Genomic DNA, 194092 nt, shown 5'->3' on the forward strand with positions numbered 1-194092 from the left:
CTGGTGTCACAGCCGGGAGAGTAGGTGGCCGCCAACCCCAACAACCAGCACCCCCTCCGCCAATGCGGCAGGGGGTGTTTGCTTTTATAGCCACCCGGGAAGGGCCTTTCTGGTGTTATCCAGGCGCGGCACTCCTGACCCTAGCCGTCCCACAGTGCTGCCTTTAACCCGGCTCACTGCTCTCTCATCCCGAAAGGATCTTAGGGGAGAGCGGGAACAGCTTTGCTTCCCTGCACATGGCTACCCCTTTTCCTGTCATCTCATCCCTTGTGAGACCAAACAGAATCCCCAGGCAGCTTTCCCGCTCAGCTCGAAACGACAGGGAAGTTATTTGAGCAGCGCAGGAGAGATTTTCCTGCCCCCAACAACCACTTTCCCCTTCCCAAAGTCCCCTACCGCTTAAACAGCAGCTTGTCCAGCTTCACCACCACGAAGACCAGGCTGCCTGCAGCGAGGGCGATAAGCAGGTCTTCCAGCGCTAAAGGGACCAGCCGGAAGAAGCTTTCCATGAAGGGCAGGTAGAGCACGGGGAATCTGGAGCTTTGATAGGCTATAAACCTGTAGATTTCCCGTCTCCCCTGGAGAAGATGCTGATGGCTTTTTTTAAGATGTCCCTTTCCATCTCCACATCGCGGAGCTGTTTCTTTAACCTGGCTATCTCTGCTTCCTCTGGCGTATGCCTAGGCTTTCCATGGCCTGTAAAGCTACCCTCTGGCTTTTCTAAGTACTTAGAGCGCCAGCGGTAGATGAGCTCAGATGGATCCAGCTCCTTGGCTAGCTCCTGTATGCTCTCCCTGCTCTTGCTGAGCCCTACAGTCATTAGTTTGAACTCTTTGTCGAAATTTCTCCTCTCTTGTGACATAGTGTTAAGTTGTTAACTTTCGCTTAACTCTCTGTCCAATTAAAGGTAGTAACCCCAGATCAGGTAGTAGAGGAATGTGAGACAACCAGTGAGACAACGGATGCGTTAGGAGAGTTACAAAAGCCTTGACTGTTATTTACTCCAAGCTTTTTGTTAGGTGTGTAACTAAGTCTCAAATTGCTGTCTAAAGCCACTGGGAGCAGAGGAAACAAAAAAACCTCTCCGGTTAAGGAGAGGTTTTCGTGGTGATGAGTGGAATCGAACCACCGACACAAGGATTTTCAGTCCTTTGCTCTACCAACTGAGCTACATCACCAGCTCTTGTTGTGTCCCCTTGTTCCGTAAGGGTATGCAAAAGTAGCAAGGAACTTTTAAGGTGCAAACATTCTGCAGAAAAATATTTTAAAAAGTGCCCTCAGGTACTTCCTTTACCTTTATTCTGCTATCTTTATCTATAAATAGTATGTATAACGAGTAATTTTTCCTCATAAGAGTGGATAACATAGGAATCGAGAACATCATATTTTTGATTGTGGCTGTCGTTGGCATTGGCCTGTTCGTTTGGCAGATCCGCAAGATCCGGAAGAACGTGCTGATGGGCCGCGACATGGTGATTGCAGACAACCCGAAGGAGCGCATTAACCAGACCTTGCTGGTTGCCTTTGGGCAGCAGAAAATGTTTAAGCGGATGGTGCCAGCCGTGCTGCACCTGTTCGTGTACGTCGGCTTTATCGTCATCAACATTGAGGTGCTGGAAATCCTGATCGACGGTATTTTCGGTACACATCGGGTGCTAGGCTTTGTCGGAGTCCTGTACAGTGGTTTAACGGCACTTAACGAGATACTGGCAGCTTTGGTAATCTTTGCCTGCGCCGCTTTCCTGTGGCGAAGAAATGTTATGAAATTGCCTCGTCTGGCTTCAGGTGTGGAGATGCGGGCGTGGCCTGAATTAGATGCCAACATTATCTTGGTGACGGAGATCGTGCTGATGCTGGCTCTTTTCGCCTTCAACATCGCCGACCTGAGGCAGGTACAGCTCGCCGGGGAAGAGGTCGTAGGGGCCTACCCTATCAGTCAACTTTTTGTAAATGTATTTGGCGGTAACCCTACTACCCTGTTAGTGATCGAGAAAGTAGGCTGGTGGGTGCACATTCTGGGTATTCTGGCCTTTATGAACTACCTGCCAAGCTCCAAGCACTTCCATATTATCATGGCCTTCCCGAACGTGTACTACGCTAAGCTGTTACCAAAGGGCAAGTTCACCACGAACCCTGCGATTACAAACGAGATCAAGGCCATGCTGGACCCAAGTTACCAGCCTCCTGCTCCGGAAACAGATGCGGATGGGAACCCTATTATCCAGCGCTTCGGCGCAAAAGACGTGGAAGACCTGACCTGGAAGCAGATCATGGACTCCTATACCTGTACGGAGTGTGGTCGCTGTACCGCCGTTTGCCCGGGCAACATTACGGGGAAGCTGTTGTCGCCTCGCAAGGTCGTGATGGATACCCGCGACAGGGTGGAGGAGAAAGGCGAGCGGCCTGCTATTTTCGCCCCTAATCACTACAAAGAGCTAGGGGTAGACCGGGTACCGGTAACGGAGGAGAAAACCTTGTTGCGTGGGTATGTTACCCCAGAGGAACTTTGGGCCTGCACTACTTGCAATGCCTGCGTAGAAGCCTGCCCGGTAGGCATCGATCAACTGTCCACCATCATGGACCTGCGTCGTTTCCTCGTGCTGGAAGAGTCTGCTGCTCCCGCATCGTTAAATGCCATGTTCACGAACATTGAGAACAACGGAGCACCTTGGGCTTTCTCACCTGCCGACCGCTTTAACTGGGCTGATGAGCTGTACGTCCCAAGCAAAAGCTAGCTTACTGCCTGGTGAATTGCTAACTCCTGTAAGGGGCTTTCCGACCATGAAATGGTTTTGCCATAAACAATTCAATAGAAAGAAAAAGCAGCGCTTGCTGCAAGAAATAAAGTAGAGAATACCTTTCAGATGGAAGAAAATAAAAGATTAGTAAAAGTGCCGACCATGGCCGAGATGGCTGCAAGCGGTGAGGAGCCTGAAATCTTGTTTTGGGTTGGCTGCTCTGGCGCTTTTGATGACCGCTATAAAAGAGTAACGCGCTCTTTTGTGCAGATACTGGAACATGTAGGCGTAAAGTATGCTGTGCTGGGTACGGAGGAAAGCTGTACCGGAGACCCCGCCAAGCGCGCTGGCAACGAGTTCCTGTTTCAGATGCAGGCCCTAACGAACATAGAGGTGCTGAACGGCTATAACGTGAAGAAGATTGTGACAGCCTGCCCGCATTGCTTTAACACGATCAAGAATGAGTACCCGGACTTAGGCGGGCACTACGAGGTAATACACCACTCTGCTTTCCTGCAGCAGCTTATAAACGAAGGGAAAGTGCGCGTAAAGGATGGGGAAAGCTTTAAAGGGCGCCGCATCACCTTTCATGACTCCTGTTACCTGGGCCGTGCAAATGGCGTTTATGAGGCACCGCGCGAGGTGTTAGCCGCTCTGGATGCTGACCTGGTAGAGATGAAGCGTATTCGGGCAAACGGCTTGTGCTGCGGAGCCGGAGGAGCCCAAATGTGGAAAGAGCCGGAGCCAGGCAACAAAGACGTGAACATCGAAAGAACAGAAGAGGCGCTGGCAACTTTAGGCCCAGCGGAAGGTAGCGTCATAGCCACCGCCTGTCCGTTTTGTATGGTCATGCTAAACGATGGCGTGAAGAACAAGGAGCAGGAGGAAAACGTAAGAGTTTTCGATATCGCCGAGCTGATCGCCCAGGCTGAGGGACTAAGCAAGTAGTTTTTGTTGATGACTGTATAAGGATTAAGCTGGTACGGTTTTCTGGTACGGTTTTTTCGCGGGTTTTTGAAAGCCGTTTCTCCTTAACAATAGAAAGGACAAGTGGTTATTCATGCAGTCAAAAAACAACAAATCATCGTTAAAAATGTATATTCCATTTAATCAACTGCCATCGCATGCCCGTCTCTGGATTTATCAGGCCAACAGGCCTTTGACAGATGCGGAGCAGGCTGAAATAAAACCACTGCTGGAACGTTTTGCTACTGAGTGGAGTAGCCACGGCAAGGGACTGCAGGCCTCGGCAGAGTTGCTGCATAACCGGTTCCTGGTACTGGCTAACAATGAAACCGCCACCGCCGCCAGCGGATGCTCTATCGACAAGTCAGTGAACTTTGTCCGGGAGTTGGAGCAGCGCTTTGGCGTGACCTTTTTTGACCGTACCCGCCTTGCCTTTTTACAGGACGGACAAGTGACCTTAGTCGGCATGAGCGAGGTAAAGGAAAAGGTAAAGGCCGGCGAGATAAATAAAAATACGTTGTACTTTGATACCTTGGTAGATAACTACGGAGAGTTACAGGAGGCATGGCCTCGCCCTGCCGGAACTAGCTGGCTTTCCCGTTATTTCTAAAAGGATAAAACCCTAATATACTTGTTCATGCATCTAACGCTAAAACGACTGCCCCTGGCGCATCAATTTAGGTTCATAGGTTTTCTATTGCTGTTAACGCTGCTGCTCGGCTCCTGCGGCCCGGGGGCTTACATCAGTAAAGGCGATAAGCGTTTTGAGCAGGAAGAGTATGAGCGTGCCATCGAGTTTTACAAGCAGGCTTTGGCCAAGGCTGATAACAAAGGCGAGATAAACTACCGGATAGCCGAGGCTTACCGCCTTTCTAACCGTTTGGCGGAGGCAGCACCTTATTATCAGGCGGCTATTGACGGCGGTTTCCGGAAGGAAGATGCTTACCTGTATTATGGCTTGGCGCTGAAAGCACAGGGGCAGTATGAGGCGGCGCTGAACCAGCTGCGGGATTACCTGCGTGTGGGCACCAACCCGCAGTTAAAAGCAGTAGCAGCCCGCGAGGTAGAAAGCTTCAGTACTTTGTCTAACATATTGGGCATGGCGCCGCGGTTTAAGGTACAGAACCTGGAGGCGCTCAATACCGAGGCTTCTGAGTTTGCGCCTTACGTGCTGAACAACGACCTAATTTTTTCCTCTACACGGGGGGCAGGCAAAGAGTACATGGGCAACGGCGAAGGCTTTCTGGACATCTTCGCCACGGCTCTGACAGACTCAGCTGCAGCAATGGGCGGTGCTGTGCGTCCCTACGACAATATTAACGTAGAGGGGCTGCACGATGCCCTGGCTACTTTTGCCAATGAGGGCCGCACTGTTGTCTTTGCCCGTGGAAACCAGGGAACAAAGAAAGGGCGGCAGAACGTGGACCTTTTTGTCTCTAACTTCCGCGGCAACGCCTGGACAGAGCCACAGCTATTGAGCATCAACGATCCCCAAGCCTGGGATTCCTCGCCGGCTTTCTCCCCGGATGGCAGAACCCTCTATTTCTCTTCCAGCCGAAAAGGCGGCTTTGGGGGCAACGATATCTATAAGGTGGAGATAGATGAGAGCGGCAGGTTTTCCAAACCTGAAAACCTGGGACCCGAAATTAATACGCCTGGTAACGAGAGTTTCGTGTCCATAGGGCCGGACGGAACGGTGTATGTTGCCTCTGATGGTCTGCCGGGTCTCGGCAACCTCGACCTGTTCCGCATCGAGAACGGAAGACCTGTAAACCTGGGGCAACCCATCAACTCTCCGGGCGATGACTTTGGTATCTTTTTCCAAAACAAGTATGCTGGTTTCTTCTCTTCTAACAGAGAGGCAGGTAAGGGAGGCGATGACCTGTATCGCTTTGAGAGAGACGCTCGCAAGCAAGTCAATTTCTTTGTGGACGGAACCTTATATCAACTCCGGGAGGGGGCGCAGAAACGCACTGTTGTGCCGAACCACCCTGTCGTGCTGCAAAATGAGGAGGGGGAGCCCATAGAAACGGCTACCACCGATGCCAGCGGTCATTTTACTTTCGCCCTCGATTCTGCTTCTACGTATTATCTAGTGTCGGAAAAGCCGGGCTTCTTTACTGCTCGTCAGTCTGTTACCACCGAAGGTAAAATGCCCCCTCAGGATCAACTGACGCAGCAAGTGAACGAAGTGCGCCTGAATGCGTCCTTAGTGTTGAATGAGATTGTGGAACAGAAAGCCATCGTGCTCGAGAATATTTTCTATGACTTCGATAAGGCAGACATTCGCCCGGATGCGGCAATAGAACTGGACAAGTTGGTGCAGATTCTGGAGGATAACCCTGGTATCTCCATCGAGCTTAGCTCACATACAGACGTGCGGGGTACTGAGGCATATAACCTGGACCTGTCGCAGCGACGGGCCGAATCTGCCGTGGAGTACATCATCTCACAGGGCATCGACCGCTCGCGCATCACAGCCAAAGGCTACGGCGAGAGCAGGCTTATCGTACCGAATGCAACCACAGAAGAAGAACATCAGCGAAACCGCCGTACCGAGTTTAAGGTAGTGGAGATTGACGAATAGAAATCAGTGTAGCGCTAAAAAGAGCAACCCGGGTAGTTTGGGTTGCTCTTTTTGTTTTATAGGTCAGTATCATTAGGATGATTGGATTAGCAGTACTGCTGACTTTAATAGGAACTCCGGTAATGCCACTGGCCCTCCTGTAGTTCAAGGGCGAACTCCGGGCCTATATTGTACTTGAGCTCCTGCTGATTTGAACCCTGTCGGTCCGCCAAAGGAAGTCCGGAAGCCAAAGGACACTTTATAAGGAGCAGCAACTTGTGGTTAGGAAGAAAGGGGACTTGTGCCAGAGCAGGCACAGCGAGAAAAGGGAGGAGGCCCAGCAGGGGAAGGAGAAGTTCATTTTTCATAGCTACATCTGTTTTGTGGTGCACTTATATATAGCAACCCATACACTAGCGAAAGGATTGCAGAGGGAGTGCGCCCTTCCTTTTACAGCGGAATAAATGCCTTCTCCTGTCGTTAATGCCATTCCCTTTCTTAAATTTGTAAGCAAATCACCCCCAGTCATGGAAAATAGATATTTGCGCCGCGGCGTTTCTGCCTCCAAAGAAGATGTGCACAACGCCATCAAGAACATCGACAAAGGAATTTTCCCGAAAGCATTCTGTAAGATCATCCCTGATATCCTGACCGGCGATCCGGAGTACTGTGCCATCATGCACGCCGACGGGGCTGGTACCAAGTCCTCGCTGGCTTATATGTACTGGAAAGAGACCGGCGACCTGAGCGTGTGGAAGGGCATTGCCCAGGATGCCGTAGTGATGAACACCGACGACCTGCTCTGTGTGGGTGCGACAGACAACATCCTGCTGTCCTCCACGATCGGAAGAAACAAGCACCTGATTCCCGGTGAGGTGATTGCAGCCATCATCAATGGCACCGAGGAGGTGCTGCAGATGCTGCGCGACAATGGCGTGGGCATCTATAGCACGGGTGGCGAGACTGCCGACGTGGGGGACCTGGTGCGCACCATCATTGTGGACAGCACCGTGACTGCCCGCATGCGGCGGGATGAGGTTATTTCCAATGATAACATTCAGCCGGGTGATGTGATCGTGGGCTTTGCCTCCTACGGCCAAGCCACTTACGAGAGCGAGTACAACGGTGGTATGGGCAGCAATGGCCTTACCTCTGCCCGTCACGACGTATTCCACAAATACCTGGCGGCCTCATACCCCGAGAGTTATGACCACGAGGTGCCTGCCGACTTGATTTACTCTGGTAGCTGCCGTTTAACGGACGTGGATAAAGAAACGGGCCTGGAGATAGGTAAGCTTGTGTTGTCGCCTACGCGTACCTATGCGCCTATTGTGAAGGAGATCTTAAAGGAACACCGTCCGCACATTCATGGCATGGTGCATTGCAGCGGCGGGGCCCAGACCAAGGTGCTGCACTTTACGGATAAGGTGCATATCATTAAAGATAACCTTTTTCCAGTGCCGCCGCTGTTCCGCATTATACAGGAACAGAGCCACACTGACTGGAAAGAGATGTACAAGGTCTTTAACATGGGGCACCGCCTCGAGATCTACCTGCCAGAGGAGTACGCGCAGGACCTGATCGACATTTCCCAATCGTTTGGCGTGGAGGCACAGGTCGTAGGACGTGTGAAGAAAAGCAAGAAGAATAAGCTCACCATCCGCAGCGAGTACGGAGAGTTTCAATACGAAGGGTAGAAAGCATCTAAAATACGTTTTGTAAGGCCACAGGGTAAGCCTGAGGCTTTTTTGTTGGATAGTGCTACTGTAGAAAAAATCCTTCTGCCCCAGACTGGGGCTGTAGAAAACAAATTAAGTTCCAATCTGGCATAATAATTGGCTTGGCGGAAGTATAAGGAAAAACCTATACTACTATGAAAAAGCTACTGCTACCGCTTTTGCTTGTGCTGTTGGTTGTGCCGGCCTTTGCGCAAGCCGCTGTGTTAACCTTTACCGCCGAGAGGGGGGAGGTGTTCCAGATACAACTAGATGACAGAACGGTGAATCCCATAGCTTCTAACTTTGTGCGCATCGCGTCTGTTAGGCCAGGAGGGCATTACGTGGAAGTAAAGGTGAGAACACGACACGGCATTTACCGGATGGGGCAAAAGATTGTGGTGCCGGAAGGGGTGGAGGCGAGCTATTTGGTGCGCACAGCAGGTAGGAGTGGCAAAGCTTACTTGCGCCTGATCAAGCAGGTGCCCTTAGCTCCGCCTGTTGTCGCCAGCCCATTGCCTCGCTACCCGGATCGCTATGAAGATCACCAGGAGCCTTACCGGCAGCCAGTGCGGCCCCGTTACGACAACGATTACAGTAATAATTGCAGTAAGCTGATGACGGAGCAGGAGCTAGACCGCCTCGTTCAGACCATGGGCAGCCGCGATTTTGAGAGCACCAAGTTAAGTATCGCCCGTGATGCTGTGCGTCATGGAAGCATCCTGGCCGACGATTTGAAGCGCATCCTGCAGCAGTTCGAGTATGAGTCTACCCAAATAGAGTTCGCCAAGTATGCCTACGATTACCTTTGCGACCGGGAACACTTCTACTATATCTACGATCTCTTTCAGTTTGACAGTAGCGTGCGGGAGCTGGAAGAGTATACCGACAGGAGAAGATAATACTTGCCTGAAGAGGGAGAAAGAGAAAGGATCATAAACAAAGAGGCTTCCACCGTGCAGGGGAAGCCTCTTTGTTTTTAAGTAAGTAGGGTTAGGTTTAGCGCAGTCTGTCTGCTGAGCGAACCAGGTCCTCGTCGCGCTTAATGAAACGGTTAGCCAAAGCATTTAGAACCAGGGCCAGCATCGGCATATAAAAGCCTGCCTGATACGCCCCGTTATCATTGGCTTCTACCAGTTCTGCGCCCACGTAGGCCGCATAATAAAAAGTAGTACCGAGCAGGGCCGTAATTACAAGCGTATTCAGCAGGCCAAGTTTCATTTGGGTCAGGCGGCTTTTGTACTGGAAGATCTCGTATAGGGCAATCACAGCTGCCGCGATCGCCAGCATCCCGATTGCGATAGTGCCTTGTTGCGGGATCGTACCCGGAGCAGTGTTTTCCGCTGTGGCATATGACTTGATGTTCCAGGCAGTCAGCACTACCTCCTCTCCAGTGGTGGCGTCGGTTTTAGACCAGAGGGGTAAAAAGAGCATGGCTACCATGGCTAGCACCAGCAGAAACAGAAACACGGATTGGATTCTTTGTATCATAAGAAATTGGATTTACTGATAAAGAAGGTGCAAAATTAGGCAAACAGCTGTAAAACCAAAAAATAATGCAGCCTTGCATGCCAGTACATGCCCTTACTCATGATGGAAGAATGGACCAGATTTCACGTGAAACGAAGAACAAGTTCGGTTACGGCCTTCTAGCGGTACTAACAGCCTCTTTTGGAAGTACCTCTTAAGGGCATAAAAAAGCAAACCGGGAACCTTACCCTACATAAAAGCCTTATAAGTTTTAGTTCAGCCCGAGCAGTGGTTAACTTTGACAAATCATAAACAGAAGAGCGTGACGGGTAGAGATATTCACAACACCTTTATCGGGGTTAACCTTATTCCCGATAACGAAGAGGAAAGATTACAAAAATTAAAGGAGTACGAAATATTAGACACGCCACAGGAAGGAGCCTTTAACCATATAGCCGCCATGGCCACACATATGTTTAAGGTGCCGATTGCCCTTATCTCATTAGTAGACGCGGATCGTGTGTGGTTTAAGGCGAATGTGGGCCTGGAGGGAGTAAGGAGTGTGCCGCGCGGAGAAAGCCTTTGTTCCCTGGCTGTCTTAAACAGTGCCCCAACCATTTTCCAGGATGCTGCCAATGAGCCGTGCCTGCTGGCTAACCCGCTTGTTTCTGGCAATTTCGGGCTGCGCTTCTATGCAGGTGCTCCCCTCGTTACGGCAGATGGTCTGAATATTGGCACTATGTGCCTGATAGATAAGCAGCCGCGGGAGTTTACAGAAAGCGACCAGAAGATGCTGGTAAACCTGGCTTCTATTGTTATGGATGAGATAGAGTTGCGCTACCTGAGGCGCAAAGTAAGCAAAGACAGTCCCGAGTAACAGGCGCGTAAAGCCGGCGAGACCTTAGAAACCCGTGAGCACACTGTGCTTGCGGGTTTTATGTTTATATTTGCCCTATGCGGTATTTCTTAGAGGTAGCTTATGATGGCACCCGTTTCCATGGATGGCAGGTACAGCCAAACGCTTTATCAGTGCAAGAGGTGCTGGATGATTGCCTCTCAAAAGTGCTGCGGCAGCCCATCAGCTCCATAGGGAGCGGCCGGACGGACACGGGGGTGCATGCCGGCCAGCAGTACGTGCATTTTGACGTGACCGGAGAACTGGACACGCAGCAGGTAGTGTACCGCCTGAACCGAATCCTGCCTGCTGATATCGCTGCCAAAGGTTTGCATGCTGTCCCGGATGAGGCGCATGCCCGCTTTGATGCCTTTGCCCGAACGTATCATTACCACATCAGCCTGGTCAAAAGCCCTTTTAAGCGATACTATGCCTACTATCACAGCCGTTCCTTGGATGTAGAGCAAATGAACAGAGCGGCTGTGGTACTACTGCAGTATGAGGACTTCACCACCTTCAGCAAGGTAAAAGGCGACACAAAGCACTACCGCTGTAACATTTATGAAGCTGTATGGCGGCAGGAGGGGGAGGAGTTGGTGTTCACGATCAGGGCTAACCGCTTTCTGCGCGGCATGGTCCGTTTGGTAGTGGGCACCTTGTTGGATGTGGGCCGCGGGAAAATAAGCGTAGAGGCTTTTGAGCAGGTTGTTGCCAGCCAGGACCGTAGCCGCTCCAGTGGTGCTGCCCCGGCAGAGGGGCTGTACCTGGCAAAAGTGGAGTATCCGGAGCACGTGCTGCCCCAGCGGGGATAACATAAAGCCCGCTGGAACTGTTAACTTTGCAATCTGTTAGCGCAGGCACTCGTAAAGAAGAAACCGTGAAAGAAGAGCTGTGCCTGCGTGTGTGCCCCAGATGCCTGCCAAAGGCACTGCCTCTTAAATTCATGATCACAAACTGGCTTACTTTTAATCTTGGAAGATACACCAAAAAATAGCGGAAAGGTATTCGACTCGGACGTGCTGAAGCGGCTTTTCACCTTTGTGAAGCCCTATGTCAAGACCTTCTACTTTATCGTTTTCCTGACCTTTGCCTCGGCTATACTGGCGGCTGTCCGTCCTTTTCTGATCCAGCATACCGTGGACAACGAAATACTGAACAACGACTGGGAGGGCCTGAACCGGATGTTCGTCATCCTGGGCGTGTTGCTGGTGGTACATGCCCTGGTACAGTACCTGCACACCTACTTTGCCGGTTGGTTGGGGCAGCACGTGGTGCGGGATATTCGTATCCGGCTTTACCGCCACATCCTGAACCTGCGGCTCAAGTTCTTCGACCGCACGCCCATTGGCACACTCGTAACCCGTAACGTGTCGGACGTGGAAACGCTCTCCGATGTATTTAGCGAAGGACTGGCGGCGATGATCGGCGATGTGCTGCAACTGGTCTTTATCCTGGGTTTCATGTTCTACATCGACTGGGAACTCACTCTGATCAGCCTTTCGACCTTTCCGCTGATGATCATCAGTACCTACATCTTTAAAGAGAAGATAAAGGATACATTCCAGGAGGTGCGCACGGCTGTGGCCAGGCTAAACTCTTTTGTGCAGGAGCACATTACCGGGATGAGCATTGTGCAGATATTCAACAACGAGAAGCGGGAGATGGAAAAGTTCGAGGCCATCAACAAAGAGCATACGCGTGCTAACATTCGCTCTATCCTGTACTACTCCATCTACTATCCGGTGGCTGAAATAATCGGTGCGGCGGGTTTGGGCCTGCTGGTGTGGTATGGGGCGCACAGCGTGCTGGACGAGGAAACCTCTCTGGGTACCCTGTTGGCCTTTATCATTTACATCCAGATGTTCTTCCGCCCAATCCGCATGATCGCAGACCGCTTTAATACCCTGCAGCTGGGGGTGGTAAGCACGGAGCGTTTAATGCGCCTGCTCGACAGCAAGGAGATGATTCCTGATAACGGTACCTATGCCCCGGAAAAGATAAAGGGCAGCGTGAGCTTTAAGAATGTCTGGTTTGCCTATAAAGACGAAGACTGGGTGCTCCGCGACCTGTCGTTTGACGTGAAGGCCGGGCAGACCGTTGCCTTTGTAGGGGCGACAGGCGCTGGCAAGACTTCCGTGATCAACCTGCTCAGTCGCTTTTATGAAATTAACAAGGGCAACATTATCATCGATGGCCATGACCTGCAGGAGTACGACCTAAGCGTACTGCGCCACCACATAGGCGTGGTACTACAGGACGTTTTCCTGTTTTCAGGAACAATTGCCGATAACATTAGCCTGGGCAACAAGGCCATTACAGAGGAGCAGATGTGGCAGGCGGCTGACCTGGTAGGAGCGCGTAAGTTTATTGAGCGCTTGCCGGGCGGCCTGCACTACAAAGTGATGGAGCGCGGGTCGACCTTGTCCGTTGGGCAGCGACAGTTGATCTCCTTTGTGCGGGCCATGGTGTACAATCCCGAAGTGATTATCCTGGATGAGGCTACCTCCAGTGTAGACTCCGAAACGGAGGAATTGATACAGTACGCAATAGACCAGCTCATGCACGGCCGAACGTCTATTGTTATTGCCCACCGCCTGTCTACCATACAGAAAGCCGATAAGATCATCGTGCTGGACAGAGGCGAGATAAAGGAGATGGGCAACCACGAGGAACTGCTACAGCATAATGGCTATTACGCGCAACTGTATCAGATGCAATACAAGAATATGATCGATTTATGAAAAAGTTCTTCTACGTGATGGCTGGCGTGGCCATTTTGATCTTGGTGTTATATACCTATCTGGGTGGTTTCACGGCCCCGGATGTTACGGTCGTTGAATTAGAGACCAAATACGTGGCAGGCGTGCCCTTTGAGGGCTCTGTGGAGGACGAGGCGCTGGGTAGGGCCTTTCAGCGGGCAGCAAAAGTAGTAGAGCAGAAGGAACTGGAAGGAGTGCTGGGCAGCGTTTATTATAATAACCCGGACACGAGTGGTGATAGCCTGAGAGCTTTTATCGGGGTAATTGTGCCTGACCCTAATGTAACTTTGCCAGAGGGGTATGAACTGCGCACTGTGCAGGGAGGTAAAAAAGTGGTGCATGTGGAGGCAAACGCCAACATTGCCCTATTGCCTGGAAAGCTGTATGAGGCAGCCTTCGATTATGCAGATACGGAGAACCTGAAGCTGGAAGACTTTTACGTGGAGTGGTTCCCGGAAGAGGACATAGGCGTGTTAGAGGTGCCCATCAAGCAGTAGTTGCAAGTATCAACATATAGCCTATCTTTGGGCGAGGAGGCTTTCAGGCATATTCCCTGCACGCTCCCGTTCTACAGCAATAACACTTTGGGTAAGAAAGCAGAGGTAAAGAGAGAGCTGATTTTAGAGGCGGCAAAATCAGTGTTCGGGCGGCTTGGGTATAGCAAAGCCACCCTGGACGATATTGCTGCGGCTATTGGCATGAAGAAGCCCTCGCTTTACTACTATTACAAAAGTAAGGAAGTGCTTTTTGTCGAGGCTTTCTCACAGGAGTGGAAAAGCCGGCTCTCCCACATTAAACACTTGGCTGAGCACGAGCAGGACCCGCATGAGCGCCTGTTACTATACATCCGTTCCTCGCTGCGCTACTATCAGGAAATCGTAACGCAGCACACCATTTCCATCAGGGTTCTCGTCGAAACACGTGCTACCTTTCAGGAGCTCTTCAAAGAGTCGCGGGCCAAGGAGTCTAACTACTACGCCTCGGTCATAAAAGAAGGTGTCGCTAACGGCACCTTCAAAGAATGCGAAGCCGAGCGTGTGGGATACACCATCATGACCGTAAAAGACCTGATCCAGTTCGAGGAGTTCGAACGGGCAGACTTTCACAAACTACCTTCTATTGATTTCGAAAAGATCGAGCGGGACGTGCTCTACACGGTTAACCTTGTGCTGAATGGTATTGCGAAGGCTTAAGTAACTGCTCGCCCTCATAAGCAAGCGCTTAGCTTTCTGTTGCCCGCAGTTCGTCTAACTTGGCTTTCAAGGCCTCTACGTCCGGCTTATGGCCTTTGGCTACTTCTGCGGCATCCAGTTCCTGCAACATGTTCTTCATCTGCCCCAAGTAAGCGGCCTTGTCTTTCTTCAGGCAGCCTTTTTGGTGGTCGTGGCAGTGCCCGTCCTCGTCCATGGGCTTAAACATACTGCCCTCTCCGTAAATGAGCCATTGCGGGTTCAGGTCCTGGAAGTGCTTCAGAATGGCCACCAGCTCATCTAACAAGTAGTTCTGGCCAGAAATAATGTTGGCAAGGGTTTCTTCTTGGCTGCCGGTCATGGTTTTTAATTGCTCCATGTCCAGCTCTTTCAGATTGGTGTAAAATCTAAATCGCTTACCGATTTGTTGCAAGTCTACGGCCATACATTTAGGGGTTTTAGGGTTATTAAAGTAGCTATACGTAAGCATAACAGAATCTGTACTAAAAAAATCCCTCAAACCGCTTTTGCTGGTCTGTGTAGCCCTGACGAGGGCCAGGGGGTGCTTTTGTTTGGCGGGACTATTCCGAATCCTCTGACTGCAGCTGCCGTTCGTACAGCACTTTGTACAGGCCCTCCTGGTTGATCAGTTCCTCGTGCGAGCCGTGCTGCACGATCTCTCCATCATCCAGCACCAAGATCCTGTCCGCCAGCTTTACGGACGATACCCTGTGCGAGATAATGATAGAAGTACGGTTGTGCATGATACGACGCAGGCTGTTCAGGATGGCGTTCTCTGTTTTGGTATCTACAGCAGAGAGTGAATCGTCGAGGATCAGGATGCTAGGCTCGCGCACCAGGGCCCGAGCAATGGACACCCGCTGCTTTTGGCCGCCCGATAAAGTTATGCCGCGTTCCCCAAGCTTTGTATCGAACTGCTCCGGGAAGCGGACAATGTTCTCGTACACGTCGGCGTCTTTGGCAGCCTGTAGCATTTGCTCCTCAGTAATGCTTGGAAGCCCGAAACCAATGTTGTTCCGGATAGTGTCGGAGAAGAGGAACACGTCCTGTGGCACATAGCCAATCTGGCTGCGCAGGCTCTCCAGGTTATAGTCCCGCACGTCGACCCCATCAATCAGGATACGGCCGCCCGTCACATCGTACATCCGCGGAAGCAGGTTAGCGATGGTGCTCTTGCCTGAACCGGTGTTGCCAATTACCGCCAGCGTCTCACCATGCTTAATGCCAAAGGAAACTTGCTTAAGGGCATGAATGTGCGTGTCGGGGTACACAAAGTCAACGTTCTCGAACACGATGTCGCCTTCAATGGGTTTGCTAACATTGTGGCGTGAGACGATATCGTTCTTCGTGTGCAGGAACTCGTTAATGCGGCTCTGTGAGGCCGCTGCCCGCTGTACCAAGCTTGCCGTCCAGCCCAGGGAGGTAACAGGCCAGGTAAGCATGTTCACGTAAATGATAAACTCCGCAATGTTCCCCGTGGTGATGCTTCCGTTAATCACCTCCTGTCCGCCGATGTACACGGTAATGATCGTGCTAAGGCCCACCAGGAACAGCACCAGCGGGAAGAACAGGGAGTTAACGAAGTTCAGCTCCAGTGACTTATCTTTGTAGGTGTTGCTGGAGGTGATAAAGTTGTTGTGGGAGTCATCTTCCCGGACAAAAGACTTTAGTACCCGGATACCAGAAAAAGCCTCCTGCACAAAGGTGGTAATGCCCGAGAGGCTTCGCTGTATCTCATCCGACTTACGCTGGATAATGGTGTTGACATAGTAGATGCTGATGGCCAGTATGGGTAGCGGAATCAGGGTGTACAATGTCAGCTTTACGTTTACCGACAGCATGTACGGGATCACCATCAGGAACAAGATCACCAGGTTCATGCCGTACATAATGGCCGGACCCAGGTACATGCGCACCCGGCTCACATCATCCGCAATGCGCGACATGAGGTCGCCGGTGTTGTTCTTCCGGTAAAAGCTTAGCGGCAGGCTCTGGTAGTGCGCGTAAATCTCGTTCTTGAGGTCGTTCTCGATCAGGCGACTCATGACGATGATCGTTTGGCGCACAAAGAAGAGGAACAGGCCCCGCAGCAGCGCCATGACCAGGATAATGGCCCCGTAAATCAGAATACTTCTCGCAAAAATGTCATAAACGAGTTCCTGTTGTGCCAGGCCCTCGTACAAACTATGGAGGCTGATGCCTTCTTTGATGAGGTTAAAGGCATAGCGCACCACCTGGGCCGGCAGGATCTGGAAGAAGGTGGAAATAATCGTAAACAGCAGGCCCAGTAGGAGCCTGTATTTATACTTAAGCAGGTATTTATTAAGGTAACTTAGTGACTTCACAGCTTATTTTCAGGTCCACGGGCTTTTACGCAGACATATAAAGTACAAATTGAATTAATAAAAAAAAGAAGTAATTTCGCACCGCGAAACGGGGGGTGGGGGTAAGGCCTCACATACAAAGATAGAATAACCCATAATCAAATCTATAAATGGTCGAGTTAAAAGAAGTCGCGCCTAAAAAGGACAAGGCCGTCTTTGCTCAGATATCAGACTACAATCACGAGCAAATTGTTTTCTGCCATGACAAAGAAACGGGTCTGAAGGCCATCATTGGCATCCACAACACGGTACTGGGGCCTGCCTTGGGTGGTACCCGGATGTGGTCTTACGCTTCGGAGGCGGAGGCACTGGATGATGTGCTGCGCCTGTCGAGGGGGATGACCTACAAAGCGGCTATCTCCGGCCTTAATCTTGGTGGCGGTAAAGCCGTTATCATCGGGGACGCCAAAAAAGACAAGAGCGAGGCATTGCTGCGCAAGTTCGGCCGTTTCATTAAAAACCTGAACGGAGCCTACATTACGGCGGAAGACGTGGGGATGACGACCAAGGACATGGAGTATATCCGCATGGAGACAGAGCACGTGTCCGGCCTGCCGGAGTCTATGGGCGGTGGCGGCGATCCTTCGCCAGTAACGGCCTACGGTACTTACATGGGCATGAAAGCGGCTGCCAAGAAAGCTTTCGGCACAGACGCGCTATCTGGTAAGAAAGTTTCTGTACAGGGTGTAGGCCATGTAGGCGGCTACCTGGTGGAGTTGCTGGCCAAGGAGAATGCTGAGGTTTATATCACGGACATCTATGAGGACCGCCTGCGGGAGGTGTCTAACAAGTACGGCGCCAAAGTGGTGAGCATGGACGAGATCTACGACCTGGACGTGGACATCTACTCGCCTTGCGCCTTGGGTGGGACAATAAACGACAACACCATTAACCGCCTGAAGTGCCAGGTTATTGCCGGTTGCGCCAACAACCAGCTGCGCGATGAGAACGTGCACGGGCCGGCACTGGTGGAGAAAGGAATCGTGTACGCGCCAGACTTCCTGATTAACGCCGGTGGCCTGATCAATGTGTACTCTGAGCTGGTAGGCTACAACCGCGACAATGCTTATGCACAGACAGAGCGTATTTACGGGTATACCCTGGATATCTTTAACCTGGCCGAGAAAGAAGGAATACACAACCAATTGGCCGCCATGAGAATGGCCGAGCAGCGTATTCAAAGCATCGGTAAGGTCCGGTCTACGTATTAAGGGACAAAGCCTGCGTAAACAAAGGACATAACGTACAAAAGTGCTGCACGACCTGTGGCACTTTTGTTTTAAAAGCAGGCTCAAGTTTCGGGGCCTGTGGAACTATCGCCTGGTTTTTTTCTTTTGAAAAAAACAGGCTCAGAAACATAGCGGACACCCGGTGTCAGTGTTATTAGATTTTACAAAAAAACGCTCTTTAAAATAAGAATATGCTCAACCGCAGGACACTACGAATTAAGGCAATGCAGGCCATCTATGCCTATATGCAAGCTGTAGGTTCAGACTATCTGCTCGCCTTAGACCAGATAGGGGAGGACTTTGCACCGGACCTGAACTCGATGGAGGTACAGGACAGAAAGCTACTGGAAGGAAGAAAGCAAATTGCCACGCTACTCTTTAAAGAGTGGTATGAAACCCAGCAGTTTGATGCAGAGGAGGCGGATAAGGAAACCCTCCAAGCGGTAAACAGAGCCATCGTTTACTACCAGAACCTGGTTAAGAAAGACTACAAGTACTACGGCAACCAGATGCTGAGTGCGGTAGAGCGTATCTATGACCATTACCTGGGTACCCTTCAGATCTTAGAGGTGCTGGTAGGCCTGATAGAGGAGGAGGAAGAGAAGAAAGAGAAACGCTTTACTGCCGCCACAGGCCCTGACACCAAACGCTTCCTGCAGAACCGCGTGGTACAGCGCCTGCTCCAGAACAAATCTTACCAGGACAGCATCATCCGCCGCAACATTAGCTGGGGTTCCGACATCAGCGAGATCCGCACCGTTTACAAGAACATCCTGAAGCAGGATGAGGTGTTCCTGAGCTACCTGAAATTGCCTTCACCTACCCTGGAGGACGACCTGGAGGTGGTGAAACATATTTTCAAAAACATTATCTTTAAAGAAAAAAACTTACAATCTTTGTTTGAAGAGCAAGACCTGAACTGGGTTGAGAACAAGGCCATTGTAAAAAGTCTCGTCAACAAAACCATCAAGATTTTTGGTGAGGAGGCAGAGGAAGACAGGCAACTACTGGACTTGTCGGCCAACTGGGAAGATGACAAGGCTTTCTTTGAGGACCTGTATTACCAGACGGTGCAGGAAGATGAGAAGTATGAGGCCATGATCGCCTCCAGCGTGCAGAACTGGGATGTGGAGCGTGTTGCACTGCTCGACAAGATTATCCTGAAGATGGCCCTGAGCGAAATGTTCATCTTCCGCAGCATACCGGTAAAGGTAACGATTAACGAGTACATCGAAATCTCGAAGCTGTACAGCACACCAAAGAGCAAGCAGTTCATCAACGGCGTGCTGGACAAAATGGCGCAGGAGCTCACCTCCAAAGGCGAAATACGTAAGTCGGGTCGTGGCTTGATTGATAACAAATAGCCCTTCTTTCCACCCGGCGTAGCCTCAGTAGGGGAGGCGCCGTAAAAGAAGGGAAATTTCGTACCTGAGATATTAAGCATACACAACAACTATGAGTAAGAAGACAAATACACTACTTGCCTTTGCCTCTGGCGCTGCAGTTGGTGCCATGGCTGGCATACTTTTCGCACCCGATAAAGGAAGAGAGACGCGTAGCTGGCTGAGCTATCGGCTGGAGAAATATCGTGACACACTGGCAGACTTAACGCAGCAGCTTGTTGCGAAAAGCGATAACCTGCCCTCCAGCGCCAAGTCAGAAGGTCAGCGTGTGATACAAGACGCGAAAGACAAAGCCGAAAAACTGCTCGGCGATGTAGACTCACTCATCAATGAGATTAATAGCAGGAAAGAACTATAAAACATGATACAAGTTACCCTCATCCCCGGCGACGGGATAGGCCCTGAGATCACGGAAGCTGTTAAGGCTATTTTTAGTGCTGCTAACGTGCCCCTAACTTGGGAAGAAGAAAACGCTGGGCAGACGACTTTTGATGCGGTTGGCGAACTGATACCCTCTACGCTGATTGCTTCTCTTAAGAAAAACAAGGTCGCCCTGAAGGGGCCGATCACGACCCCTGTTGGCAAAGGGTTCAAAAGCATTAACGTGCAGCTGCGCCAGATGTTTGATCTTTACTCAAACGTAAGGCCGGCTAAGACCACGAAAGGCATCGAGACGCGCTTTGAGAACGTGAACTCGGTGCTTTTCCGTGAAAACACCGAAGGGCTGTACTCTGGCCTGGAGATATTTGATGAGCGCCTGCAGATCGCAGACTCCATCTCGCGCGTTACCCGCGTGGGCTGTGAGAAGATTGTGCGTGCCGCCTTCGAGTTTGCCTCGAAGCAAGGGCGCCAAAGAGTAACAGCCGTGCATAAGGCAAACATCCTGAAGCAAGCAGGAGCCCTCTTCCTGAATGTGTTCAGAGAGATTGCCAAAGAGTATCCGAGTATACAGGCCGACGATATCATCATCGACAACATGTGCATGCAGCTGGTTGTGAAGCCGGAGAAGTTTGATGTGATCGTAACGACAAACCTATTCGGGGATATCCTGTCTGACCTGTGCGCAGGCCTGGTGGGTGGCCTGGGTGTAGTAGCCGGTGCGAACATCGGTGACAACATGGCCATCTTTGAGGCAGTACACGGCTCGGCTCCCGATATTGCTGGCAAGGGAATTGCTAACCCTACAGCGTTACTGCGCTCTGCCATCATGATGCTGCACCACCTGGATCTGAAAGCGGAGGCTGATCGCATTGAGGCGGCCCTGGAGGCAACTCTGGTAAATAAAGAGGAATGCACAGGCGACCTGGGTGGGAAAGCAAGCACAATGGAATTTGCGCAGAACATCATCGCAAAACTTTAATTTAAACCCTTTTTCTAGTTAGATATGAGAAAGAACATTTTTATGGCAGCTAGCTTAGCGGTAGCCCTTTTTGCGGCCGGCTGCGACAGCAACGCAGGCAATAACGAAACTGTAGCTGCTGAGGCACCGGTTGTGGTAGAAGAGCCTGTAGCAGCAGCTCCTATCGAAAACCCTAATGTCGTTCCGGCAAACGAGGTAGTGGCAGATGAGAATGCCCCTGTCATGACCTTTGCGGAAACAGAGTACGATTTCGGTACGGTAAAGCAGGGAGAGACCGTAAAGCACACGTTCGAGTTTACGAACACCGGCGCCTCTCCGCTGATCATCGAGAACGCCTCTGCTACCTGCGGCTGTACCGTGCCGGAGTGGCCACGTGAGCCAATTGCCCCAGGCGAGAAAGGACAGATCGGTGTTGTGTTCAATACTACCGGTAAAGTAGGCCAGCAGTTACCCACCGTTACTGTGCGTGCAAATACACAGCCTAACATCGTAAAAGTATCGATGAAGGGTAATGTGGCAACGAGCAGCATCCCAACGGCAGGAGCCGACGGTCCGGTACGCCGCAATTAATCGACCCCTTCGTTATATAGAGCATACACCACATGAGAACCCTTTTCCTGCAAGCGCCGGACGGAGGCATGCTGCCTCAGTTGCTAATGTTTGGCGCTATTATTCTTGTCTTTTATTTTTTCATGATCCGGCCGCAGCAGAAAAAAATGCGCGACCAGAAGAAGTTCCGCGAGGAGCTGACGAAAGGAATGATGGTTGTTACCATTAGTGGGTTACACGGCAGACTGATCGCAATAGAAGATGAGACCATTACGTTAGAGGTCGATAAAGGCGTACGTTTAACGTTTGACAAGACCGCTGTCTCCATGGAAGCTACCATGCGAGTGCAAAAACAATAGCAGCTTTGCCGCTTGAGAATGCAAAAAATATAGTTTCATGGTTTGCGAGGCCATTTCAGCCACGAACAAAGCAATACTGGCGTGTCGTATTGCTTTGTTTCGTGGCGGCCTCCACCTTTTGGCTGCTCAACGCGCTCAATAAAAGCTACTCCACACAAATCACCTACCCTATCCGGTTTGTGTATAATGCCCGTAACCTCGTTCCTATTAACCCCCTGCCAGAAGAAGTTACCATTAACGTAACCGGCAAAGGATGGAAACTGCTGCGCAAAAGCCTGCGCTTAGAGGTACAGCCAGCCGAGGTGTTTATCCGCAACCTTCCCCGCAACAATTACCTCCTGGGCTCGGCCCTGCGCCCAGCCTTGGTCAATGCCTTGGACGGCCTGCAACTGAATTTTGTGGTGACAGATACCATTCACTTCGACTTCGACCAGCGTGTGGTAAAGCGGGTGCCTCTGTTCCTGGACCCATCGCAGACCCTGACAGATGCCGGTCATACAATAGTGGGCCCTGTGCGCGTACGACCCGACTCAGTTACTTTTGTAGGGCCTTCCTCGCTGGTCGATAGCCTGCCCGACCCGTTTCTGCTGCGCTTGCCGGAGGAAAACCTTACAGGCCCGACCAAGGTGTCCGTACCCATAGACTACGACTATGAGTCTTTAATACAGGCCTCAGTGCAGGAAGCTGCGGTAGAGGTAAATGTAGGAACCCTGGTACAGGAAGAGCGCCAGGTAATTCCCGAACTAGTAAATGTGCCGGAAGGCGTGGAGCTAAGTTTAAGGCCTCCAATTGCTGTTGTGCGTTACCAGGTGCTGCAGGACTCGGTACCCTTGCTTAACCGGGAAGCTTTTAAAGTAGTGCTGGATTACCGTAATTACAATAGGAGTGACTCGACGCTTGTGCCGGAGGTGGTGCAGCAGGCCAGGGGTGCCCGAGGCGTACAGGTGTGGCCAGAGGCCATAAAGGCCATCAGGCAGCAGCCTGAGGAGAATAACCGGAGAAGAAGGTAAACATGCTCAAGATAGGTATAACCGGTGGCATTGGCGTAGGTAAGACGGTGGTAAGCCGTATGTTTGCCTTGCTCGGAATCCCTGTGTACGACTCTGACGCCCGCGCCAAATGGGTGATGCGCCACGACGAAGCCCTGCGGCAGGAGTTAGTAGCTGCCTTTGGACAGGAGACCTTTACAGAGGCAGGTGAGCTAAACCGTTCTTATGTTGCCAGTATTGTCTTTAATAACCCTGAGCGGCTGGAGCAACTGAATGGGCTGGTGCATCCGCATGTAAGGCAGGACTTTGAAAGCTGGGTAAAAGCGCAGGAAGGTAAGCCCTACGTCCTGAAAGAGGCGGCGCTGATGTATGAGTCAGAGGCCTGGAGGCAGATGGATCAGATTATTACCGTTTATGCCCCCCTGGATGTACGGCTCAAACGGTTGCTGCAGCGCGATACCCACCGAACAGAAGAAGATATCAGAGCGATTATTGCCAAGCAGCTCAGCGAGGAGGAAAAGATGGCCAGGGCAGCGCACGTGGTATATAATGATGACCAGCGGCTTGTTATCCCGCAGGTGTTAACCCTTCACGCGCAATTCCTTTCCCACGGTAACAACTAACCTAACCCTTATTGTCACCTAGCGGAGACCCCTGCGAGACGATTAAAAGCAGAGGAGGTACACTATTGCCCATGGCCTGTCCGTTTCAAAAGTACGGGTTGTATAAAGCTACAAGAAGGTAGAGCCAGAGCAACAGCTGCGGAAAGTATAGACATAAAAAAAGGACAAATCTAAATTTGTCCTTTTGTGGGGCGTACTGGATTCGAACCAGTGACCCCCTGCTTGTAAGGCAGGTGCTCTGAACCAGCTGAGCTAACACCCCGGTTGTTGTTTTTCTTGCCCTTATGCCCTTTTACTGATACAGAAAATAAGGCATGTGACATAAAAAAAGGACAAATCTAAATTTGTCCTTTTGTGGGGCGTACTGGATTCGAACCAGTGACCCCCTGCTTGTAAGGCAGGTGCTCTGAACCAGCTGAGCTAACACCCCATTTTTTGTTTTCGATGACCTACTGTCCTCGTTTGATGATGCAAATATGGGGCATATTATTTTAACTGCAAAACATTCGCGAAAAAAATGTTAAAAAATTTTCTGTAGTATCAGCGGCTATTGCCAGCACGTTTTTGTGGCAGTACCTTTAGGTTTTATAAGATGCTATTAATCTGAAACTTTTGCTGGGTGAGAAGAGATGTGATAAGAAAAGTGCTATTTTATTCAACCCTTGCGGTGGTATCCGCCCTAGGTGTGGCACTGGCGGTGGTGTATGCGTACCAGGACAGAATCATTGAGCTTTTTGTCTCCGAAGCCAACAAGCACATCAAGACCAAGGTGGAGGTGGGGGAAATCTCGCTTTCGCTGTTCGAAAAGTTCCCGCATGTAGCCGTCACGCTAGACCAGGTGAATGTGCACGAGAGCCTGCCGGAAAGCGAGGAGTCTTTGGCGCGGGCTGATAAGCTTTACTTTACCTTTAGCCTGCTGGACGTGCTCCGGGGAGCGTACAGCGTAAAGCAGTTTTACATGGAGCAGGGCGAAGTGTATGTGAAGATACTCCCGGATGGTTCGGCAAACTATGAGATCATCAGAACAGACTCTGCTTCTACAGAAGAAAGCACCTTCTCTTTTGACCTGGAGCGCATCATTCTAAAGGGGGTGGCTGTACACTATATCGACCAACAGCTGAAGCAGAGCTATGAAGTAGATGCGCATGAGTTGGAAGCAGCCCTGGCTATATCTCCGGAGACCATCGATATAGAGGCGAACGGAAACACAACGATTCATACCATAAAGGTGGGCACTGGCGAGTACTTCAAAGGAAAGCGGGTGAACCTGGGCACTGCCCTTCGTATCGACAGGGCCTTGAAGGTGATCCTGCTTCAACCATCCCTCGTGCAGGTAGAGGGTGCCGACTATGAGGTGGGAGGGACTATTAGCTATTCTGGTCCCACAAACCTGGATCTGAAGCTGGACGGCAAAAACACCAGCATACAGTCCCTGCTATCGCTCTTGCCCCAGCAAATGACAGCGAGTCTTAGCCAGTATCGCAGTGAGGGAGCGATTTATTTTAACGGTACGGTAAAAGGGAACGCATCGGCTACAGAAACGCCGCAAGTTACCTTTAGCTTTGGGGCCCGCAATGCTTCTTTTTATCATCCCGAGGTAAAACAGCGGGTCGAGAAGATCAACCTGACCGGTAGCTTTACCAACGGTGACAAGAGAGCTGCTAGTACCTCTACGCTGGAGCTGAAAAACATCAATGGCAGCCTCAACGGCAGGTCTTTCAAAGGAAACCTCCGGTACAGTAACTTCAACAACCCTTACGTTGCCTTCGATTTACAGGGGATGCTGGATGTGGGCTATGTTTTAGGATTGGCCAAACTACAGCAGGTAAAGAGCGGAAGTGGTTTGGCTGATGTGCGTGTTGCCTTTGCCGGTAACCTGAATGAGTTTGAGGCCCGTCCTGGTAATGCGACACTGAATACCTCCGGAGACATTACGCTGCACAACGTGTCCCTGGCCTTACAGGAGCTCCCGCTGCCTCTGAGTAACCTGAATGGTAACTTCATGTTCAAGCAGAACGATGTGGCTGTGTCGGATTTTAAAGGAAAACTAGGAGAGTCTGACTTTGTGATAAACGGCATGTTCCGGAACGTAATGGCTTACCTGCTCCTGGACCGGCAGCGCCTGTTGGTGGAGGCCGACTTTAAAAGCGACTACTTGAACTTTGACCAGCTCCTGAGTGAGAAGCTCAACACGCCGGAAGAGGCTCGTACAGGAAAAGAGGGCAGCTATAGGCTGGTTGTGTCGCCTAACATTGCTTTTGACCTGAGTGCCTCCATCAACCGCTTAAAGTTCCGGCGCTTTAGGGGCAAGAATATACGTGGGGAGGTAAAGCTGCGGAACCAGGTGGCCTCTACGCCTAATATCTCTTTCCAGGCAGTAGGAGGGGAATTTGCCGTGCGAGGCACCCTGGACGCGCGCACCCCCGAGCAGATTAAGGTTAGTACGGTAGCCAAGTTGATGAACATGAACGTAGACAGCCTCTTTTTCGTGTTCGAGAATTTCCATCAGAGCTTTATAGAAGCCCGTCATTTAAGGGGGCAGCTGACAGCGAACATTGCCTCAGACGTGTTCTTCGATAGCCAGCTAAGTCCAAAGACAGATTTGCTACAGGCCGAGATCGTGGCGACGGTGCGCAATGGGCAGCTCGTTAACTTTGCCCCCATGCAGAAAATGTCTGCCTTTGTAAAGCGCGCAGAGCTCGCGAACATGCACTTTGCGGAGCTGCACAATAGTTTCTGGATCCAGCAACGCACCATCTACATTCCGGAGATGGACATCCGCTCCAACCTCTCAGCAGCCCCTGTGGTTTCGGTGTCAGGGCAGCATACCTTTGATCAGTACATGGATTACCGCATCAAGCTCCCCGTGTTCAGGAAGCGGCGGGAAGACAAAGATGCGCGATATGGGGTAGTGGCGGAGGATAGGGATGCCGGCAACAGCATGCTCTTCCTGACATTAAAAGGCAATGAGAGTGACTTTAAGCTAGCTTATGATAATGAGCGGGTGCGGGAGAAAATAAAGACCGACCTGAAGGAGGAGGGACAAGAACTAAAGGATCTGCTTCGGGGGAAAAAGCCGCAGGAGGAAAAGGAGAAGAAAGTAGAGCTCCAGGAAGGAGAGTACTTCGACTTTTAACAGGGCCGTGGTACTGGCGATGTTGTTACTTTAGCATCGTTGTCCTAACATTAGTTGACCGATAAGGTAATATCGTAAAAAGTATATTTTAACCTACACTTGTTGTTATTAGTCGTTCACGGTAAAATATAGGCATAAAAAACAAATAATTATACTTTTTTTGTAACCAAGCTAAAGTTGGCCCGTTTTACAAATCAAAACTGCAAAGATACTAACAGGCTCTTTGTAAGGGATTAAGGTTTACTAAAAAGACAGATTCTTAAATAGGTTATATTAAGCAGAGAAATGCTTTACGTAATTAGATGAATCTAAAGATATAAGGGTGAAAAAAAAGCCGGAGCTTCTCCGGCTTTTTTATTTGTGCTTACTTCAAGTCGGTACTGTTCCCGAACGTTTGCATCCGCGGTGTAGAGGGCTTGGGCGCAGGTGCTGCGGGATGCATGTAAAGCGTTTGTGTAGGGAAGGCAAACTCAGCTCCGTGCTGGGCCACAATGTCCACGATCTTGTAGTTGATCTCTTCTTTTATGTCGATGTACTCATTCCAGTCCATGGTGTCTACGAAATAAAGCACCATCACATCCTTCGAGTGCGGACCCAGGTTCAAAAAGCGGATACGGCCCTCCTGGCTTGTGCGGGGGTGGTGGTCGATGAACTCCTGTATGTCGTTGGTGATAGCCCGGATCTGCTCAGAAGTGGTGTTGTAGGTGAGGTTGATGTCGAACTTGGCCCGGCGGAAAGTGCGCAGCGACAGGTTGTCGAGGGGCTTGTCGATCATGTTCTTGTTCGGTACCGTTACAAAGCTTTTCTCTAGGGTACGGATGCGTGTGCTCCGGAAGCCAATCTTCTCTATCACACCTACCAAATCGCCTACCTGTACCAGGTCACCGACCACGAAAGGTTGATCCAGGAAGATGGTAAAAGACGCCAGCAGGTTCTCCAGGCTCTCTTTCGCGGCAAAAGCTATGGCCAGGCCACCTACGCCCAGGCCAGCAACCAAGCCTCCCACGTTTACGCCGAACACCACTCCCAACATGATCAGGAAAGAGAAGATAACCAGCACTACCTTCGAAAAGTCTTTGAAGAAAGGGACGAGCTGATCGTCTAGCTTAGAGGGCGTTTTCTCGGCCCTATATCGCAAGATCAGGGCAAAGAAGTCGACGAAGCGCAGAAACACCCAGGTCAGTGCCACAATTACAAACACCTGGTAGGTGCGGAAAAAGAACGTCTTGAGGAAAGGGTCCTCTTCTCGTATCTCACTTATCTCAAGCGGATAGTCCAGTACCTGGAATGCGAGGTACAGGAACACCAAAAAGAGCAGCACTTCCAGTGGCTGTATCAGCAGGCGCCGGAACTCGGGCAGGTCAGCCTCTTGCAAGAAGCGGTGCACCAGCTTGTACAGAACGGTAGACAGTAAACGGGACAGCAGCGTCTTAAAGATAAAGCCGAACAGCAGAATGCCAGCTGAAATCAAGTACTCGCCTACAGTGTTACCTAGAAAGCTATATTCAAGAATGTCTTTCCAGTCTAAATATTTCATAAAAGGGAATTATAGCAATTGAGTCAGGGCTATCTCAAAGCAGGCTTTGGTTATCTCGGTGCCCTGTGTGCGCTTTTCGTGGGCCTTCTCCAGGGCTGTGCGAATGGTACGGGACACATCGCGAAAGATCGCCTCGTCCGTTACCTCTACTTCGCTTTCCATCAGGTAGGCAAACACACGTGCCATACCGCAGTTCGCCACGAAGTCCGGGATCACGGCCAGGTTGCGGTCGGCATACTCCCCGGTTGGGCCAAAGAAGATCTCCGGGTCCTGGAAAGGAACATTGGCTCCGCAGGAGATTACCTCCATGCCGCTCTGTATCATTTGCTCTACCTGTGCCCGCGTTACGAGGCGGGAGCCGGCCGCAGGTACGAAAATCTCTGCAGGCAGAGACCAGATACGCTCGTTTACCTCTTCAAAGGGCAGGAGTCCCTCCGGGTTCAGGGCATTGCCCTGTCGTGAGAGCAGCAGTTCCAGTACTTCGTCCAGGGTATAGCCCTGTTCATTAATTAAACCGCCAGCCCTGTCGATAATGCCCACGATCTTAGCTCCTTTGGCTGCCAGGTAGTAAGCAGCAGCTGCCCCTACGTTTCCCCAGCCTTGCACAATGGCGCATTTTCCCTCAAACTGACTGCCCCAGATATCATAGTAATTACAAACGGCTTCCGCCACCCCGTATCCTGTGATCATATCGGCCACGGTGTATTTGCGGTTCGTGGACGGAGAGAAATGAGGGTCCTCTATTACTTTGCTCACGCCCTGGCGCAGTTGCCCTATCTTGTTGATCTTCTGTGGTTCTGTGGCGTTGAAATGTCCGTTCACGATACCTTCCTGAGGGTGCCATAAGCCATAGTCCTCTGTAATAGGGATTACCTCGTGTATCTCGTCCACGTTCATGTCGCCACCGGTGCCGTAATAGCTTTTCAGGAGCGGAATAACAGCCTTGTACCAGCGCTCCAGCACACCGCGCTTGCGGGGGTCAGCCGGATCGAAGTTAATGCCAGACTTCGCGCCGCCAATGGCAGGGCCGGACACCGTGAATTTTACTTCCATTGTCTTGGCCAGCGACTCTACTTCGCGCTTGTCCAGGCCCATCCGCATACGCGTTCCGCCACCGGCGGCACCCCCACGGAGGGAGTTGATCACGACCCAGCCCTCGGCCTCCGTTTCAGGGTCTTTCCACTCAAAAACTATTTCGGGTTGCTTGTTCTCGAATTGCTGGAGTAAGTCTTTCATCTTGCTGTGTTGAATGCTGTTCTGCGCAAAGGTACGAATTTGGCTTGGGCCATGGTTAAGTGAGGCCGGCTTAGCAAAGGTAAATGGCCCCTCCTACGTTGTTGTGGCTGGCTCCTGTTACACTCTGCAGGCAGTTGGCCTCCCCGCGCCAGCGCAACACACCCAGGAAGGCAAAGATCAGGGCTTCCTTGAACGACACGACCTCCGGGGTAGGCACCTCTACGCTGTAGTTGTCCCCCAGATACCCCTGCAGCAGCTCCACCAGGTACCCGTTAAACGCGCCGCCCCCCGTTAATAGTACCCGATGCTGTCCTTTGTGCAGTGGAATTAGGGCCTGTTTGAGCTGTTGGGCGATATGATGGCATGTTGTGTTCAGTTTGTCTGCAACAGGAGCTGTGCTAGCTGTAAGGGTCCTCAGGCTGTGCTCCAGTACCCACTCCTTGCCCAAAGACTTAGGGGCAGGGGCCGAAAAGTAAGCCGGAGCGTTCAATTCCTGTAGCAGGCCCCTGTGCAGGGAACCTGAGCGCGCCTGCTTACCGTTGTTATCATAGGGCAGGCCTATGCTCCCTGCCAGCGTGTTGAGCAACATATTGCAGGCACATATATCAAAAGCTATTCTTCTATCGTTCTGGGAGAAAGAGACGTTGGCGATGCCCCCGAGGTTAATGCAATAGTCATACTCCTTAAAGAGGAGCTCATCTCCGATCGGCACCAAAGGTGCCCCCTGCCCATTAAGGGCTATGTCTAAAGTGCGGAAGTCGCAGACGACAGGAAGCTGGGCATGTGCGGCAATGTAGGCGCCGTGCCCGAGTTGTAGCGAAATGTGCCGCTGAGGTTGGTGGAAGACAGTGTGCCCGTGGGAGGCAACAAAATCAGGCCGGATATCGTGTTGCTGAACAAAAGCGTGCACTTGCTGACCGGTAAACCTGCCATAAGCGTGGTGTAACTCGATGAGATCCAGGGCGCTGGCTGTCTCGGCATTCCTGAGCTGATCAATAAGAGTATCACTATATGTTAGTGTAGTAGCATTTAGTATATCATATATCCAGTTTTTGGAATTATACGTAAATCTACAATACGCTATGTCGAGGCCATCCAGCGAGGTGCCTGACATTAACCCAATGACATGATAAGAAGTATCCATAGGCAAAAGTAAGAAATGTGTGGAACCTGTGCCCAGCCAAATAGAGCGAACCTCGTATATATCTTATTGTGTATAAGACTGTAAATAGATTTAGAAACTGTTAGGTATAATTATTAATTATGAAAAGTTTGTTGTCAAGAGTTGAATCGAAGAAGATAGATAAAGCGGCAGCCATGCTGAAGGTATTGGCCCACCCGAAGAGATTAGCGATAGTGGACTTGCTGGGGAAAGAGGATAAAATGACTGTTACAGAGATATATAAGCAGTTAGACCTCCCTCAGGCAATCGCATCGCAGCACCTGATTACACTAAAGGACAAGGGCGTTCTGTCCTCGTTTAAGGTGGGAACGAAGATATATTACTCCTTGGCGATTCCGAAGTTGATCGATGTGATTGACTGCCTGGAAGAGTGCTGCATAGACATTTAAGAAAGTCTTTTGCGCGTGTGAGTGTGATTGCTTGGGCATGTAAAAAGCAAAAGGCCTCCGTATTTCATATAGTTATGAAGGGTACGGAGGCCTTTTGCTTTAATTTTCACTAAGAAAATATAGCCGTTCGCTTATTTTTAAGGCTTTGCCTCTTCAGGCTGGTTTTCCAGGTTAAACAGGTCATTCAACACGTCGATCAATGTCTCTGCCTCGCCCCGCTTGCAGGCAGCCTTTAGTTGCAGTACAGGAAGCTTGATAATCTTCTGCATCATAGACTTGGTAATGTTGTCCATGAGCTTGCTTTCCTTAGGCCCAAGCTTTTTCATGTAGCGGGCCATCTCTTCCTGACGGATCGCCTCCAGGGCATTCTTCAGCCGATGAATCGTTGGGGAGACCATCATGTCTTTAGACCAATCGTTGAACTGCTCGATAGACTCCGCCACAATCTCCTTTACCTGAGGCACGGCACTCAGTCGGCGCTGCAGCGCCTCCGACGCTTTATTCTGGATCGTGTCGATGTTATACACCAGCACCCCCGGAACGGACTCGACTTCAGCTTCAACACTCCGTGGTACCGACAGGTCGATAAAGAACTTAAACGAGAGCACATCTAGGCGCTTTACCATTTCTTTGGTGAAGAAAGGTGTTTCGCGGGCCACGGAAGAAATGATCACGTCGGCCTCTTTCATCCCCTGCACGATATTCTCGAAAGCAAGCACCTCCAGGCCGCACTCCTCAGCCAGTGCCTGTGCTTTAGCTTGGGTGCGGTTCGTGATCTTCACATGCTTAAAGCCGCTGTCTTTCAGGTTGCGGCACACATCAGCGCCAATCTCTCCTAACCCCACTACCAGCACGCTCGGCTCGATAACATCGGCTGTCAGCTCTTCGATCAGTTCTATAGCGGCATAGGAGGTAGAGGCAGCTCCATCGCGGAAGGCCGTTTCCTGTACCACGCGCTTGTTTGTGTAGAAGATCGTGTGCATCAGGCGGTGCAGAAACGGGCCGGCTGTTTCGTTGTCGGCAGCCCACTGGTAAGCCATCTTCACCTGGTTAGAAATCTGCATATCGCCCACCACCTGCGACTCCAGTCCCATTGATACATCAAACAGGTGCTGTACAGCATCGTCGTGCTCATTGAAAACCGTGAAATAGTCAAGGTATTGGGAGATGTTATCCATGCCTTTGGTGATGCCGAGCAGCTTTACAATTTCTGTACTGTGGTCGGTATCGGCATTATAGTACACTTCGGTGCGATTGCAGGTAGAAAGCACCAGTATGTCAGAAGCCTGAATAAAGCTCTTGAGTGTCTGTAGGTATCGTCTGCAGGAAGTTTCATCTAAGGCAATCAGTTCCCTGATATCCAGCGGCGCTTTCTTGTGCGAGAGACTGATTGCTTTGAAATTCTGAAGCATAGTAAAGTGTGTTCTACTAGAGTGCAAAGTTAAACTTCTATTTTTTTAAATAAAACTTCCTTGCTCTCAATGTTTAATTTATACTAATTTCAAATAAATTACGTGTATATTGCATGATTCCTATCTATTCTCAGAAGAACAGGATAAAGCTTGTTTTTGTTATCATAGCCCTTATCATTGGTGCAGCCACTATTACCTACACCAATATACTAGTCAGCAAGCTATCCGAGCGGGAGCAGGAGTTGGTGCAACTCTACGCCAAAGGCCTCCGCTACATGATCAATGCGCCAAGCGACGACAATATTGTATTTATTGAGGAGGAAATCCTCTCTTCCAACCACACGGTGCCTGTTATCCTGACCGATGAGAACGAAAACATACTCGACTCTAAGAACATAGATTTGCCCGAAAACATTTCACCGGAGCGCCTGAATGAGCTGCTACAGCGTGAAATAGAGAAAATGAAGGCGCAGCATGTGCCCATTGAGGTGCCTTGGGCCGAAGGGTCGGTGAACTATGTGTTCTACAAGGATTCAGCTTTGTTATCGCAGCTGCGCTTTTACCCCTACGTGCAGCTGATTGTTATCGCCTGTTTTGTTTCGATGGCTTATTTTGCCTTTAGCTATTCCCGCCGGGCAGAGCAGAACCAGGTGTGGGTAGGGCTTGCGAAAGAAACCGCCCACCAGTTGGGCACACCGCTCTCCTCTCTCATGGCCTGGTACGAGTACATCAAGGCGAGCCCTAAGTTCGACAAAGAGCCGATTATTGAGGAGCTGGGCAAGGATGTGCGGCGGCTGGAGATAATTACCGAACGTTTCTCTAACATTGGCTCCGTACCCTTGCTTCGTGATGAGAATATCTTGCAGGTAACGCAAAACGCGATCAATTACCTGCAAAACCGTATTTCGCGCAAAGTCGACTTTACCATTACCTCCACCTTTTCTCCTGATATCACGGCCAAGCTAAACGTCTCTTTGTTTGACTGGGTGATCGAGAACATCTGCAAGAACGCGGTGGATGCGATGGAGGGGAGAGGGAGTATTAACATACAAATGGTTTTACTTGGGAAGAGCAGCATTGCGGTGGATATCACGGACACGGGCAAGGGCATCCCCAAGAGTAAGATCGACTCGGTCTTCCTGCCAGGCTTCACAACTAAAAAGCGCGGCTGGGGGCTGGGTCTGGCACTAGCCAAGCGAATCATTGACAACTACCACGAAGGAAAGCTATTTGTAAAATGGTCAGAAGTAGGAAAGGGGACCACTTTCCGTATTGTGCTGAACAGGTAGGGAATGTGCTGAACTATGTTCTCTGTCAGCTTTTCCCGTTTTCGTTCAGTGCCCTTACCCTTTGTCTTTCATTCAGTAGTCTTCTGTTTATAAAATGGTAGAAGCCGTAAAGTACGCGCCGGAGCATCAGTTGGTTTGGGATGCCTTTGTGGCAAGCTCGAAGAACGGTACTTTTCTGCTGCAGCGGGACTACCTGGACTACCATGCAGACCGGTTTACAGACCACTCGCTGCTTTTTTACCGAAAGGGGAAGTTAATTGCCTTGCTGCCTGCCAATCAAACAGCACAGGAGGTGCAAAGCCACGGGGGGCTGACGTACGGTGGTGTGATCAGCGACGGCCGCATGAGAACTGGTATTATGCTGGAGGTGTTCGAGGCAATGCTTGCCTACTACCAGGGGCAAGGAGTAAGGCACATAAAGTACAAAGCCATCCCACACATTTACCACCAGCTGCCATCGGAGGAGGATCTCTATGCCTTGTTTCGCTACCAGGCCGTGCTTTACAGGCGTGATGTAAACAGTGTTGTGGACATCAATAACAGATTGCCCTACAGTGTTCTGCGGAAGCGTAAACTAAAGCAGGCTCCCTTACTAGTGTTAGAGAAAAGTATGGCCTATGACAGCTTTATGCAACTAAAGCGGGAGTTGCTGCAGGAAAAATACCAAGTCATGCCGGCTCATTCGACAGCGGAAATCTTACGCCTGGCCTCCTGCTTCCCGGATAACATTAGCTTGTACACGGCAAGTGAGGTGGGGGTATTGGTTGCTGGGATAGTTATTTATGAAACCCCTACCGTTGCCCACGCCCAATACATCGGTGCCACGGCGAGAGGGCTGGATATCGGCGCCTTGGATGTACTCACCGACTGGTTACTAACAGAAGTATATGTCCATAAAAAGTACTTCTCCTTCGGCGTGTCGACAGAGCAGCAGGGGCAGTACTTGAACGAGGGGCTGGCCCGGAACAAAGAAAGCTACGGGGGGCGCACGGTGGTACACGACTTTTATGAACTCGCGCTCTAGGAAGATAAACAGAAAAGGCTGCCCGGTAAGAGCAGCCTTTTCTGTTTTGCTATTCGTTTACGAAACGGCTTCTGCCGTAGTAGTGGGCACTACTTCTGCTTCATTCTTTTTGCCCAGTATCTTGATCAGCCCCCATAAGAAAGCCGCCCCTATCAGGTATACCAGTAACCAGTGCACTCCCCAACTTGATAAGTTCGTGCAGATAAGGTTTGCCACCAAAGCCACTGTAACGGCATAGGGGAGCTGGGTTTTTACGTGATCGATGTGGTTACAGCCTGAGGCCAGGGAGCTCAGGATCGTGGTGTCGGAGATCGGGGAGCAGTGGTCACCAAATACAGACCCAGCCAGCACGACGGAGATCACATTATAAATGATCGGCATGGTTTCTTCTAAACTGTAGCCCTGCAGCTGGCACACATACCAGGCAGCAGGCAGCATTAGTGGGTACAGAATGGCCATGGTACCCCAGCTGGAGCCAGTAGAAAAGGCAATAATGGCAGCCAGGAAGAAGGTAATCTCTGGCAGGAAGTGGGGGGATATATTACCAGAGAAGAGAGACGTCAGATACTCTGCTGTATAGAGCTGTTGCGTGACCGCAGCTAAAGACCAAGCCAGTACGAGTATCAGGATAGCGGGTAGCATGGTTTTAAAGCCCACGACCAAAGACTCCATTGTCTCGGTGAGGCTCATGATGCGCTGGCTTACGGTAAGGGCGATGGCGACGATAACCCCGCTGAGCGATGCCCAGATAAGGGCAACATAAGAGTTAGAGTCGCCGATGGTAATGGAAAGTTTGCGGAAAAAGCCGAGGGTAACATCAGCCCACACAGCAGCGTCGTAGCCGGTGTACAAAAGGCCGATCATGGTGCCGAAAATTACGACGAGCACTGGAAGGAGGGCGTTAACGGCCCGTGTACGGGAAAGGTCTATCGGTTCGAACTCCTGCATTTCCTGTTCTTGCTTCTCCTGTCCTTTCCGATCAAGGCTTACGGCGGTAACGGCTCCTGTAGACCGGGCGCGCACCTCTGCCCGGTGCATAGGGCCAAAGTCGCGGTTCATCAGGATCAGCATAAGCATGAACACCAATGTGAGAACCGGGTAATAAGCATACTCCAGGGAATGGAAGAAAAGGGAGTATGCCCCTTCTTCAATGCCGAGTGAGGTGGCAGCATCCTTTATGTAGCCCAACTCAGCGCCAACCCAGGTCGTTACAAAGGCAATAGCGGCTACCGGGGCAGCGGTGCTGTCCACGAGGTAAGCCAGTTTTTCCCTGGAGATGCGGTGCCCGTCCGTAACAGGTCGCATGGTGTTGCCCACGATCAGGGTATTAGCATAGTCGTCGAAGAAGATAGCCACGCCCAATACCCACGTAACGACCTGCGAGCTCCTGGCAGAGCGGGCATAGCGGGAGAGCAGGTTCACAACGCCAGCCATGCCGCCGTTCTTGGAGATAATGGCTACCATGCCCCCAATAAGCATCGAAAAGAGGATAACCGACACATGGTCCCCATCCGTCAGGGCTTCCATCAGGTAGGTATCCCCAACAGCAAGCAAACCGGTGAAAATGGACGTGAAGGAAAGACCGTAGATCACAAACCCACCAACCCAGATGCCGGCGAAGAGCGCCAACAGTACTTCCCGGAAGATAAGCGCCAGTACAATAGCAATTAGCGGAGGCAGGATCGAAAGCCACATCGGGAACTCCCGGACCCCGCCAACGGCTTCTTCGTCTAATCGGTAAAGGCGGGCAAGGCTGCGGGTTTCCAGGTTTGCGGTTACCTGAATCAATTCCGCTTCTTCTGCTAGAGAGAATATCGTTTCGCCTTCTATAAAAACAACCTCCTCCAGCTCTCCATTAACTCGGAGAGGCAAAGTGCCACTGAACTTGACTAGATTCCCTTCTTCGGTGGTGGTATGTAGGTTAAAGGCCGTATCATTAATGGCCTGTAAGGACAGATCCTCAATGGCAGCCACATTTATTGCCTCTTGGGCCTGTGTTTTAAGCGACAGTAGCAGGAGGAACAAAAGGCTCAGGAAGTACTTGTAGTGCTTCATGTAGTAAGTCGAACGGATTTTGTAATCCGTTAAATAAGTAAAAAAAAGGGAAAATCTGAAATTAGCCGAAGGAGGAGGAGCACGGAAGGCAAGTGGAGCTAGTAGCGAACAGCCTTTACTTGGCCCTGTTAACGATATACACTCCTGCCAATATCACGACCATTCCTACGTAATGCCACAGCTGTATCGTTTCGCCGTCCAGTACTCCCCACATCAGTGCCACAATAGGGATGAGGTAGGTGGTGGAGCTTGCAAACAGAGTCGTGGAAATGTGGATCAGCTTGTTAAAGAGCACCAGGGCCATTGCCGTGCCGACAACGGCCAGGATGGCAATGTACATGAAAGCCTCCCAGGCACCGGGTATATGCTGTAGCTTGTACGTTACTTCGGTTGTGAAAAGGTAGCCAAGCGCAAGCGGACCCACGAGCAGCATGGCCAGACTGGATATGATGATTGGCTTTGTGCCCTGTAAGCGGTGTTTGATAATGTTTACGCTAGCGCCATAGCAGACAGTGGCCAGCACGATGTACAGGCCGAAGTACTTGTTGTCTAAGTCGGTGCTTCCGTTGCCGGAGAAAATGAGAACAACGGTGCCGATAAATCCTACGACAATGCCCAGCATGCGCATCCAGGTAATAGGCTGCCGAAAGAGCATGGCACCAATAAGCAAGGTGAATAGGGCCGTCAGGGAGTTCAGCACCCCTGCCAGGCCGCTGGCCAGCCGTGTTTCGGCATAGGCAAAAAGAAAGGCAGGTATAAAGTTGCCCAGCATGCCGGCGCCGGCCAGGTACTTCCATTTATCAGGGGCAACTGCCCTTAAATGCTGGATAGCAAAAGGAAGCAGCGAGAGGCAGGCGATGGCCATGCGCAGGGCGCCAACCTCCCCTGACGAAAAGACCACAAGTCCCTTTTTCATCAAGATAAAAGAAGAGCCCCAGATAAGAGTGAGCACAGTGATCAGGAACCAGGCAAGTGTTGCGTTTGATGTCTTTACCTGAGCGGGTTTGGTTGCTGTTTTAATGGCTATAGGATGTAATGTGTTATCAATATCGCTGCCACGGCAGTGGTAGCAAAAGCCAGGAATCAGAAAACAAAGACCGTTTTCTGTATAAGCTGCAGAAAACGGTCTTTGTTAGTGCTTTAACTTCTGAATGCAGGCTATGCTTCTGCGTAGCTCATGGTCTGCGCTATTTCGTGCAGCGTGTCGTAAATCTCGTTGATGTCCTCTGACTGTACTAGGCGCATACGCAGGGGCTTGAAGTGCGGTAGCCCTCTGAAGTAATTTGTATAGTGGCGGCGCATCTCGAAGATGCCCAGCTTCTCACCCTTCCACTCCAGCGAGTGCGTGAAGTGCTGCCGGCACACTTCCACGCGCTCTTCCAAGGTCGGCCCCGCAAGCAATTCGCCGGTCTTCATGTAGTGCTTGATCTCGTTAAAGACCCAGGGATAGCCAATGCTGGCACGCCCGATCATGATGCCGTCCACGCCGTAGCGGTTGCGGTACTCCAGGGCCTTTTGTGGAGAGTCAATATCACCATTCCCAAAGATCGGGATCTTCATGCGCGGGTTGTTCTTCACCTCCGCAATCAGGCTCCAGTCGGCCTCCCCTTTGTACATCTGCACGCGGGTGCGTCCGTGGATGCTCAAGGCCTGTATACCAATGTCCTGCAGCCTTTCAGCTGTCTCCACAATGTACTTGGTATTCTCATCCCAGCCCAGTCGGGTCTTCACCGTAACCGGCAGGTTGGTGGCTTTCACGATCTCCTCCGTCATCTTCACCATCTTCGGGATATCGCGCAACAGGGCAGCGCCGGCGCCTTTGCAGGCCACGTTCTTCACAGGGCAACCGTAATTGATGTCAATCAGGTCCGGGCCAGCCTGCGAGGAGACAATGGCCGCCTCCCGCATCGACTCGATGTCGGAGCCAAATATCTGAATGCCGATCGGGCGTTCGTAATCAAAAATGTCGAGTTTCTGTACGCTCTTGGCTGCATCGCGTATCAAACCCTCCGAAGAAATAAACTCCGTATACATCAGATCCGCTCCGTTCGCCTTACACACCTTTCGGAAGGGCGGGTCGCTCACGTCCTCCATCGGTGCCAGTAACAGGGGGAACTCACCCAACTCTATGTTCGCTATCTTTACCAAGGCAAAATCTATTTTTTCGCGTAAATTTACGTCAATTAAACCTAATCTTCTGTATGAAAGGTTTCATCTCCAAAGATCTACATCCATTTTGGGTGCTGCTGCTGTTGCTTGTGTTCATGTCAGGGGGCTATTTCGTGGCCACTTTCATCTACAGCCTGCTGGTAAACTGGATCTACGGAGTGAGCGTTTTTGAGCTGATGGATGTCGTGGCTAACCCCGCTGCCCATCCGCAGGGGCCGGCCATAATGCTCTTGCTACAGGGGGTGTTGCAGTTTTTCTCTTTTATTGTAGCCCCACTTGTCCTGCTTCGGTCTGTCAATTACGGCATCGACACGTACCTCAACTGGAAAGTGCGCCCTCTGGTGGGCCTGGTGCTGCTGAGCGGTCTGCTGATTGTCCTGATTATGCCTGCCAATTCGGTTATCATCAACTGGAACGCTGAGCTTGACTTCCCGGCTTTTATGGAGGGCTTTGAGCGCTGGGCACGGGAGCAGGAAGACCAACTAGCGGAGCTGACAAGGATGATAACCCGCTTTGAAACGGTGCCGCAGCTGCTGGTAGGCCTCTTGGTATTTGCGCTTATCCCTGCTATTGGGGAGGAGTTGGTGTTCCGGGGCATCACGCAGCGCCAGTTGTTCCGCTGGATAGGTAACACCCATGCGGCTATCTGGGTAGCTGCCATTATTTTTGGAGCTATCCATGTGCAGTTCTTCGGTTTCTTGCCCAGGGTCTTGCTTGGCGCCCTTTTCGGCTACCTGTACTTCTGGTCCGGCAGGATCAGCGTTCCCATCATGGCCCACTTCGTAAACAACGGGTTTACTGTGCTGATGCTGTATCTGCAGCAGACAGGCGCCATTGATGCAGACGTGGAAAGCACAGAGGCGATGCCCTTGTACTCCATTGCGCTGTCCGTTGTGCTAAGTGCGGCCGTCATTTACTACCTTTATCAGCAGTTTGCAGCCCTGCCCGTTAGAGAGGAAAGCATGGCCGAGGCAGCGAACGATGAGCAAGTTTAATTACCAATAACCCTATTCCTGCATTTGTCGCTGCGCCGACGCAGTTCCCTCGCATGAGCAAAAAGATATCTACCCTCAGTAATTTAAGTCAACGGATCATTGTCGGGGTGCTGGGTGCCGCCGTTTTTATAGGAGGCATCTGCTTTAGCGAGTGGACTTATTTCCTGCTTTTTCTGGTGCTCATGCTCTTAGGCATGGCCGAGTTCTACAAGCTGGTGGGGGTGCTGCAAGTAGCTCCGAACAAGAGCTTAGGCATGTTGTTGGGCGCTGTGTTCTTTGTGTCGATGTTCCTGGTACAGAAGGAGGTGATGCCAGAGGAAGTGCTTTACCTTTCGGTGCCGGTGTTGTTTCTGGTCTTTATCCGGGAAATGTACCGTAAGCAGACAGTCCCGTACACAAACATTGCGTTTACTGTACTTGGTGCCATTTATGTAGGTGTTCCCTTTAGCCTGCTGCACCTCTTAGGTTACCTAGAGGGGGAGTACAGTTGGCAGCCGATCCTGGGGCTGATGCTATTGATTTGGGCCTCTGATACGGGTGCCTATATTGCAGGAAAGAACTTCGGAAAGCACAAGCTGTTCGAGCGCATTTCGCCGGGCAAAACCTGGGAGGGCTGGGTAGGCGGTGCGCTGTTTACTGTGGCCGTGAGCTATGTGCTGTCGCTCTTGCTTATCGACCTGGAGCTGTACCAGTGGATTGGCATGGCCATTATTGTGGCCGTTTTCGGTGTACTCGGCGATCTGTCCGAATCCATGCTGAAGCGCAGCATGGGAGTGAAAGACTCAGGTACGCTTCTGCCGGGGCATGGCGGTATCCTCGATCGTTTCGATAGCCTGCTGATGGCGATTCCCTTTATTGTGGCCTTCCTGAAAATCTTCTAAAAAAATTGCGTAGTGCCTCTAGGAGGTTGAGGTTAATATTCTCAACTTTGCCGCGGAATTAATAACTGATTGATTACTCACCACTAATTTTCTAATAGTAGATGATGTTATATAAAGAGCCAGCACCGATCAAGGACAGGGAAAACCCTTTTGAGTCGATGATGTCGCGCTTCAACATAGCAGCCGAGGTGCTAGGGTTGGATGAGGAAACATACAACGTGCTGAAGTCCCCGACACGGCAGGTGATCGTGAACGTGCCCGTTACCATGGACGATGGCAAGGTGCGCGTGTTCGAAGGCTTCCGGGTCGTGCATTCTAACATCCTTGGCCCTTCCAAAGGTGGTATCCGCTATGCCCCGGACGTGTTTCTGGATGAGGTAAAGGCCCTGGCTGCCTGGATGACCTGGAAGTGTGCTGTGGTGGATATCCCTTACGGCGGTGCCAAAGGCGGCATTATCTGTGACCCTTACTCTATGTCTGCCGGCGAGATCGAGCGTCTGACAAGAGCCTATACGTCTTCGTTGGTAGATATCTTTGGCCCTGACCAGGACATCCCAGCTCCGGACATGGGTACAGGGCCACGCGAGATGGCCTGGCTGATGGACGAATACTCTAAAACGAAAGGGTCTACGGTACACGCTGTGGTAACGGGCAAGCCGCTCGTTCTCGGTGGATCCCTGGGCCGTGTGGAGGCTACAGGCCGGGGCGTAATGGTGTCGGCTATGGCTGCCATGGAAAAGCTGGAGATGGACCCGAACAAGTCTACGGCGGTAGTGCAGGGCTTCGGTAACGTGGGGGCCTGGGCTGCCAAGCTGATGGCAGAGCGTGGCGTGAAGATCCTGGGCATTAGTGACGTGAGCGGGGCTTATTGGAATGACAACGGGATTGACATTGAGGAGGCCATAGAATACAAAAATGCACACAACGGACGCCTGGAAGGATTTAAAGGGGCAGAGACAATGAACCCGGATGAGCTGCTGACTGCTAAAGTGGACGTGCTGGTGCCTGCAGCTGTGGAGGACGTGATCACCATCCATAACGTGAATAAGATACAGGCCCGCCTGATTGTGGAAGGGGCAAACGGGCCGACCTCTTACAAGGCCGACAACATCATCAACGAGAAAGGCATTATGGTGGTCCCGGACATTCTGGCCAACTCCGGCGGTGTAACGGTGTCTTATTTCGAGTGGGTGCAAAACCGGATGGGCTTTAAGTGGACGCTGGACCGTATTAACTCGCGGGCAGAGCGTATCATGAACGAGTCTTTCGAGCGCGTTTACGCGGCTTCGCAGAAATACAACGTGCCTATGCGCATCGCGGCTTACATCGTAGCCATCGATAAAGTGGCGATGACTTATAAGTATCGCGGCGGTTTCTAATACAATTTTTAAGGGAATAACAGAAAGATTATATAATTTTGGAGCCGGATAATAGCCCATCCACGAAACTGGATGGGCTATTGTAAGTTATATAAGTACCTGCGGCAAATTAAAATACTAATGAAAATTCATAAGGAAGGACGAAGAATCTTATTTTTTACCCTGTTGATCTTGCTGGTGCTGAATTTATTGCTCTACAATTTCAACGAAGAGAACGTTACCTTTAACAGAATTTTCTCAGTTGTATCCGCTGTACTTTTTCTCCTGATCCTTCAGTTTTTTCGCAGCCCGTACCGTAACCTGCTGTTGCACGAAGACCTGATTACAGCCCCTGCCGATGGTAAAGTAGTGGTGATTGAGGAAGTAGAGGAGCCCGAGTACTTTAAGGGCAAGCGCAAGCAAATCTCTATTTTTATGTCTCCGATTAACGTGCACATTACGCGGAACCCGGTTTCTGGCATCGTGAAGTACTTTAAGTATCACCCGGGCAACTACTTTGTCGCCTGGCACCCGAAGTCAAGCACCCAGAACGAGCGTACCACGGTGGTAGTAGAATCCACTGCGGGTCCGGAGGTGCTGTTCCGGCAAATTGCCGGTGCTATGGCCCGTCGTATTGTGTGGTATGTGAATGAGGGAGATGAGGTAAGCCAGGGCGAGGAGTTCGGCTTCATCAAGTTCGGTTCCAGGGTAGACGTGTTTGTGCCATTAGATACCGAGATAAAAGTAGAGCTAGGTCAGAAAACCAAAGGAGGCCAGACGGTAATTGCACAGTTGAAGACAGCTCCACCGACTTTGTTTGGATAGCGATAGACAAAGGACTCCTGGATTAAAGACATTCTGTAAATAAAAAGAGGTCGCTGCAGTTAACACCTGCAGCGACCTCTTTTTATTTTGCTACCGTAAGCTGAAAACTTGCGACTTCATTATATGAAACCTGTTTTGACTAACTTGAATACAGCGCTTTTTGTCTAAAAGTCTTCTATCCAGGAATCCTTCGTCCAAAAGCTAATACCAACTTTCCACCAGCTTCATGAGTTGCTCCAGGTAGCGCTGGTCTGTCTCGTCGAAGTCGTTAAGTTTGTCGCTGTCCACGTCCAGTACCAGCTTTACTTCTCCGTTTTTTATCACAGGTACCACAATTTCCGACTTTGAGTCGCTGCTGCAGGCAATATGACCAGGGAAGGCCTCTACATCTGGTACCACAATAGTTTCCTGCCTTGTATAGCAGGCACCGCAGACACCTTTGTGATAAGGGATGCGGGTACAGGCAATAGGTCCCTGGAATGGGCCTAGCACCAGCTGCCCTTCTTTATTGAAATAGACACCAACCCAAAAGAAGCCGAAGCCTTGCTTCAGGGCTGCTACCAGGTTAGAGATATTCGCGATAAGGTCTGTTTCTCCTGTCACGAGTGCCTCTATCTGTGGGAGTAATGCTTTATATTTTTCCGCTTTGCTAAGACTTGCGTCTACTATAAGTGATTCTGCCATCTTTGATCTTGTATGACTGTGTACTGTTTTATTGCTTTATCGACAACAAGCAAGGACTTATCCTTTGCCTGAGAGTCTTTCGCCTATTGGGCCGTTGCGGTAGTGCAACAGTTGGTCAGCGCCTAATGTTTGAATTGCCTGCAAGCTACCGAAAGCCATGGCTGGTGCCTTTACGCCAGCTGCTAAGGTTTTGGCTGTACTTTTAAATACAATTGCCTCATCCCACAGGTTAGCTTGCAGCAGGCTTTCCAGTAGAAAGGTGCCGCCCTCCACCAACACAGACAGGATATTCCGTTTGTACAGGTCCTGCATGATTTGTGGGAGCATTAATTCCTCCTCTTTCAATTGCACGTAGTACAAATTCTCTTGCTCCTCTTGCTTTTTGTAGTTGTACACTACCGTTGCCTGACTCTTGTCGAAAAGGTACAGGTGTCCTGGCAGCAAAAGTTGCTTGTCAATTACTATCCGCAGTGGGCTTTTGCCACCCCACAAGCGGGTATTCAGGCGTGGGTTGTCGTGCAGGGCAGTACGGCTGCCGACCATAATGGCCTGCTCCTCTGAGCGCCATTTGTGGGCCAGCCGCTGTGCCAGTTTTCCGCTGATCTGTAACTGTCGGTAATTAGCGGCAGCTATAAAGCCGTCTGCTGTCTCAGCCCATTTCAGAAAGAGGTAAGGGCGCTTTTGGCTGTGGAAGGTGAAAAAGCGCTTGTTCACCTCAAAGCCCTCTTCTTCCAGTATGCCTACTTTTACCTGTGCTCCTGTATCAAACAGTTTCTTAATGCCACGTCCTGCCACCAGGGGGTTGGGGTCTGTGTTGCAGATGATTACATCCTTTACTCCGCTGCTAACCAGTAAGTCGGCGCAGGGAGGCGTTTTTCCGAAGTGCGAGCAAGGCTCCAAGGTAACGTAAACACGACATTTAGGCAGCAGGCTCCTGTCCTCAACCGCAGCAATGGCATTCACCTCGGCATGAGGTCCACCGTAGGCTTTGTGCCATCCCTCCCCGATAATCCGCCCTTCGTGCACCACTACACAGCCCACCATGGGGTTAGGGCTCGTGTAGCCACTGCCAAGCTTGGCGAGCTCTAAAGCACGGCGCATGTACAGTTCATCGGAAGAGGTCATCTTGCTACTTGTGTCGTATTACGTACTTTTGCAAAGATACCTAAAAACTAACGAAAGAACATTCGTGGCTACAATCCAGAAAACACAGCAGCTTATTCGTCAACGCATTCGCGATGCTTATCCTGAACCAGAGGCGGGGGCTGTTGCACAGTTAGTCTTGGAGCACGTGTTGCAAAAGTCAAGGGTACAGCTGAGCCTGCAGCAACAGGAAGAACTCACAGAAGCGCAGGAGGCCCAAATACATCAGGCCATCAGCAGACTACAGAAGCAGGAACCGGTACAGTACGTGTTGGGAGTGGCCCATTTCTATGGACTGGAACTAGAGGTAGACGAACGGGTGCTGATCCCGAGACCAGAAACAGAGGAGTTGGTAGACCTGGTGCTAAAGGAGCACCAAGGACAGAAAGTATTGCAGGTCTTGGACATCTGCACCGGGAGCGGCTGCATTCCCCTGGCTTTGGCAGCAAGTCTTTCAACAGCTAAGGTATATGGACTGGAGGTGTCAGGAGGAGCCCTGGAGGTAGCCAAGGCTAACAGCCAGAAGCACAACTTGTCTGTCACTTGGCTGCAGCAGGATATATTTGACCCTGTACACGGTATCCCGGCCGATTCGCTGGATATCATCACCAGCAATCCGCCTTATGTGTTGGAAGAGGAGAAACAGCAGATGCGCCAGAACGTACTGCAGTTTGAGCCGCACCTGGCCTTATTCGTGCCAGACACCGACGCTCTCAAATATTATAGAAGGGTAGCAGCAGTTGCCTGGGAACTCTTGAAAGATGGAGGGAAGCTGTACTTCGAAATAAACGAGCGCTACGGAAAGCAGGTGCAGGAATTATTACTGCAGACAGGTTTTCTGGAAGCAACCGTCGTGCAGGACCTGTTCGGCAAAGACAGAATAGTACGGGCCCTAAAGTAGCTAAGCGGATTAAGGTGCAAGAGCTTCATGTTGTCTGTAAAGTACAAACACGTACTTTTGTAACACACCTAAATGAGGAGTATCAGGAGCGGATTGTGGGCAGCTTAAGGGCAAAATAGCCCAATGGCACGTGAAACAGCAAGGTGCATGACACCCAGGGGTATCATTTACGTTAGAACAAGCTACAAGATAAAAACATAAAACATTGGCAAAAGGAAAGATCTTAGTAACAGGAGGGGCGGGCTATATTGGCTCTCACACCGTAGTGGAATTGGTAGAGGCAGGCTACGAGCCTATAATTGTTGATAATTTCTCTAATTCTGAGGAAAGCTCATTGGAAGGTATTACGGCTATCGTGGGCTACCAGGTGCCCTGCCACCGCGTGGACTGCACGGACGCAGCTGCCATGCGGCAGGTGTTTGAAAAGGAGAAGGACGTTCAAGGGGTAATTCATTTTGCGGCTTATAAAGCAGTGGGCGAATCGGTGGAGCAGCCGCTTAAATATTACCATAACAACGTGGGCTCCTTGGTAACGCTCTTGCAGATAATGGAAGAATTCAGGATGTATAACCTTGTCTTCTCTTCCTCTTGCACGGTGTATGGTATCCCGGAGCAGTTGCCTGTAACGGAACAAACACCCGTGCAGAAGGCTAACTCGCCTTACGGCAACACCAAGAAAGTATGCGAGGAGATTCTGACAGACCTGGCAAACAGTGGGAGCAAGATGCAGAGCATTGCTTTACGTTACTTTAATCCTATCGGAGCGCATCCGTCAGCTAAGATCGGTGAGTTGCCGCTAGGGGTGCCGAATAACCTCGTGCCGTTCATTACCCAGACAGCCGCTGGCATCCGGGAACAACTCACCATCTTCGGCAATGATTATGATACGCCGGACGGCACCAATATCCGCGACTACGTGCATGTAGTAGACCTGGCAAAAGCACACGTGGTGGCAGTAGCGCGACTGCTGGAAGGCAAGGTAGATGCGCTGGAGTTCTTTAACGTAGGAACCGGACAAGGGACCTCTGTATTAGAGGCGGTACAGGCTTTTGAGCGGGCTACGGGCCAAAAGTTAAACTATAAGATAGGTGAGCGGCGCCAGGGCGATGTGCCTAAGATCTTCGCCGATGTAACGAAGGCAACAGAGGAACTGGGCTTCAAGACAACCAGCACCTTGGAGGAAGCTATGAAAAGTGCCTGGGACTGGCAAGTATCCCTTCAGAAAAGATAAACAGAAGAGATGAAAATACTTATTACGGGCGGTGCTGGCTTTATTGGCTCTCACGTGGTGCGTCTGTTTGTAAATAAGTACCCCAGCTACGAGATCTTCAACCTCGACAAACTGACCTATGCTGGTAATTTGGCGAACCTGGCTGATGTAAAGGACCGGGAGAATTACTCGTTCCTGAAAGGCGATATTGTAGATGCCGCTTATCTGGATGGTATTTTCATGGAGCATAAGTTCGATGCGGTGATTCATCTGGCGGCAGAGTCGCATGTGGACCGCTCCATTTCGGATCCGCTGGCCTTCGTGCAGACAAACGTGATCGGAACGGTAAATCTGTTGAACACGGCACGCAAGCACTGGGCAGATAACCTGCAGGACCATCTCTTCTATCATGTCTCCACAGATGAGGTTTATGGCTCTTTGGGAGAGGAGGGACTCTTTACGGAAGAAACCCCCTATGACCCGCGCAGCCCTTACTCCGCTTCCAAAGCCAGTTCAGACCACTTTGTCCGGGCTTACTACCATACCTACGGCCTGCCGGTAAAGGTGTCCAACTGCTCCAACAACTACGGCCCGAATCACTTCCCGGAGAAACTGATTCCTTTGGCGATCAACAATATCAAGAATGAGCGGCCGGTGCCCGTGTATGGCAAAGGCGAGAACGTGCGCGACTGGCTGTACGTGATCGACCATGCCCGCGCCATCGACCTGATCTTCCACAAAGGCAAGGTAGGGGAGACCTACAACATCGGCGGCGTGAACGAATGGAAGAACATCGACCTGATCGAGCTGCTCTGTGACCAGATGGACGAGAAACTCGGGCGTGAGGAGGGACACTCGCGCAAGCTGATCACCTTTGTGAAAGACCGCGCCGGGCACGACTTACGCTATGCCATCGACTCCTCAAAGCTGATGAACGAGCTGGGCTGGAAACCTTCTGTTACCTTTGAGGAGGGGCTGAGTAAAACCGTAGACTGGTACCTGCAGAATCCGGAGTGGCTCGAGAACGTTACCTCTGGTAACTACCAAAGCTATTACGAGCAGCAGTACACACATCGTTAATCGTTGTGCGTTGATCGTTATTCGTTTTTGGGGACTGTTGGAAAGGACCCGTAACCAGCACTAAACGGGTAACAGCCAACGCTGAACTAACAAAGAGCAAAGGATAACGAACAACAAAACAAAATGAAAGGAATTATACTGGCCGGGGGCTCCGGAACACGTCTCCACCCGCTTACGATCGCCATCAGCAAGCAGCTGATGCCGGTGTACGACAAGCCGATGATCTACTATCCGCTGTCGACCCTGATGCTCTCGGGCATACGCGACATCCTCATCATCTCTACACCGCACGACCTGCCCCTGTTCGAGCGCCTGCTGGGCGACGGCAGCCAGATCGGCTGCAGCTTCAGCTATGCCGTGCAGGAGGTGCCCAACGGGCTGGCGCAGGCTTTCGTGATCGGGGAGGAGTTCATCGGGGGCGACAAGGCGGCCCTGGTGCTGGGCGACAACATCTTCTACGGCTCAGGCATGAGCAAGCTGCTGCAGGCCAACAGCGACCCGGACGGGGGCGTGGTGTACGCCTACCACGTGCAGGACCCGGAGCGCTATGGGGTGGTGGAGTTCGACGAAAACAACAGGGCCATATCGATCGAGGAGAAGCCCAGGCAGCCCAAGTCCAACTTCGCCGTGCCCGGCCTCTATTTCTATGATAACGACGTGGTGGACATTGCGAAAGGGCTGGAGCCAAGCCCGCGCGGGGAGTACGAGATCACGGACGTGAACAGGGAGTACCTCCGGCAGGGCAGGCTGAAGGTGGGCATCATGAACCGGGGAACGGCCTGGCTGGACACGGGAACGATCGTGTCGCTGATGCAGGCCGCCACTTTTGTGCAGGTGATCGAGGAGCGCCAGGGGCTAAAGATAGGGGCCATAGAGGAGGTGGCCTACCGCATGGGCTTTATAAACGCAGAGCAGCTGCAGCGCGTGGCAGAGCCGCTCCGGAAAAGCGGTTACGGCGAGTACCTGTTGCGGATCCTGAAGTAAGAGACCGAAGCTAAACAAGACTATTGCGCATCCGGCCGGGGCTACCTGTCCGGATGCTTTTTTAGTAGATAGCGAAGCCCAGCAGCAAGCCGGTAAGCACCAGCACCGGTGCCGGTACTTTCGTGAACATCAGCAGACAGAAGGTAACGACGACTATCCCAAAGTTAAACAGGGTGTTCGGGACAGGATGGTAAAGTAGGATGGCGGCAGCTACCACCATGCCCGAACTAACCGCGCTGATGCCTTCCAGCGAGGCGCGGACTACCCTGTACTTTTTCAGCTCATCCCAGAACCGGATCACAAAGAAGATCAGGAAAGTACCTGGCAAAAAGATCCCTACCGTCGCCACAAAGGAACCGAGCATTTGGCCCATAAGGCCGAAGCGGCGCATGGCTAAATTGCCGATAAAGGCACAGAAGGAGAAAGTAGGGCCCGGTAGTGCCTGCACAATGGCATACCCTGATAAGAATTCCTCGCCTGTGAGGTAGTGCTTAAAATCCACAAACTCAGTGTACAGCAGCGGGATGAGGACTTGCCCCCCACCAAACACCAGGCTACCGTTCCGGTAAAAGTTCTCGAACAGGCGCACAGGTAGCGAGGAGGTGTAGGCACCCAACAGCGCGGCGGTAACCAGCACGCCAACATACAGGATAAAATTCGCCCATTGGATGTGCAGGTGCTTGTGCTTTTCTAAAGGGTGCTGCTTAAAACGGAAGGCTGTTACGGCCCCGCCGGCCAGCAGCAGGGCAGGGAACACCCAGGGCGAGTGAAAGAAGTATGCCAGGATAGCCGAGATAACCATGAGTACCACGGCCGTTTTGGTGTTAACAACCTTTAAGCTGATCATATAAGCGGCATAGGCCACAAAGCCAACGGCCATCGGTTGTATGATCCGCAGAAAGTCCAGCGAGACACCTTGTTCTTGCAGGTAGGAGATCGTCAGCGCCGCCAGGGACATGATCGTGGCAGCAGGCGTAATCCAGACAAGCAGGGTGAGGTACGCTAAGTTAGGCCCCCCAATCTTAAAGCCGATGGCTGTGATGGTTTGCGTGGAGGTGGGGCCGGGCAGGATGGAACACAGGGCATTCAGCTCGATCAACTCCTTCTCCGTCAGGTAGCGCCGCTTGTCTACCAGCAGCTTGAACATCATGGCAATATGTGCCTGCGGCCCTCCGAATGCGGTGAGGGCCAAAAGAAGCGTATCTTTCAAAAAGATGTAGTAGCGCAGGCTCATGAAGCCATAAAAATAAAAAAAGAGAGACAGCTTTTAGCTATCTCTCTTTTTAATGTTTTGCTATTGGCTTATTAGGCTTTCTTCAGGCCTAGCTCCACTAAACGCTCGTTCAGGTACTCCCCTGCGGTAGCATCTGGGTAGGCTTTCGGGTTATGCTCGTCAATGCAGCTCTCAAGGCAGGTTAAGTCCATCTCGGAGCGCGGGTGCATAAAGAACGGAATGGAATAACGCGAAGTGTGCATGAGCTCACGCGGAGGGTTCACCACACGGTGAATCGTAGACTTCAATTTGTTGTTCGTCAGTCGCGCCAGCATGTCGCCTACGTTTACCACCACCTGCTCTGGCAAAGCCGTGATCGGAATCCACTGACCATCACGACGCAGTACCTGCAGGCCGTCGGCGCTGGCACCCATCAACAGGGTGATCAGGTTAATATCACCGTGTTCAGCGGCGCGAACCGCATTGGCCGGAACACTGTCCGGATTCTCGATCGGGAAGTAGTGGATCGGGCGCAGGATGCTGTTGCCGTATTTCACCTTCTCGTCGAAGTAGTTTTCGTCCAAGCCCAGGTGAATGGCAATCGCTTTCAACACCTGCTTGCCGGCAGCCTCCAGCTTGCGATAGGCCTCCAGGGTCACCTCCTCGAACTGAGGGACCTCTTTCGGCCAGATGTTAGCCGGGTACTCCGCCTTAATCGGGTCACTGTCCGGGATATCGCCCAGGTCCTGGCCCACGTGGTAGAACTCTTTCAGGTCTCCGGTGTTAAAGCCTTTGGCCTTTTCCTTGCCCTTGCCTACATAGCCGCGCTGGCCTGCCAACTCCGGATTTTCGTACTTCTGCTTTACCTCGTCAGGCAAGGCAAAGAACTCTTTTGTTGCAGCATACAGTCTGTCGGTAAGCTCATCGCTGAGCCCATGGTTACGTAGTGCAATAAAGCCAATGTTCTGGTAAGCGTCTCCTAACTGTTTCACAAACAGAGTCCTTCTCTCCGCATCTCCCGACGTGAAATCTGCCAAGTCCAGAGAAGGAACCTCATCAAACAAAATTTCGCTCATATTCTAAACTGTATACTTTTTTGTGTACTGTGCGTAGTTCGCAATATACGAAAAAAATAAAATCGTTAAATTAGCTGCATTGCTAACCTAATCCTAAATAAATGAGAAAAACGTATTTGCTCCTGGCTTCGGCCCTTATGCTAGGCTTTACCGCCTGTGATACTGCCCGCCAGACACAGGATCCTGAAACGGAAAATCCGGAAGCGGCAGTTGCAGAGGATGGCCCAACGCCTGTAGGGGATATTATGAGTAAGGATGGTCTGCGTGTGTTTGCTTTTAACGACTCTCCGACCTACCCAGAATCGCAGCTGCGTTTAAATGTGCCCCCGGCAGGAGGAGTAGTAGAGCCAGGTCCTGTGCAGTTTGACTACGATCTCTCTAACTATGAGCTCACACGCATGACACCACACGGGAATGCAGAGCACTTGGCCAACTCGCACAAAGGCCAGCACATCCACCTGATCGTGGACAATGAGCCTTATACAGCGCACTATGAAACGGAGTTTACGCAGGACCTGGCGGAAGGCGATCACGTGCTGCTGTCATTCCTGTCGCGCTCTTACCATGAAAGCCTAAAGCACCAGGGCGCTTATGACCTGCGCACTATAACCGTAGGCACTCCGGATGAATCGGAGCGCATGGAGTTTGATACCAATGCCCCGCACCTGTTCTACAGCCGCCCGAAAGGGGAGTATGTAGGAGATGAGACCAAGCAGGTGATGCTGGACTTTTACCTGGTGAACACGGACCTTTCGCCTACTGGCAACAAAGTACGCGCAACAGTGAACGGTACTGAGTTCCTGTTAGACCGCTGGATGCCACACATCCTGGAAGGCCTGCCAATGGGCGAGAACACGATTCAACTGGAGCTGGTAGACAACGAGGGGAACTTGATTCCTGGCCCTTACAACAGCGTAACCCGTACCATTACACTAAAGCCGGCCGCGTAAGACCGGTGCCTGTGACATCTTAAAAAAAGCTGGCGGCTGTCCTGGTTACGGGGGCAGCCGCCAGCTTTTTACACCTCCTACATAGTGCTTGCCTGCTGTAGCTCTTCCTGCTGAGGTATTAACAGGATGGCTTTCTTTCTTCTATTCCCGCGGCTTGTTTTGCCCGCTCTGTTGTCCGGGGTTGGCAATAGAGTTACGCATATCGGTGTCGGACTGGATGTTCTGCATGCGGTAGTAATCCATCACACCGAGGTTGCCCGTGCGGAAGGCGGCGGCAAGCGCCTGGGGTACCTCAACCTCCGCCTGGATAACGTTGGCGCGTGCCTCCTGCGCCTTGGCGCGCATTTCCTGCTCTATAGCCACGGCCATGGCACGGCGCTCTTCGGCCTTTGCCTCGGCTACTTTCAGGTCAGCGTTGGCCTGGTCTATCTGCAGCTTGGCCCCGATGTTCTCACCTACATCCACGTCTGCAATGTCAATAGAGAGGATCTCGTAGGCTGTGCCGGCGTCCAGGCCTTTTTGTAATACCAGCTTCGAGATGATATCCGGGTTCTCCAGCACGACCTTGTGCGAGCCGGATGAGCCGATGGAGGTCACGATGCCCTCACCAACGCGGGCAAGGATGGTTTCTTCGCCGGCGCCGCCTACCAACTGCATGATGTTAGCCCGTACCGTTACCCGTGCTTTGGCAATCAGCTGAATGCCATCCTGGGCCACAGCAGCCACATTCGGGGTGTTAATCACCTTCGGGTTAACAGAGGTGGTTACCGCCTCAAACACGTCGCGGCCGGCCAGGTCGATGGCAGTTGCCTGCTTAAAAGAAAGTGGAATGTTGGCTTTGTCTGCCGAGATAAGCGCTTTGATCACGTTTGGTACGTTTCCGCCTGCCAGGTAGTGGGTTTCCAGCTCAGTGGTGGTGACATCGATGCCTGCCTTGGTCGCATTGATCATGGAGTTAACGATGAGGCTGGGTGGCACCTTGCGGATGCGCATAAACACCAGTTCGGCAAGCCCTACTTTTACCCCCGAAAAGAGGGCCGTCACCCAGAGGCTGATCGGGACAAAGTACAGGAAGATGATGAGCAGGATAATTCCTCCTGCGATCAGGAACAAGGGAGATAAGTTTTCCATCTGAAGGTTGGTTAGCTGGCTTCTTCTACTATAATCTTGTTTTGGTTAAGCTTGATAATGCGAACAGGTCTGTTGGGCGAAACGAACTCTCCGTTTGTCTGCACCTCGTGGTGCCGGTCTGCGAAAATGGCTGTGCCCTGTGGCCTTAAGGCCGATACCGTTTTGCCAACCGCTCCCACTTCCAAGGCATGCTGGTGTTCCTCATTCACGTGGCTGCGGTTCTGGTCTTTTAGAGCAAAGTAGTTCCAGCTGTCTGATTGAAAGCTATAGATAAAGGCCGCAGCTCCGGTAACTACCGTGGCGGCCAGAATAATATGCCCCACTTCCGTGCCCAGGGCTGCATAGCCGATCCAGATACCGATGGCGGTTAACACAAACCCTAAGATACCCACAACAGTGGTGCCCGGAACAAACACCAGTTCTACCACAATAAGCAGTAGCCCAATGCCAATAAGTAGTATTACTGTTATCCAGTCCAGTAGCATAGGGAAGGAGCTTGTATAGGTAAATATAGAAATTTAAAGATTTAATTACGAATAAGACGCTGCTTATTGCCGGCCTTCTGCACTTTTACCCTGGCAGGAGCTTTGTTTACAGGAGTTATCGTGCAGATGCCCTGCATAAAACCTTATAGCTATTTACGCAGCAGGGGTGTTCTGGTATATCAACACGGGAGAAAAGAAAGGGCCCCTGCCGCAACGGCAGGGGCCCTTTCTTTTAGTCTTGCTAGAGGTGCTAAGTGCTAACAAAAGCCTGGTGTATTGCTAGTAAGCCTTTGCGAAGTATACGCGGCGCTTGCTTGGCTTCCCGGTTAACATGTCCGTGCCTCCTTCTTCCGGAGAGTTGAGGGCAATGCAGCGGATGGTAGCTTTGGTTTTTTCTTTGATGCGCTCCTCTGTTTCGGCAGTGCCGTCCCAGTGCGCCAGTACAAAACCTCCTTTCGTTTCCAGCACCTCCTTAAACTCCTCATAGGTGTCTACTTTGGTGGTATACTCTTCGCGGTAAGCCAGTGCCCTGTTATAAATGTTCTCCTGTATCTCGTCCAGCAGGGCAGGGATGTAAGCTGCCAGGCTATCAAAAGACTGCGTGCTCTTCTCCTTCGTGTCGCGGCGGGCCACCTCGGCTGTGCCGTTCTCCAAGTCACGGGCACCGATGGCAATCCGTACAGGTACACCTTTCAGCTCCCATTCGGCAAATTTAAAACCAGGGCGCTCGGTATCGCGGTCGTCGAACTTCACACTGATGCCCTTTGCCTCGAGCTCTTGCCTCAGTTGGTTTACTTTCTCGCTTATCTGTGCCAGTTGCTCTTCGCCTTTGTAGATCGGTACGATCACCACCTGGATAGGTGCCAGCTTTGGAGGCAGTACCAGACCTTCGTCATCAGAGTGCGCCATCACGAGTGCTCCCATCAGGCGTGTGCTCACGCCCCAGGACGTGCCCCACACGTGCTCCAGCCCTCCTTCTTTCGTCGCGAACTTCACATCGAATGCTTTGGCGAAGTTCTGCCCCAGAAAGTGAGAGGTACCTGCCTGCAGGGCCTTGCCGTCCTGCATCAGGCCCTCAATAGTGTAAGTGTCGAGGGCACCGGCAAAGCGTTCGCTCGGTGTCTTCACCCCGCGTACTACTGGCAGGCCGATGTATTGCTCGGCAAAGGTGGCGTATACCTCCATCATTTGCCGAGCCTCTGTTACAGCTTCCTCCTCGGTAGCGTGGGCGGTGTGCCCCTCCTGCCACAGGAACTCTGCCGTGCGCAGGAACAGGCGTGTGCGCATTTCCCAGCGCACCACGTTAGCCCACTGATTAATCAGCAGCGGCAGGTCACGGTAGCTTTGTACCCAGTTTTTATAGGTGCTCCAGATAATGGCCTCAGAAGTAGGGCGCACGATCAGTTCCTCTTCCAGTTTCGCGTTAGGGTCTACGCGCAGCTTCCCGGCATTATCCGGGTCTGTCTGTAAACGGTAGTGTGTTACAACAGCGCATTCCTTCGCAAAGCCTTCGGCGTTCTGCTCTTCTGCCTCAAACAAGCTCTTGGGTACGAACAGGGGGAAGTATGCATTGGAGTGGCCGGTTGCCTTGAACATATCATCCAGTACACGCTGCATTTTCTCCCAGATTGCGAAGCCGTAAGGCTTGATTACCATGCAGCCACGAACGGCAGAGTTTTCAGCTAAACCTGCTTTTTTTACCAGTTCATTATACCACAAGGAGTAATCTTCGCTTCTTTTTGGTAACCCTTTACTCATTTTAGTAACTAAATTTATTGTATATCCTTTATTCTTAATGCTTTTGGAATAGATTTTGCAGCTTTGATATAAAAAGCCACATATCATTCTGGCTCAAAAATACGTTAATATATTATACTATGGATAAGGTTTTGCGCCATTGTGTATTTATCTTTGATATAGGATGAAATAGAGGAATTATACTAGCAGACGAAGGCCATGAAGAAATACACGACACTTGCCATTGCCCCCATACTCGCGCTGATGGCGGTAGGTTGCAGCAGCCCTATAGCGATGCAGTCTACTGAGTACGATGACATGTACTACAGCTCATCGGATAAAACCGAGTTTGTGGAGCCGGAAGCTCCGGCATATCAAAGATACGAAAGATACGAAGAAGGCTCCGAAGCATTGGAAACAGAGCGGGCGCTGGCCGAAGGAGAGGTGCTGAACCCGGAGTATTCGGATAACCGGTCTATTACCAATAATTATTATTCTGACGAGTATTATGACGGGCGCCCTTATGACCCACGTGATAGCTGGTACCGGCCGAACTACTCGTTTGTGGACCCTTATTGGGGCATGGCCTACCTGCCACGCCGGAATAGCTTTGCCTATTACGATCCTTTCTATGATCCCTTCTTTTATGATCCCTTCTACGATCCCTTCTGGAGCCGTCCTCTCTATGGAAACGGCCTGAACATCAGCATAAGTTATGGCCTTGGCTGGGGTGGCGGGTTCTATAACCGTCCTTTCTACAGCCGTGGCTGGTGGCCTAATAGCTATGGATACGGGTACTACAATGGCTTTTACAATGGCATGTACGCCAGCAACCCGTACTTCTATAACCCATACTTCGGTAATGGCTTCTATGACAGGCCTACAGTCGTAAGCAGACCGGTGCGTGCGCAGTACGGACCACGGGATGCACGTGGAGGGGTTGTAACCGAAGGTGTGGCAGGCAGACCTGTACGAGGCGAATCCATTGACGGTGGAAGCATCGGTTCCCAGTCTGTAGGACGTCCGGCACGTCGCGGCGAGTCAACTTCGGTTCGTTCTTCCGATACCCAGGAGAGCAGACGCGTGCTGCCGTCCCGCACCCGCCGTGGCGAGATCATCAGTCCGCGTGGTAGCCAGAATCAGACCGGCAGAGAACGCATCATTATTCAGCCACGAGAGCAGCGGGTAGCTCCTAGCCGCGAAATACGCCGCGAGTCTACTAGCCCCCGCCGCATCGAGTACAGGCCGCAGCAGCGGGAGACACGTTCCCGTATAATTGAGAGTCGTCCTATTCGCACTTACGAACAAAATAACAGCTTCCCAAGCCGCTCTTATGAGCCCCGTAGCTCTTCCGGCAGTAGTAGTTCGTCGTCCTCTGGCAACAGCGGCGGCGGTCGCCCACCAAGAGGACAATAAGTTTTAGCATAAATTAAATTAACATGAAGAAGATAGTTTTGGCCAGTCTGGCGCTTGCGCTAGGCTGGAGCGGGACTGCTTTTGCCCAAACAGAGGTAGACGCTTTGCGCTACTCCCGTTTAGGAGTATCTGGCACCGCACGTATCCAGGGTTTAGGAGGTGCTCAGTCGGCACTCGGATCGGATGTCTCCTCGCTGTTTGTAAACCCGGCAGGCTTGGGCATGTTCCGTAGATCAGAGTTTACCGTTACCCCGGCCATACAGAGCAGTAAAATACAGGCAAGCATAAACGGCAACAGTTTTTCAGACAACCGCAGCGATTTCACCTTGCCCCAGTTGGGGATCGTTTTCGCCAATCGTAAAGACGATGAGGAAGTAGGGGACTGGCGCGGTGTTAGCTTCGGCATAGGCCTGACTCGGCTGAATAACTTTAATGAGCAGCTGCGCCCCTACAGCGTTTTCAGTGGGGAAACTGATCCTACCATTGTGGAGTACTTCGCAGACCAGGCTTACCTGAAGAACCGTACGCAAGCAGACCTGGACGATGAACTGAATGATGGCATTACCACATTAGAAGGCTTGGGCTACGGTGCTTACCTGCTCAACTTCGACGAGGAGGGCAATCCCCTTCCGGAGTACCGGGAGGGACGCATCCTGCAGCAGGAGGACATTATCCGGACAGGGGCCCAGAACCAGGTCGACTTTGGCGTAGGTACCAGTTTCCGGGATAAGTTGTACCTGGGGGCGTCTTTGGGCATCGTAACCACAAATTTTACGCAGCAAAGCATTTACCGGGAAGTGGAGGACAGCCCCAACACTCCTTTCACAAGCCTGGAGCTGTACGATGAGTTTACGACCAGGGGTACGGGTATCAACCTGAAAGTAGGGGTGATTGCCAGACCAGTGGACGCCCTTCGCCTTGGCTTAAGCATACAGACACCAACAGCCTATACGCTAACTGATGAGTACCAGCGCACCCTGTACGCGAACTTTGATGATAGCGGGACAGAGCGAGCCGCTGAGCTGCCCGGGCAGTTTACCTACCGCCTGACGACACCTTTCAGAGCAACCGGTGGCGCCGCTGTGTTCTTGGGTAAGTATGGCTTTCTGACCGCCGATGTAGAGTATGTAAACTACAGCAGTGCGCGCTTTAGAGAGGACAATGATGATCTGGGGTCGGCTGGTAACTACTTCGACGAGGTGAATAACCGAATCAACAACCTGAAATCGACCTGGAATTACAGGTTTGGCGCTGAAGGACGCTTTGATATCTTCAGGGTAAGGGCTGGTTATGCTTTCAGTGCCGACCCGGATACGGATACCAACTTTGAGGCTGGTGCGATAAACCAGAAGTTTGGCTCTGTCTCTAGTTACACGCTTGGTGCAGGGGTTAGATTGCAGCAGTTTTTTGTAGACCTGGCCTATGTACACGCGGTAGGAGAGGTTGGGTATGCCCCTTATGTGAGCAACTCTTTTTACACGCCTTTTGCAAACGCAAGCAGCGAACCGGTGGTAGACATCGAGAAGGTACAAAACTCTGCAGTACTCACCGTAGGCTACAACTTCTAAGCCTAGGGCAGAATAACTTACAAAGCGGCGGCTCCGGATAAGAGCCGCCGCTTTTTCTTTAGCTGAGGCAACCTTACCCAAGCCCTGCCTTAGGTACGGTTTTGGCTACGAAATATGGCGAAACCACTTTATTAACTTAAATTAGGGGAGCTAAACATTAAACCTAAACGCATGCATATTAAACTTAGAGCTAACTTTTTGGCTGCTGTGTTGCTTTGCCTTGCCTTCGTAGCGCAGGCGCAGCAGAAAAAAGATCTCACCTTAGAAGACATTTATCGCAAAGGCACCTTCCGTGCCCAGTCCGTGTATGGCGTAAACTGGATGAAGGACGGCCAGTACTACAGTTCTACTGTGCCGGACGAGCAAAACCGGGTGTACGACATTGTGAAGTATGATGTCACCACTGGTAAGCCTGTCGCCACAATCATCGAGGGGGAGAACCTGGTTCCTGCCGGCAGCAGTACCCCTATCCAGTTTGATGAATATACCTTTAGCCCGGACGAGCAAAAAGTCCTTTTCGCTACGGACACAGAGCAGATCTACCGCCGCTCTTCCAAGGCAGACTTCTACATCTACGATATTCCTACTAAGAAATTGACCAAGCTGAGTGACGGTGGCAAGCAGTTGTACGCTACTTTCTCTCCGGATGCGAAGCGCGTTGCTTTTGCCCGCGACAACAACATGTTTGTGACGGACCTGAGCAATATGAAGGAAACCCAGATCACGACAGATGGCAAGTTCAACTCTATCATCAACGGTTACGCGGATTGGGTGTACGAAGAGGAGTTCAGCTTTGCCAAGGGCTTCCACTGGTCGCCGGACGGCAAGAAGATCGCCTTTTATACTTTTGACGAGAGCGAGGTGCCGGAGTACAACATGCAAATGTGGGGTGAACTGTACCCACAGGACTACAAGTTCAAGTACCCGAAAGCCGGTGAGGCGAACTCAGCCGTAAAAGTGTCTACTTATGATGTAAACACGGGCAAAGTAGTGAAGATGGATACCGGCAATGAGGCTGACATCTACATCCCACGCATCAAGTGGACGAACGATCCGAACCTGCTGTCGATCCAGAAAATGAACCGCCTGCAGAATACGTTGGAGATTCTACATGCCAATGCGGCCACAGGGCAGTCTAACGTAGTACTAAAGGAAACAGACAAAGCTTACATTGATGTAACGGACGACCTGACCTACCTAAAAGACGGTAAGTATTTTATCCACTCTTCCGAGAAAGACGGTTTCAACCACCTGTACCTGTACAACATGAACGGTAAGCTGGTGCGTCAGATCACAGACGGCAATTGGGAGGTAAGCGAGTTCATTGGTTACGACGAAAAGAACGACCGCCTGTACTACATGTCCACGGAGGTGTCGCCACTGGACCGCCACCTGTACAGCATCAGCAGCAAAGGCAAAAAGAAGCAGCGCCTGACAGAGAAGGCCGGTACGCATAACATCAACATGAGTAATGATTTCAAATACTACCTGGATTATCACTCTGCTGCGAACGTACCCACAACTGTTAGCCTGCACGCAGCCAAAGACGGCAAGCTGATTAAAGTGCTGGAGGATAACGAGAAGCTGAAGAACACGCTGGCGCAGTACGACCTGGCCAAGCAGGAGTTCTTTACCATGAATACGGAGGACGGCACTAAGCTGAATGGCTGGATGATCAAGCCGACGGATTTTGACCCAAACAAGAAGTATCCTGTGCTGATGTTCGTATACGGTGGCCCGGGCTCACAGACAGTAACGAACAGCTGGGGTGGCAACAACTACCTGTGGCATCAGTTACTGGCTGATAAAGGCGTGATAGTGGTAAGTGTGGACAACCGTGGTACCGGTGCCCGTGGCGCAGACTTTAAAAAAGTGACCTACGCGAACCTGGGCAAGTACGAGATCCAGGACCAGATTGAGGCGGCCAAGTGGCTGGGCAAGCAGCCTTATGTAGACCAAGACCGCATCGGTATCTGGGGCCATAGCTTCGGGGGCTACATGACGCTCTTAGGCCTGACGAAAGGCGATGGTGTGTTCCGTGCCGGTATTTCCGTGGCTCCGGTTACCAACTGGCGCTTCTATGATACCATTTATACAGAGCGTTACCTGAAAACACCACAGGAGAATGCTGCGGGTTACGATGAGAACTCCCCGTTATCTTTTGCAGATCAGTTGCAGGGCAAGTTGCTGCTGATCCATGGTACCGGCGACGATAACGTACACTTCCAGAATGCTGTGGCCATGCAGGACGCCCTGATTGATGCCGACAAGCAGTTCGAGAGCTTCTACTACCCGAACCGCAACCACGGCATCTACGGCGGTAACACCTACATGCACCGCTTCAGAATGATGACCGACTTCCTGGAGCGCAACCTGATCAACCCAGAGACGGAAAAGAATCAGTAGCATTAAGAGGAAAAAAGGAAAGGCTCGCCTGTACTGGGCGAGCCTTTCCTTTTTTATCTAGGTACATGTCTCTCTAAAGCAATTACTACAAACACCCTATCCGGCCGCCGTCTACAGGCAGGCTGGTACCGTTGATGTAACCAGCAGCAGGTGTGGCAAGGAAAGCAGCCGCCGCGGCTACCTCTTCCGGAGTAGCAAAGCGCCGGGCTGGTATCTCCGCCATCATCGCCTCCTCTATGCTTTCAACGCTGGTACCGCTCTTCTGCGCCCTGCTTTCGATAATTGAATCGAGGCGCCCTGTGCGGGTAGAGCCGGGCAGTACGTTGTTCACGGTAATGCCGTACTGGCCCAATTCGTTTGCCATGGTTTTAGCCCAACTGGCCACAGCGCCCCGAATGGTGTTAGACACGCCCAAGCCGTGCAGCGGCTGCTTTACGGAAGTGCTGATAATGTTGATGATGCGTCCGTAGCCTGCCTTTTTCATGAGCGGGGAGACGGCCTGTACCAAGAGGTGGTCACAGATCAGGTGCTGGTTAAAAGCGCCCAGAAACTCATCGGGCTCGGCCTCTGTGATAGGACCACCGGGAGGGCCGCCTGTGTTGTTCACCAAGATGTGCACTTCTTCCAATTGCTCCAGGTAAGTGCGCACCCGCAGGTCCAGTTCGTAAGGCTCTGAGAAGTCAGCCGCAATGTAGTCGTGCTGCTGGCCTTTGGAGGTGTCCAGTTCGTTTGCTACTTCCTGTAGTTTGGCTTCGTTTCGTGCTACCAGTACGATGCTGGCGCCCAGTTGTGCCAATTCTATGGCTGTTGCCTTGCCTATGCCTTGGGTGCTGCCGCACACGAGGGCACGTTTGTTTTCCAGGTTCAGATTCATGCGCTAAATGTACGTAAAACCGGCAAAAGGTGCCGGACGGAAGCAGAGCTTGTGCAGCGCCAATACCATCTTTTCTTACTTTTGCGTACCTTCAACAAAAAGACCAAAGAGAAACACTATGGCCGTACAACGACCTTTTAACTTTAAAAAGTGGATAGATGAGAACCGTCACCTGTTAAAACCGCCCGTTGGCAACCAGCAGGTGTTTAAGGGCAATGATGACTTTATCGTGATGGTGGTAGGCGGGCCAAATGCCCGGAAGGATTATCATTACGATGAGGGGGAAGAGTTTTTCTACCAACTGGAGGGCGACATTGTGCTGAAGATCATAGAAGATGGAAAGCCAGTGGATATTCCGATCAAAGAAGGGGAGATCTTCCTGTTGCCGCCACGCGTGCCCCACTCGCCACGGCGCCCTGCCAATACCGTGGGCCTGGTGGTAGAGCGCTACCGTAAGCCCGGCGAAAAAGACGGATTCCTGTGGTTCTGTGAGAACTGTGGCAACAAGCTTTATGAAGAGTATGCGGATGTTTCCGATATCGTGGGGCAGCTGCCAGTAATCATGAGCCACTTCTGGGACAGCATAGAGCACCGTACCTGCGACGTGTGCGGAACGGTAATGGAGCCACCAGCCAAACCTGCTGAAGCCGCTAAATAGATGCCGCAAACAGATGTTTTCCCTAGGCTGGTCACGGAAAGGCTTGAGCTACGGCCTGTTCAGCCAGCAGATGCGACGTTTATTCTGGAGGGGCTGTCGGATGAGCGGGTAACCAGGTACTATGCCGTGCACCACGATTCGCCAGAGGCAGTACAGGAGCAGATGCAGTTTTACGAAGACTTACTGGCTACCGGCACAGGCATTTGGTGGGCTTTTACACTTAAAGGGGAGGACCGTTTGATTGGAGCCTGTGGCTTTAGCGCCCTGGAGGCAGAGCATCGGAAAGCAGAGATCGGATTCTGGCTCTTGCCAGACTACTGGGGAAAAGGCTACATCCCGGAAGCCGCACGTGCTGTTATCAGCTATGGCTTTGAACAATTGGGCCTGAACCGGATTGAAGCGCTTGTGGAGGGAGGAAACGCTGCCTCTGAGAAGGTGCTGCAGAAGCTGGGCTTTACCTGTGAGGGCTGCTTGCGGGAACGGGAAGTAAAGCAAGGGCACTACATCGACCTGATTTACTACAGCATGCTTAAGCGGGAGTTCACGGCTACGAGAGCCTAAGCAGGAAAGGACCATATTATTTTTATAGAGAAATTATAAGCTAGCCAGCTCAAGCAACATGCTTTTTAGCGCTGATACTAGAGTTTAGAACACAAGAATGGACTACCAAAATTCACTTGCCTTTGCGCAGGAACAGGACAGGCAGGACCCGCTGCATCATTTTCGGGAGCGCTTTTACTTTCCACAGGTAAACAAGCAGGATGCGATCTACTTCTGTGGCAACTCCTTAGGCCTTCAGCCCAAATCGGCCCAGATGTACATTGATAACGAGATGTATAAGTGGGCGAACCTGGCGGTGGAAGGTCATTTCAAAGGTGAGGAGCCCTGGGTGACTTACCATGAGCTATTGGCAGGAGGAGCGGCACGTGTGGTAGGTGCCAAAGAGAGCGAAGTGGTGATTATGAACCAGCTGACGGTAAACCTGCACCTGATGCTGGTGTCGTTCTACAGGCCGCAAGGCAAGCGCTTTAAGATCATGGTAGAGGGAGGGGCTTTCCCTTCTGACCAGTATGCCTTGGAAACGCAGACAAAGTTCCACGGCTATAACCCTGACGAGGCGATCATCGAAATTTTCCCGAGGGAAGGCGAGCATACCCTACGCACTGAGGACATTCTCCAAAGCATACAAGAGCACGGAGAGGAACTTGCTCTGGTGATGATGGGCGGCATCAACTACTACACGGGCCAGGTATTCGACATGGAGGCGATCACCAAGGCCGGTCACGAAGTAGGGGCTTTAGTAGGCTTTGACTTAGCACATGCGGCTGGTAATGTGCTGCTACGACTGCACGACTGGGATGTGGATTTTGCCGTGTGGTGTACTTACAAATACCTGAACTCCGGTCCGGGTGGTACCTCTGGGGTATTCGTGCACGAGCGCTTTGGAAAAGACCCATCTGTCCTGCGCTTTGCCGGCTGGTGGGGGCACAACGCAAAGGAACGCTTCCTGATGGAAAAGGGCTTTAAGCCAATGGAGGGAGCGCCAGGCTGGCAGGTAAGCAACGGTCAGATCTTACCCATGGCGGTGCACCGGGCATCACTTGAACTTTTTGACCAGGCGGGGATGGAGAACCTCCGGCAGAAGAGTGAAAGGCTGACGGGATACCTCGAGTACCTGATCGATGCAGTGCCTGTCGGGAAAGATGTAATTGAAATGATCACGCCACGCGATCCACAAGCACGCGGTTGTCAGCTGTCCCTACTCGTGAAGCGGAATGCGCGTCAGTTATTCGACAAGCTGATGGAGTCCGGCATTATCGTAGATTACCGCGAGCCGAACGTTATCAGGGTAGCACCAACGCCGCTGTATAACAGCTACGAAGAAGTGTACCGCTTCTCAGAAATTCTGCACGAGTGCCTGGAGGGCTGTTAGCGAAAAAATAAGTCTCTTTACAAATTACAACAGCGGCTGGTTCTTTAGTAGAGCCAGCCGCTGTTGCTTTACTATTTATGTTCGTGAAGAAACTGCCAGTAGAGTGTGTCGCTTTCTCACTTCATGGCGAAACATGGTTCTTAGTAGCAGCAGTTTAAAAAGTACACAAATACTTAGCTTGATGTGGACGCTGCTGCTGCTATCAGGACGGATAAGTGAACAAACTAGTAACAATAAAAATTTATTGAAATACGATAAATAATGCTAGTTGTTTAGTAATTCGTTCGCTACATTAGCCTTAAGCTTAAAGAAACAGGGTATGAAAAAGAACAAATTGCTAAATGTTGCCCTTCAATGCTGCCATGTTATCAGGGTGCTGCTGATCGGCTTTATGATAGCCATTTCCTTTGCGGTGGTTCACAACTGGCTTAGTCCTGAAGTGTATGATTTTGTGAAAATAGAAGGGATGGAGCGTGAAGTCAGTATGCATGCCTCTACCACCACCCTTTTTGAATTTAAAGTTTGGGACCACGTAAACAAAGCAGGGGAAGCTAGTGCCCCTAAGGCTATCCTGTTGAAGGACCTGAGCCTACTTTCCTTTTCTCTGCTCTACCTGCAGACGATGGGACTTCTAACTGTTTGGTTGCTTATCGTGCAGAGGATAGGAAGTGTTATTCAGTCTGTTCGGGAGTTGCAAACTTTCCGAAACAGGAACAGTAGCTTGTTTAGGCAAATTGGTTGGTATTGTTTTGCCGCTTTTCTGCTGATGGCTTTTAGGTGGGCGGACACAGACAACGATAGCTTCTTTGGTTTTTACCTTCACTACATGCCTTTAGTCTTCATGTTGGCTTCCTTTATCCTGTCTGAGATTTTTGAAGAAGGTAGTAGGCTTTACGAAGAAGAGCAACTAACTATATAATGGCAATCATAGTAAATTTAGACGTCATGCTGGCCCGCAGGAAAATGCCACTAAAGGAGCTATCGGAGCGGGTGGGTATAACCATGGCCAACCTTTCGGTCCTAAAAACGGGCAAAGCCAAGGCTATCAGGTTTACGACACTTGATGCCATTTGCAAAGAGCTGGACTGCCAGCCAGGAGACATCCTTGAGTACCAAGCGGACACTGAGTTCCCTTCTAAAAACGCAACCCTGTAAGCATAGCAGGAAGTTTCCTGCTATGCTTACAGGGTTGATGGTCATGGGTTACTTAAGGCTTTAACTATACCTTAAGCTCTTTATGCTCCTGCTTAAACTCTCGCATTCGCTTAAAGTAAGCTCTGGCAGCAGCCATAACCTTAGGGGACAGCAGCAAAGCAGAAACCATGGTCGGGATGGCCATCATAGCGTACATGCCGTCAATTAAAGCAATAACGGCTGTAATGGTGGCAACAGCGCCGAAAATGATCGTCGTTACATAGAAGTAGTTGTAGTAGTGCTTGTACCTGGCCCCGAACAGGAAGCTGAAGCACTTGGTGCCATAGTAAGAGTAGGAGAAGAGCGAGGTAAAGGCGAAAATCAGCACGCACAATACCAGTATATAACTGCCAATGCCAGGGATGGCGGTATCAAAGGCTGTGGCCGTCATCGTCACCCCGTTGCCGTCTGAGTTCTGCCAGGCGCCAGTCACAATAATAGCCAGACCGGTCAGGGTACAAACAATAATCGTGTCGATAAGAGGACCAAGCATGGCAACCAGCCCTTCCCGGATCGGCTCGTCGGTCTTGGCAGCCCCGTGCATCATAGAGGCCGTTCCGATACCAGCCTCGTTGGAGAAAGCTGCCCGGCGGGCTCCGGCAATAATGATGGCTCCCACGGCTCCGCCCAGTACAGCATCAGCAGAAAAAGCATCTTCGAAAATAAGGGCAAAAGCAGCCGGAACAGCTGTATAATTTACGGCCATGATGTAGAAAACAGCCAGCATATACAGCACCACCATGCTCGGCACCATTTTACCGGCCACTTGCCCAATGCGTTCTATGCCTCCAAATATCACCAGAGAGGTAATGATTACCAGCACAAACCCAATGATCAGGCTGGGCCAAAAGGTATTGCCTGCCACCAGGCCATTCGGCACCAGCACGACCTCGAGTATGACCTGCGTGAGTTGGTTGGCCTGGAAGATCGGTAGCGTGCCGAACAGGCCAGCTACGGCAAAGAACACCGCAAGGGGCTTCCATTTCTTGCCCAGCCCTTCGGTTACCACGTACATGGGGCCGCCCTGGGGGTGCCCCTTGGTGTCTTTGCCACGGTACATGATCGCCAGCGAGCAGGTAAAGAACTTAGTGGCCATCCCGACAAAGGCGCTCACCCACATCCAGAACAACACGCCGGGCCCTCCCGTAGCAAGGGCAACGGCTACACCGCTGATATTACCCATGCCTACTGTGGCTGCTAAAGCGCTCGACAGCGCCTCAAAGTGGTTTATGTCTCCCGGGTCATTTGGGTCATCGTATTTACCACGCAGCACGTTTACAGAATGGCCCAAGTGCCGGAAGGGCAGAAAGCCAGAGTAGAACATGAAAAAGAAACCGCCCCCCATGAGTAAAATGAGCAGGGGCATGCCCCAGGCGGTGTTGCTAAAGGCAACTAAAAAGTTTTCTATCGCTTCCAAATCTGATGTGTATCTCTTGTTAAGATTGTAAAGATAGGCATGAATGACGAAATACCGTATGAAGTCAGGACTGCCAAAGGAAGGGAGGCCTTACGTTGTATGAACGGCCTTTGCATAAAATAAGCTATGTCTGAATACATTGTTTCTATAACGCTGGTCGGATTGGCCGCCCTCTCGATGGCCTGGGTGCCGTCGTTGCTAAAGCGTACGTTCCTGTCGTATCCCATTGTTTACCTGCTTATCGGGGTAGGGGCTTACATGCTACCGGTAGAGCTGCCGCATCCAGACCCTCTGTGGCAGGAAGACTATGTTGTGCACCTCACAGAGCTGAGCGTGATCATTTCGCTGATGGGTACCGGCCTGAAACTTCGGAGAAAAGTTAACTGGCAGAACTGGCGTGTGCCCTTGCGGCTGGTAAGCATTACCATGCTGCTTTGCATCGGGGGCGTAGCCCTGCTAGGCTGGGGCTGGTTGGGCATGGCCCCAGCGGCGGCTATTCTGCTGGGTGCAGTATTAGCGCCAACGGACCCGGTGCTGGCCGAGCAGGTACAAGTAGGACCACCCAACGAGAAAGAAGAGGACGACGTGCGCTTTTCGCTCACTGCCGAAGCGGGCCTGAATGATGGCACCGCTTTCCCGTTTACCTGGCTGGCTGTGATCGTGGCCATTGCCTCTGAGGCGACAGACAGCGAATGGATAACGGACTGGGTGCTTCGTGATCTGCTATACCGGATAGTGGCTGGCGTAGGAGTCGGTTTTCTGGTGGGGCGCGGCCTTGCCTATCTGATCTTTCAGGTGTCCCAAAAAACAAGGTTCCCCAAAGCGCAGGATGGCTTTCTGGCGCTCTCGGTTACGCTGGTGTCGTATGGGCTTACCGAACTGGTGCATGGCTATGGCTTCATAGCCGTGTTTGTCACGGCCATTACTTTAAGTAGCTGCGAGCCGGAAGACGAGTATCATGTAGAAATGCATGACTTTATAAACCAGGTAGAGCACATCCTGATGGTGATGTTGTTGCTGCTGTTTGGCGGTAGCCTGGTGTACGGCTTGCTGAACTATCTGACATGGCAGGGTATAGCAGTTGGCCTGATCTTTTTGTTTATCATCCGCCCGCTGGCTGCCTTAATAGGCATGTGGGGAGTAAAGATGCCCCTGCGGGAGAAAATGGCCGTTAGCTTCTTTGGGATACGGGGCATTGGCTCTTTCTTCTACCTTTCCTTCGCGCTCGATAAAGTAGACCTTGTCGAAGCCAACCAGCTGTGGTCAGTAGTAGGCTTTATCGTTATGGTATCCATTATCCTGCACGGCATCACGGCCACCAAGTCTATGAGCTACCTGGATTACGTCCGTAGCCGCAGTGGTAAAAAGCAGGTGCCGGGCGTGGTGAAGAAAGGGTGATTCTGCTACAAGGCTTTTTCTTTCTTTATCGCTACTTGGTTTTGAACTTCTGCTTACCGCAACCTGAAGCTTTATAAACAAACGCTACAGCTTCTCCAGTCGGTTTTAAGGCAAGATCATCTAAAACCATTTACTATCCTGTTATCTCGACCTCTGGGAGAGATCTTTTGGGAATCTCCGATGGTTTTCTCGCTAAGTTCGAAACGGCAAAAAACCGAGATGACACAGTAGATAGTGATAACAGAAAAGAGCCGCTTGCTGATTAAAGGAAAAATCTTACTCAATTTTTCGTGAGGCCCCTACCTCAGACACAGAGCGCTGAGACTTGAACAATGAAAAAGGATTTAAGTGATTCTATAAGATAAGCTAGATACGCAGTTTAGACAAGGTAGCCTTAACCATCCTGTTCCCTGCACTCAATTACATGATTCCAGTATTATATTTACACCATGTACCCTCCATTAGAACGACTGAACCTTCCGGATGCCGAGGTTTACTATGCCCCACATTTCTTTAGCCCCATAGCAAGTGACCTGTACTTTCAGGAGCTAATGCAGGAGGTGAACTGGCGGCAGGAAAGCGTACAACTGTTCGGGAAGCAGGTGCCGATGCCGCGTCTCACCGCCTGGTACGGCGACAAAGGGTACTCCTACTCTGGCCTCTATAACAAGCCACAGCCTTGGCTGCCGGTACTGCTAGCACTAAAGGAACAGGTCGAGCAGGCAAGTAAGCAGCCGTATAACAGCGTGCTCCTGAACCTGTACCGTTCGGGGCAGGACAGCATGGGCTGGCACGCAGACGATGAGCCGGAGCTAGGCGCGCAACCGAGTATAGCCAGTCTGAGTTTAGGGGGAGATAGGCGGTTTAGCTTCAAGCATCGGAGCCGTAAAGATTTGAAAGCAACAAGCATCACACTGCACCACGGCAGCCTGCTGTTGATGCAGGGGGCCACGCAACACCATTGGCTGCACCATATCCCCAAGACAAAACACCCCGTACAACCACGCATTAACCTTACCTTTCGCCTGGTGAAAGGGTAGCAAATCCTACCAACGCAACCCGGAAAGCCGTACCTTTGCCCGAACAGGAGGTTCGGACCTCTGAGAGACTATGACTGAGAGAAAGAACATCGCCATCATGGGAGCCGGGCTGGTCGGTTCGTTACTGTCTTTGTACCTGGCCAAGCGGGGCCATAAAGTAGACCTGTACGAACGGCGGCCAGACTTGCGCAAAACGGTGGTGGACGGGGGGCGCTCGATCAACCTGGCACTTAGCGACCGGGGCTGGCGTGCTTTAAGGGGGATAGGCGTAGAGGAAGAGGTGCGGAAAGTGGCTGTCCCGATGCAGGGCCGTATGATGCACGATGAGCAGGGCCAGCTTACCTTCCAGCCCTATGGCAAGGAGGGGCAGGCCATCTACTCTGTCTCCCGGAGCGGCCTGAACGCCACGCTGATGAACTTCGCAGAGCCGAACCCTAATGTTACGTATCACTTCAGTAAACAAGCTCTGGATGTAGACCTGCGCACCAACGAAGTGCTGCTAAGGGATATTACATCCGGCCAGACAGAAACAGTACAGCCTGACCTGCTGTTTGGGGCCGATGGGGCTTATTCGGTCGTGCGGGGAGCTATGCAGAAGACGGAGCGCTTTAACTACCAGCAAAGCTACCTGGAGTATGGCTACAAAGAGCTAACCATTCCGGCCACAGCAGACGGCGGATGGGCCATTGAAAAGAACGCTTTGCACATCTGGCCACGCGGTAATTACATGATGATTGCCCTGCCAAACATCGACGGTAGCTTTACCTGTACCCTGTTCTTCCCCTATGAAGGTGAGCGCTCCTTTGCCTCCATCCAAAACGAAGCGGACTTACTGGCTTTTTTCAACAACGTGTTCCCGGATGCTGTCCCGCTGATGCCGGAACTGGCGCAGGAGTACTTTGCTCACCCGATCGGTTCGCTGGTGACCATCAAGTGCTTTCCCTGGAGCTATGAGGGAAGAGCCCTGCTGATAGGCGATGCCTGCCATGCCGTAGTGCCCTTCTACGGGCAGGGCATGAATGCCGGCTTCGAAGACATCACCATACTGGACCAAATGCTGGAAACCTTCGAAGGAGAGGACTGGGAGGAGTTGTTCCACCGGTTTGAGCGCACCCGGAAGCCGAATGCTGATGCCATTGCGGATTTGGCCGTGATGAACTTCATTGAAATGCGCGATAAAGTAGCAGACCCGCGCTTTCTGCTCCGCAAGAAAATCGAGGCCAGGATATCTGAGCAGTACCCGGGCAAGTGGTTAACCCTTTACTCCATGGTTACTTTCACAGACCTCCCGTACTCCTACGCCCTAGAAACCGGCAAAGTGCAGGACAAAATTATGAAGCAGGTGATGAGGCACATCAAAAACGTAGACGACTTTCAGAAGCCGGAAGTGCAGGCCTTACTGGAAAAGCAACTCCTTAAGAAAGATAAATTAAGGCGGTAAGCAGAGGAGGTGGGGCAAACAGCCAGGTCCCGATTGCTGCTGGTTTTACAAGCCTTGCTCATAGGGGCTTACTCGTCTACCGTTTTGCCTTAGGCAGCCCACGACAGCCTGAGCCAGGGCTTCGCTAACTATTCTGGAACAGAACAGGTATAAGAGAAGAGTAGCGGCATTGCGTTAGTCGCCGCCACAGGTCTTGTTATTTCACTTCTTAACTTAAATCCAGAATCTTATGAATTTTGTAAATAAACTGAAAGCTACAGTTGTAGCCGCTCTTTTATTGGGCACTCCTACACTAGGAAGCAGTGCTATGGCCCAGGTTGCGCCGCCCGCACAGCAAGGACAGGTGCAGCAGAATTTCTCGGACGCTGAGCTACAGCAGTTCGCCGATGCCAATAACCGGTTGATGGGCATACAGCAGAAAGGGGAGCAGGCTATGATGAACATTCTGCAGGAAGAGAAGATAAGCGTTGACAAGTTTAATGAGTTAGCACAGGCACACCAGCAGCAAAAGCTCAATGAAGTACAGGCAACGCCCGAAGAAATGGCTGCCTTTAACAAAGCTGCGCAGCGCATGATAGAGTTGCAGCCAACGATGCAGAAAGAGGTAGAGGCGGCTATTCAGAAAGACGGCCTCAGCATGCAGAAGTATGAGCAGATTATGATGGCCTACCGCCAGGACCCGGCCTTACAGCAAAGGGTAGCTGAGATGATGCAGCAAGAATAGGTAAACCATAAAACGCAAAAAGCCTCGCCAGATTTACCTGGCGAGGCTTTTTGCGTTTTATGCTACTATTAGGGCTGTTCCGGTTGGTCTTTCTCCTTTTCCTGGTTTTGCGCGAACTCCATGATGCGGAAGGTTCTCGCCTTGCGGTCGTAATAGCCGTAGTGCAATTTATCCCCATAGCGGTAAACTGTTTTAAACTCCGGCTCCGGCTTCAGGTCTTTCTCAAACTCATCGATCTTATCCTGCAACACCACCAGCTCTTTATCCGAGGCTGCCTTGCTGAGATCATTGGCATCCAGGATAGAACGGAAGTATGTGCTGGTACCCGGGCCTACATAGCCTCCTGTTCCCCACTGCCCGTAAGGGTCGTAGAAGAAACGGCTGTAGTACGGCGAGTTCAGGTAATAGCTCGGGATGGTATAGGCCGGCGTCCAGCGCCCGGGAATCATCATCAAGCCTCTGGAAGTACGCACATAGCGGTCCGGTGTACGCACCATCCGACTTCGGTCCTGGAAGCTATTGCCTTCACGCGGCGCTCTGTATGAGCCAATAGTCAGTTGCAGGGTACTGTCGTTATACGCATCCACTGTAATGGCAGGCACTCCGTTTGCCAGGGCCCGCATCACTTTTGAGGGCTTTTCTATCACATCCTCGTCCGAAGAGAACAAAGCCTTGGCACCACGCTGCTGCACCGGTGTAGACTTAATGCTGATTTCCTCATCGCCGCTATAATTGTACTCTTTTATAGGCTTCAGCGAGTTGAAGTCATAGGCTGTCAGCTGCAGCTGGTCTTTCTCCACGTGCAGGCGGAAAAGCTTATCCTTGTACAGGAATGAGTTAAAAGTAGGCGTATTGCCCTTTTGGGCGATGGCCGGGAGGGTGCGGTAATTCGTTTCTCCTGTATTCCAATCTAGTGTCAGGATCTCCGTTGTCTCATCATCCTTACCTCGCAGGTCGTAGCCGTCGAAGATCATGTACACCTTATCATCGCGTGTATAGATCTTGCTGCGATGATGGCCAGTAAATACGTTGTGCTCCAGGTCTTCGTGCACATAAATCAGTCCGGACTCACGGGCATAGCGCTCACGGGTGCGGGGCATGTTCGTTTTAAACACACGGTGCTCCAGGTGGGCAACATCCTCTTCTGTGTCGCGGTATAGGTGCAGGTTCTCGTCTTTATCAGTATAAAGCATGTAGAAGTGCTCTTTGTCGCCAAAGCCTCCCAGGAAAGTCGTATTACGGCCCAGCTTTATCTGCTCGTCCTGTGGGCTTCTGAAAGCGCCTGTTCTGCGGTTGATGGCAAAGGGACGCAAGAACTCCCTGCGGCCATTCGTATAGCGGCTATAGAAGATGAACTCCTCATCCGAGACACGGGTGCCGAGTATTTGTGGGTCCTGTGCATAGCGGTAGGGAATCTCATGCTGCGCGATCTTCTCGCCATTGGGCGATAGGAGGGAGAAGTTGAGGCGACCGCTTTGGTAAAAGTAGATGGCTACGTTGCCATTATCGTCTGCCACCGACACCAGGTCTTCTGCACGGTTCATGGGCAGGTCTATGTTTGCAAACTCTTTCTGGGCATTTGCCCCTGTCGCGAAGGCTCCCGTCAAGAGTAAACTGAGAAGTAATTTTCGCATAATCTAAAAGCTTAAGTTCTATACTCCTATAACGTGCAAATTTTTGGCCAAAGTATGAAAAAGAATGGCCAAACCCATTGGTTTTTAAGTAGCTCCTGTTGCGGCACCCTTTCTTTTCTGGGCTTGCTGCAGGAAAAAGGGGGAAAAGCTTTTTTTTACTTAAAACGAAAATTGCAGAAAAAAGAGTGTGAGCTGTACACAAAAAAAGCCCGGCTGTGAAACCGGGCTTTTAGCTGAAGTATAGCTGTTGTTAAAACTCTGCGTTTTGCGGTGTGCGCGGGAAAGGAATCACATCGCGGATGTTGCCCATGCCGGTTACAAACTGTACCATGCGCTCAAAGCCCAGGCCGAAGCCCGCATGCTGACAGCCCCCGAAACGGCGGGTGTCCAGGTACCACCACAGGTCCTCTTCGTGTATGCCCACGCCTTTCATGCGCTCTACCAGCACATCCAGGCGCTCCTCCCGCTGCGAACCACCCACGATCTCGCCAATACCCGGTGCCAGGATGTCCATGGCAGCCACCGTTTTGCCGTCGTCGTTCAGGCGCATGTAGAAGGCCTTGATATCTTTCGGGTAGTCGGTTACGATCACCGGCTTTTTGAAGTGCTTCTCCACCAGGTAGCGCTCGTGCTCACTCTGCAGGTCCACGCCCCACTTCACCTCATACTGGAACTTCTTCTTCTTATAGTGGTTGGAGTTCAGCAGAATATCGATAGCCTCAGTGTAGGTGATGCGCTCAAAGTTATTGTTCACCACAAACTCCAGTTTCTCGATCAGCGTCATCTCCTGGCGCTCGTTTTGCGGCTTGCTCTTGTCTTCCTCAGCCAGGCGCTGGCCCAGGAACTCGATGTCCTCCCGGTTGTTTTCCAGGGCGTGGCGAATGATGTATTTGATAAACTCCTCGGCCAGGTCAGCGTTCATCTGCAGGTCATAGAAAGCCATCTCCGGCTCGATCATCCAGAACTCCGCCAGGTGACGTGTCGTATTGGAGTTCTCGGCCCGGAAGGTAGGCCCGAAGGTATAGATGTCGGAGAAGGCCATGGCTGCCAGCTCGCCTTCCAGCTGTCCTGATACCGTCAGGTTAGTGGCTTTGCCGAAGAAATCCTCTTCAAAGTTGATCTTGCCTTCTTCGGTGCGCGGCAGGTTATCCAGGTCTAAAGTCGTTACCCGGAACATTTCGCCGGCACCCTCTGCGTCGGAAGCGGTTACGATAGGCGTGTGCATGTACACAAAGCCTTTCTCGTTAAAGAACTTGTGCACGGCAAAAGCCAGGGCGTTGCGTACGCGGAACACTGCTCCGAACGTGTTGGTACGGAAGCGCAGGTGGGCGATCTCGCGCAGGAACTCCAGCGAGTGCGCTTTCTTCTGCAGTGGGTAGGTTTCCGGGTCTGCCTTGCCCAATACCTCAATGCTGGTGGCCTGTACCTCATAGGCCTGTCCTTTGCCCTGTGAGGCCACCAGCTCTCCTACCACAGCAATAGCGGCACCGGTGGTTACGTCTTTTAGCGTCTCTTCGCTGAATTTCTCAGCATCGGCCACTACCTGTAAATTATTTATAGTGGAGCCGTCGTTTACGGCGATAAAATTCACAAACTTATTTCCGCGCTTGGTGCGCACCCAGCCTTTCAGCAGTACTTCTTTGCCTACTTCGGCACCCTGTAGCAGGTCTTTAACTTTTGTGCGTTGCATGTATAGGAATTGTTGTTTAGCCTGTCACTTCTGAAGGTACAGAATATCCGTAAAAGTATAAAGGAAAGCTGCCTATAGGGGCAGCTTTTGGTCCTTCTCAGGAGCTTGGGAGCCAAGACCCCGTGGAGGCCGGGCTTCCGGGTTATACTTCAGAAGATGCCTGTGCTCTCTCTGTTTAAGTCGTTTCTGGAAAATCCCTCAAAGTAACGATATTTTAACCTTTTTTGTAAATGCGAGTAAAATTATCCTAAATTTGGAAGTGCACGAAGAGGCACCGATTTTTCGAAAAAACTATGCAGCGACTCGATTTAAGACAACTTTTATCCCAGAAGCTATCGCCGCAGCAGATACAATTTATCAAGCTGCTGCAGATACCTACTGCTGAGTTGGAAGCGCGCATAAAAGAAGAACTGGAGGTGAACCCGGCCTTAGAAGAGGGGCGCGAAGAGGCCTCCGACGAGTACAGCGAGTCGGACGACTACGACAGCGACGAGGACTACGGCAAGGACGATGACGTAGACCTGAACGACTACCTGAACGACGACGAGATAAGCGGCTACAAGATGCAGGGGGACCGCGGCGGGGACGATGAGGACAAGGAGATGCCCATCGCCATGACCTCCACGCTCACGGACTCTCTGATGGACCAGCTGGGCTTCCTGAATCTCGACGACAAGAAATACTCTATTGGCATGCAGCTTATCGGCAGCATCGACCATGACGGCTATATCCGCCGCGACCTGAGCGCTATTGTCAACGACCTGGCCTTTTCTCAAAACATCGAGACCAACGAGGAGGAGGTAGAGCAGGTGCTGCACCTGATCCAGACCTTTGACCCGGCCGGTATTGCCGCCCGTGACCTGCCGGAGTGCCTCCTGCTGCAATTGGAGCGCAGAGACGAGCAGGACGCCATCACGGTGTTGGCCGAACGCATCATTCGGGAGTCTTTCGACGAGTTCTCAAAGAAGCACTACCAGAAGATACAGAGCAAGTTTAACGTGTCGGAGGAGGAACTGAAGAAGGCAGTGGACCTGATCATCCGGCTGAACCCGAAACCGGGTGGGGCCGGGGCGAGCATGACGCGCGTGCAGTACATCATCCCTGACTTTATCCTGACAAATGAGAACGGGCAGCTGCAGCTGTCGCTTAACTCCCGCAACGCACCTGACCTGCGCATCAGCCGCTCTTATGCCGATATGTTTGATGCCTATGATAAGTCAGACAAGAAGGATAAGAAGCTGAAGGAAACGGTGACTTTTGTGAAGCAGAAGCTGGATGCGGCCAAATGGTTTATTGATGCCATCCGCCAGCGCCAGAACACATTGCTGCGCACGATGGAGGCCATCATCAAGTATCAGCACGACTTCTTTCTGGAAGGCGATGAAAGCGAACTGCGCCCCATGATCCTCAAAGACATTGCCGAGGAGATCGGGATGGACATTAGTACCGTCAGCCGGGTAGCCAACAGTAAGGCCGTGCAGACGGAGTTCGGTATTTATCCTTTAAAATACTTTTTCTCAGAAGGTATTGCCACCGACTCCGGCGAAGATGCCAGCAGCCGGGAGGTGAAGAATATTCTCAGAGATATCATCGACAACGAGAACAAGCGCAAGCCCCTGTCGGATGAGAAGATAGAAAAGATCCTGAACGAGAAAGGCTATAACATTGCCCGCCGCACCGTGGCCAAGTACCGTGAGCAACTCAACATACCTGTAGCTCGCCTGCGCAAAGAGCTGTAATCCGCCTACGATCAAGCTGAGAAAGGTAAGTTCCTTTTTCAGGGAAGGAGTGCTTATCGTGTTACCCTGTTTGCCCCAACCTTTCAAGAGGGGCCGTTTCCGCCTTCTGTCCAGCCTTTCTACTCCTTAGCTAACCAAAGGGGCAGGGGGCCACGTACACCCAATCCTATAGACAACAATAATGAAGGTATCTTTTGAGGAGTTAAAAGCACAGTTTAAAAGAGTGCTCTTAAAGCAGGGGTTTACAGAAGAAAGAGCCGCGCTGTGCGCCCAGGTATTTGCCGAGAACAGCAGAGACGGCGTGTACTCACACGGCTTAAACCGCTTCCCGGTTTTTGTGCAGATGGTACAGGAGGGCCTGATCGATGCGGATGCTGAGCCGGAGAAAGTAGGGCAGAACGGCGTGCTGGAGAGGTGGGACGGCCACCTGGCACCCGGTATGTATACTGCCACGAAAGCCATGCAGCGTGCGATAGAGCTGGCAAAAGAAAAGGGCATGGGCGGTGTTGCGGTGAAAAACACGAACCATTGGATGCGTGCCGGGAGCTATGGCTGGCAGGCGGCAGATGCCGGTTGTGTTGGCATCTGTGCCACGAATACGATCGCCAACATGCCGCCTTGGGGCGGGTCCGAGCCTCGTTTGGGCAATAACCCGCTGGTGATTGCTATTCCGCGGAAGGAGGGACACATCGTGCTGGACATGGCCATGTCGCAGTTCTCGTACGGTAAGTTGCAGGAGTATGAGTTGCAGGGGAAAGAGCTCCCGGTAGAGGGAGGTTACGATGAGGAAGGCCATCTGTCCAAAGACCCGGCAAAGATCAGGAAAACGGAGCGTCCCTTGCCTATTGGTTTCTGGAAAGGCTCCGGACTCTCACTGGTAATAGACGCCTTGGTTGCCTCTCTGAGCGGGGGGCGCTCCGTCGCGCAAATTACTGCTGCAGGAAACGAGGCGGGCGTTTCGCAACTGTTCCTGTGCATCAATGCCAGCAACCTGGATGAGACCATCAGCAGGGGAATCATTGAGTACACCAAAAGCAGTCAGGCGCTGGGTGGTCAGGGCGAAATTAGGTATCCGGGCGAAAGCTCCTTGGCCACGCGCCACAGAAATGAAAAAGAAGGTATACCAGTAAATGAAGAGATCTGGAAACAGGTGCTGGACTTATAAAATCCTTTAACTTGTACCGGTTCTTTGAGCCAGTGGCTGTCTGCCTTAACTATGGAAAGCCTCACTTCTCAAAGATTCCTTTTGTGTTCTTACATCATCAGTCATTCAAACTCTAAAAAGTGAACCATTCGCTTGCACGGTTACTTTCCGTGGTCTTTCATCCGTTGTTATTGCCGACCTACCTTTTTGCCTTGGTTCTTTATTATATGCCCGTCTCTATGCTCACGCTGCCGCTGCGTGTCCGCTGGATTGTGCTGGCGATGATCTTCTTTACCACCTTTGTTATACCGGGCCTGGGGGCCTACACCATGGTGCGCACCGGCCAGCTGGACTCCCTGACCATGGAAAGAAGGGAGCAGCGCGGGTTGCCCCTGCTGTTTACCGGTGTTTGCTATCTGGCTACCACTTATCTACTCTATCGGGAATCAGCCTTTGATGCCCTTTTCTACTTTATAATGGGAGTGATTGCAGCCTCTGTTTTCCTGACCTACCTCATCTCATTTTTCTGGAAAGTTAGCGCGCACAGTGTAGGCATGGGAGGCGGGCTGGGGCTTTTACTTGTACTGAACAGGCTGGCCCCAGAGGCCATGCTGGTGGGACCTATTGTGCTGGCTGTCCTCTTTACAGGAGCAGTGCTTTCGGCAAGGCTGGCGCTGCATGCACATACCCCGCCCCAGGTGTACGCTGGTTTTGGTAGCGGCTTACTGCTCTCATTAGTGGCCGCTTACGTGGCCCTGTAAGCCTTTGCCCAAAAGCTTATCAGGCATAGCCGCAGAAGCCACAGACAGAAGTGGTGCTGGAGCGCTGTGCGATAAGAGCGCGGTCTGAGTTTCCCTGTCCTAAATATTTTAAGAGCTGTACCTAGTGTGCCAGTGGCTGCACTTTAAACAGGCGACTGGTAGTAGGTAAAGGGGGGTATTTTCTTATGTTTATACCTATTCCAATAAATGTTTTACCTCTTATCCTGCTGGCTATGGTGTGTCGTTACTTAACTCCGTTACTGTTATTGCTCCTGCTACTCGTAACGCCTGCACTTGTTTCTGCCCAAACAGGCTGCAGCCAATACATTTTACTAAAGGATGGTGCTTCGTATGAACTGCTTACATACGACAAGAAGGACAAGCAGACCGGGCGTGTTCTATACCAGGTGAAGGAAGTGGATAAGTCCGGTGGAAAAACAGAGGCGACCATTCACAGTCAGATGTATGATCAAAAAGATAAGCTGACAACGGAGGGTAATTTCAAGATCGGCTGTGATGGTGGCAGTATCTGGATGGACATGCGCTCGCTTATGAATCCAGAGATGATGGAGTCTTACAAAGACATGGAACTGACGGTGGAGGGCGATAAAATGCTTTACCCGAATCAACTGGAAGCAGGGCAAAAGCTGGGGGATGGCACCATGACCATGAAAATGAAGGATAAGAACAGTGGCCGTGACATGATGACAATGGTGATGAAAGTAGTGGACCGCACCGTGGAAGGGAAGGAAAACATAAAAGTGCCCGCAGGCTCCTACGACAGCTATAAGATACGGCATAACACTGAAATGGAGAACCGGGCGATGGGAATGAAAATGCCCGGCATGCGCGTCGAGACGGTAGAGTATTATGTGCCAGAGTTAGGCACAGTACGCTCCGAAACTTACCGAAACGGCAAGCTTTTGTCGTATAGTGTGCTTAATAAAGTAAGCCCGTAGAGTAGCTAGCCAAGAACAGAAGTGGCCGGGGTGTTAGTTAACACTCCGGCCTTTGTGTTTTAATAGAGGTGTATTAGAAGGAGTAGCCTAAGGATATGTTTAACTGTGGCGAAGGCACCAGGAACATGGCCGAGTTCTTCTCCGCGATAAGCGCATGTCCAATGGTATAGGTTGTCAGGAGCTTATCTGCATTTTCCGCCCGCACGTACTTTAAACGCCCACCTAATGCCATAGCAAGTTCCATGGTCAGGTGCTGGTTCAGCTTGAACTGCCCGCCTGCCTGGTAGTTGAGCTCCAGGGCGTTGAGGTACATCCGGCCCAACTCGCGCTGATTCGGCGCCTGCTCTGCTTCCCCGAAGACGTGCTCGTCGTACGCCAGAAGTTGATACCCAAAAAGCGGCCCATGGAAGAACCCTAGTGGTACGGGGCCATGTTTCTTGGAAGTATAGCAGCGTTGGCTCATGCGCACATGCAAGCCGCTTACCTTCACATTGTCCGGTATATAGTCGTCGCCCTTTACATAGCTGCTATACACATAGCTGAAGCCAAATTCATGGGAGATGTGCTCTGTCCGCATCTTTTCGTACGACAGGTACACCTCGCCAAGCTGTAATGGGTGCAGTTTTATAACGTGGGTGTAGGCCCTCTGGGGTACAAAGGGAGCTTCATCCTGCTGCCCGAAAGATGGAACAAAGGATAGCATGAGCAGAGCCAGCCAACAGGCATGCACCAGGTAGGACTTATGAATCATGGTAGAACTATGTAAAGGATTTATAGGGTAATATAAGGTTTAGCTCCTTTACATATAGTAGCTGGCTAATGTTGCATGAGTAAGAAGGATTATTTGCTTCTGCACAGCAGGGTGGGTAAAAAGGGCCATGGCTGTGCGTTATAGCCCTTTTCGATAACTTGGGACTACCGAAGGCGTATATTCAGTTTGTTTTATAAAGCAGCTGTAAACCTTATCTTGCAGAAGCTTTATACTTTAAAGGAAGATCATATATGAGAGGAATTATACGAAACGGTTTCGTTGCACTGACCCTTTTACTGATTACTGCCTGTGGGAATGACGACAGCATAGAACAGGCGACTGCGCAAAGCGTGGAGCAATTTGAAGCGGCTGGAGTAGAGGGCATGGAGAATGACGCGCTGTTTGCCGCTGAGGCAGCCAGCGGGAGCATGCTGGAGGTGCAGTTAGGGGAGGTAGCCTTAGAAAGGGCGGTGAGTCCGGAGGTAAAAGAGCTGGCGGAGGAGCTGGTGCAGGCAAATCAGCAGTTATTAGGGGAGCTAAGAGAAGTGGCGGATGAAAGCCAGTTTGTACTGCCTAGCACAATGGGTGAAAGGCATAACGAGATTTACCAGGAAATAACAGCGAAAACAGGGCTTGCCTTCGACCTGGCCTACGTAAACCGCCTGGTGAGGGAGCACCAGGACCTGGTGGAGCGTTATGAGGACATCGCGAAGAATGGAAAAGTGCTTGCCTTGCAGCAGTACGCCTCCAAGCAGCTACCTTTGCTACGGCAGCACCAACAGCTGGTAGAAGAACTGGAAGACACAATCGACAATCCATAATTAAAAAGGCCTCCGCAGCACATTGCGGAGGCCTTTTCTTGTTTAGGCACTTTCTTCGGGAGCGGACTCGCTGTAGTGGCTGGTTTTTAGCTCTTCTGCCAGGAAGCGGGAGGTATAGCCTTTGCCAGCGGCGGCCACTTCTTCCGGTGTGCCTGCGGCTACAATGGTGCCACCACCTTCACCGCCCTCAGGACCGATATCAATGATATAGTCTGCTACCTTGATCAGGTCCAGGTTGTGCTCGATGATGAGCACGGTGTTGCCCTTGTCGGTTAGCTTGTGGAGTACTTCTGTCAGGTGCTCGATGTCCTGGAAATGAAGCCCTGTGGTCGGCTCGTCCAGGATATAAAGCGTCTGTCCGGTGTCCTTCTTGGATAACTCAGTTGCCAGTTTTACGCGCTGCGCCTCGCCGCCGGATAAGGTGGTTGCCTGCTGCCCCAGCGTAATATAGCCTAAGCCCACCTCGTTCAGCGTCTGTATTTTGCGCAGAATGCGTGGTTGGGTATCAAAAAACTCTACCGCCTGCTCCACCGTCATGTCTAGCACGTCGGTGATGCTTTTGCCTTTAAAGCGTACTTCCAGCGTTTCGCGGTTATAGCGCTTGCCTTTGCACACCTCGCAGGGCACGTACACGTCCGGAAGGAAGTTCATCTCGATCGTGCGCATGCCAGCGCCTTCACAGGCCTCGCAACGTCCGCCCTTCACATTAAAGGAGAAGCGCCCCGGGGAGTAACCTCGGATCTTTGCTTCCGGCAACTGCGCAAACAGACTGCGGATATCCGTGAAAACGCCGGTATAGGTAGCGGGGTTCGAGCGAGGCGTACGGCCGATCGGGGACTGGTCCACCTCAATCACTTTATCTATTTTCTCCAGGCCCTCAATGCTTTTATAAGGCAGCGGGTCCCGCTTGGCCCGGAAGAAGTGCGTGTTCAGGATCGGGTACAGCGTGTCGTGGATCAGCGAGGATTTCCCGCTGCCCGACACCCCCGTCACGCAGATCATCTTACCCAGCGGCAGCTCCAGCGTTACGTCTTTCAGGTTATGGCCGGTGGCGCCAATCAGCCGGAGCATTTCGCCGGTACCGGGCCGCTTTTCGCGGGGCACGGCAATGCCACGACGGTTGCTGAGGAAGTCGGCGGTGGTGGTGCCGGCGTTCATCATTTCCTCCGGGGTGCCGGCCGTTACCACCTGACCTCCATGTATGCCAGCTCCTGGGCCAATGTCCACCACGTAGTCTGACTGTATGATCATGTCCTTGTCGTGCTCTACCACAATGATGGAGTTGCCCAGGTCGCGGAGGTCTTTCAGCGCGTTGATCAGGCGTTCGTTGTCGCGCTGGTGCAGGCCGATGCTCGGCTCGTCCATGATATACAGCACGCCCACCAGCTGGGTGCCGATCTGCGTGGCCAGGCGGATACGCTGGCTCTCGCCCCCAGACAGCGTGCGCACCGGGCGGTGCAGGCTCAGGTAGTCCAGGCCCACGTCCAGCAGAAAACCGATGCGCTTGCGAATCTCTTTCAGCAACTCCCGGGCGATCACGTTCTGGCGCTCGCTCAGCCTGTCCTCCAGCCCCTCAAACCAGGCGGCCAGCTTGTTGATGTCCAGCACCGATAGTTCACCGATGTTCTTGCCGTCGATCTTAAAGTGCAGCGACTCCTTTTTCAGACGGTAGCCATTGCACTCCGGACACACGTTTGTCTGCGTGAAGTCCTCCACCCAGGAGCGGATGTTGTCCGAGTCTGACTCCATCTGGTTCTTCAGGAAGTTGATAATGCCCTCAAACTCTACCGTGTGGGTCCCTTTCTTCGTTTTCACTTCCAGGTCCTCTTCCAGGCCATACAGCAGCACCTTTACCAGTTCTTCCGGCAGGTCTTTGATGGGGGTGGCCACCGAAGCCTTAAAGTACTTAAAGAGCGCCTCGATCTGTTTAAAGATCCAGATATCGCGGTACTCGCCCAGCGGGGCTATGCCGCCGCGGCGGATGCTCAGCTCCTTGTCCGGGATCACCGTTTCCTCCGTGATCTCCTGTACCTCTCCCAAGCCATTGCAGGTCGGGCAGGCACCGTAAGGGGAGTTGAAGGAGAAAGAGTTTGGCGCCGGATCGTCATAGGCAATGCCCGTGGCCGGGTCCATCAGGTGGCGGGAGTAAAAGTTCGTTCTGTCTTCATCCGCATCCAGTATCAGCACGGTGCCCTTGCCATGGGTGAGGGCATTCTGCACAGAGCCCGACAAGCGGAAACGGTCTTCCTCTTTCACCACGATCTTGTCGATCACGATCTCAATGTCGTGGATCTTGTAGCGGTCTACCTGCATCTTCGGCGTTATTTCCACTAACTCGCCGTCTATGCGGGCACGTAGAAAGCCCATCTTGCGGATCTGCTGGAACAGTTCTCGGTAGTGGCCCTTACGGCCCTTTACCACCGGTGCCAGCACCACAATGCGCTTGCCATTGAAGTTCTCCAGGATGTGGTTCACGATCTGGTCATCGCTCTGGCGCACCATCTTATCGCCCGTCACATAGCTGAAGGCCTCGGCCGTACGCGCCCACAGCAGACGCATAAAGTCATAGATCTCGGTGATGGTGCCGACCGTGGAGCGCGGGTTGCGGCTCGTGGTCTTCTGCTCGATGGAGATGACAGGCGAGAGACCTTCGATTTTGTCTACATCCGGGCGCTCCAGGCCGCCCATAAAGCTACGGGCGTAGGCCGAGAAGGTCTCCATGTAGCGGCGCTGCCCTTCGGCGTAAATTGTGTCGAAAGCCAGTGACGACTTGCCCGAGCCGCTGATGCCTGTAAACACCACCAGCTTGTAGCGCGGCAGCTTGATGGAAATATTTTTAAGGTTATGCTCACGGGCACCGTACACTTCGATCTGCTGTGCATCGCCGTTTACTCCGGGTGCAGCAGTATCAGTAGTAGTGCCTGTTATAGTAGGTTGTTGCTCTTGGTTAAAAGCCATTCCGAATGGGTTGATCTTAAATAGCAAAGGTACATAATCTTAGGCATCTGCGGCAGCAAAAGCCTAACCCATCTTAACAGTAATCAGCCCTAATTGGTTTAGCGGCGGCAGGTTTTGTGGGATTATAATAAGAAGAAGGAGCCAGGCACCCCGCTAGGGCGACACGTCTTGCTCCTCCTTCTTTTCTTCAATCACCTTGGCGAGTGCGGGGCTGGTAGGCTTGTAGGACCGGGCATGCAGGGCAACCTCCTGTTTCTTCTTAGAGAACCTATAGTAGCCAAAAACAGCCACAACTAAGCCAACAGGAATAAACGTAAGGCCTACCCCGATATAAAAAGGATCCTCCTCAAATACCTTGATAAAAGTGAGGCCTGCCAGGACCATCGCCATGGCCGTACGGGCGTAGGCCAGAAAGGTCCGTTCATTAGCCATTTTGGTCCGTTCCATGGCCAGGTTGTCCCTTATTTCCAGGTTGTGCCTTTCCTGTAGCTTTAACTTTTTCTTTAACCTTTTTCGTGCCCTTTTGGCTAGCATTGCTCTAATACCCATGCAAAAGTGTACGAAAAGGCGGAGGGGAAAGATAAAGGGCCCCGGAAGGCTTCCGCTTACTGTACCTGCAGAATTCTTGCCCAGCAAGCTGGTACCTCGCCTACATGCACCTGCCCATTCTGAACAGTGAACTGTTGCTGTGGCTCCAGCAGGTCGATCAGCGTATGCCCGTCAGGCACGTCTACCTTTAAAGAAAGACGGGCCGGCGAGCTGGCGGCATTCACTACGATCACAAGGTACTCTTGCTCAGTGCGCCGGGCAAAGGCAAGTTGCTCGTGCGCCACGTGCACCTGCTGATAGCTGCCATACCTTAGGGCGGCGTGCTCCTTCCGGATTTTCGCCAGGCGGCTGATCGTGTCTGGCAGCGCCGGGTGAGGTGCCTGCCCCACAGCTTCCGGGCTGATCAGCTTTGGACGCAGCGGCGCATCACTGCCGGGGAGTTTGGTACCCCTGATTCCCCATTCACTACCGTAGTAAACGGAGGGCACACCGGGCATGGTAAAGAGCAGCACGTGTAGGGGGTACAGATGGGCAGGGTTTTGTAAGGTGCTCGCAATGCGGTTTACGTCGTGGTTATCGGCAAAAGAGTAGAGGTTAAGATGCTTGTAAATACCATGCTCCCCGAATAGCCGGTTAAGGGAGTAGGCAAGTTCAAAGTAGTTCTTGTCGTTGTGGCTCGAGTAGAGGCCTTTGTAGCACTCATAGTTGGTTGTGGCGTCGAGGGTGTCGGCGTTTGCCCAGCGCCGGTAGTCGCCATGGATCACCTCGCCTAGCAACCAGAAGTCAGCACGAAGCCCGCGGCAGAAGCTTGCCATATCGCGGAGGAAGGCCAGGTCCATCACATCGGCGGCATCTAAGCGCAGGCCGTCTATATGAAACTCTTCCACCCACTGCTGGATGGCAGCAAAGAGGTGTGCACGTACCTCAGCGTGGTGCAGGTTAAGCTTTACCAGGTTATAGTGGCCGTTCCAGCCGTCGTAAGCAAACTTGTCTCCGTAGGGGCCACTGCGGCTAAAGTCTACCCCCGAGAACCAGTCGCGGTAGGGTGAATCCTGGCCTTTAGCCAGCAGATCGCGGAAAGCCCAGAAGTCCCGCCCTACGTGGTTAAAAACACCATCCAGAATTACGCGGATGCCGTTGGCGTGCAGTTCGGCAGTGAGCTTCTGCAATGTTGCGTTGGTCCCCAGCCTACGGTCTACGGTGAAGTAGTCAGTAGTGTCATAGCCATGCGTGCCGGATTCGAACACAGGCCCGAGGTAAAGGGCGTTACAGCCCAAATGCTTTAGGTGCTTGACCCAGTTATGAACAGCCTCTAAGCGAGGCATTGCCGGCGAAGTGAAATCGTTTTGAGCGGGCGCACCACACAAACCCAGCGGATAGATGTGGTAGAAAACTGCCTCTGACGCCCAAGAAGAAAGGGAATAAAAACTCATTTACGTTTCTTGACAATATTGTACATACCGTTCGGTATACAAAATAGAGCACGAAAGCGTTCCTTAAGTCTTAAGAGTAAATACCGTAGGAGAACTGCTGCAGGGCCTTCTTTACGGTTTCAGCATTCAGCGCCAGTTGGTGGTGCTGGGCCTGCACAATGTAAGTGTTGATCATGCCCAGGAAAGTTGCGGCGTACACCTGATGGCGGCCGCGCATGTTGCCGTGGTCCCTGGCTGCCTGCTGAAACATTTGCTCCAGCAGTTGGTGCTGTGCCCTGATCGTGGGAAGGATGACTTGGGCGGCCTCATTTTCGGGGTTGCCATACCAGGCGGCCAGGTGCATCTGGTACAATGTAGGCTGGCGCACAGCGAACTGAAAGTAACTTTCCACGACCCGCTGCATGGTCAGCGGTAAGTCTCCGGCGTAGCTGGCAGCCCGGCTAAGCGTAGCCAGGAAAGGGGCAAACTGCTCTTGCATGAGTGCCTCGAGTACCCCCCGCTTGTTGCCAAAGTAATGGTAAAGGGTCGGCTTTTTGATGCCTGCTGTTTCCACTATCTGCTGTACTCCCACGGCGTCGTAGCCTTTGGCAGCAAACAAGCTGAGCGAGCAGTGCAAGATGGTGGAGCGGTTATCAGACATTAGGCGTGTACTATTACGATGTCCATGTTCAGGTACGTTAAAAATAAAGCTTTTTCAGGTCTTTTGCTGCTTAACAAAAAAAGCAGGCCATTGCTGTACCTGCTTTTGTATTGGAGAAACTGTAGGTAATTAAAAGTTTGGAGACAGCAGGTATTTGCTGTAGAAGTCATCTATGATCTTGACGGCTTCTGTAGGGTCATCCACGATGTGCACCAGGTCCAGGTCCTCCGGACTAATGTTGCTTTCCATCTGTAGCATCACGTCATCTACCCACTTCATCAGGCCTTCCCAGTAAGACCGGCCCACCAGCACGATCGGGAAAGCACCGATTTTCTTTGTCTGGATCAGGGTGATCGCCTCAAATAGCTCGTCCAGCGTGCCGAAGCCGCCCGGCATCACAATAAAGCCCTGGGCATATTTCACAAACATCACCTTGCGCACAAAGAAGTAGTCGAAGTTGATGAGCTTGTCAGAGTCGATGTAGATGTTGTTGAACTGCTCGAAAGGCAGTTGGATGTTCAGGCCAACAGACTTACCGCCTTCGGAATGGGCACCTTTGTTACCGGCCTCCATAATGCCCGGGCCACCGCCAGTGATCACGCCATAGCCATGGCGCACCAGCTTGGCAGCAATTTCCTCGGCCATGATATAGTACTTGTTGTCTGACTTGGTACGGGCCGACCCGAAAATAGACACGCAGGGACCGATCTTGGCCAGTTTCTCAAAGCCCTCTACAAACTCAGACATTACCTTGAATATTTGCCAGGAGTCAGCAATCTTGATCTCGTTCCAGTCTTTGTCTACAAAAGCCTGGCGTATTCTTTTGTCTTCTTCTGAGGCAGGCACCGCGGTTGACTGTCCGCTTTCGCGCAGGTCTGTCACCGACCTGGCCTTGTTATCGTTTACATCCGGCTTTAGGATTGTTTGCCCACTACCCGAGTTAGTCGTCTCTCTATGTAATTTCGTTTTACTTTCTTTTCTAAGCTTCGTCATATTCTTTCTTCTCATCTTCTTCGGGGCAGCGCCCCTGATGCCAGCCCGGCATCATCATCTAAAACATAAAAACAGTGCTAACAGCATAAGGGTTACACTGCAAGCGCCGAAGGGGTAATTAACTCGTTTATTTGGAGCGGATAGCAATTACGGGGTCCAGGTTAGAGGCCAGAACAGCGGGAATGATCCCGGACAGCATACCTATCACGGCCGATACGCCGAGGCCCAGTATAATGTTGCCTACCGAGAGGGTAACCTTCATCATGTCTTGCGGGATAAGCGTGAGCAGGAAGACGAGCAGTATACCGATGCCGCCCCCTAACAGGCTGAGGAACACGGATTCAAACAGGAACTGGAACAAAATAAAATAATTCTTAGCCCCCAGTGACTTTTGTATGCCAATGATGTTGGTCCGCTCCTTAACGGACACAAACATGATGTTCGCGATGCCGAAGCCCCCGACCAGTATGGCAAAGCTCCCGATCACCCATCCGGCAAGCCCTACTACCTCAAAAAAGCCCCCCACGGCCTGCCGGATCATCTCAGGCCGGTTCAAGGCAAAGTTATCTTCGTCGCGGGGCCTCAGGCCACGGACATTGCGCATCAGGCCCTGTATCTCATACTCCAGTTCCAGCAAGCCAAGGTCATCTTCACGTCCTTTCACGGCAATGGTAGAGCCAATCCCATCGGGGCCTACATCAAACATCTTGGCGAAGGCGCCATACGGCACCACGCCCATCTGATCAAAGTTGGGTGCGCCGAACATGTTTTCACCCTGCTTTTCCATCACACCTATTACGGTAAACTTTTGTCCTGCCACCTTAACTTCTCCTCCCAGGGCATTTGTGTGTGGGAATAGCGTGTTGGCTACCTCATGCCCGATAATGATCACATTACGGGCCGCGTCAATTTCCTGCGGAACAAAATAACGGCCTTGCTCAACCGGGATCTCTGTTACCTTGTTGTAGTCATACGAAATGCCGATCAGGCCCGCGTTCGAATAGCTGTTATTGCCCTGCTTAAAGGTGTTGTTCCCTTTGTCAACGAAGATAGCGGTACCGGCGTCGTTGGTTAGGTTGCGTTCCAGCGTGCGAAACTCGCGCACGTTCGGTTGCGGCCACTGCATGTACTTCCACCAGGGGCGGTCACCCTCAAAAGTCCAGGGCCACTTCTGCACGTAGATTACCTTATCCCCGATAAAGCTCATGCTGTCGCGCACGTTCCGCTCCAGCGAATCGACCAGCGTGAAAACAGATATGATGGCGAAGATACCGATCGTAACGCCTAGCAGGGAGAGGAAGGTACGCAGCAGGTTGGCACGCAGGGCCTGCCAGGCAAACCGAAAACTTTCTGCTATCAGGCGCAAGTAAATCATAGTTTTCTTCGGGTTTTAGGATAGGGAGCTGAAGTAATTTTCTTAAAAGTAAGCATATTTCGGGCAAACTGCGTAAATTTGCGGCTTGATTTTTTGTTTTTTAGTGGCGGATGCTTATGAACCTCAGCCCGCGATTTATCTGTTATCGCAGCAGAGGATATCCCTCGAATACAAATACCGTAATATTTGACTTATGAAGTTATCAGAATTTAAGTTTGACCTACCAGAGAACCTACTTGCCACCCATCCTACCGAGAACCGCGACGAATCCCGCATGATGGTGCTCCACCGTGACAGTGGCAAGATAGAGCACCGCATTTTCAAAGACGTTCTCGAGTACTTTGACGATGGCGATGTGATGGTAGTGAATGATACCAAGGTGTTTCCTGCCCGCCTGTACGGTAACAAGGAGAAGACCGGCGCTAAGATCGAAGTGTTCCTGCTGCGCGAGCTCAACAAGGACATCCACCTGTGGGACGTGCTGGTAGACCCGGCCCGTAAGATACGCGTGGGTAATAAGCTGTACTTCGGCGAAAGCGACCTGGTGGCCGAGGTAATAGACAACACCACTTCCCGTGGCCGTACCATTAAGTTTTTGTTCGATGGGCCGGATGAGGAGTTTTACAAAATGATCAATGACTTAGGGGAGACTCCGCTGCCCAAGTACATCAAGCGCGAGGCCGAGCCGGAAGACCGCGAGCGTTACCAGACGGTGTATGCCAAAAATGTAGGTGCCGTGGCAGCCCCAACGGCAGGTCTGCACTTTACGAAAGAGGTACTGAAGCGCCTGGAGATCAAAGGTGTGGATGTTGCCCCTCTGACGCTGCACGTAGGCCTTGGCACCTTCCGCCCAGTAGACGTGGAAGACCTGACAAAGCACAAGATGGACTCTGAGAACTTTATGGTGCCTTCTACTACAGCGGAAATGGTAAACAAAGCCTTGGATAGCAAGAAGCGTGTGTGTGCCATTGGTACGACTACGATGCGTGCACTGGAGTCATCCGTATCTGCTAGCAGCCGTCTTAAGCCAAACGAGGGTTGGACAGACCGTTTCATCTTCCCTCCTTACGATTTTAAGATCGCGAACAGCTTGATCACCAACTTCCACATGCCGGAAAGCACCCTGTTAATGATGGCAGCCGCTTTCGGTGGGTATGACCTGGTGATGAAAGCCTACGAGGAGGCCGTAAAAGAAAAGTACCGCTTCTTCAGCTACGGCGATGTGATGCTGATCCTGTAGCGTTTTGAAAGATATTGAGAGTAAGAGAGCCCCGGTTGTTTTGAACCGGGGCTTTTTTCTGCCCTTTACGCTTACCGGAAGCATAGTTCTTAGCCGCTATTAGCAGAAACTGGTGGCTTATCGGGCAAAGAGCAGTAAGGTTACCTGAAAAAGTTATCTTTGCAGCCATGGCAACAGTACCCGAATATGCAATTATTGTAGCAGGTGGCAGCGGTAGCCGCATGCAGCAGGAGCTTCCGAAGCAGTTTATCGAGGTGGCCGGCAAGCCGATTCTGATGCACACGATAGAGCGGTTCTATGCTTATAACCCGGAGGTGCGCCTGATAGTCGTACTACCCCAGCAGCAGTTGAGCGTGTGGCGGGACTTATGCCGGAAGCACGACTTTAAGCTGTTCCACATGACGGTGCCCGGTGGCAGTACGCGTTTCGGTTCTGTAAAGAATGGCCTGGATGCAGTGCAGGGCGAAGCCTTGGTAGCGGTACACGATGGTGTGCGCCCCTTTATAGATGTAGCTACCATCAGAGCTGCTTTTGAGGCTGCCAGCGTGCATGGAAATGCCGTTGTAGCCGTATCCCCAAAAGACTCTATCCGGGAGCTGACGCCGGAGGGGAGCCAGGCAGTGCCGCGGGACCGGTACAAGCTGGTGCAGACGCCACAGTGCTTTAAAGCCAATATCCTGAAGCGCGCCTATGAGCAGCCGGAAGAGGAGTATTTTACAGACGATGCCTCCGTTGTGGAGCAGACGGGGGAGAAAATAGTACTGGTAGAAGGCAGCTACCGGAACATCAAGATAACGACCCCCGAGGATTTGATTCTTGCTGAGGCCTTTGCCAGGTAGGAGTTAGAGGGGGTGAATTAAATGTGTCCTGCCACTGCTAAGAGCGAGTCTGGAGACGCGTGTCCACTACACGTTACCGGCCAGATGCCAGCGCCAGTTTTTTTTAAGCTCTTGTAAGTCCCTGCTATAGATGGGAATGGGAGCCTGGGAGCCCTTTGTGTAAGGACTTTGTGTCCTTACTCTTTGCCAACTTACACCACTGGCTGCCGGCCGGCTTCCAGGAAGGCCTGGTTCTGCTGTACGGTCTCGGGTGTAATAGGCTCTAAAGTAGGATTGGACTTCGATAGGTTAAGCAGGTAGCCCTGCATGGGCGTCAGGTTATTCAGGTCGTGCGTAATGCACAGTACTGTCTTCCCATACTGTGTGACCCAGCTTTGTAGCAAGCCGAACACCTTGTTCTTATAGTAGACGTCCAGTTGCTGTGTGGGTTCATCGAGCAAATTAATGTTGGCGTCCTGCAGCATGAGCTGGGCCAGCCAGACCAGTTGTTGTTCGCCGCCAGAGAGGGTGGTGAAATCCTGATGCGTTAAGTGCGCTAGCTGTAGCTCTTCCAGGGTTTGGTCTGCCTGCTTATAGTCTGTCGTACTGTAGTTTTCAAAGAAACGCTTTTTCCGGAAAAGGCCCATGACTACCAGGTCCCGCACCTTAATAGGGAAGGTAACCGTGCTTTTCTGAGGGAGATAGGAGAGGAGGCCCTGCTCGGCCGGGTTGGACAGTTGCTTCAGGTCTTTGCCCTGCACCAGCAGCTGCCCCTGGTAATCTACTTTCTGCAGAAAGGCCTTGAACAGCGTCGACTTGCCGGCGCCATTATGCCCGATAACAGCAATAAACGCAGGAGAGGGGATGGAAAAAGAAAGGTTGCGGATAAGGACTTTTGATCCGTAACCCGCAACCAAGTTTTTTACTTCGATGATCAAGCTTTGCTTAATTATAAATTATGAGTTTTGTGCTACAGAAGGTATTACGAAGGTAAATCCTCCCCAGCCTTACTTCATCCTTCACAATTAATCTTAGTACTCGTCTTCGTTAAACATGAAATCCTCTTTGGTAGGATAGTCAGGCCAGATTTCTTCGATGTTCTCGTAAGGCTGTCCGTCGTCTTCCAGGGCCTGCAGGTTTTCTACAACTTCCATCGGAGCGCCAGAGCGAATAGAAAAGTCGATCAGTTCGTCTTTAGTCGCTGGCCAGGGTGCATCCTCCAGGTATGAAGCTAATTCAAGTGTCCAGTACATAGTATTTTCTCCTTTAACTTATTGGCGTTTTCAATAATTTGCAAAAGTATAAATAAAAGTAAAAACAAAAATTTATCGCGAAAATAAATTGCTTTTTTTATCTGTTTTTACCAAAACAACGCAAACAGAACACAAATGTTCAAAACCGGCTTGAAAATTTTGCCTGTTTTTTATGTCTCCATAACAGCAGTTGCAGGAATGATGCCACAACCGCTTTGTACAAGCAAAAAGTGCCTGTAGGCACTCCTACAGGCACTTTTTTTATAACAGGGGCTTCCCTTGTATATGCTCTTTAAAAGAACAGGCTTTTATTTTGAGATGGCGCTCAGCTGGCTTCGGAACATATCAATCAGCTCGTTCTTCGTGTTGATCTTGCGGTTGAAGTTCCTGATCTTACCTTGCAGCATGTTTCGGAAAGAGTCATTGCCCGGTGTATCGCTTAGCTTGCCGAGGTTATTTTCCAATACTTCCAGCTCGTTCTTGTCCGACTTGATGAAGTCCTTCAGGGCATTGATGCGAGCCTGCAGGCCATCTGTCTCAGATGGCTTCTCGTTGGCGGCTTGCTGGCGCTTGCGGATGTAGTGCTCCAGGCTGCTCATCTCAAACACCTTGTCGCAGGCCTTGATAAAGCGCTCCCACACTGCGTCAGACACCTCGTGGCGCACAGGGCCCACTTTCTTCCACTCGGCCTGAAGCTCCTTGGCGCGCTTTACGGCTTCGCCCAAGCTGTGCCGCTGTAGCAACTGCTCGGCTTCGCTCACCAGCTCCTGCTTGCGGGCATAGTTGGTTTCGTAGAACTTCTCCCGCGACTCTGCTTTCTCGTTATTGATCTTTTTCTTCAGGCGCTCGAAGAAATGGTTGTTTGCCTTCCGGAAGTCGCCCCACAGCTTGGTCATCGTTTTGCGAGGCAGGCTGCCGCCGATCTCTTTCCACTGGTTCTGCAGTTCCTTTAGCCTGGCAGTCGTGCTCTCCCACTCTTCGGAGTTCTGCAGGGAATATGCCTGCTGGATGAGCTCTTTGTATCTTTCGTAGGTGCGGTTCTGCATCCGCTTCTTATCCTCGAAGAAGTTCTTCTTGCGCTCAAAAAACATTTCTACGGCCGCTTTAAAGCGTTCCTCGATCTCGTCGGTTAGCTCTTTCTCTACTGGTCCGGTCTTGATCCAGGTGGCACGCAACTCTTTCAGCTTGTCTGTCGTGGCCTGCCAGTCGATGCTGTCGCTCAAAGCCTCTGCTTCCTGCGTAAGCCCTACTTTTATGCTCAGGTTCTTCTCACGGTTCTGCTTGATCGTCTCGTTGATCTCTTCCTCTGCCTTGCTGAGCGTATGGTAGATCTCCTCAAAGTCGCCGAGCGCATCGTAATTGCCTACCTGCTCTTTCATGTGCAGTACTTTCATCAGAAAGGAGCCTTTGTTTTCAGAAGTGGCAATGCGTTCCAGCAGGTTACTCACCTTGCCCTGGAACATCTCGAAGCGTTTCGCGAAGTAGACCAGCGAGTCGTCCTCAGTCTCTTTCACTTCTCCCACTTGTCGGGCCGGGTAGTTCATAAAGGGCTTCAGCCACACCTGCTGCTCCTGAATAAAGCCATATTTCTTGGCTTCTTCCAATAGATCGTTGTTTTCCATTTTACTGGATCGGGTTATGGGTCGTAAAAATAGGGTTAGGCGACATGTTTAGACTAACCCTAGCATACGCAGGTTGCTCTGCAGCGTTTGCCTGTTTTAAAGGTGCCTTTCAGCTTGCTGCCTCGAATACAACTGGTGCTAAGGTAAGTCGGTGCCCGCTTTGCCCATACAGTTTTTTTACAAGTTTAATGATTCATCCCAATATTGCGAAGCGTAAAGACATGAAATTTTACGATATTTGTAATTCCTTAAGAAATAATAATCAAGCGGATAGAAAAGACACTTGTGGCTGTTGAGGACGTAAGGTATTGCTATCGCTGGTGATAAAAATATAAGCATAACACTATAAATTACAGCATGAGTAACGAAACGATTATTTTCTCGATGGCTGGGGTAAGCAAGATCTACCCGCCAAAGAAACAAGTGCTTAAAAATATTTACCTGTCGTTCTTTTACGGTGCCAAGATCGGCGTGCTCGGCCTGAACGGTTCCGGTAAGTCCAGCCTGCTCAAGATCATCGCAGGCGTGGACAAAGAATACCAGGGAGAGGTGGTGTGGTCTCCGGGCTACACGGTGGGCTACCTGGAGCAGGAACCGCAACTGGACCCAACCAAGACGGTGCGCGAGGTCGTGGAAGAGGGCGTGAGCGAAGTGGTGAACCTGTTGAAGGAGTTTGACGAGATCAACATGAAGTTTGCCGAGGAGATGACCGACGATGAGATGAACAAGCTCATCGAGCGCCAGGGCGAGGTGCAGGAGCGCCTGGACCAACTGAACGCCTGGGAACTGGACAACCGCCTGGAGCGCGCCATGGACGCCCTGCGCACGCCTCCGGAGGATGCCAAAATAGAGAACTTGTCGGGTGGTGAGAAGCGCCGTGTGGCCCTCTGCCGCCTGCTGTTACAGGAGCCGGACGTGCTGTTGCTGGACGAGCCTACCAACCACCTGGACGCGGAGTCGGTGGACTGGCTGGAGCAGCACCTGCAGCAGTATAAAGGCACTGTGATCGCCGTTACCCACGACCGTTACTTCCTGGATAACGTGGCCGGCTGGATTCTGGAGCTGGACCGTGGCGAAGGTATTCCGTGGAAGGGTAACTACAGCAGCTGGCTAGAGCAGAAGGCCAACCGCCTGGCACAGGAAGAGAAGTCAGAGAGCAAGCGCCAGAAGACCCTGCAGCGCGAGCTGGAGTGGGTGAAAATGGCCCCGAAAGCGCGCCATGCCAAGTCCAAGGCACGTCTGAGCCAGTATGATAAGCTGGCCGGCGAAGAGGCCTCTCAGAAAGAAGAAAAACTGGAACTGTTCATACCGGACGGTCCGCGCCTGGGCTCTCAGGTCATTGAGGTAAACCACGTGAGCAAGGCCTACGGCGATAAACTGCTGTTCGAGGATCTGAACTTCGCACTGCCACAGGGCGGTATTGTGGGGGTAATCGGACCAAACGGTGCTGGTAAAACCACTTTGTTTAAGCTGATTACGGGCCAGGAGAAGCCGGACAACGGTGACTTTACCGTGGGCTCTACCGTGCAGATCTCTTACGTAGACCAGGAGCACACCCAACTGGACCCGAACAAGTCGGTATTTGAGGTGATCTCGGGAGGTACGGAACACATGATGATGGCTGGCCGCCAGGTGGTATCCCGTGCTTACGTGAGCAAGTTTAACTTCTCGGGCGGTGACCAGGAGAAGAAAGTAGACAAGCTATCAGGTGGTGAGCGTAACCGCGTGCACTTGGCCATGACGCTGAAAGAGGGCGGTAACTTGCTGTTACTCGACGAACCGACCAACGACCTGGATGTAAACGCCATCCGTGCGCTGGAAGACGCGTTGGAGAATTTTGCCGGTTGCGCCGTGATCATCTCGCACGACCGTTGGTTCCTAGACCGTATCTGTACGCACATCCTTGCCTTTGAGGGTGACTCGCAGGTGTACTGGTTCGAGGGAAATTACACCGAGTACGAGGAGAACAAGAAGAAGCGCCTGGGTGACGCAGAGCCGCAGCGGATCCGCTATAAGAAACTGGTGTAACAAGTAGAAATTGAACTGTGAAAAGGGGTAATCGTCAGGTTACCCCTTTTTTGTTAGATACCTGCAAAGCTTCCGGAGAATATAGAAGGAAGGGCACACAGAGTAAGGCGCTACCTTAGCGTATCTGCCGATAAGAAAGCCAAAGGCTTCTTGCTTGTGTTTGCTCTGGCTATGTGCTTGTTGTAACACAGGGCAAGCGGCTAAATCCCGGGCTTTCATTTGTACTGTTATCCTGTAAAGCACCGTTGAAACTGGCGTCGGGCGGATAGGCAAGGAAAGTGGCCGACCTTCTTGCTTGCAGGCAGTCCGGCCTCTTAAAAAAGTGATTTTATATCTCATTTTCTTAACCTGAAATTGCATCGCTTACGTAAACTAATATATAAGACAGCCAGAGGTTTAAGTGATTTTTTAACTTTAAACGGATGTCAGCTATGAAAAAAGTTTACTCCAACAGCGATGCAATTGCCTATTGGCTGATTGCAGGCTATTTTACAGTTGTCGGTACTATTGCTCTAATAGTGTCTTAACATATCGTTAACTTCTAAAAACAAGAAGGCCACACTGAAAGTGCGGCCTTTTGCTTGCTGTGCAATAGCACTGTTATTACTGAGCCACTTTGCTGAACTGCAGCTCATCGAAATGGAAATCCGGGTTATCGGAGTCCAGACGCATGGCCGCTATAGCGCCGTCTTCTCCTATCAGGAAGCGAACGTTGGTTGGGTGAAGCAGGGCATAATCATTCTTCCAATCCAGGTTAAAAATATCATGCTGCAAGTGGTGGAGCGTGCCGCCCAGGGTAGGGGCTGGTTCTAACTGTAGTTCCAGCTTTCCGTCCTTTAACTTAACGGTCGCATTACCATAAAGCTCGCTGTGGTACGTGCCGGTATAAGCGGCTAAATCCATCGTCGGTTTGCTTTTGCGCGGCTTCTTTTCTTTTATGACTTTGACTGCGGCGGCCTCATCCGCCTTCTGAGCGGCAGCCTTGGCATCCAGGGCCAACTGGCTCCAGTCACGTCCACTCTCGATGCCTAGGAACTGGTCTATAGTGTAACTTGCGATGGGGCTCATGATGCTGCTCATGCTGTTGGTCAGGATCACGATCCCCAGGTTTTCTTCCGGTACCAGTACGGTACGGCTGTTCATGCCCTCATGGCCACCACCATGGTAGACCAGCTTGCGCCCTTGGTAATCGCTCAGGAACCAGCCCAGGCCTGTTCCAGTAAAGTGTGTGGAGGGGTTAAGCTCCTCCGACTGTTTTGAAACAGGGAAGGGATTGTGCAGCGTCCACATGTTGCGGCTGGCATCCTCGCTGAAGACTTGCTTGCCCTTGTAAGTGCCTCTGTTCAACTGCAGGCGGAGCCATTGGGCATCCTGGTTTACGCTGGTAAAGATACCGGCTGCCGGGTTCCAACTGTCCCATGCCGTGAGGGTGGTGGCATAAGGCTTGCCGTGCTCGTCGAAACCATGTGGAGACGCTACATTCTGCACACCTTTCAGGTCGTTTACGGACGTGTAGGTGCGCTCCATGCCGAGTGGCTGCAGGAAGGTCTCCTGTATGTAGTTCTCCCACGATTTGCCCGTTACTTTCTCGATCACTTCGCCCGCCACTATGTACATCAGGTTAGAGTAGCCGTAGCCATCCCGAAAGCCATAAGTCGGCTCCAGGTAGCGCATGCGCTCAATAATCTCGGGGCGGCTGTACGTGGTATTGTACCAGAGCAAGTCCCCGCTGAAGGTCTTATAGCCTGCCCTGTGCGATAAAAGGTCTTCTATGGTCAGGTTTTCGGTAACATAAGGGCTGTACAACTGCAGAGAGGGAACATACTGCTTCACTTTGTCTTTCCAGCTGATTTTACCCTGGTCTACCAAGGTGGCCAGGGCAGCGGCTGTATAGGCCTTGGTATTAGAGGCGATGCCAAACAGGGTGTTGGCATCTACTTCGCCCCCTGCTTTGTTGTGGCGTACGCCGTATCCTTTTGAGAAGATGATGGAATCGTCCTTTACAATGGCAATGGCCATGCCGGGCACGTCCCAGTCTTTTAGCGCCTTTTGGTAGTAAGCGTCCAGCTTGTTCAGGTCTACCTTATGCCCGGACTGGGCCCAAGCAGGAGCCTGCACTAACAGGGCTACCAACAGGAGCAGTACGCGAAGCCGCGTAAAGTATGGTGTTAGGGTGGTCATTTGGAGTTTGGGATTTATATGATTTAGCAAGTTACAGAATTTTGAACTGGCGGCGAAGCCATTCTGGTGTTGGTCGGCTGTACGAAGCATAGCCCGTGAACTAGTCCCTGCCTTCCTCCCGTGGTAGGTGCGGGCCTGTTTCATAGGCCTTCTTTTCCATCTCGAGACGCAACTTTTCCGCTGCGGACAACTCCTTCCCTAAGGTGCGCAAATCGGGTTGGCCAGCATCCACCCAGGCCGTATACCAGTAACTGGCGATGGTGTGTATGGCCAAGCGCATCTGCCGTTCCACCTGCCCGTTTAGTTTATTATTATAAGCTTTTGCAAAAGCGCGGGAATATACGCGGGTAGTCAGGTTATTGCGCACTTCAAAGCTATACTTCTTTTCTTCCTCCATCTCCTGGCTAAGCTGCTTTTCGAAAAGGAGTACAGAATCCAGGGCCAGGTGTGCGCTGGTAACCAAATCCCATGCCTTTAACTGAGGATGTCCGATGTACTGTGCCTGCCCTACAAAAAAGTCGAAGGTATCAGAAAACAACTCGGGCAGGCGCGTTTCCCAAAAGCCATGGATTCCTCGCTGCCCCGTCAGCTGTCCGTTGTAGTTCTGGGTGGTATGCAGTGGAACGCAGGCATCTGCCACATAGTGTCCCAGGTCTGCGCTAAGGCGTAGAATGCGGTCCAGGTTTCGGTTCTTAAAAGCCTGTGTTAGCTGGTACTTCGTCTGGTGAATGTGCCATGGCACAATACCATAAGCCTGCAGCGTGTCCTCACTGTATCTTTCCACGGCCTGTTGCCACAGGCGTGGCATTCTGTATAGGGCACTGTCGCCGTACACGTCCAGGTCTATGTAGTGTCGGGCTGCCTCGCCTTCTACCACATAGCGGCGCTTGTCGGGGTTAACAGCGTTTTCTGTAATGTAGCGGATATGCCTCTTGTAGAACCCTATCATCTCGGGCGGGAGGGCAAATACTGCTAGCCGGTTAATGCGCTGGTGCGCGAAGAAGCCCCAGGGATAGCCATTCAGGGGAAGTAGCAGGGTAAGAAGTAACAGTACAGCTTTTGTGTTTGGAGCCATGTTGGTACTTACGGAAGTAGTGCAAGTAATGGTTAGTTTTATGCAACTACCAGATGGCCTCGCTTGTCTAATTCCGGGTTTCTCTTATATTTGGCAGGGTGAACGAGTGCGCGTTGGGGTACAGCTAATTTATATATGAACAGAGACAACCTATCCGTAAGAGAGCTGCAGGAGCAGGACATTACTCCTATTACCCGTTACTGGCTAAGCGCTGATAGTACTTACCTGAAAGGAATGGGTGCCGACATAAACAAGATGCCTACAGAAGACGAGTGGGCTGCCATGCTACTAGAGCAGCTGCGCACGCCGATAACGGAAAAGAAATCTTACGGCATAATCTGGGAGGTGGACGGTCAGGCAGTGGGGCATTCGAACGTTAACAAGATTGTTTTCGGGGAAGAGGCCTACATGCACCTGCACCTCTGGAACGCAGGCACAAGGAAACAGGGGAATGGCACAGCGCTTATCAAACTAACACTTCCTTACTTTTTCCATAACTTAAAATTGAAGACGCTGTACTGCGAACCATATGCGTTAAATCCTGCCCCAAACAAGACCCTGGAGAAAGTAGGCTTTGCGTTTGTAGACAGCTATGTGACCACACCGGGCTGGATAAACTTCGAACAGGAGGTGAACCTGTGGAAGCTAAGCTACACTAACTTTGAGAAGATAGCGCAAAGCCAGCAGCGCCAGGAAACGCCACAGCTTTAGGAACAAACCCTTTACAGATGATACGAAACAAACTTTTGCTCTCCGTTGGGCTTTTGCTGCTCACCGGAACCTTGCTACAGGCGCAGCAACTCCCTTTGCTAAAAGTTAGTGCCGACAAGCATTACCTCGTGACAGAAAAGGGAAAGCCTTTTTTCTGGTTAGGGGATACGGCCTGGGAGCTTCTGCACCGCCTAAACCGGGAGGAGACCAGCCTGTACCTGAAAGACAGAGCTGATAAAGGCTTTACAGTGATTCAAGCTGTTGCCCTGGCAGAGTTGGATGGCCTGAACACGCCTAACGCCTACGGAGAGAAGCCTTTGAAGAACAATGACCCTACCCAGCCAAACGAAGCCTATTTTAAGCACGTGGACTACGTGGTGAAAGAGGCGGAGAAACAGGGGCTTTACATTGGGCTACTACCCACTTGGGGCGATAAGTTCAACAAAGCCTGGGGTGTAGGGCCAGAAGTGTTTACCCCTGCCAATGCCGAAAGCTTCGGGGAGTATTTAGGAAAGCGGTACAAAAAGCAAAACAACATCGTCTGGATACTGGGCGGAGACCGATGGCCAGAAGACGAGGAAGATAACCAGATTATCCGGGCCATGGCGCGCGGCATTGCCAAGGCAGATGACAAGCACCTAATAACCTATCACCCATCTGGGGGCAAGAGCGCCACAGACTATTTTCCAAAAGATGCCTGGCTCGATCTGGACATGTTCCAGACAGGCCATGACCGGGATACGAAAGACTATGCCTTCGTCCAGAATAACCGGCAGAAAGAACCTACAAGGCCTGTGATCAACGGCGAGCCCCGCTACGAAGACCATCCGAACCAATTTAAACCTCTGGAAAAGGGCTGGATGGATGATACCGACGTGCGCCAGTCTGCTTACTGGACCATGTTAACTGGTGCTGCCGGATATACCTACGGGAGCCATGATATCTGGCAGATGTGGGACATAAATCGGGACCCCATAAACGGAGCCCGTACGGTATGGCCTGAGGCCATTCACCTGCCGGGCTCCCGCCAGGCTGGTTACATGAAAAAGTTACTGGAGGCCTTCCCCTGGCAGCAAATGAAAAATGACCAATCCGTTATTCTAAATGATAACCCGGAGGATCAGGGACACATGGTGGGCGCGATCTCTGACAAGAAAGACTTTATGATGATCTATACGCCCTTAGGGCAACCCATAAAGGCTGACCTTTCCAGGCTTTCCGGTAAAAAAGCACAAGCCTTCTGGTTTAACCCACGGGACGGACGCAGCAAAAAGATAGGTGTGTTTGACACCACAGAAAAGCCCGAGTTCAAACCCTGGTCAGTGGGGAGGGGCAGTGATTTTGTACTGGTCGTGGCAAACGAGGGGGCCAGTTATCAGCTCCCTTAATAAAGAGATCGTCTCTAAATAAAGAAGGCCTGTTACATAAGCTGTAACAGGCCTTCTTGCTATCATTCGTCTTGTCTTAACGCCTCTTGGCTAAGGCTGGGAACTTCATGCGGTAGTCTGCATCTACCTCCCCTTTTGAGATCTTCGCCAGCTTGTTTTTGATCAGGCGCTTTTTCAAGCCATTTAAATGGTCGGTGAACAGAATGCCTTCGATGTGATCGTACTCGTGCTGGATCACGCGGGCCGTCATGCCATCATAGGTGTCCTCGTGCTCGTTCCAGTCTTCATCGAAGTAACGGATCACGACGCGCTCCGGGCGGTACACCACCTCGCGTACGCCGGGGATGCTCAGGCAGCCTTCCTCAAAGCCCCACTCTTCTCCGTCTTCCTCCACAATCTCCGGGTTAATAAAGGCTTTCTTTACACCCTTGCCTTTGTCCTTGTCGTCCATCATCGGCTCAGAGTCGATCACGAACAGGCGGATGCCTTTGCTGATCTGCGGGGCCGCCAGGCCAACCCCATGGGCATGGTACATGGTGGCAAACATATCCTCGATAAGCTCTTTCAGCTCCGGGTAATCCTGTGCAATATCTTCTGCGGGTTCTTTTAAAACGGGGTCACCGTAAGCGGTAATCGGGTAAATCATATAGCTCTGCTTTCTAAATACGATTGTAAAATAATGGCGGCACTCACTCTGTCTACTGTGCCTTTGTCCTGGCGGTCTTTCTTTTTCAGGCCTCCCGCCAGCATCGCCTGTTGTGCCATCTTGGAGGTGAAACGCTCGTCCACGGCATGCACGGGTATGGCAGGGAACTCCTTCTGCAGTTTACGCATAAAGCCCACCACGTGCTGCGTAGCGTCCGTTGGCTCACCGGAAAGGCGGCGCGGCATGCCCAGCACGATTGCCTCCACCGGCTCACGCTGCACATAAGCCTTCAGGTATGCTAACACATCTTTGGCATGAACGGTTTCTAGCGGGTTGGCAATTAGCTGCAGGGCATCTGTCACTGCCAGACCTACCCGCTTCGTACCATAATCAATTGCCAATATCCTGCCCATAGCGTTCTCTTTTGCACCGCAAAGGTAGGCATTTAAATCTTTGCCTGCTTATAGTTAGTGGTTTAAGGCAGGGAAGAGACCCTAAAGCGAGCGCATCCCAAAGCTCTTCCCAGGGCACCAGATACTGACGCTGAAAGGGACACTATAGCCTGAACTCCAGCGTAACGTAGTAGTTTCGGGCATCCGATGGGATGATGCCCGGACCGGGATAACCAGTGGCACGGCGCGTGAAGTAGCGGTTATCCGTCAGGTTATTGATGCCGGACTCCAGAGTGAAGCGCCGGAAAGTATAGCTGCCAGAAAGGTCCATCACCCAATAAGCCGGAATCAGGCCGACAACGGCTGTGGGCTCCAACACACTGTTAGGGGCATCCGTGTACTGCTCAGAGGTGTAAGCGTACTGGTAGGCCAGCTTCAAGTTCTTACGCTTAAACGACAGGCCTGCCTTTGCAATAACCGAAGGCGCCAGCTCTACCTGCCTGCCATCTACGTCGCTCAACGGGCTGGAGTATTTGGTGTTCACGAGCGTAACGTTAGAAAAGGCCGTCAGACTGGTCGGATGGGCGGTGCCATAGTACAGCTTTAGCAGGTCAGCCTCAACAAAGGTTTCCAGCCCGTAGTTGCGCGAGTCGCCCACGTTGGTGCGGATGCGATTTGTAGTGCCCGGTACAAAAGTTAGGTTGATGCGGTCCTCGTAAGCGAGGTAAAACAGGCTGGCATCATAGTTCAGCAAGCCGCTGATGTTGCCTCTAAAGCCCAGGTCTGTACTGTAGCCGCTCTCATCCTGCAGGTTTTGGTCTACGAGCTGGTTTGGATTAATTACCCGCATGTCATTAAAATTAATGGCGCGGTAGTTCTGGGAGAAGTTACCATACACTTCCATTTGCTCGCTTGGTTTATAACTTAGGCCCAGGCCAAGGAGCAGCACATTTCTAGAATTGCTGCGGTCCTCGGGTACCACCTCGTCCCGGATCACATTGCCGGCCTGGTCCTGCACTACATCTCTGTAACTGCCATCGGCGTTGGTATTGATCCACTCATAGCGGATACCTGGCGTTATACTAAACGTAGGCGTGATATTGAAGATGTTCTCGGCAAAGGCAGCCACGTTGCGACTGAGGTAATCGTAACTGGAAGTATTCGGGCCGCTACGCTCCGAGTAGAAGCGAAAGTCAGCATTCACACCCGAAGAACCGTCGCCCTGTTTCTGATCGGTGAAACCACGGTAGTAGCGGGTGCCCACCAGCAGGGTAGAGAAGGAGCTGCCCAGGTTGTAGCGGTGGATCAGCCGGGTTTCGTTACCCAGGTTTCGGAACTTGTCCTGCAGCAGGGTGCGTGCCTGTGTGAGGTCATCCGGGCGGTTGATCTTGCCCATGTAGCCTAGGGCATCGCGCTGGGCCAGGAGGCCGAAGTTGCGTACATTCAGCTTCGTGCGCTCACTTAGGCGGTAGTCCAGGGTCAGGGCCATCAGGTTCCAGTTCACTTTAAACCAGTTGCGGTCCCGCACCGACTGACGCGCATTCTCCCTGAACGCTACATCGGTTAAACCGCCCGGCTGCTGGGCCAGGTAGTCCATGTACGTATAGTCGAAGCCTATTTCCAGGTTCTTGTTTGGCTTGTAGTGCACAGAGCTGAAGGCGGTGTGGGCGTCAAAGCCGGCGTTCTCGCGCCAGCCGTCGCCGCGCTTGTACTGGTAAAAGCCGTAGTAATGCATTTTGCCTTTGCTGCCCCCGATGCTGTTAAAGGAGTTGAACAGGCCCCAGGAGCCGGCCGTCTGGCGGGTTATCAGCTCAAAAGGCTTGTCTTCCGGCCCTTCCTTCATCACAAAGTTGATCATGCCGCCAAACTGCGTACCGTACTGCAGGGAGGCTGCTCCCCGTACTACTTCGATACGGTCTAGCGCCTCTGTGGGGGGCGTATAGTAGCTTTCCGGGTAGCCCAGGGCATCGGCAGAGATATCATAGCCGTTCTGGCGGGTGTTGAAGTTAGAGGTGCGGTTCGGGCTGAGACCCCGGCCACCAATACCCAGCTGCAGGCCGGCACCATCGCTCTCCCAGATGTTGAGGCCCGCCACCTTGGCAAATACCTGGCGGCTGTTGTTGGTTGCTTTATTCGCGGTGACGTCGTTGAGTACCACTACCTCACTCTTTTTGCCCTCGTAAATGGCCGTGCCCTCCACTGAGTTGAGACGGGTAATACCGAAGGTCTTCTCGCGTTCCCCCTTCACATTTACCTCGCGTAGCTTGCCCTCCAGCGGCTTCAATTCAAAGTTAAGCGTAACGTTACCATTGCTGACGATGACCTGCTGTGTCGTGGAGCCCAGCCCCACGCTATAGGCGGTAAGGGTGTAGGTGCCGTTGGCAAGGTTGGCGATGGTGTAGTTGCCCTTGGCGTCCGCTTGCAACAGTGTGCCGGTGTTTGTGAGCAACACCTCGGCCTGGGGTACTGGCTGCCGGGTCGCGGCATTTATAATTCTGCCGGAGACGGAGAATGTTTGTGCCAGCGCCGTAGCGAGGCTGCAAAGTGCCAGCGTAATTGTGAGCGTAAAGCGCATGTCTTTAATTCTTCAGCCCCAGTGCCTTGGCGACAGGGGACATTTCATTTAATGGTAAAATCCAGGTCTTGGGGCGGAAGCTTTCCTTTTCGGCTGCTAAATTAACCGTTGGGTCTATAAAAAGCCTGCTGCCCCGGCCATTCATGCTCACATACACCTCGGCACGTACCTGTGCGTCCGGTATACCCTGTGTGGCAAAATCCTGCTGTAGCATATGGGCGAACTGCAGGATCATGTCGGGTTGCGTGGCCACCATCTTTTCCTGGTTCACGGTCAGGTAATCGCGGTTATAGATTTCTACCTCCTGCCCCGTCCGTGGGTCCCGCACGTAGAAGAAAGCGGTTCCCGTCTTTTCCATCAGCATTACCCGCCAGGAGAAACGGTAGCCTTGCTCTGTCCAGAACAAGTGGCCGGGGTACAACACAAAGCGCCACGGCACCAATACCTGCAGCAAAAAGTACAAAGCCAGAAAGTACAAGAGGACAGGTTGGGCAGCAGTTTCGGCGGACCGTTGGAAAAGTGGAACCTTTGTACTTGCGGTTCTTCTAAACGTATGCAGCAGCTTTTCATGGAAGCCTTCCGAGAAAAAGATCAGCGTACTCACCATCATGATGTAAGGGAACATACCAATCTGGAAAAGCACTGCCGTGAGTACGTGAAATACGATCACGGTAAGGTAGGCAAGTCCTCTGCTCCTGCGCCAGCTCAGGAAAAATGGGATGGTAAGGTCGTAAAAGGCCCCGAACCAGCAGAACAGGAAAGCTACCCAAACCTGGTCGAGGAGCGGCCCGATAAGGGGCAGGTGCGTGTGCGCCGGCAGCCAATAGCGCAAGGGCATGGCCTCCAGCAGCCAGTCAGGGTTTAGCTTGGCTACGCCGGCATAAAAGTACACCAGGCCTAGCTGTAACTTAAAGATGAGGATCGCCCAGCGGGGGACGTGGCTTACCCAACTATTGGGTTTGCGCAGCACGTCTAGTGAGAAATGGCGGTGGGCAGGCACCAGCACCAGCAGCAAAGCCACTATACTTACAAAGTAGTAGTGGTTCAGGTAGTTTGTTTTGTCGATAAGCTCCACATAAGTAAAGCTCAGGAAGAACAGCAGTGCTGACAGGCGGTAGAACAAACCCAGCATGAGGCCCAGTGCCGACAGCGCCATGAGTACAAACAGCGCATACATACCTGTTTCGCCTAAGGGCTGTACCCACTCAAAGCCGTAGTAGGGGAAGTATAGCTTAGGCTTTACGTACAGCTCCGTCACCCATCCCTTCCCCATAAAGCGCAGGATACTCGCCAGCATCATTCCGCCAAATATGACACGAAATACAGCCAGAGGGGCCGCCGATACAGGTGCTGTGAGGTCTGGTTTCAGCTTTTGGAGCATGACGTGAAGTACGTAAATGTCTTAACTACAGGCTGGGAGCTTTTAATAGTAACAAAGGGGCAGGTCTAAGATCTGCCCCCTTTCATGTGGCTAATCGCCGTCGTTATCGGTGTAAGTGATGGTAACGCCCAGGGCGGCAGGCATGTCGGTTTTGGTTAACACGATCAGCTTCTGCAGCTCGTCATATACTTTTGTGACCGCTTGTGGCTGCGACACTACTGCCTCTGCAAGCGGCCCCTGCACGGCATTGGCAGCGGCCAGAGCCGCTTCAAACTGTGCTTCAATGGCTTCAGATAGTAAGCCATCGCCATATTTCGCCCCTACATGGTCGAGGTAATCATCCAGGCCCGGGCCGTTTGTGCCGTTAGCAGTCAGTCCCATAAAAACCGCTTTCTCGGCGCGGATGTTTTGCTTGAGCAAGTCCAGGGACTTTTTGCTGTAGTAGGCCTCTGCTTTTTCTGGTAAAGGACTGCCGGAGGTAAACCTTCCGCTCGGGAACCCCACTTTAGCCCGCTTTGTCAGGTCAATGTCCTGGTTCAATTCGTTTACTAAACTACCCACGGCGCTACCCACGGCAGTGCCTTTCGCTCCTTTAAAGGTAGCAGCATAGCCGTTCGTCCAGCCATTAAAAGTAGCCGTTGCGCGTTGCGTAATCAGGTTGCTGACGTCCTGCAGGTACTGCTTCCGCTGGCTGGCACTGGCATTCGTGGTAAACTGGGCTACCAGTTCTGCATCGGTACCGGCATTGTACAGGAGGTAATCCAGTGCCGGGAAGCCTTTGGCGTCGAGGTTGGCGGCAGCCTGCAGGTCATAAGTACCCGCAGCAATGTTTGCCTCTATTTCGCTGGCAGAAGTAGGATAGATGTTGAGGTTCGTGCGCAGCAATTGGTCGCTGGCTGGTCCAAACTCAAAGGCGCTCACGTCCTGCCAAGCAGTGTAAGCCTCTACATACGCGGAGCGTGCAGCGCTGAGGGTTGCAGTAGAGGGGCTGGCAATAAAAGCATCGACAGCAGCGGTCATTGCCTCAGTTTTGCTCTTAAAGGTGGTGTAGCCGGGTATGATCAGGTTCTCGACATAGTTAGCGACCATGGCATCGCGGTCATACTCTGTTGTCGGGCCAGACTCGCTGTCGGAGCTGCAGCTGCTAAGGAGCATGAAACCGGCCATAGCCGCTATACCATATTTTTTAAATGCTACTATCATGGGATAAACTTTTAAGCACAAAAGGCAGCAGCCTTGGAATTAATCCACCTCGGCTGCTGCGCTTATATTAAAACACTAAGAATTGCTATCGCTTAAAGCCCTATAGCTGGCCTTTGATGCTCTCCATCTCATAAGCCGTGCTCAGGATGTTGATGGCTGCGTTGATATCATCGGCAGTTGTCTGATACAGGTTAGGGCCAATAGCATTCATAACCTCCTGGAACTTGGCATCAGACAGCTTGCGGTCTGTCTTGTACTGCAGGCCCATCACAAAACCAATTGCCTCAGACAGGTAGTGGCTTTTCTTGGCCTGGTCAGCGAGGTTGTTTTTAGCAGCGTTTAATTCATGAATCGCAGCGGCGGCTACCAGACGCTCCCACTCCTTGCGGATCGTGGCAATGGCTTCGTCTTTTCCAGCCATGTCTTTTGCAGAGATAGCGGCACGTCCTTTCAGGAAGGCATCCATCAGCACTTTGTTGCTGCCCAGCACGGCATCCACCTTGTTGCTGTAGTTGGCCCAGTATTTTGCATCGGCTACGTTTGTAGGGAAATCTTTTGGCGCTCCAAAGTAACCGAAAGCCTCGTCCCAGTGGTGCTCCATCTTCGTGCCTTCGCCTGGCGTTACAGTAATGTTATCCACGGCAGCACCTATTTTCTCCTCAGAAAGGTATCCTTCAACTGCCTGGTTATAGAAAACAGCGCCCATTAAACCTTTCTGAATTACCTGTGCATACTCCAGTCCATTAGCGTCTACCAAATAACTCTTACCATCTGCTGTTGTTAAAACACCGGGAGTGCCAGGCACAGCTGGTACGGTTCCTAAAAGGCTGGCATCAGCCACTTCTTCTAAGTATTCTTCAAAAACAGGCTGTGCTGTTAAGATCGTCTTATTCTTTAATTGCTTACCGGAAGTGTTCAGGCTTTCATCGCTGAACGGGTTGTTAACGTTCGCGTACATATCCTTCAGCTTCTGTGCGTTCAGTATCTCGCCGTTGTTACCGGTTTTGATGTAAGTGTCCAGTTCCGTTAGCATGGCCATGCGGGCTGTCTGACCAGCGTAGTTCACATTCTCGAAGCTGTAAGTCTCCGGCACGTTGTAAGAGGGCAACTCGTCCTCATCGTCTGAGCAAGATGTGAAAGATACGCAGGCAGCCAGTCCTACAAGGGCTAAAGCGGTATGTCTTCTGATAGCGGTAAGCATAATTTTAGTAGAGTTTTATTTAGACTGATTTAAAATAGTGAAACAAAGCTAAGCGGCAACTTCTTTAGAGGCAAGGATTATTTAGATTTAGTTTAAATAAATATAACGTTGTTCAAACACTGCTCTCCTGGAAGAAAGCGGGCAGTAGGGGCGCAACTTTAACAATTTCAGGATTGTATAGATAGAGATGTCTACCGTATATTTAGGGTAGGCCAGGGCACTGCCTTCTGCCAGGAAGCGTGCCTGCTTTTTTATAATCAAACACATGGATAGAATGGAGCACGGGGAAGAAAGGAAAGGTATCCGGAATTCGCCATTTCAAATAAAGCTGCCGCTGTTTATAGCGGTGGCGCTCGTGGTGGGAGTGCTGATTGGGGCAACAACTTTCTCGCCCTCCACCACCAACCCGCAGGGCACTGCTAAAAGCTACCTGAAGTTCAGGGATATTCTCAGCTACATAGACCGTGACTATGTGGATACCGTGGACATTGAGGAACTGTCGGATTATGCGATTACTAAAATGCTGGAAAAGCTGGACCCCCATACGGCTTACATTCCCGCCGACGAACTGGCCATGGCCTGGTCGTACCTGGAGGGGGACTTTGAGGGCATCGGCGTGGAGTTCAACATCTTTAACGATACCATCTATGTGATCAGCCCGCTTAGTGGCGGCCCATCAGAGGCGGCAGGCATACAAGCCGGGGACAAGATCATTAAAGTAGACGGGGAGACGGTAGCCGGTATCGGTATTACGAACGAAGGGGTGTTTAAGCGATTGCGCGGCCCCAAAGGCTCTGAGGTAAACCTGACTGTACTGCGGGATAAGACCAAGGCGCCGATGAACTTTACGATCGTGCGCAACAAGATACCCACCAACTCGGTGGACGTCAGTTATATGGTAGACGCTAATACGGGCTATATCAAAGTGAGCCGTTTCTCGGCCAACACTTTCGAAGAGTTTAAGCAGGCCCTGACGGAGCTGAGGCGAAAGGGAATGCAACAGCTGATCCTCGACCTGCGCGGGAACCCGGGGGGCTATATGGACCATGCCATTCGCATGGCAGACGAGTTTATCTCCGGTAAGAAGCTGATCGTGTACACCGACGGGAAAGGCGACAAGTATGACTCTAAGACCCTGGCCAGTACGAAGGGAGAGTTTGAGGAGGGAGCCCTGGTGGTGCTGGTGGACGAGGGCAGTGCCTCTGCCTCGGAGATTGTGGCCGGTGCCCTGCAGGACAATGACCGGGCGCTGATCGTGGGGCGCCGCTCTTTTGGGAAGGGACTGGTGCAAATGCCTATCCCGCTCAACGATGGCTCAGAGCTCCGCCTCACCATTTCGCGCTATTATACACCAAGCGGCCGCTCTATCCAGAAGCCATACACCGAGGGGGCAGAGGAGTACCAGATGGACTTTATGCACCGTCTGGAGAACGGGGAGCTTTTTCATCCGGACAGCAGCCTTTTTGTGGACTCGCTGCGGTACGAAACCCTGGGGGGGCGGGCCGTGTACGGTGGCGGCGGTATCATGCCCGATGTATTTGTAGCGCAGGACACCACGGAACTATCAGACTACCTGAGCCAGCTGTATAACAAGAACGTTATCCGGGAATACACGCTGAACTACTACAGCAATCATCGGAAGGAGTTGGAGGCGATGCCTTTCGAGAAGTTTAACAAGAACTTCCGGGTGACGGATGCCATGCTGCAGGAGGTTGTGCAGTTAGCACGCTCTGCCGGGGTAGACTATAACGATGCGGAGTTCCGACGGTCTAAGAACCTGCTGCGTAACAACGTAAAAGCGTTTATTGCCCGCAGCGTGTACGGCAATGAGGGCTTTTACCCTGTGCTGCACGAGTCGGACGATGAGTTTCAGCAGGCTCTGCGGCAGCTTAGCCGGGCCCAGCGCCTGTCGAAGGGTGGGGCATAAAGCGTTGCAGGTGAAGGCATAATGCTTATCTTAGAGCTGAGCTTGCTCCTGCGGCAATCAAAGAAACATAAAACAAGATCAGATATGGCGCATTACTATCGGTTAGGGGAGGTCCCGCACAAAAGGCACACGCAGTTCCGGCAGCCGGATGGCAGCCTGTATGCCGAGCAGTTAGTCGGCACCCTCGGCTTCAGCGGCGTTTCCTCTCTGTTGTACCACGTTAATCCTCCCACGCAAATAAGCAGGATCGGAGAGCCCAAGCCTTATGCCCCTAAAAAAGCGGAGAACATAAAGCTGGCCCCACATCACCTGCGCACCTTGGGGGTGGAAAAAACGGGTCCTGACTACCTCAGTGCCCGCAAGACCATGCTGTTTAATAATGATGTGGCCATTAGCATCTGTGTGCCTTCGGAACGCGAGATGAACTACTACTATAAAAATGCGCAGGCCGATGAGGTGGTGTTCGTGCATGAGGGCTCCGGAGACTTGCTCACACAGATGGGACGCGTGCCGTTTAAGGAAGGGGATTACCTGGTCATTCCACGCACCATCATCCATCAGTTCCGTTTCAACGAAGGACCTGTGCGGGTGTTGGTGATCGAGTCGTTCAGTCCGGTGGAAACACCCCGCCGCTACCGCAACCACTTCGGCCAACTGCTGGAGCACGCGCCCTTCTGTGAGCGTGACATACGCCCTCCCGTGGAGTTAATTACGGAAAAAGAGCCCGGTGAGCGCCTGGTGCAGATCAAAAAGGAAGGGGAGTTGCACCAGTACTATTACGAGTTCAGCCCCTTTGATGCCGTGGGCTGGGATGGGTTCTTTTATCCCTACGCCTTCTCTATTTATGACTTTGAGCCCATCACGGGACGCATACACCAACCCCCTCCGGTGCACCAGACCTTTGAGGCCCACAACTTTGTGATCTGCTCTTTTGTGCCCCGGCTTTTCGATTATCATCCACTGTCTATCCCGGCCCCTTATAACCACTCCAACGTGGATTCGGACGAGGTGCTGTATTACGTAGAGGGGAACTTTATGAGCCGCAAGGGCGTGGATAGGGCTTCGTTTACCGTACACCCGGGCGGCATTCCGCACGGTCCGCACCCTGGCACCGTAGAGGCGAGCATCGGCAAGAAAGAGACAAAAGAGTACGCGGTGATGGTAGATACCTTTAAGCCGCTGTACCTGACCGAGGAGGCTGTGCAGTTCATGGACGAGCACTACCCGATGAGCTGGAACGAGAGCGGCAAGGCATAGAGTATCATTGAGTTTGCCTAATCTGCTTTAGTATTCGTAAATTTGCGGCAGGGAAAGAGTTTATAAGCCCTTTCACTGCCGCTTTTGTTTTTTTACGTTTTATTTCACCCTTATTTCATGAAAAGAGTATTCTTGGCAGCTGTTGCGCTGTTTGCCTTTATAGTAGTAGCCTGTGATAAAGTAGATGACCTGCTCACCTTTTACATTAATGAGGAAGAGAGCATCAGAATAGAGTCTAGCTTCCCCTTTGGCACGCTGATGCCACTGACGCCTGTTACCGTTACCACCAACTCGGAGGAAACGTTTAAGAACAACAAAACTCGGGCAGAGCTCGTGAAGGACGTAACGCTGAACAAGCTTAGCCTTGCTATTGCGGAGCCGCAGGGCGAGAACTTTAATTTCCTGAAAAGAATAGAGATTTACATTTCCAGTGAGGACAAAAAAGCCGTAAAAATCGCTTACCTGGACGAAGTGCCCCAGAATGCTACCTCTCTGGAGCTAAAGTCTACAAATGCCAAACTGGACGAATTTATCAAAGGCGATACGTATACAATCAGTACAAAAGCTGAGCTCACAAAGCCTGTTTCGCAGGACATAACCATTAAGGCGGATATGCGCTTTAAAGTGACAGCAGACCCTTTTTAACATGAACACACTACAAATGAGAATATCTGAAGAGAATAAATTAGAAAAGATCATTATTGTCGGCGACCGTGTGCTGGTGAAGCCTAAAACCGCGCGTGACCAGACGAAGAGTGGCCTATTCTTGCCCCCGGGCGTACAGGAAAAGGAAAAAGTGCAGGAGGGCTATATTATGAAAGTAGGCCCGGGCTACCCGATCCCGGCAGACTATGGTTTTGATGAGGAACCCTGGAACCAGGAAGAAGAGGAGGTGCGCTACATCCCGCTCCAGGCAAAAGAAGGGGACCTGGCCATTTACCTGCAGCGCGACGCCATCGAAATAAATTACCTGGGCGATAAGTACTTTATTGTGCCACAGTCGGCCGTGCTGATGCTGGTGCGGGAAGAGGATTTATAACCGGCAGGCCCAGCCTTCGGAAAAAGCCATACTTGTTAAAGTATGGCTTTTTCTTTGGACCGGTAGAGCCGCCCTGGTGTAGAAATTTAAGCGCTTCGGAAGCAACCTTTGCTCCTTCGACCACATCTATAAGACAGAAGGCCTTAAGAAAAGAGCCTCCCAACGACTGCGCTAGTACGTTTTGACCTATGAAAGACCCGCTGTGTTTGGCTCTTGCCACGCTGTTCTTACTTATACTCTCTTTTTTGCTTCCATCTCAGGCTATTGGGCAGGATAAAAAGAAGGAGTACAAATACCCCCAAAAGCAGTTGAAAGCCTTGCGCGTGCAGGAAGCCCCGCAGATAGACGGCGTGTTGGATGAGGCGGTCTGGCAACAGGCGCAGATAGCCACTGACTTTATTCAGAACCGTCCTACCCCTGGCCCCCTGGAAACACATCCTACCGAAGTACGCATCCTGTATGATGACGAGGCCCTCTACGTGGGGGCCATCATGCACGACGTGGCGCAGGACTCTATCTTGCGGCAGCTGGGGCAGCGCGATGACTTGGGCAACACAGACTTTTTTGGTGTTTTCCTGGACACCTACAACGATCAGCTCAATGCTTTTGGCTTTTTCGTAACGCCGGCCGGCGTGCAGTTAGACGCCCGCTATACCTCGACCGGGGAAGACTGGAGCTGGAATGCCGTTTGGGACAGCAGCGCTAAGTTGCAGGGAACGGACTGGGTGGCAGAGTTTAAGATACCTTACTCCGCCATACGCTTTGGCAGCAAGCCCGAGCAGGTGTGGGGGCTTAACTTTATGCGAAACAGGCAGGCTACCCGCAAGGGCTTTTTCTGGAACTATGTAGACCCTGCCGTGGACGGCTTTGCGAACCAGTACGGTAAGTTGGTAGGGCTAAAAGATATCGAAGCGCCCTTGCGCCTCTCACTCACCCCCTATGTGTCAGGCTACGCCGAGCGCTACCCATACGAGCAAGAAAATGGCGGCGGCATCGGGTTTAAGAAGGACATCAACATCGGCGGGGGGCTGGACGTGAAGTATGGCATTAATGATGCTTTTACGCTGGATATGACCCTGATCCCGGACTTCAGCCAGGTACAGTCAGACAACAGGGTGCTCAACCTGGGGCCGTTCGAGCAGCAGTTTAACGAGAACCGCCCCTTCTTTATGGAGGGAACCGAGCTCTTTAACAAGGGTGATTTCTTTTACTCCCGCCGGATAGGGGGGGCACCAATCAATTACCTGGACGTAGAGGCGGAAGAGGCGTTGGGGTACAGGGTGGTGGAGAACCCGGGGGAGACCAGGATGCTGAACGGCACGAAGATATCGGGCCGCACACAGTCAGGGCTGGGAATAGGGGTCTTTAACGCCCTCGTGGCAAGGCAGTACGCTGTTTTGGAGGATAGCGAAGGCCGGCGCTTTGAGAAAGAAACGCAGCCGCTGACAAACTACAACGTAACGGTGCTGGACCAGTCGCTGAGGAATAACTCTTACGTGACACTGGTAAACACAAATGTGCTGCGGCAGGGCAGCACCTATGATGCCAACCTGACCGGGATGCTCTTTAACATTGCGAATAAAGGGAACAAGTACGCTGTAAGGGGTAAAGTAGCCCTTAGCCAGCGCTATTTCTCCGACAGCACAGCCCTCGGGCATTTCTACAACCTGGGCTTTGGCAAGGTGAGTGGCCGGTTCCAGTTCAACCTGTCGCACACGGTAGAGTCCGACACCTACGACCCCAATGATCTGGGCATCCTGTTCACCAATAACTCGCAGTCAGAGGAAGTAAATTTCAACTACAACTTCTATCAGCCTTTCTGGAAACTGCTGAACCTCTACACTGGCTTGGGCGCTAACTACTCCCGGCGCTATCGGCCCAACACCTTTGAGAACCTGGTGCTTTATGGGAATGTAAACGGCACCTTTAGAAACTTTACCAGCGCAGGGCTCTTCTTTAACCTGGAGCCTGTGGAAACTTATGACTTCTTCGAGCCCCGTGTAAGCGGGTGGTACTATCTCTTCCCGACGAACTATAACCTGGGGGGCTGGGTTTCCACGGACTATCGGAAGAAGCTGGCGTTGGATGTGGAAATGAACTACCGCGCGTTTGACGAAAACAACCGCCACACCTTTAACTACTTTATTTCGCCGCGGTTCCGGGTGAACGACCGCCTGATGTTTGTCTATAGTTATGGCTCCGAGAACAAGTACGATGACATTGGGTACGCAAGCAGCTATGTAGAGACAGAGGGTGATACCGAGCGGCAGCGGATAGTTTTCGGACGAAGGGACGTGAATTCTGTGTCGAACACTTTATCAGGCAGCTATATCTTTAACAATCGCATGTCCCTGTCCCTGCGGGCCAGGCACTACTGGTCCAGGGCTATCTACAACCGTTACTACCAGCTTACACCGGAAGGCTTACTGCAGGCACAAAGCGACTATGATGGCAATCATGATGTGAACTTCAATGCCTTTAACGTGGACTTAGTTTACTCGTGGTGGTTTGCTCCGGGCAGCCAGATCACAGTGGTTTGGAAGAACGCCGTACTGGAGCAGATAGGAGAGGTGGATACGCATTACTTTGAGAACTTATCGCATACGTTGTCATCCCCGCAGTCTACCACGTTCTCCGTCAAAGTACTCTATTACCTCGACTATCTGGCGTTGAAAAAGAGCCTTTCTAAGTCCTAACAAAGCATTTACCTGCACAAACAAAAAGAGCAGACCTTGTATGGGGCCTGCTCTTTTTGTTTGTGCGGAAGGGGTTTACTTGCGGATAAGCAATTTGCTCGTCTGTACGCTGTCGCCGTGGCGCGCGCGCAGTATGTAAAGGCCGGAAGACTTGGAGGAAAGGTCAAGCTCGCCTTTGTACTGACCATTGTAGCGCGACACCTCGGCTGTATACACTGTTTTGCCTAACATATCTACCACATCAAACAGGATCTCTTCAGGGCCATCTGTTTCCAGGGTAACCGTAAACCTGCCATCGCCGCTCGGGTTGGGGAAAGCAAGCAAGTCCGCGCTTACATCACGCGAGGCTGTCTCCAGGTCAAAGCTAAAAGCAGTTGATACATCGGAAATACAGCCATCCTTCAGCACAATGACCGTGTAAGTGCCGCTTACGGTAGGGGTGTAGGTGCTACCGGTAGCGTCTGCGATGGCTTTCCCGTCCAGGTACCACTGGTTACCTTCTGCCGCACTCGATACAAGTTCTGTCCCGTCTCGGGACACGACCGGCTTCGGTAAAGGGTTGCCTGTTTTCATGGGCACTTCCACCCGCTCACTCTTACAGCCAAGGGCGCTTACTTTCAGGTCGTAGAAGTAATAGTAGTACTCCATGGGGGTAGTCGTGGCGCTGTTGCCGGTAATGGACACTACATTGGGTACCTCGAACGGATAACCCTTTACGCCGGTATTGTTCCGGAAGATGGTTGCCCCGTTCTCATAGGAGATCGCGATCCGGTAGTTGCCGGCCTCCGGTAGCTCTAGCCCAAGGTAGTACACAGCACCCTCATCTGTCGGGTCGTCGGGCTGTACGCCAGGTGCCGGGTTGCTTCGGGTTGGCGTCACCACAAGGGTTCGTTCCGAAACCGGGGCCCCGTTCTCGTTATAGGCGGTGAAGGTGATCTTACCGCCGTTGCCAATGTACAGGCGGGCTGTCTGCAGTATTACAGGAGCCTTGGTGGAGATGTGTACGTCCGGGGAGAACTGGTTATAGCCCCCGCCTGTGGCAAAACCCTTGTTCGGCGCACCTATGGTCGCTTCCAAATCGTTATAGGCGGCGTAAATCTTATCGTGAACGGCACTGGCACTGATCTGCTGCAGGTTACCGGCGGCTAAAGGTTGTGTGCTGGTGGCAGAGTTATACCAGAACACTGTTCCCTCGCCTGTACCGGACAAGGTATACATTGGGTCGGTACCACAACGGGCGGCAGAAACATGGGTAGGCGGCGCTAAAGCCTCGGCTATCGTAAAGCTGCGCTGCATGCGGTTGTTGTCCGATACGGCATCTCCCTGTAAGCTGGAGAGGGCTACCAGTTCATACGTTTTACCGGCCTCTGTGGCGAAGCTACCCTCCAGCAGTAAGTCGGCTTTGGTATAAGGGGCCAGCACGCCGTTATAAGTACCTTTTAGCTGTGCCACCTCTTCTCCATTCTCCCGCACGCTGATGGTTACCGGAATGTTACGCTGCGCTGCAGTGCCATTGTTCCGGATAGTGGCCGTTACGGCTTGGGCAGGGCTTGTGCAGAGGATACTGCCCCCAACTGGGGAGATAGCCGTTACGCTGATGTCTTTCTGTGGCTGTGTGAACTGTAGCAGGTAATCCTGCGTCTCACCGCGCGCATAGCTGCCGCATGCCGTTACACTGGCTGCATTTTCGGTTTCCTGCAGTACTACTCGCAGGCGTACTTTATTTCCGGCTATAGCCGTAGTAGGTGCCTGTATAGTGCCTGTAAAAGGGGCGGCACCCTGAAGTACACCAGAGGTCGCCACTGTTTCATTGCTGTCTTCGAAGTCACCATCGCCGTTCCAGTCTGCAAAGACTTTGGCCACGGTAGCAGCATCAGCGCCACAGGAACCTGCAGTTAGGGTTAAAGCCTTGCTTTGGCCCGGTTCCAACTCAAATATAGTACTGGTCAGGTCCTGGTAAGTTGTGCAGCCAGCATCGAAGGTCTTGTTCTGGGTACCGATACCGAAAGCTGTGATTTTAGCGCCTGCTTCTGAGCCCGGTGCGCTTGCGCAAACTGCTGTGCCTCCTACACCGCTTACGAGCAAGGAGTAGGCCTGCGGCCCCTTGCTCAGGGTGCCTTTGTGTTTTACAGTGATGGTATACTCTTGTCCGGGCACAGCATGCTCAATTAGGATCTTTTCCACGTTATCCCGGATGTTGTCCCCAGCCTTTGCGGCTGCGTCAGGCTTTTCAGGGGCTAAAGTCCAGGGGAGGTAGGTCGTGCCACGGTTCGACACACGCACATCCAGGTCATTAATCAGCCGCGGTGAGCGGTTATTCAGGGCCGCGCTGGCAGACAGTACGTTGCCTTTCGGGTCGGTCCAGGAAATCGTTACCTCCAGCGGGCCGGCACCTGAGGCTATTACTTTTAAAGTATAGGTCTGGTCTTCTGAAAGCGTGTTCTCCTGTATCAGGTGAGTGCCGTTGGTGTTAGAGATCATCCTGGCGGCGCGCTCTGCGTTCAGCAAGCCCCAGCCATAAACATAATCCGGGCCTTTGCTTATGCCGGCTTCATCCGCCGTGTGCAGCACCAGCCCTTTCAAAGTGGCAGCCCGCATCACATTGCCCCTGTTCACATTCGCATAGTGCTCCTGCAGGAGTAAAAGGGTGCCCGAAACGTTAGGGGCGGACATAGAGGTGCCATTCAAAACTTTGTAGCTGCGGTCGCTATCAGAAGTGGTAGAGAGCACGGCTACACCATTGCCCACGATATCCGGCTTTATACGGCCATCATCGGTGGGGCCAAAGCTGCTGAAGGAGGATATTTGCACATCCTCCGGCCTGTTATATCCTTCTGAGATGGGTGCCACGGCTCCTACCGTGAGTACGTTTTTAGCCGTACCAGCAGTGGAGATAACGTCGTAGCTGTTGTTGCTGCTCATATTGGCGGGGCGGCTGCTGACAAGGGTAAAGGCACCTTTGCTGTTACGCTGGAAATAGGGTTTGCCCACTTCCGGGCCGTTTTCGTTCCGGTTATTGCCGGCCGACTTTACCATGAGGTAGTAAGGGGCATTGTAAGCGATTTCGTCCCAGCTGGCGGCAGTGCCATTGTAGTAGCCAAAGCTGTAGTCCTCCGTCTCGCTGATCTCGGTATTCCCCCACCACTCCCAATAGGGGTCCTCTGCCGTTCCTTTGCGCTCGGAGTTAAAGCGCCAGCCAGCGATAGAGCCGTAGGAGTGGTTGGACACCAGCAGGTCTTTTGCCGCAGCGGCCATTTCGGCTGCATCCCCGTCAAAGTCATAAGCGAGAAGGTTGCTGAGGCCATAGGCCATGCCCTTGGCCTGTGGGTTGATGCCCCGGGCAACCATTGTTCCGGCAACGTGGGTGGCGTGCTCGTTATCCGTGGATGCCTTGTCTTTCTGCGTCACGTGGCCGGCAAGTTCCTGATGTGTAGCGCGTATGCGGCCGCCATCCCAGATCGCCAGCTTCCCGGCTACCGAGTTGCTGGCCCCACTCAGGTTTAGCCCCAGCGACCCGCCCACCCACAACTGGTCTGTTTTAGTGGTAGCGGCAGCACGGGTATTGTTATAGGTGATGTAGTAAATAGGAAGACCCGTGGCATCGAGCCCCTGCAGGGAAATGCGGGTGCCGTCTTCATACGTTTTCTCCACGACCCACCCGTGCTTACGGGCCAGTTGCAGGGCCTTGGAGCGGTTTGCCTTATAGTCTTTCTCGGCAGCGGAGGCTATTTTCTGCAGCGCCTTCACGTTTGTCTGGATGGGGATAATCGTGCGCTGCGCAAAGGCCGTTGTGGCCGATGCCATTCCGAGGGCAACAAGCCAAAGGCTCAGTATTCTCATAAAAGTAGGGTTGGGTAGGTCTTACTAGACATCAAGTTACTACAAAACTGCGATAATGGCAATTCGTTCCCGTTGCTGCAAATATTTTGCTGCTCAGCAGCGCAGGAGGATATACCTTGTTATGGCAGAGGAGGGTAGAAACAAAAAGAGCACCGCTGCCGACAGCGGTGCTCTTTAATGTGCGGTCTTCTGAAATTACTTTTTCAGGTACTGGGCGAACTCTTTCGCGAAATAGGTCAGGATGACGTCTGCTCCAGCGCGCTTGATGCTGGTCAGGATCTCCACCATGGCTTTCTCGCCGTCTATCCATCCGTTTTGCGCGGCCGCTTTCACCATGGCATACTCCCCACTGATGTTGTAGGCTGCGATGGGCAGGTTGGAGTTATCACGGAGCAGCTTGATCACGTCCAGGTAAGCCAGGGCCGGCTTCACCATCAGGTAATCAGCGCCCTCTGCAGTGTCCAGCTCCGCTTCGATCAAAGCTTCGCGGCTGTTGGCGTAGTTCATCTGGTAAGTTTTCTTATCGCCGGACTTGGGGGCGGAGTTCAGGGCATCGCGGAACGGACCGTAGAAGGCACTGGCGTACTTGGCAGTGTAAGACATGATCCCCACTTTCTGAAAGCCATTCTCATCCAGCACCTGGCGGATGTGCGCCACGCGTCCGTCCATCATGTCAGAAGGGGCCACGATGTCTGCCCCGGCCTGTGCCTGCGTCAGGGCCATTTTACCCAACACCTCCAGGGTCTCGTCGTTCAGAATCTCGCCGTTTTCTACAATGCCGTCATGTCCGTCCGAGCTGTAAGGGTCCATCGCCACATCGGTGATGAGGGCTACCTGTGGGAAATTCTTCTTTACCTCCCGAATAAAGCTCGGGAAAAGCCCTTCGGGGTTGTGGCTCTCCGTGGCGTACTTGTCTTTCAGAGGCTCCGGAATGCTCGGGAAAGGGGCGAACGCCGTCAGGCCTAAGTCTACACAGGCAGCTACTTCCTCCAGGGCTGTATCGATGGAGAAGCGGTTGATGCCCGGCATGGATTTTACTTCTACGCGCTGGTTCTGGCCGTCAATGATAAAGAGCGGTAGTATAAAATCGTTCAGGCTCAGGCTTGTTTCCTGCACCATATTGCGGATCGCTTCCGTCTGGCGGTTGCGTCTTGGTCGTCTGATCATAGGTAAAAATCTTAATTAAAAGATGTTCAAAATCAAGTGGGTGCAAAGTTACAGGGAAAGCAGGGGATTCGGAATCGGTTTAGCCCTTAATTGTTGGTTCCGCTGCGTTCCCTGAGGATGGAAAGCACTTGCCATGGCACATATAAATAAAGAAGGCGGTACAACAGCACCGCCTTCTTTTCGGGTTTAGAAATTCGTAACCACTTCTTCTATGATGTCGCAGCACTCATTCAACTGCTCCTTCGTGATGACCAGTGGAGGGGCGAAGCGGATGATGTCGCCGTGGGTCGGCTTGGCCAAGAGGCCTTTTTCCATCAGCGCCACGCACACATCCCAGGCAGAGCGCCCATCTTCGGTAGGGTTGATAACGATGGCGTTCAGCAGGCCACGGCCGCGTACGAGCGTTACCAGTTCCGGACGCTTTTGCATCAGCTTGCGCATGCGCTCCCGGAACAGTTCGCCTAACACCCGGGCATTCTCGGTCAGGTTCTCCTCTTTAATAACCTCCAAAGCAGCAATGGCTACAACAGCGGCCAAGGGGTTGCCGCCAAAGGTAGAGCCATGCTCACCGGGCTGGATGCAGAGCATGACGTCATCGTTGGCGAGTACGCAGGAAACCGGCAGCACGCCACCCGACAGGGCTTTGCCCAGTATCAGGACGTCTGCTTTCACATCATCATAATAGCTTGCCAGTAGCTTGCCAGAACGACCGATGCCTGTTTGTATCTCGTCGGTCATCAAAAGCACGTCGTACTCCTTGCACAGGGCCTGCGCCTTGGCCAGGTAACCCTCGTCCGGCACCATCACGCCGGCTTCCCCCTGGACCGGCTCCACTAAAAAGCCGCACAGGTTCGGGTTCTCTTTCAGAGCCTGCTCCAGCGCCTCTATATTATTATAGGGGATTACCTTATAGCCGGGCATGTACGGGCCAAAGTCGCGGGTAGAGTCAGGGTCGGTAGAGAAGGAAATAATACCGGTTGTGCGGCCGTGGAAATTGTGCTCCACCACCAGGATTTCGGCATTGTGCGGTGCGATGCCCTTTTTCATGTAGCCCCATTTGCGCGCCAGCTTAATAGCAGTCTCTACGGCCTCTGCGCCTGAGTTCATGAACAGGGCCTTGTCGTAGTTGAAATACTCGCAAACGTATTTCTCGGCCACTCCTAGCTTGTCGTTGTAAAAGGCGCGGGAAGTGAGGGTTAACTGTTGTGCCTGCTCTGTCAGGGCATTAATGATCTTCGGGTGACAGTGTCCCTGGTTTACAGCGCTATAGGCCGATAAAAAATCATAGTAATGCTTACCCTCCACATCCCACAGGTGCACTCCTTCGCCGCGGCTCAGCACCACAGGTAGGGGATGGTAGTTGTGGGCACCGTACTTGTGCTCTGTGTCGATGGCCTGCTGGCTGGAGGTAATTGTTAGCGTGCTCATAGTTTAAGGTTAAAAAGGTTCTTCAGGAGGTAAGGCGGGCTTGCTGTTTGCACAGGTTGCGCGCCTGCTAGTAGTACCGCTTAGCTCCCTGTTTGTTGTAAAACTAGTTAAATTGGCGCTACTTTAAAACCTATACGGCGTGCCGGTAGGATTAGGTCTTTAGAGGGGCGAGGAGTGCAGCGGTTCCAGAGGCCCTAGGGCGGTGGTTTGCTGGGGCCTGTGGCGTTAACTAACTTTGCATAAACAAAAGGAAAACTTGAGTCAGAAACTGAAAGAAGGAGAGGACTACTACCTGAACGAACAGGGCTTGATGGTGTTTACGGCTAGGTATCACCTGAAGCGGAGCTATTGCTGCCAGAACGGCTGTAAGCACTGCCCCTACGGGTTCAGGAGAAAGCAGCGCGACCAGGGGGGCAAGTGCGTGTAAAGAGAAGGGTGTTGTTACTCAAAAATGAGGATTAACGCGCCCTGTTACACAATTGAAGGAAAAATATTCGCTATGCCTTTGAATTTCTGTATCTTTTTGCAGATATTTGCACCCCTATTGAAATAATTAGAACAAAAGACAAGATGGCACGAGTTTGCGACATTACAGGAAAAAGACCACGCGTAGGTAACAACGTATCTCACGCTAATAATAAGACAAAGCGTAAGTTCTATCCAAACCTTCAGAAGAAGCGTTTCTACATCCCGGAAGAAGATGCTTGGGTAACGCTTAAGGTTTCTACTTCAGCCCTGAGAACTATCAACAAGAATGGTATTTCTGCTGTGTTGAAGAAGGCTGTAGAGCAAGGATATATCCTGTTCTAATTTGGTCTACTCCGGCTGGTGCTGCTGAGCGCTACAGCTAAGCCTGTGGCCACAGCCTGTACTACACCGGGCCAGCCATCTGATACTTTAGATATTTTCTATCGGCAACGGAGAGAGGTAAGCAGCAAGCGCTGATAGTCCTCGCTCCGTTGCTGTTTTTTTACCGCCTTCAACGCTGTAATGGTGGGGCGGAATCGCTGGGTACGGATGGCCGAACCAAGAAACCAAAGCAAGGTAGGACGTGTTACCGAATCAGGTAAATGTTGTGAAGCTAAGACACTGGCTTTCACAATAAAGTTTTTACTTTGTTTGTAATTAGAGTTTTAAGCTTTTATATTTGCAGTCCTAAATAAAAATTACTTGTTGAGATGGCTAAAAAAGCAAAAGGTAATAGAATCCAGGTTATCATGGAGTGCACAGAGCAGAGAGCCTCTGGAGTACCTGGCATGTCAAGGTACATTACTACCAAGAACAGAAAGAATACTCCTGAGCGTCTTGAGCTTAAGAAGTATAACCCGAACCTGAAGAAAGTAACTGTACACAAAGAAATTAAATAACCATGGCTAAGAAGGTAGTTGCAACCCTAAAGACCGCTACAGGTAAAGACTGGGCAAAAGTGATCAAAGCTGTGAAGTCTCCAAAAACGGGTGCTTACAGCTTTAAAGAAGAAATGGTGCCTGTTGACAAAGTACAGGAGTACCTTAAGAAGTAATAAGCCTACTCTACTATATATAGATAGATTACACGAAGAAGTCCCATTGTTGGGACTTTTTTAGTATATTACCGTATCACCGAAAGCTTTATCCTTACAAAAATATCGGTATGGGCATTTTTGACTTTTTCAATAAAGAGAAGAAAAAAGAGTCGCTGGACAAAGGCCTCGAGAAATCTAAGAGCAGCTTCTTTGGCCAGTTGAGCAAGGCCGTAGTTGGTAAGTCCACCGTGGATGTGGAAGTGCTCGACGAACTGGAGGAAATCCTGGTGCATGCCGATGTGGGGGTGGATACAACGGTGAAGATCATTGACCGTATCGAAAAGCGCGTGGCACGTGACAAGTACGTGGGCACCGATGAACTGGACAAGATCCTGCGCGAGGAGATTGCCGGGCTGCTGGAAGAGAATAACTCCGGCGATGGCGCTGACTTTGAGTTACCTGCCGGTATTAAGCCGTATGTGATCATGGTGGTAGGGGTGAATGGCGTGGGCAAGACCACGACTATCGGTAAACTCGCCGCCCAGTTCCACAAAGCCGGTAAGCAGGTGGTGTTAGGTGCTGCCGATACCTTCCGGGCTGCTGCCGTAGATCAGCTGATCATCTGGGGCGAGCGCGTAGGCGTACCGGTTATTTCGCATGGCATGAATACAGACCCGGCTTCCGTGGCCTATGATGCCGTGAAGAAGGGGGTGGAGATGAATGCTGATGTGGTGATTATTGACACGGCAGGCCGCCTGCACAACAAGGTAGGTTTGATGAACGAGCTGGCCAAGATCAAGCGCGTGATGCAGAAGATAACACCAGACACCCCACACGAGGTGCTGTTGGTGTTAGATGGCAGTACAGGCCAGAACGCTCTGCTGCAGGCCCGCGAGTTTACGAAAGCCACGGACGTAACGGCCCTGGCTATCACGAAGCTGGATGGCACAGCCAAAGGCGGTGTGGTGATCGGTATTTCTGATGAATTTAAAATTCCGGTGAAATACATCGGAGTTGGCGAGAAAATTGAAGACCTACAACTGTTCGATAAACAGGAATTTGTAGACTCTTTCTTTTCACGCAAGTAAATACACCATGCATAAGCTCCTGCTGTTGCCGCTGGCATTGCTCCTATGGCAATGCAACGGCACAAAACAAGCCCATCAACCGCCAAACCAACAAGAGCAGATGGAAAACAAGGAGCAAGGGCCCCTGTCAGCACAAAAACCGGCAGCACAGGAGCAACAGGCTCCCATCACACAGGGAATCAGCGGCAAAGTGCTGTGGCAGGCGGGCAATCAGATGCCTTCGCCGGATGCCCCGCCTAGTAAGGGCAGAGGTGTGCAGCGTACCCTGTACGTCTACGAGCTTACCAACGGCGCACAAGCCAGAACCATAGACGGTGTTTTTCACACCAACATTCAAACTAATTTAGTAACTCAGGTTGTTACAGATGCTAACGGCAACTTTGCGGTTAGCCTGAAGCCCGGCAAATACAGCCTTTTCTCTAAAGAGGAAAAGGGCCTGTATGCGAATCTCTTTGACGGGGAGAATAACATCTTCCCGGTAGAAGTAAAGGAGGGGCAGGTAACAGACGTAGAGTTTCTGATCAATTATCAAGCAAGCTATTAATCTGTGAAAGTAAGATCACTCAAGAAGGATAAAGTAAACGTGGTAACGCTGGGTTGCTCTAAAAACCTGGTAGACTCGGAAGTACTGATGGGGCAGCTGCGTGCCAACGAGTTTGATGTGGCGCACGAGTCTGACAAGGACGATTCTAACATCATCATCGTGAACACCTGTGGCTTTATCGACAATGCCAAGCAGGAATCCATTGATACCATTCTGCGCTACGCTGACGCCAAAGAGGCAGGCCAGATCGACAAGCTCTATGTGACAGGCTGCCTATCGCAGCGCTACAAGGATTCGCTGGAGGCCGAGATCCCACAGGTAGATGCCTACTTCGGTACCCTGGAGCTGCCGCAACTGCTAAAGAAGCTGGAGGCGGACTACAAGCACGAGCTGATCGGCGAGCGTTTGTTAACAACGCCTTCTCACTTTGCTTACTTTAAGATTGCCGAAGGTTGTAACCGTCCTTGTTCCTTCTGTGCCATCCCGCTGATGCGCGGTAAGCACGTAGACCGCCCGATTGAGGATTTGGTAAAAGAAGCAAAGCGTTTGGCAAGCATGGGTACGAAAGAACTGGTGCTGATCGCGCAAGATTTGACTTATTATGGATTACAGCACTATGGCGAACGCAAGTTGGCTGACCTGCTCCGTAACCTATCGGATGTAGACGGTATCGAGTGGATCCGGATGCAGTACGCGTACCCGTCGCAGTTCCCGATGGAGGTGTTTGACGTGATGAACGAGCGTGAGAACATCTGTAAGTACCTCGACATGCCGCTGCAACACATATCCGATAACATGCTCAAAACGATGCGCCGCGGTATCAGCAAGCGCCGAACTATTGAGCTGGTAGATCAGATCCGTCAGCGTGTGCCGGACATCGCTTTAAGAACTACCTTGATCGCCGGCCACCCAGGTGAGACAGATAAAGACTTCCAGGAGCTGTACGACTGGGTAGAAGAGACAAGGTTCGACCGCCTGGGCATCTTCACGTATTCGCACGAGGATAACACGCACTCTTTCACATTGGAGGATAATGTGCCAGAAGAGGTGAAGCAGGACCGTGCAGATGCCATCATGGAGCTGCAGCAGGGTATCTCAGTAGAGCTGAACGAGGAGAAGGTAGACAAGACCTACAAAGTACTTTTCGACCGCAAAGAGAGCGGCTATTTCGTGGGCCGCACCCAGTACGACTCCCCAGAGGTAGACAACGAAGTACTCGTCCCAGCAGACAGCAACTACGTACGCCTCGGTGACTTCGCGAATGTGAAAATCACAGATGCTTCAGACTTCGATTTGTATGGGGAAGTGGTTACAAATGGCGCCGGGCACTAAACTTTAGAAAGAGGTTGAATTATAAAAGCCCTGCAAGTATAGCTTGCGGGGCTTTTTGTTTGGTAGTTCCGGTTCCAACCACCCCTAACCCCTCCTTAGACAAGGAGGGGTTAGGGGTGGTTGGAACCGGAACTGCAAAGCAAGCTAACTATTTCAGTACATACCTGCTCAGTACCCTGTATGCCTCATTAATGTTATCTCCTTTCCGGAAGTCCTGCCGGATGGTAGGCTGTGTTTCGCCCGTCAGCCAGATCTTCAGTTCGGCGTCCAGGTCAGCGATGCCGGCGCTTTCTTTGGAGAACATCTTGATGCTACTGTAAGGAATGCTCTGATAGTCGGTTTTGGAGCCGGTCAGCCCCTGCCGGTTCACCAGGATCAGGCGCTTGTTCGTGAATACGAGCATGTCCCGGATGAGCCTATAAGCCCGCTCAATGCGTTCATCGTCGATCAGGATAGGTTGAAACTCTTTCGTTATCTTCTCAATAGACACTTCGGAGGCGTGTCCCATCATGCCACTTAGTAATCCCATAATTTTTGTGTTTTAGAGGTATAAACCTATTTACGTGGAGTGGCCGAATGGTTTACAGGGGCATCACCTGTTTCGCGGAACAGCAATATTTCAGACCGCTCATACCCCGCTGCCTGCTTTCTGTCGTATCGTCTGTAAAACCCGAAATAAAGCCGTTACTTTGTAGTAGCGCTGCTAATTTTTACAGCTTCGTAACACATTTCCCGCTTACCTGTTAATAGGGCTATACTTAACGGCTAGAAAGCAGATGGAAGTATCTACCATGAAAATCACTAAAATAGATTACGTTGCCACAGGGGCGTTTTCAAAAGTTATAACCGATTATCTCTGTCGTGGCGAGGCGCTGCAACAGTTTTACAACCACTTTCCTGCCCTGGAGTCTTTTGAGGCCCAGATCAAGGAAAAGCAGTTTAGCCAGGAGCAGCGCCAGGTACTGCACCAGGCCCTGCAAAAGCAATACGCTTCCATCGCCGAGGTCGACCCGAAGGTACAGCAGAACATAGACTTGCTACAACAGCCGAATACCTTTACGGTTACCACGGGGCACCAGCTCAACATCTTCACGGGCCCCTTGTACTTCGTGTACAAGATCATCACGGCCATTAATACTTGTAAACAACTGAAGGAGCGGTACCCGGACTATAACTTCGTGCCGGTATACTGGATGGCTACCGAAGACCACGATTTCGCGGAAGTAAACCACTTTACCCTGTTCGGGAAGAAGTATACTTGGAAGACAGACCAGAGCGGCGCTGTAGGCAGGTTCTCAACAGAGGGATTGGAGCAGGTGCTGGCGGAGTTGCCAGAGGCTTACCCGCTCTTTGAAGAGGCCTACCGCCACAGTAAGAACCTGGCCGATGCCACCCGTGCCATTACCCACGGTTTGTTTGGGGAGTATGGCCTGGTGAGCATTGACGGTGACGATGCTACGCTTAAGAAAGCCTTGCTTCCTGTAGTGGAAAAGGAGCTGACCGGACAGCTGTCGAATAAACTGGTAGAGGAAGTGGATGCCCAGTTAGAGAAGCTGGACTATAAGCAGCAGGTGTACTCCCGCGATATCAACCTGTTTTACCTAACAGACAGCTTTAGGGAACGCATTGTGCTGGAAGACGGCCAGTACAAAATATTGAACACCGACATCAGCTTTAGCCTGGAGGAGATACGGCAGGAGGCAGCGGGGCATCCGGAACGCTTTAGCCCGAACGTGATCCTACGGCCCTTGTACGAGGAGCTTATTTTGCCGAACCTGGCCTACGTTGGCGGAGGGGCAGAGGTAGCCTATTGGTTCCAGCTGAAGAAGGTGTTTGAGGCCTACCAGGTTGCCTTTCCGGTGATCATGTTACGTAATTCAGCCCTGTATATCAGCCGCAGCAACGCGAACAAAATGCACAAACTGGAGCTACAGCCAGAAGATCTGTTCCAGGACTACCAGGACCTGAAAAAGCAGCTCTCCAGCCAGATACACGAGGAGGAGATCAGCCTGGAAGCGCAGCGGAAAGCAGTGGCAGAAGCCTATGCCGAGGTGGAGAAACTGGCTGGGGAGATAGATCCGACGCTGGTAAAAGCCGTGGGGGCCGAGGAGCAGAAAGCCCACAACGCCCTGCAGATGCTGGAGAAAAAGATATCCAAAGCCCGCGACAACAAGCACGAGCAGACCTTTAAGCAGTTGGAGACCCTAAAGGACAAGCTGTTCCCGGACGGCGTGCTGCAGGAGCGTAAAGACAACTTGCTAACCTATAAAACCAATAACCCCGACTTTATACCAGCCCTGGTAGAGGCTTTTGATCCCTTCGATCTGAAGTTTACCATTCTGGAGGAGGAGTAATGCGGAAGGCGGAGCTGCGCAAATACATGCTACAAAAGCGGCGGGCATTGCCACAGGAGGTAGTACAGCAGCATAGTAAGCGTATTGCCGATATGTTCTTTCAGCACTTCCCGCTGCAGGCCGGACAAACAGTGCACGTGTTTCTGCCCATTCTCAAAAACAAGGAGGTGAACACCTGGCCTATTATTGAGCGGCTACGCCTGGAATATCCGAAAGTACGTGTGGTAGTGCCCGTTACGGATGTGGAGCAGAACATACTCACGCATCATCACCTGTCGGACGAAGCTGTTTTGGTGGAAAACAACTGGGGTATTCCGGAGCCACAAAATGCGCATCACGTACCTGCCCGGGAAGTAGACATCGTGTTGATTCCGTTACTAGCCTTTGATAAGGCTGGCCACCGGGTAGGCTATGGCAAAGGCTTTTACGACCGCTTTCTTGCCGACTGCCGCCCGGACGTGCTCAAAGTCGGCCTTTCCTTGGAGCCTCCTGTAGAGAACATAGCTGACCCAAACCCCTTCGATGTGCCGCTGGATGCAGTGGTCATGCCGGAGGGGGTGTGGAGAACCCCTGTTTAACCAGAAGCTTTAGTTCTAGTCCATTTGCAAGTAGCCTCCTGGGCTTATAGCCCAAACACGCGGGGAAGCCAGAGGCTGATTTCAGGTAAGTATGTAACCAGGAGCAGGGCAACCACCATCGCGAGAAACAGCGGGGTTAGTGGCCGTATCACCTTGCTTATGCTAATGTCTGCTACCCCACAACCCACGAACAGAACCGAGCCCACAGGAGGGGTACACAGCCCGATGCAGAGGTTCATCACCATGATGATACCGAAGTGAACCGGATCCACACCCAAGGCGGTTACCACTGGCAGGAAGATCGGTGTGAAGATGAGCACGGCCGGTGTCATGTCCATAAAGATCCCCACAAACAGCAGGATCAGGTTGATGATGATCAGGACTACTATTTTGTTGTCGCTAATGGACAGCAGGGCCTCGCTGAAGGCCTGCGGAATGTTCGCATAAGACATCACCCAGGACATCCCCATGGAGGTGCCGATCAGCAGCATCACAATGGCGGTCGTCACCACGGTGCCGATCAGGATGTCGGGCAGGTCTTTTACCTTCACTTGTCGGTAAACCAGCATGGAGAGCACCAGGGTATAAAGCACCGCGATGGCCGAGGCTTCTGTGGCTGTAAATATGCCGGCAATAATGCCACCGATAACCACGATCAACAAGAGCAGGCTTGGAATAGCATCCAGGAACTTTTTGACCACTTCTTTGAAAGACGTTCTTTCGCCCACCGGGTACTTCTTTTTGAAGGCTGTAAAACCGGCCACGAGCATTAGCACCAGGCCTAGCAGAAAGCCCGGCAGGTAACCAGCCACAAACAGGGCAGCGATAGAAACACCACCGCTGGCCAGCGAGTACACGATCAGGATATTGCTGGGAGGGATAATCATGCCGGTGGTGGCGGAGGTAATGTTAACAGCAGCACTAAAAGACTTGGAATAGCCTTCTTTTTCCATCCGTGGGCTCATAATCCCGCCGATGGCCGAGGCTGCTGCCACGGCTGAGCCAGAGATAGCCCCAAACAGCATGCTGGCCACCACATTTACATAGGCAAGCCCTCCGGGTAAGGTCCCGACAAGCCCTTTGGCCAGGTCTATTAGCCTGGTAGCAATACCGCCCCTGTTCATGAGTTGCCCTGCCAACACAAAGAAGGGGATCGCGAGCAGGGCAAAGCTGTCGAGGCCGGTGGCCATCCGCTGCGCCAGGGTGGTGACGGCGGGTTCAGGGGCGATGCTCACCAGCATGGTCAGCAGGGCCGAGATACCAATGGAGAAAGCGATCGGCACTCCCAGGGAGAGCAGGACGATAAAGCTGACAACGAGTACAATAATTTCTAGCATTTCCATTTTAGCCTGTTCTTATGCGTGGAGCCTTTCGGTATCTTTTAGTTCATCTTCAGTAATTGGTCTTTGCGCGAGCTCTTGCCCTATCTCCTTTGGCGCTTCCCGTTTCTCTGTCAGGTTGGTAAGACTGTAGTAAGTAATGATGAGCCCGCTTAAGGGTAATGCCAGGTACACATAGCCCAGAGGAACGTTGAGGGCAGCGGAGGTCTGGTTTAGGGAGAGGGTAATGTACACCAGCTTAATGCCACCCCAAACCAGCACAAGTACTGAAAAGAGGGCTACGAGCAGGTTAATCAGGACATTCAGGTTGCGCTGTTTTTTCCCCTGTAGTTTAGAGGGCAGGATGTCGATGGCCAGATGAAGCTTTTTGCCCGTCACATAGCTGGCACCCAGTAAACTTACCCATATCAGTAAAAACCTGGCCAGCTCATCCGTAAAAGAGCTGGGGGATTTCAGCACGAACCGGGAGGCTACCTGCCAGAGGACGTTGACGACCATGACCGCCATTAGTGTGACCAACAACCAGTATAGGGCTTTATCAAGAGCTTCTCTGAATCTCATATAAGTCTGTTTTTCTGTTCTTACTTGTTTCCAGCGTCTTGTATCTTGTGAATGAGGGAGTACACCTCCGGTTCACTTTTGTAGCTTTCGTAAAGAGGCTCCACCATCTTAGCAAAAGGGGCTTTGTCCGGAATGTTAATCTTCACCCCCGCCGCCTTTACCGAATCCAGGGCCTCCTGCTCTGCTTTGTGCCATAACTCCCGCTGTACCACGGCCGATTCGTCCGCAGCTTCCTGTAGCCACTGTTGTTCCTGTGGTGATAGCTTATCCCAAACCACGGTGCTGATCAGCAAGATATCCGGAACCATGGTATGCTCGTTCAGGGAGTAGTGCTTGGCCACCTCATAATGGCGCGAGAGGTAAAAGGTAGGGGAGTTGTTCTCGGCCCCGTCTACCACGCCTTGCTGCAGCGCCGTGTAGATTTCTCCGGCAGAGATAGGAGTGGCTGCCCCACCGAAGGCCTTTACCATGTTGATAGCCGTATTGCTGGCCTGCACCCTGATCTTTAGTCCTTTCAGGTCGGCAGGTGTGTTGATCGCTTTGTTAGCGACATAAAAACTACGACTGCCGGCATCATAATAGGTGAGCCCCCGCAGCCAGTACTTCTCTCCTTCCTTCAGCATGTCGTCTCCTATCTGGCCGTCCAGCACCTCGTAATAGTGCGCCTTGTCTTTGAAAATGTAGGGAAGGCTAAAGACTTTAAAGTTAGGGGAGAAGCTTTCCATCACGGCCGTGGAGACTTTGGTCATGCCCAGACTGCCGATCTGCAATAGTTCTACCGATTCGCGCTCGCTGCCCAACTGGCCGTTGGGGTATATCTTTACCGTTAGTTTACCGCCGGAATTTTCCTTTACCCGTTTGGCCAGGTGCTCCATGGCAATGTGCACCGGGTGGCTCATCTCCAGGCTGTGCGAAAGCTTTATTTCCTTTGTTTTAGAGACTTCCTGGCAGGAGGAAGTGAACAGCAGAAGCAGGGCCGCCAAGCTGCATAGCAAGAGTCGGCCGCTGTGGGCGTAGCTTTTCTGGTTGTTATTAAGTTTGTTGTGCTGTCGCATTACTTCCTCCTTATCCTTTTAATGGTCCCCAGTGCATTCCGGGTCATCTCTTCCAGCTTGCCGTAGTTTCGAGCGGCAATGATGTCTTTGCTGATCAGTTGCGAGCCCATGCCCACACAATGCACGCCGGCATCAAACCAAGCCTTCAGGTTCTCTTCCCGGGGCTCGACACCACCCGTGGGCATCAGGCTGGACCAGGGACAAGGCCCTTTCACGGCTTTTACAAACTCAGGGCCGCCTACCTGCAGGGCAGGGAATACTTTCACCACTTCGGCACCCAACTCTTCTGCCCTGGATATCTCCGTTAAAGAACCACACCCGGGGGACCAGAGGACCTTCCTCCTGTTGCAGGTGCGGGCCACATCTTCGTGTAGCATGGGAGACACGATAAAATCAGCCCCGTTCTGTATGTAGAGCGCTGCCGTAGGGGCATCAACGATAGAACCAATTCCCAGCGCTAGTTCCGGAAAGGCCGTACGGGCGTGCTTCAGTAACTGGGCAAAAGTCTCATGCGCAAAGTCACCCCGGTTCGTAAACTCGAATACCCTGACCCCTCCGTTATAGCAGGCCGTAAGTACCTGTATGCACACCTCCGGGTCGGGGTGATAAAAGACAGGCACCATGCCTGTTTCGGCCATTTTTAAGGTTACTTCTATTCTGCTGAACTTCGCCATGATTGATCAATCAGTTACTGAATGGGTGAAAAAAACTATCGAACCAGCCTGCCGGAGGTGTTACCGCCTAAAATTGCCTCCACTTCTTCCACGGTAGCCAGGTTCGCATCTTCTTTGATGGTATGCTTGAGTACAGAGGCCGCCACACCAAAGTCAAGCGACCGTTGGTCGTCCTGGTACTGGAGCTGCCCATAGATCAGGCCCGCAATAAAGGCATCACCGCCACCAATGCGGTCTACAATGGGGGTAATGTCATACGTCTGTGTTTCCAGCAGCTGCTCACCATTCCACAGCATGCCAGACAAGGTATTGTGGGAGGCGCTTACCGAGCCACGGGTTGTGTTCACGATCTTCTTTATCTTCGGGAAGCGGTCCATTATCTGCCGAAAGACAGAAATGTGCGCCTCCTCTTCTGCTGCTTCCTTGGGGGTGATGCCTAGGATATCTTTGGCATCGCCAAGGCCGGAAACGATAAGGTCACAGCCGGCCATAAGCTCCGGCATTACCTCCTCCACTGCTTTGCCGTATTGCCACAGGTTTTTGCGATAGTTAATGTCGGCCGATACCGTAATCCCCTTCTTGTTTGCCTCCTCAATCGCTTTTTGGCAACAAGCGGCGGCTCCCGCCGAAATAGCGGGTGTGATGCCTGTCCAGTGGAACCAAGCAGCGTCTGCAAACACCTCGTCCCAGTCAATCATGTCCGGCTCCAGTGCTGCAAAGGCAGAATCGCTACGGTCATAGACCACTTTGCTTGGCCTGACGCTGGCTCCTGTTTCCAAGAAATAAATGCCCAGCCTGTCGCCGCCGTACAGGATATGCTGCGTGTCTACACCATACTTGCGGAGCAGGTTAGTGGCCGCCTTGCCTAACTCATTATCCGGGAAGCGCGTCACATGCGCAGCTGGTAAACCTAACTGGGCCAGTGAGATAGCCACGTTTGCCTCGCCGCCACCATAGGTCACATCAAATTGTGTTGCCTGTACAATCCGCGCATAATCAGGCGTGGACAACCGTAGCATCACTTCGCCGAACGTGACGACTTGCTTCTGCCTCATAGAAATTGAAGTATGATTTAGCATTGTAATAGCATATGTTTTCCACCATCTGGCCCAGCCAGGCCATCTCACTGGCGGGCAGTTCCCCGTTTTCCACGTCGTTGCCGATCATGTTGCAGAGGATTCTTCTGAAGTACTCATGGCGCGGATAGGAGAGGAAGCTTCTGGAGTCGGTCAGCATGCCCACAAAGCGGCTCAGCAGGCCCATGTTGGAGAGGGCATTCAGTTGCTTTTCCATACCGTCCTTCTGGTCCAGGAACCACCAGGCGGAGCCATACTGGATCTTACCAGGCGTAGAGCCGTCGTTAAAGTTGCCGATCATGGTGGCGTACAGCTCGTTCTGACAAGGATTCAGGTTGTAGAGGATGGTTTTAGTTAGTTGGTTCGAGTTATCAAGTTTGTCCATGAACCTGGAAAGGGGTTGAGCTACGTCAAAATCGCCGATAGAGTCGAAGCCGGTATCAGGGCCCAACTCGCGCATCATACGGGTGTTGTTGTTGCGAAGGGCTCCGAGGTGAAACTGCTGCGTCCAGCCTTTGGCATGATCCAGCAGGGCCAGGTGCAGCAGCATAGCCGACTTAAATTTCAGAACTTCTTCCTGTGTCAGGGTTTGCTTGTTAAGCGCCATCTCAAAAATGGCCTTGACCTCTGCGTCTGTATACGCTTCAGCGTATACAGTCTCCAGGCCGTGGTCCGATAGGCGACACCCCTGCTCATGGAAGAAATCGTGGCGCTGCTTCAGGGCATCCAGCAGCTGTTGGAAGTTACTGATAGAAACACCGGATGCTTCTTCCAGCTTCTGCAGGTAAGGCAGAAATACCTCTGGCTGCTCTATTGCCAGTACTTTATCAGCGCGGAAGGCTGGCAGTACCTTAAGGCCTATGTTTTCGGCTTTGATCTGCTGGTGATACGCCAGGCTATCAACCGGATCATCGGTGGTGCAGATCACCTCCACATTCATCTTGCTGAGGATACCGCGCACGCTGAAATCATCCGTTTGCAGCATCACGGTGCAGGCATCGTAGATTTCGCGGGCTGTCTCCGGCTTCAGGATCTTCTCTATCCCAAAAGGCCTTTTCAGTTCCATGTGTGTCCAGTGGTAGAGGGGGTTGCGCATGGTATAAGGCACCGTTTCCGCCCACTTCTCAAACTTTGCGTAATCGTTTGCACTGCCGGTGCAAAATTTTTCGGGCACCCCGTTGGTGCGCATAGCCCGCCATTTATAGTGGTCGCCTTCCAGCCAGATCTGTGTCAGGTTGGCAAACTTCCTGTCTTTGGCAATGTCTTCAGGTGAAAGATGGCAGTGATAATCGATGATGGGCATGGCCTTGGCATGCTCGTGGTATAGTTTCTGTGCGGTTTTGGTCTGCAGCAGAAAGTTCTCGTCTAAAAATGACATATAGCTGTTGCTTTTCAGAAGTAAAAGTTGCTTTTCAGAAGTAAAAATTAAGTAAAGGCTCCTCCTAAACCGGAGAAGCGCCTTTAAGCACTGCAGGGCTTAGGCTAATTTAAGGTTCTCCTGCTCTGATTGCAGCAGCAAAGCCACCTGCGCTGTTACTTTATCCGCCAGGCCCTCTACCTGTGTCAGGTCCTGATCCCAAAAGTCAGTGTTGGACAGAACGGTCTTTACTGTTTCTGCCGGAACCTCTTTTTGCCAGGCTTGCTCGAAAAAGCTGAGTATCTCAGCGGAATCGTTGAGCGGAATACGCTCACCTTGCCATTCGCCGCGGTAAAACAGAATCAGAGCTGCCAGTGCCTTTAGTAGCTGCTCCGGTAGTTGTTCTTTGCGCTTTTTATACTCCAGTACAGACGGTAACACGCGCACCTTGTACTTGGAGATGGAGTTAAGGGCAATAGAGATGAGCTCGTGCCGGATAAAAGGGTTCTGGAAGCGCTCTATCACGTCCTTGGCGAACTGGTGCAGCTCTTCTTCCGGCAGGTCAAGGGTCGGGATGATTTCCTCGAAAACGGCCTCCCTGATGAAGGCACCTGTTTGAGGGTCTTCCACTGCCTCACGCACCGTGCGCAGGCCCTGCAGGTAAGCGACCGGCACCATCGCCGTGTGCGCTCCGTTCAGGATGCGTACTTTTCTAGAGCGGTAAGGGGTAAGGTTTTGGACAAACTTCACCTGTAAGTTTGCTTTCTCGGTTGGGAAGGCAGCTTTTACCGCTTCTGGCGCCTCAATCACCCAGAGGTGGAAGGGCTCTGCCTTTACTACCAGGTTATCTTCATAACCCAGTTCCTGCTGTATCTCCTGGATGTTTTCTTTCGGGAAGCCAGGCACAATGCGATCTACCAGGGTATTGCAGAAGCTGTTGCTTTCTTCTATCCAGGTACTAAACGCCTGTGGCAGGCCCCAGTGTTTAACATACTGTAGCACGGCCTGGCGCAGGGCCTCCCCGTTCTTCTCGATCAGTTCGCAAGGGATAATGGCCAAGCCTTTGTCCGCCGCACCTTTAAAATGCGTGAACCTGTGGTAAAGCAGGGAAGTTAGTTTGCCTGGGAAGCTACTTGGCAGCGTCTCCATGTTCTGGTCCGCTTCCTCAAAGGCAATACCGGCTTCGGTCGTGTTCGAGATGATAAACTCCAGGTCCTTGTTCTCTGCCAGTTGCAGAAAGGCAGTATAGTCATCGTAAGGGTTGAGGGCACCCGAAACGCAGGTGATCAAGCGTGTCTCCTGGGTTTCTTTCCCTCCCTGTATGCCATTCAGCAATACGTGGTAGAGGCCTTCCTGCTGATTGAGCAGGTGTACGATGCCCCGCTCTATTGGCTGAATAATTTTGACACTGCCGTTGAAGCCAGCCTTTTCGTTCAGGGTATCAATGATCCAATCAACAAATCCACGCAGGAAGTTGCCCTCCCCAAACTGCAATACTTTCACCGGATAATTTGTCTCTACACTGGCTGTTTGTCTGTTCAATGGTTTCATAAGTATGTCGTTTTTATGGATCTGTTGATTGAATTCCTGTTTTATGCTCGCTACTCTTCCTAGGGGGAGTAGAGTCGTTCTGTGTTATTTTTGAGCTGTTGTTGCCGCGATAAGCTGTGCTTCTTTTTTTAAGGAAGACTTTCGTATTACCAACTCCGGTTTCAGCACTGTCTTCTGTGGGATGTACTTATTGGGGTCAGTTTTCAACTGCTGAAAGAAGAGCTCTGCCGCCATTTTACCCATGGGTATGCTGAGCTGATCTACTGTGGTGAGCGGCGGGTCAGAGAAGGAGGTGAAGGGGTCATTACTGAAGCCAGCCAGGGCCACTTGCTCGGGTATCTTTATGCTTCTTTCCTTCAGTACCTGCATGGCGCCCATCGCCGCAAAGTCACTGGCCGAGAACACCGCATCAGGGACTTCTTTCAATTGCAGGAGCTGCTCCATGCTGGCACGGCCATCCTCCAGCTGGAGGTTGCTGGGTACGACCAGCTCTTCCTCATAAGGGAGCCCGTTATTCTTTAGTGCATCTGTATAGCCCCGCAAGCGCTCCTTAAACACGCTTACTTTTTTAGGGTTCGTGAAGTGGGCAATGCGCCGGCAACCCTGCTCTATCAGGTGCTCTACTATCTTATAGGCGCCCCAGTAGTCGTCAATCATCACCTGGCTTACCTCCAGCGCGTCAGTGGTGCGGTCAAACAGCACCAGGGGCATGCCCTTTTGCTGTGCCTTCTTAAAGTGCTCAAAGTCTTCTGTGTTCTTCCCGATGGAGGCGATGATCCCGTCTACCCGTGCCCGGAACAGGGCTTCGATGGTTTGCACCTCCTTCTCGTAGCTGTCATAAGACTGTGAGATAATCACTTTATAGTCCAGTGTGTTCGCCACTTCCTCGATGCCTCTTACCACCGAGGCAAAGAAAGCCCGGTCGGCAGTAGGCACAATCACGCCAATGATGTTGCTCTTGCCGTTTCTGAGGGCGGCGGCAATATTGTTTGGCTGGTAATTCATCTGCTTTGCAGCTTTCAGCACGGCCTTCTTCGTTGTCTCGCTGATGCGCGGGCTGTTGTTCAGCGCGCGAGACACCGTAGAGGCCGTAATGTTCAGCTTCTCGGCAATATCATGTATGGTTACCTTCGCTTTGATCTCCATGTGTAGTCGTTAGTTCCGTATCGCAAAGCGGGATGAAGGCCTAAGCTTAACTCTCGTTCCGAGGTTTACCTATCGTGGCTAAAATGCCTCCATCCACGTAAATAATCTGTCCGTTTATAAAATTGCTGGCCTTGCTTGCCAGGAAAACAGCCACGCCCTCCAGGTCCTCCGGGTTCCCCCATCGGCCTGCCGGCGTTCTGTTGATGATAAAGTCGTTAAAAGGGTGCCCCTCATAGCGTATAGGTGCCGTCTGGTCGGTGGCAAAATAGCCGGGACCGATGCCGTTTACCTGTATGTTATGCCTGGCCCACTCGGTGGCCAGGTTTCTGGTCAGCATTTTCAGGCCTCCCTTGGCTGCGGCATAGGCAGAAACAGTGTCGCGGCCCAGTTCGCTCATCATAGAACAAATGTTGATGATCTTTCCTCTTTTTCGCGCCACCATATTTTGGGCCACGTACTTCGACATGATGAAGGGGGCTACCAGGTCCACGTCCACTACTTTGCGGAACTCCTCTACCTCCATCTCCAGGGCGGGTACCCGGCGAATGATGCCCGCGTTGTTCACCAGCACCTCGATCGGACCAACTTCCTGTTCAATCAGGGCAACATGTTCTTTGGCCTGTGCTTCGTTCGTCACGTCAAACAGGTAACCGTGCACCTTATAGCCTTCCTCGCGGTAGTTGGCCAGTGCCGCCTCCATTTTGGCGGGGGTATTGCCGTTTATGACCAGCGTGGCGCCTGCTTTACCTAACGCCTTAGCAATGGCCATGCCTAGACCGTGCGTAGCCCCTGTAATGAAAGCCACCTGTCCCGTTAAGTCGAAAAGCTGCTGCATGCCGGTTATTTTAGTTCTGTTGGTTGTACCTTATCCATGTCGTTGTAATCCAGGTTTTCCCCGGCCATACCCCATATAAAGGAGTAATTGTAGGTGCCAGCGCCGCTGTGGATTGACCAGGGCGGGGAGATCACGGCCTGTCGGTTCTTCACGAACAGGTGACGTGTTTCCTGCGGCTCTCCCATAAAATGGCACACCGTCTGGTCTTCGGGCAGGTTAAAGTAGAAGTAAGCCTCCATTCTCCTGTCGTGGGTGTGCGCCGGCATGGTGTTCCACACGCTCCCTTTCTGAAGCTCGGTCAGTCCCATTTGCAGCTGGCATGTCTCCACCACGGAGCTAACAAGCAGCTTGCGGATAATGCGGTGGTTGGAGCTCTCCAGGGAACCCAGTTCCACGGTCTCGGCCTGGTCCAGCGATACCTTCTTCGTTGGGTTGGCACGATGTGCCGGTGCCGAGTTAAAATAGAAGTAAGCGCCGCCGGAGCTTGCCGGGTGAAAAATCACTTCTTTCGTGCCCATGCCTACATACAGGGCTTCCTTGTTTGCCAAGGCGATCTCTTCCCCGTCCACGGTTACCTTGCTGTCCGGCCCTACATTGATAATGCCTAGCTCTCTTCTGTCCAGGAAGTGCTCGGAGCGAAGCGTTGGGAACGTTTCCAGTTTCACAGCCTGCGCTACCGGATGGGCACCTCCTACAATCAAACGGTCATACAAGGTGTAGACGGCCTGAACAGTGTCCTGCTGGAACAGGTCCTCGATCAGGTAAGCTTCGCGGAGCTTGGCGGTGTCATAGTTCTTGCTGTCATTAGGGTGGATGGCGTGTCGGGTAAAATAAGTGATGCTCATATCGGTGGGGTGTTGTGTAAACGTTTGCGCAAAATAAAATTAATTTTTAAGGATGGTACGCTTTTTTTCGATTTTGTATGTGAATAAGCTAAAAAAAATATTTTAGTGAGTAAGTGCTGACATTTTTATTAATGCCTATTAAGTGGCTTTAAACGCGTGTTTTGCAGCTTTTTGTGAAAATACTTAAAGTTTATTTTGTGAATAAAGATAGAAAGTTTTAAAATGCAAACGATTGCGCAACCTTTCTGATTGATCGTTAGTAAGTGCTTAATCAGCAGCGAGGAGATAAGCAGGTTGATCTGACTTTAACAAAGCGCAGAAGCGGCAGGACAAAGGCTAAAGAAACCGGGCTTTTGTGGAGACAAGCAGGCTTTAGGCTAACGCTTAGGTTACTCAAGATACTGATAGAGTTAAAAATATAACAACAAATCATCTTATTTATTAACCAAAATAAAGGATAACCTATGCGAAATGCTTTACTAAAGAGGATAAGGGTGCTGCTTGTGCTGCCTTTGATCTTCGCTGCCGTGGCAGGTGCGCTTGCTCAGGGTGTTGCTGTAACAGGAAAGGTTGTGGACGAGAAGGGAGAGGGTCTGCCTGGTGTTACAGTGCTCCTGAAAGGAACTACAAAAGGTACTGCAACCGGTGTTGATGGTACTTACACGTTGCCAGGTGTGGATGGTGAAGGCACGCTGCTGTTCTCCTTTATTGGTTATGAGGCCAGGGAGGTAGCTATTAATGGCCGCTCCACGATTAACGTCTCCATGGCTCCGGACCAAAAGGCGCTGGAAGAAGTCGTGATCATTGGTTATACCGCTGTGCCGCGAAGTGAACTGACCAGTTCGGTTTCGTCGGTAGGAGCCAAGCAGTTGAAGGATGTTCCCGTTAGTACGGCTGCCGAGGCCCTGGCGGGCAGACTGGCTGGGGTGCAGGTAACGACATCGGAAGGGCAGCCCGGCGCGGAAATCCAGATACGGGTGCGTGGCGGTGGCTCTATTACGCAGGATAACTCGCCGCTGTACATCGTGGACGGAATCCAGATGGAAAACGCGCTGTCCATTCTGTCGCCCCAGGAGATAGAGTCGATCGACGTGCTGAAAGATGCGGCCTCTACGGCTATTTACGGTGCTCGCGGTGCCAACGGGGTGGTCGTGATCACCACAAAGGGCGGGGTGGCCATGCCAACGCAGGTAACCTACAACGGCTTTACAGGTGTCAGAAGCATCGTGAATAAGCTGGACGTGATGAAGCCATACGATTATGTGAAGTATCAGCACGAGATCTATAACTACAACACCGACGAGGAAACCAGAAGAGGCTTTACAAGTCGCTACGGTTTATACGAGGACATAGACATCTATAAGAACATGCCTTTCATGGATTGGCAGGAGGAGGTCTTTGGCCGTGACGCCTCCAGCCAAACGCATGTGTTGGGTGTAACGGGCGGAACCGAAAAAACATCCTTTAACTTCACGCTAAACCACACCGACGAGGAGGGCATCATGCTTAACTCCGGCTTCCAGCGGACGCTTGCTTCCTTTAAGTTCGACCACCGGGCCTCCGATAAATTAAGAGTTGGCCTTAGCACACGCTACAGCCGCCAGAAAGTAGAAGGCGTAGGCACTTCCCACACCGGCTCGCAGGGTAACAACAGGCTGAGAAATGCCGTGCGCTTCCGTCCGTTCGTGGCACCGGGCATGGAAAACACGATCGATGAGTTTGACCCTGAGTTTGCCAACCTGACAAACCTGATCAGCCCTGTGCTGTTGGCCAGAGAGGAGCTGCGGGAGGACTATAGAAACGATATTTTGGTGAATGGCTGGTTCAGCTATGAGTTGCTGAAAAACCTGACCTATAAAACGGTAGTTGGTATCACGAACACCAACAGGGACCGCAACGACTTTGACGGCCCTCACACCAGCCTTGCCAGGCAGAACGCAGGAATGCCTGTGGTTGAAATGCGTGCAGGAGAATCACTGGCACTGACAAACTCCAATACCCTTAACTACAAGTTCGACATCAACAGCGATCACAAGTTTAACCTGCTGCTTGGCCATGAAATCTGGCAGCGAAACGACAAGACGAGCACCGTAGTAACAAAGTACCTGCCTGTAGATATTACCGCAGGCCAGGCTTGGTCTGGTATAGACAAGGCGACGCCTCCTTCCGGACTTATTCAGGATGCCCCAAGCACCTTTGAGGAAGAGCAGCGCTTGCTGTCTTATTTCGGCCGGGTGTCTTACAGCTTTAGAGACAAGTACCGTGCGGTGTTTAACATGCGGCGCGATGCTTCTTCTCTGTTCTCCCCGGAGAACCGTGTCGGCTACTTCCCTTCTGCCTCTTTGGCGTGGCACATTGCCGAAGAAAGCTTTATGGCAGGTTCTGACGCTTGGTTGTCAGACCTGAAGCTGCGCCTGAGCATGGGTGAGGTAGGCAACAACAGAATAGGGGTGGACTTGTGGAAAACGATGTTTACTAACTCTTCTGATTATGGCTATGCTTTTTCAGAGTCTGTTACGCCGGGCTTCGTGTCCTCCAGCCTTGCCAACTCCAACCTGACCTGGGAAACCACTGTCTCCAGAAACCTGGGCCTCGACTTCTCTATATTAAACAACAGAATCAGCGGTTCCATAGACGTGTACAAGAACAGTACCCGCGATTTGCTTTTGCTGGCCAGAATCCCACAGACCAGCGGTTACTCTGACCAACTGCAAAACATTGGTAGAACCGAGAACAAAGGCTTGGAGGTGCAGTTGAGCGGGGTGGTTGTAGATAGCAAAGACTTTTTCTGGAACGCCAACTTCAACGTGGCCTTTAACAGAAACAAGATCGTGAGCCTGGGTGTGGACTCTGACGGCAATCCGCTCCGGTCTTACCTGGTAGAGTCCGGCTGGGTGAACAACCTGCAGGACTTCCTGGTGGAGGTTGGCCAGCCAATCGGCCAGTACTACGGCTACGTAACAGACGGCTTCTACACGGTGGACGACTTTAACGCCACTTTCAACGAAGCATCCAACACCTGGACTTATACGCTGAAAGAAGGTGTGCCGAATACCAAAGACATCGCCCTTGGTAACAGAGATCCGCAGCCAGGCGATCTGAAGCTGAAGGACCTGACGGACGACGGCAACTACATGATCACGCCTGACGACAGAAAAGTGCTCGGAACATCACAGCCAAAGTTCATCGGCGGCTTTAACCAGCAGTTTGCTTACAAAGGCTTCGACCTGAGCGTTTTCTTCAACTTCTCTTATGGAAACAAGGTGTACAACGCCAACAAGATAGAGTTCACGACGCAGTACCTGTACCGTGATAACAACATGCTGACGCTGATGAACGACAGATGGAGAAGATTTGATGACAATGGGCAGCTGGTGACAAACCCAGAGCAACTGGCGGAGATGAACAAGGACGCCAAGTACTGGACACCGCCACTGGGGCAGTACTTCCTGCACTCTTTTGCGATAGAAGACGGTTCTTACCTACGCATCAGCAACGTGACCCTTGGCTATTCCCTGCCAGAGCGCCTGGTAGAGAAAACAAAGGTGTTCTCGAAGTTCAGGGTATACGCTACTGTTAACAACCTGCTGACCCTGACTGGTTACACCGGCTATGACCCGGAGGCCAACACCAGAAGAAGCAACCCGCTGACACCAGGTGTTGACTATGCTGCCTACCCTCGCAGCCGCTATGTACTGGGTGGTGTTAATGTTACTTTCTAATCATTAAAAGGCGATGATCATGAACAAGAAATATATAAAGTCTCTGTTTTTGCCACTGGCGCTGAGCGGTGTCGTAGCTTTATCCTCATGCGAAAGTTACCTGGATGTGGAAAACCCCTCTACTATCTCGCAGGAAGCCGTGTTTACCAGTGTGGGGTATGCAAACTCTGCCGTAACGGGCATTTATAACAGCCTGATGGGCGACAATGGCTATGGTAGCCGTATCTCGACGCTTTATCCAAACGGTTCTGACGATATCAGGATTGGCGGCACCTATAACCCCTTAGACCGGAGAGGTATCAGCGGTTTTGGAGTTAGCCCAGACAATACAGAACTGAACAGGCCCTTCCTACAACTGTACCAGGGAATAGAGCGTGCAAACATAGCTATTAAGTACATCCCTGTTTCTAACCTGTACAACAACGGCACTCCTGCCGAGCAGGCTGCCATGCGCAAACTGCACGGGGAGGCCCTTACGCTGCGCGCCCTTTTCTACCACGAGTTGATCCGCAACTGGGGAGATGTTCCTGCGCCGTTTGAGCCATCAGCAGATCAGGCAGACCTGTACCTGGCCAAAACAAATCAGGACGATATCTACGACCGCCTGCTCGATGATCTTGCCCTGGCGTCAGAACTGGTGCCATGGAAGTCGGAGTCCGGAGACCCAAGTACGCGCATAACCAAGTCGGCGGTGAAAGGACTGCGCGCCAGACTGGCGCTGGCCCGTGGTGGCTATGCCCTCAGAAGAGACAGCCGCAAGATGGAGCGCCGGGCCGATTACAAAGACTACTATGCGATAGCCCGGCAGGAGACCCTGGACCTGATCCAGAGTGGCAGGCACAGCCTGCACCCCAGCTACGAACAGGTTTTTAAAGACCTGCATACAGGGGCAAGCGGTGGCGCTACAAATGAGATGATCTTTGAAATAGGCGCTTTCGGTGGTAACTCTAAAACAGACAGTAAGTTAGGCTATAGTAACGGCCTTCGGATAGACAAGAGCTCTAAGTATGGCCAGGCGAACGGCCAGCTGGAGGTTATCCCTACTTACTTCTATGAGTTCGGGCTGGGTGATGTGAGAAGAGACGTAACGATCGCTTTCTTCCAAATCGACAAGGATGACAACAAAGAACTGACCCGTCTGACGCTGATGCGGGACGGTAAGTTCAGAAAGTACTGGACCAGCATTGACGGTACAGCCCAAAACATGGGCATTAACTGGCCAGTCCTGCGCTATGCCGACGTGCTGCTGATGTTTGCCGAGGCGGAAAACGAGCTGAACGGACCTACCCCACAGGCGATAGAGGCTTACGAGCAGGTTCGAAAAAGAGCCTTTGCTGGTAACGAAGAAAGCATGGGCACTACGCCCACCGACAAAGAAGGCTTTTTCAACGCCGTTGTGCAGGAGCGCTTTTTGGAGTTTGGGGGAGAGGGAATCCGCAAGTATGACCTGATCCGCTGGAACAGGCTTTCCTCTACCATAGCCGAGACAAAAACAAAACTGACGGCCCTGATGAATGGAGAAGGCCGCTATGCCAACGTGCCGGAGTACGTTTACTATAACCCTACTCCGGTGGTAAACACCACAGTGCCAGCGGAGGTTGCCAGCTTTGACTTCTTCGGAGGCGCCATTAATAAAGCCATGTACTCGCCTGCGCCTGTTACCACGCCAAGCGGTTACACCCGGGTGAACTGGCGGGCAGCCGTGAATGAGGAGTACATTGCAACTTTTGCAATTGCTTTTGAGGAGAACAAGTCGGAGCTGTTCCCCATTTACAGTGGGGTGCTGAATCAGAACTATAACCTGACCCAGGACTACGGATACTAACAGAAATAACTGGATTCACGAACAAAAATCGTTAAGACATGAGAGTAGCTATAGATAAAATCATCAAACTGGTTCCGGTTATACTGCTTGGCGCGCTGGCCTTCGCCTGTGAAGAGGATCCGGATAAGCTGGACCCCATGCGGATGTTTACACCAGCCGGGGACATCAGAGCAGTAAGCGGCGAGACACAGGTAAAATTAACCTGGAACCCCTCGCTTTACACGACCAGTGCCAGTGGTGCAACTTACACAGTAGAGGTAGCAGCAGACACTCTGTTCCAGACACCGATCATCCTGTCCGTGCAAACGGACACGGCCGGAGTGGTACTGACCGACGAGCAGCTGGACATAAGGCAGAAGTACTTTGCCCGTATCAAGGCGAACGCGCTGGGCGACAGGCCGGAGTCTAAGCACTGGGCGGTAAGCTCTAGCTTTATGATCAGAGGCATGCAGATATTCGAGGCCCTCATGAGCACTGATATCACAGACAAGGCCGTGCTGCTGAAATGGAGAGCGGCCGAGGGACTTACTCAAATTGTGCTTACACCGCAGGAAAATGGCGGGCCTGCCGGGGAGGCCATCACAGTGTCTCTAACGGAGGAGGCGATCGCTGCCAGGCAGGAGCTGGTGCGCGGACTTACTCCCAGCACTGCTTACCGGGCGGAGATCTTCCGCGGGAACCGTGTAGTAGGTTACTTGAATTTTACTACCAATGCTGCCACGGTAGGTAACGTTATCGACCTGACAGGCTTTACGCAGCGCCCATCCGTGCTGGAGGATACGCTCCTGCAGGTAGAGTCCGGCAGCATCATCGTCCTGAAAAAAGGAGTGACCTACACGATCTCTAACACGGTCAACCTGGACAGGTCCGTGACGATCATGAGTGAGAACACAGTGGAACCGACCAAGGCAACCATCTTCTTTACCAGCAATTTTAACATAGCCGAGGGAAGCCAGATAGACTCCGTGGTATTTAAAGATGTGGTGATGCGCGGCAATGACTATGGTGGGGTGTATGTGTTTAACATAGATAATGCCTCTACTGTGGGTAAGATCAAACTAGAGGGAAGCCATGCCGAGATTTTCAGGGGGATTGCCCGCATCAAGACAAGTGGCGTTACAATAGACAAGTTCATCATTAACAACAGTGTGATCGACAGTGTCGCAAACTACGGCGTGCTGACGGTGGATAACTCCGGTGCCCGTGTAAATGATATCCTCTTCAGCAAAAGCACCTTCTACAAGATAGAAAGGCCTATTGTCAGCAAGAGCAGCGCGAACTCTATCATCATTGAGCATTCTACCTTCAACGATGCGCCTGAAGCAGGCCGCTACCTGGTGGATTTCAGCTCCAACGATGTGGCCCAGGGTGTGCAGTTCAGGAACAACATCGTGGGCAGAGGCAAGAAAATAGGAGAGGACAATGCGGTGAAAGGCATCAGGGTGGGCTCGTCTACGTTGGTAGAGTCCAGCAGCAGCTACGCTACCTCAGACTACAACGCGACAGGCAACCAGATCCCGAACCTGACGGTGTACAGCGGTACAGCCACGGACCTTTTCCAGGACCCTAAGAACGGGGACTTCACGATCAAGGACCCGAACTTCGCCGGTAAGAGTACTGCCGGAGACCCTCGCTGGAGATAGCATGTAAACTACAAAGAGGTATGGGGGTTCACCCATACCTCTTATCTCCTTTTAAGAAGACATGGAGTGGCTGCATAAGCCAACGCCAATCGAGCGTGAGTTCAGATAAAATCTAAGAAAAATGACACATGTAAAGTCTCCCACATTGCGCTGTCTGTTCTTGCTGGTGCTGTTCTGTTCCACAGGGCTATATGCGCAAAGCCTGCAGCAAGAGCTCCCACTCGCCTTTGGGATAGAGGTAAAGAACCCGCTGAAGCAGCAACGGGATAACGTAATGGTATTTATTCCGGAGAGTGAAATCCTGAAGCAGAATGTTGCCTTCAACCCGAACGCCTTCGTGGTGGTGGATGGAAAGGCCGAAATACCCAGCCAGTATAACCGCAGGGATGCCGCCCACAAGGGCATAGTGCTGGTACTGGACCAAATGAAGGCCGGGGAGGCACGCAAGCTGACCGTGCAGTTTAAGAAAGACGGCACGTTGGCGCGCCAGTACCCAAAGCGTACCCAGGCAGAATTGTCGCACAAGGTGGGGGGGACCTTCCAAAACAGAAAATACATTGGGGGCACGTTCCAGAACGTGGACTCACTACGGGTGCCGGACGAGCACACCGATCACTCCAACTTCATCCGCTACGAAGGACCGGGCTGGGAGTCAGACAAAGTAGGCTACCGCTTTTACTTGGACTGGCGCAACGGCACGGATGTGTTCGGGAAGAAGACACAGGACGTGGTACTGCAGCGGGTCGGACAGGATGGCTTTGACTCTTATCACGAGGAGGCAGACTGGGGGATGGACGTGCTCAAGGTGGGCAAGTCGTTGGGCGTAGGTACCCTGGCCTTATTCCACGAGGGGCAGGCAAACCGCGTAGCCGAAACAGACAGTATGATCAGCGTGATTTCAGAGAATGGAGATGTTTATTCCTCTATCCGCACTAATTACTATGGCTGGAAAGTAGCGGGGTTGGAAATGGATCTGCACTCGCTGCTGAGCATACATGCCGGCAGCCGCCTGACGCACCACCAGGTGCAGGTACAGGGAGCTTCACCACAAAACCTGAGCACCGGCCTGAACAAAGACGCCAAAGCAAAGCGCTACGCCAGCAAAGGCAGCAAAGACCAATGGGGCTACCTGGCAAGCTACGGCGAGCAAAGCCTGAACAATGATCAGTTAGGGATAGCCGTGCTATTCCGGCCAACAGATTTGATTGCCTTTACAGAAGACGCCAACAGTCACGTGGTACAGCTAAAGCCGACAGGCGGACAGTTGGAGTACTATTACCTGGCCGCCTGGGAACTGGAGCCGGAGGGCATTAAGACCGAGGAGCAGTTTATGCAGTACCTGGAGCAAACGGCCCGGGAGCTTGCAAACCCGGTGCTGGTGAAAGTGTCCGGCGGGAAGACAGGCCGTGCGCGTGCCGCCAAAGAACTATAGTCAGGAAACAGCCGTGGCTCCAGTAGCAGCAGGTAAAAGACAAGAGATGAGATTAAAGAAAGTGTGTTTGTTAGGTTTAGTTTTTCAGACGATATGCTTCGTCAGTTGCGCACAGCAACCGGCGAGTGTGTCGGCTGTACCTACGCCTGAAACAGAGCGGGTACTTGCTTTTCCAGGAGCAGAGGGCTTTGGGAAATATACCACCGGTGGCCGCGGCGGGCAGGTAGTGGTGGTCACGAACCTGAACGACGAAGGGCCTGGCAGCCTGCGGGAGGCAATCCGGAAGAAGGGGCCACGTACCGTTGTGTTTGCCGTCTCAGGTTACATCGACTTGGAGTCGCCGCTTGATATCAACAACAGCGATATTACCATCGCGGGGCAATCTGCGCCGGGTGACGGAATAACGCTGCGCTATCATCCTATGAACATAAAAGCCGATAATGTGATCGTACGGTACATGCGCTTTCGCTTAGGTGATACAAAAGGAGTACAGTCAGACGCCGTGAGCGCAAACAAAGGCAAAAACAACATCATTGTAGACCACTGCTCCATGAGCTGGGCAACGGATGAGAGCGCTTCTTTCTATCGGAACAAGAACTTTACGCTGCAGTGGTGCATCATTTCAGAGAGTCTGAACCAGTCCGTGCACGCGAAGGGAGACCACGGCTATGGTGGTATCTGGGGAGGGGAAGGAGCCTCCTTTCACCACAACCTGATTGCCAACCACATGAGCCGGATGCCCCGCTTCAGTGGGTCCAGCTCTACCCAGAACTCCGCAAATGAACTGGTTGACTTCCGTAATAACGTGATCTATAACTGGGGAGGCAATAACGTGTATGGTGGTGAAAAGGGGCGCTACAACATGGTGAACAACTACTATAAGCCGGGGCCTGCCACTCCAAAATCGAAAAAAGACAGGTTACTGGAGCCATACGCGCCTTATGGACAGTTCTTTATGGCCGGAAACGTGATAGAGGGAAACCAGGAGGTTACGCAGTACAATGCTCTCGGAGTTAGTGTGGACCATCCTGACTCGGTCCTGGTTGCAAACCCTTACGAGGTAGTCACCGTGCGTGAACAGGGAGCGGAAGAGGGATATGAACTGGTATTAGCCAATGCGGGTGCTAGTTTGAAGCGCGACCAGGTAGATGAGCGGGTTTTGCAGGAGGTGCGGGGAAACAACCCGGCAAGCGGTAAAAACAAGAACGGTATTATCGATTCACAGCAGGATGTGGGCGGATGGCCGGAGCTAAGATCGGCACCAGCGCCAACCGACAAAGATCAGGATGGGATGCCCGATGCCTGGGAAAAAGAGCACAAGCTGAACCCCGGTAAAAAGGAGGATGCAACGGCTTACACCTTGGACAAACAGTACACCAACATCGAAGTGTACCTGAACAGCCTCGTGAACAAAAAAGAGAAGATATGAGATTACTAACGGCCTTGTTATTCTTCCTGACCATTTTTGCCGCCCAGGCACAGCAGCAAAGGATCGTGGTGGCGCAAGACGGCAGCGGCGATTACGCCTCTATACAGGCGGCTGTGGATGCTGTCCGGGCTTTTCCGCTGGAGCGAGTAGAGATCTTCGTCAAGGATGGCGTTTACCGCGAGAAAGTGGTCATTCCATCCTGGAAGACGAGTATCTCCCTGATCGGAGAAAGCAAGGAGAACACCATCATCCGGTGGGACGATTACTCGGGCAAAGGGGATATCAACACCTTTACCTCCTATACCGTGCTGGTGCAGGGCAACGACTTCAGGGCAAAGAACATCACCTTCGAGAACAACGCGGGTCGTGTAGGCCAGGCGGTGGCCTTGCATGTGGAAGCAGACCGCTGTGTGTTTGAGAACTGTAACATCATTGGGGACCAGGATACCCTTTACGCCGGGGTAGACAGCAGCCGGCAGTATTACAAGAACTGCTACATCGAAGGGACGACAGATTTTATCTTTGGGCCAGCCACCGCCGTCTTTGAAAACTGCACCATCCACTGCAAAAAGAACTCTTACATCACGGCTGCCTCTACGCCCAAAGGGCAGGCCTTCGGCTTTGTGTTTCTCAACTGCAACATTACCGCTTCCAACGAAGCAACCAAAGTCTATCTGGGCCGTCCCTGGCGCCCCTACGCCCAGACCGTGTTTATCAACACTCAGCTAGGAGAGCACATACGGCCGGAGGGTTGGCACAACTGGAACAAGCCGGATGCGGAGAAAACAGCCTTTTATGCTGAGTACAAGTCAAACGGAGCCGGCAGCTCTCCTGCAAAGCGGGTGCCTTGGGCCAGACAACTGAAGGCAAAAGAGGTTCGCAAGTATAAGGTGGAGCAGGTACTGGCGGGGGGCGATGGCTGGCGGGGGGAATAACCTGCTGTACGCCCCTTTTTCTATTTGTTAGTGCAATCGATTGTCTTTAAGGGCAGTAGACTTGATTTATAGGTTTACAACGCAGGGACAGGAGCCAGATTTGTGACGCTGTGATAGTGATACTGCCAGAATTATATTAACTTAATTAGTATGAAGATTACCAAACTCTTTCTTCCTGTGCTGTTGTTAGCGGCCTCCGCCTGTAGTTCCGGGGGTAACCTAAACGAGACGACAGCGAGCCAAGAAACGGCTGCAACAGCCGCCGCAAAGAAACCTTACTCTGTGTGGATGGCGGACTCCGACATTAAACGAAATCCGGAAGGCTGGATGATCGACTTTAAGGAGAAACCCAAATGGGACTATACCCAAGGGCTTTTTGCGAGTGCCATCGAAAGAGTATGGGAGCGCACCGGCGATCAGCGGTACCTTAACTACATACAGGCCTTTGCAGACACCATGATCAGCGAAGACGGCACCATCCTGACCTACAAGAAAAAAGACTATAACATCGATCGTGTGAATCCGGGCAAGTTCCTGATGGAGCTCTACAAGGAGACCGGCGATAACAAGTATAAACTGGCCATAGAGGAGTTGCGCGACCAGATGCGTGCACACCCCCGCACCACCGAAGGGGGCTTCTGGCACAAGAAGATCTACCCGCACCAGATGTGGCTCGATGGGCTGTACATGGCTTCGCCTTTTCTGGCGCAGTACGCTGTGGAGTTTAACGAGCCCGCCTTATTTGACGATGTGACGAAGCAAATTATACTGGTAGACAAGCATGCCTGGGATGCCCCAAAAGGGCTTTGGCGCCACGGCTGGGACGAGAGCCGCGAGCAAAAATGGGCTGACCCGAAGACAGGACAGGCGCCGAACGTGTGGGGCCGTGCCATGGGCTGGTATGCCATGGCCCTGGTAGACGTGCTGGATTACCTGCCAGCAGACCACCCGGAAAGAGATGAGGTGCTGCAAATCACACAGAAAATGGCGAAGGCCATCGCACAGTATCAGGATGAAGAAACAGGGCTGTGGTGGCAGGTTGTGGACATGGGCGGTAAGGAGGGCAATTACCTCGAAGGCTCTGCCTCCAGCATGTTCACTTATTTTCTGGTAAAGGCTGCCAAGAAAGGCTATATCGATCAGCAATACTTGCAAACGGCACGGAAAGGCTATAGCGGCATCCTGAACAACCTGATCAAGGAGAACCCAGATGGCACCATCAGTATTACGCAGGTATGTGCCGTGGCGGGCTTGGGCGGCAACCCTTACCGCAGTGGCACCTATGAGTATTACATCAACGAAGAGCGCCGCGACAATGATCCTAAAGCCGTTGCACCCTTTATTATGGCCTCCCTGGAGTTCGAAGAGCTGAATAAAACCGCTTCCAAATAAAGACAACCGCTAATGACTATTAAGACATATACTGCTGTATTTGCGCTGTTGCTTTGCCTTGTGCTAACACACGTGCAGGCACAGCCGCAATACGATTTTGTAGTAGCCAAAGACGGAAGCGGCGACTTCAGGACAGTGCAGGAAGCCATAAACGCTGTGCCCGATTTCCGGAAGAAAGAGACAAGCATCTTTATAAAAAACGGGGTGTACAAAGAGAAGCTGGTGCTGCCGGCCTCTAAGACTCTGGTCAGGTTTATCGGCGAGGATGTAAAGCACACCATTCTGACAAACGACGACTATGCCTCCAAAAAGAACAGGTTCGGAGAGGAAATGGGAACAACCGGTTCATCCAGCTTTTTCATCTTCGGGGATGACTTCTCTGCCGAGAACATCACCTTCGAGAATTCGGCAGGCCCGGTAGGGCAGGCCGTGGCGGTACGCATAGACGGGGACAAGGTCATGTTCACCAACTGCCGCTTCCTGGGTAATCAGGACACGCTGTACCCGCATGGCGAGAAGAGCCGGCAGTACTATAAGAACTGCTACATAGAGGGTACCACCGATTTTATCTTTGGCTGGTCTACCGCTGTGTTTGAGAATTGCGAGATCTATTGCAAAGAGGGCGGGAGCTACATCACGGCTGCTTCTACACTGGAGGAAACGCCTTATGGCTTTGTTTTTCTGAACTGCCGCATTACAGGCGACGCGCCTGCCAACTCTTATTTCCTGGGCAGGCCATGGCGGCCTTATGCCAAGACAGTGTTTCTGAACTCCTACATGGGAGACCAGATCAAACCCGAAGGCTGGCACAATTGGAACAAGCCGAATGCCGAGAAGACCTCTTACTATGCGGAACACGGTTCCAAAGGGCCCGGAGCCAACGCCGCTGCAAGGGTCAAGTGGTCGCATCAGTTGTCGAAAGAGCAGGCAAACAAGTATACACTGGCCAACATCTTCGATGGCTGGATACCTGGCAAGCCAAGTGAGACAGCAAGCAAGTAGGCCTTTAATACAAGTATACATTACCCAAACAAGCCTTACAGATGAGTAATTACCGCTTATTACGTATCCCAGTCTTTGTTGCCTCCTTTGTTTGTTGTTGCTCCTGTTCTACGGTTGCCCAACACCAGGTACAGGGTAAGGTCCCCACAGTAGAGAATGGGCTCTCTAAGGTGTGGGTAGCGGACCAAGGCAACGGCACTTATCAGAACCCGGTACTGCACGCCGATTATTCGGATCCGGACGTGTGCCGTGTGGGGGATGATTACTATATGACCTCCTCCAGCTTTAACGCGGTTCCCGGCCTGCAGATCCTGCACTCGAAGGACCTGGTGAACTGGAAGATCATTGGCTATGCCCTGGATAAGATAACCCCTGCAGATCACTTCGCTGTACCACAGCATGGCAACGGCGTCTGGGCACCTGCTATTCGCCACCACAACGGGGAGTTCTACATTTACTGGGGAGACCCGGACTTCGGCATTTACATGGTGAAAACCAGGGACCCGGCAGGTGACTGGGAAGACCCGGTGCTTGTAATGGAGGGAAAAGGCCTGATTGACTCCTGCCCGCTTTGGGATGAGGACGGAAACGCGTACCTGGTGCATGCCTATGCGGGTAGCCGTGCTGGTATCAAAAGCGTGCTGGCCGTGAACAAGATGAATCCGGAAGGTACCAAGGTGCTGGATGAGGGCGTAATCGTGTTCGACGGCCACGAGAACCACCCGACGGTGGAAGGCCCCAAGTTCTACAAGCACAACGGCTATTACTACATTTTTGCTCCCGCCGGAGGGGTAGCCACAGGTTGGCAACTCGTGCTGCGCTCTAAGAACGTGTATGGTCCTTACGAAGAGAAAATCGTGATGGACCAGGGCAAAACAAGCGTAAACGGCCCGCACCAGGGCGCTTGGGTAAACACCCCGACAGGCGAAGACTGGTTCCTGCACTTTCAGGACATGGAGGCCTACGGGCGGGTAGTGCACCTGCAGCCCATGGTCTGGAAAAACGGATGGCCGGTAATTGGCGAGGACAAAGACGGGAACGGCACTGGCCAGCCTGTTATGGCCTATAAAAAGCCGAACGTTGGCAAAACACACACTCACGCTACTCCTGCAGATTCGGATGAGTTTGAGGCGAACAAATTGGGCTTGCAGTGGCAGTGGCACGCCAACCCCAAGGCTACCTGGGCCTTCCCGATGGCCAATAAAGGTAAACTGCGCCTCTATACAGATCAGCTGCCAGAGAACTATAAGAACTTCTGGGACGTGCCCAACCTGCTGCTGCAGAAGTTCCCTGCCGAAACCTTTACAGCCACCACAAAACTGAGCTTTACACCAAACGAAAAGCTGGAGAACGAGCGCACAGGCCTTATTGTGATGGGGGAGGACTATGCCCACCTGTCGCTTGTAAGCAAAAAGGACGGGCTTTACCTGGCCTATAGTACTGTAGCGGATGCGCGTAAGGGAACGCCGGAAACACAGCAACTACTCGGTAAGCTCAAGGGCCAGGAGGTGTACCTCCGGGTGGCAGTGGACAAGGGAGCCCGCTGTCAGTTCAGCTATAGCGAAGACGGCCAGAACTTCAAGCCAGTGGGCAGCGCCTTTACGGCGGTGCCAGGCCGCTGGATAGGCGCTAAGGTAGGCCTCTTTGCCGTGCGCCAGGACAAGATAAACGACTCCGGTTACGCTGATGTCGACTGGTTTAGAGTCACGCCTAATGAATCATCTACTTTTCAAAGTAAGAAATAAGTACCAATGCATATGAATATCAAACGCACTTCTGTTAACCGGTTCCTTTTGCTTGTAGGCCTGGCCGGTGCCTTAAACGTTTCCTGCCAGCGCCAGCCTGTGGCACAGGCTCCGGCAGCTGTTTCCACAGCAAGCCATACTACCGCCTCCTCAACCCAAAACAGGATCGCCGCTATGTATGAAGGTCTGGAATTTGACATGCCCAGGGTACAGGAGCCCTCCTTTCCAAACTATAGCGTCAGTATCACAGACTTTGGTGCGGTAGGCGATGGTCTTACCAAAAACACAGAAGCGTTCGAAAGGGCTATTGCCGATGTGGCTGCCAAAGGGGGCGGCAAGGTAGTGATCCCGCGCGGCATGTGGCTGACAGGCCCCATCGTGCTGAAGAGCAACATCAACCTGTATGCAGAAGACGGTGCGATGGTGATATTCAGTAAGGACTTTGATGATTACCCGCTGGTAGCCACCAGCTTCGAGGGCCTCGATACGTACCGCTGCCAGTCGCCGATCTCGGGTAGAGGCCTGGAGAACGTGGCGATCACAGGCAAAGGTACCTTTGACGGCTCGGGCGATGCCTGGAGACCGGTTAAGAAAAGCAAGCTGACCGACTCCCAGTGGAAGAAGCTGGTGAAATCGGGGGGAGTGCTAAGCGACGATGGCAAGGTATGGTATCCGTCGGAAAGCTCTAAGCGAGGAGACACCGCCGGCAACTTTAACGTGCCGGATTATGACAGGAAAGAGCAGTTTGAGACCGTAAAGGACTTTATGCGCCCCGTGATGGTAAGCCTGGTGGAATGTAATAAAGTACTGCTGGACGGGCCAACTTTCCAGAACTCACCGGCCTGGAACCTGCACCCACTCATGAGCGAGAACGTGATCCTCCGCAACCTGAACGTACGGAACCCCTGGTACTCACAGAACGGCGACGGGCTGGACCTGGAGTCTTGTAAAAATGCGCTGATCTACGATAATACATTCGATGTGGGGGACGATGCCATCTGTATCAAGTCTGGTAAGAATGAGGACGGGCGCAGAAGAGGCATGCCAACGGAGAACGTGATCATCAAAAACAACACCGTGTACCACGGGCACGGTGGCTTTGTGGTTGGCAGTGAAATGTCGGGTGGCGTGAAGAACGTGCACGTATCGGACTGTACTTTTATGGGCACTGACATTGGCTTGCGCTTTAAAAGCACCCGTGGCAGAGGCGGCGTGGTGGAGAACATCTACATTTCTAACATCGACATGATTGACATTCCGACAGAGGCCATCAGCTTTAACTTGTTCTATGGCGGTAACTCGCCTGTGCTGGAAGAGGGGCAAAGCGCAGACACTGAGGCCAGGGTAGAGGAATTAGTACCGGTAACAGAGGAGACACCCTCTTTTAAAGACATTTACATGAAGAACATCCGGGTGGCTGGCGCTGAGCAGGCACTGGCGCTGCAAGGGCTGCCGGAGATGAACCTGAAGAACGTGCGCCTGGAAAATGCTGTGCTGAAAGCGAAAAAAGGCATCACGGCTGTAGACGCTGACGGAATACAGCTGAAAAACGTGAAAGTGCTGACAGAGCAAGGGCCGGCCCTGACCATCTATAACAGTAAGAACATAGAGGTAAACGGGCTGACTTATAAAGAGACACAGGAGCCAATTGTGAAAGTACTGGGGCCGCTCACACAGAACATAAAGCTGGAGCGCAAGGACTTTAAAGACTCCGCCAAGCAGGTATCTAAAGGAAGAGACCTGAGTAACACGGCCTTATCCATGGAGTAATCATCAAAGCAGCATTCAGCTGTATGCTGTTTTTAATCTTCCTGTACAAAGCGAAATTGGTTTCAACTAGGCTCTCTAACGATTGGGCATATGAACAGGAACAGTTTAAATGATTGTACGCAGGTAAGCCAATCAAGACACGTGTTGATACGTCCTATGCTTTCGGTAGCGCTGCTGCTCCTCTGCAGCGCTTCTTTTACTGGTTATGCCGGGCAATGCCGCAATGCTGGTCCCGTTAACACGGCCAATGCAGCGCTAGCCAGAACTGTTGAGCCAGTTAGGTGGAGCAGGGCATTGCTTAAGCGGGATAAGAAATGGTATTCCTCTTCTGAGGCAGTTCGCATTGCTGATAATCTCTTGCTTTATCAGCGCGATAATGGGGGGTGGAACAAGAATACGGACATGGCAAAGCCCCTCTCTCGGGAGGAGGAGAAGGCGCTACAGGCACCGGCTGAAAAGGGGGGTGTAGCTACGATAGACAACGGCGCCACCTTTACTCAGATGGAGTATCTGGCCAGGGTATACGAGGCAACCGGCCAGCAAAAGTACAAGGAGGGCTTTTTACGTGGGCTGGATTACCTACTGGAAGCGCAGTACGACAATGGCGGTTGGCCGCAGTTTTACCCGATTCGGAAAGGCTATTACGAGCACATCACGTTTAACGATGGCGCCATGATGGGGGTAATGCAACTGCTCCGCAATGTGGCCCTGAACAAGGCGCCTTACGCCTTTGTAGATGCGCCACGAAAAGAGCTGTCAGCAAATGCTGTAGAAAAAGGGCTCGATGTTATTCTCAAGTCACAGGTTAAGGTAAACGGGAAGTTGACCGCATGGTGTGCACAGCACAATCATATAACGCTGGCTCCCGCTAATGCCCGTGCTTATGAGCTGGTTTCACTTAGTGGTGGGGAAAGCTTGGGAATTATCAAATACCTGATGGCGCTTGAGAAGCCAAGCCCCGAAGTCATCCGAGCCGTAGATGCTGCTGTCTCCTGGACAAATCAAGTGAAAATTACCGGCATCCGGTTAAAGTGGATAAAGGATGCTACCACGCATACTGAACGTGACCGCATAGTGGTAACGGACCCAACGGCACCACCGCTTTTAGCCCGCTTTTATGAGATCGGAACAAACAAGCCCATGTTTGTCGGCCGGGATGGCATTGTGCATGAGAAGCTCGCGGAGATAGAGCAGGAGCGAAGGTCAGGTTACAGTTGGTATATAGCGTTTTCGCAGGAGTTGGTCGAGCAGGATTATCCGGCATGGAAGCGGAAATGGGCAGTTACAGAATAAGTTTTTCCAAGATGAATAAGAAAATAACATATCTGATTAAGGCTGTACAGTGGGCCCTGCTTGCTGTGCTTGTACTTCCACTGATGAGTTATGTGCAGAAAAAAGAATCCACTATTTTCCTGGTAGGGGACTCTACCGTAGCCGATAAACCCTATGCGAAGGGTAACCCGGAAAAGGGCTGGGGACAGGTGTTCCCGCTGTACCTGCAGGAGGGCGTGAGGGTGGAAAACCATGCGGTGAATGGCCGTAGCACCAAGAGCTTCCGCGACGAAGGCCGCTGGGATAAAGTACTGCAAAAGCTCAGGAAAGGCGATTACGTGATCATCGAGTTTGGGCATAACGACCAGAAAAGTGAAGACCCGAAGCGCTATGCCGCGCCGGAAACAGACTACCGCCAGAACCTGGAACGCTATATTGCCGAGACCCGTGCCAAAGGTGCCATACCCGTACTGGCTACCCCCATTGTGCGCCGCAAGTTCGAGAACGATCAGCTGGTAGACACGCATGGCAAGTACCCGGAAGTGGTGAGAGCCGTAGCGGCAGCGCAGCAGGTCCCTTTACTGGACCTGGAAAAGCGCACCAGAGAACTGGTGTCGCGCTACGGAGCGGAAAAGTCTAAAGCGCTGTACCTGCACCTGGAGCCAAATGAGTACGAGTCCCTGCCACAAGGCCGCACAGACGACACCCACCTCTCGGCCTATGGTGCTTTCCGGGTAAGTGATCTGGTGGCAGAGGAGCTACAGCAGAACCTGCCGGAGGTAGCTAAGTACCTGAAGAAGTAGAGCCAGAAAGCACGGCAAGTAAATGGCCAAACATGACGCAATCGTCGGCTTGTGCCTCTACTGTAACTCCAGTGCCTCCACCTTTATTCAGCTACTTCAGCACAAGCGGACGCTTGCGCTACAACTACATAAACTTAGATTTTACAAGCCTCTACTATGAACAAGAGATACAGTGCCGTCCTACTTTTGCTTTGCTGCCTTGTCTTCGCAGCATTTTCACCTTCTAAAAAGAAACCTGTTAAGGTCTACCTGATCGGCGATTCTACGGTAGCGGATTACACAGGCAACTACGACGAAAAGGACTATAGGAAGGAACGCTACCCGATTGCCGGCTGGGGACAAGTGTTCCAGCCTTTCATGAGCTCCGATAGCCTTTCTCAGATCCGCAACATCATTAAAGCAGACAGCGTGATCGTGCTAAATAAGGCAAGAGGTGGACGTAGCACGCGTACTTTTTTTGAGGAAGGCCGTTGGTCGGAAGTATACAAAGCACTGCAAAAAGGGGACGTGGTGATGATGCAGTTCGGCCACAACGATGCTGCTGAGAACAAGCCAGAACGCTACACGAATGTGAATGCCTACAAAGAGTACCTGCGACTGTACGTGAACCAGGCCCGGCAGAAAGGTGCCCTGCCCATCATCCTCACACCCGTTAACCGCAACTACCCCTGGAAAGACGGCAAGCTGAGCAGCGTGCACGGCGAGTATCCGCAGGCAGCAAAGGATGTAGCCAAAGAACTGAATGTGCCACTAATTGACCTCACACAACTTTCTATTGATGCCTTCACCGCGAAAGGACAGGACTACGTGACCAACCATTACTTCATGAACCTGCCTGCGGGTAAGTATGAGGCCTATCCAGAGGGGGAGAAGGACAACACGCACTTCCAGCCGGAGGGTGCCAGAGCCGTGGCGCAACTGGTGTTTAATGGTATGAAGCAGCTGAAGATAACAGAGGCTTCGGCGAAGAAATAGTGCCCCTATAATCAGTAGTTTATACTTCACTGTAGAGAGACGAGTCCCTGGCTGCAGTGTCTTAGTAATACAAAAACATGATGAACAGCAGTCCTAAACTCCTCCTCCTAGTCCTGTGCCTGTTGTGCCACGGCACTTTTGCACAGTCACCCGGCAAAACGGCCCTGAAGCTGTGGTATGATGAGCCCGCCGCCAACTGGAATGAGGCACTGCCTATCGGGAACGGGCGCATTGGGGCAATGGTGTTCGGTACACCGGCACGGGAGCATTTGCAGCTGAACGAAGAAACAGTGTGGGCCGGGGAACCGGGTAACAACGTAAACGAGGCTCTGAACAGCGCTCTGCCCGAGATCAGAAGACTGATCTTTGAGGGTAAGTATAAAGAAGCGCATGACCTCGCCCTGGAGCGGGTGCCGCGCCACGCCCCCGCACACCTCAACTATGGAATGCCTTACCAGCCAGTGGGCGACTTATACCTTTCCTTTCCAGGCCATGAATCCGCCACAGCCTATTACCGTGACCTGAACATTGAGCAGGCCATCGCCTCTGTTTCTTACAAAGTAAGTGGCGTGACTTACACCCGGGAGATATTTTCTTCTTTCCCGGACGAGGTCATCATCATCCGGCTTACCGCCGATAAGCCTAAGAGCATTACCTGTACCCTGAGCATGGACAGCCCACAGCTGAAGCACGAGGTAAAGGCGGCGCAAAATCAACTGGTGCTGCGTGGCACGTCCGGGGATGTGGATAACAAGAAGGGGAAAGTGAATTTCCAGGCACAGGTGCAGCCCATGGTAAAAGGCGGCAAAGTATCTATGCAAGAAAACGCACTGGACATCGCTGGCGCAGACGAGGCCATCATCTACGTTTCCATGGGCACTAATTTTAAAAGCTACCACGACCTGAGCGGAAACGAAGCAGAGAGAACGGCAAAGTTCCTGACTGATGCTACCAGGAAGAAGTATGAAAAAGCCCGCCAGGCACACATCGATAGCTATCAAAAGTACTTTGACCGGGTGTCGCTTCATTTGGGTGTGACGGAGGCGGTAGAGAAGCCCACTGATGAACGGCTGGCCGCTTTCGCCTCGGGCAAGGATCCGCACCTGGCGGCACTCTACTTCCAGTTCGGACGTTACCTGCTCATCTCCAGCTCACAGCCCGGCACACAACCGGCCAACCTGCAGGGCATCTGGAACGATAAAGTCGCCCCGCCCTGGGACAGCAAGTATACCGTCAATATCAACACAGAGATGAATTACTGGCCAGCTGAGGTGACTAATCTGGCGGAGATGCACCAGCCGCTTTTCGCCATGATCAAGGATCTGTCGGAGACAGGACGGGAGAGTGCCCGTGTGATGTATAAGGCCCGGGGTTGGAACATGCACCACAACACCGACATCTGGCGCATGACCGGACCTATTGACGGGGCTTTTTATGGACTCTGGCCGATGGGTGGGGCCTGGCTTACGCAGCATATCTGGCAGCACTACCTCTTTACGGGCGATCAAAAGTTTCTGCAGGAGATGTACCCGGTGTTGAAGGGCGCCGCCCTGTTTTACGCTGATGTGCTACAGGAGGAGCCGGAGCACAGATGGCTGGTAGTTGTGCCATCCATGTCGCCGGAGAACAAGCACGAGAGCGGTGTATCCATTGCCGCCGGCACCACCATGGACAACCAGCTGGTGTTTGACACATTCTCCAACCTCATCCGCGCCTCAGAGGTGCTGGGCCAAGACAAAACCTTTGCCGACAGCCTGAGGATGATGCGCGACAGACTACCGCCAATGCAGGTGGGCCAGCACGGACAACTGCAGGAGTGGATGCAGGATTGGGACAGAACCGATGATAAGCACCGCCACGTGTCGCACCTCTACGGCCTGTTCCCGAGCAACCAGGTTTCGCCTTTCAGCCACCCTCAACTGTTTGATGCTGCCCGAACCTCCCTGGTATACCGGGGCGATAAATCCACCGGCTGGTCGATGGGCTGGAAAGTGAACCTGTGGGCAAGGCTGCTGGACGGTAACCGTGCTTATAAGCTCATCCAGGACCAACTGACACCAGCCGGATACGCAGATAAAGGAGAAGGCGGCGGCACCTACCCGAACCTGTTCGACGCGCACCCGCCCTTCCAGATCGATGGTAACTTCGGTTGTACCTCCGGCATGGCTGAAATGCTGGTGCAAAGCCATGATGGCGCCTTGCACCTCTTGCCGGCGCTGCCCGATGCCTGGCCTTCCGGAGATGTGAAAGGTCTGGTGGCAAGAGGCGGTTTTATAGTGGATATGAGCTGGGAGAATGGCAGAGTCAAGACACTGGCGATAACTTCTACGCTCGGTGGCAACTGCCGCATCAGAACAGCAGCACCTTTGGCCTTAGCCGGAAAAGGGGAGCTGAAACGGGCCGAAGGAGAGAATCCTAACTTCTTTTACCAGCAGGCAAACATCAAAAAGCCAATTATAAACAGCAACATGGATGTAGAGGCCGTTGCTGCAGTGGATGTGCTGGCGTATGATTTGCCAACCGGGAAAGGGAAGACCTACCGTTTAGTTTTAAAATAAACAGCTACAAAAGCAGAAGATATGCATATGTTAAAGAGAAGTAGGGCAAAACTAGTACTCTCCTTCTGCCTGGCAGGCAGCCTGCTGGCTTGCTCGGGAAAGGGCGATGAGGCGGGAACAGACGACCCGCAGCCAGAGCCGGTAAGTGACATCAGCCCGAATACCAGACCGGAAGGAGAGGCGATCGCCTTTCCGGGGGCAGAGGGATTTGGCAAAATGACTACCGGCGGCAGAGGGGGGAAAGTATACATCGTCTCGAACCTGAACGATTCCGGTGCTGGCAGCCTGCGGGAGGCCATCAATGCCTATGGGGCCCGTACGATTGTCTTCGCTGTCTCTGGCACCATCGATCTCAAATCTTCGCTTACGATTCGCAACGGAGACCTCACCATTGCCGGGCAGTCTGCCCCGGGTGAGGGCATTTGCCTGCGCAACTATCCGGTTACCTTGGCTGCTGATAACGTGATTGTGCGTTATATACGCTTCCGGATGGGAGACACTAAAGGCGTGGAAGGCGATGCCTTTAGTGGGAAAGGCCAGAAGGGCATTATGATCGACCACTGCTCCATTAGTTGGGCTACGGATGAGGTCGCTTCTTTTTATGACAACGAGAACTTCACGCTGCAGTGGAGCATTATTTCGGAGAGCCTGAACGAGTCGGTGCATACCAAAGGGGCGCATGGTTACGGGGGCATCTGGGGTGGTATGGGTGCTTCGTTCCACCATAACCTGTTGGCGCACCACAACAGCCGTAACCCCCGCTTTAATGGTTCGCGCTACCACGGCCAGCCTACAAAAGAGATCGTGGACTTCCGAAACAACGTGATCTATAACTGGAGTGGCAACAGTTCTTATGGGGGAGAGGAAGGCAACCAGAACATGGTGAACAATTACTACAAAGCGGGCCCGGCCACCTCTTCCTCAAAGAGCAGCCGAATCATTAACCCTTCCAGCCCTTACGGGAAGTTTTATGTAACGGGCAATTATGTGGCGGGCAACGCCACGGTGAGTGCCGACAACTGGAACGGGGGCGTACAGGGCGCGACTGCCAGCGAGGTGAAAGCAGAACAGGCTTTTGCGGCAACAGCCATACCCGAGCAAAGTGCGACTGCTGCCTATGAGGAAGTGCTGAATAAAGCAGGTGCCAGCCTCCAGCGCGATGCCGTGGATGCTCGAATAGTAGCCGATGTAAGAGCAGGCACAGGTGCTTATGGGAAGAACAGCAATGGCATTATCGATTCACAGGAAGAAGTGGGGGGCTGGCCAGAACTACTATCCGAAGCGGCGCCAGTGGATGCAGACAAGGACGGCATGGCGGATGCCTGGGAAAACCAGCACGGCCTGAACCCGAAGGAGCCCAAAGATGCCCTCTACTATAAAAAAGGTACGCCTTATACTTTTCTGGAAGTTTACTTAAACAGCTTAGTGGAGTAGAAACCTGCTGTGCTGGTTAGAGCCAAAATGGACGAGCCAACCAAAACAAAAGACTGGAGGCGACTAACACAAAGATGGCCTGCTGGATTATTGGGCGTAACAACAGAAAGCCTTACAGCCGCTGACACCTGCCTTATGAAAGTGACACATCAACCTTAAAATACACTTGGATAGCCTTCTAAAGCTGCAGGTGAACTCCTAAAACAACTGTTTGGAGTCTCAAACTTTACCCTGAACATGCACAGTAATTCTTCCCGTACTTATACTTTCGTCAGAAGCCTTGCTCTGAGCTTTATGCTTGCCCTCGCCTGTCGTGCGGGTTATGCCCAACAGGTTACCTCGGACGTGGCTAACTTTTACCCCTTGCTGGATGCCTATGCGGGCAAACGCAGCCCTAGCTTGTCTTACCTGGCAAAGGATTGGAAGCACACCGAAAAGTGGCGGAAAGTCGGGAGAGCAAAACTACAGGAACTGCTGGCTTTTGAACCTGAAAAGGCCCCGCTGAACACCGAGATCCTCAGCACTACTAAACGGGATGGTTATACGCAGTACCTGGTCCGGTACAACCTGAATGCGCTGCAGAAAACAGAGGCCTTCTTATTGGTGCCGGATAACCTGACTAAGCCCACACCCGCCGTGATCGCCCTGCATGACCATGGGGGCTTCTACTACTTCGGTAAAGAGAAGCACACTTATACAGACAATCAACCGGACATACTCAAAGCGTACGTGCAAGACCTGTACGAGGGGAGGTACTATGCTGATGAGCTGGCCAAACGCGGTTTTGTGGTGCTTTGCCCGGATGCCATTTACTTCGGTTCCCAAAAGATAAACCCGGCGCAACTGGTAAATTCGAAAGGATACTTCGAGAAGGTCGAGGGGGTAGAAGAAAGCGAGCGTATCAGGACATTTAACAAGCAGGTGGCAGGCCTAAACGAAGTAGCGATGAACAAAACCATCCTTGCCTCGGGTACTACCTGGCTCGGCATCATCGCCCAAAACGACAGGGTAGCGGTGGACTTCCTGCTATCCCGCCCTGAGGTAGACCCGGAGCGGATTGGCTGCGTCGGGCTCTCCCTGGGCGGCTTGCGCAGTACGTACTTATTTGGGCTCGACCCGAGAATAAAAACGGGGGTAGTGGCTGCCTTTTCTACTACGTATGAAGAGATGCTACAGCAGCACGCGCACCACACCTGGATGATGTACGTACCACGGCAGAACGAATTCCTGGATTTGCCAGACGTAGCCTCGTTGAATGCCCCGCGCCCGCTTATGGTGATGAACTGCAGGCAGGACAAGCTTTTCAGTATAGCGGGCATGCAGGCAGCTGAGCAAAAGTTGGCGGGGGTTTACAGCAGAATGAAAGCGCCGGATAAGTTCACCGCCAGGTATTATGACGAGCCCCATTCCATGACGATCGAAATGCAGGAAGATGCCATGGCTTGGCTGGAGAAGTGGCTGAAGTAAAACAACTGCCTCTTTCAACACTATCCTGACCTTATGAAACTAGAACACTTTGCATTGAATGTAGAAGCCCCTTTGGCCATGGCTATTTGGTACGTCGAGCACCTGGGCCTGCAAGTGGTGCGGCAAATGGAGGAAGCACCTTATACTACTTTTCTGGCCGATGATAGCGGCAGAATTATGATCGAGGTCTACCGAAACCCGGCCAACGAAGTGCCACCCTACCGGGAGATGAACCCACTGCTGGTGCACCTGGCCTTTGTGTCGGAGGACCCGGATAAAGACAGAGCGCGCTTGCTGCAAGCGGGTGCAAGTCTGGCTTCAGACCAGAAACTGGAGGACGGCTCTCACCTGGTTATGCTTCGCGACCCCTGGGGCCTGGCCGTACAGCTTTGCAAGCGAGGCGTGCCCATGCTAAAGGCAGAAGAGGTTAAAGCTTAACCACCAGAAAATGTACGAAGCCTGCCGCCCAGCTTGGGCTAAAAAACCTTAGCGGAGCCGTAGCAAACCCTTGCATATACTTTCTGATAATACCTATATCAATTGGTTCTTGTGCGCTAAGCTTATTTCCCTCCCTGGTTTTTATCTTGTAGGGAAAGTTCGTCATGCCTTTTAGCCCCAACAGGCAATATGTTTGTAGACCCACTTCCGAATCCTTCTGAGCTCCAGCGGAGCGACATATTAAGGACAACTGTTAGCAGGTTGCCGCGCTGGGACTTTCTTTAAAAATCAGTTATGAAAGGCCTTACCGTTTTTCCCTACAAGTTTAGCTCCAAGAAGGGGCTGGGGGCAATGCCGTTAACTTAGCCACCTTGCTGCCGTTGCTGTTTTAATTTTAAAGCTTCTTATACAGCTGCCAGTTCAGCCGTCATAAATTCTTCTACTTTATCCACCATGTCGGGAGAGCCGATTACCAGTGGGCAGCGTTGGTGAAGTTCTACAGGGTCCTTGTCCAGTATGCGTTCTGAACCGTCGGTGGCTTTTCCTCCGGCTTGCTCTATGAGCAGCGCCAGGGCATTGCACTCGTACACCAACCGCAATTTACCGTTAGGAGACTTGGCTGTAGGCGGATAAAGGTAGATCCCGCCCTTTAACAGGTTTCGGTGGAAGTCAGCGACCAGCGAGCCAATATAGCGTGCTGAATAATTCTGCTCTTTGCAGTAGTTCAGATAGCCCTTGATACCATCGGGGAAGCTGTGCACATTGCCTTCGTTGCAGGAGTAGATCCTGCCTGTACGCGGAATCTTTATGTCCGGGTGGGACAGGAAGAACTCGCCAAGCGAGGGCTCGTACGTAAAGCCGTTTACACCACACCCTGTGGTATAAACCAACATGGTAGAAGAGCCATAAATCACATAACCGGCTGCTACTTGTCTGGTGCCGTTTTGCAGGCAGTCTTCCAGGGTGCCGTCCTCGCCTGTATCAGACAGCCTTCTGTAAATGGAGAAGATCGTACCGATCGCCACGTTCACGTCAATGTTGGAAGAACCGTCCAGCGGGTCCATCGCGACAATGTACTTGCCCTTGGTATTGCCTGTCTGTATCACCCCGTCCTCCTCTTCAGAGATAATGGTACAAACTTCGCCGCCATTGCGCAGGGCCCGGATGAACCTGATGTTAGCGATTACGTCCAGTTTCTGCTGTTCCTCGCCCTGTACGTTCTGCTGGCCGTAAGCACCTGTAATCCCCAGTAAGCCGGCCCTGTTAATCTCCCTGTTCACAATTTTTGCGGCCAGCGCAATATCCCGTAGCAGTTGCGACAGTTCTCCGGTGGCAAAGGGAAAGTCCTCCTGCTTTCGCATAATGAACCTGTCGAGTGTGGTGCCTACAGGTAATGCCAGTTCGTCCTTCATGTTATGTCCGTTATAGTGTTAGCGATATCAAACCCGATACGGAGCTTTGGCTCAGTTGTCTTTTCTTCCTGTGGCACGTGCTCTTGAGCTGACAGGCCTGGCCATAAAAAGTAGCGCTAACCTGTCAGTAGTTCCCTTGCTTATAGCGAAATGCCTCTCTTCCAGGGGATAAAATCGTCCTGGTCGAGCTGCTGCGCCTTTGTTTTGATGTTGCCACTGGCTACCTCTATGATAAAGTCCAGCATCTCGGCGCCCATTTCCTCAATGGTTTTCTCTCCGGCGATCACAGGCCCGGTGTCTACATCAATGATATCCGGCATGCGCTGCGCTAACTTGGTGTTAGAGGATACCTTGATAACAGGGGTAACCGGGTTACCCGTTGGCGTGCCCAAACCCGTTGTGAAAAGGATGATGTTGGCGCCCGAGCCTGCCATGGCCGTTGTGCTTTCTACGTCGTTACCAGGGGTACAGAGCAGTGTTAAGCCTGGCTTGGTCACATACTCGGTATAATCCAGCACATCTACCACAGGAGAGGTGCCCCCTTTTTTTGCGGCCCCTGCCGATTTGATGGCATCTGTGATCAGGCCGTCTTTGATGTTACCCGGGCTAGGGTTCATGTCAAAACCAGAGCCTACAGCCTCGGCAGCATGGGCATAAGCCCGCATCAGGTGGGCAAAGCGTTCTGCGGCTTTTTCGTCCACGCAACGGTTGATTAGTTCCTGCTCCACGCCGCAAAGCTCGGGGAACTCAGACAGGATAGACTTACCGCCCAGGGCCACGACCAGGTCAGAGGCCTGCCCTACGGTAGGGTTGGCAGAAATACCCGAGAAACCATCGGAGCCACCACACTCCAGGCCAATCACCAGCTTGCTCAGCGGCGCCGGCTGTCGTTCTTCTTTGTTTGCCTCTACCAGGCCCAGGAAAGTTTGCTTGATTGCCCGGGACAGCAACTCCTGCTCCGTACCTTCTTGCTGCTGCTCCAGAACGATCAGGGGCTTAGAGAAGTTGGGGTTAAGGGCTCTTAGCTTTTCCTCCAGGATATACGTCTGGGCATTCTGGCAGCCCAGGCTCAGCACAGTGGCACCGGCCACGTTAGGGTTATGGATGTAACCGGCCAGCAGGGCGCAAAGGGCGTCAGAGTCCTGGCGGATGCCGCCACAGCCTCCTTCGTGTGTCAGGAACTTAATACCGTCTATATTGTCGAACAGGCGCTTTTGTGCGTTACTGCTATAGCCCTGCAAAGGAAGTTGCTCAATTTCGTCTAGCTTGCCCTCCTGGTACAGGGCTACCATTTGCTGTACGTAAGACTTATAAAGGTCCTGGCGTCCAAAGCCCAGCTCTTCCAGAAAGGCTTGCTTGATGATGTTAACGTTGCGGTTTTCGCAGAATACCAGCGGAATCACCAACCAATAGTTCGCGGTGCCCACCTGTCCGTCCTCGCGGTGATAGCCCATAAATGTCTTATCGGTCCACTTAGAAACATCAGGCGCCTGCCACTCCAACGTCTTGGTTTTGCCGCTAAACGCGGAGGCCTGGTGCTTCACGTTCTCGGTAGAGATGCGGGCACCAGCAGGTATCAGCTCCACCGCTTTGCCTACGAGGGTGCCGTACATGATAATCTCTTCTCCAGGGGCCATGTCCTGTTGCGCAATTTTATGCTTGGCCGGAATATCCTCGATCAAAGAAAGGGCTACGCTATCATAAGCAATTGCTTCTCCGGCCAGCAGGTCTGCAAGTGCCACCAGCACATTATCGTTTGGATGTACTTTTAGTATCTTGTGTGACATAGTTAAAGGGCTTATCTGTGCAATCGATTGCACTTATGCAAATAATATAAAATATTTAGAGAAACAGAAATTAAAAGGGTAAAAATATTGAGTAGAAAGCTCCTATTTTTAGGGTGTACCCGCGGTTGCACAAAAGGTTTCTGCCTTTTATCTAAAATCGGGCTAGTTGTTTTTTCATCTCACATCTTATAAACAAAACAGGTTATGTTAGAGCAGTTCTCATTGAAAGATAAAGTAGTGGTGATTACTGGGGCTACCGGTGTGCTAGGAGAGGCCTTTGCCCTTGCTGTCGCCAGAGCCGGGGCAAAAGTGGCGGTGCTGGGCCGTAACAGGGAGCGTGCCATGGCCCGTGTTACAGCAATAGAATCTTTTGGGGGAGAGGCAATAGCCGTCCTGGGCGACGTGCTGGACGAGACAGCCATGGTTCGTGCCAGGGAGGAGGTGCTAAGCACATGGGGTACGGTGGATGGCTTGGTGAACGCGGCCGGAGGTAATATACCGGGGGCTACTATCTCCCCTGATCAGGACCTTTTTGCAGCAAAAATAGAAGATACCCGCCAGGCGGTTGACCTGAACTTATTTGGCACCGTAATCCCCACGCAGGTCTTTGGAAAGGTGATGGCCGAAAAGGGCAAAGGCTCTGTTGTGAACATATCCTCCATTACGGGGCAGCGCCCCTTAACAAGAGTATTAGGCTACACCCTGGCTAAAACGGCGATTGATGCCTACACCAAATGGATGGCCGTAGAGCTTGGTTTACGCTACGGAGACGGCATCCGGGTGAATTCTTTAGCGCCGGGAGTGTTCCTGACAGAGCAGAACAGAAACCTGCTGCTGGACAAGGAAGGAAACTATACCGACAGGGCCCAGAAGTTTGTGACGAACACCCCTTTTCAGCGCCTGGGAAACCCCGAGGAGCTGACAGGAACTCTGATCTACCTGTTGAGTGACGCCTCCAGATTTGTAACAGGGGAGACGCTACTTGTGGATGGCGGGTTCAGTGCTTTTAGTGGCGTGTAGGGGTAACAATGTAGCATTGAGATAGGAAAAATTAGCACGGGTGTATAAAAAAGGCAGTTGCTAAAGCGTAGCAACTGCCTTTTTCTGCTAAAGCATAAGGTTAGCCTTTATGCCTTTACCAACTCCAGCTTGTTAAGCTCTTCTGTGATAAAGTTTATCTCGTCCTGGCTCAGCTTCACGTGAATGGCCTTGGCATTTTGCGTAGCCTGCGCCGCATTTCGGGCGCCCACCAAGGCGATAGTGATACCTGGCTGTTCTACTGTCCAGCGGATAACCAGTTGGGCCAGCGTCGCGTTCTTCTCGTCGGCCAGCGGCTTTATCTTTTGCAGGAACTCATCCGTGCGCTTCAGGTTATCGTCTTTAAAGAAATACAGGTTGGCACGGTGGTCGCCTTCGCTGAACGTATAGCCTGGCTTCATCTTGCCCGTTAACAGGCCGCGCTCCAGTGGGCTGTAAGCCAGAATGGACTTGTTGTTCTCCAGGCAGTAAGGCACCACGTCTGCTTCTATGTCGCGCTTTACCATGCTGTAGGGCACCTGGTTCGACACCAGCTTCACGTATTTCTCGGCCTCCTGCATCTGTGCCACATTGTAGTTACACACGCCGGCCTGCCGTACTTTTCCTTCTTTGATCAGTTGCGCTACCGTTTCCATCGTTTCCTCGATAGGCGTAGTGGGATCTGGCCAGTGAATCTGGTAGAGGTCGATATAATCGGTGCCCAGGCGACGCAGGCTGTCTTCACATTCTTTGATGATGCTGTCGCGGCCTGCGTACTTATACACATCTATTTCTTTGCCACTGTTGTCCTGGCTCTTCATGGCAAGCTCGCCTTTGTTCAGGTCCCAGCGCATGCCGTATTTTGTCAGGATCTGTACTTTGTCTCGTGGAATGCCCTTGATCGCTTCGCCCACGATCTCTTCGCTGGTGCCCTGCCCGTAGATAGGGGCCGTGTCGATAGAGGTAACGCCCAGGTCATAAGAAGCCCGGATGGCCTCCACGGCATCTTTACGCTCTGTGCCACCCCACATCCAACCACCGGCTGCCCAAGCGCCAAAAGTTACCACTGATACGTTCAGGTCTGATGTGCCTAGTTTTCTGAATTCCATGTCTGTCTGCTTACGGTTTTATATAATAAATATAATGTGCATGTCTCTGTCCTTCCGGCTCTGTTTGAGAAAGAACTTCAAACTAAGTAGAAACGGTTGAAGGCAGGATATGTTTGCGAACGGGACAGGAAGCAATGCCTAAAGAACAATCGGATTCTGTGCGGGTTGTCTAAGTACCGTCTAAAGCGTTGGGCCCCGCTAAGGTAAGTGTGGAAAAAATAAGCCCTTCTGGTTTGCAGAAGGGCTTATCGTTTATCAGGTAAGGAAGGGCTTTAGCCTTTGTACACAACGTTAAATTTCTTCAACTCCTCTACAGGGCCAAAGTGTTTCTTCTCAATGGTTCTGCCACGGCGCTTCAGGTGTACTTCCACGGGAGCCATTGTCTTGGTCATGTCAGAGTTTACCACTTTCACATAAAACTTGCGTGCTTCCTCTGCGGCTCCTTTCTCGAAGGTGTGCTTTTGCTGGTTGCCGTTCACCGGCAGGCCTGGGATCACCTGGTAGGTGGTGCAGACTACCTCGTACTTCGGAAGGAATGGCTTGATGACTTTCTGGAGTAATCTTTTCATGTGGTTTCTATTTGTTCTCAAGCTTATTATCCGGGCAAGATAAAGCTTTATTTCTTTTATGTGATAAAATAAGTATTATTTTTTGAGTTCAGGAGTAACTGCCTGACCGTGAGCATTAAGTGCGTTTACACGGGAAAAAGCTGGATTCGGCTCGGCACAAGCCTTTGGCCAGGTAGTAAGCTTAAAACGTAAAGTGCAAAACTTTTATTGTTACCTGAAACTTCGCTACTTTAGGTAGTGTAACCCGACATTTAACAACAAAAGACTATGCAAAAGGCATTACTGGCGCTCACATTCATGCTGCTGCCCACCTTGCTGTTTGCCCAGACCGGGCGCGTGTTCGACAACCTGAGCATGAAAAGCAAGATCCTGAAGGACAACAACCGGAAGTACGCCATCTACCTTCCGCCGGACTATGATACCTCTAAGCGCAGCTATCCTGTGTTGTACCTGTTGCACGGGGCCGGCGACGACCAGACCGGATGGGTGCAGTTCGGCGAGGTGTTGCGCATAGCCGATAAGGCGATTAACGAGGGCAAAGCCACCCCGATGGTGATCGTGATGCCCGATGCGAACACGGGGCAGCGGGGCTACTTCAATGACGAGACAGGCGAGTGGCGCTACGAGGACTTTTTTTTCGAGGAGTTCATGCCCTACATCGAGAAGGAGTACCGCATCAAGGGAGAGAAGCGCTACCGTGCAGTCGCCGGATTGTCGATGGGTGGCGGCGGTACCTTTACCTATGCCCTGCATCATCCGGAGCTGTTCTCTTCCGCCTGTCCGCTTAGTGCTTCTGTGGGGGCTCTTTCGCTGGCCGAGGCCAAGGCGTATCTGGAGCGAATCGGGAATAAACCCGTAATGGCAACCGATGCCCAGGTAGAGGCCCACTATAAGCGCCACAATGCCCTGGAGTTGATCCGTAACCTGCCTGAGGACCAGAAGAAGGCCGTGCGCTGGTACATTGATTGTGGTGACGACGACTTCCTGTACGAGGGGAACTCTCTGGCGCATATTGCCATGCGCAAGCAGGAGATTCCGCATGAGTTCCGGGTGCGGGATGGCGGTCATAACTGGACCTACTGGCGCACCGCGCTTCCTACGGTGTTAGAGTTCGTTTCAGATGCTTTCCACCAGCACTAAGCTAGTGCACTCGCCAGAGTCGTACTTTTAAACAGAACTTACGCGAACAGCAAGCCCTCTGGCCCCTTAACAAAGAACAGCCACCGCCTCACAGCTAGTATTGGGAGGCGGTGGCTGTTATAGTGGTTGCCGTTAGCAGGTGGTAGCTTTACTAAAAGGACATGTTTTTATACAACCTGTTTTAGGATAGAATTCACCGCAGCGGCGACTTCTGTTGGATGATCTTCAGGGGTAAAGTGACGGCCGCCTGGTATGCGCGTCAATGGGGCACCAAGGTCAGTAGCCAGCTGCTCGCCGGAGGTCATGCCCAGAGGGTCGGCGTCTCCCCACACAACATGGGCGGGAGCTACTATGTTGGCCAGTTGCCCTACAAGCTCTGCCGTATCATCCGAATCGAGGTTGCGTAGCTGGTGAGCAAAGGCCTTGGGGCCAACAGACCGGGCGTAGGGCTGCCAGTGTAACGCATAAGAGCTCCAGCGGCGCTTAGCGTTATCGTGCCCCAAGTTAATGACACCGGCCAGGTAAAGAGGCTTTAGCAGCGGAGCCGGCAGCTTCTCTATCAGAGAACTCATCGCGCGCGCTATTTGTACCAGTTTTACCGGCCAGTTTCTGTAGGCGACACAGTCGACTAAGGTCAGACCCATGCAGAGCTCGGGGTGCTGGCTTAGCAAGCGCTGGAGCACACCTCCCCCTAGATCATGGCCTACAAATACGGCCTGGGTAATGCCTTTGTGCAGCAACCAGGCGTACAGGTACTCTGCCTGCTTGGCCACGGAGATGTCCCGTTCCAGTCCTTCTTCCATCGACCAGCCGAAGCCAACCAGTTCCCAGGCATAGCAGCGAATGCCCTCACGGGCTACTTTCGGAATAACATAGCGCCAGAGCCGCGGATGCGTGGGAATGCCATGCACCAGTACGACTGGCAGGCTGCCGGGAGCACTGTCGCCGTGTTCTTCCCAGCGCATGGTAATGTCGCCCACTACATCGGTATAGCTGTTTTCTGGTGCAGCTACGTCGTCTGTATCAGCAGCGGGTACCTGCAAAGAGGATTTGTACTTTAGCAGTCCCTGCCCTAGTTCTAAGGTGGCGATAGTGGTAAGCGGTAACTTCCAACTGTTATTTCGGGGTAAAGCCATGGCTAAGCCGGCCGCCGCACCGCCAACGAAGAGATGAAGGTTTTGCTTTAAAGTTTGTTTGATTTCCATAGCGTATACATTTGAGGTGTATTTAAAAGTATACGGTAGCAGGTCCTACAGTTTTGGAAACCTGGTGACGAGAGGTAAGGAAAGGGGAGAAGTTAGTGAAGGGCAGACAAAGGAGCGGGAAGTGCTTTCTGGCTTATTTGCTCCCTACTGCTTCTGTGCCAGCAGCTTTTCAATACGCGGTTCTATTTTCTCTGGCTTGGTGATAGGGGCAAACCGCTTCACCGGCTTACCATTCGCATCTATTAGAAATTTGGTGAAGTTCCACTTGATACGGCTGCCGAACAGGCCGCCGAGCTCTGACTTGAGGTACTTAAACACAGGGTGGGCACTGTCCCCGTTCACGTCTACTTTCTCAAACATCGGAAAGCTAACCCCATAGTTGATCAGGCAGCCTTCTTCAATTTCCCTAGCATCGCCCGGTTCCTGCTGACCAAACTGATTACAGGGGAAGCCGAGTATAACCAGGCCCTCGTCTTTGTGTTTTTTGTACAGCGCCTCCAGCCCCTCGTACTGCGGCGTGAGGCCACACTTGCTGGCCGTATTTACCACCAGTACCACCTTCCCCTTAAAATGCTCCATCGGAACCTCTTTGCCTTGCAGTGATTTTGCGGATAACTGGTAGAACGTCGATGCCATAGGTAAAGGATTTAGGGATAGTAAGAGTTAAACTGGGCTTGTGCCAGGCTTATTAGTCCACTGGTTTTACGCCTCGTGTCATTTCGCGTTTCCCCGGAGGGCCTGGCAGAGCTTCTACTTCAAAGCCTGCGGCCTTCAGGCTGCGCTTAAAAGAGCCCTTGGCGCAGTACGTAACCAACACGCCGCCAGGGCGGGTGGCCTGGTACAGCTTCCGGAACATCGCCTCCGTCCAGAGCTCCGGCTGCTTTTCAGGGGCAAAGGCGTCAAAGTACACCAGGTCGTAGTACGACTGTGGCGGCACAAACTCTTCCAGTGTCTCGTGGATCTTCTGCAGGGTAAAGTAGGGGATCAGGTCAACCGGTACGTTCCAATCGGCCTGGTGCATCTGCTTAAACACGTCCTGTAGCTCGGGGTTTAAGATCACCTGCTCGAACTGCAACTGGTTTACCAGCTCTTCACTAAGAGGGAACTTCTCCAGCGTGTCGTACTGGATAAAGGCCTTCTGGGCCAGTGCAAACGGAAAGGTAAGCACGGCGTTCAGCCCTGTGCCGAAGCCAACCTCCAGTATTTTGATGTCTTTCTTAGACTGTAGCACGTGCTCCAGCCCGTGCTTTATAAAAACATGCTGCGACTCCTGTAGCGCTCCATGCACCGAGTGGTAGTGCTCGTTTAATTCGGGCACATACAGGGTGTTCGAGCCGTCTTTCGTTTGTCGTATTTCGAGGTGCATCTTTTTTGCGTTACTTTACAAATGTAAGCATTGTGCAGGACTGGCTGCAATACAGGGACCTTAGAAATTTTTAGCGCAAAGGCTTTTATGGTTTCCTGACTGTCTGTCCTGTGTTAAGGCAGTGCAAAGGGCTTGCCCAAGGAGCAGGCGTAACAACAAATAAAATGGCAAGAGTAAAAGTAGCGATACCCGAACACACGCACCTGCAGACCACTATTCCCCTACGTATCACCGACCTGAACTATGGCGCTCACCTGGGCAACGATGCCTTGCTCTCGATTATGCACGAGGCCCGGCTACAATTGTTGCAGCATTACGGCTACAGCGAGATGGAGCTGGGCGGGGCAAGCCTGATCATGGCCGACGTGGCCATCGAATACAAAGGCGAAGGCTTTTACGGCGATGTGTTGACGATACAACTGGCTTTTGACGACCTGAACAAGTACGGCTTCGATATCACCTACCACGTGCTCAACCAGGAAGGAAAGGAAATTGCACGGGCAAAAACAGGCATGTTGTGCTTTAACTACAAAGAACGGAAGCTGATGGCACTGCCGGATGAAGTTAAGGCAAAGATTGAAGCGAAAGCATAAGTAGTTGCATGCGAGGTTCTTAAGCAAGCAAAGCTATTGTAGCTAAACAGGACATTCGGGGCTTGAGGAGAATTCCAGGTAGAGCGCATTTGCATATAAAAGCGATATACAGGAGAGTATGCTGTGTTTCTGCTTATCGCTTCTTAAACTCATAGGTTATGATGCCATGGTGTGCTGTCGTCCAGCCAGAGCTGCTAAAATAGCTTGCGTTCGGTACCTCAACAGCCCATACCATATCAGACTTAGAGATTGTCTTGATCTCAAAGGGTGGGTGAGGCCCAATGGTTAATAGCTTAATAAAGTTCTTATCGCCACTCTCTGTAAGGGTATAGGCGTCTTTCCTGACGGTGCCCCAAGCATCGGTCATCGTCGTGTTTCCATATTCGTCAAAACCGAACTCCGTTTTATGCTCGCTTTTTTCGGAGTGCAGCAGCTGGTTGCTCTCATCGTAGAGGTTATATGTTAGGGCAAAATGGAGCCATTTTCCCTTTAGCTGCTGGTTTATGGTTAGGGGAGCAGCCTCCTCCTTTTTGCAGGAGCTTATAACTAAACATAACAGCAGGAACAACAGGGGCAGTCGTTTCATGTGGATGGGGCATTTAGGTTTTGAGCTTTTAACTGATTACTAGCTACAAACTGTAGTCCCTTCGATTAGAAGGGAGCCGACAGAGCAGCAGCATAATACTACCTTCTTTCGAACTCTAGTATGTAAACCGCATGGTGTGCCGTTTTCTCCTGGTAAGTAACAGGGTCCCGGTAAATGTTATCCTGGTGCTCGATTATCCACGACATATTGGTTTCTGAAAAACCTTTTACCTCGATTGGATTATTCGGCAAGCCTTGGAGCGTGATGTAGTCTTTCCCATTATTAGAGGATAGGGTGTAAGTGCCTTCATAAGGGGAAAACCTGCCCATATATTCTCTGTAAGCAGTCCCGTCAAACGTAAACACCATCCTTATTTCGTAAGGCTTTCTGTAAATTTCCCTGTTGTCTTTATCATAGTAGACGAGTATGTCTCTTATAACATCCCACCGGCCCTTTATTTGCTCATTTATGGAAGGTGCTGCCTCTTTATCCTCCTTTTTACAGGACATAAGAGCAAATAAGAACAGTAGCGGCAACAGGTGTAGCTTTTTCATGAAACAGCTTAAATAGGGTGTTAACCGTTGCAAGAGGTCCTAATAGCGATTCATAAATCAAAGAGGCTTAAAATGACCTGCAACATAAGATAAGTAATATATAAATAGTTGATTGAATTTTAGCTACTTTAGTGCAAAAAATACCATTGTTGGATCACCTTTTTATGAAAGTAAATTCCCTGTTACGTGTCCTGCCTTTAATGACGATCCTTGGTCTGGCTTCCTGCGAGAAGGACAGTGATGTGGAGAGGCATAAAGGAGACATTGCTGGTAAAGTAAGGCTGTTTGATGTGCATCGGGATGAAATTTCTGACAGGTCAGGCGTAACCGTAGAGGCGCTTATAGGAGACCAGAAGTTTACGACCACCACTAATGCGACAGGAGAGTTTACTTTCAGGCAGATCCCCACAGGGGACTACATTATAAATTTCCGGAAAGAGAACTTTGGCGGCTTTGACTCCCTAAAGTTTGACCACCTAAACGCAGTAGACTCCTTGTTGTTTGCCAAATTGGCCGAAGTGCCACAGGGTAGCACGACAGTTGATTTTATCAGAACTGAACATCAACCTAATATTAACAGTTACTGGGTGTATCCCTACACAAGTATTGTGTATGCTACGGAAGAGTGGGTAGTGGCGTCCAAGTGGCTTTACTTTAGCAAAGACCCTGCTGTATCCAGTACCAACTTTATGTACCGGGCAGTAGAGTGCTGCCTGGGAGGGAACTCCTCCTATCCTAGCTCTGCGGCACAGGCTATTGATGTGAAGACGTTCTATCAAAACGGCTTCGCTTCAGGGGATAAGGTTTATATCGCCTCCTATCTTGGAAACCAGATGCTTCTGCGCTACAGCAATCAGGCAAAAGGGTATGACCGCTATATCTTCCCGGCCCATGGTACGGCCCGTTCTAACGTAAAGAGCTTTATTTTGCCGTAAAGCTCCTTCTCAGCAAAAACAGCACTCCCATTCTTGCATTGCCCCTCACCGCTCTGTAACTGTGCTTCCAGAGGTATTTAAAAGGGCTTCTTCGAACTGTAACAGTATAAGGACGCCCTTTTAAAGTAATAACATAAACAATGCCTTACGTTGTCCCGCTGACAGCAAGTCTTTTATCTACCCTTTGCCTTTAATAGTACCTCTGTATCGTCCGGTATTCCCTCAGGGCTTTTTTAAGGTAAAGCTCCGGGGTGTTGTAGTAGTCCTGCATAGATTGGTGCGTGTAGTCCTTGGCTTGGTAAGAAGTGAGACTGTTAAGCGAAAGCCCGGCAAGGCTTTTCCCCTTTAGAGACTTAGCATTCAGCTTCTCTAAAAAGTCTTTTGGCTTAAAAGCTGTTTCTGCAGCGGAAAGGTAAATGTTCCACTTTCCATCTAAGTTCGTGTCTTCCGAATTCCACACCATGGTATAGCTGTTGGGCTTATTTTCGCCGAACTTTATCTGGAAGTCATTAGCCTCATATTTCGTGACGGTAAAATCAGACTTGGCTATAAAGGGCATCTCGGTAGGCACGGTTGCACCGTTATGAACATATGTATGCCGGTAGCCTTCAGCATCTGTATAAAGCAGCCTCGTCTCGAACTCCTCGATCATTGTGGTCGGAAACTGCAGGTCGTAATCGCTTCCGGGGCCTGAAAGTGTGAGGGTCATGGTCTTCCTGTAATCGCCCGCTTTAGTATACCCAAAGAGGATGGAAATAAAGTCAGTTGCGCCGGCAGGCTTGGTATACCGTCGTTTAACGGCTGTGCTTGCATGTGAAAAGTCAACATGTGTTTCCGGAGAGGTTATCTCGGCAAAAATGTACTTACCTGACTCAGGCAGCAACAGGTAGGTAAGATCGGTTGGAAGCAGCCTCTGATACTTCAGTATTATACTTCCTCCAGAGTAGGTGGCACCAAATGTACCTCCCTGCTTACCTGTAAACTGTATTCCGTCCCAGTAAGGAGCGTTGGTATAGTGTATGGTGGCGCGTTCAGTCTCTCCCCACTCTGAATAGCTGATGTTTTCATCGATGTGCCAGTTGTCTGGGTTTACCTGTATATAGGTCCGCAGGGCGTATTTGTTTGTAGCCGGGTCTGAGTAGATAGTCGTTATGTTAAACTTGTCATCTGCTGATTTTAGCGAAAGCGCGTGAGCTGTTCTCGGCGCAAGTAGCGTGTCCAGCAGCACTTCCCCGTCTTTCTGCGATACGATCAGCTCGAACTTCTCAGTTGCAGCCGGCATGGGGTCAAGCCTGAAATTAAAAGTAATATCCTTCACCTCTACCTTAGGAGAAGGGGTAGGGTCTTTATCCTTGTTACATCCTAAAAAGGCAAGGGAAAGCAGCAGGGCAGTAAGTTTGTTTACACGCATGAGATATACAGTTATAATACTATAAAAGTAGATACTGTATTAATATGTTCCTATATCTAAGAGCTTCTACTACAGGCTTTATTTTACCGGATGAGCAGGTATAACCTTTTATGTGACAACGCTTTTTGACTGATCTTTACAATTCCACCTGGCACTTAACCGGATAAAGTGGCTTTCCGCTGTATTGCCTGCCAGCCATGAACCAAAGCCCTTAAATTATGTTTACCTTTGTAAGCACAGCTGCTAAGGAGGCCTTGCATGAAGCAATGGTTTCCCACGGCTTCCAAAGTGTTTCAGATCAGGAAGGGAAAACGTGAGTGGTGGCTTTAACAAAAGAGATACAGAAACAAACTGTAATTTTACAGAATGACTTTGATTGCAGATATAAATATTCTTAACAGGAAAGACATCCGCAAGTTGTCTTTAGACGACCTGAAGGCGTGGCTGGTAGAGCAGGGGGAGAAGCCTTTCCGTGCCAAACAGGTATATGAGTGGCTTTGGAAACATTCGGCGCAGTCGTTTGCAGAGATGAACAATGTGAGCCTGGCTTTGCGTGAGAAGCTGGAGCAGCATTTTACTATTAATGCGGTGCAGGTAGCCACGCAGCAGTTGAGTTCAGACGGCACCATCAAGTCTGCCTTTAAACTGTACGACAGCAATGTGGTAGAGGGCGTATTGATTCCGCACGATGAGCGCAAGACGGCCTGCGTGTCGAGCCAGGTAGGTTGCTCGCTTACCTGTAAATTCTGCGCCACCGGCTACATGGACCGTGTGCGAAACCTGGACGCTGCCGAGATCTACGACCAGGTGGTGCGCATCAACGAGCAAAGCCTGAAGCAGTATGGGCAGCCGCTGACAAACATCGTGTACATGGGCATGGGCGAGCCTTTGCTGAACTATGTGAACGTGATGAAGAGCATTGAGCGCATTACTGCCCACGACGGGCTTGGTATGGCGGCTCGCCGCATCACGGTGAGTACAGCAGGTATTGCGAAGCTGATCAAGAAAATGGCAGATGACGGGGTGAAGGCAAACCTTGCCTTGTCGTTGCACGCCGCTAATGACGAGAAGCGCAACCAGATCATGCCGATCAACGAGACCAACTCATTGGAGGCACTGACCGAAGCTTTGAAGTACTACCACCAGGTAACAGGCCGCAAGGTAACGTACGAGTACATCGTGTTCAATAACTTCAACGATACCCTGCAGGATGCAGAGGAACTGCTTCAGTTCTCGAAGATCATCCCGTGTAAGATCAACCTCATCGAGTATAACCCCATCGAGAAGGCAGATTACCAGAATACAGACGAGGACCGCTGGCAGGACTTCATCTACTACCTGGCCGATAGGGGTGTGCAGGTAAATGTGCGCCGCAGCCGTGGGAAAGACATAGACGCTGCTTGTGGTCAGTTGGCCGTAAAAGAGAAAGCAACAGCTTAAGTTAAAAAACTGCTAAAAATACAGAAAGCCTCTGCTATGGAAGTAGTAGGGGCTTTTGCTTTTAAAGGCGTTCGTGCTTGGGGTTAAATCAGGACAGGACCTTTGCTAACGCTTTGGCTCGTACCGGCCCTCAGACGGCGGTCGGCCGCTGGCAATGTCATCCCGCTCCTCTACCACCTCCCGTTCCTCCACAAACACAGCGTAAGGCTTTGGGTGCACGCGTTGGCCAAAAGCGTTAGCGTACTGCTGTGTGAATTCTGCTCCAAAGAGCACGATCAACGACGTGTAGTATATCCATACCAGGATGACTACCATGGAGCCTGCCGCCCCATAGGCGGAGCCCGGACTGCTGGTGCCAATAAACCAGCCGATCAACACTTTGCCAATCGTAAACAGTACAGCGGTGATCAAGGCCCCTACCCACACGTCCCGCCAACGAATAATCGCATCGGGCAGGTAATGAAAGATTAGCGCAAAAAGCGCCGTGATAATACCGACGGAAAGCAGAATGTCCACTAACTGAATAACCACAACTCCTATGTCTGGGAAGATGCTCGAGAGGTAGTCGCTTAAGATGGAGATCACGGTGCTGAGTAGCAGCGACACGAGCATCAGCAGGGCTATGCTCAGTACAATGCCAAAAGAAAAAAGACGCACCTTTACCATTTGCAGGATACCGCTCGAGGGCTTTGGCTTGAGGTTCCAGACCGTATTCAGCGACTGCTGCAGGGTAGCAAAAAAGGTAGTAGAGGCGAAGATCAGCGTACCAAGCCCTATCCAGAAAGCCAGACCCGAGGACTCGCTTTGGTGTGCGTTCTGTATGATCGTCTCAATTTCTTTTGCAGCGTTAGGCCCAATAGCACTCGATATCTGGTTCGACAACTCGCCGGAGATAGCCTTCTCTCCTAAAAAGAACCCTGCTGCCCGGATGATGATCACTAAAAGCGGAGGAATGGAGAAGATAGCGTTAAACGCCAGCGCAGCCGCCAAAAGCAGGGAGTTATTTTCCATGAACTCTGATGCAGAGGTTTTGATCAAAGAAAACGTGTTTCTAGCAGTATAGTCGGCCATAGGCGGTCTTTTTGGTTGGTTATTCAGGTGCTCTTGATACGGCAGCCATTCCTGTTAAGTTAAAACGCGCTATGCAGAAGCGGTGTGTCAAGTTGTTGTTCTTGAGCCTAATACGAGGATAATCCGTATAGCGGAGCATCACCTAAAACGTACGCTTATGTTACAACAGAACCATGCGGCAAAGGTTATCCTGCTGTGCCTGCTGCTGTTTTTCTCATCATCAGCAACAGCGCAAACAACTGATCCTGAGGCCCAGGCCATTGCCGAGAAAGTCATGCAGAACATGGGCGGAAAGAAGAATTGGGAGAAAACCCGCTACCTTGCCTGGACCTTTAATGACCAGTACCAGATCTGGGACAAGCACGAGAACCGCTTCCGCTGGGAGCAGGGCGATCAGGTGGTGGTACTGGACACGGAGCGCAAGGAGGGCAAAGTGTATGTAGCCGGGGAGGAGATGCAGGACCAGGAGGAAAAGCGAAAGCTGCTGGACCGTGCCTATGCCCTGTGGATAAACAACTCGTACTGGCTGGTAATGCCTTTTAAGCTGCAGGACCCGGGCGTGAACCTCAAGTACCTGAACGAGGCGCAGACAATGGACGGTGCCCCGGCTGACGTGCTGGAGATGACCTTTGAGGAGGTAGGGCTTACCCCACAGAACAAGTACTGGATATGGGTGGATAAAGACAAGGGGCTGGTGACGCAATGGGCCTTTTTCCGAAACTACCAGGACAAGGAGCCCACCTTTACCCGACGTTGGGCAAACTACCAGGACTATGGCCGGATCAAGCTGGCGAACGACCGCAGCAATCCGCAGAGCGATTTCGAACTGATACATGTAGCCGCCCCAAGGAGTGTGCCCGATGCTGTGTTCAACAGCCCCGTGCCTGTGGAAAAGTTCTAGCCAGCTTGAGACAAAGGACCCTTGGACAAACGGCAAAAGAAAGGGCTAGTAGGAACTTCATTTTCTGAGTCCCTGCCAGGCAATTCAAAGAGCAAGGGCTGCCTGATTTACCAGGCAGCCCTTGCTCTTCATGTAAAAGAAAGTCTTTTGTCAAAAGTCCTTCACCTTCTGCCCAGAAATCATAACTTATCGATGGTGGCCGTTAAATTACCTTTTGCGTTCACCACTGCCTTGATGCCACTGGGGGAGAGGTAAATGTTATCCGGAGAGATTTCCTTGATGCTTCCGCGCAGCAGGACCGACTCGTTGATACGTCCCTGCTTGTCCAGGGTGGTTTGCAGCATCTTCTTTGCTTCGTTCAGCTGGGCCTGTACCGGTATGTTTACCTGCTCCTGAATCATGTCCTTAAACTTGTTTTTGGCAAGCCAGCTGGCCGTGTTCAGCAGCTTATCTTTGGTGTCGAGGTCGTAGTCTACGTCCCGTACCTTAATAGAGGCCGTTTGAGGATCGTAATAAGGCGTGCCGCGCAGGTATACTTTACCCACGATCTTTTTCGTAAATAAGCCTGCTTTGGTCTTGCCATTCACGTCCAGCATCAGCACCAGCTGGTCACCGCTTGGCGTAATGGCAGCATCGTTTACCGTGATCTGGCTCTTGCCCCCTTCAAAGGTGTAGGTCTGCTTTGCTACCTGTTCCTGGAGCATACGGCTGGCATGGGCATAAGGGATGTTAGCCGTAAGCCCGATCTGTATGTCATCAGACATGCGGCTATCTACGATCAGCTTAGGGAGGTTCTTGTTAAACTGTGTCTGGGGCTTACCGTCGGTAGTCACTGTAATGTAAGAGGTAATGCCCAGGCGGGTATTCAGCATGCCGTTCTTAGCCTGTAAGGGCGCCACCCGTACCTCTTTGGGTACAATGGTCAGCCAGGCGTTCATGGCATCGTCCAGCTTCACAGGTTCCTGTACCATTTGCCAGGCCTCGGCTACGTACTTCCTCATGTCCAGGTGGTTCTGCAGTTCTTTGTCCAGCTGCTTGGAGAGGTTAGTCATCTGGCTGCGCAGGGCTGGCTCCACAAAGCGGGCCAAGCCTATTTTAAGCGGGCCGAGCTCCAGCACGGGCTTGGTATTGCCCCACTCAAAGTCGCCGCTTGTTACCGTGCTGATGCGGTAATCTTCTGTCAGGCCCACCTTGCTTTCTGTCTTGATCACCATGTCGAAGCGGGTGTCTTCGGTTTTGTCTACGGCTGGGCAGAACTTGCAGGGATCCCACTTCCAGCGGCCTTTGGCGTAAATCTGCAGCGGAATGTTAAAGAAGATCCTGTCTTTTTCTGCCCGGATGGTCATGCGTCCTTTTTTCGCAACGGTTACGGCTACGTTGTCGTCCTCCAGGTTATCGTCCTTGTACAGCACGCCTGCCAACTCTTGGTTAAGCTTGTCTTCCATGGCGGCAATAGAGACCGAAACAGGTACGCTAATAGAGGAGAGTTGGGGCTTGTACTGCGGGGTGCCACTTGCGGAAGCCTCCGGGGCAGTAGCGCTTAGCTTTTGTGTGCTGGAGCAGCCTTGCAGGATCAGGCCTGCTGCTACCATAAACAGCAGGCAGGCAATTAGTTGTAGGGTCGTTTTCTTCACGATGTATGCTGATTTATAAAAAAGCGGCGCAAGTTAGCACAGGTTTTTTACAACAGCTATAGGGGAAGAGGCGTTCCGTAAATTTTTATGAATGAGCTACTTCAGTTTTAGCAGCATGTGGCGGACGCCTTCTTCTGTGGCGACCACGCCGCACTCCTGGAGCCGTCCCTTTTTGTAAGTGGCGAAGAAGGGGGTTCCTGTTAGTTTAACCTCTTTCCGGGAGACAGGGTTTTCAGCGGCATGCATGCGTAGAAAAGCAATATCCTGGAAGCGAGGTTCGGTGGCGAGTTCTTTAAAAGAGGGGGCTAGCGTCTTGCACACGGGGCAATCATCGTCTACAAACTTCACAATAACCTTCTCTTTCTCAAAAATATACTTCCTCAGATGATTGTCGTCAGACTCTATTATCGACATACTTAGGCTTTAAGCGGCAGTGGGTACTGCGGCTGCGTTCACATACCCTTCTATAGACGAGGCTTTCACGCAACATGTTAGCAAGGAGCCGGAAAGTGACTAAGAGGACAGGGTCCAGCTCTTGCGCTTTACCTCTGCCTGGTGCAAGGCCTGTGACAGTGCCTCGTCGTCCTGAAACTGCAGTTGCTCTAATATCCGACACTCGACCTGTACCTGTACTTGCGCTTCTGCAAAAGGCCAGGGTTCCACATGGACGGTTTTGTCCTTTAGCTGCCGTACGAAGTACGCCTGGCCATCGGGCCCTTGGGCAATCTCTAAAGCGCGTTCGCCGGCAGGCAGCTCCTGGCGGCATAGGATCAGGGAGAGGCTGTCGCACCATTGCATCACAGCGTAGGCTCTTGCGGCCTCTTCTTCGCTGACTGTCAGACGCTGGCAAATGGTGCTTTGTAGCGTTAGCTGCTCATCCAGAAAAGCGTCTGTGTCCTTGTCTTCCCCGCGGCTTCCCTCATACAGAAAGCTCATGTGCATGGAGGTGAGCAGGGTAACCCACTGGCTCTGAAAACGCACGGCGTGCATTAGTTCCCGGGCCTGCTCCAGGGTAACAGGGAGTAGGCTAAAGTCAGCCGGGGCACCTGCAGGCGTCAGGCCATCCTTCCCCCGCCACACTTTCTGCCGGTTATCGTGGTTGGCAATGGCGACAATCGTTTCAAGCCAGTACGGGCACTGCAGTTCAGGTTTGAAGCGGCGTGCCAGCTGTGCGGCCAGTATTCCGTGTGCCTGCTGGTAAATAACTTCCCAACCCTGTGATATCGCGTTTACAATCATGGTTGCTGATGCGCTTACAGAGAAATAAACTCTTTCCAGAAGAGAAGGTTGACAAAAGGGAAAGGGGGAAATAAAAAAAGAGTGGGAACCGTGAAGCTTCACGGTTCCCACTCTTTTTTTATTTCCCCAGGCTAATGCGTCAGGGTCTGTTCTTCCTTCATCTTACGGAGGTTCAGGAGCATGTCCTCCGTCATCGCATCCAGGTCGTAAGCGGGCTGCCAGCCCCAATCCTGCTGGGCGGCACTGTCGTCGATGCTCTGCGGCCAGGAGGAAGCAATCTTCTGCCGTACGTCTGGGTTGTAAATGATTTCAAAATCCGGGATGTGCTTTCGGATAGAGGCGGCAATCTCTTTCGGCGAAAAACTCATGGCGCTCAGGTTGTAGGAGTCGCGCACTTTTACCTGTTCTGCCGGCGCATGCATCAGGCCGATAGTGGCTTTAATTGCGTCTGCCATGTACATCATGGGCAGGTACGTGTCCTCGTTCAGGAAGCACTCAAAGGTTTCGCCTTCCAGGGCCTTGTGGTAGATGTCCACGGCATAGTCAGTGGTGCCACCGCCCGGCAGGGCCTTGTAGCCAATCAGGCCGGGGTAACGGAGGCTGCGGACATCCAGCCCGTATTTCTGAAAGTAGTACTCGCACCAGCGCTCACCAGCCTGCTTGCTGATGCCATACACCGTGTTAGGGTCCATAATAGTTTGCTGGGGCGTATGCTGACGGGGCGTACTCGGGCCGAATACGGCGATAGAGCTGGGCCAGTACACGCGCTCTACTTTTTGCTCCAAGGCCAGGTCCAGCACATTAAAAAGACCGTCCATGTTCAGACGCCAGGCAAACTTAGGCTGCTTTTCCCCTGTAGCCGACAGCACGGCAGCAAGATGATAGATCTGCTTAAACTTATACCGGGCGGCAAGCTCTCCCATCGCCTTGGGGTCCAGCACGTCAATTTTCTCGAAAGGACCGGAGTCGCGCAGGTCTGCCTGCTTAGGGGCAGCAATGTCGGCTGCTACCACATTCGCTCCCCCGTATATGTTACGAAGTTCTAAGGTGAGTTCTGAACCTAGTTGACCGCAGGCGCCAATCACCAACACCGTGTCGCTTGTATTTGCCATAGTTTCTGTAATTCTTGGCGCAAAAGTAGTTGATTTTGGTGCAATCCTAAAAGAATAACGACCCAGAAAGGAAGTAGTTGTGGCAATGGAGGGACATAACAGGGAGGTGCCATAAGAAAAGAGGCTTGTTCTGAGCAAGCCTCCTTGTCTGACTAATCTAACCAATAATTCACCTTGGCAACAAAGGTACGGGGAGGCAGGTAAGGGCGGAATAGGCTTGGGCAGGCTTAACGAATAAATAATCTGCTTAACCTGCCGGTAACTTTACGTTATAGGAGCAGGCTGTTTTTCTTACCTTTGTATAGGATGATGACAGTTATGGGGGAATAGCCGTACCAAGGGCTAAAGCCTGTACCAAAGCAGCGCGTTTGACGGAGAAAGGTCTTTACATATGACGTTTGAAGAATACCTGACAAAGAAGCGGATAAACAAAGCAGCCTTTGAGGCGGGTGACCCGCTGCGCTTTAGCGCGTGGGAGGAGATGTATGCCCAAATGCACCCGAACAGCTTCTATGTGTCTGTTAAAATGCAGCTGAATAAGGTGCGCCTGCGTTACCATTCGGCGGAGGAGAACGTGCCACAGCAGACCCCTGCCCCTGCTGCTCCGGCTAGACCAGCCGCGCGAAGGGCTGTACCTGCCCGACCCGCTGCCAGTGCCCCTGCAGCCTCCGCTGAGGCTGCCCAAGATACTGTTCCACAGGAAACATCAGAGCCGAAAGAGGCCGCTCCGAAGCCCAAGCCGGTTGTCCGAAGGCCCGCCGCATTACAGAAGCCTGCGGCGGAAGGGGAAACAACTGAAAAGGCAGGAGGAGCGGAAGAAGCCAAGCCCGCTGCCCGCCCAAGACCAGTTATCAAAAGACCTGTTATTCCGAAACCAGCGGAGGGAGAAGTACCCACAGAGCAGGCTACAGGAGAGAGTGCACCAGGTGCAGCCCCTGCAGAGGGCGCTAAACCGGCACGGCCAAGGCCTGTGATCAAACGGCCGGCCGCACTGCAAAAGCCTAAACCGGAGGAGGAAGCGGGCAAGCCACAGCCGGAAGAGAAAGAAGCCGCAAGTTCTGCAGAGGCTACGGCTAGGCCCCCACGGCCACGACCTGTGATGAAACGCCCTGTTGCTTTACAGAAGCCGACAGAGGAGGAGGAGACCGAAACGAACCCAGAGAGTGCCACACCAGCCGCAGAACCTGTTGCAGAAGAAAAACCAAAGCGCCCACGCCCGGTTATCAAGCGGCCTGTTGCCTTACAGAAACCGCCGCAGGAGCCGGGCGAAGCAGCAGAAAGTGACGTGACGGCATCGCCAGAAGGGGAGGCCCCAAAGCCACCCCGTCCGCGACCGATCATGAAACGTCCCGTAGCCCTGCAAAAACCAAGCGCTGAGGAGCAAAAGCCGGCTACGGAAAATGCCGCCGCATCAGAGCCGGAACCGGAGCAGCAACCAAAGCCCCCCAGGCCAAGGCCTATCATGAAAAGGCCTGCGCCTCCTCCGAGCGAGGAGGCAAAGCCCACGGAACCCAAGGCTCCGGAGCCGGAAGAAACGGAAGCTGCTAAGCCTAAGCCTCCGCGACCTAGGCCCATTATGCGGCCAAGGCCCCCGAAAGAGGATTAAAAGGCCACCTTTTTAATGTAGAACAACGAGTAACAGATAAGAACAAAAAACTATGTACGAAACTTTAAAACCAGACTTAGAGCAGCAGCTTGCTGAGATACAGGAAGCGGGCTTATATAAAAAGGAGCGTGTTATCACCACACCGCAGGGTGCTAACATAGACACCACACAGCTAGCACACGTGCTTAACTTTTGTGCGAACAACTACCTGGGCCTTTCTGCTCATCCGAAGGTAATTGAGGCAGCAAAGAAGGCGATCGACTCGCATGGCTATGGTATGAGCTCCGTGCGTTTTATTTGTGGTACGCAGGACATTCATAAGGAACTGGAGCGTAAGCTATCCGAGTTCCTGGGCACCGAGGACACAATCCTCTACGCTGCAGCCTTTGATGCTAATGGAGGAGTCTTCGAGCCATTGTTCGATGCAGAGTCCGCTATTATCTCCGATGCTCTGAACCATGCTTCTATCATCGATGGCATCCGCCTGTGCAAAGCGCAGCGCTTCCGCTATGAGCACAACAACATGGACGACCTGGAGGCCAAACTGCAGGAGGCACAGGACGCAAAGCACCGCATCATTGTAACAGACGGCGCTTTCTCGATGGACGGTACAGTCGCGCAGCTGGGTAAGATCGCCGAGCTGGCCGAGAAGTATAAAGCCGTGCTGATGGTGGATGACTCCCACGCAACAGGTTTCATGGGCAAGACAGGCCGTGGCACGCACGAGTACCACCACGTGATGGACAAAGTGGACATTATCACGGGTACTTTGGGCAAGGCGTTGGGTGGCGCCATGGGCGGCTTTACCTCTGGTCGTAAGGAGATCATCGACATGCTGCGCCAGCGTTCGCGCCCTTACCTGTTCTCTAATTCCCTGGCCCCGGCAATTGTTGGTGCCTCCATCGCTGTACTGGACTTGCTGAGCGCTACCACCGAGCTGCGCGATAAGCTGGAGTGGAATACCCAATACTTCCGGGAGCAGATTACCGCGGCCGGTTTCGACATTAAGCCGGGTGACCACCCGATTGTACCCGTGATGCTGTACGATGCCCCGCTGGCGCAGGAGTTTGCCTCTCGCATGCTCGATAAAGGCATTTATGTGATCGGCTTCTACTACCCGGTAGTGCCAAAAGGCCAGGCGCGCATCCGTGTGCAGCTCTCTGCCGTGCACGACCGGGAGCACCTCGACAAAGCCATTGCCGCCTTTACGGAGGTAGGGAAAGAACTGGGCGTAATAAAATAATTTAAACTAAGAAGCTTCATAAGGCACAGAAAAGCTACTCTTGTTATGGGAGTGGCTTTTCTTTTTTGCATCTTGTACTAAATGAAAGGGAGAGTATTATGAACAACATCAGGATAAAGCCCGGCCAAATGCTGTTAGGCACTGTGATGTCGTGGTTGGTTGTTTCATTTTTGGCTTATGCTACGGCAGATTTCCGCGGGGAAACCAACATCCTCTACACCTTGCTTCAGATTACCTTTTACTTTTCTATTTTATTATCAGCAGAGGCTTATATCAGCATGTTGTTTAGCCCCGAGTGGGCCCGCATACACATCGGTACTATTCTACTCCTTTGTGCGCCAGCCTTGCTGTACCTGGTGTGGTTTTTAAGTGAAACGCTCTTTTAAGAGCCATTAACAAGAATGAGCTTTAACTCCTTTCAGGCTATCATTTTCCTGTTAGTCGCCCTGAACTATACTTTGGTGGTGGTGTCGTTGGTGCACCTGATTCTCAGAACACGCTATACGCTAGTGCAGCGCTTGGTATGGATGGTGGTCCTGTGGCTTGTGCCAGTATTGGGTATTGTAGGCTATTGGGTTTCCTAGAAGCGGAGGCAGGCGTAGAGGCTCGATCGTTTCAGGTTCGGAATAGACACTTATGCCAAGTGCAAAAAGAAGGCTTTATCGTTTGATCATTCAACGAGTGGGGAAGGGGGACAAACAAAATCGGCCCGGTTCTTTTGCACTCCCCTCCTTTTTTCAAGGAGGGGTGCCGCAGGCGGGGTGGTTAATCTCGTAAAGGAAAAACCAAGGACCAATAGGCGAGCCGAAAACCAGCGGAGAGAGTTACATCGGGAAAATTAGGACAAAGCTTTGATGGGTAATAAGGTACAAGGGGTAGGTCGTAAGTACTGACAGCCTACCCTTTCTAAGCAGCACTCACAGACTTCTCAGAGGAAGCCGGGGAGGTGGCAGCTCCCTGATCTGTATCGAACAGGAACTGGTTAAGCTTTACACGCAGGTCAGCCGATGATAGGTTTCGATAGGCCTCCCCATTACGCACAAGGGCGATTTGGCCGGTCTCTTCCGACACAACCAATACCACGCTGTCCGTGATCTCCGTCAGGCCAATGGCTGCGCGGTGACGCAGACCCATGGAAGCGGGTATCTCCTGGTTTTCTGATACGGGGAGAATGCAGCGTGCTGCCTTGATGCGATTACCTGAAATGATGACAGCCCCATCGTGCAGCGGGCTGTTTTTGTTGAAGATCGACATGAGCAGGCGCTTGGAAATAACCGCATCGATCAGATCGCCGGACTCCGCGTAGTATTTTAGTTCTGAACTTTTGGCAAACACGATCAAGGCTCCTGTGTTTTTACCGGCCAGTGCCTTGGAGGCTTCGATAAAAGGGGTGAGGCTCATCTTCTCCGTCTGCTCTCTTCGCCAGGGGAAGCCCCGGAAAAAGCGGTCGTTGTTCAGGGCGGTGGTCTTTCCGATGAGCAACAGGAAACGCCGGATCTCGGGCTGAAAGAGAATAATGGCCGCCAGCACACCCACGCCCATAAACTGCCCCAGGATAATGCTGAGGAGCTCCATGCCCGCGGCACGCACCACCAGGTACAGCAGGTAAATAGAGAGCAGGCCCAGGAAGATTTTTAGGGCTACACTGCCCGACAGGAGCTTGTACAGCTGGTACAGCAGCACCGTTACAAGCAGGACATCGATGATGTCGTTGAAGCCAACCTCTAAAAAACCTATGCTGAATAAAAAAATCAAAGTGTTGTTTTCTTGTATAGTTGTATGGTTTGCTTTGTTTCTTTTACGTCGTGCACCCGCAAAATGTCGGCTCCCTTCATCAACGCAATCATGTTCACTCCTATTGTACCGGTTAAAGCATCGGTTTGATCTACGCCCAGCGACTTATAGACCATGGACTTACGCGACATCCCTGCCAGAACGGGTAGCTCTAAGATACGCAATTCCTCCAAACGGTTGAGCAATTCAAAGTTATGGGCAGCGGTTTTGGCAAACCCGAAGCCCGGATCCAGGATAATATCCTTTACTCCTAACCGCTTTAGCTTGGCCACTTGTGCCTGCAGCTCGTCCACTACCTCCACCACCAGGTCCTCGTACTGGGCTAAAGACGCCATCGTCTGCGGCGTGCCCCGCATGTGCATCAGAATGTAGGGGACCTGCCGTTTGGCCACTGTTTCGAACATAGCCTCATCCAGTTTGCCTCCTGAAATATCGTTGATGATAGCGGCCCCTGCGGCGATGGCAGCTTCCGCTACGCTAGCTCTGAAAGTATCCACTGAGATGACGGCATCGGGAAAGCGCTGTACAATAGCCTCGATGGCTGGCACCACACGGTCGAGCTCTTCCTGCTCTGCGATATCCACAGCCCCGGGCCTGCTGGAGTAGCCGCCAACGTCCAGGATGTCAGCACCGTCTGAAAGCATTTGTTCTGTGCGTTGTAGTACTTCGCTCAGGTTGTTCAGGCGGCTGCCGGGGTAGAAAGAATCGGGGGTGACGTTTAGAATGCCCATGACCAGCGGGGTGTCCAGCGAGAGGAGCTTTCCGCGGCAATTCACTGTGGATTTTTTCTTAAAAAGCGTATCTTTCGCTTCCAATGTTGGCATTCGAGTCAATTATTTTTAAAATTAAACCTAAAAAGTTGATTAGTCAAACACTCCAAGAATATAATCGGGTAGTACAGCGCTGCAAAGAGACCTTCGTGAAAAAGACGAAGGACTACGGCACTGCCTGGCGCGTGCTACGACTGCCGTCTATCACCGATCAGATCTTTATCAAGGCGCAACGCATCCGCTCTATTCAGGAGAAGGGCAAGCAGCTGGTGGAGGACGATATCAACGGGGAGTTTGTGGGCATTATCAATTACTGTGTGATCGCGCTGATGCAATTGCACCTACCTGCCGATGCCGACATGACCTTGCCTGCAGAGGAAGTAGAGCGCCAGTACGCGCACCACATCGAGGAGAACGTGAAGCTGCTGAACGCCAAGAACCATGACTATGGCGAGGCATGGCGCGACATGCGCGTGAGCTCCATCACGGATATTATTCTGATGAAGCTTTACCGCACAAAGCAGATCGAGGACAACGAAGGGCAGACGCTGATCTCCGAAGGGGTGGAGGCTAACTACCGCGATATGATCAACTATGCCGTGTTTGCGCTGATCAAGTCCGGTTTCGCGCAGGAGTAAGTCGTATAAGCCTTCCAGCATACCTGGCTCCTGTGAGCGTAAGTAATGTACCTAGCTACTTCTACCAATCATAACCTTCTAAATCCTTAGAAAAAGCATGAAGTTCTTAAGCAAGTTCTGCTGGCTGTTTGTTGGCGTGCTGTTCATCTTTTCGGGCCTGATCAAGATAAACGACCCGGTAGGCACCGCCATTAAGCTGGAAGAGTACTTTGAGGTGTTCTCTACGGACATCTCGCCGGTGTTCAAGGCCTTTGAGCCTTACGCCCTGTTTTTGTCTATTTTCCTGAGTGCCCTGGAGATTGTGCTGGGCGTGGCCCTACTGGTGCGTTGGAAGCTGAAAAGCGTGTTGGTGGCCTTGCTGCTCATGATCGTGTTCTTCACCTTCCTGACCTTCTACTCGGCTTACTACAACAAGGTAACGGACTGCGGCTGTTTTGGCGATGCCATCAAGCTTACCCCGTGGGAGTCCTTCACCAAGGACCTGGTGCTGCTGGTGATGATCGTGATTCTGCTGTTCACACAGCGCTACCTGCCTCCTTTCCTGAGACCTGCTACCGGGGCAAGCATTACAGCCCTGACAGCCCTGCTTTCTGTAGGCATTGGCTGGTACGCTTACGAGCACCTGCCTTACATCGACTTCCGGGCTTACAAGGTGGGGAACAACATCCCGGTGCTCATGGAGCCTTCGGCCCCGCTGCGCTATAAATATATCATGCTGAAGGACGGGGAAGAGCAGGAGTTTGAGGAGTATCCGACCGATGAGGCCTACACCTTTAAAGAAATGGTGGCGATTAACCCGGAGGATGGCCCGAAGATCACAGACTTCAACGTGTGGAATGATCAGGGGGACTTTACCCAGGAAGTGCTGACCGGCAACAAGCTGATCATCCTGGTGCAGAGCGTGGCAAAAGCGGACCGGGAGGACTTTGACAAAATCAATGAGCTGGTGTTGGCTGCAGAACAGCAGGGCATTACCCCGATGGTGGTAACCAGCAGCAGCGGGCAGGACTTCGAGGTGTTCCGCCACGAGGTGAACCTGGCCGCTCCCTACTTCTTCATCGATGGTACGGTCCTTAAAACCATTATGCGTGCTAACCCCGGTATCGTATTGCTGCAGGACGGCACTGTAAAAGGTAAATGGCACCACAACGATACCCCGGACATAGCAGAGGTGCAGGGTTTGCTGTAAGCTGGGCCTAAGTGTAAGCCCAGGAAATCAGCTAAAGAGGCCCTGTAGTACAAAACAAGCCCTTTCTCTGGTGCTGTTAGATCCACCCCTACCCCTTCGAGGCTCATCTTGTAGGGAAAAATTAGAATGATTTTGAGGGGGCATTGTTTTGGAAGAAACAAGCGGGTTATGTGGGCATCATCAGAGTTTGGGGTAGCACTTAGTGA

General features: G+C 51.9%; 169 protein-coding genes and 3 tRNA genes. 97 read left to right on the forward strand and 75 right to left on the reverse strand.

The genetic code is table 11. The features are described 5' to 3' along the window. Positions 1 to 550: 550 nt before the first annotated feature. The gene (locus CHB92_RS13375) at positions 551 to 862 is read right to left on the reverse strand and encodes a transposase (protein WP_089319733.1); all 312 of its coding nucleotides are present in this window, start codon (positions 860 to 862) and stop codon (positions 551 to 553) included. A gap of 243 nt (positions 863 to 1105) precedes the next feature. Further along, positions 1106 to 1178, reverse strand: a tRNA-Phe gene (locus CHB92_RS13380). A gap of 177 nt (positions 1179 to 1355) precedes the next feature. Here CHB92_RS13380 and CHB92_RS13385 point away from each other — a divergent pair. The 4 genes from CHB92_RS13385 to CHB92_RS13400 all read left to right on the forward strand — a co-directional run bounded on the left by CHB92_RS13385 (position 1356) and on the right by CHB92_RS13400 (position 6291). After that, a complete protein-coding gene (locus CHB92_RS13385; protein ID WP_245842557.1) occupies positions 1356 to 2735 on the forward strand; it encodes a (Fe-S)-binding protein in 1380 nt (459 codons plus the stop codon). A gap of 165 nt (positions 2736 to 2900) precedes the next feature. Next, positions 2901 to 3686 (forward strand): (Fe-S)-binding protein, encoded by a 786-nt coding sequence (locus CHB92_RS13390; RefSeq protein ID WP_089319886.1) that lies wholly within the window; start codon positions 2901 to 2903, stop codon positions 3684 to 3686. 145 nt (positions 3687 to 3831) lie between these two features. Beyond that, a complete protein-coding gene (locus CHB92_RS13395; protein WP_089319734.1) occupies positions 3832 to 4314 on the forward strand; it encodes a hypothetical protein in 483 nt (160 codons plus the stop codon). A gap of 27 nt (positions 4315 to 4341) precedes the next feature. Continuing rightward, positions 4342 to 6291, forward strand: a complete 1950-nt coding sequence (locus CHB92_RS13400) for an OmpA family protein (protein WP_089319735.1) — start codon at positions 4342 to 4344, stop codon at positions 6289 to 6291. A gap of 104 nt (positions 6292 to 6395) precedes the next feature. Here the strand turns inward: CHB92_RS13400 and CHB92_RS13405 are convergent, their stop codons facing one another. Next, positions 6396 to 6638 (reverse strand): hypothetical protein, encoded by a 243-nt coding sequence (locus tag CHB92_RS13405; protein WP_089319736.1) that lies wholly within the window; start codon positions 6636 to 6638, stop codon positions 6396 to 6398. A gap of 159 nt (positions 6639 to 6797) precedes the next feature. On the opposite strand from CHB92_RS13405, the gene CHB92_RS13410 reads away from it, so the two are divergent. Together CHB92_RS13410 and CHB92_RS13415 are read left to right on the forward strand one after the other, a co-directional pair. Then, complete coding sequence (locus tag CHB92_RS13410) at positions 6798 to 7967, forward strand: AIR synthase related protein (protein ID WP_179223041.1); 1170 nt, start codon at positions 6798 to 6800, stop codon at positions 7965 to 7967. 176 nt (positions 7968 to 8143) lie between these two features. Next, on the forward strand, positions 8144 to 8887 hold the full coding sequence (locus tag CHB92_RS13415) for a DUF4476 domain-containing protein (protein WP_089319738.1): 744 nt from the start codon (positions 8144 to 8146) through the stop codon (positions 8885 to 8887). A gap of 97 nt (positions 8888 to 8984) precedes the next feature. On the opposite strand, the gene CHB92_RS13420 is transcribed toward CHB92_RS13415, so the two are convergent. After that, positions 8985 to 9476, reverse strand: a complete 492-nt coding sequence (locus CHB92_RS13420) for a DUF4293 domain-containing protein (protein ID WP_089319739.1) — start codon at positions 9474 to 9476, stop codon at positions 8985 to 8987. 277 nt (positions 9477 to 9753) lie between these two features. On the opposite strand from CHB92_RS13420, the gene CHB92_RS13425 reads away from it, so the two are divergent. The 5 genes from CHB92_RS13425 (at position 9754) to CHB92_RS13445 (ending at position 14302) form a co-directional block, all read left to right on the forward strand. Next, entirely contained in the window at positions 9754 to 10332 is a 579-nt protein-coding gene (locus CHB92_RS13425; RefSeq protein WP_245842559.1) for a GAF domain-containing protein, read from the forward strand. Positions 10333 to 10409: 77 nt separating this feature from the next. Continuing rightward, complete coding sequence (truA, locus tag CHB92_RS13430) at positions 10410 to 11162, forward strand: tRNA pseudouridine(38-40) synthase TruA (RefSeq protein WP_089319740.1); 753 nt, start codon at positions 10410 to 10412, stop codon at positions 11160 to 11162. A 159-nt stretch (positions 11163 to 11321) separates the two neighbouring features. Beyond that, complete coding sequence (locus tag CHB92_RS13435; RefSeq protein WP_089319741.1) at positions 11322 to 13091, forward strand: ABC transporter ATP-binding protein; 1770 nt, start codon at positions 11322 to 11324, stop codon at positions 13089 to 13091. Continuing rightward, on the forward strand, positions 13088 to 13606 hold the full coding sequence (locus CHB92_RS13440; RefSeq protein ID WP_089319742.1) for a GyrI-like domain-containing protein: 519 nt from the start codon (positions 13088 to 13090) through the stop codon (positions 13604 to 13606). Before CHB92_RS13435 ends, CHB92_RS13440 begins: the two co-directional genes overlap by 4 nt. Before the next feature lie 87 nt (positions 13607 to 13693). Continuing rightward, positions 13694 to 14302 (forward strand): TetR/AcrR family transcriptional regulator, encoded by a 609-nt coding sequence (locus CHB92_RS13445; RefSeq protein ID WP_089319888.1) that lies wholly within the window; start codon positions 13694 to 13696, stop codon positions 14300 to 14302. Positions 14303 to 14330: 28 nt separating this feature from the next. Here the strand turns inward: CHB92_RS13445 and CHB92_RS13450 are convergent, their stop codons facing one another. Together CHB92_RS13450 and CHB92_RS13455 are read right to left on the reverse strand one after the other, a co-directional pair. Continuing rightward, positions 14331 to 14744 (reverse strand): hypothetical protein, encoded by a 414-nt coding sequence (locus tag CHB92_RS13450; protein WP_089319743.1) that lies wholly within the window; start codon positions 14742 to 14744, stop codon positions 14331 to 14333. Between the two features lie 136 nt (positions 14745 to 14880). After that, positions 14881 to 16665: an ABC transporter ATP-binding protein gene (locus CHB92_RS13455; protein WP_089319744.1), complete on the reverse strand. Its 1785-nt coding sequence runs from the start codon at positions 16663 to 16665 to the stop codon at positions 14881 to 14883. A 149-nt stretch (positions 16666 to 16814) separates the two neighbouring features. Here CHB92_RS13455 and CHB92_RS13460 point away from each other — a divergent pair, with 149 nt between their 5' ends. From CHB92_RS13460 to coaE, 8 genes are all read left to right on the forward strand, one after another. Beyond that, positions 16815 to 17915: a Glu/Leu/Phe/Val dehydrogenase dimerization domain-containing protein gene (locus tag CHB92_RS13460; RefSeq protein WP_089319745.1), complete on the forward strand. Its 1101-nt coding sequence runs from the start codon at positions 16815 to 16817 to the stop codon at positions 17913 to 17915. Between the two features lie 209 nt (positions 17916 to 18124). Beyond that, positions 18125 to 19297: a transcription antitermination factor NusB gene (gene nusB / locus CHB92_RS13465; RefSeq protein ID WP_089319746.1), complete on the forward strand. Its 1173-nt coding sequence runs from the start codon at positions 18125 to 18127 to the stop codon at positions 19295 to 19297. A 91-nt stretch (positions 19298 to 19388) separates the two neighbouring features. Further along, entirely contained in the window at positions 19389 to 19694 is a 306-nt protein-coding gene (locus CHB92_RS13470) for a YtxH domain-containing protein (RefSeq protein ID WP_089319747.1), read from the forward strand. Between the two features lie 3 nt (positions 19695 to 19697). Then, positions 19698 to 20696 (forward strand): isocitrate/isopropylmalate dehydrogenase family protein, encoded by a 999-nt coding sequence (locus tag CHB92_RS13475; RefSeq protein WP_089319748.1) that lies wholly within the window; start codon positions 19698 to 19700, stop codon positions 20694 to 20696. A 24-nt stretch (positions 20697 to 20720) separates the two neighbouring features. Beyond that, entirely contained in the window at positions 20721 to 21266 is a 546-nt protein-coding gene (locus tag CHB92_RS13480) for a DUF1573 domain-containing protein (protein ID WP_089319749.1), read from the forward strand. Between the two features lie 32 nt (positions 21267 to 21298). Then, positions 21299 to 21604 (forward strand): preprotein translocase subunit YajC, encoded by a 306-nt coding sequence (yajC, locus tag CHB92_RS13485; protein ID WP_089319750.1) that lies wholly within the window; start codon positions 21299 to 21301, stop codon positions 21602 to 21604. Positions 21605 to 21705: 101 nt separating this feature from the next. Next, positions 21706 to 22614 (forward strand): YbbR-like domain-containing protein, encoded by a 909-nt coding sequence (locus CHB92_RS13490; RefSeq protein ID WP_245842560.1) that lies wholly within the window; start codon positions 21706 to 21708, stop codon positions 22612 to 22614. Positions 22615 to 22616: 2 nt separating this feature from the next. Further along, positions 22617 to 23216, forward strand: a complete 600-nt coding sequence (gene coaE / locus CHB92_RS13495; protein WP_089319751.1) for a dephospho-CoA kinase — start codon at positions 22617 to 22619, stop codon at positions 23214 to 23216. A gap of 187 nt (positions 23217 to 23403) precedes the next feature. Here the strand turns inward: coaE and CHB92_RS13500 are convergent. Next, positions 23404 to 23478: transfer RNA gene (locus tag CHB92_RS13500), tRNA-Val, on the reverse strand. A gap of 93 nt (positions 23479 to 23571) precedes the next feature. Continuing rightward, positions 23572 to 23646: transfer RNA gene (locus CHB92_RS13505), tRNA-Val, on the reverse strand. Positions 23647 to 23883: 237 nt separating this feature from the next. On the opposite strand from CHB92_RS13505, the gene CHB92_RS13510 reads away from it, so the two are divergent. Continuing rightward, positions 23884 to 26352: an AsmA-like C-terminal region-containing protein gene (locus CHB92_RS13510; protein WP_245842562.1), complete on the forward strand. Its 2469-nt coding sequence runs from the start codon at positions 23884 to 23886 to the stop codon at positions 26350 to 26352. A 364-nt stretch (positions 26353 to 26716) separates the two neighbouring features. Here the strand turns inward: CHB92_RS13510 and CHB92_RS13515 are convergent, their stop codons facing one another. From CHB92_RS13515 to CHB92_RS13525, 3 genes are all read right to left on the reverse strand, one after another. Next, positions 26717 to 27889, reverse strand: a complete 1173-nt coding sequence (locus CHB92_RS13515) for a mechanosensitive ion channel family protein (protein WP_089319752.1) — start codon at positions 27887 to 27889, stop codon at positions 26717 to 26719. A 9-nt stretch (positions 27890 to 27898) separates the two neighbouring features. Continuing rightward, positions 27899 to 29125, reverse strand: a complete 1227-nt coding sequence (locus CHB92_RS13520) for a Glu/Leu/Phe/Val dehydrogenase dimerization domain-containing protein (protein WP_089319753.1) — start codon at positions 29123 to 29125, stop codon at positions 27899 to 27901. Positions 29126 to 29195: 70 nt separating this feature from the next. Next, positions 29196 to 30269, reverse strand: coding sequence for an anhydro-N-acetylmuramic acid kinase (locus CHB92_RS13525; RefSeq protein WP_089319754.1), 1074 nt, complete (start codon positions 30267 to 30269; stop codon positions 29196 to 29198). Positions 30270 to 30400: 131 nt separating this feature from the next. On the opposite strand from CHB92_RS13525, the gene CHB92_RS13530 reads away from it, so the two are divergent. Continuing rightward, entirely contained in the window at positions 30401 to 30697 is a 297-nt protein-coding gene (locus CHB92_RS13530; protein WP_245842564.1) for an ArsR/SmtB family transcription factor, read from the forward strand. A gap of 137 nt (positions 30698 to 30834) precedes the next feature. Here CHB92_RS13530 and hemA read toward each other — a convergent pair whose 3' ends face one another. After that, positions 30835 to 32109 (reverse strand): glutamyl-tRNA reductase, encoded by a 1275-nt coding sequence (gene hemA, locus CHB92_RS13535; RefSeq protein WP_089319755.1) that lies wholly within the window; start codon positions 32107 to 32109, stop codon positions 30835 to 30837. A gap of 113 nt (positions 32110 to 32222) precedes the next feature. Here hemA and CHB92_RS13540 point away from each other — a divergent pair, with 113 nt between their 5' ends. Continuing rightward, on the forward strand, positions 32223 to 33398 hold the full coding sequence (locus CHB92_RS13540; protein ID WP_089319756.1) for an ATP-binding protein: 1176 nt from the start codon (positions 32223 to 32225) through the stop codon (positions 33396 to 33398). Between the two features lie 94 nt (positions 33399 to 33492). Next, a complete protein-coding gene (locus CHB92_RS13545; RefSeq protein ID WP_089319757.1) occupies positions 33493 to 34422 on the forward strand; it encodes a GNAT family N-acetyltransferase in 930 nt (309 codons plus the stop codon). Between the two features lie 57 nt (positions 34423 to 34479). On the opposite strand, the gene CHB92_RS13550 is transcribed toward CHB92_RS13545, so the two are convergent. The 3 genes from CHB92_RS13550 to dusB all read right to left on the reverse strand — a co-directional run bounded on the left by CHB92_RS13550 (position 34480) and on the right by dusB (position 38625). Continuing rightward, the gene (locus CHB92_RS13550; protein WP_245842566.1) at positions 34480 to 36477 is read right to left on the reverse strand and encodes a Na+/H+ antiporter NhaC family protein; all 1998 of its coding nucleotides are present in this window, start codon (positions 36475 to 36477) and stop codon (positions 34480 to 34482) included. Between the two features lie 115 nt (positions 36478 to 36592). Next, complete coding sequence (locus tag CHB92_RS13555) at positions 36593 to 37429, reverse strand: DMT family transporter (RefSeq protein ID WP_444850682.1); 837 nt, start codon at positions 37427 to 37429, stop codon at positions 36593 to 36595. A 206-nt stretch (positions 37430 to 37635) separates the two neighbouring features. Continuing rightward, complete coding sequence (gene dusB / locus CHB92_RS13560) at positions 37636 to 38625, reverse strand: tRNA dihydrouridine synthase DusB (protein WP_089319758.1); 990 nt, start codon at positions 38623 to 38625, stop codon at positions 37636 to 37638. A gap of 53 nt (positions 38626 to 38678) precedes the next feature. Here dusB and CHB92_RS13565 point away from each other — a divergent pair, with 53 nt between their 5' ends. The 4 genes from CHB92_RS13565 (at position 38679) to CHB92_RS13580 (ending at position 42705) form a co-directional block, all read left to right on the forward strand. Continuing rightward, a complete protein-coding gene (locus CHB92_RS13565) occupies positions 38679 to 39641 on the forward strand; it encodes a CPBP family intramembrane glutamic endopeptidase (protein ID WP_089319759.1) in 963 nt (320 codons plus the stop codon). A 53-nt stretch (positions 39642 to 39694) separates the two neighbouring features. Next, complete coding sequence (locus CHB92_RS13570; protein WP_245842570.1) at positions 39695 to 40522, forward strand: phosphatidate cytidylyltransferase; 828 nt, start codon at positions 39695 to 39697, stop codon at positions 40520 to 40522. Between the two features lie 104 nt (positions 40523 to 40626). Beyond that, positions 40627 to 41901 carry a Glu/Leu/Phe/Val family dehydrogenase gene (locus CHB92_RS13575; protein ID WP_089319893.1) on the forward strand — a complete coding sequence of 425 codons (1275 nt, stop codon included), beginning with the start codon at positions 40627 to 40629 and terminating at the stop codon, positions 41899 to 41901. A gap of 120 nt (positions 41902 to 42021) precedes the next feature. Next, positions 42022 to 42705, forward strand: a complete 684-nt coding sequence (locus tag CHB92_RS13580) for a phosphatidylserine decarboxylase family protein (protein WP_089319760.1) — start codon at positions 42022 to 42024, stop codon at positions 42703 to 42705. 201 nt (positions 42706 to 42906) lie between these two features. Here the strand turns inward: CHB92_RS13580 and CHB92_RS13585 are convergent, their stop codons facing one another. Together CHB92_RS13585 and ribD are read right to left on the reverse strand one after the other, a co-directional pair. Next, positions 42907 to 43389, reverse strand: a complete 483-nt coding sequence (locus CHB92_RS13585) for a GAF domain-containing protein (RefSeq protein ID WP_089319761.1) — start codon at positions 43387 to 43389, stop codon at positions 42907 to 42909. Between the two features lie 57 nt (positions 43390 to 43446). Further along, positions 43447 to 44514, reverse strand: a complete 1068-nt coding sequence (gene ribD / locus CHB92_RS13590; protein WP_089319762.1) for a bifunctional diaminohydroxyphosphoribosylaminopyrimidine deaminase/5-amino-6-(5-phosphoribosylamino)uracil reductase RibD — start codon at positions 44512 to 44514, stop codon at positions 43447 to 43449. A gap of 64 nt (positions 44515 to 44578) precedes the next feature. Between ribD and prmC the strand changes: the two genes are divergently transcribed. The 4 genes from prmC (at position 44579) to rfbA (ending at position 48707) form a co-directional block, all read left to right on the forward strand. Further along, positions 44579 to 45433 carry a peptide chain release factor N(5)-glutamine methyltransferase gene (prmC, locus tag CHB92_RS13595; protein ID WP_089319894.1) on the forward strand — a complete coding sequence of 285 codons (855 nt, stop codon included), beginning with the start codon at positions 44579 to 44581 and terminating at the stop codon, positions 45431 to 45433. Positions 45434 to 45638: 205 nt separating this feature from the next. Next, the gene (gene galE / locus CHB92_RS13600) at positions 45639 to 46664 is read left to right on the forward strand and encodes a UDP-glucose 4-epimerase GalE (protein WP_089319763.1); all 1026 of its coding nucleotides are present in this window, start codon (positions 45639 to 45641) and stop codon (positions 46662 to 46664) included. 9 nt (positions 46665 to 46673) lie between these two features. Next, complete coding sequence (gene rfbB / locus CHB92_RS13605; RefSeq protein WP_089319764.1) at positions 46674 to 47723, forward strand: dTDP-glucose 4,6-dehydratase; 1050 nt, start codon at positions 46674 to 46676, stop codon at positions 47721 to 47723. A 123-nt stretch (positions 47724 to 47846) separates the two neighbouring features. Then, positions 47847 to 48707: a glucose-1-phosphate thymidylyltransferase RfbA gene (rfbA, locus tag CHB92_RS13610; protein WP_089319765.1), complete on the forward strand. Its 861-nt coding sequence runs from the start codon at positions 47847 to 47849 to the stop codon at positions 48705 to 48707. Positions 48708 to 48768: 61 nt separating this feature from the next. Here the strand turns inward: rfbA and chrA are convergent, their stop codons facing one another. Further along, positions 48769 to 49941: a chromate efflux transporter gene (chrA, locus tag CHB92_RS13615; RefSeq protein ID WP_089319766.1), complete on the reverse strand. Its 1173-nt coding sequence runs from the start codon at positions 49939 to 49941 to the stop codon at positions 48769 to 48771. Between the two features lie 71 nt (positions 49942 to 50012). After that, a complete protein-coding gene (locus CHB92_RS13620; protein ID WP_089319767.1) occupies positions 50013 to 50996 on the reverse strand; it encodes an isopenicillin N synthase family dioxygenase in 984 nt (327 codons plus the stop codon). A gap of 101 nt (positions 50997 to 51097) precedes the next feature. On the opposite strand from CHB92_RS13620, the gene CHB92_RS13625 reads away from it, so the two are divergent. Further along, positions 51098 to 51946: a hypothetical protein gene (locus CHB92_RS13625; protein WP_089319768.1), complete on the forward strand. Its 849-nt coding sequence runs from the start codon at positions 51098 to 51100 to the stop codon at positions 51944 to 51946. 141 nt (positions 51947 to 52087) lie between these two features. Here CHB92_RS13625 and floA read toward each other — a convergent pair whose 3' ends face one another. The 3 genes from floA to proS form a co-directional block, all read right to left on the reverse strand. Next, on the reverse strand, positions 52088 to 53077 hold the full coding sequence (floA, locus tag CHB92_RS13630) for a flotillin-like protein FloA (RefSeq protein ID WP_089319769.1): 990 nt from the start codon (positions 53075 to 53077) through the stop codon (positions 52088 to 52090). An 11-nt stretch (positions 53078 to 53088) separates the two neighbouring features. Further along, entirely contained in the window at positions 53089 to 53562 is a 474-nt protein-coding gene (locus tag CHB92_RS13635) for an NfeD family protein (RefSeq protein ID WP_089319770.1), read from the reverse strand. 279 nt (positions 53563 to 53841) lie between these two features. Then, positions 53842 to 55320, reverse strand: a complete 1479-nt coding sequence (gene proS, locus CHB92_RS13640; protein ID WP_089319771.1) for a proline--tRNA ligase — start codon at positions 55318 to 55320, stop codon at positions 53842 to 53844. A gap of 198 nt (positions 55321 to 55518) precedes the next feature. Here proS and CHB92_RS13645 point away from each other — a divergent pair, with 198 nt between their 5' ends. From CHB92_RS13645 to CHB92_RS13655, 3 genes are all read left to right on the forward strand, one after another. Further along, complete coding sequence (locus CHB92_RS13645; RefSeq protein ID WP_089319772.1) at positions 55519 to 56715, forward strand: hypothetical protein; 1197 nt, start codon at positions 55519 to 55521, stop codon at positions 56713 to 56715. A 23-nt stretch (positions 56716 to 56738) separates the two neighbouring features. Further along, complete coding sequence (locus CHB92_RS13650; RefSeq protein WP_089319773.1) at positions 56739 to 58283, forward strand: OmpP1/FadL family transporter; 1545 nt, start codon at positions 56739 to 56741, stop codon at positions 58281 to 58283. Between the two features lie 171 nt (positions 58284 to 58454). Beyond that, positions 58455 to 60689, forward strand: a complete 2235-nt coding sequence (locus CHB92_RS13655) for a S9 family peptidase (RefSeq protein ID WP_089319774.1) — start codon at positions 58455 to 58457, stop codon at positions 60687 to 60689. 85 nt (positions 60690 to 60774) lie between these two features. Here CHB92_RS13655 and CHB92_RS13660 read toward each other — a convergent pair whose 3' ends face one another. Next, positions 60775 to 61563: an SDR family oxidoreductase gene (locus CHB92_RS13660; RefSeq protein ID WP_089319775.1), complete on the reverse strand. Its 789-nt coding sequence runs from the start codon at positions 61561 to 61563 to the stop codon at positions 60775 to 60777. A 118-nt stretch (positions 61564 to 61681) separates the two neighbouring features. Between CHB92_RS13660 and CHB92_RS13665 the strand changes: the two genes are divergently transcribed. The 5 genes from CHB92_RS13665 (at position 61682) to CHB92_RS13685 (ending at position 65309) form a co-directional block, all read left to right on the forward strand. Beyond that, positions 61682 to 62221, forward strand: coding sequence for a 3-hydroxyanthranilate 3,4-dioxygenase (locus CHB92_RS13665; RefSeq protein ID WP_089319776.1), 540 nt, complete (start codon positions 61682 to 61684; stop codon positions 62219 to 62221). Beyond that, positions 62222 to 62782: a GNAT family N-acetyltransferase gene (locus tag CHB92_RS13670; RefSeq protein ID WP_089319777.1), complete on the forward strand. Its 561-nt coding sequence runs from the start codon at positions 62222 to 62224 to the stop codon at positions 62780 to 62782. It begins immediately after the preceding gene. Positions 62783 to 62879: 97 nt separating this feature from the next. Then, positions 62880 to 64154, forward strand: coding sequence for a kynureninase (kynU, locus tag CHB92_RS13675; RefSeq protein WP_089319778.1), 1275 nt, complete (start codon positions 62880 to 62882; stop codon positions 64152 to 64154). Between the two features lie 319 nt (positions 64155 to 64473). After that, positions 64474 to 65073, forward strand: coding sequence for a DUF2975 domain-containing protein (locus CHB92_RS13680; protein WP_089319779.1), 600 nt, complete (start codon positions 64474 to 64476; stop codon positions 65071 to 65073). Continuing rightward, a complete protein-coding gene (locus CHB92_RS13685; protein WP_089319780.1) occupies positions 65073 to 65309 on the forward strand; it encodes a helix-turn-helix domain-containing protein in 237 nt (78 codons plus the stop codon). Before CHB92_RS13680 ends, CHB92_RS13685 begins: the two co-directional genes overlap by 1 nt. Before the next feature lie 64 nt (positions 65310 to 65373). Here CHB92_RS13685 and CHB92_RS13690 read toward each other — a convergent pair whose 3' ends face one another. Continuing rightward, positions 65374 to 66756, reverse strand: a complete 1383-nt coding sequence (locus CHB92_RS13690; RefSeq protein ID WP_218824261.1) for an alanine/glycine:cation symporter family protein — start codon at positions 66754 to 66756, stop codon at positions 65374 to 65376. Positions 66757 to 66891: 135 nt separating this feature from the next. Here CHB92_RS13690 and CHB92_RS13695 point away from each other — a divergent pair, with 135 nt between their 5' ends. From CHB92_RS13695 to CHB92_RS13710, 4 genes are all read left to right on the forward strand, one after another. Continuing rightward, a complete protein-coding gene (locus CHB92_RS13695; RefSeq protein ID WP_089319782.1) occupies positions 66892 to 68163 on the forward strand; it encodes a cation:proton antiporter in 1272 nt (423 codons plus the stop codon). Positions 68164 to 68612: 449 nt separating this feature from the next. Continuing rightward, entirely contained in the window at positions 68613 to 69203 is a 591-nt protein-coding gene (locus tag CHB92_RS13700) for an alpha-ketoglutarate-dependent dioxygenase AlkB family protein (protein WP_089319783.1), read from the forward strand. A 70-nt stretch (positions 69204 to 69273) separates the two neighbouring features. Further along, complete coding sequence (locus tag CHB92_RS13705) at positions 69274 to 70644, forward strand: FAD-dependent oxidoreductase (RefSeq protein ID WP_089319784.1); 1371 nt, start codon at positions 69274 to 69276, stop codon at positions 70642 to 70644. 229 nt (positions 70645 to 70873) lie between these two features. Continuing rightward, entirely contained in the window at positions 70874 to 71368 is a 495-nt protein-coding gene (locus CHB92_RS13710; protein WP_089319785.1) for a DUF4168 domain-containing protein, read from the forward strand. A gap of 68 nt (positions 71369 to 71436) precedes the next feature. On the opposite strand, the gene CHB92_RS13715 is transcribed toward CHB92_RS13710, so the two are convergent. Beyond that, positions 71437 to 73002: a hypothetical protein gene (locus tag CHB92_RS13715; RefSeq protein ID WP_089319786.1), complete on the reverse strand. Its 1566-nt coding sequence runs from the start codon at positions 73000 to 73002 to the stop codon at positions 71437 to 71439. 250 nt (positions 73003 to 73252) lie between these two features. Next, a complete protein-coding gene (gene asnS / locus CHB92_RS13725; RefSeq protein WP_089319788.1) occupies positions 73253 to 74692 on the reverse strand; it encodes an asparagine--tRNA ligase in 1440 nt (479 codons plus the stop codon). Between the two features lie 293 nt (positions 74693 to 74985). Here asnS and rpoN point away from each other — a divergent pair, with 293 nt between their 5' ends. From rpoN to CHB92_RS13745, 4 genes are all read left to right on the forward strand, one after another. After that, the gene (gene rpoN / locus CHB92_RS13730) at positions 74986 to 76431 is read left to right on the forward strand and encodes an RNA polymerase factor sigma-54 (RefSeq protein WP_089319789.1); all 1446 of its coding nucleotides are present in this window, start codon (positions 74986 to 74988) and stop codon (positions 76429 to 76431) included. A gap of 181 nt (positions 76432 to 76612) precedes the next feature. Then, positions 76613 to 77596: a 3-dehydro-L-gulonate 2-dehydrogenase gene (gene yiaK / locus CHB92_RS13735; RefSeq protein ID WP_089319790.1), complete on the forward strand. Its 984-nt coding sequence runs from the start codon at positions 76613 to 76615 to the stop codon at positions 77594 to 77596. Between the two features lie 218 nt (positions 77597 to 77814). Then, positions 77815 to 78336 carry a hypothetical protein gene (locus CHB92_RS13740; RefSeq protein WP_245842572.1) on the forward strand — a complete coding sequence of 174 codons (522 nt, stop codon included), beginning with the start codon at positions 77815 to 77817 and terminating at the stop codon, positions 78334 to 78336. A gap of 266 nt (positions 78337 to 78602) precedes the next feature. After that, positions 78603 to 79295, forward strand: a complete 693-nt coding sequence (locus CHB92_RS13745) for a TapB family protein (RefSeq protein WP_089319792.1) — start codon at positions 78603 to 78605, stop codon at positions 79293 to 79295. 73 nt (positions 79296 to 79368) lie between these two features. Here CHB92_RS13745 and CHB92_RS13750 read toward each other — a convergent pair whose 3' ends face one another. Beyond that, positions 79369 to 80046 (reverse strand): hypothetical protein, encoded by a 678-nt coding sequence (locus tag CHB92_RS13750; protein WP_089319793.1) that lies wholly within the window; start codon positions 80044 to 80046, stop codon positions 79369 to 79371. Positions 80047 to 80297: 251 nt separating this feature from the next. On the opposite strand from CHB92_RS13750, the gene CHB92_RS13755 reads away from it, so the two are divergent. Beyond that, complete coding sequence (locus CHB92_RS13755) at positions 80298 to 80867, forward strand: DUF4142 domain-containing protein (RefSeq protein WP_089319794.1); 570 nt, start codon at positions 80298 to 80300, stop codon at positions 80865 to 80867. 42 nt (positions 80868 to 80909) lie between these two features. On the opposite strand, the gene uvrA is transcribed toward CHB92_RS13755, so the two are convergent. The 6 genes from uvrA to CHB92_RS13785 form a co-directional block, all read right to left on the reverse strand. After that, positions 80910 to 83825 (reverse strand): excinuclease ABC subunit UvrA, encoded by a 2916-nt coding sequence (uvrA, locus tag CHB92_RS13760; protein WP_089319795.1) that lies wholly within the window; start codon positions 83823 to 83825, stop codon positions 80910 to 80912. A gap of 153 nt (positions 83826 to 83978) precedes the next feature. Beyond that, positions 83979 to 84359 (reverse strand): DUF202 domain-containing protein, encoded by a 381-nt coding sequence (locus CHB92_RS13765; protein WP_179223043.1) that lies wholly within the window; start codon positions 84357 to 84359, stop codon positions 83979 to 83981. Positions 84360 to 84430: 71 nt separating this feature from the next. Continuing rightward, positions 84431 to 85807: an alpha-amylase family glycosyl hydrolase gene (locus tag CHB92_RS13770; protein ID WP_089319797.1), complete on the reverse strand. Its 1377-nt coding sequence runs from the start codon at positions 85805 to 85807 to the stop codon at positions 84431 to 84433. Positions 85808 to 85877: 70 nt separating this feature from the next. Then, complete coding sequence (locus tag CHB92_RS13775) at positions 85878 to 86447, reverse strand: TetR/AcrR family transcriptional regulator (RefSeq protein WP_089319798.1); 570 nt, start codon at positions 86445 to 86447, stop codon at positions 85878 to 85880. Between the two features lie 129 nt (positions 86448 to 86576). Continuing rightward, on the reverse strand, positions 86577 to 87440 hold the full coding sequence (locus CHB92_RS13780) for an LOG family protein (RefSeq protein ID WP_089319799.1): 864 nt from the start codon (positions 87438 to 87440) through the stop codon (positions 86577 to 86579). Between the two features lie 127 nt (positions 87441 to 87567). Then, on the reverse strand, positions 87568 to 88815 hold the full coding sequence (locus tag CHB92_RS13785) for an ABC transporter permease (RefSeq protein WP_089319800.1): 1248 nt from the start codon (positions 88813 to 88815) through the stop codon (positions 87568 to 87570). A 193-nt stretch (positions 88816 to 89008) separates the two neighbouring features. On the opposite strand from CHB92_RS13785, the gene queA reads away from it, so the two are divergent. Both queA and CHB92_RS13795 read left to right on the forward strand, forming a co-directional pair. Then, a complete protein-coding gene (gene queA / locus CHB92_RS13790; protein ID WP_089319801.1) occupies positions 89009 to 90055 on the forward strand; it encodes a tRNA preQ1(34) S-adenosylmethionine ribosyltransferase-isomerase QueA in 1047 nt (348 codons plus the stop codon). A gap of 167 nt (positions 90056 to 90222) precedes the next feature. Next, positions 90223 to 90894 carry a 2-C-methyl-D-erythritol 4-phosphate cytidylyltransferase gene (locus CHB92_RS13795; RefSeq protein WP_089319802.1) on the forward strand — a complete coding sequence of 224 codons (672 nt, stop codon included), beginning with the start codon at positions 90223 to 90225 and terminating at the stop codon, positions 90892 to 90894. A gap of 191 nt (positions 90895 to 91085) precedes the next feature. On the opposite strand, the gene CHB92_RS13800 is transcribed toward CHB92_RS13795, so the two are convergent. From CHB92_RS13800 to CHB92_RS13810, 3 genes are all read right to left on the reverse strand, one after another. Further along, the gene (locus tag CHB92_RS13800) at positions 91086 to 91811 is read right to left on the reverse strand and encodes an ABC transporter ATP-binding protein (protein ID WP_089319803.1); all 726 of its coding nucleotides are present in this window, start codon (positions 91809 to 91811) and stop codon (positions 91086 to 91088) included. Positions 91812 to 91904: 93 nt separating this feature from the next. Next, positions 91905 to 92126 (reverse strand): DUF2795 domain-containing protein, encoded by a 222-nt coding sequence (locus CHB92_RS13805; protein ID WP_025608825.1) that lies wholly within the window; start codon positions 92124 to 92126, stop codon positions 91905 to 91907. A 308-nt stretch (positions 92127 to 92434) separates the two neighbouring features. Next, positions 92435 to 93748, reverse strand: coding sequence for a DUF349 domain-containing protein (locus CHB92_RS13810; protein WP_089319804.1), 1314 nt, complete (start codon positions 93746 to 93748; stop codon positions 92435 to 92437). A gap of 357 nt (positions 93749 to 94105) precedes the next feature. Here CHB92_RS13810 and ettA point away from each other — a divergent pair, with 357 nt between their 5' ends. Then, positions 94106 to 95776 carry an energy-dependent translational throttle protein EttA gene (gene ettA / locus CHB92_RS13815; RefSeq protein ID WP_089319805.1) on the forward strand — a complete coding sequence of 557 codons (1671 nt, stop codon included), beginning with the start codon at positions 94106 to 94108 and terminating at the stop codon, positions 95774 to 95776. A 603-nt stretch (positions 95777 to 96379) separates the two neighbouring features. Here the strand turns inward: ettA and CHB92_RS13825 are convergent. Together CHB92_RS13825 and CHB92_RS13830 are read right to left on the reverse strand one after the other, a co-directional pair. Then, complete coding sequence (locus tag CHB92_RS13825; protein ID WP_089319807.1) at positions 96380 to 97957, reverse strand: serine hydrolase; 1578 nt, start codon at positions 97955 to 97957, stop codon at positions 96380 to 96382. A gap of 100 nt (positions 97958 to 98057) precedes the next feature. After that, the gene (locus CHB92_RS13830) at positions 98058 to 99032 is read right to left on the reverse strand and encodes a zinc dependent phospholipase C family protein (RefSeq protein WP_089319808.1); all 975 of its coding nucleotides are present in this window, start codon (positions 99030 to 99032) and stop codon (positions 98058 to 98060) included. 135 nt (positions 99033 to 99167) lie between these two features. Between CHB92_RS13830 and CHB92_RS13835 the strand changes: the two genes are divergently transcribed. Then, positions 99168 to 99743: a GNAT family N-acetyltransferase gene (locus CHB92_RS13835; RefSeq protein ID WP_089319809.1), complete on the forward strand. Its 576-nt coding sequence runs from the start codon at positions 99168 to 99170 to the stop codon at positions 99741 to 99743. 17 nt (positions 99744 to 99760) lie between these two features. Further along, a complete protein-coding gene (locus tag CHB92_RS13840) occupies positions 99761 to 101131 on the forward strand; it encodes a glycoside hydrolase family 140 protein (RefSeq protein ID WP_089319810.1) in 1371 nt (456 codons plus the stop codon). A gap of 76 nt (positions 101132 to 101207) precedes the next feature. On the opposite strand, the gene def is transcribed toward CHB92_RS13840, so the two are convergent. The 6 genes from def to CHB92_RS13870 all read right to left on the reverse strand — a co-directional run bounded on the left by def (position 101208) and on the right by CHB92_RS13870 (position 108529). Beyond that, positions 101208 to 101777 (reverse strand): peptide deformylase, encoded by a 570-nt coding sequence (gene def, locus CHB92_RS13845; protein ID WP_089319811.1) that lies wholly within the window; start codon positions 101775 to 101777, stop codon positions 101208 to 101210. Then, positions 101774 to 102190 carry a Holliday junction resolvase RuvX gene (gene ruvX, locus CHB92_RS13850; RefSeq protein WP_089319812.1) on the reverse strand — a complete coding sequence of 139 codons (417 nt, stop codon included), beginning with the start codon at positions 102188 to 102190 and terminating at the stop codon, positions 101774 to 101776. Before ruvX ends, def begins: the two co-directional genes overlap by 4 nt. Positions 102191 to 102332: 142 nt before the next feature. Then, a complete protein-coding gene (locus CHB92_RS13855; RefSeq protein WP_089319813.1) occupies positions 102333 to 104744 on the reverse strand; it encodes a TonB-dependent receptor in 2412 nt (803 codons plus the stop codon). A gap of 4 nt (positions 104745 to 104748) precedes the next feature. Next, positions 104749 to 106125, reverse strand: coding sequence for an HTTM domain-containing protein (locus tag CHB92_RS13860; RefSeq protein ID WP_089319814.1), 1377 nt, complete (start codon positions 106123 to 106125; stop codon positions 104749 to 104751). Positions 106126 to 106215: 90 nt separating this feature from the next. After that, on the reverse strand, positions 106216 to 107328 hold the full coding sequence (locus CHB92_RS13865) for an imelysin family protein (RefSeq protein ID WP_089319815.1): 1113 nt from the start codon (positions 107326 to 107328) through the stop codon (positions 106216 to 106218). Positions 107329 to 107428: 100 nt separating this feature from the next. Next, entirely contained in the window at positions 107429 to 108529 is a 1101-nt protein-coding gene (locus CHB92_RS13870) for a DUF4856 domain-containing protein (protein WP_089319816.1), read from the reverse strand. Positions 108530 to 108794: 265 nt separating this feature from the next. Here CHB92_RS13870 and CHB92_RS13880 point away from each other — a divergent pair, with 265 nt between their 5' ends. From CHB92_RS13880 to CHB92_RS13900, 5 genes are all read left to right on the forward strand, one after another. Next, positions 108795 to 110456, forward strand: a complete 1662-nt coding sequence (locus tag CHB92_RS13880) for a S41 family peptidase (protein WP_089319818.1) — start codon at positions 108795 to 108797, stop codon at positions 110454 to 110456. 84 nt (positions 110457 to 110540) lie between these two features. After that, on the forward strand, positions 110541 to 111713 hold the full coding sequence (locus CHB92_RS13885) for a homogentisate 1,2-dioxygenase (RefSeq protein ID WP_089319819.1): 1173 nt from the start codon (positions 110541 to 110543) through the stop codon (positions 111711 to 111713). Positions 111714 to 111830: 117 nt separating this feature from the next. Then, positions 111831 to 112358 carry a hypothetical protein gene (locus CHB92_RS13890; RefSeq protein ID WP_089319895.1) on the forward strand — a complete coding sequence of 176 codons (528 nt, stop codon included), beginning with the start codon at positions 111831 to 111833 and terminating at the stop codon, positions 112356 to 112358. Between the two features lie 16 nt (positions 112359 to 112374). After that, on the forward strand, positions 112375 to 112752 hold the full coding sequence (locus CHB92_RS13895) for a co-chaperone GroES (protein WP_089319896.1): 378 nt from the start codon (positions 112375 to 112377) through the stop codon (positions 112750 to 112752). A gap of 188 nt (positions 112753 to 112940) precedes the next feature. Then, on the forward strand, positions 112941 to 115448 hold the full coding sequence (locus CHB92_RS13900; protein WP_089319820.1) for a DUF5916 domain-containing protein: 2508 nt from the start codon (positions 112941 to 112943) through the stop codon (positions 115446 to 115448). 75 nt (positions 115449 to 115523) lie between these two features. Here CHB92_RS13900 and CHB92_RS13905 read toward each other — a convergent pair whose 3' ends face one another. The 3 genes from CHB92_RS13905 to rocD all read right to left on the reverse strand — a co-directional run bounded on the left by CHB92_RS13905 (position 115524) and on the right by rocD (position 121883). Beyond that, entirely contained in the window at positions 115524 to 119288 is a 3765-nt protein-coding gene (locus tag CHB92_RS13905; RefSeq protein ID WP_089319821.1) for a S8 family serine peptidase, read from the reverse strand. A gap of 195 nt (positions 119289 to 119483) precedes the next feature. Beyond that, a complete protein-coding gene (gene hemB, locus CHB92_RS13910) occupies positions 119484 to 120455 on the reverse strand; it encodes a porphobilinogen synthase (protein WP_089319822.1) in 972 nt (323 codons plus the stop codon). 186 nt (positions 120456 to 120641) lie between these two features. Continuing rightward, positions 120642 to 121883 carry an ornithine--oxo-acid transaminase gene (rocD, locus tag CHB92_RS13915; RefSeq protein ID WP_089319823.1) on the reverse strand — a complete coding sequence of 414 codons (1242 nt, stop codon included), beginning with the start codon at positions 121881 to 121883 and terminating at the stop codon, positions 120642 to 120644. A gap of 256 nt (positions 121884 to 122139) precedes the next feature. On the opposite strand from rocD, the gene CHB92_RS13920 reads away from it, so the two are divergent. The 7 genes from CHB92_RS13920 to rimO all read left to right on the forward strand — a co-directional run bounded on the left by CHB92_RS13920 (position 122140) and on the right by rimO (position 126351). Then, positions 122140 to 122310, forward strand: coding sequence for a DUF5522 domain-containing protein (locus CHB92_RS13920; protein ID WP_308701862.1), 171 nt, complete (start codon positions 122140 to 122142; stop codon positions 122308 to 122310). 143 nt (positions 122311 to 122453) lie between these two features. After that, positions 122454 to 122693 carry a 50S ribosomal protein L28 gene (gene rpmB / locus CHB92_RS13925; protein ID WP_089319825.1) on the forward strand — a complete coding sequence of 80 codons (240 nt, stop codon included), beginning with the start codon at positions 122454 to 122456 and terminating at the stop codon, positions 122691 to 122693. Positions 122694 to 123061: 368 nt separating this feature from the next. Next, complete coding sequence (gene rpmG, locus CHB92_RS13930) at positions 123062 to 123250, forward strand: 50S ribosomal protein L33 (RefSeq protein WP_089319826.1); 189 nt, start codon at positions 123062 to 123064, stop codon at positions 123248 to 123250. Positions 123251 to 123252: 2 nt separating this feature from the next. Continuing rightward, the gene (locus CHB92_RS13935; protein WP_089319827.1) at positions 123253 to 123405 is read left to right on the forward strand and encodes a DUF4295 domain-containing protein; all 153 of its coding nucleotides are present in this window, start codon (positions 123253 to 123255) and stop codon (positions 123403 to 123405) included. A 110-nt stretch (positions 123406 to 123515) separates the two neighbouring features. Beyond that, a complete protein-coding gene (ftsY, locus tag CHB92_RS13940) occupies positions 123516 to 124475 on the forward strand; it encodes a signal recognition particle-docking protein FtsY (protein WP_089319828.1) in 960 nt (319 codons plus the stop codon). A 7-nt stretch (positions 124476 to 124482) separates the two neighbouring features. After that, positions 124483 to 125019: a carboxypeptidase-like regulatory domain-containing protein gene (locus tag CHB92_RS13945; protein WP_089319829.1), complete on the forward strand. Its 537-nt coding sequence runs from the start codon at positions 124483 to 124485 to the stop codon at positions 125017 to 125019. A gap of 3 nt (positions 125020 to 125022) precedes the next feature. Next, positions 125023 to 126351 carry a 30S ribosomal protein S12 methylthiotransferase RimO gene (rimO, locus tag CHB92_RS13950; protein WP_089319830.1) on the forward strand — a complete coding sequence of 443 codons (1329 nt, stop codon included), beginning with the start codon at positions 125023 to 125025 and terminating at the stop codon, positions 126349 to 126351. Positions 126352 to 126499: 148 nt separating this feature from the next. On the opposite strand, the gene CHB92_RS13955 is transcribed toward rimO, so the two are convergent. Then, positions 126500 to 126880, reverse strand: coding sequence for a PH domain-containing protein (locus tag CHB92_RS13955; RefSeq protein WP_179223044.1), 381 nt, complete (start codon positions 126878 to 126880; stop codon positions 126500 to 126502). A 247-nt stretch (positions 126881 to 127127) separates the two neighbouring features. On the opposite strand from CHB92_RS13955, the gene bshC reads away from it, so the two are divergent. Continuing rightward, complete coding sequence (gene bshC, locus CHB92_RS13960; RefSeq protein ID WP_089319831.1) at positions 127128 to 128705, forward strand: bacillithiol biosynthesis cysteine-adding enzyme BshC; 1578 nt, start codon at positions 127128 to 127130, stop codon at positions 128703 to 128705. Continuing rightward, positions 128705 to 129283, forward strand: a complete 579-nt coding sequence (locus CHB92_RS13965) for a 5-formyltetrahydrofolate cyclo-ligase (protein WP_089319832.1) — start codon at positions 128705 to 128707, stop codon at positions 129281 to 129283. The genes bshC and CHB92_RS13965 overlap by 1 nt, the downstream gene beginning before the upstream one ends. Before the next feature lie 44 nt (positions 129284 to 129327). Here CHB92_RS13965 and CHB92_RS13970 read toward each other — a convergent pair whose 3' ends face one another. The 10 genes from CHB92_RS13970 to kduI all read right to left on the reverse strand — a co-directional run bounded on the left by CHB92_RS13970 (position 129328) and on the right by kduI (position 139723). Then, positions 129328 to 130626, reverse strand: coding sequence for a TRAP transporter large permease (locus CHB92_RS13970; protein WP_089319833.1), 1299 nt, complete (start codon positions 130624 to 130626; stop codon positions 129328 to 129330). A gap of 12 nt (positions 130627 to 130638) precedes the next feature. Then, the gene (locus tag CHB92_RS13975; protein ID WP_089319834.1) at positions 130639 to 131184 is read right to left on the reverse strand and encodes a TRAP transporter small permease; all 546 of its coding nucleotides are present in this window, start codon (positions 131182 to 131184) and stop codon (positions 130639 to 130641) included. A gap of 20 nt (positions 131185 to 131204) precedes the next feature. Further along, on the reverse strand, positions 131205 to 132239 hold the full coding sequence (locus CHB92_RS13980) for a TRAP transporter substrate-binding protein (RefSeq protein WP_089319835.1): 1035 nt from the start codon (positions 132237 to 132239) through the stop codon (positions 131205 to 131207). Next, positions 132239 to 132913 (reverse strand): bifunctional 4-hydroxy-2-oxoglutarate aldolase/2-dehydro-3-deoxy-phosphogluconate aldolase, encoded by a 675-nt coding sequence (locus CHB92_RS13985; protein ID WP_089319836.1) that lies wholly within the window; start codon positions 132911 to 132913, stop codon positions 132239 to 132241. Before CHB92_RS13985 ends, CHB92_RS13980 begins: the two co-directional genes overlap by 1 nt. Before the next feature lie 35 nt (positions 132914 to 132948). Beyond that, positions 132949 to 133968 (reverse strand): sugar kinase, encoded by a 1020-nt coding sequence (locus CHB92_RS13990; RefSeq protein WP_089319837.1) that lies wholly within the window; start codon positions 133966 to 133968, stop codon positions 132949 to 132951. Next, on the reverse strand, positions 133910 to 135367 hold the full coding sequence (gene uxaC, locus CHB92_RS13995) for a glucuronate isomerase (protein WP_089319838.1): 1458 nt from the start codon (positions 135365 to 135367) through the stop codon (positions 133910 to 133912). The genes CHB92_RS13990 and uxaC overlap by 59 nt, the downstream gene beginning before the upstream one ends. 99 nt (positions 135368 to 135466) lie before the next feature. Further along, positions 135467 to 136897, reverse strand: a complete 1431-nt coding sequence (locus tag CHB92_RS14000; protein WP_089319839.1) for a tagaturonate reductase — start codon at positions 136895 to 136897, stop codon at positions 135467 to 135469. Between the two features lie 84 nt (positions 136898 to 136981). After that, complete coding sequence (locus CHB92_RS14005; protein WP_089319840.1) at positions 136982 to 138043, reverse strand: LacI family DNA-binding transcriptional regulator; 1062 nt, start codon at positions 138041 to 138043, stop codon at positions 136982 to 136984. 46 nt (positions 138044 to 138089) lie between these two features. Next, positions 138090 to 138878, reverse strand: a complete 789-nt coding sequence (locus CHB92_RS14010) for a gluconate 5-dehydrogenase (protein ID WP_089319841.1) — start codon at positions 138876 to 138878, stop codon at positions 138090 to 138092. A gap of 5 nt (positions 138879 to 138883) precedes the next feature. Then, positions 138884 to 139723, reverse strand: coding sequence for a 5-dehydro-4-deoxy-D-glucuronate isomerase (gene kduI, locus CHB92_RS14015; protein WP_089319842.1), 840 nt, complete (start codon positions 139721 to 139723; stop codon positions 138884 to 138886). Between the two features lie 464 nt (positions 139724 to 140187). On the opposite strand from kduI, the gene CHB92_RS14020 reads away from it, so the two are divergent. The 17 genes from CHB92_RS14020 to CHB92_RS14100 all read left to right on the forward strand — a co-directional run bounded on the left by CHB92_RS14020 (position 140188) and on the right by CHB92_RS14100 (position 165565). After that, positions 140188 to 143445 (forward strand): SusC/RagA family TonB-linked outer membrane protein, encoded by a 3258-nt coding sequence (locus CHB92_RS14020; protein WP_245842579.1) that lies wholly within the window; start codon positions 140188 to 140190, stop codon positions 143443 to 143445. Positions 143446 to 143464: 19 nt separating this feature from the next. Continuing rightward, positions 143465 to 145270, forward strand: coding sequence for a RagB/SusD family nutrient uptake outer membrane protein (locus CHB92_RS14025; RefSeq protein WP_089319899.1), 1806 nt, complete (start codon positions 143465 to 143467; stop codon positions 145268 to 145270). A gap of 38 nt (positions 145271 to 145308) precedes the next feature. Then, positions 145309 to 146913, forward strand: coding sequence for a DUF5123 domain-containing protein (locus tag CHB92_RS14030; RefSeq protein ID WP_089319843.1), 1605 nt, complete (start codon positions 145309 to 145311; stop codon positions 146911 to 146913). A gap of 121 nt (positions 146914 to 147034) precedes the next feature. Further along, positions 147035 to 148345, forward strand: a complete 1311-nt coding sequence (locus tag CHB92_RS14035; RefSeq protein ID WP_089319844.1) for a DUF4861 domain-containing protein — start codon at positions 147035 to 147037, stop codon at positions 148343 to 148345. 46 nt (positions 148346 to 148391) lie between these two features. After that, on the forward strand, positions 148392 to 149774 hold the full coding sequence (locus CHB92_RS14040) for a pectate lyase family protein (RefSeq protein ID WP_245842581.1): 1383 nt from the start codon (positions 148392 to 148394) through the stop codon (positions 149772 to 149774). Further along, positions 149771 to 150709, forward strand: coding sequence for a pectinesterase family protein (locus CHB92_RS14045; protein WP_089319846.1), 939 nt, complete (start codon positions 149771 to 149773; stop codon positions 150707 to 150709). The genes CHB92_RS14040 and CHB92_RS14045 overlap by 4 nt, the downstream gene beginning before the upstream one ends. A gap of 150 nt (positions 150710 to 150859) precedes the next feature. Then, positions 150860 to 152101 (forward strand): glycoside hydrolase family 88/105 protein, encoded by a 1242-nt coding sequence (locus tag CHB92_RS14050; RefSeq protein ID WP_089319847.1) that lies wholly within the window; start codon positions 150860 to 150862, stop codon positions 152099 to 152101. Between the two features lie 12 nt (positions 152102 to 152113). Next, positions 152114 to 153103 carry a pectinesterase family protein gene (locus CHB92_RS14055; protein WP_089319848.1) on the forward strand — a complete coding sequence of 330 codons (990 nt, stop codon included), beginning with the start codon at positions 152114 to 152116 and terminating at the stop codon, positions 153101 to 153103. A gap of 41 nt (positions 153104 to 153144) precedes the next feature. Beyond that, entirely contained in the window at positions 153145 to 154848 is a 1704-nt protein-coding gene (locus CHB92_RS14060; RefSeq protein ID WP_089319849.1) for a glycoside hydrolase family 43 protein, read from the forward strand. 12 nt (positions 154849 to 154860) lie between these two features. Beyond that, entirely contained in the window at positions 154861 to 156618 is a 1758-nt protein-coding gene (locus CHB92_RS14065; RefSeq protein ID WP_089319850.1) for a glycoside hydrolase family 28 protein, read from the forward strand. Between the two features lie 90 nt (positions 156619 to 156708). Next, positions 156709 to 157911 carry a pectate lyase gene (pelA, locus tag CHB92_RS14070; RefSeq protein ID WP_089319851.1) on the forward strand — a complete coding sequence of 401 codons (1203 nt, stop codon included), beginning with the start codon at positions 156709 to 156711 and terminating at the stop codon, positions 157909 to 157911. A gap of 11 nt (positions 157912 to 157922) precedes the next feature. After that, positions 157923 to 158693, forward strand: coding sequence for a rhamnogalacturonan acetylesterase (locus CHB92_RS14075; protein WP_089319900.1), 771 nt, complete (start codon positions 157923 to 157925; stop codon positions 158691 to 158693). A gap of 156 nt (positions 158694 to 158849) precedes the next feature. Beyond that, positions 158850 to 159668, forward strand: coding sequence for a rhamnogalacturonan acetylesterase (locus tag CHB92_RS14080; RefSeq protein WP_089319852.1), 819 nt, complete (start codon positions 158850 to 158852; stop codon positions 159666 to 159668). A 77-nt stretch (positions 159669 to 159745) separates the two neighbouring features. Continuing rightward, positions 159746 to 162226 carry a glycoside hydrolase family 95 protein gene (locus CHB92_RS14085; RefSeq protein WP_089319853.1) on the forward strand — a complete coding sequence of 827 codons (2481 nt, stop codon included), beginning with the start codon at positions 159746 to 159748 and terminating at the stop codon, positions 162224 to 162226. Positions 162227 to 162247: 21 nt separating this feature from the next. Beyond that, complete coding sequence (locus CHB92_RS14090; RefSeq protein WP_089319854.1) at positions 162248 to 163660, forward strand: pectate lyase family protein; 1413 nt, start codon at positions 162248 to 162250, stop codon at positions 163658 to 163660. 237 nt (positions 163661 to 163897) lie between these two features. Then, positions 163898 to 165127, forward strand: a complete 1230-nt coding sequence (locus CHB92_RS14095; RefSeq protein ID WP_245842585.1) for a dienelactone hydrolase family protein — start codon at positions 163898 to 163900, stop codon at positions 165125 to 165127. 33 nt (positions 165128 to 165160) lie between these two features. Then, positions 165161 to 165565 carry a VOC family protein gene (locus CHB92_RS14100; RefSeq protein WP_089319855.1) on the forward strand — a complete coding sequence of 135 codons (405 nt, stop codon included), beginning with the start codon at positions 165161 to 165163 and terminating at the stop codon, positions 165563 to 165565. A gap of 404 nt (positions 165566 to 165969) precedes the next feature. On the opposite strand, the gene fbp is transcribed toward CHB92_RS14100, so the two are convergent. Together fbp and CHB92_RS14115 are read right to left on the reverse strand one after the other, a co-directional pair. Further along, complete coding sequence (gene fbp, locus CHB92_RS14110; RefSeq protein ID WP_089319857.1) at positions 165970 to 166977, reverse strand: class 1 fructose-bisphosphatase; 1008 nt, start codon at positions 166975 to 166977, stop codon at positions 165970 to 165972. A 140-nt stretch (positions 166978 to 167117) separates the two neighbouring features. Next, the gene (locus CHB92_RS14115; protein WP_089319858.1) at positions 167118 to 168764 is read right to left on the reverse strand and encodes a UxaA family hydrolase; all 1647 of its coding nucleotides are present in this window, start codon (positions 168762 to 168764) and stop codon (positions 167118 to 167120) included. Between the two features lie 204 nt (positions 168765 to 168968). Here CHB92_RS14115 and CHB92_RS14120 point away from each other — a divergent pair, with 204 nt between their 5' ends. Next, positions 168969 to 169784 (forward strand): SDR family oxidoreductase, encoded by an 816-nt coding sequence (locus tag CHB92_RS14120; RefSeq protein ID WP_089319859.1) that lies wholly within the window; start codon positions 168969 to 168971, stop codon positions 169782 to 169784. 107 nt (positions 169785 to 169891) lie between these two features. Here the strand turns inward: CHB92_RS14120 and CHB92_RS14125 are convergent, their stop codons facing one another. Then, entirely contained in the window at positions 169892 to 170890 is a 999-nt protein-coding gene (locus tag CHB92_RS14125; RefSeq protein WP_089319860.1) for an aldo/keto reductase, read from the reverse strand. 272 nt (positions 170891 to 171162) lie between these two features. After that, positions 171163 to 171459 (reverse strand): hypothetical protein, encoded by a 297-nt coding sequence (locus CHB92_RS14130; RefSeq protein ID WP_089319861.1) that lies wholly within the window; start codon positions 171457 to 171459, stop codon positions 171163 to 171165. A gap of 267 nt (positions 171460 to 171726) precedes the next feature. Here CHB92_RS14130 and CHB92_RS14135 point away from each other — a divergent pair, with 267 nt between their 5' ends. Continuing rightward, positions 171727 to 172599 (forward strand): alpha/beta hydrolase, encoded by an 873-nt coding sequence (locus CHB92_RS14135; RefSeq protein WP_089319862.1) that lies wholly within the window; start codon positions 171727 to 171729, stop codon positions 172597 to 172599. A 167-nt stretch (positions 172600 to 172766) separates the two neighbouring features. Here CHB92_RS14135 and CHB92_RS14140 read toward each other — a convergent pair whose 3' ends face one another. The 3 genes from CHB92_RS14140 to mnmD all read right to left on the reverse strand — a co-directional run bounded on the left by CHB92_RS14140 (position 172767) and on the right by mnmD (position 175170). After that, entirely contained in the window at positions 172767 to 173804 is a 1038-nt protein-coding gene (locus CHB92_RS14140) for an alpha/beta fold hydrolase (protein ID WP_089319863.1), read from the reverse strand. Between the two features lie 144 nt (positions 173805 to 173948). Further along, positions 173949 to 174440: a glutathione peroxidase gene (locus tag CHB92_RS14145; protein WP_089319864.1), complete on the reverse strand. Its 492-nt coding sequence runs from the start codon at positions 174438 to 174440 to the stop codon at positions 173949 to 173951. Between the two features lie 52 nt (positions 174441 to 174492). Then, on the reverse strand, positions 174493 to 175170 hold the full coding sequence (gene mnmD, locus CHB92_RS14150; RefSeq protein ID WP_089319865.1) for a tRNA (5-methylaminomethyl-2-thiouridine)(34)-methyltransferase MnmD: 678 nt from the start codon (positions 175168 to 175170) through the stop codon (positions 174493 to 174495). A gap of 164 nt (positions 175171 to 175334) precedes the next feature. On the opposite strand from mnmD, the gene CHB92_RS14155 reads away from it, so the two are divergent. Next, positions 175335 to 175763, forward strand: coding sequence for an acyl-CoA thioesterase (locus CHB92_RS14155; protein ID WP_089319866.1), 429 nt, complete (start codon positions 175335 to 175337; stop codon positions 175761 to 175763). A gap of 133 nt (positions 175764 to 175896) precedes the next feature. Here the strand turns inward: CHB92_RS14155 and CHB92_RS14160 are convergent, their stop codons facing one another. Further along, positions 175897 to 176349 carry a hypothetical protein gene (locus CHB92_RS14160; RefSeq protein ID WP_089319867.1) on the reverse strand — a complete coding sequence of 151 codons (453 nt, stop codon included), beginning with the start codon at positions 176347 to 176349 and terminating at the stop codon, positions 175897 to 175899. A gap of 98 nt (positions 176350 to 176447) precedes the next feature. After that, the gene (locus CHB92_RS14165) at positions 176448 to 176903 is read right to left on the reverse strand and encodes a hypothetical protein (RefSeq protein WP_089319868.1); all 456 of its coding nucleotides are present in this window, start codon (positions 176901 to 176903) and stop codon (positions 176448 to 176450) included. Between the two features lie 164 nt (positions 176904 to 177067). Between CHB92_RS14165 and CHB92_RS14170 the strand changes: the two genes are divergently transcribed. Then, positions 177068 to 177838, forward strand: coding sequence for a carboxypeptidase-like regulatory domain-containing protein (locus tag CHB92_RS14170; RefSeq protein WP_089319869.1), 771 nt, complete (start codon positions 177068 to 177070; stop codon positions 177836 to 177838). A gap of 190 nt (positions 177839 to 178028) precedes the next feature. On the opposite strand, the gene CHB92_RS14175 is transcribed toward CHB92_RS14170, so the two are convergent. Beyond that, complete coding sequence (locus tag CHB92_RS14175) at positions 178029 to 179249, reverse strand: hypothetical protein (protein ID WP_089319870.1); 1221 nt, start codon at positions 179247 to 179249, stop codon at positions 178029 to 178031. A gap of 366 nt (positions 179250 to 179615) precedes the next feature. Here CHB92_RS14175 and rlmN point away from each other — a divergent pair, with 366 nt between their 5' ends. After that, entirely contained in the window at positions 179616 to 180689 is a 1074-nt protein-coding gene (gene rlmN / locus CHB92_RS14180; protein WP_089319871.1) for a 23S rRNA (adenine(2503)-C(2))-methyltransferase RlmN, read from the forward strand. A gap of 105 nt (positions 180690 to 180794) precedes the next feature. Here rlmN and CHB92_RS14185 read toward each other — a convergent pair whose 3' ends face one another. Further along, a complete protein-coding gene (locus CHB92_RS14185; protein WP_089319872.1) occupies positions 180795 to 181760 on the reverse strand; it encodes a YihY/virulence factor BrkB family protein in 966 nt (321 codons plus the stop codon). Between the two features lie 157 nt (positions 181761 to 181917). Here CHB92_RS14185 and CHB92_RS14190 point away from each other — a divergent pair, with 157 nt between their 5' ends. Further along, on the forward strand, positions 181918 to 182661 hold the full coding sequence (locus tag CHB92_RS14190) for a DUF6503 family protein (protein ID WP_089319873.1): 744 nt from the start codon (positions 181918 to 181920) through the stop codon (positions 182659 to 182661). A 179-nt stretch (positions 182662 to 182840) separates the two neighbouring features. Here the strand turns inward: CHB92_RS14190 and CHB92_RS14195 are convergent, their stop codons facing one another. The 4 genes from CHB92_RS14195 to CHB92_RS14210 all read right to left on the reverse strand — a co-directional run bounded on the left by CHB92_RS14195 (position 182841) and on the right by CHB92_RS14210 (position 186646). Further along, positions 182841 to 184295: a DUF4403 family protein gene (locus tag CHB92_RS14195; protein ID WP_245842587.1), complete on the reverse strand. Its 1455-nt coding sequence runs from the start codon at positions 184293 to 184295 to the stop codon at positions 182841 to 182843. A gap of 96 nt (positions 184296 to 184391) precedes the next feature. Next, positions 184392 to 184709 (reverse strand): thioredoxin family protein, encoded by a 318-nt coding sequence (locus CHB92_RS14200; protein ID WP_089319875.1) that lies wholly within the window; start codon positions 184707 to 184709, stop codon positions 184392 to 184394. A gap of 99 nt (positions 184710 to 184808) precedes the next feature. After that, positions 184809 to 185534 carry a DUF3891 family protein gene (locus CHB92_RS14205; RefSeq protein ID WP_089319876.1) on the reverse strand — a complete coding sequence of 242 codons (726 nt, stop codon included), beginning with the start codon at positions 185532 to 185534 and terminating at the stop codon, positions 184809 to 184811. Positions 185535 to 185665: 131 nt separating this feature from the next. Beyond that, positions 185666 to 186646 (reverse strand): NAD-dependent epimerase/dehydratase family protein, encoded by a 981-nt coding sequence (locus CHB92_RS14210; RefSeq protein ID WP_089319877.1) that lies wholly within the window; start codon positions 186644 to 186646, stop codon positions 185666 to 185668. A 391-nt stretch (positions 186647 to 187037) separates the two neighbouring features. Between CHB92_RS14210 and CHB92_RS14215 the strand changes: the two genes are divergently transcribed. From CHB92_RS14215 to CHB92_RS14230, 4 genes are all read left to right on the forward strand, one after another. Next, complete coding sequence (locus CHB92_RS14215; protein WP_089319878.1) at positions 187038 to 188252, forward strand: hypothetical protein; 1215 nt, start codon at positions 187038 to 187040, stop codon at positions 188250 to 188252. Between the two features lie 52 nt (positions 188253 to 188304). Next, complete coding sequence (gene kbl, locus CHB92_RS14220; protein ID WP_089319879.1) at positions 188305 to 189495, forward strand: glycine C-acetyltransferase; 1191 nt, start codon at positions 188305 to 188307, stop codon at positions 189493 to 189495. Between the two features lie 98 nt (positions 189496 to 189593). Next, positions 189594 to 189881, forward strand: coding sequence for a hypothetical protein (locus CHB92_RS14225; RefSeq protein ID WP_089319880.1), 288 nt, complete (start codon positions 189594 to 189596; stop codon positions 189879 to 189881). A gap of 15 nt (positions 189882 to 189896) precedes the next feature. Continuing rightward, positions 189897 to 190079 (forward strand): PLDc N-terminal domain-containing protein, encoded by a 183-nt coding sequence (locus CHB92_RS14230; RefSeq protein WP_089319881.1) that lies wholly within the window; start codon positions 189897 to 189899, stop codon positions 190077 to 190079. Between the two features lie 322 nt (positions 190080 to 190401). Here CHB92_RS14230 and cdaA read toward each other — a convergent pair whose 3' ends face one another. Both cdaA and folP read right to left on the reverse strand, forming a co-directional pair. After that, on the reverse strand, positions 190402 to 191250 hold the full coding sequence (gene cdaA / locus CHB92_RS14235; protein WP_089319882.1) for a diadenylate cyclase CdaA: 849 nt from the start codon (positions 191248 to 191250) through the stop codon (positions 190402 to 190404). Next, entirely contained in the window at positions 191247 to 192104 is an 858-nt protein-coding gene (gene folP, locus CHB92_RS14240; protein WP_089319883.1) for a dihydropteroate synthase, read from the reverse strand. Before folP ends, cdaA begins: the two co-directional genes overlap by 4 nt. A gap of 44 nt (positions 192105 to 192148) precedes the next feature. Here folP and CHB92_RS14245 point away from each other — a divergent pair, with 44 nt between their 5' ends. Further along, the gene (locus tag CHB92_RS14245; protein ID WP_089319902.1) at positions 192149 to 192697 is read left to right on the forward strand and encodes a DUF1599 domain-containing protein; all 549 of its coding nucleotides are present in this window, start codon (positions 192149 to 192151) and stop codon (positions 192695 to 192697) included. 97 nt (positions 192698 to 192794) lie between these two features. Then, positions 192795 to 193886 carry a BT_3928 family protein gene (locus CHB92_RS14250; RefSeq protein ID WP_089319884.1) on the forward strand — a complete coding sequence of 364 codons (1092 nt, stop codon included), beginning with the start codon at positions 192795 to 192797 and terminating at the stop codon, positions 193884 to 193886. The last annotated feature ends 206 nt before the right edge of the window (positions 193887 to 194092 follow it).

Source organism: Pontibacter ummariensis, from assembly GCF_900188175.1.
GTDB lineage: Bacteria > Bacteroidota > Bacteroidia > Cytophagales > Hymenobacteraceae > Pontibacter > Pontibacter ummariensis.

Excerpts from the sequence above, each read along its gene's own strand:
- uxaC (WP_089319838.1), bottom strand. The coding sequence starts at position 135,367 with ATGTCATTTTTAGACGAGAACTTTCTGCTGCAGACCAAAACCGCACAG.
- yajC (WP_089319750.1), top strand. The coding sequence starts at position 21,299 with ATGAGAACCCTTTTCCTGCAAGCGCCGGACGGAGGCATGCTGCCTCAG.
- CHB92_RS13770 (WP_089319797.1), bottom strand. The coding sequence starts at position 85,807 with ATGAGTTTTTATTCCCTTTCTTCTTGGGCGTCAGAGGCAGTTTTCTAC.
- CHB92_RS14100 (WP_089319855.1), top strand. The coding sequence starts at position 165,161 with ATGAAACTAGAACACTTTGCATTGAATGTAGAAGCCCCTTTGGCCATG.
- rlmN (WP_089319871.1), top strand. The coding sequence starts at position 179,616 with ATGACTTTGATTGCAGATATAAATATTCTTAACAGGAAAGACATCCGC.
- CHB92_RS14075 (WP_089319900.1), top strand. The coding sequence starts at position 157,923 with ATGAATAAGAAAATAACATATCTGATTAAGGCTGTACAGTGGGCCCTG.
- CHB92_RS13625 (WP_089319768.1), top strand. The coding sequence starts at position 51,098 with ATGAGAAAAACGTATTTGCTCCTGGCTTCGGCCCTTATGCTAGGCTTT.
- CHB92_RS14020 (WP_245842579.1), top strand. The coding sequence starts at position 140,188 with ATGCGAAATGCTTTACTAAAGAGGATAAGGGTGCTGCTTGTGCTGCCT.
- CHB92_RS13825 (WP_089319807.1), bottom strand. The coding sequence starts at position 97,957 with ATGACCACCCTAACACCATACTTTACGCGGCTTCGCGTACTGCTCCTG.
- CHB92_RS13375 (WP_089319733.1), bottom strand. The coding sequence starts at position 862 with ATGTCACAAGAGAGGAGAAATTTCGACAAAGAGTTCAAACTAATGACT.
- CHB92_RS13580 (WP_089319760.1), top strand. The coding sequence starts at position 42,022 with ATGAAAATTCATAAGGAAGGACGAAGAATCTTATTTTTTACCCTGTTG.
- CHB92_RS13515 (WP_089319752.1), bottom strand. The coding sequence starts at position 27,889 with ATGAAATATTTAGACTGGAAAGACATTCTTGAATATAGCTTTCTAGGT.
- CHB92_RS13755 (WP_089319794.1), top strand. The coding sequence starts at position 80,298 with ATGAGAGGAATTATACGAAACGGTTTCGTTGCACTGACCCTTTTACTG.
- CHB92_RS14135 (WP_089319862.1), top strand. The coding sequence starts at position 171,727 with ATGCAAAAGGCATTACTGGCGCTCACATTCATGCTGCTGCCCACCTTG.
- CHB92_RS13970 (WP_089319833.1), bottom strand. The coding sequence starts at position 130,626 with ATGGAAATGCTAGAAATTATTGTACTCGTTGTCAGCTTTATCGTCCTG.
- CHB92_RS13955 (WP_179223044.1), bottom strand. The coding sequence starts at position 126,880 with ATGGGATTACTAAGTGGCATGATGGGACACGCCTCCGAAGTGTCTATT.
- CHB92_RS13840 (WP_089319810.1), top strand. The coding sequence starts at position 99,761 with ATGATACGAAACAAACTTTTGCTCTCCGTTGGGCTTTTGCTGCTCACC.
- CHB92_RS14010 (WP_089319841.1), bottom strand. The coding sequence starts at position 138,878 with ATGCAGCAGCTTTTCGACTTAACGGGACAGGTGGCTTTCATTACAGGG.
- CHB92_RS13895 (WP_089319896.1), top strand. The coding sequence starts at position 112,375 with ATGAGAATATCTGAAGAGAATAAATTAGAAAAGATCATTATTGTCGGC.
- CHB92_RS13695 (WP_089319782.1), top strand. The coding sequence starts at position 66,892 with ATGTCTGAATACATTGTTTCTATAACGCTGGTCGGATTGGCCGCCCTC.
- CHB92_RS13470 (WP_089319747.1), top strand. The coding sequence starts at position 19,389 with ATGAGTAAGAAGACAAATACACTACTTGCCTTTGCCTCTGGCGCTGCA.
- CHB92_RS14145 (WP_089319864.1), bottom strand. The coding sequence starts at position 174,440 with ATGGCATCGACGTTCTACCAGTTATCCGCAAAATCACTGCAAGGCAAA.
- CHB92_RS13700 (WP_089319783.1), top strand. The coding sequence starts at position 68,613 with ATGTACCCTCCATTAGAACGACTGAACCTTCCGGATGCCGAGGTTTAC.
- CHB92_RS13935 (WP_089319827.1), top strand. The coding sequence starts at position 123,253 with ATGGCTAAGAAGGTAGTTGCAACCCTAAAGACCGCTACAGGTAAAGAC.
- CHB92_RS13660 (WP_089319775.1), bottom strand. The coding sequence starts at position 61,563 with ATGAATCTGAACCTGGAAAACAAACGTGCCCTCGTGTGCGGCAGCACC.
- CHB92_RS14125 (WP_089319860.1), bottom strand. The coding sequence starts at position 170,890 with ATGGAATTCAGAAAACTAGGCACATCAGACCTGAACGTATCAGTGGTA.
- ftsY (WP_089319828.1), top strand. The coding sequence starts at position 123,516 with ATGGGCATTTTTGACTTTTTCAATAAAGAGAAGAAAAAAGAGTCGCTG.
- queA (WP_089319801.1), top strand. The coding sequence starts at position 89,009 with ATGAAGTTATCAGAATTTAAGTTTGACCTACCAGAGAACCTACTTGCC.
- CHB92_RS14250 (WP_089319884.1), top strand. The coding sequence starts at position 192,795 with ATGAAGTTCTTAAGCAAGTTCTGCTGGCTGTTTGTTGGCGTGCTGTTC.
- CHB92_RS13420 (WP_089319739.1), bottom strand. The coding sequence starts at position 9,476 with ATGATACAAAGAATCCAATCCGTGTTTCTGTTTCTGCTGGTGCTAGCC.
- CHB92_RS13795 (WP_089319802.1), top strand. The coding sequence starts at position 90,223 with ATGGCAACAGTACCCGAATATGCAATTATTGTAGCAGGTGGCAGCGGT.
- CHB92_RS14045 (WP_089319846.1), top strand. The coding sequence starts at position 149,771 with ATGAGATTACTAACGGCCTTGTTATTCTTCCTGACCATTTTTGCCGCC.
- CHB92_RS13480 (WP_089319749.1), top strand. The coding sequence starts at position 20,721 with ATGAGAAAGAACATTTTTATGGCAGCTAGCTTAGCGGTAGCCCTTTTT.
- CHB92_RS13830 (WP_089319808.1), bottom strand. The coding sequence starts at position 99,032 with ATGGCTCCAAACACAAAAGCTGTACTGTTACTTCTTACCCTGCTACTT.
- CHB92_RS14000 (WP_089319839.1), bottom strand. The coding sequence starts at position 136,897 with ATGAAACCATTGAACAGACAAACAGCCAGTGTAGAGACAAATTATCCG.
- CHB92_RS14165 (WP_089319868.1), bottom strand. The coding sequence starts at position 176,903 with ATGAAAAAGCTACACCTGTTGCCGCTACTGTTCTTATTTGCTCTTATG.
- CHB92_RS13685 (WP_089319780.1), top strand. The coding sequence starts at position 65,073 with ATGGCAATCATAGTAAATTTAGACGTCATGCTGGCCCGCAGGAAAATG.
- CHB92_RS13395 (WP_089319734.1), top strand. The coding sequence starts at position 3,832 with ATGTATATTCCATTTAATCAACTGCCATCGCATGCCCGTCTCTGGATT.
- CHB92_RS13905 (WP_089319821.1), bottom strand. The coding sequence starts at position 119,288 with ATGAGAATACTGAGCCTTTGGCTTGTTGCCCTCGGAATGGCATCGGCC.
- CHB92_RS13575 (WP_089319893.1), top strand. The coding sequence starts at position 40,627 with ATGTTATATAAAGAGCCAGCACCGATCAAGGACAGGGAAAACCCTTTT.
- CHB92_RS13645 (WP_089319772.1), top strand. The coding sequence starts at position 55,519 with ATGAAGAAATACACGACACTTGCCATTGCCCCCATACTCGCGCTGATG.
- CHB92_RS14090 (WP_089319854.1), top strand. The coding sequence starts at position 162,248 with ATGCATATGTTAAAGAGAAGTAGGGCAAAACTAGTACTCTCCTTCTGC.
- CHB92_RS13570 (WP_245842570.1), top strand. The coding sequence starts at position 39,695 with ATGAGCAAAAAGATATCTACCCTCAGTAATTTAAGTCAACGGATCATT.
- CHB92_RS13665 (WP_089319776.1), top strand. The coding sequence starts at position 61,682 with ATGGCCGTACAACGACCTTTTAACTTTAAAAAGTGGATAGATGAGAAC.
- CHB92_RS13890 (WP_089319895.1), top strand. The coding sequence starts at position 111,831 with ATGAAAAGAGTATTCTTGGCAGCTGTTGCGCTGTTTGCCTTTATAGTA.
- proS (WP_089319771.1), bottom strand. The coding sequence starts at position 55,320 with ATGAGTAAAGGGTTACCAAAAAGAAGCGAAGATTACTCCTTGTGGTAT.
- ruvX (WP_089319812.1), bottom strand. The coding sequence starts at position 102,190 with ATGGGCAGGATATTGGCAATTGATTATGGTACGAAGCGGGTAGGTCTG.
- CHB92_RS14130 (WP_089319861.1), bottom strand. The coding sequence starts at position 171,459 with ATGAAAAGATTACTCCAGAAAGTCATCAAGCCATTCCTTCCGAAGTAC.
- CHB92_RS14160 (WP_089319867.1), bottom strand. The coding sequence starts at position 176,349 with ATGAAACGACTGCCCCTGTTGTTCCTGCTGTTATGTTTAGTTATAAGC.
- CHB92_RS13635 (WP_089319770.1), bottom strand. The coding sequence starts at position 53,562 with ATGCTACTGGACTGGATAACAGTAATACTACTTATTGGCATTGGGCTA.
- rpmB (WP_089319825.1), top strand. The coding sequence starts at position 122,454 with ATGGCACGAGTTTGCGACATTACAGGAAAAAGACCACGCGTAGGTAAC.
- kbl (WP_089319879.1), top strand. The coding sequence starts at position 188,305 with ATGTACGAAACTTTAAAACCAGACTTAGAGCAGCAGCTTGCTGAGATA.
- CHB92_RS14065 (WP_089319850.1), top strand. The coding sequence starts at position 154,861 with ATGAATATCAAACGCACTTCTGTTAACCGGTTCCTTTTGCTTGTAGGC.
- CHB92_RS13415 (WP_089319738.1), top strand. The coding sequence starts at position 8,144 with ATGAAAAAGCTACTGCTACCGCTTTTGCTTGTGCTGTTGGTTGTGCCG.
- CHB92_RS13680 (WP_089319779.1), top strand. The coding sequence starts at position 64,474 with ATGAAAAAGAACAAATTGCTAAATGTTGCCCTTCAATGCTGCCATGTT.
- CHB92_RS14115 (WP_089319858.1), bottom strand. The coding sequence starts at position 168,764 with ATGTCACACAAGATACTAAAAGTACATCCAAACGATAATGTGCTGGTG.
- CHB92_RS14200 (WP_089319875.1), bottom strand. The coding sequence starts at position 184,709 with ATGTCGATAATAGAGTCTGACGACAATCATCTGAGGAAGTATATTTTT.
- CHB92_RS14155 (WP_089319866.1), top strand. The coding sequence starts at position 175,335 with ATGGCAAGAGTAAAAGTAGCGATACCCGAACACACGCACCTGCAGACC.
- CHB92_RS13740 (WP_245842572.1), top strand. The coding sequence starts at position 77,815 with ATGCTCACGCTGCCGCTGCGTGTCCGCTGGATTGTGCTGGCGATGATC.
- hemB (WP_089319822.1), bottom strand. The coding sequence starts at position 120,455 with ATGATCAGACGACCAAGACGCAACCGCCAGACGGAAGCGATCCGCAAT.
- CHB92_RS13900 (WP_089319820.1), top strand. The coding sequence starts at position 112,941 with ATGAAAGACCCGCTGTGTTTGGCTCTTGCCACGCTGTTCTTACTTATA.
- CHB92_RS13780 (WP_089319799.1), bottom strand. The coding sequence starts at position 87,440 with ATGACGAAGCTTAGAAAAGAAAGTAAAACGAAATTACATAGAGAGACG.
- CHB92_RS13550 (WP_245842566.1), bottom strand. The coding sequence starts at position 36,477 with ATGAAGCACTACAAGTACTTCCTGAGCCTTTTGTTCCTCCTGCTACTG.
- CHB92_RS14085 (WP_089319853.1), top strand. The coding sequence starts at position 159,746 with ATGATGAACAGCAGTCCTAAACTCCTCCTCCTAGTCCTGTGCCTGTTG.
- ettA (WP_089319805.1), top strand. The coding sequence starts at position 94,106 with ATGAGTAACGAAACGATTATTTTCTCGATGGCTGGGGTAAGCAAGATC.
- CHB92_RS13750 (WP_089319793.1), bottom strand. The coding sequence starts at position 80,046 with ATGATTCATAAGTCCTACCTGGTGCATGCCTGTTGGCTGGCTCTGCTC.
- CHB92_RS13670 (WP_089319777.1), top strand. The coding sequence starts at position 62,222 with ATGCCGCAAACAGATGTTTTCCCTAGGCTGGTCACGGAAAGGCTTGAG.
- CHB92_RS14170 (WP_089319869.1), top strand. The coding sequence starts at position 177,068 with ATGAAAGTAAATTCCCTGTTACGTGTCCTGCCTTTAATGACGATCCTT.
- CHB92_RS13390 (WP_089319886.1), top strand. The coding sequence starts at position 2,901 with ATGGCCGAGATGGCTGCAAGCGGTGAGGAGCCTGAAATCTTGTTTTGG.
- CHB92_RS14175 (WP_089319870.1), bottom strand. The coding sequence starts at position 179,249 with ATGCGTGTAAACAAACTTACTGCCCTGCTGCTTTCCCTTGCCTTTTTA.
- CHB92_RS13965 (WP_089319832.1), top strand. The coding sequence starts at position 128,705 with ATGCGGAAGGCGGAGCTGCGCAAATACATGCTACAAAAGCGGCGGGCA.
- CHB92_RS14140 (WP_089319863.1), bottom strand. The coding sequence starts at position 173,804 with ATGGAAATCAAACAAACTTTAAAGCAAAACCTTCATCTCTTCGTTGGC.
- CHB92_RS14060 (WP_089319849.1), top strand. The coding sequence starts at position 153,145 with ATGAGTAATTACCGCTTATTACGTATCCCAGTCTTTGTTGCCTCCTTT.
- CHB92_RS13520 (WP_089319753.1), bottom strand. The coding sequence starts at position 29,125 with ATGAAAGACTTACTCCAGCAATTCGAGAACAAGCAACCCGAAATAGTT.
- CHB92_RS13650 (WP_089319773.1), top strand. The coding sequence starts at position 56,739 with ATGAAGAAGATAGTTTTGGCCAGTCTGGCGCTTGCGCTAGGCTGGAGC.
- kduI (WP_089319842.1), bottom strand. The coding sequence starts at position 139,723 with ATGAGCATCACTTATTTTACCCGACACGCCATCCACCCTAATGACAGC.
- kynU (WP_089319778.1), top strand. The coding sequence starts at position 62,880 with ATGGACTACCAAAATTCACTTGCCTTTGCGCAGGAACAGGACAGGCAG.
- CHB92_RS14095 (WP_245842585.1), top strand. The coding sequence starts at position 163,898 with ATGCACAGTAATTCTTCCCGTACTTATACTTTCGTCAGAAGCCTTGCT.
- CHB92_RS13450 (WP_089319743.1), bottom strand. The coding sequence starts at position 14,744 with ATGGCCGTAGACTTGCAACAAATCGGTAAGCGATTTAGATTTTACACC.
- hemA (WP_089319755.1), bottom strand. The coding sequence starts at position 32,109 with ATGCTTCAGAATTTCAAAGCAATCAGTCTCTCGCACAAGAAAGCGCCG.
- nusB (WP_089319746.1), top strand. The coding sequence starts at position 18,125 with ATGCTCAACCGCAGGACACTACGAATTAAGGCAATGCAGGCCATCTAT.
- CHB92_RS14080 (WP_089319852.1), top strand. The coding sequence starts at position 158,850 with ATGAACAAGAGATACAGTGCCGTCCTACTTTTGCTTTGCTGCCTTGTC.
- rfbB (WP_089319764.1), top strand. The coding sequence starts at position 46,674 with ATGAAAATACTTATTACGGGCGGTGCTGGCTTTATTGGCTCTCACGTG.
- CHB92_RS13525 (WP_089319754.1), bottom strand. The coding sequence starts at position 30,269 with ATGGATACTTCTTATCATGTCATTGGGTTAATGTCAGGCACCTCGCTG.
- CHB92_RS13985 (WP_089319836.1), bottom strand. The coding sequence starts at position 132,913 with ATGGCGAAGTTCAGCAGAATAGAAGTAACCTTAAAAATGGCCGAAACA.
- CHB92_RS13785 (WP_089319800.1), bottom strand. The coding sequence starts at position 88,815 with ATGATTTACTTGCGCCTGATAGCAGAAAGTTTTCGGTTTGCCTGGCAG.
- CHB92_RS13880 (WP_089319818.1), top strand. The coding sequence starts at position 108,795 with ATGGATAGAATGGAGCACGGGGAAGAAAGGAAAGGTATCCGGAATTCG.
- CHB92_RS14190 (WP_089319873.1), top strand. The coding sequence starts at position 181,918 with ATGTTACAACAGAACCATGCGGCAAAGGTTATCCTGCTGTGCCTGCTG.
- CHB92_RS13765 (WP_179223043.1), bottom strand. The coding sequence starts at position 84,359 with ATGCTAGCCAAAAGGGCACGAAAAAGGTTAAAGAAAAAGTTAAAGCTA.
- CHB92_RS13865 (WP_089319815.1), bottom strand. The coding sequence starts at position 107,328 with ATGATAGTAGCATTTAAAAAATATGGTATAGCGGCTATGGCCGGTTTC.
- floA (WP_089319769.1), bottom strand. The coding sequence starts at position 53,077 with ATGGAAAACTTATCTCCCTTGTTCCTGATCGCAGGAGGAATTATCCTG.
- CHB92_RS14205 (WP_089319876.1), bottom strand. The coding sequence starts at position 185,534 with ATGATTGTAAACGCGATATCACAGGGTTGGGAAGTTATTTACCAGCAG.
- CHB92_RS13705 (WP_089319784.1), top strand. The coding sequence starts at position 69,274 with ATGACTGAGAGAAAGAACATCGCCATCATGGGAGCCGGGCTGGTCGGT.
- CHB92_RS14050 (WP_089319847.1), top strand. The coding sequence starts at position 150,860 with ATGAAGATTACCAAACTCTTTCTTCCTGTGCTGTTGTTAGCGGCCTCC.
- CHB92_RS13545 (WP_089319757.1), top strand. The coding sequence starts at position 33,493 with ATGGTAGAAGCCGTAAAGTACGCGCCGGAGCATCAGTTGGTTTGGGAT.
- asnS (WP_089319788.1), bottom strand. The coding sequence starts at position 74,692 with ATGCAACGCACAAAAGTTAAAGACCTGCTACAGGGTGCCGAAGTAGGC.
- CHB92_RS13585 (WP_089319761.1), bottom strand. The coding sequence starts at position 43,389 with ATGGCAGAATCACTTATAGTAGACGCAAGTCTTAGCAAAGCGGAAAAA.
- uvrA (WP_089319795.1), bottom strand. The coding sequence starts at position 83,825 with ATGGCTTTTAACCAAGAGCAACAACCTACTATAACAGGCACTACTACT.
- CHB92_RS13885 (WP_089319819.1), top strand. The coding sequence starts at position 110,541 with ATGGCGCATTACTATCGGTTAGGGGAGGTCCCGCACAAAAGGCACACG.
- CHB92_RS13710 (WP_089319785.1), top strand. The coding sequence starts at position 70,874 with ATGAATTTTGTAAATAAACTGAAAGCTACAGTTGTAGCCGCTCTTTTA.
- chrA (WP_089319766.1), bottom strand. The coding sequence starts at position 49,941 with ATGAGCCTGCGCTACTACATCTTTTTGAAAGATACGCTTCTTTTGGCC.
- CHB92_RS13405 (WP_089319736.1), bottom strand. The coding sequence starts at position 6,638 with ATGAAAAATGAACTTCTCCTTCCCCTGCTGGGCCTCCTCCCTTTTCTC.
- CHB92_RS13855 (WP_089319813.1), bottom strand. The coding sequence starts at position 104,744 with ATGCGCTTTACGCTCACAATTACGCTGGCACTTTGCAGCCTCGCTACG.
- CHB92_RS13980 (WP_089319835.1), bottom strand. The coding sequence starts at position 132,239 with ATGCGACAGCACAACAAACTTAATAACAACCAGAAAAGCTACGCCCAC.
- truA (WP_089319740.1), top strand. The coding sequence starts at position 10,410 with ATGCGGTATTTCTTAGAGGTAGCTTATGATGGCACCCGTTTCCATGGA.
- CHB92_RS13975 (WP_089319834.1), bottom strand. The coding sequence starts at position 131,184 with ATGAGATTCAGAGAAGCTCTTGATAAAGCCCTATACTGGTTGTTGGTC.
- CHB92_RS13440 (WP_089319742.1), top strand. The coding sequence starts at position 13,088 with ATGAAAAAGTTCTTCTACGTGATGGCTGGCGTGGCCATTTTGATCTTG.
- CHB92_RS14055 (WP_089319848.1), top strand. The coding sequence starts at position 152,114 with ATGACTATTAAGACATATACTGCTGTATTTGCGCTGTTGCTTTGCCTT.
- CHB92_RS13715 (WP_089319786.1), bottom strand. The coding sequence starts at position 73,002 with ATGCGAAAATTACTTCTCAGTTTACTCTTGACGGGAGCCTTCGCGACA.
- CHB92_RS13460 (WP_089319745.1), top strand. The coding sequence starts at position 16,815 with ATGGTCGAGTTAAAAGAAGTCGCGCCTAAAAAGGACAAGGCCGTCTTT.
- rpoN (WP_089319789.1), top strand. The coding sequence starts at position 74,986 with ATGCAGCGACTCGATTTAAGACAACTTTTATCCCAGAAGCTATCGCCG.
- CHB92_RS14120 (WP_089319859.1), top strand. The coding sequence starts at position 168,969 with ATGTTAGAGCAGTTCTCATTGAAAGATAAAGTAGTGGTGATTACTGGG.
- CHB92_RS14185 (WP_089319872.1), bottom strand. The coding sequence starts at position 181,760 with ATGGCCGACTATACTGCTAGAAACACGTTTTCTTTGATCAAAACCTCT.
- CHB92_RS14025 (WP_089319899.1), top strand. The coding sequence starts at position 143,465 with ATGAACAAGAAATATATAAAGTCTCTGTTTTTGCCACTGGCGCTGAGC.
- CHB92_RS13540 (WP_089319756.1), top strand. The coding sequence starts at position 32,223 with ATGATTCCTATCTATTCTCAGAAGAACAGGATAAAGCTTGTTTTTGTT.
- CHB92_RS13990 (WP_089319837.1), bottom strand. The coding sequence starts at position 133,968 with ATGAGGCAGAAGCAAGTCGTCACGTTCGGCGAAGTGATGCTACGGTTG.
- CHB92_RS13870 (WP_089319816.1), bottom strand. The coding sequence starts at position 108,529 with ATGCTTACCGCTATCAGAAGACATACCGCTTTAGCCCTTGTAGGACTG.
- CHB92_RS14215 (WP_089319878.1), top strand. The coding sequence starts at position 187,038 with ATGACGTTTGAAGAATACCTGACAAAGAAGCGGATAAACAAAGCAGCC.
- CHB92_RS13805 (WP_025608825.1), bottom strand. The coding sequence starts at position 92,126 with ATGTACTGGACACTTGAATTAGCTTCATACCTGGAGGATGCACCCTGG.
- CHB92_RS14030 (WP_089319843.1), top strand. The coding sequence starts at position 145,309 with ATGAGAGTAGCTATAGATAAAATCATCAAACTGGTTCCGGTTATACTG.
- CHB92_RS14040 (WP_245842581.1), top strand. The coding sequence starts at position 148,392 with ATGAGATTAAAGAAAGTGTGTTTGTTAGGTTTAGTTTTTCAGACGATA.
- CHB92_RS13565 (WP_089319759.1), top strand. The coding sequence starts at position 38,679 with ATGAAAGGTTTCATCTCCAAAGATCTACATCCATTTTGGGTGCTGCTG.
- CHB92_RS14230 (WP_089319881.1), top strand. The coding sequence starts at position 189,897 with ATGAGCTTTAACTCCTTTCAGGCTATCATTTTCCTGTTAGTCGCCCTG.
- def (WP_089319811.1), bottom strand. The coding sequence starts at position 101,777 with ATGATTTACCCGATTACCGCTTACGGTGACCCCGTTTTAAAAGAACCC.
- bshC (WP_089319831.1), top strand. The coding sequence starts at position 127,128 with ATGGAAGTATCTACCATGAAAATCACTAAAATAGATTACGTTGCCACA.
- coaE (WP_089319751.1), top strand. The coding sequence starts at position 22,617 with ATGCTCAAGATAGGTATAACCGGTGGCATTGGCGTAGGTAAGACGGTG.
- CHB92_RS13400 (WP_089319735.1), top strand. The coding sequence starts at position 4,342 with ATGCATCTAACGCTAAAACGACTGCCCCTGGCGCATCAATTTAGGTTC.
- CHB92_RS13945 (WP_089319829.1), top strand. The coding sequence starts at position 124,483 with ATGCATAAGCTCCTGCTGTTGCCGCTGGCATTGCTCCTATGGCAATGC.
- CHB92_RS13475 (WP_089319748.1), top strand. The coding sequence starts at position 19,698 with ATGATACAAGTTACCCTCATCCCCGGCGACGGGATAGGCCCTGAGATC.
- yiaK (WP_089319790.1), top strand. The coding sequence starts at position 76,613 with ATGAAGGTATCTTTTGAGGAGTTAAAAGCACAGTTTAAAAGAGTGCTC.
- CHB92_RS13410 (WP_179223041.1), top strand. The coding sequence starts at position 6,798 with ATGGAAAATAGATATTTGCGCCGCGGCGTTTCTGCCTCCAAAGAAGAT.
- CHB92_RS13835 (WP_089319809.1), top strand. The coding sequence starts at position 99,168 with ATGAACAGAGACAACCTATCCGTAAGAGAGCTGCAGGAGCAGGACATT.
- CHB92_RS14005 (WP_089319840.1), bottom strand. The coding sequence starts at position 138,043 with ATGGAGATCAAAGCGAAGGTAACCATACATGATATTGCCGAGAAGCTG.
- rfbA (WP_089319765.1), top strand. The coding sequence starts at position 47,847 with ATGAAAGGAATTATACTGGCCGGGGGCTCCGGAACACGTCTCCACCCG.
- mnmD (WP_089319865.1), bottom strand. The coding sequence starts at position 175,170 with ATGCACCTCGAAATACGACAAACGAAAGACGGCTCGAACACCCTGTAT.
- ribD (WP_089319762.1), bottom strand. The coding sequence starts at position 44,514 with ATGACCTCTTCCGATGAACTGTACATGCGCCGTGCTTTAGAGCTCGCC.
- CHB92_RS14035 (WP_089319844.1), top strand. The coding sequence starts at position 147,035 with ATGACACATGTAAAGTCTCCCACATTGCGCTGTCTGTTCTTGCTGGTG.
- rpmG (WP_089319826.1), top strand. The coding sequence starts at position 123,062 with ATGGCTAAAAAAGCAAAAGGTAATAGAATCCAGGTTATCATGGAGTGC.
- CHB92_RS13620 (WP_089319767.1), bottom strand. The coding sequence starts at position 50,996 with ATGAGCGAAATTTTGTTTGATGAGGTTCCTTCTCTGGACTTGGCAGAT.
- pelA (WP_089319851.1), top strand. The coding sequence starts at position 156,709 with ATGAACAGGAACAGTTTAAATGATTGTACGCAGGTAAGCCAATCAAGA.
- CHB92_RS13655 (WP_089319774.1), top strand. The coding sequence starts at position 58,455 with ATGCATATTAAACTTAGAGCTAACTTTTTGGCTGCTGTGTTGCTTTGC.
- CHB92_RS13810 (WP_089319804.1), bottom strand. The coding sequence starts at position 93,748 with ATGGAAAACAACGATCTATTGGAAGAAGCCAAGAAATATGGCTTTATT.
- CHB92_RS14225 (WP_089319880.1), top strand. The coding sequence starts at position 189,594 with ATGAACAACATCAGGATAAAGCCCGGCCAAATGCTGTTAGGCACTGTG.
- CHB92_RS13775 (WP_089319798.1), bottom strand. The coding sequence starts at position 86,447 with ATGTCTGATAACCGCTCCACCATCTTGCACTGCTCGCTCAGCTTGTTT.
- rocD (WP_089319823.1), bottom strand. The coding sequence starts at position 121,883 with ATGAGCACGCTAACAATTACCTCCAGCCAGCAGGCCATCGACACAGAG.
- CHB92_RS14210 (WP_089319877.1), bottom strand. The coding sequence starts at position 186,646 with ATGGCAAATACAAGCGACACGGTGTTGGTGATTGGCGCCTGCGGTCAA.
- fbp (WP_089319857.1), bottom strand. The coding sequence starts at position 166,977 with ATGAAGGACGAACTGGCATTACCTGTAGGCACCACACTCGACAGGTTC.
- CHB92_RS13860 (WP_089319814.1), bottom strand. The coding sequence starts at position 106,125 with ATGCTCCAAAAGCTGAAACCAGACCTCACAGCACCTGTATCGGCGGCC.